The organism is Streptomyces sp. NPDC045470 (assembly GCF_040646595.1).
In the GTDB taxonomy this organism is placed as follows: Bacteria; Actinomycetota; Actinomycetes; order Streptomycetales; family Streptomycetaceae; genus Streptomyces.
Window position 1 is genome coordinate 809,139 of the sequence record NZ_JBEZAN010000001.1, and the last position, 230,686, is coordinate 1,039,824.

At 72.4% G+C, this 230,686-nt stretch carries 191 protein-coding genes, 7 tRNA genes and 5 pseudogenes (2 of these 203 only partly in view); 79 read left to right on the plus strand and 124 right to left on the minus strand.

Annotated elements, in window-relative coordinates:
* The 6 genes in view from AB0A97_RS03540 to AB0A97_RS03565 are tightly spaced (at most 38 nt apart) and all read left to right on the plus strand, a layout consistent with a single transcriptional unit that may run on beyond the window.
* Positions 1-2,163, plus strand: the 3' end of a protein-coding gene (locus AB0A97_RS03540) for an alpha-(1->3)-arabinofuranosyltransferase family protein (RefSeq protein ID WP_361143856.1). 2,331 nt of this gene lie to the left of the window's left edge; the window shows 2,163 of its 4,494 coding nt (coding positions 2,332-4,494); its start codon lies beyond the left edge, outside the window; it ends in the stop codon at positions 2,161-2,163.
* Positions 2,160-3,707, plus strand: coding sequence for a condensation protein (locus AB0A97_RS03545; RefSeq protein ID WP_361143859.1), 1,548 nt, complete (start codon positions 2,160-2,162; stop codon positions 3,705-3,707). Before AB0A97_RS03540 ends, AB0A97_RS03545 begins: the two co-directional genes overlap by 4 nt.
* Positions 3,704-4,489 carry a methyltransferase domain-containing protein gene (locus AB0A97_RS03550; RefSeq protein WP_361143861.1) on the plus strand — a complete coding sequence of 262 codons (786 nt, stop codon included), beginning with the start codon at positions 3,704-3,706 and terminating at the stop codon, positions 4,487-4,489. The genes AB0A97_RS03545 and AB0A97_RS03550 overlap by 4 nt, the downstream gene beginning before the upstream one ends.
* Before the next feature lie 7 nt (positions 4,490-4,496).
* Positions 4,497-5,459, plus strand: coding sequence for a hypothetical protein (locus tag AB0A97_RS03555; RefSeq protein ID WP_361145228.1), 963 nt, complete (start codon positions 4,497-4,499; stop codon positions 5,457-5,459).
* The gene (locus AB0A97_RS03560) at positions 5,456-5,692 is read left to right on the plus strand and encodes a Trm112 family protein (protein ID WP_361143864.1); all 237 of its coding nucleotides are present in this window, start codon (positions 5,456-5,458) and stop codon (positions 5,690-5,692) included. Before AB0A97_RS03555 ends, AB0A97_RS03560 begins: the two co-directional genes overlap by 4 nt.
* Positions 5,693-5,730: 38 nt before the next feature.
* A complete protein-coding gene (locus AB0A97_RS03565; protein WP_361143867.1) occupies positions 5,731-6,360 on the plus strand; it encodes a hypothetical protein in 630 nt (209 codons plus the stop codon).
* Here AB0A97_RS03565 and AB0A97_RS03570 read toward each other — a convergent pair.
* Positions 6,340-8,652 carry an excinuclease ABC subunit UvrA gene (locus AB0A97_RS03570; protein ID WP_361143870.1) on the minus strand — a complete coding sequence of 771 codons (2,313 nt, stop codon included), beginning with the start codon at positions 8,650-8,652 and terminating at the stop codon, positions 6,340-6,342. The two genes, AB0A97_RS03565 and AB0A97_RS03570, sit on opposite strands and share 21 nt — an antisense overlap.
* A gap of 61 nt (positions 8,653-8,713) precedes the next feature.
* On the opposite strand from AB0A97_RS03570, the gene AB0A97_RS03575 reads away from it, so the two are divergent.
* Together AB0A97_RS03575 and AB0A97_RS03580 are read left to right on the plus strand one after the other, a co-directional pair.
* Positions 8,714-9,769 (plus strand): YafY family protein, encoded by a 1,056-nt coding sequence (locus tag AB0A97_RS03575; RefSeq protein WP_361143873.1) that lies wholly within the window; start codon positions 8,714-8,716, stop codon positions 9,767-9,769.
* Between the two features lie 87 nt (positions 9,770-9,856).
* Positions 9,857-10,888, plus strand: coding sequence for a rod shape-determining protein (locus AB0A97_RS03580; protein ID WP_361143875.1), 1,032 nt, complete (start codon positions 9,857-9,859; stop codon positions 10,886-10,888).
* 202 nt (positions 10,889-11,090) lie between these two features.
* Here AB0A97_RS03580 and AB0A97_RS03585 read toward each other — a convergent pair whose 3' ends face one another.
* From AB0A97_RS03585 to AB0A97_RS03600, 4 genes and pseudogenes are all read right to left on the minus strand, one after another.
* Complete coding sequence (locus AB0A97_RS03585) at positions 11,091-11,687, minus strand: histidine phosphatase family protein (RefSeq protein WP_361143877.1); 597 nt, start codon at positions 11,685-11,687, stop codon at positions 11,091-11,093.
* Complete coding sequence (gene trxA, locus AB0A97_RS03590) at positions 11,680-12,081, minus strand: thioredoxin (RefSeq protein WP_361143880.1); 402 nt, start codon at positions 12,079-12,081, stop codon at positions 11,680-11,682. Before trxA ends, AB0A97_RS03585 begins: the two co-directional genes overlap by 8 nt.
* A gap of 164 nt (positions 12,082-12,245) precedes the next feature.
* Positions 12,246-15,089 (minus strand): annotated as a pseudogene (locus tag AB0A97_RS03595) (molybdopterin cofactor-binding domain-containing protein); the annotation flags it as partial.
* Between the two features lie 117 nt (positions 15,090-15,206).
* A pseudogene (locus tag AB0A97_RS03600) lies at positions 15,207-16,070 on the minus strand (FAD binding domain-containing protein); the annotation flags it as partial.
* Positions 16,071-16,388: 318 nt separating this feature from the next.
* Between AB0A97_RS03600 and AB0A97_RS03605 the strand changes: the two are divergent.
* Positions 16,389-16,685: pseudogene (locus AB0A97_RS03605) on the plus strand (helix-turn-helix domain-containing protein); the annotation flags it as partial.
* Between the two features lie 87 nt (positions 16,686-16,772).
* Here the strand turns inward: AB0A97_RS03605 and AB0A97_RS03610 are convergent.
* The 4 genes from AB0A97_RS03610 to AB0A97_RS03625 all read right to left on the minus strand — a co-directional run bounded on the left by AB0A97_RS03610 (position 16,773) and on the right by AB0A97_RS03625 (position 19,326).
* Positions 16,773-17,198 (minus strand): hypothetical protein, encoded by a 426-nt coding sequence (locus tag AB0A97_RS03610; RefSeq protein WP_030023067.1) that lies wholly within the window; start codon positions 17,196-17,198, stop codon positions 16,773-16,775.
* 719 nt (positions 17,199-17,917) lie between these two features.
* Entirely contained in the window at positions 17,918-18,076 is a 159-nt protein-coding gene (locus tag AB0A97_RS03615; RefSeq protein WP_361143883.1) for a hypothetical protein, read from the minus strand.
* Positions 18,076-18,357: a hypothetical protein gene (locus tag AB0A97_RS03620; protein ID WP_361143886.1), complete on the minus strand. Its 282-nt coding sequence runs from the start codon at positions 18,355-18,357 to the stop codon at positions 18,076-18,078. The genes AB0A97_RS03615 and AB0A97_RS03620 overlap by 1 nt, the downstream gene beginning before the upstream one ends.
* A gap of 147 nt (positions 18,358-18,504) precedes the next feature.
* On the minus strand, positions 18,505-19,326 hold the full coding sequence (locus tag AB0A97_RS03625) for a DUF1963 domain-containing protein (RefSeq protein ID WP_361143889.1): 822 nt from the start codon (positions 19,324-19,326) through the stop codon (positions 18,505-18,507).
* 267 nt (positions 19,327-19,593) lie between these two features.
* On the opposite strand from AB0A97_RS03625, the gene AB0A97_RS03630 reads away from it, so the two are divergent.
* Together AB0A97_RS03630 and AB0A97_RS03635 are read left to right on the plus strand one after the other, a co-directional pair.
* On the plus strand, positions 19,594-20,172 hold the full coding sequence (locus tag AB0A97_RS03630) for a helix-turn-helix domain-containing protein (protein WP_361143892.1): 579 nt from the start codon (positions 19,594-19,596) through the stop codon (positions 20,170-20,172).
* Between the two features lie 75 nt (positions 20,173-20,247).
* Positions 20,248-21,126 (plus strand): alpha/beta fold hydrolase, encoded by an 879-nt coding sequence (locus AB0A97_RS03635; protein ID WP_361143895.1) that lies wholly within the window; start codon positions 20,248-20,250, stop codon positions 21,124-21,126.
* A 749-nt stretch (positions 21,127-21,875) separates the two neighbouring features.
* Here the strand turns inward: AB0A97_RS03635 and AB0A97_RS03640 are convergent.
* The 3 genes from AB0A97_RS03640 to AB0A97_RS03650 form a co-directional block, all read right to left on the minus strand.
* Positions 21,876-21,952 (minus strand) — tRNA-Ile (locus AB0A97_RS03640).
* A 180-nt stretch (positions 21,953-22,132) separates the two neighbouring features.
* Positions 22,133-22,205, minus strand: a tRNA-Asn gene (locus AB0A97_RS03645).
* A 5-nt stretch (positions 22,206-22,210) separates the two neighbouring features.
* A tRNA-Asn gene (locus tag AB0A97_RS03650) sits at positions 22,211-22,283 on the minus strand.
* 280 nt (positions 22,284-22,563) lie between these two features.
* Here AB0A97_RS03650 and AB0A97_RS03655 point away from each other — a divergent pair.
* Together AB0A97_RS03655 and AB0A97_RS03660 are read left to right on the plus strand one after the other, a co-directional pair.
* Positions 22,564-22,863: a YtxH domain-containing protein gene (locus AB0A97_RS03655; RefSeq protein ID WP_125047183.1), complete on the plus strand. Its 300-nt coding sequence runs from the start codon at positions 22,564-22,566 to the stop codon at positions 22,861-22,863.
* Positions 22,864-22,987: 124 nt separating this feature from the next.
* A complete protein-coding gene (locus tag AB0A97_RS03660) occupies positions 22,988-24,427 on the plus strand; it encodes an FGGY family carbohydrate kinase (RefSeq protein WP_361143899.1) in 1,440 nt (479 codons plus the stop codon).
* Positions 24,428-24,461: 34 nt separating this feature from the next.
* On the opposite strand, the gene AB0A97_RS03665 is transcribed toward AB0A97_RS03660, so the two are convergent.
* The 6 genes from AB0A97_RS03665 to AB0A97_RS03690 all read right to left on the minus strand — a co-directional run bounded on the left by AB0A97_RS03665 (position 24,462) and on the right by AB0A97_RS03690 (position 32,946).
* The gene (locus AB0A97_RS03665; protein WP_361143902.1) at positions 24,462-25,658 is read right to left on the minus strand and encodes a sigma-70 family RNA polymerase sigma factor; all 1,197 of its coding nucleotides are present in this window, start codon (positions 25,656-25,658) and stop codon (positions 24,462-24,464) included.
* A 301-nt stretch (positions 25,659-25,959) separates the two neighbouring features.
* The gene (gene dnaG, locus AB0A97_RS03670) at positions 25,960-27,882 is read right to left on the minus strand and encodes a DNA primase (protein WP_361143904.1); all 1,923 of its coding nucleotides are present in this window, start codon (positions 27,880-27,882) and stop codon (positions 25,960-25,962) included.
* Positions 27,883-27,999: 117 nt separating this feature from the next.
* Positions 28,000-28,962 (minus strand): pyridoxal-phosphate dependent enzyme, encoded by a 963-nt coding sequence (locus AB0A97_RS03675; RefSeq protein ID WP_361143906.1) that lies wholly within the window; start codon positions 28,960-28,962, stop codon positions 28,000-28,002.
* A 79-nt stretch (positions 28,963-29,041) separates the two neighbouring features.
* The gene (locus AB0A97_RS03680; RefSeq protein WP_361143908.1) at positions 29,042-30,319 is read right to left on the minus strand and encodes an FAD-dependent oxidoreductase; all 1,278 of its coding nucleotides are present in this window, start codon (positions 30,317-30,319) and stop codon (positions 29,042-29,044) included.
* Between the two features lie 324 nt (positions 30,320-30,643).
* Positions 30,644-31,993 carry a deoxyguanosinetriphosphate triphosphohydrolase gene (locus tag AB0A97_RS03685; protein ID WP_361143911.1) on the minus strand — a complete coding sequence of 450 codons (1,350 nt, stop codon included), beginning with the start codon at positions 31,991-31,993 and terminating at the stop codon, positions 30,644-30,646.
* On the minus strand, positions 31,990-32,946 hold the full coding sequence (locus AB0A97_RS03690) for a sirohydrochlorin chelatase (RefSeq protein ID WP_361143914.1): 957 nt from the start codon (positions 32,944-32,946) through the stop codon (positions 31,990-31,992). The genes AB0A97_RS03685 and AB0A97_RS03690 overlap by 4 nt, the downstream gene beginning before the upstream one ends.
* Before the next feature lie 213 nt (positions 32,947-33,159).
* Here AB0A97_RS03690 and AB0A97_RS03695 point away from each other — a divergent pair, with 213 nt between their 5' ends.
* Entirely contained in the window at positions 33,160-35,385 is a 2,226-nt protein-coding gene (locus tag AB0A97_RS03695; protein WP_361143916.1) for a molybdopterin oxidoreductase family protein, read from the plus strand.
* Positions 35,386-35,403: 18 nt separating this feature from the next.
* Here the strand turns inward: AB0A97_RS03695 and AB0A97_RS03700 are convergent, their stop codons facing one another.
* The 4 genes from AB0A97_RS03700 to AB0A97_RS03715 all read right to left on the minus strand — a co-directional run bounded on the left by AB0A97_RS03700 (position 35,404) and on the right by AB0A97_RS03715 (position 38,180).
* Positions 35,404-35,862 (minus strand): nuclear transport factor 2 family protein, encoded by a 459-nt coding sequence (locus AB0A97_RS03700; RefSeq protein ID WP_361143919.1) that lies wholly within the window; start codon positions 35,860-35,862, stop codon positions 35,404-35,406.
* A gap of 117 nt (positions 35,863-35,979) precedes the next feature.
* The gene (locus tag AB0A97_RS03705; protein ID WP_361143921.1) at positions 35,980-36,435 is read right to left on the minus strand and encodes a MarR family winged helix-turn-helix transcriptional regulator; all 456 of its coding nucleotides are present in this window, start codon (positions 36,433-36,435) and stop codon (positions 35,980-35,982) included.
* A gap of 140 nt (positions 36,436-36,575) precedes the next feature.
* Positions 36,576-37,610: an adenosine deaminase gene (locus tag AB0A97_RS03710; protein WP_361143924.1), complete on the minus strand. Its 1,035-nt coding sequence runs from the start codon at positions 37,608-37,610 to the stop codon at positions 36,576-36,578.
* Between the two features lie 75 nt (positions 37,611-37,685).
* The gene (locus AB0A97_RS03715; protein WP_361143927.1) at positions 37,686-38,180 is read right to left on the minus strand and encodes a gamma-glutamylcyclotransferase family protein; all 495 of its coding nucleotides are present in this window, start codon (positions 38,178-38,180) and stop codon (positions 37,686-37,688) included.
* A gap of 172 nt (positions 38,181-38,352) precedes the next feature.
* Between AB0A97_RS03715 and AB0A97_RS03720 the strand changes: the two genes are divergently transcribed.
* A complete protein-coding gene (locus AB0A97_RS03720) occupies positions 38,353-39,039 on the plus strand; it encodes an ElyC/SanA/YdcF family protein (protein ID WP_361145230.1) in 687 nt (228 codons plus the stop codon).
* Positions 39,040-39,105: 66 nt separating this feature from the next.
* Here the strand turns inward: AB0A97_RS03720 and AB0A97_RS03725 are convergent, their stop codons facing one another.
* A complete protein-coding gene (locus AB0A97_RS03725) occupies positions 39,106-40,044 on the minus strand; it encodes a hypothetical protein (protein ID WP_361143929.1) in 939 nt (312 codons plus the stop codon).
* Positions 40,045-40,150: 106 nt separating this feature from the next.
* Positions 40,151-40,447: a divalent-cation tolerance protein CutA gene (cutA, locus tag AB0A97_RS03730; RefSeq protein WP_361145233.1), complete on the minus strand. Its 297-nt coding sequence runs from the start codon at positions 40,445-40,447 to the stop codon at positions 40,151-40,153.
* Between the two features lie 340 nt (positions 40,448-40,787).
* Here cutA and AB0A97_RS03735 point away from each other — a divergent pair, with 340 nt between their 5' ends.
* The gene (locus AB0A97_RS03735) at positions 40,788-41,120 is read left to right on the plus strand and encodes a cupin (RefSeq protein ID WP_031002012.1); all 333 of its coding nucleotides are present in this window, start codon (positions 40,788-40,790) and stop codon (positions 41,118-41,120) included.
* 26 nt (positions 41,121-41,146) lie between these two features.
* On the opposite strand, the gene AB0A97_RS03740 is transcribed toward AB0A97_RS03735, so the two are convergent.
* The 3 genes from AB0A97_RS03740 to fes all read right to left on the minus strand — a co-directional run bounded on the left by AB0A97_RS03740 (position 41,147) and on the right by fes (position 43,982).
* Positions 41,147-41,932: a TSUP family transporter gene (locus AB0A97_RS03740; RefSeq protein ID WP_361143932.1), complete on the minus strand. Its 786-nt coding sequence runs from the start codon at positions 41,930-41,932 to the stop codon at positions 41,147-41,149.
* 209 nt (positions 41,933-42,141) lie between these two features.
* Positions 42,142-42,435, minus strand: coding sequence for a hypothetical protein (locus AB0A97_RS03745; RefSeq protein ID WP_361143935.1), 294 nt, complete (start codon positions 42,433-42,435; stop codon positions 42,142-42,144).
* Positions 42,432-43,982, minus strand: a complete 1,551-nt coding sequence (gene fes, locus AB0A97_RS03750; protein ID WP_361143937.1) for an enterochelin esterase — start codon at positions 43,980-43,982, stop codon at positions 42,432-42,434. The genes AB0A97_RS03745 and fes overlap by 4 nt, the downstream gene beginning before the upstream one ends.
* 216 nt (positions 43,983-44,198) lie before the next feature.
* On the opposite strand from fes, the gene AB0A97_RS03755 reads away from it, so the two are divergent.
* Positions 44,199-46,223 (plus strand): glycoside hydrolase, encoded by a 2,025-nt coding sequence (locus tag AB0A97_RS03755; protein WP_361143940.1) that lies wholly within the window; start codon positions 44,199-44,201, stop codon positions 46,221-46,223.
* 162 nt (positions 46,224-46,385) lie between these two features.
* Here AB0A97_RS03755 and AB0A97_RS03760 read toward each other — a convergent pair whose 3' ends face one another.
* On the minus strand, positions 46,386-46,613 hold the full coding sequence (locus AB0A97_RS03760) for a general stress protein (protein ID WP_361143942.1): 228 nt from the start codon (positions 46,611-46,613) through the stop codon (positions 46,386-46,388).
* A gap of 329 nt (positions 46,614-46,942) precedes the next feature.
* Here AB0A97_RS03760 and AB0A97_RS03765 point away from each other — a divergent pair, with 329 nt between their 5' ends.
* The 5 genes from AB0A97_RS03765 (at position 46,943) to AB0A97_RS03785 (ending at position 52,564) form a co-directional block, all read left to right on the plus strand.
* Positions 46,943-48,244, plus strand: a complete 1,302-nt coding sequence (locus AB0A97_RS03765; RefSeq protein WP_361143945.1) for an FAD-dependent oxidoreductase — start codon at positions 46,943-46,945, stop codon at positions 48,242-48,244.
* Positions 48,245-48,246: 2 nt separating this feature from the next.
* Positions 48,247-50,871: a nitrite reductase large subunit NirB gene (gene nirB / locus AB0A97_RS03770; RefSeq protein ID WP_361143947.1), complete on the plus strand. Its 2,625-nt coding sequence runs from the start codon at positions 48,247-48,249 to the stop codon at positions 50,869-50,871.
* Entirely contained in the window at positions 50,868-51,227 is a 360-nt protein-coding gene (nirD, locus tag AB0A97_RS03775; protein ID WP_361143949.1) for a nitrite reductase small subunit NirD, read from the plus strand. The genes nirB and nirD overlap by 4 nt, the downstream gene beginning before the upstream one ends.
* A gap of 153 nt (positions 51,228-51,380) precedes the next feature.
* Positions 51,381-52,319, plus strand: a complete 939-nt coding sequence (locus AB0A97_RS03780) for an oxidoreductase (protein ID WP_361143952.1) — start codon at positions 51,381-51,383, stop codon at positions 52,317-52,319.
* A gap of 32 nt (positions 52,320-52,351) precedes the next feature.
* A complete protein-coding gene (locus tag AB0A97_RS03785) occupies positions 52,352-52,564 on the plus strand; it encodes a DUF1737 domain-containing protein (protein ID WP_361145236.1) in 213 nt (70 codons plus the stop codon).
* 27 nt (positions 52,565-52,591) lie between these two features.
* On the opposite strand, the gene AB0A97_RS03790 is transcribed toward AB0A97_RS03785, so the two are convergent.
* A complete protein-coding gene (locus tag AB0A97_RS03790) occupies positions 52,592-53,152 on the minus strand; it encodes a hypothetical protein (protein ID WP_361143954.1) in 561 nt (186 codons plus the stop codon).
* 336 nt (positions 53,153-53,488) lie between these two features.
* On the opposite strand from AB0A97_RS03790, the gene AB0A97_RS03795 reads away from it, so the two are divergent.
* The 3 genes from AB0A97_RS03795 (at position 53,489) to AB0A97_RS03805 (ending at position 57,255) form a co-directional block, all read left to right on the plus strand.
* Positions 53,489-55,462, plus strand: a complete 1,974-nt coding sequence (locus tag AB0A97_RS03795) for an APC family permease (protein ID WP_361143956.1) — start codon at positions 53,489-53,491, stop codon at positions 55,460-55,462.
* Positions 55,463-55,581: 119 nt separating this feature from the next.
* Entirely contained in the window at positions 55,582-55,746 is a 165-nt protein-coding gene (locus AB0A97_RS03800; RefSeq protein WP_361143958.1) for a hypothetical protein, read from the plus strand.
* A gap of 837 nt (positions 55,747-56,583) precedes the next feature.
* Positions 56,584-57,255, plus strand: a complete 672-nt coding sequence (locus AB0A97_RS03805; protein WP_361143961.1) for a protocatechuate 3,4-dioxygenase subunit beta — start codon at positions 56,584-56,586, stop codon at positions 57,253-57,255.
* Here the strand turns inward: AB0A97_RS03805 and AB0A97_RS03810 are convergent.
* On the minus strand, positions 57,197-57,664 hold the full coding sequence (locus tag AB0A97_RS03810; RefSeq protein ID WP_361143963.1) for an ATP-binding protein: 468 nt from the start codon (positions 57,662-57,664) through the stop codon (positions 57,197-57,199). The genes AB0A97_RS03805 and AB0A97_RS03810 overlap by 59 nt on opposite strands.
* Positions 57,665-57,858: 194 nt before the next feature.
* On the opposite strand from AB0A97_RS03810, the gene AB0A97_RS03815 reads away from it, so the two are divergent.
* The 4 genes from AB0A97_RS03815 (at position 57,859) to AB0A97_RS03830 (ending at position 61,496) form a co-directional block, all read left to right on the plus strand.
* Positions 57,859-58,713, plus strand: a complete 855-nt coding sequence (locus AB0A97_RS03815; RefSeq protein ID WP_361143966.1) for a helix-turn-helix transcriptional regulator — start codon at positions 57,859-57,861, stop codon at positions 58,711-58,713.
* Between the two features lie 3 nt (positions 58,714-58,716).
* Positions 58,717-58,902, plus strand: a complete 186-nt coding sequence (locus AB0A97_RS03820) for a DUF397 domain-containing protein (protein ID WP_361143969.1) — start codon at positions 58,717-58,719, stop codon at positions 58,900-58,902.
* Between the two features lie 5 nt (positions 58,903-58,907).
* Complete coding sequence (locus AB0A97_RS03825) at positions 58,908-59,102, plus strand: DUF397 domain-containing protein (RefSeq protein WP_361145239.1); 195 nt, start codon at positions 58,908-58,910, stop codon at positions 59,100-59,102.
* A 126-nt stretch (positions 59,103-59,228) separates the two neighbouring features.
* Positions 59,229-61,496 (plus strand): VCBS repeat-containing protein, encoded by a 2,268-nt coding sequence (locus AB0A97_RS03830; RefSeq protein ID WP_361143971.1) that lies wholly within the window; start codon positions 59,229-59,231, stop codon positions 61,494-61,496.
* Between the two features lie 89 nt (positions 61,497-61,585).
* Here AB0A97_RS03830 and AB0A97_RS03835 read toward each other — a convergent pair whose 3' ends face one another.
* Positions 61,586-62,236: a hypothetical protein gene (locus AB0A97_RS03835; RefSeq protein WP_361143974.1), complete on the minus strand. Its 651-nt coding sequence runs from the start codon at positions 62,234-62,236 to the stop codon at positions 61,586-61,588.
* A gap of 239 nt (positions 62,237-62,475) precedes the next feature.
* On the opposite strand from AB0A97_RS03835, the gene AB0A97_RS03840 reads away from it, so the two are divergent.
* Positions 62,476-64,725: a VCBS repeat-containing protein gene (locus tag AB0A97_RS03840; RefSeq protein ID WP_361143977.1), complete on the plus strand. Its 2,250-nt coding sequence runs from the start codon at positions 62,476-62,478 to the stop codon at positions 64,723-64,725.
* A 99-nt stretch (positions 64,726-64,824) separates the two neighbouring features.
* Here the strand turns inward: AB0A97_RS03840 and AB0A97_RS03845 are convergent, their stop codons facing one another.
* Positions 64,825-65,109, minus strand: a complete 285-nt coding sequence (locus AB0A97_RS03845) for an antibiotic biosynthesis monooxygenase family protein (protein ID WP_361143980.1) — start codon at positions 65,107-65,109, stop codon at positions 64,825-64,827.
* 323 nt (positions 65,110-65,432) lie between these two features.
* Here AB0A97_RS03845 and AB0A97_RS03850 point away from each other — a divergent pair, with 323 nt between their 5' ends.
* The 3 genes from AB0A97_RS03850 (at position 65,433) to AB0A97_RS03860 (ending at position 68,602) form a co-directional block, all read left to right on the plus strand.
* Positions 65,433-66,713, plus strand: coding sequence for a sugar ABC transporter substrate-binding protein (locus tag AB0A97_RS03850; RefSeq protein ID WP_361143983.1), 1,281 nt, complete (start codon positions 65,433-65,435; stop codon positions 66,711-66,713).
* Between the two features lie 101 nt (positions 66,714-66,814).
* A complete protein-coding gene (locus AB0A97_RS03855; RefSeq protein WP_361145241.1) occupies positions 66,815-67,693 on the plus strand; it encodes a sugar ABC transporter permease in 879 nt (292 codons plus the stop codon).
* An 87-nt stretch (positions 67,694-67,780) separates the two neighbouring features.
* Positions 67,781-68,602: a carbohydrate ABC transporter permease gene (locus AB0A97_RS03860; RefSeq protein WP_361143985.1), complete on the plus strand. Its 822-nt coding sequence runs from the start codon at positions 67,781-67,783 to the stop codon at positions 68,600-68,602.
* A 15-nt stretch (positions 68,603-68,617) separates the two neighbouring features.
* Here the strand turns inward: AB0A97_RS03860 and AB0A97_RS03865 are convergent, their stop codons facing one another.
* Positions 68,618-69,496, minus strand: coding sequence for an SGNH/GDSL hydrolase family protein (locus AB0A97_RS03865; RefSeq protein ID WP_361143988.1), 879 nt, complete (start codon positions 69,494-69,496; stop codon positions 68,618-68,620).
* 146 nt (positions 69,497-69,642) lie between these two features.
* Between AB0A97_RS03865 and AB0A97_RS03870 the strand changes: the two genes are divergently transcribed.
* The 3 genes from AB0A97_RS03870 to AB0A97_RS03880 all read left to right on the plus strand — a co-directional run bounded on the left by AB0A97_RS03870 (position 69,643) and on the right by AB0A97_RS03880 (position 71,405).
* On the plus strand, positions 69,643-70,089 hold the full coding sequence (locus tag AB0A97_RS03870; RefSeq protein ID WP_361143991.1) for a GNAT family N-acetyltransferase: 447 nt from the start codon (positions 69,643-69,645) through the stop codon (positions 70,087-70,089).
* A gap of 62 nt (positions 70,090-70,151) precedes the next feature.
* Complete coding sequence (locus tag AB0A97_RS03875) at positions 70,152-70,292, plus strand: hypothetical protein (RefSeq protein ID WP_361143994.1); 141 nt, start codon at positions 70,152-70,154, stop codon at positions 70,290-70,292.
* Between the two features lie 165 nt (positions 70,293-70,457).
* Positions 70,458-71,405, plus strand: a complete 948-nt coding sequence (locus AB0A97_RS03880) for a TauD/TfdA family dioxygenase (RefSeq protein ID WP_361143995.1) — start codon at positions 70,458-70,460, stop codon at positions 71,403-71,405.
* 103 nt (positions 71,406-71,508) lie between these two features.
* On the opposite strand, the gene AB0A97_RS03885 is transcribed toward AB0A97_RS03880, so the two are convergent.
* The 3 genes from AB0A97_RS03885 to dusB all read right to left on the minus strand — a co-directional run bounded on the left by AB0A97_RS03885 (position 71,509) and on the right by dusB (position 77,265).
* A complete protein-coding gene (locus tag AB0A97_RS03885) occupies positions 71,509-72,417 on the minus strand; it encodes a winged helix-turn-helix domain-containing protein (RefSeq protein WP_361143998.1) in 909 nt (302 codons plus the stop codon).
* 552 nt (positions 72,418-72,969) lie between these two features.
* Positions 72,970-75,708, minus strand: coding sequence for a pyruvate, phosphate dikinase (ppdK, locus tag AB0A97_RS03890; protein WP_361144001.1), 2,739 nt, complete (start codon positions 75,706-75,708; stop codon positions 72,970-72,972).
* A 429-nt stretch (positions 75,709-76,137) separates the two neighbouring features.
* Complete coding sequence (dusB, locus tag AB0A97_RS03895; protein WP_125056367.1) at positions 76,138-77,265, minus strand: tRNA dihydrouridine synthase DusB; 1,128 nt, start codon at positions 77,263-77,265, stop codon at positions 76,138-76,140.
* 276 nt (positions 77,266-77,541) lie between these two features.
* Here dusB and AB0A97_RS03900 point away from each other — a divergent pair, with 276 nt between their 5' ends.
* Positions 77,542-79,020, plus strand: coding sequence for an MFS transporter (locus AB0A97_RS03900; RefSeq protein WP_361144004.1), 1,479 nt, complete (start codon positions 77,542-77,544; stop codon positions 79,018-79,020).
* On the opposite strand, the gene AB0A97_RS03905 is transcribed toward AB0A97_RS03900, so the two are convergent.
* Positions 78,993-79,991 (minus strand): helix-turn-helix domain-containing protein, encoded by a 999-nt coding sequence (locus AB0A97_RS03905; protein WP_361144006.1) that lies wholly within the window; start codon positions 79,989-79,991, stop codon positions 78,993-78,995. The two genes, AB0A97_RS03900 and AB0A97_RS03905, sit on opposite strands and share 28 nt — an antisense overlap.
* Before the next feature lie 101 nt (positions 79,992-80,092).
* Between AB0A97_RS03905 and AB0A97_RS03910 the strand changes: the two genes are divergently transcribed.
* From AB0A97_RS03910 to AB0A97_RS03920, 3 genes are all read left to right on the plus strand, one after another.
* The gene (locus tag AB0A97_RS03910; RefSeq protein ID WP_361144009.1) at positions 80,093-81,568 is read left to right on the plus strand and encodes an MFS transporter; all 1,476 of its coding nucleotides are present in this window, start codon (positions 80,093-80,095) and stop codon (positions 81,566-81,568) included.
* Positions 81,569-81,736: 168 nt separating this feature from the next.
* Positions 81,737-82,744: an aldo/keto reductase gene (locus tag AB0A97_RS03915; RefSeq protein WP_361144012.1), complete on the plus strand. Its 1,008-nt coding sequence runs from the start codon at positions 81,737-81,739 to the stop codon at positions 82,742-82,744.
* A 115-nt stretch (positions 82,745-82,859) separates the two neighbouring features.
* Positions 82,860-83,444, plus strand: coding sequence for a TetR family transcriptional regulator (locus AB0A97_RS03920; protein WP_361145244.1), 585 nt, complete (start codon positions 82,860-82,862; stop codon positions 83,442-83,444).
* Positions 83,445-83,866: 422 nt separating this feature from the next.
* Here AB0A97_RS03920 and AB0A97_RS03925 read toward each other — a convergent pair whose 3' ends face one another.
* Together AB0A97_RS03925 and AB0A97_RS03930 are read right to left on the minus strand one after the other, a co-directional pair.
* A complete protein-coding gene (locus tag AB0A97_RS03925) occupies positions 83,867-84,499 on the minus strand; it encodes a response regulator transcription factor (RefSeq protein ID WP_361145247.1) in 633 nt (210 codons plus the stop codon).
* A 20-nt stretch (positions 84,500-84,519) separates the two neighbouring features.
* Positions 84,520-85,731 carry a sensor histidine kinase gene (locus tag AB0A97_RS03930; RefSeq protein ID WP_361144015.1) on the minus strand — a complete coding sequence of 404 codons (1,212 nt, stop codon included), beginning with the start codon at positions 85,729-85,731 and terminating at the stop codon, positions 84,520-84,522.
* Positions 85,732-85,907: 176 nt separating this feature from the next.
* On the opposite strand from AB0A97_RS03930, the gene AB0A97_RS03935 reads away from it, so the two are divergent.
* A complete protein-coding gene (locus AB0A97_RS03935; RefSeq protein WP_361144018.1) occupies positions 85,908-86,315 on the plus strand; it encodes a hypothetical protein in 408 nt (135 codons plus the stop codon).
* Between the two features lie 106 nt (positions 86,316-86,421).
* On the opposite strand, the gene AB0A97_RS03940 is transcribed toward AB0A97_RS03935, so the two are convergent.
* A complete protein-coding gene (locus AB0A97_RS03940; RefSeq protein WP_361144021.1) occupies positions 86,422-87,804 on the minus strand; it encodes a glycine--tRNA ligase in 1,383 nt (460 codons plus the stop codon).
* Positions 87,805-88,003: 199 nt separating this feature from the next.
* Here AB0A97_RS03940 and AB0A97_RS03945 point away from each other — a divergent pair, with 199 nt between their 5' ends.
* The 4 genes from AB0A97_RS03945 to AB0A97_RS03960 all read left to right on the plus strand — a co-directional run bounded on the left by AB0A97_RS03945 (position 88,004) and on the right by AB0A97_RS03960 (position 91,288).
* Positions 88,004-88,993: a metal ABC transporter substrate-binding protein gene (locus AB0A97_RS03945; protein ID WP_361144022.1), complete on the plus strand. Its 990-nt coding sequence runs from the start codon at positions 88,004-88,006 to the stop codon at positions 88,991-88,993.
* Positions 88,994-89,063: 70 nt separating this feature from the next.
* On the plus strand, positions 89,064-89,837 hold the full coding sequence (locus AB0A97_RS03950; protein WP_361144025.1) for a metal ABC transporter ATP-binding protein: 774 nt from the start codon (positions 89,064-89,066) through the stop codon (positions 89,835-89,837).
* Between the two features lie 16 nt (positions 89,838-89,853).
* Complete coding sequence (locus AB0A97_RS03955; RefSeq protein WP_361144028.1) at positions 89,854-90,774, plus strand: iron chelate uptake ABC transporter family permease subunit; 921 nt, start codon at positions 89,854-89,856, stop codon at positions 90,772-90,774.
* A gap of 85 nt (positions 90,775-90,859) precedes the next feature.
* On the plus strand, positions 90,860-91,288 hold the full coding sequence (locus AB0A97_RS03960) for a transcriptional repressor (protein ID WP_031001961.1): 429 nt from the start codon (positions 90,860-90,862) through the stop codon (positions 91,286-91,288).
* A gap of 77 nt (positions 91,289-91,365) precedes the next feature.
* On the opposite strand, the gene AB0A97_RS03965 is transcribed toward AB0A97_RS03960, so the two are convergent.
* From AB0A97_RS03965 to leuA, 4 genes are all read right to left on the minus strand, one after another.
* A complete protein-coding gene (locus tag AB0A97_RS03965; protein ID WP_361144031.1) occupies positions 91,366-92,184 on the minus strand; it encodes an isoprenyl transferase in 819 nt (272 codons plus the stop codon).
* A gap of 103 nt (positions 92,185-92,287) precedes the next feature.
* Positions 92,288-93,034 (minus strand): DNA repair protein RecO, encoded by a 747-nt coding sequence (gene recO, locus AB0A97_RS03970; protein WP_125047120.1) that lies wholly within the window; start codon positions 93,032-93,034, stop codon positions 92,288-92,290.
* A gap of 136 nt (positions 93,035-93,170) precedes the next feature.
* Positions 93,171-93,896: a TerB family tellurite resistance protein gene (locus AB0A97_RS03975; RefSeq protein WP_361144035.1), complete on the minus strand. Its 726-nt coding sequence runs from the start codon at positions 93,894-93,896 to the stop codon at positions 93,171-93,173.
* Positions 93,897-94,146: 250 nt separating this feature from the next.
* On the minus strand, positions 94,147-95,934 hold the full coding sequence (gene leuA, locus AB0A97_RS03980) for a 2-isopropylmalate synthase (protein ID WP_361144037.1): 1,788 nt from the start codon (positions 95,932-95,934) through the stop codon (positions 94,147-94,149).
* A gap of 302 nt (positions 95,935-96,236) precedes the next feature.
* Here leuA and AB0A97_RS03985 point away from each other — a divergent pair, with 302 nt between their 5' ends.
* The 4 genes from AB0A97_RS03985 (at position 96,237) to AB0A97_RS04000 (ending at position 100,376) form a co-directional block, all read left to right on the plus strand.
* Positions 96,237-97,301, plus strand: a complete 1,065-nt coding sequence (locus AB0A97_RS03985) for a M4 family metallopeptidase (RefSeq protein ID WP_361144040.1) — start codon at positions 96,237-96,239, stop codon at positions 97,299-97,301.
* 61 nt (positions 97,302-97,362) lie between these two features.
* Positions 97,363-97,629, plus strand: a complete 267-nt coding sequence (locus AB0A97_RS03990; protein ID WP_361144043.1) for a protealysin inhibitor emfourin — start codon at positions 97,363-97,365, stop codon at positions 97,627-97,629.
* 78 nt (positions 97,630-97,707) lie between these two features.
* Positions 97,708-99,099 carry a GH1 family beta-glucosidase gene (locus AB0A97_RS03995; protein WP_361144046.1) on the plus strand — a complete coding sequence of 464 codons (1,392 nt, stop codon included), beginning with the start codon at positions 97,708-97,710 and terminating at the stop codon, positions 99,097-99,099.
* Complete coding sequence (locus AB0A97_RS04000; protein WP_361144047.1) at positions 99,096-100,376, plus strand: MFS transporter; 1,281 nt, start codon at positions 99,096-99,098, stop codon at positions 100,374-100,376. Before AB0A97_RS03995 ends, AB0A97_RS04000 begins: the two co-directional genes overlap by 4 nt.
* Positions 100,377-100,417: 41 nt before the next feature.
* Here the strand turns inward: AB0A97_RS04000 and era are convergent, their stop codons facing one another.
* The 5 genes from era to AB0A97_RS04025 all read right to left on the minus strand — a co-directional run bounded on the left by era (position 100,418) and on the right by AB0A97_RS04025 (position 106,989).
* Entirely contained in the window at positions 100,418-101,356 is a 939-nt protein-coding gene (era, locus tag AB0A97_RS04005; RefSeq protein WP_361144050.1) for a GTPase Era, read from the minus strand.
* A gap of 79 nt (positions 101,357-101,435) precedes the next feature.
* Positions 101,436-102,704: a cation:proton antiporter gene (locus tag AB0A97_RS04010; RefSeq protein WP_361144053.1), complete on the minus strand. Its 1,269-nt coding sequence runs from the start codon at positions 102,702-102,704 to the stop codon at positions 101,436-101,438.
* A gap of 111 nt (positions 102,705-102,815) precedes the next feature.
* Positions 102,816-104,294 (minus strand): cytochrome P450, encoded by a 1,479-nt coding sequence (locus AB0A97_RS04015; protein ID WP_361144056.1) that lies wholly within the window; start codon positions 104,292-104,294, stop codon positions 102,816-102,818.
* Positions 104,291-105,391: an alpha-hydroxy acid oxidase gene (locus tag AB0A97_RS04020; protein ID WP_361144058.1), complete on the minus strand. Its 1,101-nt coding sequence runs from the start codon at positions 105,389-105,391 to the stop codon at positions 104,291-104,293. Before AB0A97_RS04020 ends, AB0A97_RS04015 begins: the two co-directional genes overlap by 4 nt.
* Positions 105,388-106,989: an NAD(P)-binding domain-containing protein gene (locus AB0A97_RS04025; protein WP_361145250.1), complete on the minus strand. Its 1,602-nt coding sequence runs from the start codon at positions 106,987-106,989 to the stop codon at positions 105,388-105,390. Before AB0A97_RS04025 ends, AB0A97_RS04020 begins: the two co-directional genes overlap by 4 nt.
* A 307-nt stretch (positions 106,990-107,296) precedes the next feature.
* Between AB0A97_RS04025 and AB0A97_RS04030 the strand changes: the two genes are divergently transcribed.
* On the plus strand, positions 107,297-108,844 hold the full coding sequence (locus tag AB0A97_RS04030; RefSeq protein ID WP_361144061.1) for an AMP-binding protein: 1,548 nt from the start codon (positions 107,297-107,299) through the stop codon (positions 108,842-108,844).
* A 120-nt stretch (positions 108,845-108,964) separates the two neighbouring features.
* Here AB0A97_RS04030 and AB0A97_RS04035 read toward each other — a convergent pair whose 3' ends face one another.
* Together AB0A97_RS04035 and AB0A97_RS04040 are read right to left on the minus strand one after the other, a co-directional pair.
* Complete coding sequence (locus tag AB0A97_RS04035; RefSeq protein WP_361144063.1) at positions 108,965-109,318, minus strand: cytidine deaminase; 354 nt, start codon at positions 109,316-109,318, stop codon at positions 108,965-108,967.
* A gap of 73 nt (positions 109,319-109,391) precedes the next feature.
* A complete protein-coding gene (locus tag AB0A97_RS04040; RefSeq protein ID WP_361145253.1) occupies positions 109,392-110,222 on the minus strand; it encodes a helix-turn-helix transcriptional regulator in 831 nt (276 codons plus the stop codon).
* Between the two features lie 326 nt (positions 110,223-110,548).
* Here AB0A97_RS04040 and AB0A97_RS04045 point away from each other — a divergent pair, with 326 nt between their 5' ends.
* A complete protein-coding gene (locus AB0A97_RS04045; RefSeq protein WP_361145255.1) occupies positions 110,549-111,967 on the plus strand; it encodes an MFS transporter in 1,419 nt (472 codons plus the stop codon).
* Here the strand turns inward: AB0A97_RS04045 and AB0A97_RS04050 are convergent.
* Positions 111,949-112,725: a helix-turn-helix transcriptional regulator gene (locus AB0A97_RS04050; RefSeq protein ID WP_361144066.1), complete on the minus strand. Its 777-nt coding sequence runs from the start codon at positions 112,723-112,725 to the stop codon at positions 111,949-111,951. The two genes, AB0A97_RS04045 and AB0A97_RS04050, sit on opposite strands and share 19 nt — an antisense overlap.
* Before the next feature lie 101 nt (positions 112,726-112,826).
* Between AB0A97_RS04050 and AB0A97_RS04055 the strand changes: the two genes are divergently transcribed.
* A complete protein-coding gene (locus tag AB0A97_RS04055) occupies positions 112,827-114,059 on the plus strand; it encodes an MFS transporter (RefSeq protein WP_361144069.1) in 1,233 nt (410 codons plus the stop codon).
* Here the strand turns inward: AB0A97_RS04055 and AB0A97_RS04060 are convergent.
* The 4 genes from AB0A97_RS04060 to AB0A97_RS04075 all read right to left on the minus strand — a co-directional run bounded on the left by AB0A97_RS04060 (position 114,050) and on the right by AB0A97_RS04075 (position 119,360).
* On the minus strand, positions 114,050-115,366 hold the full coding sequence (locus tag AB0A97_RS04060) for a hemolysin family protein (protein ID WP_361144072.1): 1,317 nt from the start codon (positions 115,364-115,366) through the stop codon (positions 114,050-114,052). The genes AB0A97_RS04055 and AB0A97_RS04060 overlap by 10 nt on opposite strands.
* 14 nt (positions 115,367-115,380) lie before the next feature.
* Positions 115,381-115,878 carry an rRNA maturation RNase YbeY gene (gene ybeY, locus AB0A97_RS04065; RefSeq protein WP_031001943.1) on the minus strand — a complete coding sequence of 166 codons (498 nt, stop codon included), beginning with the start codon at positions 115,876-115,878 and terminating at the stop codon, positions 115,381-115,383.
* A gap of 20 nt (positions 115,879-115,898) precedes the next feature.
* A complete protein-coding gene (locus AB0A97_RS04070) occupies positions 115,899-117,998 on the minus strand; it encodes a PhoH family protein (protein ID WP_361144075.1) in 2,100 nt (699 codons plus the stop codon).
* Between the two features lie 231 nt (positions 117,999-118,229).
* The gene (locus tag AB0A97_RS04075; protein WP_361145258.1) at positions 118,230-119,360 is read right to left on the minus strand and encodes a PfkB family carbohydrate kinase; all 1,131 of its coding nucleotides are present in this window, start codon (positions 119,358-119,360) and stop codon (positions 118,230-118,232) included.
* Between the two features lie 150 nt (positions 119,361-119,510).
* Here AB0A97_RS04075 and AB0A97_RS04080 point away from each other — a divergent pair, with 150 nt between their 5' ends.
* The gene (locus AB0A97_RS04080) at positions 119,511-120,848 is read left to right on the plus strand and encodes a 6-phospho-beta-glucosidase (protein WP_361144078.1); all 1,338 of its coding nucleotides are present in this window, start codon (positions 119,511-119,513) and stop codon (positions 120,846-120,848) included.
* A gap of 13 nt (positions 120,849-120,861) precedes the next feature.
* Here AB0A97_RS04080 and AB0A97_RS04085 read toward each other — a convergent pair whose 3' ends face one another.
* The 3 genes from AB0A97_RS04085 to AB0A97_RS04095 all read right to left on the minus strand — a co-directional run bounded on the left by AB0A97_RS04085 (position 120,862) and on the right by AB0A97_RS04095 (position 124,032).
* On the minus strand, positions 120,862-121,500 hold the full coding sequence (locus tag AB0A97_RS04085) for an MBL fold metallo-hydrolase (protein WP_361144081.1): 639 nt from the start codon (positions 121,498-121,500) through the stop codon (positions 120,862-120,864).
* Positions 121,500-122,585 carry an S-(hydroxymethyl)mycothiol dehydrogenase gene (locus tag AB0A97_RS04090; RefSeq protein ID WP_361144084.1) on the minus strand — a complete coding sequence of 362 codons (1,086 nt, stop codon included), beginning with the start codon at positions 122,583-122,585 and terminating at the stop codon, positions 121,500-121,502. The genes AB0A97_RS04085 and AB0A97_RS04090 overlap by 1 nt, the downstream gene beginning before the upstream one ends.
* A 103-nt stretch (positions 122,586-122,688) precedes the next feature.
* Positions 122,689-124,032, minus strand: a complete 1,344-nt coding sequence (locus AB0A97_RS04095; protein WP_361144087.1) for an enolase C-terminal domain-like protein — start codon at positions 124,030-124,032, stop codon at positions 122,689-122,691.
* 402 nt (positions 124,033-124,434) lie between these two features.
* On the opposite strand from AB0A97_RS04095, the gene AB0A97_RS04100 reads away from it, so the two are divergent.
* Positions 124,435-125,238 (plus strand): HAD family acid phosphatase, encoded by an 804-nt coding sequence (locus AB0A97_RS04100; protein WP_361144090.1) that lies wholly within the window; start codon positions 124,435-124,437, stop codon positions 125,236-125,238.
* 31 nt (positions 125,239-125,269) lie between these two features.
* Here the strand turns inward: AB0A97_RS04100 and AB0A97_RS04105 are convergent, their stop codons facing one another.
* From AB0A97_RS04105 to AB0A97_RS04115, 3 genes are all read right to left on the minus strand, one after another.
* Complete coding sequence (locus AB0A97_RS04105) at positions 125,270-126,175, minus strand: ribonuclease Z (protein WP_361144093.1); 906 nt, start codon at positions 126,173-126,175, stop codon at positions 125,270-125,272.
* A gap of 24 nt (positions 126,176-126,199) precedes the next feature.
* A complete protein-coding gene (locus AB0A97_RS04110) occupies positions 126,200-126,556 on the minus strand; it encodes a histidine triad nucleotide-binding protein (RefSeq protein WP_030021988.1) in 357 nt (118 codons plus the stop codon).
* A gap of 192 nt (positions 126,557-126,748) precedes the next feature.
* Positions 126,749-127,561, minus strand: a complete 813-nt coding sequence (locus tag AB0A97_RS04115) for a hypothetical protein (protein ID WP_361144095.1) — start codon at positions 127,559-127,561, stop codon at positions 126,749-126,751.
* A 161-nt stretch (positions 127,562-127,722) separates the two neighbouring features.
* Here AB0A97_RS04115 and AB0A97_RS04120 point away from each other — a divergent pair, with 161 nt between their 5' ends.
* Complete coding sequence (locus AB0A97_RS04120) at positions 127,723-128,151, plus strand: OsmC family protein (protein WP_361144098.1); 429 nt, start codon at positions 127,723-127,725, stop codon at positions 128,149-128,151.
* A gap of 138 nt (positions 128,152-128,289) precedes the next feature.
* Here the strand turns inward: AB0A97_RS04120 and AB0A97_RS04125 are convergent, their stop codons facing one another.
* From AB0A97_RS04125 to hrcA, 4 genes are all read right to left on the minus strand, one after another.
* Complete coding sequence (locus tag AB0A97_RS04125) at positions 128,290-129,033, minus strand: 16S rRNA (uracil(1498)-N(3))-methyltransferase (protein ID WP_361144100.1); 744 nt, start codon at positions 129,031-129,033, stop codon at positions 128,290-128,292.
* Complete coding sequence (locus AB0A97_RS04130; protein WP_361144102.1) at positions 129,030-130,181, minus strand: nitronate monooxygenase; 1,152 nt, start codon at positions 130,179-130,181, stop codon at positions 129,030-129,032. The genes AB0A97_RS04125 and AB0A97_RS04130 overlap by 4 nt, the downstream gene beginning before the upstream one ends.
* Before the next feature lie 234 nt (positions 130,182-130,415).
* Positions 130,416-131,552 carry a molecular chaperone DnaJ gene (dnaJ, locus tag AB0A97_RS04135; protein WP_361144105.1) on the minus strand — a complete coding sequence of 379 codons (1,137 nt, stop codon included), beginning with the start codon at positions 131,550-131,552 and terminating at the stop codon, positions 130,416-130,418.
* Positions 131,553-132,569: a heat-inducible transcriptional repressor HrcA gene (hrcA, locus tag AB0A97_RS04140; protein ID WP_030021995.1), complete on the minus strand. Its 1,017-nt coding sequence runs from the start codon at positions 132,567-132,569 to the stop codon at positions 131,553-131,555.
* 252 nt (positions 132,570-132,821) lie between these two features.
* Between hrcA and AB0A97_RS04145 the strand changes: the two genes are divergently transcribed.
* Together AB0A97_RS04145 and AB0A97_RS04150 are read left to right on the plus strand one after the other, a co-directional pair.
* Positions 132,822-133,556: an MBL fold metallo-hydrolase gene (locus tag AB0A97_RS04145; protein WP_361144108.1), complete on the plus strand. Its 735-nt coding sequence runs from the start codon at positions 132,822-132,824 to the stop codon at positions 133,554-133,556.
* Between the two features lie 28 nt (positions 133,557-133,584).
* On the plus strand, positions 133,585-134,412 hold the full coding sequence (locus AB0A97_RS04150) for a DUF3097 domain-containing protein (RefSeq protein WP_361144111.1): 828 nt from the start codon (positions 133,585-133,587) through the stop codon (positions 134,410-134,412).
* Positions 134,413-134,427: 15 nt separating this feature from the next.
* On the opposite strand, the pseudogene AB0A97_RS04155 reads toward AB0A97_RS04150, so the two are convergent.
* From AB0A97_RS04155 to AB0A97_RS04165, 3 genes and pseudogenes are all read right to left on the minus strand, one after another.
* Positions 134,428-134,845 (minus strand): annotated as a pseudogene (locus tag AB0A97_RS04155) (hypothetical protein).
* A gap of 73 nt (positions 134,846-134,918) precedes the next feature.
* Positions 134,919-136,151 (minus strand): radical SAM family heme chaperone HemW, encoded by a 1,233-nt coding sequence (gene hemW, locus AB0A97_RS04160; RefSeq protein WP_361144114.1) that lies wholly within the window; start codon positions 136,149-136,151, stop codon positions 134,919-134,921.
* A gap of 186 nt (positions 136,152-136,337) precedes the next feature.
* The gene (locus AB0A97_RS04165) at positions 136,338-138,353 is read right to left on the minus strand and encodes a SpoIIE family protein phosphatase (RefSeq protein WP_361145261.1); all 2,016 of its coding nucleotides are present in this window, start codon (positions 138,351-138,353) and stop codon (positions 136,338-136,340) included.
* A gap of 911 nt (positions 138,354-139,264) precedes the next feature.
* On the opposite strand from AB0A97_RS04165, the gene AB0A97_RS04170 reads away from it, so the two are divergent.
* Both AB0A97_RS04170 and AB0A97_RS04175 read left to right on the plus strand, forming a co-directional pair.
* The gene (locus AB0A97_RS04170) at positions 139,265-143,395 is read left to right on the plus strand and encodes a HAMP domain-containing protein (protein WP_361144117.1); all 4,131 of its coding nucleotides are present in this window, start codon (positions 139,265-139,267) and stop codon (positions 143,393-143,395) included.
* The gene (locus tag AB0A97_RS04175; protein WP_361144120.1) at positions 143,392-143,988 is read left to right on the plus strand and encodes a response regulator; all 597 of its coding nucleotides are present in this window, start codon (positions 143,392-143,394) and stop codon (positions 143,986-143,988) included. Before AB0A97_RS04170 ends, AB0A97_RS04175 begins: the two co-directional genes overlap by 4 nt.
* Before the next feature lie 161 nt (positions 143,989-144,149).
* Here the strand turns inward: AB0A97_RS04175 and AB0A97_RS04180 are convergent, their stop codons facing one another.
* From AB0A97_RS04180 to lepA, 3 genes are all read right to left on the minus strand, one after another.
* Positions 144,150-146,039 (minus strand): long-chain fatty acid--CoA ligase, encoded by a 1,890-nt coding sequence (locus AB0A97_RS04180; RefSeq protein ID WP_361144123.1) that lies wholly within the window; start codon positions 146,037-146,039, stop codon positions 144,150-144,152.
* Positions 146,040-146,547: 508 nt separating this feature from the next.
* Complete coding sequence (locus AB0A97_RS04185; protein ID WP_361144126.1) at positions 146,548-146,835, minus strand: hypothetical protein; 288 nt, start codon at positions 146,833-146,835, stop codon at positions 146,548-146,550.
* A 366-nt stretch (positions 146,836-147,201) separates the two neighbouring features.
* Positions 147,202-149,070: a translation elongation factor 4 gene (gene lepA / locus AB0A97_RS04190; RefSeq protein ID WP_361144128.1), complete on the minus strand. Its 1,869-nt coding sequence runs from the start codon at positions 149,068-149,070 to the stop codon at positions 147,202-147,204.
* 191 nt (positions 149,071-149,261) lie between these two features.
* Here lepA and rpsT point away from each other — a divergent pair, with 191 nt between their 5' ends.
* On the plus strand, positions 149,262-149,528 hold the full coding sequence (gene rpsT / locus AB0A97_RS04195) for a 30S ribosomal protein S20 (protein WP_030023016.1): 267 nt from the start codon (positions 149,262-149,264) through the stop codon (positions 149,526-149,528).
* Positions 149,529-150,199: 671 nt separating this feature from the next.
* The gene (locus tag AB0A97_RS04200; RefSeq protein ID WP_361144132.1) at positions 150,200-150,823 is read left to right on the plus strand and encodes a hypothetical protein; all 624 of its coding nucleotides are present in this window, start codon (positions 150,200-150,202) and stop codon (positions 150,821-150,823) included.
* Positions 150,824-150,857: 34 nt separating this feature from the next.
* Here AB0A97_RS04200 and holA read toward each other — a convergent pair whose 3' ends face one another.
* Positions 150,858-151,841 (minus strand): DNA polymerase III subunit delta, encoded by a 984-nt coding sequence (gene holA, locus AB0A97_RS04205; RefSeq protein WP_361144135.1) that lies wholly within the window; start codon positions 151,839-151,841, stop codon positions 150,858-150,860.
* 187 nt (positions 151,842-152,028) lie between these two features.
* Here holA and AB0A97_RS04210 point away from each other — a divergent pair, with 187 nt between their 5' ends.
* Entirely contained in the window at positions 152,029-152,274 is a 246-nt protein-coding gene (locus tag AB0A97_RS04210) for a hypothetical protein (RefSeq protein ID WP_030023012.1), read from the plus strand.
* A gap of 66 nt (positions 152,275-152,340) precedes the next feature.
* Here the strand turns inward: AB0A97_RS04210 and AB0A97_RS04215 are convergent, their stop codons facing one another.
* Positions 152,341-153,135, minus strand: coding sequence for an arylamine N-acetyltransferase (locus AB0A97_RS04215; RefSeq protein ID WP_361144138.1), 795 nt, complete (start codon positions 153,133-153,135; stop codon positions 152,341-152,343).
* A gap of 272 nt (positions 153,136-153,407) precedes the next feature.
* Positions 153,408-153,893, minus strand: a complete 486-nt coding sequence (locus AB0A97_RS04220) for an Rrf2 family transcriptional regulator (RefSeq protein ID WP_361144141.1) — start codon at positions 153,891-153,893, stop codon at positions 153,408-153,410.
* A gap of 181 nt (positions 153,894-154,074) precedes the next feature.
* Between AB0A97_RS04220 and AB0A97_RS04225 the strand changes: the two genes are divergently transcribed.
* Entirely contained in the window at positions 154,075-155,631 is a 1,557-nt protein-coding gene (locus AB0A97_RS04225; protein WP_361144144.1) for a substrate-binding domain-containing protein, read from the plus strand.
* On the opposite strand, the gene AB0A97_RS04230 is transcribed toward AB0A97_RS04225, so the two are convergent.
* The 5 genes from AB0A97_RS04230 to leuS form a co-directional block, all read right to left on the minus strand.
* Positions 155,534-158,203, minus strand: a complete 2,670-nt coding sequence (locus tag AB0A97_RS04230) for a ComEC/Rec2 family competence protein (protein WP_361144147.1) — start codon at positions 158,201-158,203, stop codon at positions 155,534-155,536. The genes AB0A97_RS04225 and AB0A97_RS04230 overlap by 98 nt on opposite strands.
* Positions 158,200-158,970: a ComEA family DNA-binding protein gene (locus AB0A97_RS04235; protein ID WP_361144149.1), complete on the minus strand. Its 771-nt coding sequence runs from the start codon at positions 158,968-158,970 to the stop codon at positions 158,200-158,202. The genes AB0A97_RS04230 and AB0A97_RS04235 overlap by 4 nt, the downstream gene beginning before the upstream one ends.
* 558 nt (positions 158,971-159,528) lie before the next feature.
* On the minus strand, positions 159,529-160,374 hold the full coding sequence (locus AB0A97_RS04240) for a DegV family protein (protein WP_361144151.1): 846 nt from the start codon (positions 160,372-160,374) through the stop codon (positions 159,529-159,531).
* A 153-nt stretch (positions 160,375-160,527) separates the two neighbouring features.
* Positions 160,528-161,292: a hypothetical protein gene (locus tag AB0A97_RS04245; protein ID WP_361144154.1), complete on the minus strand. Its 765-nt coding sequence runs from the start codon at positions 161,290-161,292 to the stop codon at positions 160,528-160,530.
* A gap of 167 nt (positions 161,293-161,459) precedes the next feature.
* Positions 161,460-164,333, minus strand: coding sequence for a leucine--tRNA ligase (gene leuS / locus AB0A97_RS04250; RefSeq protein ID WP_361144156.1), 2,874 nt, complete (start codon positions 164,331-164,333; stop codon positions 161,460-161,462).
* Positions 164,334-165,047: 714 nt separating this feature from the next.
* Here leuS and AB0A97_RS04255 point away from each other — a divergent pair.
* Positions 165,048-166,037 (plus strand): hypothetical protein, encoded by a 990-nt coding sequence (locus AB0A97_RS04255; RefSeq protein ID WP_361144159.1) that lies wholly within the window; start codon positions 165,048-165,050, stop codon positions 166,035-166,037.
* Positions 166,034-167,575, plus strand: a complete 1,542-nt coding sequence (locus AB0A97_RS04260) for an NADH-ubiquinone oxidoreductase-F iron-sulfur binding region domain-containing protein (RefSeq protein WP_361144162.1) — start codon at positions 166,034-166,036, stop codon at positions 167,573-167,575. Before AB0A97_RS04255 ends, AB0A97_RS04260 begins: the two co-directional genes overlap by 4 nt.
* Positions 167,576-167,609: 34 nt before the next feature.
* Here AB0A97_RS04260 and AB0A97_RS04265 read toward each other — a convergent pair whose 3' ends face one another.
* Positions 167,610-168,374 carry an SDR family NAD(P)-dependent oxidoreductase gene (locus AB0A97_RS04265; protein WP_361144165.1) on the minus strand — a complete coding sequence of 255 codons (765 nt, stop codon included), beginning with the start codon at positions 168,372-168,374 and terminating at the stop codon, positions 167,610-167,612.
* Between AB0A97_RS04265 and AB0A97_RS04270 the strand changes: the two are divergent.
* Positions 168,352-168,779 (plus strand): annotated as a pseudogene (locus tag AB0A97_RS04270) (helix-turn-helix domain-containing protein); the annotation flags it as partial. The gene AB0A97_RS04265 and the pseudogene AB0A97_RS04270 overlap by 23 nt on opposite strands.
* A gap of 24 nt (positions 168,780-168,803) precedes the next feature.
* Here AB0A97_RS04270 and AB0A97_RS04275 read toward each other — a convergent pair.
* Positions 168,804-168,876, minus strand: a tRNA-Ala gene (locus AB0A97_RS04275).
* A gap of 168 nt (positions 168,877-169,044) precedes the next feature.
* Between AB0A97_RS04275 and AB0A97_RS04280 the strand changes: the two genes are divergently transcribed.
* Positions 169,045-170,427, plus strand: coding sequence for a glycosyltransferase 87 family protein (locus AB0A97_RS04280; RefSeq protein ID WP_361144168.1), 1,383 nt, complete (start codon positions 169,045-169,047; stop codon positions 170,425-170,427).
* Between the two features lie 93 nt (positions 170,428-170,520).
* Here the strand turns inward: AB0A97_RS04280 and phsA are convergent, their stop codons facing one another.
* From phsA to AB0A97_RS04330, 10 genes are all read right to left on the minus strand, one after another.
* Complete coding sequence (gene phsA / locus AB0A97_RS04285; protein ID WP_361144171.1) at positions 170,521-172,356, minus strand: O-aminophenol oxidase PhsA; 1,836 nt, start codon at positions 172,354-172,356, stop codon at positions 170,521-170,523.
* 255 nt (positions 172,357-172,611) lie between these two features.
* Positions 172,612-172,845, minus strand: coding sequence for a hypothetical protein (locus AB0A97_RS04290; RefSeq protein ID WP_030020510.1), 234 nt, complete (start codon positions 172,843-172,845; stop codon positions 172,612-172,614).
* A 3-nt stretch (positions 172,846-172,848) separates the two neighbouring features.
* Positions 172,849-173,079: a hypothetical protein gene (locus AB0A97_RS04295; RefSeq protein ID WP_361144174.1), complete on the minus strand. Its 231-nt coding sequence runs from the start codon at positions 173,077-173,079 to the stop codon at positions 172,849-172,851.
* Positions 173,080-173,344: 265 nt separating this feature from the next.
* Positions 173,345-173,417, minus strand: a tRNA-Ala gene (locus AB0A97_RS04300).
* A gap of 149 nt (positions 173,418-173,566) precedes the next feature.
* On the minus strand, positions 173,567-174,220 hold the full coding sequence (locus AB0A97_RS04305; protein WP_361145264.1) for a histidine phosphatase family protein: 654 nt from the start codon (positions 174,218-174,220) through the stop codon (positions 173,567-173,569).
* Positions 174,217-174,651, minus strand: coding sequence for a ribosome silencing factor (gene rsfS / locus AB0A97_RS04310; RefSeq protein WP_361144177.1), 435 nt, complete (start codon positions 174,649-174,651; stop codon positions 174,217-174,219). The genes AB0A97_RS04305 and rsfS overlap by 4 nt, the downstream gene beginning before the upstream one ends.
* A gap of 179 nt (positions 174,652-174,830) precedes the next feature.
* On the minus strand, positions 174,831-176,717 hold the full coding sequence (locus AB0A97_RS04315) for an LCP family protein (RefSeq protein WP_361144180.1): 1,887 nt from the start codon (positions 176,715-176,717) through the stop codon (positions 174,831-174,833).
* 60 nt (positions 176,718-176,777) lie between these two features.
* Positions 176,778-177,407, minus strand: a complete 630-nt coding sequence (nadD, locus tag AB0A97_RS04320) for a nicotinate-nucleotide adenylyltransferase (RefSeq protein ID WP_050510248.1) — start codon at positions 177,405-177,407, stop codon at positions 176,778-176,780.
* Between the two features lie 52 nt (positions 177,408-177,459).
* Complete coding sequence (locus AB0A97_RS04325; RefSeq protein ID WP_031001894.1) at positions 177,460-177,621, minus strand: hypothetical protein; 162 nt, start codon at positions 177,619-177,621, stop codon at positions 177,460-177,462.
* A 164-nt stretch (positions 177,622-177,785) separates the two neighbouring features.
* The gene (locus AB0A97_RS04330; protein WP_361144183.1) at positions 177,786-177,962 is read right to left on the minus strand and encodes a hypothetical protein; all 177 of its coding nucleotides are present in this window, start codon (positions 177,960-177,962) and stop codon (positions 177,786-177,788) included.
* Positions 177,963-178,102: 140 nt separating this feature from the next.
* Between AB0A97_RS04330 and AB0A97_RS04335 the strand changes: the two genes are divergently transcribed.
* Positions 178,103-179,221: a M48 family metallopeptidase gene (locus AB0A97_RS04335; RefSeq protein WP_361144186.1), complete on the plus strand. Its 1,119-nt coding sequence runs from the start codon at positions 178,103-178,105 to the stop codon at positions 179,219-179,221.
* Here AB0A97_RS04335 and AB0A97_RS04340 read toward each other — a convergent pair.
* The 13 genes from AB0A97_RS04340 to AB0A97_RS04400 all read right to left on the minus strand — a co-directional run bounded on the left by AB0A97_RS04340 (position 179,184) and on the right by AB0A97_RS04400 (position 197,684).
* Positions 179,184-180,356 carry a hypothetical protein gene (locus AB0A97_RS04340; protein ID WP_361144189.1) on the minus strand — a complete coding sequence of 391 codons (1,173 nt, stop codon included), beginning with the start codon at positions 180,354-180,356 and terminating at the stop codon, positions 179,184-179,186. The genes AB0A97_RS04335 and AB0A97_RS04340 overlap by 38 nt on opposite strands.
* A 153-nt stretch (positions 180,357-180,509) precedes the next feature.
* Positions 180,510-181,145, minus strand: coding sequence for a hypothetical protein (locus tag AB0A97_RS04345; protein WP_361144191.1), 636 nt, complete (start codon positions 181,143-181,145; stop codon positions 180,510-180,512).
* 138 nt (positions 181,146-181,283) lie between these two features.
* Positions 181,284-182,552 carry a glutamate-5-semialdehyde dehydrogenase gene (locus AB0A97_RS04350; RefSeq protein ID WP_125056295.1) on the minus strand — a complete coding sequence of 423 codons (1,269 nt, stop codon included), beginning with the start codon at positions 182,550-182,552 and terminating at the stop codon, positions 181,284-181,286.
* Positions 182,553-182,705: 153 nt separating this feature from the next.
* Complete coding sequence (locus AB0A97_RS04355; protein WP_361144194.1) at positions 182,706-183,203, minus strand: hypothetical protein; 498 nt, start codon at positions 183,201-183,203, stop codon at positions 182,706-182,708.
* 357 nt (positions 183,204-183,560) lie between these two features.
* Complete coding sequence (gene proB, locus AB0A97_RS04360) at positions 183,561-184,679, minus strand: glutamate 5-kinase (RefSeq protein ID WP_361144197.1); 1,119 nt, start codon at positions 184,677-184,679, stop codon at positions 183,561-183,563.
* Positions 184,680-184,944: 265 nt separating this feature from the next.
* Positions 184,945-186,381 carry a GTPase ObgE gene (obgE, locus tag AB0A97_RS04365; RefSeq protein WP_361144200.1) on the minus strand — a complete coding sequence of 479 codons (1,437 nt, stop codon included), beginning with the start codon at positions 186,379-186,381 and terminating at the stop codon, positions 184,945-184,947.
* A 142-nt stretch (positions 186,382-186,523) separates the two neighbouring features.
* Positions 186,524-186,781: a 50S ribosomal protein L27 gene (gene rpmA, locus AB0A97_RS04370; RefSeq protein ID WP_030020524.1), complete on the minus strand. Its 258-nt coding sequence runs from the start codon at positions 186,779-186,781 to the stop codon at positions 186,524-186,526.
* Positions 186,782-186,795: 14 nt separating this feature from the next.
* Positions 186,796-187,116, minus strand: coding sequence for a 50S ribosomal protein L21 (gene rplU, locus AB0A97_RS04375; protein ID WP_031001886.1), 321 nt, complete (start codon positions 187,114-187,116; stop codon positions 186,796-186,798).
* A 227-nt stretch (positions 187,117-187,343) separates the two neighbouring features.
* Entirely contained in the window at positions 187,344-191,381 is a 4,038-nt protein-coding gene (locus tag AB0A97_RS04380) for an Rne/Rng family ribonuclease (protein ID WP_361144203.1), read from the minus strand.
* A gap of 250 nt (positions 191,382-191,631) precedes the next feature.
* A complete protein-coding gene (locus AB0A97_RS04385) occupies positions 191,632-192,375 on the minus strand; it encodes a TIGR03936 family radical SAM-associated protein (protein ID WP_361144206.1) in 744 nt (247 codons plus the stop codon).
* A 118-nt stretch (positions 192,376-192,493) separates the two neighbouring features.
* Complete coding sequence (locus AB0A97_RS04390) at positions 192,494-193,702, minus strand: hypothetical protein (protein ID WP_361144208.1); 1,209 nt, start codon at positions 193,700-193,702, stop codon at positions 192,494-192,496.
* Between the two features lie 123 nt (positions 193,703-193,825).
* Entirely contained in the window at positions 193,826-195,751 is a 1,926-nt protein-coding gene (locus tag AB0A97_RS04395) for a TIGR03960 family B12-binding radical SAM protein (protein WP_361144211.1), read from the minus strand.
* Positions 195,752-195,983: 232 nt separating this feature from the next.
* Positions 195,984-197,684, minus strand: a complete 1,701-nt coding sequence (locus tag AB0A97_RS04400; protein WP_361144214.1) for a CYTH and CHAD domain-containing protein — start codon at positions 197,682-197,684, stop codon at positions 195,984-195,986.
* Positions 197,685-197,980: 296 nt separating this feature from the next.
* Here AB0A97_RS04400 and AB0A97_RS04405 point away from each other — a divergent pair, with 296 nt between their 5' ends.
* The 3 genes from AB0A97_RS04405 to AB0A97_RS04415 all read left to right on the plus strand — a co-directional run bounded on the left by AB0A97_RS04405 (position 197,981) and on the right by AB0A97_RS04415 (position 201,797).
* A complete protein-coding gene (locus AB0A97_RS04405; protein WP_361144217.1) occupies positions 197,981-199,360 on the plus strand; it encodes a family 2B encapsulin nanocompartment shell protein in 1,380 nt (459 codons plus the stop codon).
* Between the two features lie 367 nt (positions 199,361-199,727).
* Positions 199,728-201,176, plus strand: coding sequence for a cysteine desulfurase (locus AB0A97_RS04410; protein ID WP_361145266.1), 1,449 nt, complete (start codon positions 199,728-199,730; stop codon positions 201,174-201,176).
* Positions 201,177-201,338: 162 nt separating this feature from the next.
* Entirely contained in the window at positions 201,339-201,797 is a 459-nt protein-coding gene (locus AB0A97_RS04415; RefSeq protein ID WP_361144220.1) for a hypothetical protein, read from the plus strand.
* Between the two features lie 43 nt (positions 201,798-201,840).
* Here AB0A97_RS04415 and rodA read toward each other — a convergent pair whose 3' ends face one another.
* The 9 genes from rodA to AB0A97_RS04460 all read right to left on the minus strand — a co-directional run bounded on the left by rodA (position 201,841) and on the right by AB0A97_RS04460 (position 212,447).
* Positions 201,841-203,049, minus strand: a complete 1,209-nt coding sequence (gene rodA / locus AB0A97_RS04420; protein WP_361144223.1) for a rod shape-determining protein RodA — start codon at positions 203,047-203,049, stop codon at positions 201,841-201,843.
* Complete coding sequence (mrdA, locus tag AB0A97_RS04425) at positions 203,046-205,187, minus strand: penicillin-binding protein 2 (protein WP_361144226.1); 2,142 nt, start codon at positions 205,185-205,187, stop codon at positions 203,046-203,048. The genes rodA and mrdA overlap by 4 nt, the downstream gene beginning before the upstream one ends.
* A complete protein-coding gene (mreD, locus tag AB0A97_RS04430) occupies positions 205,184-205,906 on the minus strand; it encodes a rod shape-determining protein MreD (RefSeq protein WP_361144229.1) in 723 nt (240 codons plus the stop codon). The genes mrdA and mreD overlap by 4 nt, the downstream gene beginning before the upstream one ends.
* A gap of 3 nt (positions 205,907-205,909) precedes the next feature.
* Positions 205,910-206,842 (minus strand): rod shape-determining protein MreC, encoded by a 933-nt coding sequence (mreC, locus tag AB0A97_RS04435; RefSeq protein WP_361144232.1) that lies wholly within the window; start codon positions 206,840-206,842, stop codon positions 205,910-205,912.
* Positions 206,843-207,018: 176 nt separating this feature from the next.
* The gene (locus AB0A97_RS04440; RefSeq protein WP_003985182.1) at positions 207,019-208,038 is read right to left on the minus strand and encodes a rod shape-determining protein; all 1,020 of its coding nucleotides are present in this window, start codon (positions 208,036-208,038) and stop codon (positions 207,019-207,021) included.
* 289 nt (positions 208,039-208,327) lie between these two features.
* Positions 208,328-208,741, minus strand: a complete 414-nt coding sequence (gene ndk, locus AB0A97_RS04445; RefSeq protein ID WP_031001873.1) for a nucleoside-diphosphate kinase — start codon at positions 208,739-208,741, stop codon at positions 208,328-208,330.
* Between the two features lie 244 nt (positions 208,742-208,985).
* On the minus strand, positions 208,986-209,345 hold the full coding sequence (locus AB0A97_RS04450) for a DUF4233 domain-containing protein (RefSeq protein WP_361144235.1): 360 nt from the start codon (positions 209,343-209,345) through the stop codon (positions 208,986-208,988).
* Positions 209,346-209,347: 2 nt separating this feature from the next.
* Entirely contained in the window at positions 209,348-210,886 is a 1,539-nt protein-coding gene (locus tag AB0A97_RS04455; protein ID WP_361144238.1) for a folylpolyglutamate synthase/dihydrofolate synthase family protein, read from the minus strand.
* Between the two features lie 112 nt (positions 210,887-210,998).
* Positions 210,999-212,447, minus strand: coding sequence for a penicillin-binding transpeptidase domain-containing protein (locus AB0A97_RS04460; protein ID WP_361144241.1), 1,449 nt, complete (start codon positions 212,445-212,447; stop codon positions 210,999-211,001).
* Positions 212,448-212,791: 344 nt separating this feature from the next.
* Between AB0A97_RS04460 and AB0A97_RS04465 the strand changes: the two genes are divergently transcribed.
* Entirely contained in the window at positions 212,792-213,994 is a 1,203-nt protein-coding gene (locus AB0A97_RS04465) for a hypothetical protein (RefSeq protein WP_361145269.1), read from the plus strand.
* On the opposite strand, the gene AB0A97_RS04470 is transcribed toward AB0A97_RS04465, so the two are convergent.
* A complete protein-coding gene (locus AB0A97_RS04470; protein ID WP_361144244.1) occupies positions 213,960-216,602 on the minus strand; it encodes a valine--tRNA ligase in 2,643 nt (880 codons plus the stop codon). The genes AB0A97_RS04465 and AB0A97_RS04470 overlap by 35 nt on opposite strands.
* A 159-nt stretch (positions 216,603-216,761) precedes the next feature.
* Here AB0A97_RS04470 and AB0A97_RS04475 point away from each other — a divergent pair, with 159 nt between their 5' ends.
* Positions 216,762-217,688 carry a hypothetical protein gene (locus tag AB0A97_RS04475; RefSeq protein ID WP_361144247.1) on the plus strand — a complete coding sequence of 309 codons (927 nt, stop codon included), beginning with the start codon at positions 216,762-216,764 and terminating at the stop codon, positions 217,686-217,688.
* A gap of 263 nt (positions 217,689-217,951) precedes the next feature.
* On the plus strand, positions 217,952-218,734 hold the full coding sequence (locus AB0A97_RS04480; RefSeq protein WP_361144250.1) for a hypothetical protein: 783 nt from the start codon (positions 217,952-217,954) through the stop codon (positions 218,732-218,734).
* A gap of 93 nt (positions 218,735-218,827) precedes the next feature.
* Here the strand turns inward: AB0A97_RS04480 and clpX are convergent, their stop codons facing one another.
* The 5 genes from clpX to AB0A97_RS04505 form a co-directional block, all read right to left on the minus strand.
* Positions 218,828-220,117, minus strand: coding sequence for an ATP-dependent Clp protease ATP-binding subunit ClpX (gene clpX / locus AB0A97_RS04485; protein WP_030020546.1), 1,290 nt, complete (start codon positions 220,115-220,117; stop codon positions 218,828-218,830).
* A gap of 163 nt (positions 220,118-220,280) precedes the next feature.
* Complete coding sequence (locus tag AB0A97_RS04490; RefSeq protein WP_361145272.1) at positions 220,281-220,964, minus strand: ATP-dependent Clp protease proteolytic subunit; 684 nt, start codon at positions 220,962-220,964, stop codon at positions 220,281-220,283.
* Positions 220,965-221,032: 68 nt separating this feature from the next.
* The gene (locus tag AB0A97_RS04495) at positions 221,033-221,635 is read right to left on the minus strand and encodes an ATP-dependent Clp protease proteolytic subunit (RefSeq protein ID WP_030020548.1); all 603 of its coding nucleotides are present in this window, start codon (positions 221,633-221,635) and stop codon (positions 221,033-221,035) included.
* A 324-nt stretch (positions 221,636-221,959) separates the two neighbouring features.
* Positions 221,960-223,339, minus strand: coding sequence for a trigger factor (gene tig / locus AB0A97_RS04500; protein ID WP_361144252.1), 1,380 nt, complete (start codon positions 223,337-223,339; stop codon positions 221,960-221,962).
* Positions 223,340-223,657: 318 nt separating this feature from the next.
* A tRNA-Pro gene (locus AB0A97_RS04505) sits at positions 223,658-223,734 on the minus strand.
* A gap of 215 nt (positions 223,735-223,949) precedes the next feature.
* Here AB0A97_RS04505 and AB0A97_RS04510 point away from each other — a divergent pair.
* From AB0A97_RS04510 to AB0A97_RS04520, 3 genes are all read left to right on the plus strand, one after another.
* Positions 223,950-224,020: transfer RNA gene (locus AB0A97_RS04510), tRNA-Gly, on the plus strand.
* A 69-nt stretch (positions 224,021-224,089) separates the two neighbouring features.
* Entirely contained in the window at positions 224,090-224,278 is a 189-nt protein-coding gene (locus AB0A97_RS04515; RefSeq protein WP_361144255.1) for a hypothetical protein, read from the plus strand.
* A gap of 108 nt (positions 224,279-224,386) precedes the next feature.
* The gene (locus tag AB0A97_RS04520) at positions 224,387-224,764 is read left to right on the plus strand and encodes an arsenate reductase family protein (RefSeq protein WP_361144258.1); all 378 of its coding nucleotides are present in this window, start codon (positions 224,387-224,389) and stop codon (positions 224,762-224,764) included.
* Positions 224,765-224,810: 46 nt separating this feature from the next.
* On the opposite strand, the gene AB0A97_RS04525 is transcribed toward AB0A97_RS04520, so the two are convergent.
* Positions 224,811-225,005: a hypothetical protein gene (locus AB0A97_RS04525; protein WP_030020551.1), complete on the minus strand. Its 195-nt coding sequence runs from the start codon at positions 225,003-225,005 to the stop codon at positions 224,811-224,813.
* A 575-nt stretch (positions 225,006-225,580) separates the two neighbouring features.
* Here AB0A97_RS04525 and AB0A97_RS04530 point away from each other — a divergent pair.
* Complete coding sequence (locus AB0A97_RS04530) at positions 225,581-226,780, plus strand: acyltransferase family protein (protein ID WP_361144260.1); 1,200 nt, start codon at positions 225,581-225,583, stop codon at positions 226,778-226,780.
* A gap of 28 nt (positions 226,781-226,808) precedes the next feature.
* Here AB0A97_RS04530 and AB0A97_RS04535 read toward each other — a convergent pair whose 3' ends face one another.
* A complete protein-coding gene (locus AB0A97_RS04535) occupies positions 226,809-227,603 on the minus strand; it encodes an ABC transporter ATP-binding protein (protein ID WP_361144263.1) in 795 nt (264 codons plus the stop codon).
* A gap of 322 nt (positions 227,604-227,925) precedes the next feature.
* Here AB0A97_RS04535 and AB0A97_RS04540 point away from each other — a divergent pair, with 322 nt between their 5' ends.
* A complete protein-coding gene (locus tag AB0A97_RS04540) occupies positions 227,926-229,125 on the plus strand; it encodes a cation:proton antiporter (protein WP_361144266.1) in 1,200 nt (399 codons plus the stop codon).
* Between the two features lie 275 nt (positions 229,126-229,400).
* Here the strand turns inward: AB0A97_RS04540 and AB0A97_RS04545 are convergent, their stop codons facing one another.
* Both AB0A97_RS04545 and AB0A97_RS04550 read right to left on the minus strand, forming a co-directional pair.
* Positions 229,401-229,625 (minus strand): hypothetical protein, encoded by a 225-nt coding sequence (locus tag AB0A97_RS04545; RefSeq protein ID WP_361144269.1) that lies wholly within the window; start codon positions 229,623-229,625, stop codon positions 229,401-229,403.
* A 48-nt stretch (positions 229,626-229,673) separates the two neighbouring features.
* On the minus strand, positions 229,674-230,686 hold the 3' portion of the coding sequence (locus tag AB0A97_RS04550) for a PP2C family protein-serine/threonine phosphatase (RefSeq protein ID WP_361144272.1). 130 nt of this gene lie beyond the right edge of the window; only the last 1,013 of its 1,143 coding nucleotides appear in the window; its start codon lies off the right edge, out of view; its stop codon occupies positions 229,674-229,676.

Sequence of the window (230,686 nt, forward strand, 5' to 3'; positions counted from 1 at the left end):
CCCACGTCCGTACCGTCCCGGATCGCGCTGACACCGCTGCCGGGCGACGGCATGCGGGCGGCGCCGACTTCCGTACGCGTGCAGACCGACCGGGGCAGCGTCGAGAGCCCGTTGCTCACCAACGGCGCGCGGCAGCAGGTCGGAGCACCGGCCGGGGTCGCGAAGTGGCTGAAGATCACCATCACCGGGTCGCAGACGCCGCGCGCCGGGCTGTCCGGCGCGGGCTTCTCCGAGGTGTCGATACCGGACGTGCAGGTCACCCGGCTGCTGCGGCTCCCCGCGGACGCCGAGAAGTCCACGGCGCCGTCCGCCACGTACTCCCTGCACCGCGGCAGCGATCCCGGCGGCCTCTCGCCGGTCTCCGCCGAGGTGGGGCTGCACCGCCAGTTCCGTACGGGCACGAGCGCGTCGTACGAGGTGTCGGCCAGGGCTCTGGCCGTACCGGGGCCGGAACTCGACCGGCTCCTGGACCGCGTGGCCCCCCGGCAGAAGGAACGCGTCACCGCCACCGCCGACTCCACCAGCTTCGGCTCCGGCCGCTCGCTCAGCCCCCGCAACCTCGTCGACGGCGACCTGACCACCGCCTGGATCGCGGGCGACAAGCCGACCCTGCACCTGCGCTGGCCCGGCAAACGGGCCGTCGACCAGATCGTGCTGGCCGCGGCGGGCGGCATCTCCACCCGCCCCGAACAGGTCCTGGTCAACTCCCCCGACGGGGCCGCGACCGCCGGTGTCGACGAGAACGGCCAGGCCCGCTTCGACCCCATCACCACCGACCGCCTCGACATCACCATCAGCAAGGTCAAGGAACTCACCGTCCACAACCCGGTCGCCGACCAGGCCCTTCAACTCCCCGTCGGCCTCAGCGAGGTCTACATCCCGGCCCTGGACGCGCTGCGCACCCCGCCCCCCTCGGCCACCGACCGGTTCTCACTGGCGTGCGGGCAAGGCCCGCCGCTGGCCGTGGACGGCACCCTGCATGCCACCAAGGCTTCCGGACGCGTCCGCGACCTGACCGAACGCCGCCCCGTCACGGTCGAACTGTGCGCGGGCGAAGCACGCGACGGCAGCCTCGAACTCCCCTCCGGACAGCACCGGGTGGAGGCCGGCGACCAGGGCCCGCTGGCGCTGACGGACGTCACCCTCAGCCGGGGCAGCGCCCCCGCGCCCGCGAGCGAGCGGCGGTCCGTGAGGGCGGAGGACTGGGCGGGCGACCAGCGGTCGGTACAGGTGGGGACCGGCGCCGCCGCGTACCTCCAGATGTACGAGAACGCCAACGACGGCTGGCACGCGACGCTCGACGGACGCGAACTGTCCCCCGTCCGGCTCGACGGCTGGCAGCAGGGGTTCCTGGTCCCGGCGGGCAGAGGGGGGCTCGTGAAACTGTCGTACGCGCCCGCCACGACGTACGATCTCGGGCTGCTCGGCGGTGCGCTGGGCATCGCCGTACTCATCGGCTCCGCCCTGGTACGGCGCACACAACGGACGGTGCCGGAACCGCAGGCGCCGCCCGCGCCTTCCTGGGTGCTGGGCGTCGTCGCTCTCACCGTGGTCGTGGCCCTCGCCTCCGGGCCGTACGCCGTGATCGTGCCCCTGCTGGCACTGGCGGCCCGGTTCCGGCCGGGGCTCCTGGTGCCGGTCGCGCTGCTGGCCATGGTGGGCGCCGGGATCACGGCGGCGCTCGGCGCGGGCGAACCGGCCGCCGCCGACGCCGGGGCCTTCAGCGCCACGGCACAGGCGCTGGCCCTGCTGGCACTGGCGGCCGCGATGGTGACGGTGCCCGGCTCGTGGGCGCGGCGCGGGGCGCGTGCGGCAGGTGGGGCGGGGCCTCGGGGGGAGGCGGAGGCGGCAGAGGCGGCGAAGGAACCGGGGACGGGGCCGGGAGCGGCCAAGGGAGCGGGAACGGTGGCCATGCCGCCGGTCTCCGGGCCGGTGGCGTCGCGGCCGCCGGCACCGCCGCTGCCCAGACGCCGACGACGACGCGGCGCGGCTCCGGGCCGCGCACCAGCTCCGGGCGACGCGCCACCTCCGGGCGACGCGCCCCCGAGCGGCACGCCTACGAAGGACGTACCACCGAACGACACTCCACCTCACGGAACCGCGAACGACGCACCACCTCGCGGCACTTCACCTAACCGGAGCGGGGAGGAACCCACTCGATGACCGCACTGCACCCGGCACGCCGGGAACCGGCCGGGGACGGGCCGCCCGGCGCGGCGGACCGGACCGTACGGCGCATCCCGTTCCCGGTGGTCGACGAGATCACCCGGCACTGCCTCACGGAGGACGAACCGGAAACCGTGCACATCGAGGTGCACCTGCCCGGACGGCCGGACCCCGACCGGCTGCGGGCGGCGTTCCGGGAGGCACTGTGCCGGCACCCCCGCATCCTGATGCGCCAGGCTCCGCACCGCTGGTGGCGGCGCCGGTACGAGTGGGAGCTGACGGGCGTGCCGGACGTGGACCCGGTCGTCTTCCCGCCACCGGGTCCGGACGCCCTCGTACGGGCCCGGGAGCGGGCCCTGGCCGACTGTCCGCCGCTGGACGCCTCGCCGCCGGTACGCCTGGAGGTCGTCGAGCGGGGGCCGGGCGAAGACGTGGGCGAGGGTGAGAAGGGGGAGGCGAACGGCGGCACGGTGCTGCTCGTCACCATCAACCACACCGCGCTGGACGGTCCGGCCTGCCTGCGGGTGCTGGCCACCGCCGCCCAGCTCTACGGGGGCGCCGAGAACTCCCCGGCGCCCCCGCCCGTCCGCGCGCCCGGGGCCGCCACGGGCGGCGCTGCCCAGGACACGCCGCCGCTCGGCGGGCATCGCCTGGCCCGGCCGGTACGGATCGCCGCCGAACGCGGGCCCCGGAAGGCAGCCGGCCGGGGTGGCCGGAACCGTCAGGGCGGCCCGGGCGGCCCGGCCGGCCCGGACGTCCAGGAACGCCGTGGCAACGGGATGCTCATCACCGAGCTGCCCGTGCCGGCCCGGCCGCCCCGTGTCGGCGGCGTCGCCGCCTTCACCGTCAACGACCAGCTCCTCGTGGCCACCTGCCTGATGGTGGCCCGCTGGAACCACGTCCACGGGCGCCCGAGCGCCCCCGTCGTCGTGACCATGCCGGTGGACGACCGCCCACGCGGTACGGACATGCCCATCGGCAACGGCACCCGGCTGGTCTCCGTCGGGTTCGGTCCGGAGGAGGAACGGGACGCGGCGCTGCTCACGGCCGACCCTCCCGATCCGGCCGCGGTCGCCCGGCTGCTGCGGCGCACCGCCGCCCGCACCCGCTCCCTGAAGTCCGCACCGGGCTCCCAACTCGGTCTCGGCGCGGCGCTGCTGACCGCGCCGGTGCTTCCCGTCGGCGCGCGCGGCGTCCTCACGCGGGCACTGCGCACCGCCGCCGCGCCCCTGGCGTCCACCACGCTGCTGTCCAACATCGGCCGCATCCCCTACCCGCTCGACTTCGGGGACGCGGGGCGCCCCACCGCCGTGTGGTTCTCGGCCCCGGCCCGTATGCCACGCGGCCTGACCGTCACCACCGTCTCCGTCGGCGGGCGCGTCCAGTTGGCGCTGCGCTGGTCGCACGCGCTCCTGGACGACGAGGCGGGCGCCCGCCTGGGCACCCTCTTCGCCCGGTCGCTCGCGGCCACGTCCTGGACCCCGGGGGCCGGAGAAGACGGCACGGACAGCACCGGCCGCGCCGAAGGGACCGCGCCGTGACCCGGCAGGCCGCCACCGCCCGGAACGCCCCCAGGGCTACGCCGGACCGCGAACCGCGCCGCCCGCTCCGGGAGTTCTACGAGAACCCCGCCGTACCCGTCGCCTCCGGTGACGCCCGGAGCCACCGCCAGGCGCTGATGCTGGCCCGGGCCCTGGGACCGGTCCGTCCCGGCGCGCCCCCGGCCACCGTCCTGGACGTCGGGTGCGGCGACGGGAGCGCGGCCGCCGTCGCGGCCCGGGTCCTGGCCGGCCACCGCATCGTCGGCGTCGACTGGTCGCAGGACGCGTTGCGCCGCGCCGCCACCCGGGTCCCGTACGCCGTACGGGGTGAACTGGGCGACAACGGGCTGCCGTTCGCGGACGGCGGCGCCGACGCCGTCCTCTTCAGCGAGGTCATCGAGCACCTCGTCGACCCCGACGCGGCCCTCGACGAACTGCGCCGGGTACTGCGTCCCGGCGGTCACCTGATGCTCTCCACCCCCAATCTCGCTGCCTGGTACAACCGCGGACTCCTCCTCGCGGGGGTCCAGCCCGTCTTCTCGGAGGTGAGCATGCGAGGCATCCACGGACGGCCCGGCACCCAGGTCGTCGGCCATCTGCGCCTCTACACCGCCCGCGCCCTGCGCGGCTTCCTGCCGGCCTGCGGCTTCGAGGTCGTACGGATCGCGGGCGCGCCGTACCACGACGTGCCGCGTCCGCTGCGGCCCCTGGACCGCGCCGCCTGCCGTCTGCCTTCGCTGGCCTCCGTCCTGCTCGTCCATGCCCGCCGGAGAAGGGAGTAGGGCAGTGCTGTGGTGGGGCGTGGCGGCCGCTCTGCTCGCCAACGTCCTGTACAGCACCGGGTTCGTGCTGGAGAAGCGCGCCCTGTCCGCGCTGCCCGCACTGGACACCCGCCGGCCCGCCCGACTCGTCCGCCACCTGCTCGGCAGCCCGCTGTGGCTCGGCGGCTCGCTCGCCCTCGCCGCCGGTTTCGCCGCCCAGCTCGCGGTCTACCGCACCCTTCCCATCGCCGCCGCCCAGGGCATCTTCGTCTCCGGCCTGGTCCTGTTGCTCCTCCTGTCATCGGTGTTCCTCGGCGAGCGCACCACCGGCCGCGAACGCCGGAGCATCCTGGCGATCCTGCTCGCGCTCGGCATGGTCGTCGGGTCGCTCCAGGGCAGCGGCGCCGGCACCGTCACCCGCACCGCGCCCACCGGCACCCTGCTCGCCATCGCCCTGCCCTCGCTGGCCGCGGGGCTGTGGCTGTACGGGTCCGCCGAGCGGCGCGCCAAGCGCCGCCACCGCCAGCCCACCTCGGGCGTCCCCTACGGTGTGGCCGTCGGCCTGCTCTACGGCGTCAGCTCGCTCGCCATCAAGGGCGTCTCCGGACTGCTGAGCGCCCACGACCCGGCGGGCGCCGTCCGTGACGTGTTCACCTCCCCGTATCCGTATCTGCTGCTCTTCACCGGCGCGGTGGGCCTGGTGCTGTCGCAGACCGCGCTCCAGCGCTGCCGTGCCTCCCTCATCGTCCCCGTCTGCACCACCGTGACCTGTGTCTTCACCGTCGCCTGCGGCACGGTCGCCTTCGGCGAGCCGCTGCCCTCCGATCCCCTGCGTCTGGGCCTGCGCCTGGGCGGCACGGCGGTCGCCGTACTCGTCCTGCTGGCCCTGCCCAGCCAGGACGCCCCGCCACCGGAACCGGAACCGGAGACGGACTGGGGCCTGGCACCCGCACCCGATACGCCCGCCCCTCCCCAAGGAGCTGAACCGTGACCCCCGACGACCCCCTGCTGAAGATCCTCGCCTGTCCGATCGACAAGGGCCCGCTGACCCTGCTCGTCCCGGACGACATCCTCTACAACCCGCGGCTGCGCCGCCGTTACCCGATTCTCGACAACATCCCCCAGCTCCTCCCCTCCTGCGGTGAACAGGTCACCGAGACCGAACACGAAGCCATCCTGCGCCGGCTGCCCCCGGACGAACGCCCGCCCGAGGAGCCCCGTTAGGGTGCTCGCCCGCCCTGTCGTCCGCGAACATGTCCATCATGAACCCCACCACTGACAACGGCCCGGGCGACGCATCCGGCAGCGGATCAGGCGGCGGCCCGGACAGGCCCGCCGACGGCCCCCGCGCCTTCCAGCTCGTCCTGCTGCGCCGTATGGCCGACCACCAGCCCGGCCTGGTCGAGGACGCGCTGCGCACCCTCGGCGCCTCCCGCGCCGAGCTGCGGGAGGCCAACCGCCGCTGGCAGGCGTGGACCCACTCGCCCCGGTCGCGCGGCGCGGTGCAGCGCTACCGCTCGCTGCTCGGCCGCCCCGAGTCCGTCACCGCCCGCCGCATCGGCGACCTGACCTGCGAGGCGCTGACCTGGCCCGTACCGCTCTGGCCCGATCTGCGGTTCGAGGTCCTGACCGGCCCGCAGGGCACCGCGTGGAACGCGTGGCTCGTCCGGGCGCCGGGCGCCGCCGCACCCGCCCTGCGGACGGCCGGCGACCTGGTCCCGTGGTCCTGCACGGTCGACGAGGTGGCCCGCGCGTTCGCACCGGCCCGCCCCATGGAGGGCACGGCCCCCACCCGCTGGCGGCTCGCGTTCACGGCGCCCGGCGCGGACGGTGAACCGCGGCCGACGGTCGCGGAGTTCACCTGGGGCCTGCTACAACGCACCGTCGAGTGAGGCCCGCAGGCAGTCGGCCGTGGCCGAGCCGCGCGCCGCCAGCAGGCCGCGTGGCGTCCCGGCGTACACGATCTCGCCGCCGTGCCGGCCCCCGCCGGGCCCGAGGTCGACCACCCAGTCCGCCCGCTTGACCACATCGAGGTCGTGCTCGATGACCAGGACGGTGTTGCCGCCGTCCACCAGCCGATCGAGCAGTTCCAGCAGGCCCGCCACGTCGGCCATGTGCAGCCCGGTGGTCGGCTCGTCGAGCACGTACACACTCCCCGTACGGTGCAGCCGGGTGGCCAGTTTGAGGCGTTGCCGTTCGCCGCCCGACAGGGAGGACACCGACTGTCCCAGCGTCAGGTAGCCGAGCCCGACCTCGACCAGGGCCGCCAGCTTCCGTACGGTCCCCGCCACCTCGTCGCCGCCGGCGAGGACGAGGTCGCCCGTCCTGAAGAACGCCACCGCCTCCTCCGCCGTCATCTCCAGCACGTCGGCGACCGACCTGCCGCTCAGGGTCAGGCCGAGCACCTCGTCCTTGTAGCGCCGCCCCCGGCACGCCTCGCAGGTCGAGGTCACCGGGTCCATGTACGCCAGGTCTACATGGATCACCCCGCGCCCCCGGCACTCCTCGCAGGCCCCGGCGGCGTTGAAGCTGAACAGCCCCGCCGGTACACCGTTCTCGCGCGCGAAGAGCGCCCGTACCGCGTCCATCGCCCCGAGGTACGTGGCCGGAGTGGACCGCGCGGACACCCCGATCGCCGACTGGTCGACCACCACGGCCTCCGGATGCGCCCCCACGAACGCCTCGGACACCAGCGTGCTCTTGCCGGAGCCCGCCACCCCGGTGACGACCGTGAGCGCCCCGGTGGGCACGCGGAAGTCCACGCCCTTGAGGTTGTGCAGCGTCACGTCCCGTACGGTCAGCCAGTCCGCCGGCGTACGGACGTCCGCCTTCACGCCCGTCACGCGCCGCAGCTCACGCCCCGTGGGCGTGTCGGCGGCCGCCAGCCCGCGCACCGACCCGGCGTAGACCACCTCGCCGCCGTGCGCTCCGGCACCGGGTCCCATGTCCACCACATGATCCGCGGCGGCGATGACGTCCCGGTCGTGTTCGACGACGAGAACGGTGTTGCCCTTGTCGCGCAAGCGCACCAGGAGGTCGTTGAGGCGGCGTACGTCGCTGGGGTGCAGCCCGGTGCTCGGCTCGTCGAAGACGTACGTCATGCCCGTCAGGCTGCTGCCCAGGTGGCGCACCATTTTCAGCCGCTGTCCCTCGCCGCCGGAAAGGGTGGCGGCCGGACGGTCGAGGCTGAGGTAGCCGAGGCCGATGCCGGTCAGCCGGTCCAGCGCGGTGACCGCCCGCGCCGCGACGGCCGCGCCCACCGGCTCCTCGGCCGGGTCGATGCCGCGCAGGACCTCGCTCAGTTCGGTGACCTCCAGCGCCGCCATCTCGGCGATGGACCGCCCCGCGACCTGGGACTTCAGGGCCGCCGCGGTCAGCCGCGCGCCCCGGCACCGCGGGCAGGTCCCTTCGCGTACGTAGCCGCGCACCGTGTCCCTGGTCTTCTCGGAGAGCGCCGAGAGGTCCCGCTTCACATAGCGCCGGTCGAAGTTCTCGACCAGTCCCTCGTACGTGTTGTTGTAGGCCCGCTCACCGCGCTTGACGGTGAACCCCTTGCCGTACAGGAGCAGGTCCCACTCCCGCGGGGTGTACCGGTCCAGGGGTTTGTCCGGGTCGAAGAGGCCGGACGTCGCGTAGATCTGCCAGCCCGCCGTGCCGACGGCGAGCGGCGGGAAGCGGATCGCGCCCTCGTTGAGGGAGCGGCCGGTGTCCAGGAAGCGGTCGAGGTCGATGCGGGCGGTGCGGCCCAGCCCGGCGCACTCGGGGCACATCCCGGCCGGATCGTTGAAGGAGTACGCGGTGGCCTCACCCGCGCTCGGTGTGCCGCAGCGGGAGTAGAGCACCCGCAGGATCGCGTAGATGTCGGTCAGCGTGCCGACGGTGGAGCGCGCGCCGCCGCCGAGGGGCCGCTGGTCCACGACGACCGCCGGGGAGAGTCGCTCGATGGTGTCGGCCTTGGGCCGTTCGTGTTTGGGCAACTGGTTGCGTACGTACCAGGTGAAGGTCTCGTTCAGTTGGCGCTGCGACTCCACCGCCACCGTGTCGAAGACCACCGAGGACTTGCCCGAGCCGGACACCCCGGTGAAGACGGTGATGCGCCCCTTGGGGATCTCCAGGTCCACGTCCTTGAGGTTGTGCTCCCGTGCGCCGGTGATCCTGATGCTGTCCTCGTGCGTTGCTCCCATACGGCCACGCTAGGAACGAAGTAGGTCAGAACATGGCCGCCTTCCGGGGCATCCTGAGACCATGAGCGACACCCCGGCACGTCTCCTGAAGCTGCTCACGCTCCTCCAGACCGGCCGCGAGCGGACCGGCACCGAACTGGCCGAGCGGCTGGGCGTCAGCCCGCGCACGGTCCGCCGCGACATCGACCGGCTGCGCGGCCTCGGCTACCCCGTGGACGCGGCCATCGGCGCCGTCGGCGGCTACCGCCTCGCCTCCGGCACCGCGATGCCGCCGCTCCTCCTGGACGACGAGGAGGCCGTCGCCATCGCCGTGGGCCTGCACGCCGCGGCGGGCGGCACGGTCGCCGACGTGGCGGAGACCTCCGTACGGGCGCTGGCCAAGCTGGAACAGGTGCTGCCCGCCCGGCTACGGGACCGGGTCACCGCCCTCCAGGAGGCCACCGTCCCGCTCTACGGCCTGCTCACCGGCGCTGGCGAGGCCCCGGTCACCGACCCGGCCGTACTGACCGCGCTCGCCACCGCGTGCCGCCGCAGCGAGCGGGTGCGCTTCGGGTACGCGGCGGCGGACGGCACCCCGAGCAGACGGCACGCCGAGCCGTACCGCCTGGTCAGCGCGGACCAGCGGTGGTATCTCGTCGCGTACGACCTGGACCGCGCCGACTGGCGTACGTTCCGGGCGGACCGGGTCGACGGCCCGCGGCTCACCGGAGCCCGCTGCGTACCGGACCGCCGGCCGCCCACTCCGGACGCCGCCGCGTTCGTCGCGGAATCCGTCACCAGCCATCGCGCGCGGCACCGGGCACTGGTCACGCTGCACACCACTCTGGAGGACGCGACCGCGCGGCTCCCCGCGGGCACCGGCCTCCTGGAGCCGCTCACCCCGGACTCCTGCCTGCTGCGTACGGGAGGGGACGCGCTGGACTGGCTCGCGTTCCGGCTCGGCCTGCTGGGCGTCCCCTTCGAGGTGCACGAACCGCCGGAACTGATCGCTTACTTGCACGACGTGGGCGGCCGGCTGCTCGCCGCCGCCCGGCGCTCCACGCCTCCACCGGACTCCGGCGCCCAGGCCCTGTCAGCCCCGGCGTCCCCCAACCGGACCTCCTCAACGCGCACCTGACGACCCGTTGGCACACGATGGATCACGAGTGGCCGCCGGCGGCCACTCGGCCCGTACTGCCGAACGCTCCCCGGGGAGGCACCATCCATGACCGCCAGCCTGGCACAGTTGCTCCGTTGCTCGGTCGCCGTCGACCTGGGCGAGGCCCGCACCCGGATGTACGTCAAGAACCAGGGCCTGGCGGTGGACCAGCCGACCGTCGCGGCCGTCAACATCCGCACCGGCGCGCTGATCGCCGTCGGGGACCGCGCGGAGGTGATGGACGGCCGGACGCCGGACCACATCCGCGTCGTGCGTCCGGTCTCCGGCGGCACCGTCGTGGACATCGACATGGCCCAGCGGCTGCTGCGCAACCTGGTCGACGACAAGCTGCGCAAGGCGTGGCGGCGCAGACCCACCATGCGGGCCGCGATCTGCCTGCCGTACGGCAGTGAGCCGCTGGCGCAGCGGGCCGCGGTGGAGACCCTGAACGGGGTCGGTGCCCGCCGGGTGGAGATGGTCGACACGCTGGTCGCCGCGGCGGTCGGCTGCGACCTGCCGGTGGAGCAGCCCGAGGCCACCATGATCGTGGTGTGCGGGGCGGGAACCACGCAGATCGCGGTGCTCTCGCTCGGCTCGATCGTGGCGGCGGAGACCGTCCCGGTGGGCGGCAACGCCATCGACCATGCCGTCGTGCAGCACCTGAGACTCCAGCACAAGCTGCTGCTGCCGGGTCAGTCCGTACGGCCGCTGCACCTGATGCTCTCCAGCAACGGCGACCTGGCGGCGGGCCCGACCGAGGTGCACGGCCGGGACGTGGTCAGCGGGCTGGCCCGTTCGGTCATGGTCGAGACCGAGCCGGTCCAGCGGGCCATCGCCTCACCGCTGACCACCATCCTGGACGGGATCGGATCGGTGCTGCGGCGCTGCCCGCCGGACCTGGTGGCGGACCTGGGCGAGCGCGGCATCATGCTGGCGGGCGGCAGCGCGCTGATCCCCGGCCTCCAGTCGATGATCCGGCAGGCCACGACCATGCCGGTGCACGTCGCGGACCGGCCGGACATCTGCGCGGTGCTGGGGCTGGGCGCCATGATCGAGGGCAAGGTGGAGCCGCTGCACCTCGATCCGATGGCTACCTGAGGGGCGGCCGGTACGTCTGGCCGGCCGAGGAGCCGGCCGGTACGTCTGGCCGGCCGAGGAGCCGGCCGGTACGCCTGACCCGGCCGAGGAGCCGGCCGGTACGGCTTGGCCGACCGGGACGCCTGCCCCACCGGGGAACCGGCCGGTCGGTTCCGCCGGACGGCCCGGCCCCGGCCCCGGCCCCGGCCCTCACAGCGTCCGGTCACAGCGTCCGGGTGTTCCACCCCATCACCGCGGGCCGCCCGTGCTCCTCGCCGAGGACGCCCACCGTGCCCGTCTCGAAGGTGAACAGCGCGCCCGCCGACGGCGGCAGGCCCAGCCGACGGGCCGTCAGCACCCGCTGGAAGTGCCCGTGGCCGACCAGCACCACATCGCCGTCCGCCGTGCGCAGCTTTCCCTCGATGCGGGCGAGCACCCGGTCGGCGCGCGCGCCGACCTGCTCGGGCGACTCGCCCGGGTGTTCCGGGGGCCCGGCCGTCACGCCGTCGGTGAACAGGAACCAGTCGGGGCGGGTCCGGTGGATCTCGTCGGTGGAGATGCCCTCGTACCCGCCGTAGTCCCATTCGCTCAGGTCGGCGTCGATCTCCGGGTCCGGCAGGCCGGCCAGCTCGGCGGTGCGCCGGGCCCGCTGCAGCGGGCTGGAGAGCACCGCGCCGATTTTCCGGTCCGCCAGGACCGGCCGCAGGGAGCGGGCCTGCTCCTCACCGCGGGCGGTGAGCGGCAGGTCGGTCCAGCTGGTGTGCTGGCCCGATCTGCTCCACTCCGTCTCGCCGTGGCGGATCAGGAGCAGTTCACTCACCGCTGTTCTGCCCCTCCGGCTGCTGGCCCTCCTGGTTCTGGGCCTCTGCGACGGAGGCGCGGACCTCGTCCATGTCCAGGTTGCGGGCCTGGCCGATGACGTCCTCCAGGGCCTCCTCCGGCAGCGCGCCGGGCTGCGAGAACACCGCGATGTTCTCGCGGACGATCATCACGGTCGGGATCGACTGGATCTGGAAGGCGGCCGCCAGCTCGGGCTGCGCCTCCGTGTCGACCTTCGCGTAGACGAGATCGGCGTGCTTCTCGGACGACCGTTCGAAAACCGGGCCGAACTGCTTGCACGGACCGCACCACTCGGCCCAGAAATCGATCAGGACGAAATCGTTGCCGGAGACGATCTCGTCGAAGTTGTCCTTGGTGAGCTCTACCGTGCTCATGCGTACTTCCCTGCTTCCGGTTCCGGTCTCTTTCGGTCCCGCCGCGACAACGGGTTCGTCGCCCGTCCTATTCCGCACGCCGGACCGTCCCGCACCCCTGCCCAGCAAACGCCGACCTATCCATACGAATTTCCACGCCCGTACGGCGGCGCCCCCGGCCCCCCTCACGACAGCTCCCGCCACACCCGGTCCCGGGCCAGCGGCAGCCGGGTGAAGCGCACCCCGGTGGCGGCGCGGAGCGCGTTGGCCAGGGCCGGCGCGACCGGATTGAAGGGGCTCTCGCTCATCGACTTCGCGCCCGCCGGGCCGATCGTGTCGGACGTCGATGTGAAATACACCTCGGTACGGGGCACGTCGGCGAAGGCCGGCAGCCGGTACTCGCGGAACGCCGCGGTGCACACCGCCCCGCGCCCGTCCAGCCGTACGTCCTCGAAGAGCGCCGCCCCCAGCGCCTGGGCCACCCCGCCCTCGACCTGTCCCCGGCACTGCATGGGATTGATCACGGTGCCCGCGTCCGCCACGTGCACGCTGCGCAGAATGCGGATCTCCCCGCTGTCCGGGTCGACCGCGACGCGGAACCAGTGCGCGTTGAAGGCGACCGTACGCGGCGTCCCGGCGCAGTGGCCGTACCCGGTCAGCGGCCCGTCGCCGCCCCCGCGCGCGGCCCGGTCCCGGATCAGCCCCGCCAAGGACCGCGCCGCGCGCAGCACCGCCTCTCCCCCGACCACGGTCCCGGCCGACCCGAAGGCGCCGGTGTCGTGCCCGACCGCGTCGGTGTCCGCCTGCCGTACGGTGATCCGCGCACTCGTGGTGCCGAGCTCGGCGGCGGCGATCTGGCGCAGTGCGGTGGTGGTCCCGCTGCCGGATTCGATCGATCCGACGGCCAGTTCGTACGCGCCGTCGGCGGTGAGCGTGATCCGGGCCTCGGCGAAGTGCCCGCCCGGCCCGGCCGCGGCGATCATCGACACGGCACTGCCGTGGCCCACCAGCCATCCGGGCGGTACGTCCGGCACGTTCGAGGCGGTCGGCGCGTCGGGCACGTCCAAGACGGCCGGTACGTCGGGCACGTTCGAGGCGGTCCGCGCGTTCAGCAGGTGAGAGGCATCCGGCACGCCCGGCAGGCCGCGCGCACCCGGCGCGTCCGGCTCCGCGGACGCGGAAGCCTCCCGCAACCTGCTCAGACACGCGTCCAGCCCGTAACTCCCGATGCGCAGATCGGTCACCCCGTCCATCCCGTCCACCACCGTCTCCAGCGCGTCACCGGGCCGCACCACGTTGCGCTCCCGCAGCAGCAGCGGGTCGACGCCCAGCCGACGCGCCAGTTCGTCGAGCGCGCTCTCCAGCGCGAAGACGACCTGCCCGAGCCCGTAGCCGCGGAAGGCACCGGCGGGGACGGTATGGGTATGGACGGCGAAACCGTCCGCCTTCTTGTTCGGGCAGCGGTAGAGGGCGAGGGCGTCACCGCACCCGTGCGCCAGGACGGTGCGGGCGTGGTTGCCGTACGCGCCGGTGTCGGACACCACGTGCAGTTGGAGCGCGGTCAGGGTCCCGTCCCGGCGCGCACCAACCTTGACCCGTACGGTGAACGGGTGCCGCGTCGTCGCGCCGTGGAACTGCTCGGCCCGGGTGAACTCCAGCTTGACCGGACGCCCGGTCCGCAACGCCGCCAGCGCCACGACGTCCTCGACGAGCATCTCCTGCTTCCCGCCGAAAGCACCGCCGACCCGCCCCGCGACGACCCGCACCGCCTCGGGCGGCAGGTCCAGCAGCGAGCAGAGGGAGCGGCGTACGAGGTACGGCACCTGCGTACTGGTACGGACGACCAGCCGCCGGCTGGCCTGGCCGTCACTGCCCTGCGCGCCCGGGGCCGAGGCCGGGGCGGCGGACTCGAAGTACGCGACGGCGCCATGCGTCTCCAGACTCGCGTGCTGCGCCCGCGGCGTGCGGAAGGTCTCCTCGTACACCGCGTCGGCCGCGGCGAACCCGCGCGCCACGTCGCCGGTCTCCCCGTGCACCTCACCCACCACATTGGCCACGTACGGCCCGGCCTCGGACCGCTCTCCCTCCCCTCCGGCGTGCACCACGGGGGCGCCGGGCAGCATCGCCTCCTCCGGGGTGAGGACCGCGGGCAGCACCTCGTACGTCACCTCGACCCGGCGGCAGCCCTCCTCCGCCGCCGCCTCGCTGTCCGCGACCACCGCGGCCACCCGCTGGCCCACATGGCGGACCGTGTCGTCCAGCAGCCGGGTGTCGTGCGGATCGTCCTCGGGGTGCTCGTGCTGAGCGGTGGAGAAGCGGCGGTCAGGAGCATCATGGTGAGTGAAAACCGCGTGCACGCCCGGCACCCGCAGCGCGGCCCGGGTGTCGACGGCGGTGATCCTGGCGTGGGCGTGCGGCGAACGCAGCAGTTTCATGTGCAGGAGGCCGGACAGGGCACCGGTGTCACGATCGAGGTCGAGGTCGAAGGTGTAGCGGGCCCTGCCGGTGACCACCTCCCGGCCGCCGGGCGCCGGCGCATTGCGGCCGATGGCATCGTCCACACCCGGTTCCTCGATGTGCCGAACGCCCCGTACGGCATCCTCGATGGCCCGATAACCGGTACAGCGGCACAGGTTTCCTTTGAAGGCGCGCGGCAGATCGGAGAGCAGCCCCTCATCGAGCGCGGCAGCCGTCATCACGAACCCCGCGGTGCAGAATCCGCACTGAAACCCCTGCGCCTCCAGAAACTGCCGCTGCACAGGATGCAGCCGCCCGCTCGCCTCACCGTCCGGCCCCACGTCGGCCAGACCTTCGATGGTGGTGACCGACCGCCCGTCGGCACGTACGGCCGGATACACGCAACTGTGCACGGGCTCGCCGTCCACGTGCACCGTGCATGATCCGCAATCCCCGGCGTCACAGCCCTTCTTGACGCCGAGGCAGCCACGCTCGCGCAGGTAGGTGCGCAGGCATTGGCCGGGGCGGGGCGCGGTGCGCGTGGGGGCGCCGTTGACCTCGGATCGGAAGGAAGCGCGGAGGCGCGGACGTACGGACGCGGACGGGAGCGGGAACGGGACAGCCGACCGGAACAGCGCCCGCGAAGGCGCCCCCCGCCCCGGCCGCCCCCTCCTCGGTTCCGCACCCGCCAACTCCTCCCGAATCTCCTCCCCCATCCGATACGTCATGTGCCGCCGCCACTCCGGCATCCCGTGAACGTCGTCGAACCACCCGTCGTCCGGTACGGCCCGCCCGATCGCCGCCCGCAGCTCGGAGACGGACGGCGGCTCCGGGAACCGCAGCCGCACCGGCCGTACGGTGGCGGCGGTGATCGTCAGGGTGAACGCCCCGTCCACCGGGTCCCGTGTCCCGATCAGCAGCGCGGCGGAGCGCCCGAGCCCGTACAGCGACGTCTGCCGGAACGCCGTACGACGCTCCAGCGCGCGGGCCGGCAACGTGACCGAGCGCAGCAACTCGCCCTCCGCCAGCGCGTTGCGCCCGGGGCCCGTGACGAGGTCCGCCACCGGCAGTCGCCGCGCCGTTCCGTCCACGGCCAGCAGCAGGCAGGTGCCGTCCAGCGCCGCCGTCAGGGAGACCATCGGCGCGGCGGGCAGCGCGAGGCACAGATTCCCGCCGACGGTGGCCGTGTTCCAGATTTTGAACGAGGCCAAAAAGGCACGGCAGCACTGCTCGAAGAGCACCCCCGCCGGCAACCAACCGCCACCGCCGCCACCACTGCCACCGAACCGGGACACCTCGGCAACAGTGCACGTCGCCGCGATCTCCAGCGCACCGTCCGGCAACCACCGGAACGGCTCCCAGCCCGTCCGGCTCAGATCCAGCAGCCGCCGCACCCCCGGCTGAGGCTCGGAGAAGAGGTACGTACCGCCACCGAGCCAGGCATCACCCGTCCGCCACCCCAAACGTCCCCTCGCGCCCCTGACCTCCCCGCGTTTCTCGACCTCCCCGAGTCCCCCGACCTCCAGAACCTCCCGCACCGTATGCAGATCCATGTCCCGAGTGAAACAAGCACACCCCTCCAGCAGCCGCAGCCACGCACACACCTCCCGCCCCCGCCACCCCACCCCAGTCCCCGCCACACCTCACGTTCCCGCACCTCCCCCCTTTCTCCCCCACCTCGCATCAGCGCAACTGCACACCCATCTCCCTAGCATTTACGATGCTTTTCCGCGCTCTCGCCTGGTGAGTGCGCACGGCAAGGTCAGGGCCCGAAGCCCGGCGCCCGGACGGTACGAGGAGCACACCCCATGCCGCACACCACCACCCCGCCCATCCCCGGGGGCAGCTCCGCCCCCGCCACCCTCGAACGGCTGCTGTCCGCCGTACCCGCCGACGTCCGCGCCGTCTTCAGCGCCCGCACCCTGCGCCCGCTCCTCCCCGAGCACGACAGGACCGGCACCCTGCTGCACACCCTGGAGGTCTTCCTCCGCCACGACGCCTCGTGGTCCCGTACCGCCGCCGCCCTTCACCTCCACGTCAACACCGTCCGCTACCGCGTCCAGCGCATAGAACACCTCACCGGCCGCGACCTCACCCGCCTCCCCCACCGCCTCGACCTGCACGCCGCCCTGCTGTGCCGCGCGGGGGCGACCGGTGGCGGAGCGTAGTCCGCGGCCCCTGACTCTCCACGCGAAAGGCGGGACGGCAACTGCCGCCCCGCCAGAACCGACCGGAATCGACCGGAATCGACCGGATCAGATGTGCAGCAGATACACGTACTTCCCGCCCGCGCCCGCGTTCAGATCCTTGTCATAACGCTCCCAGGGCTTCGGGGGCTGGTAGTCACGGTTGTCGGTGAGCGCGACGTCCAGCGAGTTGATCGGCGAGCCCTGCTCGGCGTTCCGCGTGTAGGCGGCGTAGATGTACTCGCCACCCGCGCCGGCGTTCAGGTCCTTGTTGAGCTTGCGGTAGCCGTGCGGGGGCTCGTCGCCCTTGGACAGGAAGACGATGTCGGTGATGGGGCCGAACGCGGCGTTGGGCGCGGAGAGCTTGCTGTCGGTCTCGAAGGCGAAGTACAGGTACTGGCCGCCGGAACCGGCGTTCAGATCCTTACTGATCTTCGTCCAGCCCTCGGGCTCCTGCTCGTCCCCTTCGAGGATCATGAGGTTGATGACAGCCATGGCGTCCGTTCCTTTCTCGTCGACGTACGGAGAAGAGGTGGGCTCACGCTATGGCCGCCACCCCTGAACCACATCGGGCGCAACCGGCCAGCGGGACGTTCGAATCAGCATCAGGTCACAGCACTGCTGAGCTGCTGACCATATGGTTCACCCCGCAAACACTCTCGAACACCGGCGCCGCGCAGCACGTGAACCACTGTCCGGTTCCGACGCCGCTCCCCTCTCGCAACACCCTGGCCCCTCTCAGACACACGGACGGCGCGAAAGCCCCGCCCCGATACGGCCGTGGGCCATGGCTCGCGGCAAATGTTCCGCCGGGGCTTCTCAACCCGCACAAGGCCGGGACGCTTCGCTTGGGCGGGGAGCGATTGTCGGCTAAAGGCTTCAACTGGCCCTGTTCTGTGACGACAGCATCGGCAATGCGTGTTCACTACTGCCTACGGGTAGTAGCGTGATCAGGTCACTTCAGGTCCACCTCGAATGCGCCTTTCAGGCGTAGACGCCGGAGTTTCCAGAAGTACATAAAAACCCGCGCTCCGCTAGGTAAAGCCACTGGTCGCGGCCTGTGGTCCCCGCGCACGCGGGGGTGGACCCGAAGTGTTGCGTGCCTTGCTGCCTGGCGGGTGGTGGTCCCAGTGGGCGGACTGACGTGGCCGCAGGGAGCAAGCTCCGGGCCACCGGTACCGCCTGCCGGGCCCGTCCCGGGCGCGGCCTCCGGCTCACTCGCTCCCCACCGCCTCAGCGGCGATGTAGCTCGCGCCATGGTGGGCTGCGGTGACGGCGGCCAACTCCGGCAACTGAGCGGCGATCTGCGCACGCAACCATGCGGTCTCCTGCGCTCCAGCCGCGTCCTGCGCCTGGGCGTGCTCACCACGCATCAGGGCCCTGCTCCGCCGCGGACTCCGTTCGGGCCGCTGTTGCGGACCGCGGACACCGGAAGGGCAAGGGCTGCGCGGACCCCGGCGACGTTCGCCGCCGCTTCCCGGTCCGGCTCCCCCGGCTCCCCGGCCGGCTGGGGAGCCTGCGCGGCGAGCCAGGCCCGGCTGCGGGCACCGAGCAGGTGCTCGGCGACACGCAGGCGTGCTTCCCGGGCGGCGGTGGCAGCGGCCTGCTCGGCCGCTTCGCTGCTGGGATGCAGGTGCCGACGGCGCAGTTGCACTGCCCAAGCCTGCTCGGTTTCCGCCTCCGCCTCGGGCCGGCGGACCCGCGTCCACAGGGCAGAGAGATCGCCATTTCGGCGGGGCGGCTCCATACCCGCGAGCTCCTGCGATGAGCGCCGGGGAGCGGGCCGCCCCGCCCCGCGGGGTCAGGCCATTTCGACGTAGCGGTGGGCCCGGTCGAAGCGCCGGGCCGCCAGGTCCCGGTGGCGGATCACCCAGTGGGCCACGCCGGAGTCCAGTTCCGTGACGTCGTCACCGCACCTCCAGGTGGCCAGGAGCGCCCAGTCGCCGGCGTCCTCTTCGGGGGCCGTACCGCCCTGCTCGCAGGGGCCGGTCTCCTCGGGCGTACGGGCGTAGTGGACGGGGTCGTTCTGGGGCGAGACGGGATGGCCGCCGATCTGCAGGACCCAGGAAGGGCGGTAGCCGCCCACGTGTGCCCAGGCGTCGCTGAGTTCGTCGGCGAGTTCGAACTGCTCGTCCTCGGGGACGTCGCCCCATCTGTCGAGGGCGAAGCTCTCCGGCATCTGCGCGCTCGGCTGGTGCCAGAGCGTGCGCAGTTCACGCGGCCGGTACGGCTCGCGCCGGCTGTGTTCGAGGAAGGTCGGGGTGGCAGGGGTCCCGGCGGGGACGTACAGCACCGCGTCGGGTACCTGTCCCTCGATGCCTTGCACATCGGTGCCGGAGAAGAAGAGCAGGTGGCCGTCGGCGGGCAGTGGAAGGCTGGTCGCACCCGGCGGGAGGGCCGCGAGGTCGACGGAGGCCACGAAGGGGTCGGACGGCTTGACCACGCCGTGCGGCAGCAGGGGGTTGCCGCCGACCCGGGCCACCAGGGGGCCGTCACCGCCCTCGGCCAGGTACACCGCCGGCAGGGTGCCACGTATCCACTCCTCCACCTCCTCCGACGCCAAACCTTGGGATATCGCCTCGGCCCGGAAGCGGTTCATTCTGTCCATGCTCGCATCGGTCACCGGGACACCCTAACGGGCCCATGAGCAGGCAGCGACAGGGCCCAACGCGCCTGCGGGAAAGGGGCTTTGCGCTCACGGCCGATGGCGACGGCCGCGCAGAGCATCGCATCGCGCACATGGCCTCGACGGCCTGCCCGCCTGCGCCCGCCGCGCGACCCGGACACCGCCGAGGATGCTGGCAGCCAGTAGCCGTGAGGCCGGCCTGCGAGTGGTCAGGCCGCAGCCTCTTTTCTTGAGCGATCGATCCAGAAAGGCTAGAGTGAGGTCATGGCAAGGACCCGGGAGTTCGACACCGAGGCAGCGGTGAGCCGCGCCATGGAGCTGTTCTGGGCGCGCGGCTACGAGGCGACCTCGGTGCGCGATCTGGCCCAGCATCTGGGCATCGGACAGGGATCCTTGTACGCCGCGTTCGGCGGCAAGGACGGCCTGTACCGGGCCGCGCTGGAGCACTACCGCACCACCCTCGCGGCGGCCGCCCTGCGTGATCTGAAGGAGGAGACGGACGCCCGCGCGGCGATCCGTACGCTGCTGACGGAGCGGATCCGCATCGCCGTCGGTGACGGCGGCCGGGGCTGCCTGGCCGTCAACGCCGTCTGCGAGCGGCTGCCGCCGGACGCGGCGACCCGGCGCACCGTGCGCGACATGCAGGAGGCGAGCCGGGAGGCGCTGGCCGAGGTGCTGCGGGCGGCGAGGGAACGGGGCGAGATCGCGCAGCGGCACGACCCGCACACGGTCGCCGCCTTCCTCGTCACCTTCCTCAACGGCCTGCTGGTCTCCTCGAAGATCACCCCGGACACGCGGGCCCTCGAACCCCTCATCGACGTCGCACTGAGCACTCTCGACTGACGGTCCTCGCGCCCCGTAGGACGTTCGGTTTCCCTGCCTTCATTCTGTAACGCACGCCCAAGAAAGTGGTGTCCCATGATGTACGACCATGACGGAGCGCCCCTGCGCACCGGCCGTGCCGCCGTCAACGGCACGAGCCTGCACTACCGGACCGCCGGGTCCGGCCCCGCGGTCGTGCTGCTGCACGGCGTGCCGAAGACCGGCTACCACTGGCGCCACCTGGTCCCGAAGCTGGCGCCCCACCACACCGTCGTCGTGCCCGACCTGCGCGGCCTCGGCGACTCCGCCCGTCCCGCGGACGGCTACGACTCCGCGACGATGAGCGACGACATCGCCGAGCTGATGGCCCGCCTCGGACACGAGACCTACGCCGTGGTCGGCGAGGACTGGGGCGCGGTGATCGGCTACCAGCTCGCCGCCCGCCACCGCGACCACGTCACCTCCCTCGTCTTCGCCGAAGCCCTCTTCCCCGGCTTCGGCTTCGAGGACCACACCGCCCTCACTCCCGAGAACGTCTCCGGCATGCACCTGTGGCACCTGGGCTTCTACTTCCAGCCCGACGTGCCCGAGATGCTGATCTCCGGGCACGAACGCGAACTGATCACCTACATGATCAAGAACGAGCGCAGCCACCCCGACACCGCCACCCCCGACGCCGTCGAGGAGTACGTACGCTGCTACTCCCTGCCCGGCGGCATCCGCGCCATGCTCGCCGTCTACCGGGCGATGCTCACCGACGCCGAGCAGAACCGCAAGGCCGCCCAGAAGAAGCTCGACATCCCCGTCCTGGCGCTCGGCGGCTCCGCCTTCATCGGCGAGCGCAACGCGGAGCAGGCACGGTTCGTGGCCCACGACGTCACCGGACACGTCTTCGACGCGGGCCACGACCTCGCGGAGGAAGTACCTGACGAGATGGCCGCCGTCGTCCTGCCGTTCCTCGCCGCACACCGGTAGCCGCCGCCCCTCCGCCCGCCAGGGCAAAACCCAGCCCCCCCCCCCGACCGCCCCCGCCACCGGACAGACCTCGGGGGACGGGAATCACCCACGCACGCCGGGACCGGCCCTCTTCGCGACCGGCCCCCGGGTGGTCCCCGCGCGTGCGGGGCCGTTTCCCATTCGTGCGCCAGTGAAGTCGGCCCCGGAGTGTGGTCCCCACCTGCACGGAGCTGATCCGAACGCCACGGAAGGCAGAACCTTCAGAGCACCCTCGCCATCGGCCAACCGGTCGTCGCCGACGCAATGGGAAGACCTGCCGCCACCTGACCGCCGGCCGCCCGGCCTCACCGGCGGCTGCCGGGGCCTCGTCGGCCGAAGCTTTCCTCCGGCGCTGTGCCGTCATCGCGGATGGTGGCCTCGCCGTCTTCCGACGCTTGCCGGGAAGGGCGCGGGCGGGGCACGCCGCATCGCCGCCCTCTGATCCGTGACGGTCACGACAGTGCTTCTGGATGCGAGACGGGCAGCACAGGCCCGGGCCGAGCGGCGATCACAACAAGTTCTTGTTCGTCCCGGGTCGGGGCCTTCCCCAACGGCCGTGGGAGCATCAACCACGACTTCCACCCCGATGCCACTCCAAAACCCCAGGTCACCAGGGGATCAGAGTCTCGACCGGGCCACACAGGCCCGCGTCTGCCTCACCACTCCGAGGCAAACGCCTCACCCAACCGACCGCTCCGACCACATTTGCGCAGGTCAGAACGATTCTTTGGTGGGGCGGGTGGGACTCGAACCCACGGCCGACGGATTATGAGTCCGCTGCTCTAACCGGCTGAGCTACCGCCCCGATACGGCGCGCCGCGCACATTTGTGCGCGCCGTCTGCCGCAGCATAGCCGCTCATACGATCTGTTGCGCGGGTGGGTCCTCGTTGGGCTGCCATGCCTGTCCAAGAGGACTTCGGACGCCGGGTGTTCGGTTCCCGCGCACAGGAAAGAGGACCCCCGCGGGGGTCCTCTTCCGTCCTGCTCCCCCGACTGGACTCGAACCAGTAACCCTCCGGTTAACAGCCGAATGCTCTGCCAATTGAGCTACAGGGGACCGAGCTCCCCCGACTGGACTCGAACCAGTAACCTGCCGGTTAACAGCCGGCTGCTCTGCCAATTGAGCTACAGGGGAATGCTCTGTGTGCCTCGAATGCACTCCGATCCGGGGCCTCCGGACGGCGCGCGCTCGCTGCTGCACATACATTAGCGCAAGCAGGGGGGTGCTCCGCCAATCGGTATGGCCGAGGGTGGTCCCGGATGATCTTCCGGTCCGCGGGTAGGCGGGCAGCACAGCCCCGCGAGCAGACGGGCAGCGCAGCCCGGCGGGCGCGCGGGTGGGCGGGCAGTACGGCCCGGTGGGCCCCTGCACAGTGCGCGCGAGCGAGACCGACGAGAGGGAAGGTGGAGCGACGATGCGCTACCGGCTGACGTTCATCACGGGACTGGCCATCGGATACGTGCTCGGCAGCAAGGCGGGCCGGGAGCGGTACGAGCAGCTTCGCAAGAGTGCCCGGCGGATCGCGCAGAACCCGGCCGTCCGGAACACCGCGGAGTCCGCCGCGCTCGGCGGCCGCGAGGTGGCCACCAAGGCGTTCGACAAGGTGTCCGCCAAGGTCGGGGACCGGATGCCGGGGCCTGTGGCGGAGCGCATCCGTGCGCTGCGCGAGCAGCGCGGCAGCGGTGAGGACGACTGGGGTACGAGCAACACCTGAGCAAAGGACCTGAGCAAGAGGGCGCGCGGGCGGCCGGGACCGGCCGTCCGCGTTCGCCGCCCCTGCCCCGGGGGTGTGAACCTGGCAGCCGCGCCGTCCCGTCCATGGGGCATCATCTGGGGGCATGGGGATAGTCGCCGGGCTGGACAGTTCGTCCGAGAGCACACGGATCGTCGTCTGCGACGCGGACACGGGTGCCGTCATCAGGCAGGGGTACGCGCCGCACCCCGCCGAAAAGGGACACGAGATCGACCCGCAGGCGTGGCTGATGTCACTCGGCGAGGCCGCGGGCAACGGGCTGCTGGAGGGCGTGCAGGCGATCGGGGTCTCCGCCCAGCAGCAGGGGATGCTGCCGCTGGACGCGGACGGCGCTCTCGTACGGGCGGCGCTGGTCGGGAACGACAAGCGGGCGCAGAGTGCCGCGGCCGACCTGATCGACGCGCTCGGCGGGCGGGCCGCCTGGACGCAGGCCGTCGGTGCCGTCCCGCACGCCGCGCAGCCGCTGACGAAGCTGCGCTGGCTGGCACGGAACGAACCGGCGAACGCGGCGCGCGTCGCCGAGGTCCTGCAGCCGCACGACTGGCTGGTGTGGCAGCTGCTGGGGCGCCCGGCGCGGCGTACGACGGACCGGGGCGGCGCGTCCGGCACCGGGTACTGGTCGGCGGCGGCCGGTGCGTACCGGCCGGATCTGGTGGAGCTGGCGCTCGGGCACCAGGTGCGGCTGCCGGAGGTGCTGGGGCCGTCCGGCACCGCCGGGTTCACGCCCGAGGGGCTGCTGATCTCCGCCGGGACGGGCGAGACGATGGCCGCGGCGTTCGGGCTGGGGGTCAGCGCGGGTGACGCGGTGGTGTCGCTGGGCGCCTCGGGCTCGGTCTTCGGCATCCATCACGAGGCGCTGGCGGACTCCAACGGCACGATCACCTCGTTCGCCGACGCGACGGGGATGCATCTGCCGGTGGTGCACACGAGCAACGCGGTACGGGTGCTGCGGGGCACGGCCGAGATGCTGGGCACCGACCTCCAGGGGCTGTCCGAGCTGGCGCTGAAGTCGACGCCCGGCTCGTACGGCATGGTGCTGCTGCCCTACCTGGAGGGCGAGCGGACGCCGCACCTGCCGCACACGGCGGGATCGCTGCACGGGCTGCGGCGCGAGAGCATGAAGCCGGAGCATCTGGCGCGGGCGGCCTTCGAGGGCATGCTGTGCGGGCTCGCGGACGCGCTGGACGTGCTGCGCGGGCGGGGCGTCGAGGTGCGCCGGGTGTTCCTGCTGGGCGCGGCGGCGGAGCTGGGCGCGGTGCAGGCGGCGGCGCCGGGGCTGTTCGGGGCGCAGGTCGTGGTGCCGCAGCCGGCGGACTACGCGGCGCTGGGCGCGGCACGGCAGGCGGCCTGGGCGCTGGGCGCGGCGCACGGCACGCTGGCTCCGCACGAGCCGCCGCGCTGGCCCGCGGCGGCCAGCCAGGTGTTCGAGCCGGGCGAGGATCTGCCGGTCGGGCAGGCGGTGCGCCAGCAGTACATCGCGGTGCGGGAGGAGAGCTACGCGGGGGCGTTTTTGTCCGCTCAGTAGGAGATGAGGGGCGTACGGGACAGGAGGCGCGTCCTCAGTCGAGGTAGCCCCGTAGCTGGTCCGCGAAGGCGTGGTCGCGGAGTTTGTTCAGGGTCTTGGACTCGATCTGGCGGATGCGTTCACGGGTGACGCCGAAGATCCGGCCGATCTCCTCCAGGGTGCGGGGGCGGCCGTCGACGAGGCCGTAACGCAGCTGGACGACCTTGCGTTCCCGTTCGCCGAGAGTGGACAGGACCGCTTCGAGGTGTTCGCGCAGGAGCAGGAAGGCGGCCGACTCCACGGGGGACGCGGCGTCGCCGTCCTCGATGAGGTCGCCGAGGGCCACGTCGTCCTCCTCGCCCACGGGGGCGTGCAGGGAGACCGGTTCCTGGGCGAGGCGCAGCACCTCGCTGACCCGTTCGGGGGGCAGGTCGAGCTGGGCGGCGACCTCCTCGGGGGTGGGCTCGTAGCCGCGTTCCTGGAGCATCCGGCGCTGGACCCGGACGACCCGGTTGATCAGCTCGACGACGTGCACCGGGACGCGGATCGTGCGGGCCTGGTCGGCCAGCGCGCGGGACATGGCCTGGCGGATCCACCACGTGGCGTAGGTGGAGAATTTGTAGCCGCGGGCGTAGTCGAACTTCTCCACGGCGCGGATCAGCCCGAGGTTGCCCTCCTGGACGAGGTCGAGCATGGTCAGGCCGCGGCCGACGTAGCGCTTGGCGACGGAGACGACCAGGCGCAGGTTGGCCTCGATGAGGCGGCGCTTGGCCATCCGGCCGAGGACGACCAGCTTGTCGAGGTCCAGGGCGAGTTGGGAGTCCAGGTCGGGGGCGAGCCGCAGGCGTTCCTCGGCGAACAGGCCGGCTTCCACGCGGCGGGCCAGTTCGACCTCCTCCACGGCGGTGAGCAGCGGTATCCGGCCGATCTCGCGCAGGTACTGGCGGAACAGGTCGGAGGACGGGCCGCCGGCCTCGGCGCGCGGCGGCGGCTCCGGGGCGATCTCCTCCACGAGAATTTCGGGCGCGGGCGGCTCGGCCTGCTGCGGCACGGTGGCCGAATCCGCAGCCGGCGCGTCGGCGAGGGTCCGGGTCTGCACGGGGGCGACCTCCAGTGTGATCGCTGCTGAGGCGGCGGATAGGCCGGGACCGTCTGCGGCCGAGCCGCTGTCCGTCCCGTACATCAAGAGCGGTTCCGCGGGGGTTTCCGGTTCCGTACGTCCGGACCCGCCGCGCTCCGAGGACTCAGGCACCGCTCCTCAGTGTGGAGTACGACACAGTCCCGCCACGAGGGGCGTGCGGGCACTTTTTGGGTCCGGACGGTGACCGGGCGGCTACGGCGGGGTGGGTACGGGGGTATGGGGGCGCGGAGGTGCGGGGCAGGAGACGCGGAGTACGGAGGCACGGCGTGCGAGGGCACGGAGTACGGGGGCACGGCATGCGGGGTACGGGATGTCCGCGGTCGAGTCCCGCGGGTACGGGGTCGCGTACCGCGCGTGCGGGGCCCTTCGCGCGGGCAGCGGCCTCCTGCGCCCGGCTGCCGGGCGCGGGCGGTTACAGCGCCGCGTAACCGCGTTCGCGGAGGGACTGGCCGTACTGCTGGAGGACCCAGAGTTCGTTCTGGACGGCGGTCAGGTGCTGGGGGTCGGCGTTCGGGCCGAGGCGCTGGAGGACGCCGCGGATCTCCGTGACGCGGCTGTTGACGGCGGCCAGCCGGACGGCGACCAACTGGACGCCCGCGTACGCCTCGTCGGGGTCACGGCGGGTGTGCAGGGGCTCCACGGCCAGCTCGGTGACCATGGCACGGACCGTGTCGTCGGGGGCGGCCTCGCGGACCCGGGCGAGGTAGGTGTTGTCGCCCGCGGCGGACAGGGTGCCGCCCGCGTCCTCGATGCAGCGGCGGACGGTGGCGTACGGGGGCGCGGTGAACTCGTCGGCGCCGTACGCGTCGAAGGCGGGCGAGACCAGGTCGGGGCGCTGGAGGGCCAGCTTGAGCAGTTCCCGTTCGACGCGGTGGGCGGGGCTGCGCAGGTTCAGGGCGGGGCCGCGCGGGCCGGCCGGGGCCTGGGCGGTCTCGGGGCCCTGCGGGCCGGCGCGGCGGCCCGTACGGGAGGAGTCCTGGCCGTTCTGGCCGTCCCGGCCGCGTTCGCGGGCCCAGCGGGCGAGCTGGCCGACCCGGCGGACGACGAACTGGGTGTCGAGGATGCCGAGCATCCCGGCCAGTTGCACGGCGGACTCGTGCTGGATGGAGCTGTTCTTGATGTTGGCGACGATGGGCGCCGCCTCGTCGAGGGCGGCGGCGCGGCCCACGGCCGTGTCGAGGTTGTGCCGGGCCACGACCTGGCGCAGCGCGAACTCGAACAGCGGCGTACGGGACTCCACCAGGCCGGCGACGGCGGCGTCGCCCTCGGCCAGGCGCAGGTCGCAGGGGTCCATGCCGCCGGGGGTGATGGCGATGGAGGTCTGGGCGGCGAACTTCTGGTCGTCCTCGAAGGCGCGCAGCGCGGCCTTCTGGCCGGCCGCGTCGCCGTCGAAGGTGAAGACGACCTCGGAGCCGGAGTTGTCCATCAGCAGCCGGCGGAGAATCTTGATGTGGCCCTCGCCGAAGCTGGTGCCGCAGGTGGCGATGGCGGTGCGGACGCCGGCCAGGTGGCAGGCCATGACGTCGGTGTACCCCTCGACGACGACCGCCCGGTTGGTCTTGGCGATCTCCTTCTTGGCGAGGTCGATGCCGTACAGGACGTGGGACTTGCGGTAAAGGGGGGTCTCCGGGGTGTTCAGGTACTTGGGGCCGTTGTCGTCGTCGCGGAGTTTGCGGGCGCCGAAGCCGACGACCTCGCCGGCGATGTCGCGGATCGGCCACATCAGGCGGCCGCGGAAGCGGTCGATGGGGCCGCGGCGGCCGTCCTGGGAGAGGCCGGAGAGGATCAGTTCCTTGTCGCTGAAGCCGCGGCCGCGCAGGAACCGGGTGAGGTGGTCCCAGCCGGCCGGGCTGTAGCCGACGCCGAAGTGCTGGGCGGCGGCCTGGTCGAAGCCGCGGTCGGCGAGGAACTTGCGGCCGATCTCGGCCTCGGGGCTGTCCAGCTGCTCGGTGTAGTACTGGGCCGCGATCTTGTGTGCTTCGACCAGGCGGGTGCGCTCGCCCTGCTGGCGGCCCGGGGTGTAGCCGCCTTCCTCGTAGCGCAGCGTGATGCCGGCCTGGGAGGCGAGGCGCTCGATGGTCTCGGCGAAGGAGAGGTGGTCGAGCTTCATGATGAAGTCGACGACGTCCCCGCCCTCTTGGCAGCCGAAGCAGTGGTAGAGGCCCTTGGCCGGGCTGACGTGGAACGACGGGGACTTCTCGTCGTGGAAGGGGCAGAGGCCCTTGAGGTTGCCGCCGCCCGCGTTCCGCAACTGGAGGTACTCGGACACGACGGCGTCGATCGGGACCGCGTCCCGCACCGCCTTCACGTCGTCATCGTTGATCCTGCCAGCCACCCCTGAATTCTACGGGTGGGGTACGACAGTCCCCGCCGGACCCGTCCGGCGGGGCTGCCGGGCCGGGTGGAAAACGGCCGGAACGCCCGGTACGGCCGTCCTCAGGCCCCCGGTTGCTCAGGCCATCAGCTCCAGGAACCGGTCCAGCCCGATGTTGCCGCCCGAGATCACCACCCCGACACGGCGCGGCAGCGGGTCGACGGCGCCGGCCAGCAGGGCGGCCAGCGCGGTCGCCCCGCTCGGCTCGGTGACGATCTTCAGCCGTTCGAAGGCGAGCCGCATCGCGGCCTTGATCTCGTCGTCGCCGACCAGCACCACCGAGTCCAGCAGCCGCTGGTTGATCGGGAACGTCAGTTCGCCGGGCTCCGGCAGCGCCTGCCCGTCGGCGATGGTGCGCGGTACGGGGATGCGGACCCGCTCGCCGGCCGCGAGCGAACGCCGGGTGTCGTCCCCGGTCTCCGGCTCGACGCCGATCATGCGGATGCCGGGGACCAGCGCGGTGGCGGCGACGGCCGAGCCCGCCGTCAGCCCGCCCCCGCCGACCGGTGTGAGCAGGGCGTCCAGCGGGCCGGCCGTCTCGATCAGCTCCAGGGCGGCGGTGCCCTGCCCGGCGATGACGTGCGGATGGTCGTACGGCGGGATCAGGGCCAGGCCGCGTTCGGCGGCGAGCCGCGCGCCGAGCGCGGCCCGGTCGCCGGTGTAGCGGTCGTACGTGACGATCTCGGCACCGTAGCCCTCGGTGGCGTCCCGTTTGGAGCGCGGCGCGTCCTCCGGCATGAGGATGACGGCGCTCGTGCCCAGCTCCCGGGCGGCCAGGGCGACCGCCTGGGCGTGGTTGCCGGAGGAGAACGCCGCGACGCCGCGGGCGAGCTGCTCCGGCGCCAGCCGCGAGACGGCGTGGTAGGCGCCGCGGAACTTGAAGGCGCCGGCCCGCTGGAAGTTCTCGCACTTGAGGTGCACCTCGGCGCCCACGAGGGTGTCGAGGGTGCGGGAACGGAGCACGGGGGTGCGGTGGACGACGCCCTTGAGGCGGGCGGCGGCGTCCCGGACGTCGTCGAGCGTGACGGTGACTCCGCTCACGGATCGGTGTCTCCCTGGGCGTCGAAGGGGGTACGGGTTCTCCCGCGCCGGGCGCGCGAACGCGCCCGGCGCCCCGGTTTCAGAGCAGCGAGTCCAGGGCCACCTGCGGATCGGCCAGCGCGTTCGGGTCGAGGACCCGGCCCGAGCGGATGAGCTGCTGGATCGGCCCGGTGACGTCCCACATGTTGACGTTCATGCCCGCCAGCAGCCGCCCCTCGCTCAGCCAGAAGGCGATGAACTCGCGCTTGCCGACGTCGCCGCGGCAGACCACCTGGTCGTACGAGCCCGGGGGCGCGTAGCCGGAGTACTCCAGTCCGATGTCGTACTGGTCGGAGAAGAAGTAGGGAATCCGGTCGTACGTGACGTCCTGGCCGAGCATGGCGCGGGCCGCGGCGGGGCCGCCGTTGAGGGCGTTGGCCCAGTGCTCGACGCGCAGCCCGGCCGGTTCGCCGTCCTCGGCGGCCAGCAGCGAGTACGGGAAGGCGGCGATGTCACCGGCCGCGAAAATGTGCGGGTCGGAGGTGCGCAGCGCGGCGTCCACGGCGACGCCGCCGCCGTGCGCCGGGTCCACCAGGGTGAGCCCGGCCTGTTCGGCCAGGGACGTGCGCGGGGCGGCGCCGATCGCGGCGAGCACGTCGTGGGCCGGGTGCTCCTCGCCGTCGTCGGTGCGCGCGGCCAGCACCACGCCGTCCTGCCCGGCGATCTCGGTCAGCCGGGCACCGAAGTGGAAGCGGACGCCGTGCTCGCGGTGCAGGTCGGTGAAGAGGCTGCCCAGTTCGGGCCCGACGACGCTGTGCAGCGGGGTCGGCTCGGGCTCCACGACGGTCACCTCGGCGCCGTACGAGCGGGCGGCGGCGGCGACTTCCAGGCCGATCCAGCCGGCCCCGGCGATGACGAGGTGGCCGTTGTCCCGGCCGAGGGACTGCAGGACGCCGCGCAGCCGCTCGGCGTGGGCGAGGCGGCGCAGGTGGTGGACGCCGACCAGGTCGGTGCCGGGGATCTCCAGGCGGCGCGGCTCGGCGCCGGTGGCCAGCAGGAGCTTGTCGTACGCGATCAGGGTGCCGTCGCCGAGCCGGACCGTGCGGGCCGCCGGGTCGAGGTGGACGGCGGGCTGGCCGAGGTGCAGTTCGATGTCCGCGCCGGCGTACCAGGCGGGTTCGTGGACGAAGACGCTGTCGCGCTCCTCCTTGCCGAGCAGGTACCCCTTGGAGAGCGGGGGGCGCTCGTACGGGTGGTCGCGCTCGTCGCAGATCAGTATGACCCGACCGGTGAAGCCTTCCGCACGAAGGGTCTCGGCGGCCTTTGCCCCGGCCAGGCCACCCCCGACGATGACGAACGTCTGGTGTGCGTCGACCACTTGCTTCCTCCTCGCTGCGGCGCGGTGCGTCCGCGTCCGTGAACGCCCCCGGTCGTGTCCCCCGTTCCCCGTTCTACCCCCCGCGGTGCTTGCGCCGCGCACTGCCCGGCGCGGGCGGTCGCGTGTCCCCGCCCGGTCGTGTGACGCGGATCTGTCATATCGCGTTCCGCGGCCGTCCACCCCGTCGTGCCCCTGTTTTGTTTCCCCGGCGCGCGGCACTCAAGCCCGAGCGTCCCGCAGCGGGCGTGCCGCGGGAAGAGGGCCCGTTCCCCGGGGAGCGCGCCGGCCCCGTCCATGGTGGCCCGGCGGCGCGGGCGCCGCTGGTCAGAGCGTGCCCCGCGGCCGGGTGAGCCGGGCGTGCAGGGAGCGTGCCGAAGCGTCGGTGAGGGCGGCGATCTGGTCGATCAGGGCGCGCATCCGGGCGGTGTCGTCGCCCGCCGCCTCGGCCCGGTCGTACAGGGCGCGGAACTGCGGGTCCAGGCCGTCGGGTGCGCGGGCGACCAGCGCCTCGGCCAGTTCGGCGATGACGACGCGCTGGTCGGCGCGGAGCGCCTCCTGGTCGGGGCGGCGCATGACGTAGCGTTCCGCGACCGCCTTCAACACGGCGCATTCCAGCCGCGTTCCGGGCGGTACGACGAGCCGGGCGCGGTGCCTGGTCAGCCTTCCGGTGCCCGGCCGGCCCGGGAGATGTCCCCACTCGGCGCGGGTGGCGGTCTCGGCGGCGAGGCAGAAGCGGCCGATGAGCTGGCTGGTGGCGTCCTTCAGCCGGGCCTGGGCGACGGCCGTGCCGTCGTAGCCGTGCGGCCACCACTCCTGGTCGAGCAGGCGGTCGAGGGCTGCGCCCAGTTCCGCCGGGTCGGCGCCGGGTGCGTAACGTTCGGCGGCGATCGCGAACACTTCGGCACGTTCGGGCTCGGCGAGCAGGCAGTTCGGGTCGACGTGGCCGGCGTGCAGTCCGTCCTCCACGTCGTGCACCGAGTACGCCACGTCGTCGGCCCAGTCCATGACCTGCGCCTCGAAGCTGCGGGACGCCTCGGGCGCGCCCTGCCGGAACCAGGTGAAGACGGGCAGGTCGTCCTCGTAGACGCCGAACTTGGGCGAACCGGGGTCGGTGGGGTGGCCGCCGCGCGGCCAGGGGTACTTGGTCGCGGCGTCCAGGGCGGCGCGGGTGAGGTTGAGGCCGACGCTGACGGCCGTGCCGTCCGTGTCGGGGACGAACCGTTTTGGTTCCAGGCGGGTGAGCAGCCGCAGCGACTGGGCGTTGCCCTCGAAGCCGCCGCAGGGCGCGGCGACCTCGTTGAGCGCCTGTTCGCCGTTGTGCCCGAACGGCGGGTGGCCCAGGTCGTGGGCGAGGCAGGCGGTCTCCACCAGGTCCGGGTCGCAGCCGAGCGCCGCGCCGAGTTCGCGGCCGACCTGGGCGCACTCCAGGGAGTGGGTGAGACGGGTGCGCGGACTGGCGTCCCACAGGTGTTCGGTGGTGCCCGGGGTGACGACCTGGGTCTTGCCCGCGAGGCGGCGCAGCGCGGCGGAGTGCAGCACCCGGGCCCGGTCCCGTTGGAAGGCGGTGCGGCCCGGGCGTTTGTCGGGCTCGGGGACCCAGCGTTCGGTGTCGGCCGCTCCGTACCCCGTACCGTCGTGGCCCGCTTCGCGGCCCGTCGTTCGTGTGCCCGTCATACGGTGACGGTAGCCGCCCCGAGGGTGTCCTGGACGCACCCGCCGCGTGCAGCGAGTGCCTGGTCGTAACGGTGCAGGACCAGCCGGGCCAGCGCGGGGTGGTCGCCGAGCGGTGCGGCGGCGGGCCCGGGGGCGGCCGCGGCGCACTGGGCGGCGAAGCGGCCGGGTGCGGTGAAGCAGGAGGCGAGGGCGGGCCGCGGGTGGCCGCGGGCGGCGAGGGCGCGCAGCGCGGCGGGGACGGAGAGCGGGGTGCCGCACGGGCCGCCTTCCGGGGGCGCCGAGGCGTAGGCGGGCAGGACGGGTACGCCGCCGAGGCGCTCGGACAGGAGCCGCGCCGTACGGGCCGTGTCGGCGGCCGATTCGGGGGCGCGCGACCCGGCGGCGGCCAGGACGACGGCGCTCGGACGCCGGGCGCCGGCCTCTTCGAGGCGGGCGTGCAGGGCTTCGGCGAGCAGGGGGTGGGGGCCGAGCGGGCGGGCGAGGTGCGTGGCGAGGTGCGGTGCGCCGGCCAGCGCGGCCGGGATGTCGTGGCCGACGTGGTGCCCGCGGGCGAGCAGCAGCGGTACGGCGACGGCCCGGCCGTCGAGCTCCGCCAGCGTGTCCGGGAGCAGGGGCGCGTTCAGCTCGATGTGGCCGAGGCGGACGACGAGCCCGGGGCGCAGCTCCCGTACCCGGTCCAGGAGGGCGGTGACGGTGCGCAGGGCGGCGGGGTCACGGCTGCCGTGCGCCACGGCTACCAGGGCGGGGCGGGAGTCGCCCGGTGGGCCGGCCGGGCGACGGGCGTCCGGTGGGCGGGCGGCCGGGGGCCGCGGGGGCAGGCCGCGCAGCCGGACCCGGCTGAGCCGGGCGCCGAGCTGGATGCTGATCTCCGTCATGAGCTGCGCCGTACTGTCGAAGGGGACCGCGGCGCACGGAAGGGCCGCGGGCGGCGGGGGCGGGGTCGACGCCTTCATGAGGGAAGCCTGGCACCGGGGCGTTGCCGGGCCGTTGCGCGGGTGTGACGGCTGGTTTCCGGTGGCTGACGGGCCGCCGGGGACGGGCGTGAGGGGTACGGGCCCGGTCCCCCGGCCTCCTCACCTCCCCCGTACGGGCACCGTGAGGCACGCTTCCCCGGCCCGTAACGCCGCCCCGGACCGGCGGAAACACGGGCGTCGCAGGCTGGCCGCATGAACGCCGCCACCCCCCGCACCCGTTCTGCCACCGCCACCCCGGCGGCCCCGCTCCCCGACTCGGCCACGGACCCGAACACGGCCCCGGCCACCCTCGCCGTCACTCTCCCGGGCCCGGACGCGCCCGTGGACACCCACTGCCCGTACTGCTCCCTCCAGTGCGGCATGGGCCTGCGCCGCCTTCCGGCGGGCGCCGCGGGCGCCCCCGCCGAGGTCGTGGAACGCCCCGCCTTCCCCGTCAACCGGGGCGCCCTGTGCGGCAAGGGCCGCACCGCCGCCCACCTGCTCGCGCCGGGTGCCCGGCTGACCGAGCCGCTGGTCCGCGACACGGCGACCGGCCGTCTCGTACCGGCGGACTGGGACACCGCCCTCGCCCGGGTCGCCGCGGGCCTGTCCCGTACCCGCGCCGCGCACGGCAAGGACGCGGTGGGCGTCTTCGGCGGGGGCGGGCTGACGAACGAGAAGGCGTACGCGCTGGGCAAGTTCGCGCGGGTGGTGCTCGGCACGTCGCAGATCGACTACAACGGCCGGTTCTGCATGTCCTCGGCCGCCGCCGCGCACCAGCGGGCCTTCGGTCTGGACCGCGGGCTGCCCTTCCCGCTGGCCGACGTCGCCCGCACCGGCTGCGTCATTCTGGTCGGCTCCAACCTGGCCGAAACCATGCCGCCCGCGCTGCACTACGTGACGGAGCTGAAGGAGAACGGCGGCCGGCTGATCGTCGTCGACCCGCGCCGCACCCGTACGGCCGACCAGGCCGACCTGCACCTGGCGCCGCGCCCCGGCACCGACCTGGCCCTCGCGCTCGGCCTGCTGCACCTGGTGGTGGCAGAGGGCCGTACGGACGAGGAGTTCATCGCGGCGCGCACCAGCGGCTGGCCGGCGGCCCGCGCCGCGGCGATGGCGCACTGGCCGGAACTGGTCGAGCGCATCACCGGCGTACCGGTCCCGCAACTCCGGTCGGCCGTGAGCCTGTTCTGCGCCGCGGACAGCGCCATGGTGCTCACGGCCCGCGGCCCCGAGCAGCAGTCCAAGGGCACGGACACGGTCGGCGCGTGGATCAACCTGTGCCTGGCGACCGGACGCGCCGGACGCGAGCACTCCGGCTACGGGTGCCTGACCGGCCAGGGCAACGGGCAGGGCGGCCGCGAACACGGCCAGAAGGCCGACCAGTTGCCGGGCTACCGCAAGCTGTCCGACCCGGCCGCGCGGGCGCACGTCGCAGGGGTGTGGGGCGTACCGCCCGAGTCCCTCCCGGGCCCCGGACGCAGCGCGTACGAGCTGCTGGACGCGCTGGGCCGGGACGTACGCGCCCTGCTCCTGATGGGCTCCAACCCCGTCGTCTCCGCACCCCGCGCCGCCCACGTCGAACAGCGCGTCAGGGCACTGGACTTCCTCGCGGTGGCCGACGTGGTGCTCTCGGAGACCGCGGCCCTCGCGGACGTGGTCCTCCCGGTGGCCCAGTGGGCCGAGGAGACCGGGACGACGACCAACCTGGAGGGCCGGGTCCTGCTGCGGCGCCGCGCCCTGCCCCCGCCGCCCGGCGTCCGTACGGACCTCCAGGTCCTCCATTCCCTCGCCGCCCTCCTCGGGTGGGAGAAGGGTTTCCCCGCCGACCCGGAGGAGACCTTCGACGAACTGCGCCGCGCCTCGGCCGGCGGCCCCGCCGACTACGCCGGCATCACCTACCGCCGGATCGCCGCCGAGGACGGCGTCTTCTGGCCCTGCTCCGGCGAGGACCACCCCGGCACCCCGCGCCTCTTCCTGGACCGCTTCGCGACCCCGGACGGCCGGGCCCGCTTCGCCCCGGTCACCCACCGCCCGGCGGCCGAGGAGCCCGACGACCGCTACCCGGTGGTGCTGACGACCGGCCGGGTGCTGGCCCAGTACCAGTCGGGCGCCCAGACCCGCCGCGTCCCGGAGCTGACCACCGCGGCGCCGGGACCGTACGTCGAGATCCACCCCCGGCTCGCCCGGCAGTACGGCATCGAGGACGGCCGGCCGGTCGCGGTGGTCTCCCGCCGCGGCCGCGCGGTGGCCCCCGCCCGCTACAGCGAAGCGATCCGCGCGGACACCGTCTTCATGCCCTTCCACTGGCCGGGGCCCGGCCGCGCCAACACCCTGACCAATCCGGCCCTGGACCCGGTGTCGGGGATGCCGGAGTTCAAGACGTGCGCGGTACGGCTGGAACGGGTGGAACAGGCGGCCCGGGCGGAGGAGGCGTAGGAGCGACGGCCGGTGCCTTCACGGCGTGCAGGCTTCGGCGACCGAGAGGCTGTTCTCGTAGAGGTGGTGGCGGGTGATGCGGCCGTTCTCGACGGTGAGGCGCAGGGCGAACGGCCCCTCGAAGGTCTTGCCCGTCGCCCGTACGGTCCCCGCCACGTGCCCCGTCAGCACGGCGTCGGTGCCGTCCACGAGGAAGGCGTCGACGGAGGCGCGCGACTCCTCGGGCACCGTGTGGGCCGCCAGTTCCTCGGCCTGGGCGGCGCATTCGGCACCCGTGGTACGGGGGCGGATCCACGGGACGACGGGGTTCTCGGCGAGCAGCCAGTCCACCTCGTCGGCGAAGAGCGCGGTGAGCCGAGCGGTGTCCCCGGCCATCCGGGCGGCGAGGAACTGTTCCACGACGGCCCGGGTGGCCTCGGCGACCGGTGTCTTGTCCGTGGCCGTACCGGGGGTGTCGGCGGTGGGGTCGGCGGTCATGGCGCTCTCCTCGCGGTGCGGCCGGGCCCGGCGGGGGACCCCGCCGGTGTGTCCGATGCTGCCGTGGGCGGGGAGGCCGGTCGATTACCCCGGAGGTAAGGGGACGGATCGGCGCCCTCAGTGGTGCCGCATCTTCCCGCCGACATTGTGGATCATCCGCTGGAGCACCTTCAGCGTGCGCACGTACTCCTCGTCACTGATGCCGTCGTGGATCCGGGCGCGCATCTCCACCTGGAGAGCGGCGCAGGTGGCGTGCAGGGCCGCACCGTCGGCGGTGATGTGCAGCCGGTCGCCGTCGGCGGTGGCGAGGCCGCGGTCGAGGAGGTCGTCGACGGCCGCGCCGATGCCGTCGGCGCCGGTGTCCAGGTAGCCCTTGAGCATGTCGGTCACCTCCGCCCGGTCGCGGCCGCCGGGGTGGTCCACGAGCTGGTTGAGCACCCACCACTGGGGCTGGTTCAGGCCGTGGCGGGCCAGGCCGGCGCGGATGTGGGTGACGGCCGCCGTGTGGGCGGCCCAGGCCCAGTAGCCGATGGGCTGACCGGCCAGTTCGGCGTCGCTGTGCGAGTACTCCATGGTGGTGCCTCCTCTGCCCGTTGCGGGCGTCGTGCCTGATGAGGAAGAACCTAGGAACTCAACCGGACTTGAGGTCAATGGTGGCGTCGGTCACGCGGCCGGCGGCCGGGGACCATCGGCGCCCCCGGCCCGGCGCACGGTCACGTACGGCCGTGCGCCTCGACCTCCTTGAGGTACGCCTCGCGGGTCGGCTCGTCCAGGAAGGACGCGCGGAAGGAGTTGCGGGCGAGGGTGCGCAGGGTCTCCTCGTCCAGGTTCAGGGCGTCGCGTACGGCGGTGAAGTTGTCGTCGGCATAGCCGCCGAAGTAGGCGGGGTCGTCGGAGTTGACGGTGACCAGCAGGCCCGCTTCCAGCATGGCGGGCAGCGGGTGGTCGGCCAGTTCGTCGATGACGCGCAGCCGGACGTTGGACAGCGGGCAGACGGTGAGCGGCACCTGGTCGGCGACCAGGCGGGCGACCAGCCGCTCGTCCTCCAGGCAGCGCACGCCGTGGTCGACGCGGTCCACGCCGAGGACGTCCAGCGCCTCCCAGACGTACGACGGCGGGCCTTCCTCGCCCGCGTGGGCCACGCACTTGAGCCCGGCCTCCCGCGCCAGCGCGTAGACCTCGCGGAACTTCGACGGCGGGTGCCCGACCTCCGCCGAGTCCAGGCCGACGGCGGTGATCCGGTCCAGGTAGGGGCGGGCCGCCTCGAAGGTGGCGAGGGCCGACTCGGCGCTCTCGTCGCGCAGGAAGCACATGATCAGGCGGGTGGTGATGCCGTACCGCTCCTCGGCGGTGTCCAGGGCCCGCGTCAGGCCCTCGATCACCGTGCCGACGGGGACGCCGCGCGCGGTGTGCGCCTGCGGGTCGAAGAAGATCTCCGCGTGCCGGACGCCCTGCGCCCGCGCGCGAGCCAGGTAGGCGTGGGTGAGGTCGGCGAAGTCGTCCTCGGTGCGCAGGACCGCCATCAGCGCGTAGTAGAGGTTCAGGAACGACTGGAGGTCGCTGAAGGAGTACGCGCGGCGCAGCTCGTCCTCGGTGGCGTACGGCAGGGTGACGCCGTTGCGCTCGGCGAGGGCGAAGGCCAGCTCGGGTTCCAGGGTGCCCTCGATGTGGAGGTGGAGTTCCGCCTTGGGGAACGGGCCGTCCGCCGCGTTCTGCGCCGGGGCCGGGGCCGGGGAGGTGGGGGGCACGCTGAATTCACACCTGTCTGCTGCTGGGACTGCCGGGGCTGCCGGGTCCTGTGTGGTTCGGGGAAGTCGTCCAGATTAACGGGGCGGCGGTGCCGGGCGGGTGGCCGGGGCGGCCGTACGGTGCGCCGTTCCCGCATCTCGGCCGCGCAGCCAGTCGCCGCCGGGTATCGGCGTGCCGGACGCGCGCAGGCGGCTCGCGAGCGGTTCGGCGGCCACGTACACCCAGGCCCGTACGGTCCGGCCGTCCGCGCACTCGGCCTCCCGCGCCACCCGCTCGTAGAGGTTGCCGGGCCCGCCCGGCACGTACCCCTCCAGCCGGTCCAGGGCGGCGCGCACCGCGTCGTGGACGTCTTCGCGCGGCGCTATGAGGTCACCGTGCACGACCGCTTCGGCGGGCCCCGGCACGGCGTACGGATACCCTGGCCCCTCGTACAGCGACACGCCTCTGACCAGCGCGGATTCCTCGGCCGCCGTACGCCCGCGCAGGCACCGGGCGTGGTTGGCCCGGCCGGGGCGCAGCGTTCCGTAGACGAAGAAGGGCAGGCGCTCGGGCTCGGGCTGGGTCGTCATCCGGCGGGCTCCTCCAGGGCGGGCGTACGGGTGGCCGGACGGACGGCCGGGGGCCTTCCTCCGTCTCCGCAACCATGCCAGGCCGTGGCGCGTCGCTGCTTACGGTGGCAACAAGAACAACGGGGGACATCCAGTGACACGTCAGACACAGAAGACGCGGCAGACCCGGTGGATACGTCGCGTGGCGGGCCGCCTGCGGTCGTGGCTGCGCCTGCCCCGGACGCGGCGCGGGCAGCGGCGGGCCTTCCAGGTCGCCGTGCTGGCGTGTGTCCTGGCGCTGCTGCCGGCGACGTGGATGAACGCCGCCGCGGCGTCCCGGGTCCGTACGGTCGAGGACGTGCCCGCCGCGCCGGTCGCCGTGGTCTTCGGCGCGGGCCTGTGGGACGGCGAGCCCTCCCCGTACCTCGCGCACCGGCTGGACGCCGCCGCCCGCCTGTACGAGCGGGGCACGGTCCGGGCGCTCCTCGTGACCGGCGACAACAGCCGCGAGGACTACGACGAGCCGGACGCCATGCGCCGGTACCTGGTCGCGCACGGCGTCCCGGCGGACCGGATCGTCAGCGACTACGCCGGCTTCGACACCTGGGACTCGTGCGCCCGCGCCCACCGGGTCTTCGGCGTGGACCGGGCCGTCCTGGTCAGCCAGGGCTTCCACATCCGGCGCGCGCTGGCGCTGTGCGGTGCGGCCGGTATCGACGCGTACGGGGTCGGCGTCGACGCCCGGCACGACGCGACCTGGTACTACGGCGGGACCCGCGAGGTGTTCGCGGCGGCGAAGGCGGCGGCCGAGGCCGCCGTACGGCCCGATCCGCGCTTCCTCGGACCGAAGGAGGACGGGGTGTCGGTGGCGCTGCGGTGACGGTGCGGCCCCGACGCACGGGGGGGCGACGCCGCCGCCGTGCAGGCCGCGTCCCCGCCGCCTCCCTCAGGCCGCGACGGCGCGGGCGTAGAGCCGGAAGACCTCCGAGCCGTAGTACGGGCTGTAGGACGTCCGGTGGCTGTCCGGGCCGGACGGGCCGCCGCCGTTCAGGCCGCCGATGTTGCCGACCAGGTACCCGGTCTTCGTCCGCTCGTCGAAGCGGCTCAGCCACGGGCCGCCCGACGTGCCGCCGTAGAACCCGCCGCACTCCATGCGCAACTGCCGCTGCCCGGTGAGCCGGCTGGTCCGTACTTCGCACCGGACGGCCTGGTCGGCGGGGTCGTTGCGGACGGTCGGATAGCCGATGACGGTGACGTCCGTGGCGTAACCGGGGGTGCGCAGCAGGATGTTGCCGCCGGTCACCGACTCCAGTGCGCGGCCTTCGCCGTCCGGTGCGACCGTCGCGAACGCGAAGTCCAGGTCCGAGCCGGGGCCGGTGGCGGTGCGTCGCGGATCGGTGAAGCCGCGTTCGACCGCCCAGACCCCGTACGGCTGGGTGGTGGCGCCGGAACGATACTGCGGGACGAAGGCCGCACGGGACCCCGGCTCGCAGTGGCCGGCCGTCAGGATGAGGTTGCGGTGCGGGCTGCGGACGACGCTCGCGGTGCAGTGGTGTGCCCGCGCGTCCTTGTCGACGGAGAACAGCACACCGACCGAGGGCACGCCGCCGAAGTGCCGGGCGGACCGGGCGGCGCCCGCCGTGGCCCGCGCGCCCGGCGCAGCGGCGCTCTTGCCGGCGCCCTCCCCCGGCGCAGCGGCGCTCTTGCCACCGCCCGCGCCTGCCGGGACGGCCGCCGCCATCCGCCCGGCCGTCCAGTACCGGGCCGCGGCCTCGCTCGTCCAGCCGCCCGCACCGCTGCCGCCGCCGTCATCGGCAACGGTGGTCGCGCCACTCGCGGGCGCCACGAGGAGGCACAGCGCGAGTCCGGCGCCGACGGTGCTCACCCGGCCGCGGACCGGCCGTCCGCCCCGGCGCCCGCGCCGCCCCGCTGATCCCCGTGCCCCGGATCCCCGCACCTCGGGTCCCCGCGCCCCGGATCGCCGTCCCACGTCAGCTCGTCTCCTCCGCGACCCACGCGAGATAGCCGGCCCCGCCCCGCGTGACGGGCGTGGCGATGATCTCCGGCGTGTCGTAGTCGTGCGCCGCGACGAGGTACGTCTCCAGTGCCTCGTACCGCACGGCCGCCGTCTTGAACAGGACCTGCCACTCCTGTGCCGTCTCGATCGCCTGCTCCCACCGGTACACGGACGTGACGGGCGCGCTGATCTGGGCGCACGCCGCCACCCGCGCCTCCACCGCGCCGCGCGCCAGCGCTTCCGCCTTCTCGGCGCTGTCGGTCGTCGTCATGACGGTCAGGAAGCCGGCCGGGCCGCCGTCCGCCGCCGCGGGCTCCCGCCGCCCGCCGTGTTCCGCCGGTTCGTCTCGCATCCGGACGCCTCCTTCGGGCACTGGGTCGCTGATCAGGTTCCTCGCATCGTACGGACCCCGGTGATCGCCCGGCCGCCGGCACCGGCCGCGTGGCGGCCACCGGCGATTCCGCAGCCGAGCGGCCATTCGGCAGCCGACCGGCCACCCGTCAGGATGGTCCGGGCCGCCCGGTGGTGCGGTGGGCGGAGGCGATACGGGTACCAGTACCGGCACCGGTGCCGGTCCCGGCACCGCGGACCCCCGATCGAAAGGCCGCGTCATGGACGACCTCAGCTCGCTCACCCGCCGCCAGCTCGACGACGCCAGGGCCTCCGCTCACGGGCGCAGCGCCCACCTCTTCCTCCAGGACGGCCCGCTCCGGCAGACCGTGATCGCGCTCATCGAGGGCGCCGCCCTGGACGAGCACGTCACGCCGCCGGCCGCCAGCCTCCAGGTGCTGCACGGCCGGGTGCGGCTGACCGGGACGAGCGACGACCGGGACCTGATCGCCGGGCAGGTCGTGCCGGTTCCGCACGAGCGGCACGGCCTGAAGGCGCTCCAGGACTCCGCCGTCCTGCTGACCGCCGTCACGGCGACGAAGTCCATGAACTGACGGCACCCGGCCGCCACCGGCGGCCCTCAGGCCAGCCACTGATCGAAACCCAGCTTGCACAGCAGCGACACGACGACCACGACCAGCACCCCGCGCACGAACCCGGCCCCCCGCTTGAGGGCCATGCGCGCGCCGACCGTACCGCCGACGAAGTTGAACACCGCGAGCAGTGCGCCCAGTTGCCACAGGACCGTGCCCTGGTAGGCGAACATGGCCAGGGCGCCGACGTTGGTGCACACGTTGACGACCTTGGCGGTCGCCGAGGACGTCACCAGGTCCATGTGCAGGATCGCGGCCAGCGCGACGACGAGGAAGGCGCCGGTGCCGGGGCCGATGAGGCCGTCGTAGAAGCCGATGCCCAGGCCCGCCACCAGGAACGCGAGCAGGAGGCGCCGCCGGGTCACGGGCCCCGAGGGCGGCGGGGCGGTGCCGAAGGCCGGGCGGAGGAGGACGAACGCCAGGACGCCCACCAGGACGGCCATGATGAGCGGGCGCAGCACTTCGCTGTCGATGCCCGCCGCGAAGAACGCGCCGCCCAGCGAGCCGCCGAGTGCGGCCAGGCCGATGCGCAGGGCGGTGCGCAGGTCGATCGGGGCCTTGCGTACGTAGGTCCAGGCCGCGGCGGCGGTGCCGACGACGGCCGTGGACTTGTTGGTCCCCAGGACGTATGCGGCGGGCGTGTGCGGGAGGCCGACGAGCAGGGCCGGCAGGAGCAGCAGACCGCCGCCGCCCACGACGGCGTCGATCCAGCCCGCCGCCAGGGCGGCCAGGCACAGCAGGAGAGTCGTCGTCAGAGATATGTCTGCGGGCACCGGGCGATCTTAAGGAGCCGGGCGGGGCGGGAGGGGGCTGCGTGGCGGGAGTCACAGGAGCGGCATGCGAGGGAGGCCCGGGGGCCGCGCAAGGGACGTGCGGTGCGCGGGTGATGGGCGGATGGCGGGCGACCCGTGACCGCCGCCCGCCATCCGTCCGTATCAGGGGCGCCCCGCCCCGGCACTGGTGGGGCGGGGCGCCGCGTCCGTCATCCGGCGAGGGCCTTGGTACGCCGGTGAGGACGGTCAGGGGCGGACCGCTGCGGGCGGTCCTTGGGGAACCGCTGCGGGCGGTCCTTGGCGGGCCGTTGCGGGCGGTCCTTGGCGGGCCGGTACGCACGGTCCGTCGTGACGCGTTGCGGGCGGTCCGGGTGGCGGTCCGTGGCCGACGGGGGCGCCGGGTCCGCCGACTTGGCCGTACGGAAGCGGGGCGTACGCAGGATCGTGTGGTAGGCGCGGGACTTGAGGACGTAGTACGCGAGGCGCGGCGTGAGGGGCTTCATACCGGCCCCGGTGTTCCGGCGTCGGCGTCCGGCCGGCCCAGCAGGTCCGCCAGTCCCTCCGCCAGGCCGCCCGCCCAGCAGGCGTGGTCATGACCGCCGTTGTACTCCCTGTACGTGACCGGATGGCCGAGGACACGCAGCGTGTCGCGCAGTTCCCGGGAGCGGGTGCGCGCGTCCCCCTCGTACCGGCCCGCCCGCAGGTGCGTCCGCAGCTCGCGGCGGCCTCCCCCGGCGAATCGTTCCGCCAGCCAGGACGGCCGTTTCGCGACGTCGGCCCCGTTCACGGGCCCCGCCCCCTCCGGCCGCCACCACAGCGCGGGCGACTGGGCCAGTACGTTGCCGAACCGGCGCGGCGCCGCGAATCCGGCGTACAGCGCGGTGAGTCCGCCCAGGCTCTCGCCCGCGACCACCGTGCGCGACGGATCGAACGTCACCGGCAGCCGACCGGACGCCCAGGGCAGCAGTTCGGCGGCGAGGAAGTTCGTGTACGCCTGCCGGCCGCCGAACTCGCGGGCGCGGGTGGCGTTGTCCACGGCGTCCGGCGCCAGCACGACCAGCGGCGGCAGCACACCGTCCGCGATCAGCCGGTCGAAGAGGCCCTGCACACCGAGCCGCCCGAACCACATGTCGCCGTCCAGGAGCACCAGCGTGTCGGCCCCGCCGTCCGGGAGCGGCCCCGGCGGTACGTACGTCCACACGTCGCGGCGGGCGGCGAGGGCGGCACTGGTCAGCCGGTGCCGTTCCACCGTGCCCCGGGCCACGCTCTCGTCCGGTCCGGCGGCCCACGGCCGCCACGGCTGCGGCGGGGCGTCGGGCAGCTCGAAGACCGAGCCGCCCTCGCCGCGCCAACGGGACGGCAGGACGTGCGGGTTGAGCGGGTCGGGCCGTGCGGCGGCGAGCAGCGGGAGCAGCCGGGCCTGGAAGTCGTCCGCGGGCTCGGAGCCCGGCGCCGACCACAGCGCCGGCGCCTCCGGCATCGCGACCGACACGTCCCCCGTATGGGCCCGTCCGCCCTCCGTCCCCGTGTCGGGCGCGATGACGTACGAGCCCCGGTAGTCGGAGGGCAGCCGGTAGGTGAGGTGCCAGACGTCGGTGCCGTGGATCCGGCGCATCAGGCTGCCCGCGAGGTGCGTGCGGTCCACCAGGCGGTTGACCAGCAGGAGGACCCGGCGGGTCCGGCCCGTGCCGCGCCACAGGAAGGTGACGGCCCGGTGCCCGGGGTCCCAGGGGAGCGGCTCGACGAGCGGGGTCCCCTGCGTGGCGGCCTCGGCCCAGAACTCGCGTACGGCGGCGTCGCGTCCGCCCGACACGGAGGCGGCCAGCGCGACGATCCGCGGGCTGTCCACGATGTCGGCGATCCCGGCCGGTGCCGGGCGCGACGTGTGCGGCGGGCCGGCGGGTACGGCTTCCCCCGCCCCCGCTCCCGCCGGTCCGCCGGAGGGTGCGCCCGGCACCGTCCCCCGTACCGCCCCCGTCGCCGTACCCGTCGCGGCGCCCGGCCGGGTTCCCCCGACCGCGCCCGTCGACGCGCCCACCGATGTCTTCATCGACGCTCCCATCGACAACCCGCTTCCCGCCCGGCGCTCCGGCGCGGGCACAGACGACTTCGGCCGGGGCCGTACGCACCGCGTGACGACCTCGACTTAGGTAAGGCTAACCTAATCGCACATCGGTCCCCGGGACAACATCCCCGGGGACGGCGGATCAGAGCCGTCGCCCGGACTCTTAGAGAGTTCTTAACCCCGCGCACTATTCACGTGTCCATGGATTCCAAGATCGCCCCAACCGGCGGCGGCCCCCGCCCCGGCACCCGTGCCCGCACCCGCACCGGTACGCGCGTGCTCGCCGTCTCCCTCGCGCTGACGGCCACGGCCTCCGTCGGCGCCTCCGGGTGCAGCAGCCAGGCCGTGGCCGGGACCGTCGGAGGACGGCACGTCGACATTCCCGTACGGGGCGGCACGGCCACCGTCGACACCGGCACCCTGGCCGTCAACGCCCGTACGGCGGACGGCAGGAGCCTGGCCCTGTCCGCCCCGTCCGGTACCGCCCTCGGCAAGCCCGGCCCGGTCGAGCGCACCGACGGCGGCGCCCGCTGGAGCTACCCGGACAAGGGCCTGACGGTGACCGCGCGCGCCGACCACGGGCGGCTGCGGGTCAGCATGAAGGCGGACCGCGACGGCTCCGTAAGCTGGCCGGTGACCGGCACCGACCGGGCCGCGTCGTCCGTCCAGTTGCCGCGCGGCGAGGGCCTGGACATCCCCGTACGCGACACGTTCTGGAACTCGGCGAAGGGCGGCCTCACAGGCGACGCGATCGACATGGGCGGCCAGCTCGAACTGCCGCTGTGGGGCTACTCCCTGGGCAAGGGGCGCGGCGTCAGCTACCTCACCCCCACCGATCTCGGCACCTCGCTGAAGTTCCGCTCCGACGGCGGGCGACTGACCACCTCCACCACCCACGACTTCAACGGTGGCGACGGCACCCGCGACTACACCGTCACCTTCGCCCTCACCGACGGAAACCCCGTCGCACCGGGCGCCGACTACCGCTCCTGGCTCTCCGAGCACGGACAGCTCGGCAGCCTGCGCGAGAAGATCAGGAAGAACCCGGCGAACGGCCGGCTGCTCGGCGCCTTCCACGCCTACGTGTGGGGCGACGCGCGCAAGGCCGGCGGCGTCGAAGAGCTGCGGAAGCTGGGCGTGGACCGGATGTGGCTCGGTTACGACGCCGGGGCCGACCCGATGGACGCCGCGGCCGTCAAGGCGGCGAAGAAGGCGGGCTACCTCGTCGGCCCGTACGACACGTTCGCCAACGGCCAGGACCCGAAGACCGCCGACTCCCCCACCTCCGTGTGGCCCGGCACGGTCTACCCCGACTTCTGCGTACGGGACGCCCGGGGCAAGCCGGAGACCGGGTTCGGCAACCGCGGCTGCTACCTCAGCTCACGCGCCTTCGAACAGGCCGAGCCCAACCACCACTACCTCGCCGACCGCACCCGCGCCATGACGGCCAACGGCGCCGACAGCTACTTCCTCGACGTCGACGCGACCGGCGAGGAGTTCCGCGACCACAGCGCCGACCACCCGATGACCAAGGCGGACGACCGCGCGAACCGGCTGGCCCGGATGCGGCGCCTGGCCCAGGACAAGAAGCTCGTCCTGGGTTCGGAGAGCGCCCAGTCCTGGGCCAACAAGGTGCTGGCCTTCAACCACGGGGCGGCCACCCCGGTCGCCGACGGCCTGTGGAAGCTCCAGCGCGACAAGGAGACCTGGGGCGCCTGGTACCCGCAGAACGCCCCCAAGGCGTTCTTCAAACCCGTGGAGCTGCCGGCCGACCTGGCGAAGGCGATGTACGACCCGGCCTACCGGGTGCCGCTGTACGAGACCGCGCTGCACAGCTCGCTCGTCAACGCCGAGCGCTGGGAGCTGTCGTACAACAAGCTGCCCGAGCAGAAGACCGACCGCGCGCTGCTGGCGATGCTCTACAACATCCCGCTGAACTACGTGCTCGACGGCCCGTCCATCAAGAAGTCCGGGCCGGAACTGGCAGCGCTCCAGAAGTACTTCGCGCCGCTGCACGAGGCGGCGGGGACCGAGAAGCTGACCTCGTTCCGCCGCCTGACCGACGACAACCTCGTGCAGCGTACGGAGTTCGGCGACGGCAAGCTCACCGTCACCGCCAACTTCGGCACCACGGCGCACGCCGGCCTCCCCGGCGGCTGCGTGGACGCCGAGCTGCGCGGCGACAAGCAGCCGCGGCGCCTGTGCCCGGCGAAGGTCACGGGCTGAGTCGGCGGGCTCCGGTCATGCGACAGGCCGACGCGGCAGCGCGAAGCGCTCCGAAGCAGTAGGCGGCAGGCCGTCCCAGGCCCTCGCGGCAGCGGGGCGGGCGTCCGGTGGACGCCCGCCCCTACGCCTCGCGCTCCCGCTCTCCGCGGGCGCCCGGCCGCGCTACTCGCCGTGGCGGGCGCGCCCGCCCTTCTGCCCGGCTTCGGCGGCCCGCTCACGGTCGTTGGCGAAGTTGCCGCCGCTCTCGTGGCCGCCCTTCTGCCCGGCGTCCGCCGCGCGCTGCGGGTCGTTGGCGAAGTTGCCGCCGCTCTCGTGGCCGCCCTTCTGCCCGGCGCGGGCGGCCTTCTCGCGGTCGTTGGCGAAGTTGCCGTTGTTGGTGGACTCAGCCATCACTACTCACCCTTACTTCGTTGTGGGCTGTTTCCTTCCAGTCAGGCGGGTTGCCTTGCGCCCCAGGACCAAACACCCGCACCAGGAAGAAAATCGGCGAAGCCGACCAACCCTCCCGAAGAGCCCACGCGCACCGCGCCACGAGCCTCCACCGTCCGCCCTACGGGCAGTCCACCACCCGTCCTATGGCCCCTGCCCCTTCTCCTGTCCCTGGGGGGGGCACACGGCGCTCTCCTCACACCCCGCCCTCCCCCGTGCTGAGGGCAGCGTTCCCCGCGGGTAACAACGCGGATGCGGACGGGTAACAGCCGGACCGCACGCTGGCGGACATGACCTCGCAACAGCGTGTGGTGGTGATCGGCGGCGGAATGGCGGCCGCCCGGCTCGCGCAGCGCCTCCGCCCGGCCGGCGCCCCCGGCACCGGCGGCCCGGCGCTCACCGTCCTCGGCGAGGAGCCGCACGCGCCGTACAACCGTGTCCTGCTCGCCGAGGTGCTGGCCGGCCGGTACGCGCCCGAGGTCATCGCGCTGCCCGCCCCGCACGACGGCGTGCGGTGGCTGGGCGGGGTGCGGGCGGTACAGATCGACCGGGCGGCCCGTACGGTGCTGTGCGACGACGGGCAGGCCGTACCGTACGACCGGCTCGTCCTCGCGACCGGCTCCAACCCGGTGCTGCCGCCGCTGCGCGGCCTCTTCCCGCCCGGCCACGACGACCTTCCCGCCGGCGTGCACCCCTTCCGCGCCCTGGACGACTGCACGGCGCTCGCCGCGGCCGCCGCCCGGCCGGGGGTGCGCGCGGTGGTGATCGGCGGCGGGCTGCTCGGTGTCTCCGCGGCCCGTGCGCTGGCCGAACGCGGTGTGTCGGTGCTGCTCGCGCAGCAGGGCGAGCACCTGATGGAACGGCAACTGGACGCCGGCGCCGCGGCCCTGCTGCGCGCGCACGTCGAGGCGTTGGGCGTGGAGGTCCACACGGAGTGCCGGGTGCGCGGGCTGCGCGTCGAGGACGGCTCCGTACGCGGCGTGGAACTCGCGGACGGTTACGTGCCCGACGCCGACCTGGTCGTCCTCGCCTGCGGGGTACGGCCGCGCGTCGGGCTCGCGCGGGCCGCCGGGCTGCCGGTGGACCGCGGCATCGTCGTGGACGACGAGCTGCGGACGGCCGATCCCCATGTCCACGCGATCGGCGACTGCGCGCAGCACGACGGCGTGGTGTACGGCCTGGCGGGCGCCGCGCTCGAACAGGCGGACCTGCTGGCGCGGCTCCTCTCGGAGGAGGCAGCCCGTTACCACGGGACCCGTGCCCTCACCCGCCTCACCCTCACCGGCCCCGGTCCCGACCCCGGCTCGCCCTCCGCCCCCCTCGACCTCGCCGCCTTCGGCACCCCCTCCCCCGCTCCCGGCGACGACGTGATCCGCCTGTCCGACGCCACCCGCAGCGCCTACCGCCAGGTCATCGTCCGCGGTGACCGCCTCGTGGGCGGCATCCTCCTCGGCGACCTGGGCGCCGTCGGCACCCTCGCCCGTACCTGGGAGGCCGACGACCCGCTGCCCGCGGCGCCCCTCCTGCACCTGCTCACCCCCGAACCCAGCGGCGGTCCCCGCACCGCCCCCACCCCCGACGGAGGCTCCTGACCATGGCCGAAACCGCCGTTCCCACCCTCGTGCTCATCGGCCACGGCATGGTCGGCCAGCGGTTCCTCGAAGCCCTCGCCGACCGCGGGGTGACCCGCCGGTCCCGGGTCGTCGTGCTGTGCGAGGAGCCCCGCCCCGCCTACGACCGGGTCCAGCTCACCTCGTACTTCTCCGGCCGCACGCCGGACGACCTGTCCCTCACCGACCCCGGCTTCATGGCCCGGCACGGCATCGAACTGCACCTCGGCGACCCGGCCACCGCCGTCGACCGCGCGGCGCGCACCGTCACCGCCCGTTCCGGCCTGACGGTCCGGTACGACACACTCGTCCTGGCCACCGGCTCGTACCCCTTCGTGCCGCCGGTGCCCGGCGCGGACAGCACCGGCTGCTTCGTCTACCGGACCGTCGAGGACCTGCTCGCCATCGAGGAGTACGCCAGGAACTCCCGCACCGGCACGGTCGTCGGCGGCGGCCTGCTCGGCCTGGAGGCGGCCGGTGCCCTCAAGGGCCTCGGACTGCGCACCCACATCGTGGAGTTCCAGCCCCGGCTGATGGCGGTCCAGGTGGACGAGGGCGGCGGCAGCGCGCTGCGCCGGACCGTGGAGGAGATGGGCCTGAGCGTGCACACGGGCGTCGGCGGCAAGGAGGTCGTCGCGGACGCGGACGGTGCCGTACGGGCCATGGAGCTGTCCGACGGCTCGCGCGTCGAGACCGACCTGGTGGTCTTCTCGGCCGGGGTGCGCCCGCGCGACCAGCTCGCCCGCGACTGCGGGCTGACGGTGGGCGAGCGCGGCGGTATCCGCGTCGACGAGCGGTGCCGTACCGACGACCCGGCCGTGTACGCCATCGGCGAGTGCGCGCTGGCGGCCGACGGCAGGGTGTACGGCCTGGTGGCGCCCGGTTACGAGATGGCGGAGACGGCGGCGGCCGCGATCGCCGGCGACCGGGACGCGCCCGCCTTCACCGGCGCCGACACCTCCACCAAGCTCAAGCTCCTCGGCGTGGACGTGGCCTCCTTCGGGGACGCGCACGGCACCGCGCCGGGCTGTCTCGACGTCGTGTACGCCGACTCCCGTTCCGGCGTCTACAAGAAGCTGGTCGTCGGCGCGGACGGCGAACTCCTCGGCGGTGTGCTGGTCGGCGACGCCGAGTCGTACGGGCTGCTGCGCCCGCTCACCGGCACCGTGCCGCCGGTCGCCCCGGAGCAGCTCGTCGTGCCCGCGGGCACCGGCGCACCGGCCGCGCTCGGACCCGCCGCCCTCCCCGACGAGGCGGTGATCTGCAACTGCCACAACGTCACCAAGGGCACCATCCGCACCGCCGTCTCCGAGCACTCCTGCACCACCGTGCCCGAGGTGAAGAAGTGCACCAAGGCGGGCACCGGCTGCGGCAGTTGCGTCAAGGCGCTGACCACCCTGGTCAACGACGAGCTGACGGCCGGCGGCGCGACCGTCGACCAGGGCCTGTGCGACTGCTTCCCGCACACCCGCGCCGAGCTGTACGAGATCGTCCGCACCCGCCGCCTCACCTCGTACGCCGCACTGCTGGACGGCCACGGGCGCGCGGCGGCGCGCGGCGGCGACGGCTGCGAGGTCTGCAAGCCGACGGTGGGGTCGATCATCGCGAGCCTGGCCCCCACCGTCGGCGCCGACGGGTACGTCCTGGACGGCGAGCAGTCCGCCCTCCAGGACACCAACGACCACTTCCTCGCCAACCTCCAGCGCAACGGCTCCTACTCGGTCGTCCCGCGCATCCCCGGCGGCGAGATCACCCCGGAGAAACTGATCGCCATCGGCGAGGTGGCCCGCGACTTCGGCCTGTACACGAAGATCACCGGCGGCCAGCGCATCGACCTGTTCGGCGCCCGCGTCGACCAGCTCCCGCGCATCTGGGCCCGCCTGGTCGACGCCGGGTTCGAGTCCGGACACGCGTACGGGAAGGCGCTGCGCACCGTGAAGTCGTGCGTCGGACAGACCTGGTGCCGCTACGGCGTCCAGGACTCCGTCCGGATGGCCATCGACCTGGAGCTGCGCTACCGGGGCCTGCGCTCACCGCACAAACTCAAGTCGGCCGTCTCCGGCTGCGCGCGCGAGTGCGCCGAGGCGCGCGGCAAGGACTTCGGCGTCATCGCCACCTCCAACGGCTGGAACCTCTACGTCGGCGGCAACGGCGGCGCCGACCCGCGCCACGCCGACCTGCTCGCCCAGGACCTGTCCGACGCCGAACTGGTCCGGCTCATCGACCGCTTCCTGATGTTCTACATCCGCACCGCCGACCGCCTGGAGCGCACCTCCACCTGGCTGGAGCGCATCGAGGGCGGCCTCGACCACGTACGCGACGTGGTCGTGCACGACTCGCTCGGCCTGTGCGACGAGCTGGAGGCGCTGATGGCCGCACATGTGACGGCCTACCGCGACGAGTGGGCCGACACCCTCGCCGACCCGGAGCGCCTCGCCCGGTTCGTCTCCTTCGTCAACGCGCCGGACGCCCCCGACCCGGCCGTCCGCTTCGTCCCGGAGCGCGACCAGATCAAGCCGGATCTGCCCCTGCTGGCCGGGGCGACGCTGCCCGTCCGCACTGCTTCCGACAGCCGCACCCGCACCCTGGAAGGGACCGCCGCCCGATGACTCTCGCCGTCGAACTCCCCTCGGAGCCGCACTCGGGACAGCGATCGGACCCCACCTGGTTCCCGGTCTGCGACCCCTCCGCCCTCGTCCCCGGCCGGGGCGTCGCCGCCCTGCTCCCCGACGGCGGGCAGGTGGCGCTGTTCATGGACCGCGCGGGACGCCCGTACGCCATCGGCAACCGTGACCCGTTCACGGGCGCGTACGTGCTGTCCCGCGGCCTGACCGGCTCCGTGGGCGGCCGCCCGTTCGTCGCCTCGCCCCTCCTCAAGCAGCGCTTCGACCTGGAGACGGGCGCCTGCCTGGACGATCCGGCGGTGTCGGTGCCCGTCTACCGGGTGCGGGAGGTCGGGAGCTAGCTTCCCTCTGCACGCGTCCCGGCTCCGGTACCGCCGGGGCGAGGTCGCGGCCCGCCCGAGGCCGGGGTCGCGGCCCGCCCGGCCTGGCAGTATCCCCACCGGACCGGGCGTACGCTGGTGCCCCCGACGCCCCGACGAAGGAGCGCAGCAAGCGTGACCCGTTGGACCACGAGCCACATCCCCGACCAGACGGGCCGCTCGGCCGTCGTCACCGGCGCCAACAGCGGCATCGGCTACATCACCGCGCGCGAGCTGGCCCGCCGCGGCGCCCGTACCGTACTGGCCTGCCGCAACGAGGCACGCGGGCACGCCGCGCTCGCCCGGCTGCGCTCCGAAGTACCGGAAGCGGAGGCCGAGTTCCGACAACTGGACCTGGCCGACCTGGCGTCCGTACGCGCCTTCGCGGCGGGCCTGGACACCTTCGACGGCGACCGTCTGGACCTCCTCATCAACAACGCCGGTGTGATGGCGCTCCCGCACCGCCGTACCGCCGACGGCTTCGAGATGCAGTTCGGGACCAACCACCTCGGTCACTTCGCGCTCACCGGCCTCCTCCTGCCCAAGCTGCTGGCCACGCCCGGCGCTCGCGTCGTCACCGTCTCCAGCGGCTTCCACGTGCTGGGCAACGTCGACCTGGACGACCTCAACAGCGAGCGCGGCTACCGCCGCTGGATCGCCTACGGCCGTTCCAAGAGCGCCAACCTGCTCTTCGTCCACGAGCTGTCGCGCCGCCTGGCGCGCGCCGGTTCGCAGGTGGTGGCCGTCGCGGCGCACCCCGGGTACGCCGACACCAACCTGCAGACCGCCGGCGTACGGATGGAGGGCCGTACGGGCGCCGAGCGCGTCGTGGCGCTGGCCAATCGCGTCGTCGGCCAGTCCGCCGAGTCCGGCGCCCTGCCGACCCTGTGCGCCGCCACCGCCCCGCACATGAAGCCGGACGCCTTCCTCGGCCCCCGCACCGGCCTGCGCGGCGCGACCGCGCCGTCCCCCCGCGCCCCGTGGACGCGCAACGACGAGACGTCGGCGCGGCTGTGGGACGCGTCGGAGGAACTGACGGGCGTACGGTACGACTTCGGCGGTGCCGCCTCGTGAACGCCTCTTCCCCCGGCACGCCGCCGGACGGCATGCCCGTCTACCGTGTCCTGACCGGCCCGGACGACGCCACGTTCTGCCACCGGGTGAGCGAGATGCTCACCCTGGGCTACACCCTGCACGGCGGGCCCGCCGTGACCTTCAACGGCGAACGCGTCATCGTCGCCCAGGCGCTGCTCTGGCCGGCCGGGGCACAGGAGCCCCGGGCAGCCGGCTCGCAGGAGCCCCCGGCGGCGCAGGCGTAGCGGCCTCGGCGGCCTGTAGGCGGCCGGTCACTCCAGCCCCGAAGCCTCGAAGATCTTCCGGGCGCCGTCCCGGTCGACGCGCTCCCCCAGCACCCGCAGCACCTCGCTCCCCGACCGCAGCAGCCCGCGTTCCCGGGACAGCCGGGCGCCGGTGTCGAGGAGGTGCCACAGAGCCGGGTCGGCGGTGAGGACCTTGGGGTCCAGTTCGACGCGGTCGCCCACCGCGTCGCGCAGCACCAGCCGGGGCGCCATCCCGTCACTGCGGTGGACGAGGACCAGCAGGTCGGTACGGACCCGGCGCTCGCACAGCAGCCCGCGCACGGCGAGCCACCCCGCGCCGGCCGTCACCCGTGCCGGGAAGAGCGCCGCGAAGAGCACCACCGCGAGGGCCGTCCAGCAGGCGGCGCGCAGCGGGTCGAGGGTGCGGCAGGCGAGGTCGACGCCGAGCATGAGGCACAGGACGCCGGCCGTGCAGCAGGCCGTCGTGCGCAGTTCGGCCGTCCACCGGCGGTCGCGGTACGCCGCCGGGCCGTGCACCGGGGGTGGAAGGGCGTACCTCCTTCGCGTATGCCGTCCATCGCGCGTCACACCGCCTCTCCGTTCCATGACCGTGACGGTAGGACCGTGGCGCGCACGTCGCCGGGACCTTGACGCGACACTGACGGCGCGTCGCGGCCGCTTGACGCACCGCTGACAACGCGGCCCCGCCGTACACCGCCGCGTACCGGTGCCCGTACCACCCGGTGCCCCGGCCACCCGTCCGCATCGGTACGTCCCCGCCGGGCATCAAGAAGGCGTGAAGAAGGCCGGATCACCCGCCAAAGCCACGCCAAGAACCGGCGCGCCCGTACGAACCGGCACTCACGCTGGGCTGGCCCCGTCACCGGGGTTCTCTTCCCGCAGCGCACGGAGGTACGGCGAACGATGTCGATGGTGTGGAAACCCACGGGTGGGACCGCGAGCCGGACCACGGACCGGACCGCGAGCCCGACCGCCAGCCGGGCAACCGGCCCGGCCGCATCCCCTCCCACCCATTCCTCCTCCGGCCCGTCCCCCGCCGGTCCCGCTCCCGGCTCCGGCTCCGCTGCCGCCCCTGCCGCCGCCCCCGACCCGGACGCCCGCCATCGTCTGACCTCCGTCCAGGGCCTCGCCGCCCTCTCCCTCGACGCGATGGCCTCCGTCGCGTACGGGCCCGAGTCCATCGTCCTGATCCTGGCCGCCGCCGGTGCGTACGGCCTCGGCTTCACCCTCCCGGTGACCCTCTGCATCGCCGCCCTGCTCGCCGTCCTGGTCGCCTCGTACCGGCAGGTGATCGCGGCCTTCCCGAACGGCGGCGGTTCGTACGCCGTCGCCAGGGCACACCTCGGGCGCCGTACGGCCCTGGCCGCCGCGGCCTCCCTCCTCCTCGACTACGTGCTGAACGTCGCCGTGTCGGTGACGGCCGGCGTCGCCGCGCTCACCTCCGCGTTCCCCGCCCTCTACGGTGAACGGCTGTGGCTGTGCCTCGGTGTGCTCGTCCTGGTGACCGGAGTGAACCTGCGCGGCATCGCCGACTCGGCGAAAGCCTTCCTCCTTCCCACCGCCGTCTTCGTGGGGTCGATCCTCACCGTCGTCACGGTCGGCCTGTTCCGGGACGCGCCCGTCTCCACCGCGTCGGCCGACGGCCACGCCTCGGTCCTGGCGGACAACGCGACCTCGGTCGGCGCGCTGCTCCTCCTGAAGGCGTTCGCCGCCGGCTGTTCGGCCCTGACCGGCGTCGAGGCCGTCGCCAACGCCGTACCGTCCTTCCGCGCGCCCGCCGCCAAGCGCGCGCAGCGCACCGAGGTCGCCCTGGGCGCCCTGCTCGGCGTGATGCTGATCGGCCTGTCGGTGCTCATCGGGCGCTTCCACCTCCAGCCGGTCGAAGGCGTCACCGTCCTCGCGCAGCTCGCGGACGCGTCGCTCGGCCACAACTGGGCTTTCTACGTCGTGCAGTTCGCCACGATGGTGCTGCTCGCCCTCGCCGCCAACACCAGTTTCGGCGGACTGCCGGTGCTGATGGGCCTGCTGGCCCGCGACAACTACCTGCCGCACGTCTTCGGCCTCAAGGCCGACCGGCAGGTGCACCGGCACGGTGTCCTCGCGCTGGCCGCCGTCGCCGCCCTGCTCCTCGGCTTCTCCGGCGGCGACGTGAACACCCTCGTGCCGCTCTTCGCCATCGGTGTCTTCGCCGGTTTCACCATCTGCCAGGTCGGCATGGTCCGCCACTGGCGGCAGGAACGTTCCCCCGGCTGGCGCGGCAAGGCCGCGCTCAACGGCTTCGGCGCGCTGCTGACCGGCGTCTCGGCCGTCGTCGTCACCGCGACGAAGTTCACCGAGGGCGCCTGGCTCATCGTCGTCGCGCTGCCGCTGCTCGTCCTCGCCTTCGAGGCCGTGCACCGGGCGTACGGCAGGATCGCGGACCGCCTGCACCTGGGCCGCATCCCCGAACCGCCGCACCGCGACCGCTCCCTCGTCGTCGTCCCCGTCTCCCACCTCTCCAAGCTCACCTGCGAGGCATTGAACGCCGCCGTCTCGCTCGGTGACGAGGTGGTGGCCGTCACCGTCACGTACGCCGCTCCCGAGGACCGCCGCGCGGCGGAGTCCCTGCGCCGCGACTGGGAACTGTGGAGCCCCGGCGTCGACCTCCTCGAACTGCCCTCCGCCACCCGCACGGTCGGCCGCCCGATCGCCGCGTACGTACGCGAACTCGCCGACCGGCACCCCCGTACCCGGGTCACCGTCCTGATCCCCGAGGTCGAACCGGCCCACCTGTGGCAACGCCTCCTCCAGAACCAGCGCGGCGCGGTCGTCGCCCACGCGGTGCGCCGCACGACGGACGCGACGATCTGCCGACTGCGGTTCCGGTTGTCGGCATAGCCGAGCGGGGGTGGGGCAGGCAGGGTGGGGCACAGGTGGCGGGCTGGTATCGCTGTCAGGGTCGCGGGGCCGGAAACCGGTGGGGCACCACCGAGCCCTGCTGTCAGGATCCGTTGTTCATGCTTCTCGGACGCGTACTCGCCATCCTCTCGCTGCTCTGCGCGCTCGCCGTGACGGCCATCGGTCTCTGGCGCGGCGACGGGTGGGGCATCGGCCTCGGCGCCTTCTCGACATGCAGCGCGATCCTCACCGTGACCGTGGTGTGGCGGTCCCGGCGCCCGTAGCGATCCGCCCTCACGGCCCGACGCCGCGCCCCGCTTCCCGGAACCGGGCGGCTGGAGGTCCTGCTCCGTCGGGTCCTCCCGCTCGGGCTGGTCCGGCGCCCGGACGAAGTCGTGCGCGCCGTTGTCCGAGGACTGTCCGCCCCAGTGGGGCAGCGGCCGGTCGCAGCCGGGGCCGGGCGGGTTCCCCGTCGGCATCAGCGCCAGGTCGGAGCCGAGGAACGGCACGATGGAGTAGCCGCCGTCGCACATCGGCAGCACGTAGAACCGCTGCGCCTCCGTCTCCTTGTTGTTCGGGGCCTTGGGGGTCCCGGGGGTCCGCGAAGCGCATGCCGTCCCGGAGGTTGCCCGGGTTGACCGCCGGCCGCTTGCCCTCCCGCCCGTTCTCGAAGCTGTGGGCCGTGTTGTTCTTGTAGTAGCCCACCGGGTGGACCACCCACAGGTGCCGCTTGTTGTCGATGTTCTCCACGGGGTCGGTCTCGATCTGGAGGTCACCGTTGTAGGTGGTATCCGCCGGTGACCCGGTGGATGACCATCAGCTCGCGCCGGTGCTTCACGGAGGCGACGAAGGTGTCCAGGGTGTTGGGGTGCAAGGCTGCGCCTTTCTCCTGGTGGGACGGCTTCTCTGGGCATGCCCGTACCCGAGGCATCGGACGCCCGCACATGCCACCGGCCGGAAGCGTTCAGCGGGCACCCGCGTGGACACAGTCGATCTGGACAACGCCCACCGCACGCCGCATTGACGCGGGCGCACACGTCGCCCCGGACCGCGCGCCCGTCTGTCGCCCCGGGCCGGTTCCCGACCTTGCCCACCCCGCCGCCACGTGCGACAACGACCCTATGCCGACCTCACCGCCCCTGTACCGAGGCTTACCCCTACGCCAGCCCACCCGGCCGCCGTTCCTTCTCCCCGCCGGCCCGGAAAGCGCCGAGCTGTACGGGCCGGTCTTCGGCCACACCGATGTGACGCCTCTCGACAGCGACCTCACCCGCCACCACCCGGGCACCCCCATCGGTGAACGCATCACCGTCACCGGCCGCCTCCTGGACCACCGGGGCCACCCGGTCCCCCACCAGCTCCTCGAACTCTGGCAGGCCAACGCCGCCGGCCGCTACGCGCACCAGGGCGACCGGCACGACGCCCCGCTGGACCCCCACTTCACCGGCGCGGGCCGCGCCCTGACCGACGCCGAGGGCCGCTACGCCTTCACCACGATCAAGCCGGGCCCGTACCCGCTCGGCACCCCCGACCACGCCTGGCGCGCCGCCCACCTGCACTTCTCCGTCTTTGGCCGCGCGTTCACCCAACGCCTGGTCACCCAGATGTACTTCGAGGGCGACCCGCTCCTGGCCCACGACTCAGTACTCCACGCGGCCCCGAGCGCCGCAGCCCGCCGAAGCCTGGTCGCCACCTGCACCCCCGCTCCCCTGCTCCCGGGCCGCCCGCCGTCCCTCACCTACCACTGGAACATCGTTCTCGGCGGCCCCTCACCGACGGTCGCTCCCGCCTGACGTCCAGCTCGCACCACACCGTCTTGCCGTCCTGCCGCTCCCGCACACCCCACCGCACGGCCACCTCCTGCTCGAGCACCAGCCCGAGCCCGCCGGGACTGTCGTCCCCCGGTCCCCGTACGTGCGGCCACGCTTCCCCGCGCGCATCACTGACCGCCAGCCGTAGCACCTCCTTGCCCACCGTCAGGTGCACGCGCACGAGCCGCCCGGGCACCCGGCCGTGCGTGATCGCGTTCGTCAGCAGCTCGGACACCAGCAACTCGGCGTCGTCCACGAGGTGCCCGTACCCCCACTCCCACAGCAGCCGGGCCATCCGGTACCGCGCGAGCCGCACACTCTTGGGGAACGGCGAGTAGTCGAGCAGGTCCTCGTGGAGGACGACTTCTGTGGGGTCATGCGGAGAGATCATCGACGGCCACCTCCGGGTTACGAGCAGCGCGCACCCTTGCGCCAACTGATGCGGCCGCGCGAGCAGTTCGTTCGTTACGGAAGGTAGGGGCGCGACGGCGTCACCCACAATCGAGCGGTGCAAATTTCACCCGTGAGGGTTGCGAGCCGCCATCTCGCACCCAGACCGCTCCCCCACGAGCGAAGGTGAGCGACATGGAACGTACAGGCCAGACGCCACAGGGCAATCGCATGTCGACCGTGCTGGGCCGCCGCCTCGGCGGCGAACTCACCAAGCACCGTCTCGCCGCCGGCCTCACACAAGGCCAAGCAGCCGAGGTCATCAGCGCGTCAACCGGCAAGGTCGCCAGGATGGAGAGCGGCTGGGTCCCGATGCGCGACCCGGACATCCGCATCCTGTGCGAGCTGTACGAGGTGAGCGACCCGGCAACGGTGGGCGGGCTGCTGGAACTGGCCCGCGTGGACCGGGAACGGCGGAAGGCGAAGGGGTGGTGGAGCGAGTTTCCGGGGCTCGGCGCGATGAAGGAGTACGTGACCTTGGAGAGTGTCGCGACCGCCATCAAGACCTGGCAGGTGGCCTACGTACCCGGCCTGCTGCAATGTGAGGCGTACATCCGCGCACTGAAGCCCGACCACGACTTCGTAGGTGCACGTCTGGCCCGCCAGCGGCGCCTCGACGGCGAATCCCCTCTACGTCTTCACGCGGTGGTCTACGAGGCGGCCCTCCGCAACCTGATCGGCGGCGCAGCCGTGATGCGCCAGCAGCTCGCGCATCTGGCACTGGCCTCCGAGAGGACGAACGTATCGGTCCGCATCCTGCCCTTCAGCGCGGGGGCGCAGGTGGGCATCGGGTGCGCATACAACGTCCTCTCCTTCACCGACCCCGGCGCCATGGACGTCGTGTACATCGAGATCCCCCGCACGCAGGTCTGGATCGAAGGAGGGGACGAGGCTACGGAACATGACGAAATGTTCGAGAGAATCGCAGGGGAAGCCCTGGACGAGCCCGCATCTCGGACGTTCATCCGCAGCCTCAGCAAGGAACTGTGATTCATGCCGGAGTTCAACTACCGCAAGTCCACCCACAGCGACCCCGACCACGAGTGCGTGGAGGTGGCCTGCAACCTCTTGCACACCATCGCCATACGCGACTCCAAGCGCACCGACGGCCCCACCCTCCACGTCAGCCCCACCGCGTGGACGGCCTTCCTCGCCGCACTTCAGAGCAGCCACCCGTGAGCCCCATGTCGTACCACAAGTCCAGCTACAGCAATCCCGAGCACGAGTGCGTCGAAGTAGCCACCAACCGCCCCCACCTAGTCGCCATACGCGACTCCAAGCGCCCCACCGGCCCCACACTCCACGTCCCCCCCACCGCCTGGACGGCGTTCCTCACCACGCTCCACACCCCCACCGGGCAAAATCCCGTAACCGCCTGACCTCACCATTGTTAGGATTTGCCGGACCTTGGGGGGCTCGTACATTTCGTCGGTCGGGAGGCGTGTGACCTCTCCCTGCCCTCCGCCGCACGCGGCGCTCCGTGCCGCACATCGCCAGGAGGGCACTTGAAACGTTCCACCGCGCCGGCGCCGAGACGGTCCCGGCGGATACTGGGCGGAGCCGTCGCGCTCGGCCTCGCGGTGACCGGCGGGACGCTCGCGTCTCCCGCTGTGGCCGCGCCCGTGGAGCCGGAGGCTCCCACCTGGGACTACGTGCAGGACGTGGCGCTGAAGATCGCGCCGGGGTCCGAGATCGTCAGTGCGGGCCGTACCGGGTTCCTGTCCGTGGACCCGCAGAACAACGTGGTGTGGACGGACCATCTGGGCCGTACGACCACACTGGCCCGGGATTACGGCCAGTTCACGCACACGACGGCGCACGGCTCCGTGTCCGACGTCGTGGCGCTCGGCAACAACACCTTCGTCGGCGCCTCGACCAAGATCACGCTGCGGAACATGGTCACCGGGGCCACCACCCTCGTCGACCTGAAGAAGTACGGGTACCGCTACCTCGGCACCGTCGAGGGCCGGGTGCTCGCCGCCGAGAAGACAGCCGACGGCGGCGAAGCGGTCCACATCCTGGAGTTCCAGGGCGAGGAGCTGACCGACCGGGCCGTCACCGAACTGAGCCCCAGGTTCGGTAGGTTCCGGCTGGCGGCGGGGGCTCCCGGAAAGGCACTGCTGCGGTACGACGTGGGTGTCCCCGACACGACGGCCCTCGCCTACTCGACCGTCGACCTGGCCACCGCCCACATCGTCTCGGGCCGCAACATGCTGGGCCCCAGCACCGAGGCCGCGGCCTTGTCGAGCACCCACATGGCCTCCATCGGGACGGAGATCCGCGGCGGCGAGGAAAACTATCTGAAGACCGTCGAGCTGGGCGGCGCCTCCACGCCGAAGACGACGTCCACGCGCCTGGACGGCGTCCGCCGCCCGACCCTGGGCCTGACCGGCGACTGGGTGCTGTACGGGAACCGGCAGAAGCTCACGGAGGGGTCCGCGCCGGATGAAGCGGCCCTCAAGGCGGTCCCGGTCGGCGGTGGCACCGCCCGCAAGGTGATGGACCACGTCACGTCCACCACGCCCGCCCCGGACGGCACCCTGCTGGCGATGGGCGGCACCGTGGCCCAGGGCGAGGGGCTCTACCGGATCTCCGCGAAGGCCGGTGGCGAGGCGCCGACCGCGGAACTGGTCGCGGGCACCGGGCAGCCCACCAAGGTCACCCTGCTGGGCGCCGACGCACCGGGCACGGCCCAGCTCGACCAGCGGCCCTGGCACCCGCGCTGGCACCTGTCCCGGCGCAACGTCAGCATGACCGTCACCCTGCGCCACGTCGCCTCCGGCAAGCAGAGCGTGTCCCACCTGAACCCGGACCTGCCGGACAACAACGGTGACGGCTGGGTGGATCTGGACTGGAACGGCCTGGTCACCGTGGGCGTCCGGGACGAGGCAGCGCCCAACGGCGGCTACACCTGGGAACTGACCGCCCAACCCCGTAACGGCATCGGCCCCGCCCTCCACCAGAAGGGCTCCTTCACGGTCGAGCGCAAGCCCGCCCCGCACGACTACACCGACAACGGTTCGCCGGACGTGCTCGTGCGTGACCGGGCGGGCAACCTGTCGCTCGAAGACACCGCCCACGATCCGCTGAACCCGCAGTTCCACAGCGCCCGCCGCATGGTGGTCGGCGGGGGCTGGAACATCTACGACCAGGTCGTCGCCGTCGGCGACGTGGCCGGCGCCTCCGCCGGTGACGTGGTGGCCCGCGACCGCTCCGGCGTCCTGTGGCTCTACCTCGGCAAGGGCGACGGCACCTTCGACAAACCGCTGAAGATCGGCGCCGGCTGGAACGCGTACGACGCGTTCACCGGCGGCAGCGACCTGAACGGTGACGGCCGCGGCGACCTGCTGGCCCGGGACCGCTCCGGCGTGCTCTGGCTCTACGAGGGCACCGGCAACTGGCGGGCACCCTTCGCCCCGCGCAAGAAGATCGGCGCCGGCTGGGGCAGTTACGACAGCATCACCGCCGTCGGCGACGTGGCCGGGGCCTCCGCCGGCGACCTGGTCGCCCGCGACCGTTCCGGTGTCCTGTGGCTGTTCCTGGGCAAGGGGGACGGCACCCTCGACGGACGCGTGAAGATCGGCGCCGGCTGGGGCGGCTACCGCCAACTCGTCGGCATCGGCGACTCCGACGCCGACGGCCGCGCCGACCTGCTCGTCTCCACGCCGGACGGCAGCTCGTACGTCTACCACGGCACGGGCAACTGGCGGGCACCGTTCGCCCCACGCGAGCTGACCGGCATCAACGCACCCGCGCACGAGACCATCGCCTGACGGCAGGACGGCGACGGGCGCCCACGTGCCCATCGGGGCCGGGATCGGGTCGCTCACCTCATGACAACCCGCTCCCGGCCCCGTCGCGTTCACGTGGTCCGAGCTCCACCGCACAAGTCCTCGTGAAGCTTGGCGACGACGGCGGGGGCCAGCGCGGGCGCGTGACCCTGGACCCACTGATCGGCGAGGGTGAGGAAGCCCCTGAGGTCGTCGTGCACGGTTCGGAGAAGGGTCGGCAATGCGTCCAGGGGAAGCTCGACGGGGCCGCTCGCCGAAGCCTCCGTATCGGGCCAGACCTTTACGAGCGCCCCCTCGTGCTCGACGTGCGCGGTGGGATCGTGGCCGAGCCAGAGGTCGTCGCCGTTCAGGAGGCCGTACCAATCGCGCCAGTCCTCCAGACCGCAGCAGCAGCCCGGGGCGATCACGGTGCCGGTTGCGGTGTCCTTCAGGCGGATGCCGCCCGGCGCTGTCGCGAGGTCGAGGCTCAGCAGGTGCTCCAAGCGCCGGGTCACGGCCTCGGCCCCAGCGGCCGGCGCCGGTGCCGCTGCGCCTGCGGCCGAAGCCGGGGCCTCGTGGCCGTCGTCGTGGCCGCTGGTCAGGACGGCCATCGCCGTACCGACTTGCCGAAGTGACATCTCACCGGACAGCACCAGAAGTCGGTCCTCGCTCGGCGCGGCGGCAGGCCACCGGGCGAAGTCCACGGCGTCGTAGGTTTCCATGACGGCATCAATGATCAGCACCCATTCATTCTCGGCGGCCCGTCGGCCGGGGCGCCCCCTTTTTTGCTGGTGCCCGGCGGCCCCATGCCCTTGCCAGCCCTCCGCTCCCCACGCCCCGTAAGTCTCTGACCTCCCGGTTGTTAGGATTTGCCGGAACTTGGGGGGCTCGTACATTCAGTCGGTCGGGAGAGGAATGGCCTCTTCCTGCCCTCCGTCGCACATGCGTGGCGCACCGCGCCACGCCTTGCCTGGAGGGCACATTGAAACGTTCATTCGCGCCGGGGCCGAGACGGGCCCGGCCGTTCCGGCGGGTTCTGGGCGGAGCCGTCGCGCTCGGGCTCGCGGTGAGCGGCGGGTCGCTCGCGTCCCCCGCTGCCGCCGCCCCCGCGAAGCCCGTTCTGAAGATCACGCCGGGGTCGGAGATCGTGAGTGCCGGCACCACCGGATTCCTCTCCGTCGACCCGAAGAACACTCTCCGCTGGACGCGTTACGCGGACGGGACGACGACCGAGGTGGGCCAGGACAGCGGCCAGTACACGCAGGGCATCGCGCACGGTTCCGCGTCCGACGTGGTGGCGGTCGGCGACGACACCACCATCTCCGCGTCCCGCAAGATCACCCTGCGGGACATGGGCTCGGGTTCGTCCACCCTCGTGGACCTCGGCACGTACGGCTACACGTACGAAGGCACGGTCGGGCCCTGGGTGATCGCGGTCAAGAACCTGGAGGGCCGCCAGGAAGCCCACGTCCTCGGGCTCGTGGACGACAAGCTCACCGACCGGAAGATCGCCGGGCTGCCGGAGAAGACACGGAAGTTCACCGCGGTCGCCGGGACGCCGGGCTCGGCCCTGGTGCGGTTCACGTCCGGGATGTCGGACCACTCCCCTTTCAAGACCAACGACTACGCGGTGATCGACCTGGCCGCTGCGATGGTCAGCGACCACGGCGGGCTGATGACCGACGACTGGGCCGGTGCCGCCCTGTCCCCGACACACATGGCATCGCTCGGCTCTCTCTACCAGGGTGCCCGGCGTGTGACCCTCGCCGTCTCGAAGCGCGGGCCGGAACGGCAGCCGTGGAGCGCGGAACAGTCCGGCGTCTACAGCACCATGGTCGGCCTGGTCGGCAACTGGGTGCTGCACGGGAACACGGACAAGGTGTCGGAAGGGCACTCCGCGTGGTCCTCGGCCTTCCGCGCCAACTTCGTCGGCGGCTCCTTCGCCATGGAACGCAAGGTGCTGGACCACGCCACCTCCTCGACACCCACGCCCGAGGGCGACCTGCTGGTGATGGGCGGCTCCGTCGACCAGGGCGAGGGCCTCTACCGGGTCTCCCCCGGGGCAGACGGCGCGCCCGTCACCCGGCTCGTCGCCGGCACCGGCGAACCGACCAAGATCACCCTCCTCGCGGCTGCCGTACCCGCCGTCGCCGAACTGGGCCGTGGCCGCTGGGAGCCGCGCTGGCAGCTTTCGCGGCTCAACGCCCATGTGACCCTCACGCTGCGCCACACCGCCTCGGGCAAGGAAGGCACCATCGATTGGTTCCGGGACGAGCGGAAGCCGGGGCCGCAGTGGCTGAACATGCAGTGGGACGGTCTGCTCGACTCCGGCGGTGAGGCCATGGCCGCTCCCAACGGTGACTACACCTGGAAGCTCACCGCCGAACCCAACAACGAAATCGGCCCCGACCTGAACGTGGAAGGCAAGTTCACCGTCCGCCGCCAGTCCGCCCCGCACGACTACACCGACAATGGTTCGCCGGACGTGCTGTTCCGTGACTCGGCGGGCAACCTGTCGCTCCAGGACACGTACCACGACGCGCGGAACACGCCGCATCTTGAGGGCACGTGGTCGAAGTCGGCCGGCTGGGGCTGGAACATCTACGACCAGGTCGTCGCAGTCGGTAACGTGGCCGGCGCCTCCGCCGGTGACGTGGTGGCGCGGGACTCCGCAGGTGTGCTGTGGCTGTATCTCGGCAAGGGCGACGGAACGTTCGACAGGCGGCTGAAGATCGGCGCCGGCTGGAACGCGTACGACGCGTTCACCGGCGGCAGCGACCTGAACGGCGACGGCCGCGGCGACCTGCTGGCCCGGGACCGCTCCGGCGTGCTCTGGCTCTACGAGGGCACCGGCAACTGGCGGGCACCCTTCGCCCCGCGCAAGAAGATCGGCGCCGGCTGGGGCAGTTACGACAGCATCACCGCCGTCGGCGACGTGGCCGGGGCCTCCGCCGGCGACCTGGTCGCCCGCGACCGTTCCGGTGTCCTGTGGCTGTTCCTGGGCAAGGGGGACGGCACCCTCGACGGACGCGTGAAGATCGGCGCCGGCTGGGGCGGCTACCGCCAACTCGTCGGCATCGGCGACTCCGACGCCGACGGCCGCGCCGACCTGCTCGTCTCCACGCCGGACGGCAGCTCGTACGTCTACCACGGCACGGGCAACTGGCGGGCACCGTTCGCCCCACGCGAGGTGACCGGCATCAGGACTCCGTCGTACGAGACCATCGTCTGACGGGCCACACCGACGGCGACGACGCCGGGCGCACCCGCCCACCGGGGCCGGGGCCAGGAGCACTCAGATCATGGGTGACTGGTCCCGGCCCTGTTCCGTTCAGGCCGCCTCGACGCCGGATATCCGGTACTTCCGTATCTCCGCGTCCAGGACGGCCGTCGTCCGCCCGGCCTCCGGTCCGCTGCCGCGGAACGCGGCCAGCTCGGCGTCGGACCCCCAGCGTTCGTAGACGTTGACGCGGCCGGGGTCCAGGCGGTCGGCCGTGAGGGTGAAGTCCAGGCAGCCGGGGGCCTTTCTGGCCTGTTCGGTCACCGCGTCGCAGTCGGCCAGGTACGCCTCACGGGCGTCAGGGGCGACGTGGAGCGTGCCGGACACGATGATCATGGGCGTCTCCTTCGGACGAGCGGACGGACGAGCGACGAGCGGGCGAGCAGAAGGGCAGTCGGACAGTCGGACAGTGAATGCCTTGTAGCGAATCATGCACGAGGGGTCTGACAATCGGCCCGGGGTCGGTCTGAGCTGCGCGGACACGCGCGACGACACCGACACCCCCCGGCCGTTTTCGCGCAGGTGCCATGCGTTCTTCACGGTGGTACGGCAAAGTAGGCGCTCGCGGCGGACGGTGATCGACGATCACCGAAGCGGCACGACAGCCGGACGACGACCGACGCGCGAGGCGCGGCGGGCTACGTAGGGGGCGATCGGGCATGACTCGCGACATCGGCAGACGGCGGCTGCTCGGGGCGGCCGGAGGAGTGGCCGGAGGGGCGGCCCTCACGGCGGTCCTGGCGGCCTGTGGTTCCAACACCGGCCGCAATGGCAAGGGTTCGGGGCCGGCGCTGAGCCAGTGGTACCACCAGTACGGGGAGCCGGGCACCGAGCAGGCCGTCAAGCGGTACGCGGCCGCGTACGACAAGGCGCGGGTCAGCGTGCAGTGGCGGCCCGGGGACTACGACCGGCAGACCGCCGCCGCGCTGCTGACGGACTCCGGTCCGGACGTCTTCGAGGTCAACGGGCCGAAGCTGGACCAGATCAAGGGCGGGCAGGTCGTGGACCTGACGGCGGAGATCGAGTCCGCCAAGGGCGACTTCAACCAGTCGGTGCTCGCGCCGAAGATCTGGCAGGACAAGGTCTGGGCGATTCCGCAGACCATGGACACCCAACTGCTGTTCTACCGCAAGAGCATGCTCAAGGCGGCGGGCGTCGAGCCGCCGCGCAGCGTCGACGAGCTGGTGGAGGCCGCGCGGACACTGACCGCGCGGCACCGGAAGGACAAGGTCAAGGGACTGTTCCTGGGGAACGACGGCGGGGCCGCGGTGCTGGGCGGTACGCCGCTGTTCGCCGCGGGACTGAGCCTGATCACGGAGGACGGAAAGGTCGGCTTCGACGATCCGGCCGCCGCCCGGGTGCTCGGCAAGGTCCGGCAGTTGTACGCCGACGAATCGTTGCTGCTCGGGGCGCCGACGGACTGGTCCGACCCGGCGGCGTTCGTCCAGGGACTGACCGCCATGCAGTGGTCGGGCCTGTGGGCGCTGCCGCAGGTCAAGAAGGCGCTGGGGGACGACTTCGGGGTGCTGCCGTTCCCGAAGGACGGCGCCGGGCAGCCGGCCGTGCCCGTGGGCGCGTACGGGTCGGCGGTCAGTGCGCGCAGCAAGCACCGCGAGGAGGCCCGGGCGTACGTGAAGTGGCTGTGGGTGGACGGGACCGACAAGCAGGAGGACTTCGCCCTCTCGTACGGCTTCCACATCCCCGCCCGCACCTCGCTCGCCAAGAAGGCGAAGCAGCTCCGGGAGGACGCGGCGGCCGACGCGGTCTCGTACGCCACCGAGTACGGCCACGCCGAGCCGCTGCTCTGGACGACGCCGAGCAGCACCGCCTACCAGGACGCGCTCAACCGCGTCATCAAGGGCGGCGCGAATCCGGAGAGCGAGCTGAAGGGCGTGGTGCGCAAGGTGGAGGCCGAGTTGCAGCGGGCGAAGACGAAGTGAGGGGGACGGACTCCCGGCCCGCGACCACCGGTACGGGTACGGGCAAGGGCACGCGTACCGGCGGGCTCCTCGCGCGCCTCCAGGGGCAGCAGAACCGGAACCTGTGGTTCTGGGCGTTCGTCGGCCCGTTCGCGATCGGCCTGGCGCTGTTCACGTACGTACCGCTGGCCTGGAGCGTCTACCTCAGCTTCTTCGACGCCCACAACACGGTCGCCCCGACGGACTTCGTCGGACTGGACAACTACACGGCGATGCTCGGCGACGACGCCTTCGTCAGCAGCCTGGGCACGTTCCTGCTGTTCACCGCGTTCATCGTGCCGGCGACGTTCGTGCTCTCGCTCGGCCTCGCGCTCATGGTCAACCGGCTGCGCTTCGCCCAGGCGTTCTTCCGCTCGGTCTTCTTCCTGCCGACCGCGTGCTCGTACGTGGTCGCGGCGCTGATCTGGAAGCTGTCGATCTTCAACGGGGTGCGGTTCGGGCTGGCCAACACCGTGCTCGGGTGGTTCGGCGCGGACCAGACCGCGTGGCTGTCCACGACCGACCCGCCCTGGTACTGGCTGGTGATCGTGACCGTACGGCTGTGGTTGCAGGCAGGTTTCTTCATGATCCTGTTCCTGGCGGGGCTGCAACGGATCCCGCCCCGCCTGTACGAGGCCGCCGCGGTGGACGGCGCGCGGCCCGGCTGGCAGACGCTGCGGTACATCACCCTGCCGCAACTGCGCGCCACCTCGGTCGCCGTCGTCCTGCTGCTGGTGATCAACGCGTTCCAGGCGTTCGACGAGTTCTACAACCTGATGTCCGACGCCCGCGGCTACCCGCCGTACGCCCGCCCGCCGCTGGTCTACCTCTACTACACCGCCCTCGGGCAGGAGCAGAACCTCGGCCTGGGCAGCGCGGGCGCGGTGATCCTGGCGCTGATCATCGCCGTGGCGACCGTCGTCCAGGCCCGCTGGTTCGGCCTCGGACGGAAGGAGGACTGAGCGATGGCGACCAGGCGCACGGGGATTACGGCCAGGCCCGTGGAAACGGGACGGACGCGGCGGGCGCGCGCGCCGCGGGACCCCCGCGTGCGGGCCGGGCGCGCGCTGCGCGCGGTGACCGTCACCGTCCTCGCCGTCCTCTTCCTCCTCCCGTTCTACCTGCTCGTACGCAACGGCCTGGCCACCGAGCAGGACATCACCGCCCCCGACTGGACGTTCTTCCCGCGCGACATCCAGTGGTCCAACCTGACCGAGGTCTTCGCCGACCCGAACCTGCCGATGGCCCGCGCGCTGCTCAACTCCACCCTGATCGCGGTCTCCACGACGGTGGGCACGGTGCTGCTGGCGTCCCTGGCCGGATACGGACTGGCCCGCATCCCGTACCGGCACGCGAACCTCGTCTTCTACGCGATCCTCGGCACCCTGATGGTCCCGGCGGCCGTCACGTTCGTCCCCAGCTTCGTCCTCGTCTCGTCGCTCGGCTGGATCTCGACCCTGCGCGGGCTGATCATCCCGACCCTGTTCAGCGCCTTCGCCTGCTTCATGTTCCGCCAGTACTTCCTCGGCTTCCCCCGGGAGCTGGAGGACGCGGCCCGGGTGGACGGGCTCGGGTACTGGCGTACGTACTGGCGGATCGTGGTGCCCAACGCGCGGCCCGTCTTCGCGGCCGTCGGCACGATCGTCTTCATCGGCGCCTGGAACGCGTTCCTGTGGCCGCTGGTCATCGGACAGGACCGGGAAGCGTGGACGGTGCAGGTCGCGCTGTCCACGTTCACCACGGCGCAGAACCTCAACCTGCACGAACTGTTCATCGCCGCGGCGATCTCGATCGCGCCGCTGGTGGTCGTGTTCGTACTGTTGCAGCGGTACATCGTGGCGGGGGTGGAGCGGTCGGGGATCGACGACTGAGCGGGAGCGGGGAGTTCACGGCGAGTCGATGACGTCGGCCACCGTCGCGCCCGCGCGCGCCATGCCGGTGGCGTTCGGGTGGTACGGGGCCGCCGCCGAGCCCGGCAGCAGCCCTTCCATCCACTTCTCGCCCGGCGCGGCGCAGACACCGTGCCCGGCACTGGGCGTCCGGAGGTCGACGAAGCCCGCGCCGTTCGCGGCGGCCCGCTCGGCGAGCATCGTGTGCAGCCGGTCGAAGGTGTTCTGGAGGTAGTCGGCGTCGCCTGGCCAGACGGGTTCTCCGGGCCAGCAGCCGCCCGGCCGGAAGTACGTGCCGTACGAGACGACGTAGACCTTCGCGTGAGGGGAACGCCGGTGGATCTGTCCGAGGGCAGAGGTGATCCTGGGCGCCGTACGGGTGATCCGTTCGGCGAGCCGGTCCCGGCCGCCTGCCGTGTAGACCGACTCGCACGTCCGGCCCAGGCCCGCCGACCGCGGGTGCAGCCGGACGCAGGACGGCAGGGCGGTGCCCAGGCTGATGTCGTTGGCGCCGACGGCCAGGGTGACCAGGTCGGTGTCCGGCCGCAGCGCGTCCAACTGGGGCGGTACGAGGACGAGCTGCCGTCCGGCCAAGTCCTTGGTGGAGGCGCCGCTGCACGTCACGTCGGTGAGGCGGGCGCCGAGCCGCGCGGCGGCGATGGTCGGCCAGTTCCGGTTCGAGCGCAGGCAGGGAAGGCTCGTCTGGACCGGAATCAGCGGACCGGCGGCCGAGGAGTCGCCGAGCGCGACGTAGTGGGGTTTTCGTACGGGGAAGGCATCGGCGGCGGCCACCGGCGCGCCGGGCGCGGCCAGTACAGCGGCCAGCGCGGCAGCCGCCGCGACAACGCATCCGGCACGGCGCGGGTTTCGGGCCATCGCACTCTCCTGCTGTTCGTGAGGGGACGACCGTGACAACCACGACGATCACGGACAAGGAAGACTCCCCGCAAGACCCGGCCGCCAAAAGCGCCGGCGCGGAAACTCGGTGGCGGTGCACGGGGCTCGTGTGGGAGAACTCAGCCATGAGCGATGCCACCACTTCGGCCCGGGAGACGGCACTCACGGTCGGCGCCCACGACGCCGCCCTGGACAAGCGCCTGGAGGACGAGCTCGACGCCTTCAACGCCGCTGCCACGGACGGCGCCGAACAGGCCGAATTCTCGGTGCGGGTGACGGACACGGAGGGCGAGTTGATCGGCGGACTGAGCGCCTGGGTGTGGGGCGGGCTGTGCGGTATCCACCTCCTGTGGGTACGGGAGGACAGCCGGGCGGCCGGCTGGGGCGCGAAGCTGCTGCACGCCGCGGAGCAGGAGGCGGTACGGCGCGGCTGCGGCCGCGCGACGGTGTCCTCGTACACGTTCCAGGCGCCGGGCTTCTACGAGCGGCAGGGATATACCGAGGTCGGGCGCGTGCCGGGGATGCCGGGCGGGCACGCGGACGTGTATCTGTACAAGGAGCTGAAGGGCTGAGGCGGGCGGGGGCGGGCGGCGCCCCGTTTCCCGGACCTCCCGCATGAGGTACGGTGCGTGCCATGACCACGTACTCGACCTTCCGTGAGGCGGAGCCGCTGCGCCGCGGCCCCCACGGCGAGTGCGCGCCCCGCGGCATGACGTTTCTGCGCCGCCGCGGCCGGGTGGGTTCACCCCCGGCCGCCGCTTTCCGCTGTCGGTGACCTCCCGGGCGTGACGGCCCTCCCGACGGCAGCGTCCGCGCACCGCGGCAGCTCCGCACCCGTACGGCAGCGGCGCCTGTTCCCGTGATCCCGGTTCCTTCGGGGCCGGTACGAGCGCCGTGCCTCGCTCCGCATCTTCCGCTCCTCTCCCTCCAGGAGGACCCCTTGACGGCTACCGCCGACCACGCCGCCCCCGCCCGGCTCTCCCCCGCTCTCCGCGACCACCGCATCCCCGCCGACGGCCTCTACGAGGGCACCCGCGTCCTGCGCCGGACGCCCGAGGGCTGGGAGGACCGGCCCTACGAGCGGTTCGAGATCGTTCCGCAGGCCGCGACCATCGGCGCGGAGATCCGCGGCCTCGACCTGTCCCAGCCCCTGGCACCCGCGCTGCGCGAGGAGTTGAACCGTGCGCTGCTGGAGTGGAAGGTGCTGTTCTTCCGGGGGCAGCACCTCACCTCGGCCGCGCAGCGCGCGTTCGCCCGCCACTGGGGCGAGCTGGAGACCAATCCGCTGCTGGCCACGGGGGACGCCGAGGACGTCGTACGGTTCGACCGCAGCGCGGTGTCCACCTTCGAGAACGTCTGGCACACGGATGTGACGTTCCGCGAACGTCCGGCGCTGGGCGCCGTGTTGCAACTGCGCGAGGTCCCGCCGTCCGGCGGCGACACCCTGTGGGCGGACATGGCGGCCGCGTACGACAATCTGCCGCAGGACGTACGGGACCGTATCGACGGCGCGACCGCCGTGCACGACTTCCTGCCGGGCTTCGCGCGCTTCTACTCCGCCGAGCGGCTGGCCCCGTTCCAGGAGCAGTTCCCGCCGGTCGAGCACCCGGTCGTACGGCGGCACCCGGAGACCGGCCGCCGGATGCTGTTCGTCAACACCTCCTTCACCACCCGCATCGTGGGGTGGGAGCGGGCGGAGAGCGACCGGATGCTGCGGCTGCTGTTCCAGCAGGCGCACGTGCCGGAGTTCCAGGTGCGGTTCCGCTGGCAGGCGGGGGACATCGCCTTCTGGGACAACCGGGCCACGCAGCACTACGCGGTCAACGACTACGGGGCGGGGCGCCGGATCGCCGAGCGGGTGGCGATCACGGGGGATCGTCCGTACTGACGTGGGGCGTCCGAGCTCCCCGGGCGTGGGGCGCGGGCCGCCTCCCCCGGGCGCCGGGCCCCTCCCTCGGGTGCCGGACCGCTTCCCCCCGGCCGCCGGAACGTTACTGCACAGCCCCGGCCCCCGGCACCCGCACGTCCGCCTCCCGCGCCTCCAGCGCCGATATCTCCAGCCCCCGGGTGTCCACCCCCCGGACGTCCACCTCCGGGCCGCCCCGCAGCAGCGCCGCCCCCAGCGGCGTCAGCGTGTGCAGTACGGCGTTGCCGTGGCGCAGCGTCAGCAGCAGGCCCGCGTCGCGCAGCACCGTCGCGTGCTGGCTGGCCGAGGCCAGTGAGACGTCGACGCGCCGGGCCAGTTCGCTCGTCGTGCAGCCGCCGCCCACGCCGTGCAGGATCGCCGAGCGGGTCCGCCCGACGAGCTTGCCCAGCGAGTGGCCGGGCGAGACGGTCGGCATGACGCGGGGCGCGGGGTGTTCCAAGGGGTAGACGAGGACGGGGGTCAGGTCGGGGTCGGCGAAGGTGACGGGCGTGTGGCGGCAGAAGAACGACGGGAGCAGGAGCAGCCCCCGGCCGTTCAGGAACAGGTCGCGGTCCACCGGGTAGTCCACTTCCAGGACGGGCGGCCGCCAGCGCATCGTCGGCGGGAGCGAGGCGAGCAGGTGGTCCGCGCCGCCGTCCAGCAGCGCCCGGCCGCGGGCGGCCCGGTCCGCCTCGATACGGGCCTGGAGCAGCGGCCAGTAGGGCGCGACGGCGTTCTCGTAATAGCTCCGCAGCGCGCCGGCGAGCCGTCCGAGCGCCGCGGAATCGCCTTCGCTCAGCTCCCGCAGCCATGACGGCAGCGGCCGGGTCGCGGGCAGCCGCGAAAGTTCGGCGTGCAGTCGGGCGGGCGGGGTTGCGCGAAGTGCCGCCAGCCCTTCGTCGAGACCGAGCAGCCCCTCCGGCGGCGTCAGGAAATCCGGAAAATAGCCGCGCGTGGGAACGAGCGGCGCCAGCAGTCGTGTTTCACCATTCAACCTGCACCGTGCTTCGGAACGCCATTTGCCGAAGGCCGCGCCGGGCCGCCGGTCGCGCAGTCGGTGAAAACTTAAAACGGTCTCCCACAGCACGTCAGGGCGCGCGGCAATGCGCACCCGGGCCAGATCCGGTCCACTGAAATGGACGCGTAGCACCGAACCCCCACCAATGCTCCCTAGTCGACCCCCGGCCATCTGAGTATGCACGCAGACACAGCCTGTCACCACGCCCTTTTGGCCAGAGTTGAAAGGGGTCGCGCCAACACGGCGCGCAGGGAAAGCTGTAACTCAATTCGACGGCAGTGCGAATGGAACGGATTGCTCGATCCCGTGGGGGGTGACGAGGCAATGACCGACCGCTCAGCATTTGCCGTGGAAGGCCGTCAACCAGGCCGACATGGCTGACGGCAGCTCCCGAGGGGGGAGTCCGGAGAAAAGCGAGGGCGGCACCTCCGCACAGGTGCCGCCCTCGTCGGGTTCCGGAGCCGGTGTCAGGGTGAGGGTCGGTACGGTCTGACACCAACTCCGGTTGGCCTACCGGGTGTTACGGGTTCACCGGCTGTCGCTGCCCAGGGACTCCGCCGCCGCACGGCCCGCTTCGAGGCGGGCGACCGGGATGCGGAACGGGGAGCAGGAGACGTAGTCCAGGCCCACCTCGTGGAAGAAGTGCACCGACTCCGGGTCGCCGCCGTGCTCGCCGCAGACGCCGAGCTTGAGGTCGGGGCGGGTGGCGCGGCCGGCCTCGGCGGCGCTGCGGACCAAGGAGCCGACGCCGTCCTTGTCGATGGTCTCGAACGGGCTGACGCCGAAGATGCCCTTCTCCAGGTAGGCGGTGAAGAAGCTGGCCTCGACGTCGTCGCGGCTGAAGCCCCAGACCGTCTGGGTCAGGTCGTTGGTGCCGAAGGAGAAGAAGTCGGCCGACTCGGCGATCTGGCCGGCGGTCAGCGCCGCGCGGGGCAGTTCGATCATCGTGCCGAGGGTGAGCTTGAGGTCCACGCCGCGGGCCTGCTCGACCTCGGCGATGACCTGCTCGGCCTCCTCGCGGACGATCTCCAGCTCCTGGACGGTGCCGACCAGCGGGATCATGATTTCGGCGCGCGGATCGCCCTTGGCGGCGTTCTTGCGCTCGGCCGCCGCCTCGGCGATGGCCCGCACCTGCATGGCGAACAGGCCGGGGATGACCAGACCGAGGCGGACGCCGCGCAGGCCCAGCATCGGGTTCTGCTCGTGCAGCTTGTGCACGGCCTGGAGGAGGCGCAGGTCGTTCTCGTTGGCGTCCTTGCGGGACTCGGCGAGGGCGACACGTACGGAGAGTTCGGTGATGTCGGGCAGGAACTCGTGCAGCGGCGGGTCCAGGAGGCGGACCGTCACCGGCAGGCCGTCCATCGCCTCGAACAGCTCCACGAAGTCGGCCTTCTGGAGGGGCAGCAGACCGCCGAGGGCCGCCTCCCGGTCGGCGTCGGTGTCGGCGAGGATCAGGCGCTCGACCATCTCGCGGCGCTCACCGAGGAACATGTGCTCGGTGCGGCACAGGCCGATGCCCTGGGCGCCGAAGCGGCGGGCGCGGGCCGCGTCCTCGGCGTTGTCGGCGTTGGCCCGTACCCGCAGCCGGCGTACCCGGTCCGCGTACGCCATGATCCGGTGTACGGCCTTGACCAGCTCGTCGGCGTCGTCGGCGCCCGCGTGCATCCGGCCCTCGAAGTACTCGACGACCGGGGACGGGACGACCGGCACCTCGCCGAGGTAGACCTTGCCGGAGGAGCCGTCGATGGAGACGACGTCACCCTCCTCGACCACGATGCCGCCGGGCGCGGTCATGCACCGGCGCTTGGTGTCGACCTCCAGCTCCTCGGCGCCGCAGACACAGGTCTTGCCCATGCCGCGGGCGACGACGGCGGCGTGCGAGGTCTTGCCGCCGCGGGAGGTGAGGATGCCCTCGGCGGCGATCATGCCGTTGAGGTCGTCGGGGTTGGTCTCGCGGCGGATCAGGATGACCTTCTCGCCGGAGCGGGACCACTTGACCGCGGTGTAGGAGTCGAAGACGGCCTTGCCGACGGCGGCGCCGGGCGAGGCGGCGATGGCCCGGCCGATCATCTGCGTCTTCGCGTTCTCGTCGAAGCGCGGGAACATCAACTGGGCGAGCTGCGCGCCGTTGACCCGCTGGAGCGCCTCGGCCTCGTCGATCAGCCCCTGGTCGACGAGCTGGGTGGCGATACGGAACGCGGCGCCCGCGGTGCGCTTGCCGACGCGGGTCTGGAGCATCCACAGCTTGCCGCGCTCGATGGTGAACTCGATGTCGCACAGGTCCTTGTAGTGCGTTTCGAGCGTTTCCATGATCTGCATCAGCTCGTCGTAGGACGGCTTGTCGATGCCTTCGAGGTCGGCGAGCGGCACGGTGTTGCGGATGCCCGCGACGACGTCCTCGCCCTGCGCGTTCTGCAGGTAGTCGCCGTAGACGCCCTGCTGGCCGCTGGCCGGGTCGCGGGTGAAGGCGACGCCGGTGCCGGAGTCCGGGCCGAGGTTGCCGAAGACCATGGAGCAGACGTTGACGGCGGTGCCGAGGTCGCCGGGGATGCGCTCCTGGCGGCGGTAGAGCTTGGCACGGTCGGTGTTCCACGAGTCGAAGACCGCGCGGACGGCGAGGTCCATCTGCTCGCGGGGCTCCTGCGGGAAGTCCCGGCCGGTCTCCTTGGAGACGATGTCCTTGAACTGCCCGACGAGGTTCTTCAGGTCGGCCGCGTCCAGGTCGACGTCGACGCGGACGCCCTTGGCCTGCTTGGCCTCCTCCAGCGCCTCCTCGAAGAGGTCGCCGTCCACGCCGAGCACGGTCTTGCCGAACATCTGGATGAGGCGGCGGTAGGAGTCCCACGCGAAGCGCTCGTCGCCGGCCTGGGCGGCGAGGCCGGAAACCGACGCGTCGGACAGGCCGATGTTCAGCACGGTGTCCATCATGCCGGGCATCGAGAACTTCGCCCCGGAACGCACCGATACGAGAAGGGGGTTGTCGGCCTGGCCGAGCTTCTTGCCCATGGTCGCTTCGAGCGCTTCCAGGTGCTCACTGACCTCGGCACGCAGTGCCGCGGGCTCCTGGCCGCTGTCGAGGTAGACCTTGCACGCCTCGGTGGTGATCGTGAACCCCGGCGGAACGGGAAGCCCCAGGTTGGTCATCTCGGCGAGGTTGGCGCCCTTGCCGCCGAGAAGGTCCTTGAGGTCCTTGTTGCCCTCGGTGAAGTCGTAGACGAACTTCGAAGGCTCGGACGGGGTTACGTGGGGATCTTGTGTTTCCGGCACGGGAATCTCTCCTCGCCGCGGGCTGCCCTGACGGCGAGGAACATACCCAGATCGAAGGCGTCTGGGTACGTCCACTCGGTCGACATACGCCCGTAACCCGTCGTCCGCCAGCAGATCGAAAGTCGCGGCGGGCGGAGGTCCGGCTTCATGTCCTGAAGACATGATGGCGTGGAGCGACCAATGGATCGCTGGACGACTACGGAGTGCATTTTTCCGTCGAACAGCCGAACGCGTGATGAGTGGCACCCAGTGCCAGCATTGGAGAGGTGCACTCCTGCGCGAAACGCTCATCTGAGCGCACCCCCTATCAGGGGTGGCGAGAATCACGCCGTTGCACCGCCCCCGGTCCCGCGATGCGGACCCGGAATCGGACCGGTCGAAAGCCGAGAGGCCGGGCTTCCGCCCGGCCTCTCGCGTCGCGTTTGCTCCTCAGCCGCCCGAAGTGTCCAGTTCCGCGTCGGCCGTGACGCCCGTGCGGTCGTACGGGTCGTCCAGCCAGCCGTCCGGCAGGACCACCCGGTTCCGGCCAGATGTGCGGCCACGGGGTCCGTCCGCGCCCACGGGCCAGGGCTGGTCGAGGTCCAGCTCGCTCATCAGAGCGTCCAGTTCGTCCAGTGACGAGGCGATTGCCAGCTTCTTGCGGGACTCCGAGCCGATCGAGAAGCCCTTGGTGTACCAGGCGACGTGCTTGCGGAAGTCGATGACACCGCGCGCCTCGTCCCCGATCCACTCCCCCAGCAACGTGGCGTGCCGCAGCATCACGGCCGCGACCTCCTTGAGCGTCGGCTTCGCGTACGTCCCCGTCCCCTCGAAAGCCGCCACCAGGTCGCCGAACAGCCACGGCCGCCCCAGGCAGCCGCGCCCCACGACCACGCCGTCACAGCCGGTCTCACGCACCATCCGCAGCGCGTCGTCCGCCGACCAGATGTCCCCGTTGCCCAGCACCGGGATCTCCGGCACGGCTTCCTTCAGGCGCGCGATGGCGTCCCAGTCGGCCGTGCCGCCGTAGTGCTGGGCCGCGGTCCGGCCGTGCAGCGCGATGGCCGTGACACCCTCCTGGACCGCGATCCGGCCCGCGTCGAGGAAGGTGATGTGGTCGTCGTCGATGCCCTTGCGCATCTTCATGGTGACCGGCAGATCGCCCGCGTTGGTCACCGCCTCGCGCAGGATGGAGCGCAGCAGGTGCCGCTTGTACGGGAGGGCCGAGCCACCGCCCTTGCGGGTCACCTTCGGCACCGGGCAGCCGAAGTTCAGGTCGATGTGGTCGGCCAGGTCCTCTTCGGCGATCATGCGGACGGCCTTGCCGACGGTGTCCGGGTCGACGCCGTAGAGCTGGATGGAGCGCGGCTTCTCCGTCTCGTCGAAGTGGATCAGCTGCATGGTCTTCTCGTTGCGCTCGACCAGCGCCCGCGTCGTGATCATTTCGCTGACGAACAGGCCCTTGCCGCCCGAGAACTCCCGGCACAGCGTCCGGAAGGGGGCGTTGGTGATCCCGGCCATCGGCGCGAGGACCACGGGCGGCTGCACCGCGTGCGGGCCGATCTGCAGCTGAGTCATGAGGAGCGGGTTTCCTTCGGCGGTCGACGGGCGGACTGAGCGACCTCCCATTGTCGCGCACTCCGGCGACTGCCTCGCCAGAGCCGTGGGTCCCCCGGTCGCGGGCTCCCGCGGCGGGCTCGCCAGAGCCGTACGCCGCCCGGTCGCGGGCCCCCGCGGCAGCTTGTCGCGCACCGGCCCGCCCCGGCTCGTCGCGGGCTCCCGCGGCGGCCTGTCACGTCCACCACCGGCGGGCTCTCCAGAGCCGCCGGCCCACGTTCGTTGTACCGTTCACCTATGCCCGAGCCGAGTCACCGGCGGCGCCTGCTCGTCCTGGCGATCTGCTGCATGAGCCTGCTGATCGTCAGCCTCGACAACACCGTCCTGAACGTCGCCCTGCCGTCCATGCAGAAGGATCTGGACACCTCGGTCTCCGGGATGCAGTGGACGATCGACGCCTACACCCTGGTCCTCGCCTCGCTGCTGATGCTGGCTGGCTCCACCGCCGACCGGCTCGGCCGCCGCCGGGTCTTCCAGGCGGGCCTGGTGGTCTTCTCGCTCGGCTCGCTGCTGTGCAGCCTGGCGCCGAACCTGGAGTGCCTGGTCGCCTTCCGCATGGTGCAGGCCGTCGGCGGCTCGATGCTCAACCCCGTGGCCATGTCGATCATCACCAACACCTTCACCGAGCCGAAGGAGCGGGCCCGCGCGATCGGTGTGTGGGGCGGCGTGGTCGGCATCAGCATGGCGGCCGGGCCGATCGTCGGCGGGCTGCTGGTGCAGACCGTCGACTGGCGCGCGATCTTCTGGATCAACGTTCCCATCGGGGCGCTCGCCCTGTTCCTGACCATGCGCTACGTGCCGGAGTCGCGCGCGCCCAGGCCGCGCCGCGTCGACCCCGTCGGCCAGCTGCTGGTGATCGTGCTGCTCGGCGCGCTCACGTACGCGATCATCGAGGCACCGGCCGCCGGCTGGATCTCGCCGCTGATCCTCGGCTTCGCCGCGGCGGCCGTCGCCGCACTCGCCGGACTGCTGCTGTACGAGCGGCGCCGCACCGAACCGCTGATCGACCTGCGGTTCTTCCGCAGCGCGCCGTTCAGCGGCGCCACGGTCGTGGCGGTCTGCGCGTTCGCCGCGCTCAGCGGCTTCCTCTTCGTCAACACGCTCTACCTCCAGGACGTGCGGGGCCTGTCCGCCCTGGACGCCGGGCTCTACATGCTGCCGATGGCGGGCATGACGCTGGTCTTCGCGCCGCTGTCCGGACGGCTGGTCGGCTCGGTGGGCCCGCGGCTGCCGCTGCTGCTGGCCGGGCTGGCGACGGCGGCCAGCGGGGTGCTGTTCGCGGGCTTCGAGGCGGAGGCGGACACACCGCTGCTCTTCACCGGGTACGTGCTCTTCGGCGTCGGCTTCGGGCTGGTCAACGCGCCCATCACCAACACCGCGGTGTCCGGGATGCCCCGTACGCAGGCAGGCGTGGCCGCGGCCATCGCCTCCACCAGCCGGCAGGTGGGCGGATCGCTGGGGGTCGCGGTGATCGGCGCCGTACTGGCCAGCGGCACCCGCGTCGCCGCCACCGGCAGCCGGTTCGTCGAGGCGAGCCGCCCCGCCTGGTGGATCATCGCCGGATGCGGCGCGGCCGTGCTGCTGCTGGGCGCGCTGACCACCGGCCGCTGGGCCCAGGGCACCGCGCGCCGCGCCGCGGAACGTCTGGAGTCCTCGGGGGACCAGGCCCCGCCGCAGGGGCCCGGCGGTCAGCCCTCGGCCCGGATCAATGCCTGAAGCTGCTCCAGCCGCTCGTGCGACACCTCGTCGTCGGGCGTGTAGGTGAGCATCTTCGGGCCGTGGCTGGGGCCGGTCCACAACCCGGTGGAGGACAGCCGCAGCACACCGACGTCCCGCTGGCGGAAGAGCTTGGACTGGCTCACCGGCCGTACGACCTCCTGCCGCGCCCAGATCTCCCGGAACTCCGGCGAGGCCGCCTCCAGCCGCGCCACCAGCGCCTTCCAGGCGGGCTCGGCGACATGGCCCGCCATCGAGGCACGGAACTTGGCGGCCATCACGCGCAGCGTCCCGTGCAGATCGACCAGGCTCTCCCGCCACTCCGTGTGGGTGAACGCCAGCCACAGGCAGTTGCGGTCCTCCTCCGGGAGCGCGTCCAGGTCGCACAGCAGCCGCCCGTAGGTGCGGTTGTACGCGAGGATGTCGAACCGGCTGTTCTGCACGACGGCGGGGAACGGCGACAACTGGTCGAGCATCTGCCGCATCGGCACCGGTACGCCCGTGCACTCCTTGCCGCGCACCGGATCGGTCGCACCGGCCAGCGCGAAGAGGTGGCCGCGCTCGGCCCGGTCCATCAGCAGCGCGCGGGCCACGGCGTCCAGCACCTGCGGCGAGACCCTGATGTCCCTCGCCTGCTCAAGCCATGTGTACCAGGTGACGCCGACGGCGGAGAGGTGGGCGACCTCCTCGCGGCGCAGGCCCGGCGTTCGGCGGCGGGCGCCGCGCGGCAGGCCGACCTGCTCCGGGGTGATCCGCTCGCGGCGGCTGCGCAGGAAGGCGGCCAGCTCACCGCGCCGGACGGCGCCGTCCGTGGGCGGCGGCTGCTGCGCTGTCCCCGGGTTCCCGGTCTCCGGATTCGAGGGCCCCGGCTGCCCCGTACCCGGGTTCACCGTCCCCGGCGTCGCCGTGATCGGCTCCGTCCCCGGGATCGCTGTCCCCGGCTGCACCGTCTCCGGCATCGTGGCGGTCATGATCCCAGGATGCCGGAGCGGTCAGCCGGTTGCCAGGTAGATCCGGTACCAGGACAAGGAGACTCTGGTACCCCTCTGGGCGGCGGACGATCGTCTTCCTTGTGAGCGATACCGACGTACGCGACGTACGAACCGTCCCGACACGGGCCCCCGGGTCCGCCCCCACCCGCCCTACCGGCGCCACTCGTCCCACCCACCCCGCGCTGACCACGCTCGGCCTGGTCACCGTGCTCCTCGGCGCCGCCCTGCCGATGATCGACTTCTTCATCGTCAACGTCGCGCTGCCGACCATCGACCGCGACCTGCGCGCGGGCCCGGCCCTGCTGGAGATGGTCGTCGCGGGCTACGGCGTCGCGTACGCGGTCCTGCTCGTCGTCGGCGGACGGCTCGGTGACATGGTCGGCCGGCGCCGGCTCTACCTGTGGGGACTGGCGGCCTTCGGCCTCACCTCGCTCGCCTGCGGCCTGGCGCCGGACGCCTGGACACTGGTGGTGGCGCGCGTCGCCCAGGGTGCGGCGGCGGCGCTGCTGCTGCCGCAGGTGCTGGCCACCATTCAGGCCACGACGAGCGGAGCGCGCCGGGCCAAGGCGGTCAGCCTGTACGGCGGTACGGCCGGCGTGGCCAGCGCCGTCGGGCAGGTGCTCGGCGGGCTGCTGGTCGCCGCCGACCTGGCCGGGACCGGCTGGCGTGCGGTCTTCCTGGTCAACGTGCCGATCGCCGCGGTGGCGCTGCTGCTCGCGCTGCGCACCGTGCCCGAGACCCGCTCGCCGCATCCCAGCCGGGTCGATGTGCCCGGCACCGTGCTGCTGGCCGTCGCGCTGGTCAGCCTCCTGCTGCCGCTGACCGAGGGCCGCGCGGCAGGCTGGCCGGTGTGGTCCTGGCTGCTGCCGGCCGTCTTCCCGTTCGCCGCCGCGGCGTTCGTCGTCGTCGAGCGGCGCGCCGAACGGGCCGGACGTACGCCGCTCGTCCCGCCGTCCCTGCTGCGCCTGCGCTCCGTACGCAGCGGCCTGGCCGTGATCCTGCCGTTCTCGCTGGGTTTCGGCGGCTTCATGTTCGTGCTGGCCGTCGCCCTCCAGGACGGTCTGCGGTACGGGCCGCTGGCCGCCGGGCTCGCCCTCGCGCCGCTGTGCGTGACGTTCTTCTTCGCGTCGCTGGCCGGGCCGCGACTGGTGGCCCGCTTCGGGCGGCGGGTGGTGCTGGCCGGGTCGCTGATCCAAGGCGCCGGGCTGTTCGCGCTGGCGCTCGTCTTCCGTACGCAGTGGCCCGGAGTGTCCGCGCCCGCCCTGGCGGCGGCCATGGCGGTCCTCGGCGTGGGCCAGGGTCTCGTCCTGCCGATCCTGCTGCGCATCGTCCTCAGCGAGCTGCCGGCGGCGCAGGCCGGAGTGGGCAGCGGCGCGATGGTCACCACCCAGCAGGCCGGTCTGGCACTGGGCGTCGCGACGCTCGGCACGCTCTTCCTCACGTTGCTGCCGTCACTGGGCGTGCGGAACGCCCTCATCGTCGCGCTCCTCGCGCAGTTGGCGACGGTCGGGCTCAATGCGGTGCTCACGTTCCGGTTGCCGCGGGTGGTGCGGTAGCGCGCGGCCGGGCGGGGCAGGCCACAGCCGGGGCATTCGAATAACAGATATTGAAATCTGTCATCACACATGCCATGGTTGCGGAGAGCCGCCGCCACGCGCCGTGTTCCCCCGCGACGCGTGGCGGCCCCTCATCCACCTCCCTCCCCCGTTCCTGAGGAGCGCCCCGTGCAGACCCGCACCCTCGGCACCACAGGCCCGCAGTCCTCGGCCCTCGGCCTCGGCTGCATGGGCATGTCCGCCCTGTACGGCGACCCGGGCGACCGCGGCGAGTCCGTCGCCACCATCCACGCGGCCCTCGAAGCCGGCGTCACCCTGCTGGACACCGGCGACTTCTACGGCATGGGCCACAACGAGCTGCTGATCAACGAGGCGCTGCGCACCGCCCCCGCGGCCCGCCGCGAACAGGCGCTGACCAGCGTCAAGTTCGGCGCCCAGCGCACTGTCGAGGGCGACTTCATCGGCTTCGACGGCCGGCCCGCCGCGGTGCAGAGCTTCGCCGCGTACTCGCTCCAGCGGCTGGGCACCGACCACATCGACATCTACCGGGTCGCCCGCGTCGACCCCGACGTGCCGATCGAGGAGACGGTCGGCGCCATCGCCGAACTGGTCGAGGCCGGCCACGTACGGCACATCGGGCTGTCCGAAGCCGGCGCGGACACCCTGCGCCGGGCCGCCGCCGTCGCCCCGATCTCCGACCTCCAGATCGAGTACGCGATCATCTCCCGCGGCATCGAGGAGACGGTCCTGCCCACCGCGCGCGAGCTGGGCATCGGCGTCACCGCGTACGGTGTGCTCTCCCGCGGCCTGCTCAGCGGCCATTTCGCGCGCGACCGCGAGCTGTCCGCGGACGACTTCCGTGCGGCGAGCCCGCGCTTCCAGGGCGAGAACCTGCACCGCAACCTCGACCTGACCGACGCGCTGCGTGTGATCGCCGAACAGAAGGGCGTCACGGTCGCGCAGATCGCCATCGCCTGGGTCCTCGCCCAGGGCGAGGACATCGTGCCGCTGGTCGGCGCCCGCCGCCGGGACCGGCTGGCGGAGGCCCTGGGCGCGCTGGACGTCACGCTGGACGCCGACGACCTCGCGGCCATCGAGCGCGCCGTCCCGGCGGACGCCGCGGCCGGCGACCGCTACCCGGCACAGCAGATGGCCCTTCTGGACAGCGAACGCTGACCTTAGGGGCACGGTCGGGGAGCGTACGGGTACGGTCCGTGGAAGGACGTCTCCGCGTCCGCACCAGGACGCACCGCCCGGCGTGTCCTCGACCCGAAAGGCCCGTACGCCCGCCATGCCACCAGCCGAGACCCTGACCCCCGAACGCATCCTCGAAGTGACCGAGGACGTACTGCGCCGCTACGGCCCGGCCAAGGCCACCGTCGTCGACGTGGCGCGCGCGCTGGGCGTCAGCCACGGCAGCGTGTACCGGCACTTCCGCACGAAGACGGCGCTGCGCGAGGCGGTCACGCAGCGCTGGCTGGACCATGCGAGCTCGCGGCTGCGGGCCGTCGTCACCGAGGACGGCCCGGCGCCGGAGCGGCTGCGCCGCTGGGTGCACACGCTGTTCACCGCGAAGCGGCACAAGGCGGGCGACGACCCCGAACTGTTCGCGACCTACATGACGCTGGTCGGCGAGAGCGGCGGTGTCGTGGAGCAGCACCTCGCCGACCTGACCGGCCAACTGGCGGCGATCATCCTCGACGGCATCGAACAGGGCGCTTTCGCGCCGGGCGACTCGGCGACCCTGGCCCGCGCGGTCTTCGACGCGACCGGCCGCTTCCACGATCCGCACTACGCGGCGGAGTGGGCGCAGCCCGGCATCGAGGAGGCGCTGGGGGCGGTGGTGGAGTTGGTGTTGCGGGGGTTGCGGGCTTGACGTGACGGCGGCGATTGTCAGCGACGCCCACTACGCTGAGTGTTGACTGGATCACTTCGCGGGAAGGGCGCATCATGACAGTGATGCTCGAACGAGCGAAGATCATAGACGTCTCCCACGGCTCGACAGCCTTCCAGGAGCTGTGCCGCACCGTCCTGAGCATGGACGTGCCCGATGGCTACCGGGCGGGAATCATCGGGGGAAAGACCGTCATGTCGCCGTGTCGCTTTTCCCGAGCAGGAGCGATGTTACGGGCCCGATCCCTACGGCCTCCCCAGGAAGGACCGGGAGAGAACGGGTACGCCAAGGGCGACACCGTCGAGTTCGGCGATCCGCTGCACATCCCCGTGCCAGCTCGACACGACCGACTTCGTCGTTGCCCTCCTGGACGACGAGGAAGAGTAGGGGACGCACGGCGCCCCTCACACCCCCAGGAACCGCAACACCGCCAGCACCCGCCGATGATCCGCGTCCGCCCTCGGCAGGTCCAGCTTGGCCAGGATGTTGTTGATGTGTTTCGCCACCGCCGACTCGCTCACCACGAGCGCTCCCGCGATGCCCGCGTTCGACCGGCCCTCCGCCATCAGCGCCAGCACCTCCCGTTCGCGTTCGGTCAGCCGCTCCAGCGGGTCGCTGCGGCGGCGTACCAGCAACTGCGCCACCACCTGCGGGTCCAGCGCGGTCCCGCCGTCGGCGACCCGGCGCAGCGCCTCGATGAACTCCTCGACGTCCGCGACCCGTTGCTTGAGCAGATAGCCGATGCCGCTGGTGTTCGAGGCGAGGAGGTTGGCGGCGTACCGCTCCTCCACGTACTGCGACAGCATCAGCACCGCCGTACCGGGCCACCGCTCCCGGATCTCCAGCGCCGCGCGCACCCCTTCGTCCGTGAAGCCGGGTGGCATCCGTACGTCCACCACCGCGAGCTCCGGACGGTGCCCGTCCACCGCCGCCACCAGCGCCTCGGCGTCGCCGACCTCGGCGGCCACTTCGAAGCCGGCCGTCTCCAGCACCTTCACCAGCCCGATCCGCAGCAGGACGGAGTCCTCGGCGATCACGGCGCGGCGTACGGCGGGCGTCAGGTCGTGCACGGCAACTCCACGGTCATGGTGGTCGGGCCCCCGACGGGGCTGCTCATCCGGAACGCCCCGTCCACGGAGCGCACGCGCTGGGCGAGCCCCTTCAGACCGCTCCCCCGGGCCGGATCGGCACCGCCCACCCCGTCGTCCGTGACGACCACCCGCAGTATCTCCCCGAGGCGGGTCACGTTCACCTCGGCCCGGGTCGCCTCGGCGTGCTTGGCCACATTGTTGAGGGCCTCGGAGACGACGAAGTAGGCGACCGCCTCGACGGCGGGCGCTGCCCGGTCGGGCAGTTCCGTCCACAGCCGCACCGGCAGCGGCGCCCGCGCCGCCAGGCCGGACAGGGCCGCGTCCAGACCGAGTTCGTCCAGGACGGCCGGGTGCAGGCCGCGCACCAGACTGTTCAGTTCCTCGATGGCTTCCTTGGCGTCCCGGTGCGCCTCGTCGATGACCTGCCGCGCCTCGGGCGGCAGGTCCTTGAGCGTGGCCTTCGCCAGCCCCAGGTTGAGCGCGAGCGCGACCAGCCGCTGCTGCGCGCCGTCGTGCAGGTCCCGTTCGATGCGGCGCCGTTCGGCGTCGGCGGCGTCGACCGCTCCGGCCCGGCTCTCGGTCAGGTCCTCCACGCGGCGTTCCAGTTCCTCGGAGCGGCTGACGTAGAGGACGGCGCGGCCGACGATGTTCTCCAGCCGTACGAGGCCGCCGGCCAGGGCGGGTACGGCGGCCAAGGCCGCCAGGCCGACGGCCGTGGCGTATCCGGCCCAGGTCCAGACCCCGGCGTGATGGACCCGCCATTCCCACCCGATCGCCCCGACCCACACCAGGCTGGTCGCCGCCGCCAGTGCCGCCACGAACGTCGCCAGCACGGCGAGTTCGAGGAGTCCGAAGAGCGGGCCGATCAGGCAGTTGTAGGCCCACTGCCGCTTCCCCTCACGCCGGCGCAACCTTGGCAGGTCCGCGCCGCACAGTGTCCGGAACCGCCACCGCTGGGCCGCGGTCAGGCCGTAGGCGGCGATCAGGAGCAGCGTCACCGGGACCGGCAGCAGCAGGGTTCCGAGGTCGGACGCCGGCCCCAGGATGTCCATGAGCTGGAGCAGCACCCAGAAGATCAGCAGGGGCGGTACGGCATGCAGCGGCACTCCGGCGCCGATGAAGAGAAGATCGCGGCGCAGCCGTACGAGAGCACGGCGCAGCCGCGGTGGGGTGGTCATGGACAAACGGTATGCGGCGGCCTGACAGGCGGGCCATGAAGCCACTTTCCGCTCCGGAGGTGCAACTGGTGCCACCCCAGGTCGGACACCGGCGTTACTGACCACGGCCGCTCCCGCCGGGAGAGTGGATCACGAGCCCGAAAGCCGGGCCGGCCCGACCCGGAAAAGGCGCACCCATGGCACTCATCGCCTTCAACTCCCCCTGCACGGAACGCGCCTTCACCCTGGCGGCGCCCCGCCGTACCTGGGCGGGCCGCATCCTGACCGGCGCCGGACTCGCCCTGCTGCCGTGGATGGGCTACCTGGCGGGAACCCTGCCGCCCCCGGAGGCGGCGGCCTGGGTGGCGCTGGACGCGGTGGAAGCGGCGTGCCTGCTGGTCGCCGGCACCCGGCTGGTGAACGGGCGGCCCGGCCACCGGGCCGCCGCGGCGACGGCCGCGGTCCTGCTCCTCGCCGACGCGTGCGCCGACGTGGCGACGGCCGGGCCGGGCAGCGAGCTGGTGGGCGCCCTGGCCATGGCGGTCGGCGCGGAGCTGCCGCTGGCGATCACCTGCGCGGCGCTCGCCGTGCGACCGGCCCGGTGACGCCAGGCGGCGATCACGCGGAGCACGAACGCCGACCGGGCTGGGAAATTCCAGTCCGGCCGGCGTTCGAGGCCGTCTCTTCCGCGCGGCGGCGCCCCGCGAAGGGTCAGCAGCCGAGCAGTCGCGCGCCCAGGTACGCCTGGATCTGGTCCAGCGACACCCGCTCCTGCTTCATCGTGTCGCGCTCGCGCACGGTGACCGCGTTGTCGTCCAGGGTGTCGAAGTCGACGGTGACGCAGAACGGCGTGCCGATCTCGTCCTGGCGGCGGTAGCGGCGGCCGATGGCACCCGCGTCGTCGAAGTCGATGTTCCAGTTCTTGCGCAGGTCGGTGGCGAGGCCCTTGGCCTTCGGCGAGAGCTGCGGGTTGCGGGACAGCGGCAGCACGGCGACCTTGACCGGCGACAGGCGCGGGTCGAGGCGCAGCACCGTGCGCTTCTCCATCTTGCCCTTGGCGTTCGGCGCCTCGTCCTCGGTGTACGCGTCGAGCATGAAGGCGAGCATCGCGCGGCCGACACCGGCCGCGGGCTCGATGACGAACGGGGTGTAGCGCTCGCCGGCCTCCTGGTCGAAGTACGACAGGTCCTGGCCGGACGCCTTGGCGTGCGAGGACAGGTCGTAGTCGGTGCGGTTGGCGACGCCCTCCAGCTCGCCCCACTCCGAGCCGCCGAACTGGAAGCGGTACTCGATGTCGGCGGTGCGCTTGGAGTAGTGCGAGAGCTTCTCGGCGGGGTGCTCGTACCAGCGGATGTTCTCCTCGCGCAGGCCGAGGTCGCGGTACCAGTTGTACCGCTGCTCCATCCAGTACTCCTGCCACTGCTCGTCCTCGCCCGGCTTGACGAAGAACTCCATCTCCATCTGTTCGAACTCGCGGGTCCGGAAGATGAAGTTGCCGGGCGTGATCTCGTTGCGGAAGGACTTGCCCATCTGCGCGATGCCGAACGGCGGCTTCTTGCGGGAGGTCTGCTGGACCTGGGCGAAGTTGGTGAAGATGCCCTGCGCGGTCTCGGGACGCAGGTAGGCGACGGAGCCGCTGTCCTGGGTCGGGCCGAGGTGGGTGGAGAGCAGGCCGGAGAACTGCTTGGGCTCGGTGAACTGGCCCTTGTTGCCGCAGTTCGGGCAGTTGACCTCGGTCAGGCCGTTCTCGGGGAGGCGGCCGTGCTTGGCCTCGTACGCCTCTTCGAGGTGGTCGGCACGGAACCGCTTGTGGCAGGCGGTGCACTCGGTCAGCGGGTCGGTGAAGGTCGCGACGTGGCCGGAGGCCACCCAGACCTCGGGGGCCAGGATCACCGACGAGTCGATACCGACCACGTCGTCGCGCGAGGTGACCATGGAACGCCACCACTGGCGCTTGATGTTCTCCTTGAGCTCGACGCCGAGCGGACCGTAGTCCCAGGCGGCGCGCTGGCCGCCGTAGATCTCACTGCACGGGTATACGAAGCCACGGCGCTTGCTCAGGCTGACGATTGTGTCGATCTTGTCGGCGGCCACGGTGCTCTCTTCATTGCGACGACGAACGGGTGGACAAGGCGGCGCCCTGCACCTCATTGAGGGGCGGCGGTCGGGATGCGCGCGGGCGAATAACTCAGGTTACCGGCGGCCCTGCCCCCCGGATCAAATCGGTTCCCCGGCAGCCCGCCCCGGGGCCCGTTGTTGACAATCGTTTCCACTTTTGTTGAAAATGAGTGTCATGAACGTACGACGTCACATACCCACCGCCGTCCTGGCCGGAGCCTCCGTACTCGGCGTGCTCACCCTCTCCGCCTGCTCCGACTCGGGCGGGGGCAAGGCCGACGGCAAGCTGAACGTGACGGCGTCGTTCTACCCGATGGAGTTCCTCGCCAAGGAGATCGGCAAGGACCACGTCCAGGTCACCGACCTGACCAAGCCCGGCACCGAGCCGCACGACCTGGAGCTCAGCCCCCGCCAGATCGCCGACCTCGGCGAATCCGACGCGATCGTCTACCTCAAGGGCGTGCAGCCCGCCGTCGACAAGGCCGTCCAGCAGTCCGGTGTGCAGCACACCGTCGACGCGGCGTCCCTGACCCAGCTCAAGAAGCACGGCTCGGAGGTCGACGGCCACGCCCACACCACCGGTGACAACGGCACCGGCCACGACGAGCACGGCCACGAAGGCCACGATCACGAGGGCGACGGCAACGACCCGCACCTCTGGCTCGACCCGGTGAAGCTCGCCGAGGTCGCCAAGGGCGTGGGCAAGACCCTCGCGGACGCCGACCCCGCACACAAGGCGGACTACGCCCGTAACACCGACGACCTGGTCAAGAAGCTGACCGACCTGGACAAGAAGTTCCAGGACGGCCTGAAGAACAAGAAGTCGGACACCTTCATCACCACCCACGCCGCCTTCGGCTACCTCGCCGAGCGCTACGGCCTGACCGAGGAAGCCATCAACGGCATCGACCCCGAGTCGGGCGACGTCAGCGGCAGCCGGATGAAGGAGTTGCAGAAGCTGGCGAAGGACCACCACGTCAACACGGTCTTCTTCGAGACGCTGACCAGCCCCGCGATGGCCCGGACCCTGGCCAAGGATCTCGGCGTGAAGACCGATGTGCTCGACCCCATCGAGGGGATCACCGAGAAGTCCCGGGGCAAGGACTACGTCCAGGTCATGGAGGCCAACCTCGCGGCGCTCCAGAAGGCGCTCGGCGCCAAGTGACCGGGCGGACGGCACGGCGGCCGATGACGGGGCGGGACCAGCACGTACGGCACGACGGGAGGATGCGGCCATGAAGGACCAGGACACGGTCATATCGCTGCGCGGGGCGGGTGCGGCGCTCGGCGCGCGCCCCGTCCTGCGCGGCGTCGACCTGACCGTACGGCGCGGCGAGGTGGTGGCCCTGCTCGGCGCCAACGGCTCCGGGAAGTCCACCGCCGTCCGCGCGGTGGTCGGCCAGGTGCCGCTGACCAGCGGCGAGCTGGAGCTGTTCGGCACCCCGCAGCGCCGGTTCCGGGACTGGGCGCGCATCGGGTACGTCCCGCAGCGCACCACCGCGGCGGGCGGCGTGCCCGCCACCGTCCGCGAGATCGTCGCCTCCGGCCGGCTCTCCCGTACGAAGCTGAAGTGGCCCGGCCGGGCCGACCGGGACGCCGTCCACCGGGCACTGGACCTGGTGGGCATGGCGGACCGCGCCAAGGACTGCGTCGAAGCGCTCTCCGGCGGCCAGCACCAGCGGGTGCTGATCGCCCGCGCGCTGGTCGGCGCACCCGAGCTGCTGATCATGGACGAGCCGATGGCCGGGGTCGACCTGGCCAGCCAGGAGGTGCTGGCCGAGACGCTGCGGGGGCAGGTCGCGGCGGGCGCCACCGTGCTCCTCGTCCTGCACGAGCTGGGCCCGCTGGAGCCGCTGATCGACCGCGCGGTGGTGCTGCGCGACGGCTGTGTGGTGCACGACGGGCCTCCCCCGGAGGCCGTGGGCCAGCACGCCCTGCCCGGCCACGACCACGTCCACCCGCACGCGGACCCGGCCGCCGAGCCGGTCCGGACCGGGCTGCTGACCTGAGACGGACTGACCTGACATGGACCTCCTGAACTACGCCTTCATGCAGCGCGCGCTGCTCGCCGCCCTCCTGGTCGGCGTCACCGCGCCGGCCGTCGGCATCTACCTCGTACAGCGCCGCCAGGCGATCATGGGCGACGGCATCGGCCATGTCGCGCTGACCGGCGTCGCGCTGGGCTTCCTGCTGCGCACCTCGCCCGTGTGGATGGCCGTGCTGGTCGCCGCGCTCGGCGCGATCGCCATGGAGCTGGTGCGCTCCAAGGGCCGTACCCGCGGGGACATCGCGCTGGCGATGCTCTTCTACGGCGGTATGGCCGGCGGTGTGCTGATCGTCAACCTGGCGCCCGGCGGCTCCACCGCCAACCTCACCAGTTACCTCTTCGGCTCGATCACCAGCGTCTCCGCCGAGGACGTCACGGTCACCTGCCTGCTGGCCGCCTTCGTGATGGCCGTCACCCTCGGGCTGCGCCGGCAGTTGTTCGCCGTCTGCCAGGACGAGGAGTTCGCCCGGGTCATGGGCCTGCCCGTGCGGTGGCTGAACCTGCTGCTCGCGGTGACCGCCGCGCTCACCGTCACGGTCGCGATGCGCGCCGTCGGCCTGCTGCTGGTCAGCGCGCTGCTGGTGGTGCCGGTGGCCGCCGCGCAACAGGCCACCCGGGGCTTCGCGATGACCCTCGCGCTGGCCGTCGCCATCGGCGTCGTCGTCACCCTCTCCGGTACGGTCTTCTCCTTCTACGTGGACGTGCCGCCCGGCGCGAGCATCGTGCTGCTGGCCATCGCGGTCTTCGCGCTGATGGCGGCGCTGGCCGCCCCGCTGGCCAGAAAGCGCGCGCGGGCCGCCGCCAGAGCCGCCGAACAGTGCACTCTGGATCTGCCCGGCAGCCGCTCCCCCGGCGACGATGTCAGCGTGCCGGGGGCCAAGGGACAGGCATCTGCGTAAGCGTTGCACCCGGGCTCCGGTCATCACCTGGCACAATGGCCGGACTGATGTGCAGGGGGACGTCCCGAGACCTAGGGAGGCAACGGTGGCGAGCGCTGGATCTCCGGTGCGCGGCCGGTCGACGCGGCAGCGGGCCGCCGTGGCAGCGGCACTGGACGAGGTGGACGAGTTCCGCAGCGCGCAGGAACTGCACGACATGCTCAAGCACCGGGGGGACTCGGTCGGGCTGACCACGGTCTACCGGACGTTGCAGTCCCTCGCCGACGCGGGCGAGGTCGACGTGCTGCGGACCAACGACGGCGAGGCCGTCTACCGGCGGTGCAGCACCGACGACCACCACCATCACCTGGTGTGCCGCAACTGCGGCAAGGCCGTCGAGGTGGAGGGTCCGGCCGTGGAGAAGTGGGCGGACCAGATCGCCGCCGAGCACGGCTTCCAGGACGTCGGGCACACCATCGAGATCTTCGGTACGTGCGGTGAGTGCGCCGCCAAGGCGGCCGCCGGCTCCGCCTGACGCGGAGCGCACCGGCAGCGGCACACGGAAGCGGCCGGCCCCCTGGCTCAGGGGACCGGCCGCTTTCGCGTACGGGCTCACTGCTGCGGCGCGGGCTCCGCCTCCGGGGCGGCGCCGAAACGGCGGTCCCGCTTGGCGTATTCGAGGCAGGCGTCCCACAGGTTCCGCCGGTCGAAATCCGGCCAGAGAATGTCCTGGAACACCATCTCGGCGTAGGCGCTCTGCCAGATCAGGTAGTTGGACGTGCGCTGTTCGCCCGACGGCCGGACGAACAGGTCCACGTCCGGCATGTCCGGGTAGTACATGTACTTGGCGACGGTCTTCTCGGTGACCTTCGCCGGGTCCAGCTTCCCGGCCCGCACATCGGCCGCGATGGCCGCCGCGGCGTCCGCGATCTCCGCCCGGCCGCCGTAGTTGACGCAGAAGTACAGCGTCATGACGTCGTTGTCCTTGGTCTGCTCCTGGGCGACCTGGAGCTCCTGCACCACGGACTTCCACAGCTTCGGCATCCGGCCGACCCAGCGGATCCGGATGCCCAGCGCGTCCATCTCGTCCCGGCGGCGGCGGATGACGTCGCGGTTGAAGTTCATCAGGAAGCGGACCTCGTCGGGCGAGCGCTTCCAGTTCTCGGTGGAGAAGGCGTACAGCGACAGGTTCTTGACGCCCATCTCGATGCAGCCCTTGAGCACGTCGAGGACGACGCCCTCGCCGACCTTGTGGCCCTCGGTGCGGGGCAGACCGCGCTCCTTGGCCCAGCGGCCGTTGCCGTCCATGACGACCGCCACGTGGTTCGGGACGAGCTCGCCGGGGATCTTCGGCGGACGCGCACCGGACGGGTGCGGCTCGGGCGTCTCGTACGTGCGTCGGCCGCGCCCCAGGAATCCGCGTCGTGCCATCCGGTCCACATCTCCTATGCCGTAGTGCGTGGTGCGTGCTGCCGTCGTGTCCGGACCGCCGTTCGTCTCCGGCCGGCGGTCGCCCCCGAGCTGCTGAGCCTATCTATTTCTCTACGTACCGCAGCGAGCGCAGGCCGCGCTCCAGGTGCCAGTGCAGGTAGGCTGCGACGAGCCCGCTGCCCTCGCGGACGTGCCGGGGTTCGCACGCGTCCGCCGTCGCCCAGTCGCCGGACAGCAGCGCCGCCAGCAGCCCGATGGCCTCGGAGGAGGGTACGACGCTGCCGGGCACCCGGCAGTCGCCGCACACCACACCGCCCGACCCCACGGAGAAGAACCGGTTCGGGCCGGGCAGGCCGCACTTGGCGCAGCCGTCGAAGCTGGGGGCGTAGCCGTTGACCGCGAGCGAGCGCAGCAGGAAGGCGTCCAGCACCAGGTGCGGTTCGTGCTCGCCGCGCGCGAGTGTGCGCAGTCCGCCGACCAGCAGCAGGTATTGCTGCACGGCCGGTTCGCCCTCGTGGTCGGTGAACCGCTCGGCGGTCTCCAGCATGGCCGTACCGGCGGTGTAACGGGCGTAGTCCGTGACGATGCCGCCCCCGTAGGCGGCGATGGTCTCGCTCTGGGTGCACATCGGCAGGCCGCGCCCGACCAGCTCGCTGCCACGGGCGTAGAACTGCACGTCGACGTGGGAGAACGGCTCCAGGCGGGCGCCGAACTTGGACTTCGTACGGCGTACACCCCGGGCCACGGCGCGTACCCGGCCGTGACCGCGCGTGAGGAACGTGATGATCCGGTCCGCCTCGCCCAGCTTCTGGGTGCGCAGCACAATGCCGTCATCGCGGAACAGACTCATGCGCTCCATTCTCGCGCACCCGGCGGGGGCGGCGGCACACGGGCGGGCCCGGCCGGGCGGCCCCGTACGGGTCTCCCAGGGCACTCGGAGCACTCAGCGCCCCCCGGGGGGGGCCGCCCGGGGCGCCCGGAACCGCTCAGGACGGCGTACGGGCCGCCGCCAGCAGCCGGGCGGTGTCGTCCGGGCACAGCAGCAGGGCGGCGCCCACGGTGGTCAGGACCTCGCGCTCGGACGGCAGGTACGGGCCGTCGGCCAGGGCGATCCTGGCACCCTGGAGGAGCAGCGACTCCCGGCCCGCCGGGGCCAGGTGCGGCGCCAGCGGCTCCAGCGCCTCGTGCAGCTCTATGGCCAGCGCCGTGCCGCACGGGTCGAGGCCGCCGCCGGGGCGGCCGAGGCTTCCGGAGGCGGCGCGCGACAGGGCGTTGTCGTGCGCGCCGGGCAGCCGTCCGGTGTCCGCCGCGAGCGCGGCGAGCAGGGTCAGCAGCTGGTCCTCCGTGCAGTCCGCGAAGCCGGCGGCGCGCACCGTGCCCACCGCGGTGCCGCGCACCCCGGGCGAGGCCGTGCCGCCGGCGGCCAGCACGGCCAGCGTGACGGTGTGCACGGCGTCCCTGAGCATCGCCGAGAAGCGCGTGGTGGTGGGGTGGTCCAGCGCGTCCAGCCCGAAGTGGCCGCGGCAGGCGGAGCACTCGACGACCGGGCCCGCGGTGCCGCGCGGCAGCAGCGGCACACCGAGGACGGTGAGACGCCGGCGGCCGGTCCGCCGGAGGTAGTTGCGGTCCCCGCCGCACTCGGGGCAGAAGAACTCGCCGTCGGCGACGGTGCGCCAGGACGTCCGCACACCCATCACAGCCAGCTTGTGCATCACGTCGACCCTCCGTAACGCTCCGGCATCTTTGCCGCGTTGACGTGATGTTAGCCACATCCGTGATGCGACGTCAGTAGTGCGGACCGGACCAGACGGCCGTTTAAACCGGTTGAACGCCCGAGCGCCCCCCGGCGCTCGCGGAGAGAGCCGGGGGACGCTCGGTACATCGCAGGTCACAGCCGGTGGGCGGCCCGGGTTCCGGTCAGGACCGGAAGCCGGGGGCACCGGCCGCACAACGGCCCGGTGATCAGCGGCTCGCGCGGTTGACCGCGGAGACGGCCGCCTTGATGGAGGCGCGCACGATGTTCGCGTCGATGCCGACGCCCCACAGCACCTTGTCGCCGATCGCGCACTCGATGTACGCGGCGGCCTGGGCGCCGACGCCCTCGCTCATCGTGTGCTCGACGTAGTCCAGCAGCCGTACGTCCACGTCGATCGCGTGCAGCGCGTCGAAGAACGCCGCCAGCGGACCGTTGCCGGTACCGGTCAGGACCGTGTCGGCGCCGTCCACGACCGCCTCGACGGTCAGCGCGTCGGTGCCCTCGGTCGTCGTGGAGGTCTGCGCGCTGCGCAGCGCGATCCGGCCCCAGGCGTTCTCCGGGGTCGGCAGGTACTCGTCCTGGAAGACCGACCAGATCGCGTCCGGCGTGACCTCGCCGCCCTCGGCGTCGGTCTTCTCCTGGATCGTCTTCGAGAACTCGATCTGCATCCGGCGCGGCAGGTCCAGCTTGTGGTCGTTCTTCAGGACGTACGCGATGCCGCCCTTGCCGGACTGCGAGTTGACGCGGATCACGGCCTCGTAGGAGCGGCCCACGTCCTTGGGGTCGATGGGCAGGTACGGGACCGCCCACTCCAGGTCGTCCACGCTCCTGCCCTGCTCGGCGGCCTGGACCTCCATGGCCTCGAAGCCCTTCTTGATGGCGTCCTGGTGGGAGCCGGAGAAGGCGGTGTAGACCAGGTCGCCCGCGTACGGGTGGCGCGGGTGGATCTCCATCTGGTTGCAGTACTCGGCAGTACGGCGGATCTCGTCGATCTGCGAGAAGTCGATCTGCGGGTCCACGCCCTGGCTGAACAGGTTCATGCCCAGGGTGACCAGGTCCACGTTGCCGGTGCGCTCGCCCTGCCCGAACAGGCAGCCCTCGATCCGGTCCGCACCGGCCATGATCGCCAGTTCGGCGGCGGCCACCGCGGTACCGCGGTCGTTGTGCGGGTGCACGGACAGGCAGATGTGCTCGCGCCGGGACAGGTTGCGCGACATCCACTCGAAGCGGTCGGCGTGCGTGGAGGGGGTGGAGCGCTCGACGGTGGCCGGCAGGTTCAGGATGATCTCGCGGCCCTCCTCGGGCTGCCAGACGTCCATCACGCCCTCGCAGACCTCCAGCGCGAAGTCCAGCTCGGTGTCGGTGAAGATCTCCGGGCTGTACTGGTAGCCGAACGCCGTCTCCGGGCCCAGGATCTTCTCCGCGTACTCCACGACCAGCCGCGTGCCGTCCACCGCGATCTGCTTGACCTGCTCGCGCGAGCCGCGGAAGACCACCCGGCGGAAGACCGGCGCGGTGGCGTTGTACAGGTGGACGGTGGCCTTGTGGGCGCCGCGCAGCGACTCCACGGTCCGCTCGATCAGCTCCTCGCGGGCCTGCGTCAGGACGGAGATCGTGACGTCCTCGGGGATCGCGCCCTCTTCGATGATCGACCGTACGAAGTCGAAGTCGGTGGCGCCGGACGAGGGGAAGCCGACCTCGATCTCCTTGTAGCCCATCTTCACCAGCAGGTCGAACATCTCGCGCTTGCGGGCCGGCGACATGGGGTCGATCAGCGCCTGGTTGCCGTCACGCAGGTCCGTGGACAGCCAGCGGGGGGCCTGGGTGATGCGGTTGTCCGGCCAGGTGCGGTCGGCGATGTCGACGGCCTCGTAGCCGCGGTAGCGGTGCACCGGCAGGCCGGAGGGCTTCTGGGTGTGCGTCGCGTTCGTGACGGGGGTGGGGCGGCCGACGGCGTTCTCAGCGTTCTGGGCGGGGATCGACGGATTCGTCATGGTGGCGCGGGGCTCCTCGTGTGTCCGCGGGGGAAGAGGCCGACGGGGCGAAAATCGCAGCACCGAATCCCGCGGGGAGGGGGTCGGCCTACGACAACAGACCCTCGCCGCGGCAGCTAAGGAGAAGCAGCCCGTAACGCATGATGCACCGCACCCTAGCCGAGGTGACGCGGAACCCGCGGCCCCGTATCAGTATGCGGGACCGGGCCCACGTAACCCCCGAACCACGATCTACCACACGTTTTCAGGAATCATGGCGCCAGGGAGTGACACGCTGATGACCCAGTGCCACATTGCCGTGCATGAACCCTGAAGCCACTGAGAGCCACCCCGTCTTCTGCACGATCGTGCCGCCCCACGTCCTCGACACGCTGTCCCGGCTGGAGGACACCGACCGCTCCCAGCGCGCCCTGCGCACCCTGGAGCACGACGCCCTGCAGCGCACCCGCCGCCGCATCACCACCGTCCGCGGCCTCGGCGCGCCCACCGGCACCGCGTCGGACAAGCCGAACCGCACCATCTACGACGCCAAGCGCCAAGAGGTGCTGCCCGGCAAGAAGGTGCACTCCGAGGACGACAAGCCGTCCAAGGACGCCTCCGTCAACCGCGCGCACGCGGGCCTCGGCGCCACCTTCGAGCTGTACCTGAAGGTCTACGGCCGGCATTCCATCGACGACTCCGGGCTGCCGCTGAACGCCACCGTCCACTACGGCGAGAACTACGACAACGCCTTCTGGGACGGCCAGCGCATGGTCTTCGGCGACGGCGACAACGACCTGTTCCTCGACTTCACCATCCCCGTCGACGTCATCGGCCACGAGCTGACCCACGGCGTCACCCAGCACACCGCCAACCTGGACTACTTCGGCCAGTCCGGCGCGCTCAACGAGTCCATGTCGGACGTCTTCGGCGCCCTGATCAAGCAGTACGCGCTCGGCCAGAACGCCTCCCAGGCCGACTGGCTGATCGGCGCCGGACTGCTCGGTCCGAACGTCACCGGCGAGGCGCTGCGCTCGATGAAGGCCCCGGGCACCGCGTACGACGACGACGTCCTGGGCAAGGACCCGCAGCCCGCGACGATGGACGACTACGTCAAGACCTCCCGCGACAACGGCGGCGTGCACATCAACTCCGGCATCCCCAACCACGCCTTCTACCTGCTCGCCACGGCTCTCGGCGGCAACGCGTGGGAGCGGGCGGGCCAGATCTGGTACAAGACGCTGACCGGCGGCCAACTCGACAAGGACGCCCAGTTCGACGACTTCGCCCGCCTCACGGTGGCCACCGCGCGCACCGAGTACGGTGAGGGCGACGTCCTCCAGGCCCTCCAGAAGGCTTGGTCCCAGGTGGGCGTACCCGCCACCTGATCCGCCACCATCTGGCCCGATCTGTCCGTTTCCCCGAGCCCCACTGGGTAGGAAGCCCGTCATGCGGATTCAAGTACGACGCACCGGCGGCTTCGCCGGTATCGAGCGCCACGCCGAGGTCGACACCTCCGGCCGCCCCGATGCCGCGGAATGGCACGCCCTGGCCGAGCAGGCAGCCGCCGCCGGCCGGGGTACGCCCCCGGTAGGCGTCCCCGACGGTTTCAGCTACCAGATCACCATCGACGGCCGTACGGTCTATGCCTCCGACCCCCGTCTCACCGCGGAACAGCGCAAGCTGATCAGCAGAGTGCTGAAGGAGGGCTGCTGACCGGCCACCGGGTGGCCGACTCCCGCCGCCCGCACGCCTCTTGACACCCGTTCCCGACGGTAACCAGTATCCCGGGCCATGGACGGTTCTCGTGCGCCGGGTGGGTCCTCGTCGGGTGCGCTGCCCCGCTTTCCCGCGGGGTTCGTGTGGGGGGTGTCGACGTCCGCCTACCAGATCGAGGGGGCGGTGGACGAGGACGGGCGCGGGCGGTCGGTGTGGGACGCCTTCGTGGAGCGGGCCGGGCGGGTCAAGGACGGCTCGGACGGCCGGGTCGCCACCGGGCACTACCACCGGTACCGCGAGGACGTCGCGCTGATCAAGGAGCTGGGGGCCGACGCGTACCGGTTCTCGGTCGCCTGGCCGCGGGTGATGCCGGACGGCGGCCCGCGGGTCAACGCAGCGGGGCTGGACTTCTACGACCGGCTGGTCGACGAGGTGTGCGCGGCGGGCGTCCGGCCGGTGCCGACGCTCTTCCACTGGGACACGCCGGAGGCCGTCGAGGCGGCGGGCGGGTGGCTGGAACGGGACACGGCGCGGCGGTTCGCGGCGTACGCGGACGCCGTGGCGGCGCGGCTCGGTGACCGGGTGGACCGGTGGATCACGCTCAACGAGCCCGCCGAGCTGACGCTGCTGGGATACGGGCTGGGGCAGCACGCGCCGGGCCGGGAGCTGGGGTTCGGGGCGCTGCCCGTGGCACACCACCTGCTGCTGGGCCACGGGCTGGCCGCGCAGGCGCTGCGGGCGAGGGGTGCGGGCGGCATCGGGATCGCCAATTCGCACGGGCCGACGTGGGCCGCGTCGGAGTCGGCCGCCGATCAGGAGGCGGCCGGGCTGTACGACCTGCTGCTGAACCGCCTGTTCGCGGAGCCGGTGCTGCTGGGGCGTTATCCGGAGGAGGAGCTGACGGGGCCGCTGCTGTCCGGGGCCGGTCCGGTGGACGAGGACCTGCGGATCATCGGTGAACCGCTGGACTGGTACGGGGTGAACTACTACCAGCCGACGAAGGTGGGCGCGCCTGCGGCGGAGGGCGCCGGACCGGTCGACTTCGCGGGGATCGAGCTGCCGCCGGGGCTGCCGTTCGCGCCACGGGAGATCAAGGGGTACCCGCTGACGGACTTCGGGTGGCCGGTCGTGCCCGCGGCGCTGACCGAGCTGCTGACCGGATTCCGCGACCAGTACGGCGACCGCCTGCCGCCCGTCGTCATCACCGAGAACGGCTGCTCGTACGAGGGCGTCGAGGACCGGGAGCGGATCGCCTTCCTGGACGGGCACCTGCGGGCCCTGCACGACGCGATCACCGCCGGGGTCGACGTCCGCGGCTACTTCGTCTGGTCGCTGCTGGACAACTTCGAGTGGGCGGAGGGCTACGCCCGCAGGTTCGGACTGGTGCACGTCGACCGCGACACGTTGACCCGGACCCCGAAGGCTTCGTACCACTGGCTGCGGGACGCGCTACGGGCCCAGCGGTGACCGACGCGGGGGCCGCGGGCACGCCCGGGGACTCCGCGGGCACGTCCGGGGACCTCGCCGAGCCGGCCGAGCGGGTGGGCGGCGGCTGGACCGCGGCGCTGGCGCTGGCCAACGGGGCGATCTGGGTCGGCTGGTACGGACCGATCCAGGTCCTGCTGGCCCTCCAGGCGGCCGGGCTGGCGCCGCCCGGCTCGTCGAAGGAGTCGGTGCTGGCGTGGGTGACGGGCCTGGGCGCCGCGGTGTCGCTCGTCGCCAACCCGCTCTTCGGCGCGCTGTCGGACCGTACGGTGTCGCGGTTCGGGCGCCGTACGCCGTGGATCGCGGCCGGAGTCCTCGGCGGCGCGGCGGCACTGTGCCTGCTGGCGACCGCCCGGAACGTCGCCGTGATGGCGGCCGGGTGGTGCCTGGTGCAGCTCACGCTGAACGCCGCCTTCGCGGCGGTCACCGCAGCCGTACCGGACCGCGTCCCGCACCTCCGGCGCGGTGCGGTGGGCGGCTGGCTGGGCGCGGCGCAGATCCTGGGCGTGGTGACCGGTACGGGCCTGGCCACCGTCGCGGGCGGCGTCACGGCGGGGTACCTGGCCTGCGCCGGCTTCACGGTGCTGGCCACGCTGCCGTTCGTACTGCGGCACCGGGACCGGCGGATCGGGCCCGGCGACCGGCCGCCGTTCGCGTGGCGGCCGTTCCTCGCCGGGTTCTGGATCAGCCCGCGCCGCCATCCCGACCTGGCGTGGGCGTGGCTGACCCGCTTCCTGGTCAACCTCGGCAACGCGATCGCGCTGCTGTACCTGCTCTACTACCTGCGCGACGCGCTGCACCGGCCCCGCCCGGGGGACGGCGTGCTGATCCTGACCGCCGTCAACGGGGTGATGCTGCTCGCCACCGTCGTCGTCGGCGGGGTGTGGTCGGACCGTTCGGGCCGCCGCAAGCCGTTCGTGCTCTGGTCCGGCGTGATCATGGCGGCGGCCACCGCGCTGCTCGCCGGGTGGCAGACCTGGACCGGCGCGCTGGTCGCCGCCGCGCTGCTGGGCATCGGCTTCGGCGTCTTCACGTCGGTGGACTTCGCCCTGATGACGGACGTGCTGCCGGCCGCCGCCCACCGGGGCCGGGACCTCGGCGTCATCAACGTCGCCAACTCGCTGCCGCAGGTGGCCGCCCCCGCGCTGGCCGCGCCGGTCGTGACCTACCTCGGCGGCTACCGGGTGCTGTACCTGGTCGCGGCGGGCATCGGGCTGGCCGGGGCGCTGCTGGTGCGGCGGATCCGCGGGGTGGAGTGAGGAACGGCCGGTCTCAGCGGTCCGGTCTCAGCGGTCCGGCCTCAGAAGCCGAGCTTGCGGAGCTGCTTCGGGTCGCGCTGCCAGTCCTTGGCGACCTTCACGTGCAGGTCGAGGAAGACCGGCGTGCCGAGCAGCGCCTCGATGTGCTTGCGGGACTTCACCCCGACGTCCTTGAGCCGCTTGCCCTTGGGGCCGATGATGATGCCCTTCTGGCTGGGCCGCTCGATGTAGACGTTGGCGTGGATGTCCAGCAGCGGCTTGTCCGCCGGGCGGTCCTCGCGCGGCAGCATCTCCTCGACGACGACCGCGATGGAGTGCGGCAGCTCGTCCCGTACGCCTTCGAGCGCCGCCTCCCGGATCAGCTCGGCGACCATGACCTGCTCGGGCTCGTCGGTGAGGTCGCCCTCGGGGTAGAGCGGGGGGCTCTCCGGGAGCATCGGGACGAGCAGGTCGGCGACGAGCTGCACCTGCTGGTCGCCCACCGCCGACACCGGAATGATCTCCGCCCACTCGATGCCCAGCTCCCGGCCGAGCTGGTCGACCGCGAGCAGTTGCTCGGCGAGCTGCTTGGAGTCCACCAGGTCGGTCTTGGTGACGATGGCGATCTTCGGGGTCTTCTTGATCCCGGCCAGCTCGGCCGCGATGTAGCGGTCGCCGGGGCCCAGCTTCTGGTCGGCGGGCAGGCAGAAGCCGATCACGTCGACCTCGGCCCAGGTGGTCCGTACGACGTCGTTGAGCCGCTCGCCGAGCAGGGTGCGCGGCTTGTGCAGGCCCGGGGTGTCGACCAGGACGAGCTGGGCGTCCGGGCGGTGCACGATGCCGCGCACGGTGTGCCGGGTGGTCTGCGGGCGGTTGGAGGTGATCGCCACCTTCGTGCCGACCAGAGCGTTCGTGAGGGTCGACTTGCCCGCGTTCGGGCGGCCGACGAAGCACGCGAAGCCGGCGCGGTGCTGGGCGGAGGACTCTGTACGAACGCTCATGGCGCCCATTGTCCCCGATCGGCGGGGCCGTGCCGACCACCAGGGCCGGGCTCCGGCCGTACGGGACGGGCGGCCGGGCTCAGGGCGCGGCGCCGACCCGCTCGGCCGGCGGCCGGTCCGGCGCCCGGCGCGCGTCGATCCGTTCCCACAGGGTCAGCATCGGCGACGCCATCACCGTCGTCACCAGCGCGACCACGACCAGCACCGCGAACATCGACGGGGTGACGATGCCGGCCGCCAGGCCGATGTTGATCGCGATGAGCTGCATCAGGCCCCGCGCGTTCATCAGCGTGCCGATGCGCAGCGCCACCCCGCCCTCCTCGCCGGCCAGCCGCGCGGCCAGCCAGCAGGCGCCCAGCTTGCCGAGGACGGCCACGGCGACACAGCCCGCGGTGAACAGCAGCAGGCCGGGCGAGGCCAGCAGCGCGAAGTCGGTGTTCAGGCCGGAGTAGGTGAAGAACAGGGGCAGGAAGACGATCCGGCTGATGGGCGCGATCGTCTCGACGGCCCGGTCCACCGCCGCGGCGCGCGGGAAGACCACGCCCAGGCTGAACGCGCCGAAGACGGCGTACAGGCCGATGCGGTCGGTGTACCAGGCGGCGATGAACAGCACGACGACGGTGATCAGCAGCAGCTCGTCGGGGCTGCGGCGGTTCACCAGGCCCGTGAGCCGGGTCCCGGAGCGGGCGAGCAGGACCAGGGCGACCACCAGGCCGGCGCTCCCGGCGAGGGCGACGACCAGCGGCCCGCTGCCGGTGCCGGTCAGGCTCAGCACGCCGGCGAGCAGGACCCACGCCAGCGCGTCGTCCACCGCTCCGGACGCCAGGGACAGCGAGCCGAAGCGGGTGCCGGTCAGGCCCCGCTCGGTGATGATCCGGGCCAGCATGGGGAACGCGGTGATGGCCAGGGTCACGCCGACGAAGAGGGCGGAGACGGCGACGGACACGTCCGCCGGGAAGACGTCGACCCGGCCGTGCACGGCGTAGGTCAGCCCCACGCCCAGCGCGAGCGGTACGAAGATCCCGGCCCCCGAGATCATCGCGGCCGGCCTCGCCACCGCCCGGATGCCGGCCGAGCGGAACTCGTACCCGGTCTGGAACATGAAGACGACCAGGCCGATCTGCCCGGCGACGTACAGCGCGGGCCGCAGCTCCGGCGGGAAGAGGGCCGTCTCCAGGCCGGGCGCCAGCAGACCCAGCACGGACGGCCCGAGCACCACCCCGGCGACCATCTCCCCCACCACGGGCGGCTGGCCCAGCGCGCGCAGGGCGCGTCCCACGAGCCGGCAGACGAGCAGGATGACGACGACGGCCAGGAAGAAGACCGGCCCTAACTCCGTGACGGTCATGGCGGAGGGTCCTTCGGCTCGCGGGGAGGGTGTGCGGATCAGGCGTACGGGCCGGGCGGGCGGACGTACGGACCGGGGGTGCGGGTCAGGTTCGCGGATCAGGGAGGCGGATCAGGCGTGCGGATAAGGGCAGCGCGCCGGTCCGTCGGTGCCGGTCGGCAGCGGGGCCCCCTGGGTGTCGTGGGCGGCGAAGTACCGCTCGGCCGGACGCAGGCGGCGGGCGTCCAGCACCATCCACGTACCGAGGACGAGCTGGACGCAGCTGCGCCACACGTCCTCCCACCGGTCGCGCACCCGCAGGAAGGCGCGGGCGGCGAACAGCCGGTGGGGCGGCAGCGGGCGGTCGCGCCGGACCAGCAGGCAGGGGGCACGGTGCGGGATGGAGCGGGTGTGCGCGACGTCGGAGTGGAGGGTGAAGCGGCTCAGTACCTCGCGGGTCGCGGCGCGCATGACCAGCGGGGCGAGCCGCCAGGCCGGGCAGGGCCGGTTGGCGGCGACGCCGAACGGGATGTGGTGCTGGTTCTTGGCGACGAGGTGTTCCCAGCGGGCGGGGTCGAAGACGTCCGGGTCGGCGTAGCCGGTGGCGTGGTAGTCGGGGTAGTTGAAGCACAGGACGGAGCCGGCGGGGATGACGGCGTCCGGGCCGAGCGGGATGTCGTCCGTGCTGATGCGGTGGGCGACGCCGAAGAGCGGGTAGAGGCGCAGCGTCTCGTCGAGGACGTTGGCGAAGTACCGGTCGTCGTCCGGCGCGGCGGCCAGCTTCCGCTGTACGTCCGGGTGTTGCGCCAGGACGAGCAGCAGGTGGGCCATGGCTTCGGAAAGCTGGACGACGGCCGTGTTGAAGAAGGTGCCCTGGAGGTAGTACGCCTGCTCCTCGGGGGTGAGGGAGCCCGGCAGGTGGCGCGGCGGCACGTGTCCGGCGGCGATGCGCTGCCGCAGGTGGCGGGTGAGCCGGGCCCGGCGGGCCAGGTGGCGTGGCCGGGTGCACTTCAGGGCGTCGACCACGTCCTCGGCGTTGTCGACGATCAGGCGCCGGACGTCGGCCGGGCACGGTTCGCGGAAGACGAGGCCGTAGAAGAATTCCGCCCAGACCGGCATCATCAGGTCGCGCAGCCGTACGAACGTGGCGCGGCCGACGCCCCGTCCGTCGAGCACGGCGGCGGTGCGGCGGGCCGCCGCCGCGGACAGGTCCTGGCTGGGCCCGGCGAGCACGGTGAGGGTGGTGCGGGCGACGTCGTCGTAGCGCGGGCCGTCCTCCAGGTGTTCCTGGTGCACTTCGGGGCCGGGCGCGAGCCAGTACCAGAAAAGGTCCGAGAGGGCGGCGCCGCGGCTGCGGCCGTTGGCGGCCGGGTGGGAGTAGACCTCCTGGAAGCGCTCGGCGGGGACGGCGGCGTTCGGGAAGGCGATGCCCTCGTCGCCGTTGATCCGGGCGAAGAGCGCGACGCGGGCGGCGACGACGGAGCGCGGCAGCCAGTACGGGACGGAGAGGGCGGCGGCCGTGGCGGCGAGCAGCCGGACGGTGCGGGGGCGGACGGAGAGCCGGGGGCGGCCGGGTACGGGGAGGCGGCCGGTGGCCCGGGCGCGGCTCATCCGTCCGCCCCCTTCCGTACGCCCCGGACGCTCCCCCGCGCGACGACGAGGTCCGGCCCGAGGTCGGCCGGGCCGGCGCCGCCGCACAGTGCCAGCACGTGGTCGAACTCCGCGCGCAGCAGCTCCAGTACGTGCCGGACGCCCTTCTCGCCGTCCGCGGCCAGTCCCCACAGCACCGGACGGCCGACACCGACGGCCGACGCGCCCAGCGCGAGGGCCACGGCGGCGTCGGAGCCCCGGCGGACGCCGCCGTCCAGGAGGACCGGCACCCGGCCCGCGACCGCCTCGGCCACGGCGGGCAGCGCCTCGACGCTCGCCGGTGCGGCGTCGAGCTGCCGGCCGCCGTGGTTGGAGACCAGCAGTCCGTCCACGCCCTCGGCGACGGCGATCCGCGCGTCCCCGGGGTGCAGGACGCCCTTGAGCAGCACCGGCAGCCGGGTCCGCGCCCGCAGTCTGCGCAGGTCGTCCCAGGACAGCCCCGGGGACATGGCGATGTCGCGGGGGCGGTCGTCGGGGGCGCCGGGCAGGCCGCGCATGTTCTCGGCGGCCAGGCCGGCGGGCAGGTCGTCGAAGCCGTGCCGGGCGTCCCGCTCGCGGCGGCCGAAGACGGGTGAGTCGACCGTGACGACCAGCGCCGAGCAGCCGGCCCGCTCCGCCCTGCGGACGAGCGCGAGGGTGACGTCCGGTTCGGGCTGGAGGTAGAGCTGGAACCAGACGGCCGCGTCGGCCTGCACGGCGCGGGCGGCGGCGGTGACCTCGGCCACCGGCACGGTCGCCGCCATGCCGGTGACCAGGACCGTGCCGGCGGCCGCCGTCGCGCGGGCGGTGGCCAGCTCGCCCTCGGGGTGCGCGAGGCGGTGGAAGGCGGTGGGCGAGACCAGGACGGGCAGCGCGAGGCGGTCGCCGCACAGCGTCACGGACAGGTCGCGGTCGGCCGCCCCGCGCAGGACGCGCGGCAGCAGGGCGAGCCTGCGGAACGCCGCCTCGTTCTCGTGGAGCGCCGTCTCGCCTCCGGCGCCCCCTGCGAAGAAGTCGTACACCCGGGGGTCCAGCCGCTCCCGGGCCCGCTCGCGCAGGTCGGCGAGGGTGGGGATCACGGCCGGGCCGCCGGGGCCGGGCCGGTGAGCCGGGGGCGCAGGAAGGTCCGCAGGGGTACGCGGTGGACCTCCTCGCTGTCCCACTCGTTCTCCAGGTTCTCGGTGAGGTGGTGTTCGGCGGTCGCCTTGCCGGGGGCGGCGCCGTCGAAGGCGCGCACGACCGGGTGCAGATAGCGGCCGTCCAGGCCGGTGGTGTCCTGCTGGGAGACGCGGCCGGCGGTGATGTCGAAGGGGTTGACCTTGTCGTGGTCCTCGCCGTATTCGAGGGTGACGGTGAAGTAGGAGCCGACCTCGCCGAAGCCGCCGTCGGCGACGGCGGTGTGCAGGTGGTCGACGGGGACTTCCTCGCAGTAGCGGACCGCGCCGTCCCGGTCGACGAGCACCGCGTCGCCGAGGAAGCCGAAGACCTGGAAGAGCGCCGAACTGCGGTTGACGCGGGCGATCACGGCGTCGGTGACCGCCTCGGTGGTGGCGGGCAGGGCGCGGGCGGGCCAGGGACGGTCGTGGTGGCGGGCTTCCAGGATGCGGTGCAGGGCCCGTACGCCGTACCGGAAGCCGTGGATGAAACCACTGGTCGATTTCTTGAAATCGCGCACCTGGGTGATGGTGCCGGCGAAGTACAGACCGGGGATGTTCGGGGATTCCCAGGCGTCGGTCTGGGCCGGGAAACGGTCGTTGACGGCGAGTTCGGGCCGGCAGTCCGGGGCGAATATCGACGGATCGAAGCGGAACCCGGTGGCGAGGATAACCCGGTCGTAAGCGATGTCCTTGACGACCTCGTTGACCCGGGAAAAGGACACGGACACCACGTAGGAGCCGTCCGGCTGCTGCCGGATACGCTCGATGTTTCCGTCCAGCACCGCGTTCTGCAATTTGAGCTGATAGGTGTCGAGGAAGTTGTTGTTGACGGCCCGCAGGTGTCCCACGAAATGGGTCTGCCAGGCGAGCTTCAGCGAGCCGGGCCCGGCGACGTGGATGACGGCGGCGGTCTCGATGAGGTTGTCGGCGGTCTCGAACGCGGAGTTGGCACGGCCGATGATCAGCACCCGCTGCCCGGTGAAACCGGCCGGGTCGACGGAGACCTCGTCGTAGCGCTCGACCGTCTCGACGCCCTCGATGGCGGGGATGTACGGGCGGGTGACGCCGGTCGCCACGATGATCCGCCGCGCGCGGTAGGCGGTGCCGTCGGCGGCGCGGGCGAGGAAGTCGCCGGGTCCGTCCGGACCCCCGTACGGCCGGGATATCTCGGTGATACGCGTGTGGTGACGGACGCGGATGCGGTGGGTGGCGGCGAAGTCGGCGAGGTAGCCGACCATCTCGTCGGCGTCCGGGAAATAGCGCGGGGTGCGGGCCGTGAACAGCGGGGTGCGCTCGTCGGAGAGCAGCGAGTTCCAGTCGGTGCGCATGTTCAGCTCGGGGTCGTCCCACCCGGTGTGCACCTTGTTGATCGAGATGAGGGTGCGGTGCCGGGGAAAGCGGGTGAAGAATTCACCGGGAGCCGCGCCCGACTCCACGATGAGATGGCTGCGCCCGGCCTGTTGCAGGAAATATCCGGCTTGCAATCCCGCGGGGCCGGCACCGACCACCAGATAGTCCATCGTTTCGTCGTGGCTCACGCAATTCTCCTGTCACCTGCGGGGGTATGGAGATGGAGCGGAAGCCGACAGTACTTGAGTATTAAAGAACGGCACCAGAGTGCATATAAGTGATCTGCGTCACACTCAATCCAAGGTTTGCGAGTACGCTGCACAAGCCAGTGTCACAAGGTCCGGGACTTTTACCCGGAACGCCCTTCTGTCGCGCACCGGCGGGTCGCCGCATTACTCTCCCGCACTCCCGGCCCCGCTTGCCCCGCCGGTCCCGTGACACATTTCAGCCGTTCACACCCACCGGAGCGGACACGAAATGAGCCAGCCGACCGCAAGTCCTTTCCCACAAGCCCTCGTCGACGCCTTCCACCGGCAGCCGGACGTACCGGCGTTCGAACACCGGGGGCGCGCCGTTCCGCGCCGTGCGGTCCTGGACCTGACCGGCCGCTGTGTGCGCGGACTGCGCGCGGCGGGCGTCGGCCCGGGGTCGTCCGTCGCGGTGGCCGCCGGCGTCACCCCCGAGGCGTTCGCCCTGCACCTCGCGGTGCGTCTGCTGGGCGCCCGGCTGACCGGCCTGCGCCCCGGCCTGCCACCGGGCCATCTCGCCCGCGTCCTGGCCGACGGCGTCGACGTCCTCGTGCACGACGAGCCGTCGGCCGCCACCGAACTCCTCGCAGCGGTCGGCCCCGGCACCCGGCTCGGCCTGGAAAAGGACCTGCTGACCACCCGGGAACCTGCCTCCCCCGACGACCTCGTGGCACACGGCCGCCCGGACGACATCGCCCTGATCACCCTGACCAGCGGCAGCACCGGACAGCCCAAGGAGTGCGCGCACACCTACCGCAGCCTGACCGCGAGCTGGTCGTGGCAGCCCGCCCGCCGGTCCGCGCGGACCGGCGCCCTCGCGGCGGCTTACGCGCGCTTCCTGCTCTTCGGCACCCTCACCAGCGCGGTGATCTTCGAGCACCTGGGACTGTGCCTGCTGGGCGGCGGCACCGCCGTCATCCCGGAGCCGCCCCTGTCCTTCCCGGAGGTCTTCGCACGGCACCGCATCACCGCCTGCCTGCTGACCGTCCCCCGGCTGCACCACATCCTCAACTTCCTGCGCACCGCCCCCGACGACACCATGGACCTCACGAGCCTGCGGGCTCTCCTCGTGGCCGGATCTCCCCTGGCGCCCCACCGGCTCGCCGAGGCGGCCGAACGGCTCGGCCCCGTCGTGCACCAGGGCTACGGACAGACCGAGACCGGCATGCTCACCCTGCTCACCCCCGACGACCTGGCCCGCCACCCGGACACGGCGTACGGCTCGGTGGGGCGGCCCCTGGACGGGGTGGACATCGACGTACGGGACCCGGCCGACGGGCGGCCCCTCCCCGACGGCGCCACCGGTGAGATCTGGGTCCGTACGGCCGGAGCGCTGGCCGGTTACCGGCAGGACGAGGAGGAGACCCGCGCCGTCCTGCGGGACGGCTGGGTGCGCACCCGCGACCTCGGCCGCCTCGACGAGCACGGCTTCCTGCGGCTCACCGGGCGCACCCGGGACGTCGTCATCGTCAACGCCGTCCTGCACTACGCGGGGGCGATCGAACAGGCCCTGGCCGGGCACCCGGACGTCGACCAGGCGTACGTCGTGGGCGCGCCGGACGAACGGACCGGCGAGGCCGCCCACGCGTTCGTCGTACCGGCGGCGGACCGGCGCCCCGGCCTCGCGGCACTGCGTGCCCACGTCGCCGCCGCGCTGGGCCCGGCGAGCGTGCCCGCCACGATCACCGTCATACCGGAGGTGCCGGTGGCGGCGAGCGGCAAACCGGACAAGAAGGCGCTGCTGGAGCGGGTACGGGCGGACCGGGCGGCGGAGTGAGGACCGCCGCCCTCAGGCCCGGCCCGTCAGCCCGTCGATCGGCTCACACGCCGGCCCCTCAGCCCGTCGATCAGCCCTTACGCCGGCCCGTCAGCCCGCGGGCCGTCACCCACCCCTACGTCAGCCCGCCTGGACCGTGGCCCGCAGCGTGCCGTCCGGACCGGCGACCAGCACCGGCGTACCGGCGCCGCCGAGGTCCCGCACGGCCGCGCGGTCCTCGTCCGAGGCCGCCTCCGCCTCGGTCACCACGGCCGCCGCCTCCAGCGACCGCGCGCCGCTCGCGACGGCCATGGCGACCGCCGTACGCAACGCGCTGAGCCGCAACGACTCCAGGGCGACGGTCCCCGCGACATAGGTGCGCCCGGTCTCGTCACGGACGGCGGCGCCCTCCGGCACCCCGTTGCGGGCGCGCGCGGAACGGGCCAGCGTGATGATCTTGCGGTCTTCCGGGTCCAGCGGTGCGGCTTCGCTCATACGGGCGAGCATATGCGTCCGGCGGCCCGGCGGGCACGAGGGGGCGCGTACGGCGGTGGCCGGTGCCGCCGCGTCACCCCGCCACCGAGAACATGCCGCCCCGGCGGCCCTCCGGCGAGGTCAGCCACTCCAGTTTCGCTCCCGTGTCCGCCTCCGCCGTACGGCGCGGATTGTGCAGCACGATGGTCAGATCCGGACGGGCCGGGACCCGCAGTTGGGTGGACTCGAAGAGCAGCGTGCCGACGAGCGGATGCTCCAGTTCCTTGTGGACCTGCCCGCCGTCCAGCACGTCCCCGCGCGCCCACAGACGCGCGAACTCCTCGCTGGCCCCGGACACGTGCCGGACGACCGCCTCGTACCCCTCGTCACCGGGCCGCTCCGACCACGCCGCCCGGTACTGCGCCACGACCGTCGGCGCGTTCCGGGCCCAACTGGCGGCGCGGGCCCGGTAGACCGGATCGGTGAAGTACGCGATCAGGCAGTTGGAACTGGAGCCCTCCTGGCCGTGGTTGAGGACGATCCGCGACGCCTCGTTGAAGGCGATGTTGTTCCAGTACGGATCCATGATGTGCGCCGGGAACGGCATCCACGCGTCGATCAGCCGTTGCAGCCCCTCGCACATGTCGAGCGCCGCGGGATCCGGGTCCGGCCGCAGCGGCGGGTTGAGCCCGGCCAGCACGTACAGGTGCCGTCGCTCCACGCCGCTCAGCCGCAGCACCCGCGCCACGGAGTCCAGCACCTGCGGCGAGACGGTGATGTCACGCCCCTGCTCCAGCCACTGGTACCACGAAGCGCCGACCCCGGCGAGCACCGCGACCTCCTCACGGCGCAGCCCCGGCGTCCGGCGGCGCCCGCCGTCGGGCAGGCCCGCGTCGGCCGGGCTGACCCGGGCCCGGCGGCTCATCAGGAAGTCCCGCAGCTCCTGCCGGCGGCGCGGCTCGGCGCCGTCCGGGCCGCCGGACTCCCCTGTCGTCGGTACGGATTCCGCCCGTGCGGACTCGCTCACGCCGTTCCCCCTGTCGGCCACGACTTTCCGGCCGCCACCACGGCCGCCGCGTCCGGGCCGTGCCTGGTGGTCCGGACACCACGATAAGTTCCCGCTCCCCATGCCGTATTCCTGGGCCGCAGGCTCCTCGTATGCCGACCGACACTCTTCCGCCCGCCCCCGCCGGCCTCACCGACACCCCCGCGCCCTCCCCTGCTCCCGCATCCGCGACCGCACCCGCCCGTATGACCGCCCGCGCCAAACTGACCCTTCTCCTGCTCTGCGCCGCGCAGTTCATCGTCGCGCTGGACTTCTCGATCCTGAACGTGGCGCTCCCGGTCCTCGGCCGGGATCTCGGGATGGGACAGGCCGACCTCCAGTGGGCGGTCACCGCGTTCGCGCTGCCGTCCGGCGGATTCCTGCTGCTGTTCGGGCGGATCGCCGACCTGTACGGGCGGCGACGGCTCTTCCTCACCGGGCTCGCCCTCTTCACGGCGGCCTCCCTGCTCGCCGCGCTCGCCTGGAGCCCGGCCGTCTTCCTGGCCGGGCGCGCACTGCAAGGGCTGGGCGCCGCGGTCATCGTGCCCACCGGCATGTCCCTGCTGACCACCACCTTCACCGAGGGCCCGCAGCGCGAACGCGCCCTCGGGATCAGCGGCACCCTGCTCTCGACGGGCTTCACCATCGGCATGGTGCTCGGCGGCACGCTGACCGACTCACTCGGCTGGCGGTCGACGATGGGCGTCCTGGCGGTGGCCGGGATCGCCGTACTGGCGGTGGCGCCCGCGCTGCTCGCCGAATCCCGGCACCCCGAGCGTCCCCGGATCGACATACCCGGCGCGGTGACCGTCACCGGCGGCCTGCTCGCCCTGATCTACGCCCTGTCCACCGCCGCCGAGACCGGCTTCGGCCGCCCGGACGTCCTGGTCGCGCTGGCCCTCGGCGCCGTCCTGCTCGTCGTGTTCGTCGTCGTGGAGTCCCGGGCCGCCCAGCCGCTGGTCTCGCTGCCGATGCTGCGCCGCCCCACGGTGGCGTGGGGCAGTCTGGCGGGCCTGGTCACCTTCTCGATGATGAGCGCGGTGGTCTTCCTGCTGACGCTCTACCTCCAGGAAGTGCTGCGCCTCTCCGCCTTCCTCACCGGCCTCGTCTTCGGCGTGCAGGGACTCTTCGCGGTGGTCTCCGGTATGGTCGCGCCGAAGGTGATCGGACGGATCGGCGCCCGCCGCACGCTGGTCACCGGACTGGCCGTCCAGGCCGTCTGCACCGCCGCGCTGCTGGCCGTGGGCACGGCCGCGTCCGGCGTCTGGTGCGCGACGGCCGCCGTGACGGTCGCCTGCTTCGGGCATCTGTGGGCGATCGTCTCGTACGGAGTGATCGTCACCTCCGGTGTGCCGGACACCGAACAGGGCCTGGCCACCGGCCTGGTCACCAGCTCCCAGCAACTGGGCCTCACGGTCGGCATCCCGCTGCTGAGCGCTCTGGCGTCGGCCCGCGTCACGGCCCTGCGGGCGGACGGCGCGAGCTTCGCGGACGCCACGCTCGGCGGCGTCCGGCTGGGGCTCGGCGCGGACGCGCTGCTCGTCGCGGTGGTCGCCACGCTGGCCGCCGTCGGCCTCTCCCGGGCGGCCCGCCGGTCCCGTACGCCCTACACGCCTGCGAAGTAGGCCGACGGAGTGGTGCCCAGCGCCCGCCGGAACATGGCCGTGAAGGCGCTGGGCGTGGCATAGCCGAGGCCGGTGGCGACGGAGGTGACCGGAGTTCCCCTGGCCAGCAGGGTGACCGCGTGGACGAGCCTGGCCTGCTGCACCCAGCGGGCCGGGCTCATCCCCGTGGCGGCGGCGAACCTGCGGTGCAGACTGCGCGGGCTCAGATGGGCGCGGGCCGCGGCGCACGGGGTCGTCCAGTCCTCACCGGGGCTGCGCCGGATCGCCGCGCACAGGTCGCGCAGCCGGGGGTCGTCCGGGGCGGGCAGGTGCAGGGCCGGTACGGGGCGCGGCGCGAGTTCGTGCAGGAGCAGGTCCATCACCGTGCCGTCGCGGCCCCGTACGTCGTACTCCACCGGAAGCCGGGTGGCCTCGTCGATCAGCTCCCGCAGCAGCGGGGAGACCGAGACGACGGTGGGCGCGTCGGGCAGCCGCCAGGCGGACTGCGGCTCGATGTAGAGGGTGCGCATGGCGACCGCGCCCGCGCAGGTCATCGCGTGGGTCAGCCCGGCGGGCACCCACACGCCACGGGTGGCGGGCGCCACCCACACGCCGTGCCCGGTGGCCACCGAGATCGCGCCGGTGGTGCCGTAGATCAACTGGGCCCGGGGGTGCCGGTGATCGGGGATGTGGTGGCCGTCGGGCAGGTCACGGGCCATCGCGGCGACCGGCCGGGGCACCCGCTGGTAGTCCTCCCGGTCCTCGCTCTTGCCGTACACGCCGCCTCACTTTCCGCCTTCCCCCACCTGGCACGTTCTCGACAGAACTTGGCACTCCCGCACAAGCCTGCCACGCCCGCCCCGGCCTAGCGTCGGCTCATGTGATCGAACCAGCTTCCGCGCCCCCGCGCACCGACCGCCCGCCCCGCTCCGGCCTGACCCGTCCGACGGCCCTGCTGCTCGCCGCCACCAGCGCCGTCACCGCCGCCAACGTCTACCTGAACCAGCCGCTGCTGGGCGCCGCCGCCCACTCCCTCGGAGTGGCCCCGGACGTGCTCGGCGCGGTGCCCACCGCCACCCAGCTCGGCTACGCGGCAGGCATCCTGCTGCTCGTCCCGGCGGGCGACAGCCACGACCGCAGGCGGCTCATCCTCGGCCTCGGTACGGCGTCCGCGCTCGCCCTCGCCGCCTGTGCCCTCGCGCCCGGCGTGACCTGGCTGGTGGTGGCCGGCTTCGCGGTCGGCCTGCTCTCGCCCGTACCGCAGCTCGTCACACCGCTCGCGGTGGCCCTGGCGGCGGGCGGCGGCAACGCCGGCCGGGGCCGGGTCGTCGGCACCGTGCAGGCCGGTCTGCTGGTCGGGGTGCTCGCGTCCCGCGCGTACTCGGGGGCGCTGGCGGAGCAGGTGGGCTGGCGGGCGGTGTTCGGCTGCTCGTGCGTCCTGACGCTGCTGACCATGCTGGTCCTGAGCCGGGCCCTGCCCCGCGTCCCGGCGGCCGCGACCGTTTCGTACCGGTCCACGCTCGCCTCACTGCCGCGGCTGTTCGCCGCCCACCCGCCGGTCCGGCGGATCACCGTGTCCGGCGCGCTGGTGGGCATCGCGTTCGGCGCGTTCTGGACCACGCTGACGTTCCTGCTGGAAGGCGAGTACGGGTACGGGTCGACCGAGATCGGCCTGTTCGGGCTGGTGGCCGCGGCGAGCGCGCTGGCCTCCCCGTACGCCGGACGGCTGGCCGACCGGCTCGGGCGGCGCGGCGCGCTCGCGGCACTGATCGGGCTGGTGATCGCGGGGTGGCTGCTCCTGCTGCCGGGCGGCGGCTCGCTGTGGTGGCTGCTGGCGGGTGTGGTCGTGCTGGACGTCGGGGTCTGGGGCAGCCAGGCAGCCTCGCAGACCTCACTGTTCAGCCTTGATCCCGCCGTCCACAGCCGCCTCAACACCCTCTACTTCACCCTGCGCTTCTCCGGCATCGCCGTCGGCTCGCTGGCCGGCACGGTGGCCTGGTCGGGCGGCGGCTGGCCCGCCGTGGTGATCACCGGGACCACCACGGCGCTCGCCGGGCTGTGCGTCGCGGTCAGCCCCGACCGCTTCGCACTCCGTCGCCGCGGTCAGTCCTGACCGGCCGCGCCGCCGTCGCCCCTGACCGGCTCGCACAGCACCGTGACGATCTTGTTGCGGCGGCCGGCCGGGGCCTCCGCGGTCAGCCGCAGCGCCTTCGGCGAGAGTGTGGACGCGTTCTCGCCGAGGTCGATCTCGGCCGTCGCGCCCGCGATCGGCACCCGGCCCAGGTGCTTGGCGAGCAGCCCGCCGACCGTCTCCACGTCCTCGTCGTCCAGCTCCGCGAAGCCGTACAGCTCACCGAGGTCGCCGATGTCCAGCCGCGCGGTCACCCGGTACCGCCCGTCACCCAGGTCCTCCACGGGCGGCAGCTCCCGGTCGTACTCGTCGGTGATCTCGCCGACGATCTCCTCCAGGATGTCCTCGATCGTCACGATGCCGGCCGTACCGCCGTACTCGTCGATGACCACCGCGACGTGGTTGCGGTCCTGCTGCATCTCGCGCAGCAGGTCGCCGGCGTTCTTCGTGTCGGGCACGAAGACGGCGGGCCGCATCGCCGTGGAGACCAGCTCGGTCTCCGCGTCCCGGCTGATGTGCACCTTGCGGGCCAGGTCCTTCACGTACACGACGCCGACCACGTCGTCCTCGTTCTCGCCGGTCACCGGGATACGGGAGAACCCGGAGCGCAGCGCGAGGGTCAACGCCTGGCGGATGGTCTTGAACCGCTCGACCGAGATCAGGTCCGTCCGCGGCACCATCACCTCCCGCACCAGCGTGTCGCCGAGCTGGAAGACGGAGTGCACCATACGGCGCTCCTCGTCCTCGATCAGCGACTCCTTCTCCGCGAGGTCCACCAGCGAACGCAGCTCCGCCTCGGAGGCGAAGGGGCCCTGGCGGAAGCCCTTGCCCGGCGTCAGCGCGTTGCCCAGCAGGATCAGCAGCCGCGGGATCGGCCCCATGATCCGGGCCAGCGGCAGCAGCACGTACGCCGCGGCGGTGGCGGTGTTCAGCGGGTGCTGGCGGCCGATCGTACGGGGCGAGACGCCGACGGCGACGTACGAGACCAGCACCATCACCGCGATGGCCACGGTCAGCGCCTGCCACGTCTGCTCGAAGGAGCGCAGACAGGCGTACGTCACCAGCACCCCGGCCGCCATCTCGCAGCCGACGCGCACCAGCAGCGCGACATTCAGATAACGGACGGGGTCGGCGGCGACGGCGGCCAGCTTCGCGCTGCCCCGCCGCCCGGACCGCACGGCTTCCTCGGCACGGAAGCTGGTCGTACGGGCGAGCCCCGCCTCGGCACACGCCGCGAGCCACGCGACGACGACGAGCAGGACCGCGACCGCGATCAGCTGGGTGGTCACCGGAACTCCCGCCGTCAGGTGACGGTCGGGGCCGGCGACGGACCCGTCAGCCCGCGCTCGGCACGCCAGCCGTCGATGATCGCCGCCTGGAGGCCGAACATCTCGGCCTTCTCCGAGGGCTCCTCGTGGTCGTACCCGAGCAGGTGCAGGACGCCGTGCACGGTCAGCAACTGGAGCTCCTCGTCCATGCTGTGCCCGGTCGGCGCCTCCGCACCCTGCTTCTTGGCGACCTCCGGGCAGAGCACGATGTCACCGAGGAGCCCCTGCGGGGGCTCCTCGTCGTCCTTGGCCGGCGGACGCAGCTCGTCCATCGGGAAGGACATGACATCGGTCGGACCCGGCAGGTCCATCCACTGGAGGTGGAGCTGTTCCATGGCGTCGGCGTCGACGACGATGACCGACAGCTCGGAAAGCGGGTGGATACGCATCCGGGCCACGGCGTAGCGGGCGACATCCAGGATCGCCTGCTCGTCGATGTCCGTTCCGGACTCGTTGTTGACGTCGATCGACATGTGGTGCTGCTTCTCGTTTCTCAGGTGCGCCGGCCGTTGTGGCTGTTCTGGCCGTTCTGGCTGTCGTACTTCTCGTACGCATCGACAATACGGCCGACGAGCTTGTGCCGGACGACGTCCTGGCTGCTGAGCCGCGAGAAGTGCACGTCGTCCAGCCCCTCCAGGATCTCCTGGACCTGCCGCAGACCGCTCTTCGTACCGCCCGGGAGGTCGATCTGCGTGACGTCACCGGTGATGACGATCTTCGAGTCGAACCCGAGGCGGGTGAGGAACATCTTCATCTGCTCGGGGCTGGTGTTCTGCGCCTCGTCCAGGATGATGAAGGCGTCGTTGAGGGTGTTGTGCGTCAGCAGGTAGTCCTGTGTGACGTACAACGAGTCCTCGGCCGCCACCTGGATGCACACCGCTTCCTCGCGCCCCGCAGGTTCGATGGAGTCGATGAACCGCATCGGCCGTCCGCCGCCCCCGGCCGCGTGGTACTTCTCGGCCTTGCGGGTGAGGCGGAAGGGCTCGATGCCTTCGGGGAGACGGATGTCGACGATGTGCGCGTCCCGGCGATAGCCGCCACGAGCCGTCCCTTGCTTCCGGCCCTCGGCCGCCCGGCGGCGGCTGTACGCGACGCCGCCCAGCGACTGGACCAGCGCGATGACGTCGTCCCGGAGCAGGATCGAGGTCGTCGTGTACTGGATGCGGCAGGTCCGGTCGGCCTGGGTCACCGGGTCGCCGTCGGAGTCGAGCAGTCCCTGAAGGACGGCGAGCCGGACCTCCGTGGAGTTCTGGAGGTAATCGTCCGGCACGAACTTCGAGTACGACCCGGTGCCGAGCAGATCCAGGGCCCGCAGGGCGCCCGTGACCGGGTTCTCCAGCGTGACGACGTCGCCCGGCGCCTTGACGCGGTTGAGCACGTGGTCGACGTCGTTCTTCCGCCGGACGGACACACCGGGCAGCACCGTGCCGAGTGCGGTCGCCAGCTCCGGGTCGGCGGTGGAGTACGAAGGCGTCGTGCTGCCTGTGAGGCAGCCGTCACCGAGCAGCAGCCCCAGCGCGTACGGGTCCATGGGAACGGCGCGCTCGGGGAAGCAGACCGGAGCGGTGAGCAGCGGCAGCTCGTAGCGGCGAGCGTGTGCCGCGCGGAGGTTGCCGATCATCTCCTGGGTCTCCAGGACCCGCCACGGCTTGTCCCGGCGCTTGTCCGACGCGGTGCGGACCGTCCACAGGTGCTCGCCGCAGCACAGGGTCCAGGAACCGTCCTGTGCGGTGACGCGGTAGATGTCCCTCTCACCCTGCGGGTAGACACCGATGACCGGGGTGGGTTCACCATTGGAACCGATGACCAGGTCACCGACATGGAGGTCACCGATGGGACGCCAACCATCCGGTGTCAGCACATTGGTGAACGTGGGCTGGCTGCGACCACGCATATAAGCCAGCGGCGCCACCTCGATCGTCCCCGCCGCCATCAGCCGCGGGATCGAGTCCGGGTCGAGCATGTCGTGCAGGGCGTCGTACAGCGGGCGCAGGTACGGGTCGATCTTTTCGTAGAGGGTGCCGGGGAGGAAGCCCAGGCGTTCGCCGGCCTCGACGGCGGGGCGGGTCAGGATGATGCGGTTGACCTGCTTGGACTGGAGGGCCTGGACCGCCTTGGCCATGGCCAGGTAGGTCTTGCCGGTGCCGGCGGGGCCGATGCCGAAGACGACCGTGTGCTGGTCGATGGCGTCGACGTAGCGCTTCTGGTTCAGGGTCTTGGGGCGGATGGTGCGGCCGCGGTTGGAGAGGATGTTCTGGGTGAGCACCTCGGCGGGGGTCTCGCTCGTCGCGCCCTCGCCGTCCGCCGCCGAGCGCAGCATGGCGATGGAGCGTTCCACCGCGTCCTCGGTCATCGGCTGGCCGGTGCGCAGCACCAGCATCATCTCGTCGAAGAGGCGCTGGATGAGAGCGACTTCCGCGGGGTCGCCGGTCGCCCGGATCTCGTTGCCCCGTACGTGGATGTCGGTGGCCGGGAAGGCGTTCTCGATGACCCGCAGCAGGGCGTCTCCGGACCCCAGGACCGTCACCATCGGGTGCTTGGCGGGGACGGTGAACTGGGCGTGCGCCTGCGGTCGTGTAGGTGTCTGAGTCATGGGCCGGCTCTCTGGCCTGCTCATCCCCCATTCGTTGCGCTGCAAAGACGGTGCCCGGCAGCTCGGCTCCTTGGGATACCCAGGGTACGACGGTGCACTGACAGGCCCGAAGCCTTTTCCGGCGTTCTCCTGTTCTCGTGTTCCTCCGGTGACGGAGAGCGTACGGCCGGGTGTCCCGCGGTCGGCCGGGCGTTCACCTGGGGGCGTGCGCGCGGCGCCCCGCGCGCAACCTCACGCGGGGCGGCGGAATCCGAGGGTCGGCAGGGCGCGGGCCAGCGGCCAGGCGCGGTCCGCGGTGGGCAGCAGGGCGTCCAGGAAGGCGTAGCGGCGGCGCAGCTCGGCTGCGTCCTGGGTACGGGCCGACGGAGCGGCGGCGCCGTCCGGAGTCCGCCCGTACGCTTCCGCCCGTACGATGCGCTGCCACCAGGCGGCGATCTCGACCCAGCCCGGCGCGGACAGCGAGCCGCCGAATTCCTGTACGGAGAGCGCGGCGGTCAGTCCGGCGAAGGCGAGCCGGTCGGCCAGTGGCCAGCCGGCCAGCGAGCCGGTGACGAAGCCCGCGACGAAGACGTCGCCGGCGCCGGTGGGGTCCATGGCCTCCACCGCGACCGCGGGCACCTCGGCGGTCTCGCCGGTGCGTCCGTCGACCGCGTACGCGCCCTCGGCGCCCAGGGTGACCACGGCGATCGGCACCCGGTCGGCCAGCTTGCGTGCGGCGGCGCGCGGGCAGTCCAGGCGGGTGTAGCGCATCGCCTCCTCCGCGTTGGGCAGGAAGGCTTCGCAGTGCTCCAGCTCGGCGAGGTCGGCCGGGTCCCAGCGGCCGGTGTCGTCCCAGCCCACGTCGGCGAAGATGCGGCTGCCGCGGTGGGCGGCGCAGCCGAGCCAGCCCTCGGGGCGGCCCGGCTCCAGCGAGGCGACGCAGGCCCGGGACGGCGGCGGGCAGCCCGGTGCGTGCTTGCCGTCGAAGGCGGTGCGGGCGGGGCCGCTGGGCGCTTCGTGGCCGTGCGAGACCATGGTGCGCTCGCCTTCGTACGCCATGGAGACGGTGACGGGAGAGTGCCAGCCCGCGACGGTGCGGGACAGCGACAGGTCGACGTGTTCGCCGCGCTCCAGCGCCTCCCAGCAGTACTCGCCGTACATGTCGTCGCCGAAGGCCGCGGCGAGCGAGGTGCGCAGGCCCAGGCGGGCGAGTGCGGTGGCCATGTTGGCGACGCCGCCGGGGCTGGAGCCCATGCCGCGGGCCCAGGACTCCGTGCCGCGTACCGGGGCGGAGTCCAGGCCGGTGAAGATGATGTCCAGGAAGACCGTGCCGGTGAGATAGACGTCGGTGGCCGGATCGCCTCCGGTCCGTACGGCGGCCAGGGGGTCGAGCGCGGGCGCGGGGCCCGGCGGGACGTGGCCGGCCGGGCCGTTGCCCGGGGTCCGCTGGACATCGTGTGCGCTCACCGTGCCTGCCCCTCTCATCCGTGCGCGTGACGCCAGTCTGCCCGATGCTGCGGTACGTTCCGGCTCATGAGGCTCACGATTTTGGGCGGCGGGGGTTTCCGGGTACCGCTCGTGCACCGCGCGCTCCTGGACGATCCCGCGCAGGCCGTCACCGAAGTGACCCTGTACGACACCGATCCGCGGCGGGTGGCCGTCATCGCCTCCGTGCTGGCCCGGCAGGCGGAGCGGCGGACCGGGCCCGGCCGGCCGTCCCCCGTTCGCGTACGGGTCGCCGAGTCGCTCGACGACGCGCTGCGCGGCACCGACTTCGTCTTCTCGGCGATCCGGGTCGGCGGCACGGCGGGCCGGATCACGGACGAGCGGATTCCGCTGGACGCGGGGGTGCTGGGGCAGGAGACGGTGGGTGCGGGCGGGGTGCTGTACGGGCTGCGCACGGTGCCCGTGGCGCTGCACATCGCCGAGCGGGTGGCGGCGCTCGCGCCGGACGCCTGGGTCGTCAACTTCACCAATCCCGCCGGGATCGTCACCGAGGCGATGGCGCAGGTGCTGGGCGAGCGGGTGATCGGCATCTGTGACTCGCCGGTCGGGCTGGTGCGGCGCGCCGCGCGCGCCGCGGGCGCCGATCCGGACCGGGTGACGTACGGCTACGTGGGGCTCAACCACCTGGGCTGGCTGCGCTCGTTGACGGCCGAGGACGGCACGGACCTGCTGAAGGGACTGCTGTCGGATTCCCGTGCGCTCACCTCTTTCGAGGAGGGCAAGCTGTTCGGGGCGGACTGGCTGCGGGCGCTGGGCTCCCTTCCCAACGAGTACCTGCACTACTACTACTTCCGCCGCGAGACGCTGGCCTCGGTGCGGGACGCGTCCGAAACCCGCGGGGAGTTCCTGGACCAGCAGCAGAGCGGCTTCTTCGAGGCGGCGTCCGGCGGCTCGCCCGAGGAGGCGTACACACTCTGGGAGCGCACCCGGCAGGAGCGCGAGGAGACGTACATGGCCGACAGCCGGGAGGCGTCCGGCGGCTGGCAGCGGGACACCTGCGACATGGAGGAGGGCGGCGGTTACGACCAGGTGGCGCTGGCCGTGATGCGGGCCGTCTCGGGTGACCGGCCCGCGCGTCTCATCCTGAACGTACGCAACGGCACGACCGTGCCGCAGCTCGCGCCCGAGGCGATCATCGAGACGGTGTGCGAGGTGGACGCGGACGGCGCGCGGCCGTTGCCGTGTGCGCCCCTGCGGGAGGACCAACTGGGGCTGATGCTCCAGGTCAAGGCCGTCGAGCTGGCGACGGTCGAGGCGGCGGAGTTCAAGGACCGGGACGCGGCGCTGCGCGCGATGGCGCTGCACCCGCTGGTGGATTCACCGGCGGTGGCCGCCCGCATCCTGGAGCGGGCGGCCACGGACTGACCCGGGCCGGGGCTCAGTGCCCCCGCTTCACCCACGCGTCCAGGTGCGGCGCCTCGGCACCGATCGTGGTGCCGTCGCCGTGCCCGGTACGGACCTCGGTGCGCGGGGGCAGCGTCAGCAGCCGGTCGCGGATCGAGGCGACGATGGTCGGGAAGTCGGAGAACGACCGGCCGGTGGCGCCGGGGCCGCCCTGGAAGAGGGTGTCGCCGGTGAAGACCGTGCCGTGTTCCCCCAGGTCCGGTGCGTACAGGCAGACCGCGCCCGGCGCGTGGCCGGGAGTGTGCAGCACGGTCAGGTCGACGCCGGCGACGGTGAGCACCTGGCCGTCCGCCAGCTCCTGCTCCGGTGCCCGGTCCGGGTGGGTCTGCTGCCACAGCGGCAGGTCCGCCGGGTGCAGGTGGACGGGCGCGCCGGTGCGGGCGGCGAGGGCGGGGGCCGCGTCGATGTGGTCGTTGTGCGCGTGCGTGCAGATGATGGCGCGCAGCGTACGGCCGTCGAGCGCCGCGAGGATCGCGTCGGCGTCGTGGGCGGCGTCGATGACGACGGCCTCGGTGTCGTCGCCGACGATCCACACGTTGTTGTCGACGTCCCACGTACCGCCGTCGAGCGCGAAGGTGCCGGACGTGACCAGGTGGTCGATGCGGGCCGTCATCAGAGCGTCACCACCGAACGCAGCACGTCGCCCTGGTGCATCCGCTCGAACGCCTGCTCGATACCGTCGATGCCGATGGTCTCCGTGACGAAGCCCGCCAGGTCGATCCGGCCCTGCTGGTGCAGGTCGACCAGCATCGGGAAGTCGCGGGACGGCAGGCAGTCGCCGTACCAGGACGACTTCAGCGCGCCGCCCCGGCCGAACACGTCCAGCAGCGGCAGCTCCAGCTTCATCTCCGGCGTCGGCACGCCGACCAGGACCACCGTGCCGGCCAGGTCGCGGGCGTAGAACGCCTGCCGGTAGGTCTCCGGGCGCCCCACCGCGTCGATCACCACGTCGGCGCCGAAGCCGCCGGTCAGCTCGCGGATCGCCTCGACGGGGTCGGCGGCGCGCGAGTTCACGGTGTGGGTGGCGCCCATCGTCTTGGCCATGGAGAGCTTGCGGTCCTCCACGTCCACGGCGATGATCCGCGCCGCGCCGGCCAGCCGGGCGCCGACGATCGCCGCGTCGCCCACGCCGCCGCAGCCGATCACCGCGACGGTGTCGCCGCGGCCCACCGCGCCCGTGTTGATGGCCGCGCCGATGCCGGCCATCACGCCGCAGCCCAGCAGCCCGGCCACGGCCGGCGACACCTCGGGGTCGACCTTGGTGCACTGCCCGGCCGCGACCAGCGTCTTGTCCGCGAACGCGCCGATGCCGAGGGCGGGGGTCAGCTCCGTCCCGTCCTTCAGCGTCATCTTCTGCCGCGCGTTGTGGGTGTCGAAGCAGTACTGCGGCCGGCCGCGCTTGCAGGCCCGGCACTTGCCGCACACCGCACGCCAGTTGAGGACGACGAAGTCCCCGGGCGCGACGTCGGTCACACCGTCCCCGACGGACTCCACGACGCCCGCCGCCTCGTGCCCGAGCAGGAACGGGAACTCGTCGTTGATTCCGCCCTGCTTGTAGTGCAGGTCCGTGTGGCACACCCCGCACGCCTGCACCTTCACCACGGCCTCGCCCGGTCCGGGATCCGGCACCAGGACGGTCTCCAGCCGCACCGGCTCGTTCTTCCCCGGCGCGATGACGCCGCGCACTTCCTGTGCCATCGGGACAGCTCCCTCCAAAGATCACGTACGGGATGAATACGGTACGCGTCCCCGGCGCCGGAAGCGCCGGTGCGTGGGTGGGCCGGCGACCGCGGGGCGCCGCTCACCACCGCGGCACCCGGGGCGTCACCCACCCCGGGTCGGCGGCCCGCATCGCCGCCGCGTCGTCGCGGTCGCGGAACGTGCCGTCGTCGGCCAGCCAGCGCGCGTGCAGGGCCGCCAGCCGGTCGCGGTCGAGCGTGACGCCGAGGCCCGGCGCGTCGGACACCGGCAGTGCGCCGTCGGTGAAGGCGAGGCGCTCGGTGAGGACGTCCTCCGTCTGCCAGGGGTAGTGGGTGTCGCAGGCGTGGCGCAGGTCGGGGACGGTCGCGGCGACGTGGTTCATGGCGGCGAGGCTGATGCCGAGGTGGGTGTTGGAGTGCATGGACAGACCGACGCCGAAGGCGCGGCAGATCGCGGCGAGTTCGCGGGTGTTGCGCAGGCCGCCCCAGTAGTGGTGGTCGGAGAGGACGATCTGGACGGCGTCCCGGGTGAACGCCTCCCGGATCTCGGCGAAGGTGGTCACGCACATGTTCGTGGCGAGCGGGAGGTCCGTACGGGAGGCGACCTCGGCCATGTGGGCGGTGGTGGCGGCGGGGTCCTCCAGGTATTCGAGGACGTCCTGGAGCTCGTGGGCGGCCTTCAGGGAGGTCGGGACGCTCCATGCGCCGTTCGGGTCCAGGCGCAGCGGGCGGCCGGGGAAGGCGGCGGCCAGCGCCCGGATGGCGGCGATCTCCTGCGCGGGCTCGAAGACGCCGCCCTTGAGCTTGAAGGAGCGGAAGCCGTACGTGTCATGGAGGCGGCGGGCCTGGGTGACGATGCCGGGCGGGTCGAGGGCCGCGCCCCAGTCGTCGGGTTCGCCACGGCCGCCGGGATGCGCGGCCCAGCGGTGGAAGAGGTAGGCGCTGTAGTCGACACGGTCGCGGACCTTGCCGCCGAGCAGGGCGTGGACGGGCAGGCCGGTGAGCCGCCCCCAGGCGTCCAGACAGGCGACCTCGAAGCCGGAGAGGACGGAGAGCCGCAGCTTGTCGGCGGTCTGCACACCGCGCAGGCCGCCCGCGGTGACCTCACCGTCCCCGGTGGCCGCCGGGGAGTCGCCGCACACCTCGGCGGCCAGAAGCGGCAGTACGTTCAGGTCCGTGACCGGGCGGCCGATCAGCGCTTCGGCCAGCGGGCCCGCCAGGTCGAGGTACTTCGTGTCGCCGTAGGTCTCGCCGAGACCGGTCGCCCCGCCCGCCGTGGTCACCTCGACGATCAGGCGGGGTGTGTAGGGCTGGTGGACGCCCTGGGTGTTCAGCAGGGGCGGGTCGGCCACGAGGACCGGGGTGAGGCGGATGGCGGTGACGGTGGTGGGAGCGGTCGGCGCCCGGGGCGCCTCTGTCTGCGTATGTAGACATGATCCGTCCATGGGGACGGAGAGTAGGGAGGCGGGCCTGGGGCGTCAATGGGGGCCCGGGCAAGTCGGGCGGGGTACGGACGAGTTGGGCCGCGGGAGAGTCGGGCGCGACTCCGGTGGGCGCGGCGATGCGCCACGGGGCGTCTGCGTACGGTATGAGTGCCCCAGCTCGAAGCAGTGGCGGAAGTTGTGGACGAGCGGGGTGAGCGGCGCCAGCCACTGCACCACGGGCAACAGACCGGGGCCCGGCAGGCTGAGCACCAGTCCGGGCAGAGATGGGGCGAGGCTGAACGTCCCGTCGCACCGACCCTTCCCGGCCAGCCTTTGCCAATCGTTGAATCTTCGCGCGTAGATGTCCGTGTAAACGCTCTGTTAAACCTAGGTGGCCCCCACCGGTTCACCTAGGAGCAGCACATGCGCCACCCTCTCCTCTCCCGCCGTCGGGTCCGTCTCGGCGCCGCGGCCGCCACGGCGGTCGTCGCCGGTACCGCGGCGTTCGGCGTCGGCCAGGCCACCGCCGAGCACTCCGTACCGCGTACGGACAAGGAGATCCCCAACCTCACCCAGGTGCAGGACAAGATCAAGGCGTACTACGGCGACACGGTGACCGCGGACGGGCAGCACCACGCCTCGCCGCACAGCAACTACGCCAAGCAGGTGCGCGGCATCACGGACTCGGCCCGGCGTTACCTCGACAAGGTCGCCAAGGACGCCGGCAAGCACCACCACGGCAAGAAGCCCGCCATCGTCCTGGACATGGACGACACCACCCTGCTGACGTACAACTACGAGCTGCAGGTCGGCTTCCACCACACCGAGGCGGCCCAGGACAAGTACCTGGCGAGCACCGACATGGAAGCGGTCTACGGCATGGACCGCCTCGTCAACCGGGCACACCGCCAGGGGATCGAGGTCTTCTTCGTCACCGGCCGCAAGGAGGCGCAGCGCGAGTGGAGCGTGCGCAACCTCAAGAACGTCGGCTACGGCGTCCCGCTCGACCGCGCGCACGTCTACCTCAAGGACAAGAAGAACCCGCCGGCCTACCTGCCGTGCGGCGCCACGTGCACGACGGTCCAGTTCAAGTCCGGCACCCGCAAGCACATCGAGTCGCGGGGCTACGACATCGTCGCCAACTTCGGCGATCAGTACAGCGACCTGAACGGCGGCTACGGCGACAAGACGTTCAAGCTGCCGAACCCGATGTACTTCCTGCCCTGACCCGGCACGGACTCCGGAGGCGGCAGGCTCCTCAGGCGCGCTTCGGCACCGGTACGCGCATCAGGTCGCGGGCGACGGTCAGTTCGCCCGCGAACCCGGCCGCCCGCGCCTGACGCTCGAACTCCGAAGGGTCCGCGTAGCGCTGGGAGAAGTGGGTGAGGACCAGGTGGCGCACGCCCGCGTCGGCGGCGACGCGCGCCGCCTGGCCCGCCGTCAGGTGCCCGTGGTCGGCGGCCAGCCGCTCGTCCTCGTCGAGGAACGTCGACTCGATGACGAGCAGGTCGCAGCCCTCGGCGAGGGCGTGCACCCCGTCGCACAGCCGGGTGTCCATGACGAAGGCGAAGCGCTGGCCCCGCCGTACCTCGCTCACCTCGTCGAGGGTGACGCCGTTCAGCTCCCCCTCGCGCTGGAGCCGGCCGACGTCGGGCCCGGTGATGCCGCGCGCGGCGAGCCGCTCCGGCAGCATCCGGCGCCCGTCCGGCTCCACGAGGCGGTAACCGAACGACTCGACCGGGTGGGAGACCTTGCGCGCCTCCAGGACGTACGACGGGGTACGGGCCAGCACCCCGTCGGCGGCCACCGGCTCCTCGCCCAGCCGTACCGTCTCGCGGTAGGCGGTGGCGTACCGCAGCCGGTCGAAGAACCGCTGCCCGCTCGCCGGGTAGTGCGCGGTGACCGGATGCGGCACCCGGTCGAGATTGATGCGCTGGATGACGCCGGCGAGCCCCAGCGAGTGGTCACCGTGGAAGTGGGTGACGCAGAGCCGGTGCAGGTCGTGCGCGGCGACCCCGGCCCGCAGCATCTGCCGCTGGGTGCCCTCACCGGGGTCGAACATGATGCCTTCGCCGTCCCAGCGCAGCACGTAACCGTTGTGGTTACGGTGCCGGGTGGGCACCTGGCTGGCGGTGCCGAGGACGACGAACTCGCGTACGGACACGGTGCTGCGGCTCCTTCGCCCCGGTCAGACCAGGTGCTGGAGGTCGCGGCCGCCCAGTACGTGCGCGTGGGCGTGGAAGACGGTCTGGCCGGCGCCCGGACCGGTGTTGAAGATGATCCGGTAGCCGGTCGCGTCGACCTTCTCGTCGGCGGCCACCGCGGCGGCCTCGCTCAGCACCTCACCGGCGATCCGCGGCTCGGCGGCGGCCAGCTCCCCGGCGTTCGCGTAGTGCACCTTGGGGATCACCAGGACGTGGGTCGGCGCCTGCGGGCTGATGTCCCGGAAAGCGACGGTCGTCTCGGTCTCCCGCACGATCGTCGCGGGCACCTCGCCTGCCACGATCTTGCAGAACAGGCAGTCGGCCTGCGGTTCTCCCGCCACCGGTGGGCTCCTCCCGGGTCGCCGGCCGGTACGCGGCGGCCCCGTCCGTCCGGAGCCGGGCCGCCCGTACCGTGCCGTGTCGCATCACCATCACGTCTACGGACCGGATGGTACCGGGCCGCCTGCGCGGGGTGGTGCGGCGGCCGGGGTGCGGGGCACGTGCGGCGGCCGGGAGAGGTGGGGCGAGCGGGGTCAGCGTTGCGCTGCCCAGGTGTGCTGCTGGTCGGGGTTCTGCTGGTCCTGGTGGTCGTCGTTCTGGCCGTCGTGGTCGTTGTGGCCGTCGTGCCCGTTCTGACCGTCATGGTCGTTCCGGCCGTCGTGACCGCCCTGGCCGTCGTGGTCGTGGGAGCCGTCCGTGCAGGTGTCGCTGGGGGACGGGTCCGGGTCGGGATCGGGGTCCGGGTCGGGGGCGGGCGCCGTGACGGTGACCGTCACCGGCGGGGTGTCCGGCGGGTCGTCGGTCGGGTCGTCGGACGACTGGCCGCTGCTGGGCGGCTGGACGGTGCGGGTCACGGTCGGCCGCTGACTGCCGGTCGGCTCGTCGGCGTCGCAACTGCCGAGCACGCTCACCCGGAAGACGACCTGCCCGGCGACGCGCGCGGTCAGGTTTCCCCGTACGCAGCGCCCGTCGACCGCGGAGGTGACCCGCCCGGTGAGGGTGATGTCGCTCCCCCGGGCGGTCTGCCCCTGGCAGTCGACGGTGGCGACCGACTTCCGCTGCGCCGTGGCCGTCGGGTTCACGGTGGCCCGCTGGTCGCCCTGGAGCGTCGCCGTACAGCTCAGCCAGCTCACGTTCACGCCGATGCGCTCCAGCGCGCGCGTCCCCGCCTGGTCGGTGGTGACGGCGACCGACGAGGTGTTCAGCCCGCCGGCCGGCTCGCAGGCGGACACTCCGGCGATCGCCGCGCCCACGGTGCCCGCCACCGCGAGCAGTCTGCCGCGCCGGGTCCGGCCGGACCGTGCGTACCACTCCCGCCCGTGCCGTACGTCTCGTAAGCGCCCCATGGCCCTCATGTCCGGCAGCTTCCCACCGCCGCAGGCGGACCGACAGCCCCGGCTCGGCCAGTGTGGGTCCGCCCCCTCATGGGCTCGCGGCGCACCGCGCCGACTTCACTAAGCTGATCGGGCACGGCCCGCCATCACCCCACGACCAGGAGTCATCCACCATGGCAACGACCCGCACCGCGCAGACCCACTGGGAAGGCAACCTGATGGAGGGCAAGGGCAGCGTCGCCCTCGCCTCCTCCAACGTCGGCACGTTCGACGTGAACTGGCCGGCCCGCGCCGAGCAGCCGAACGGCGTCACCAGCCCCGAGGAGCTGATCGCGGCGGCCCACTCGTCCTGCTACTCGATGGCCTTCTCGCACGGCCTCGCGGGCAAGGGCTACACCGTCGCGGCGCTGGACACCAAGGCCGACGTGACCTTCCAGCCTGGTGAGGGCATCACCGGCATCGTGCTGACCCTCAAGGCCAGCGTGCCCGGCCTGTCCGAGGAGGACTTCCAGGCCGCGGCCGAGGACGCGAAGAAGAACTGCCCGGTGAGCCAGGCGCTGGCCGGCGTCAAGAACATCACCCTCCACGCCGAGCTGGTCTGATCCGGCCGACGCCGAAGCGGCGGGGCCGCGGCGTGCGTGACGCCGCGGCCCCGCCGCGCTTCAGGCTGTGTCGCGCCGTCCCCGTCGTGCGTCCCAGCCGTGTGTCCCGGCCGTGCGCCCCGGTCGTCTGTCGCGCCGTCAGCTCCAGCGGCCGGTACGGCCCAGCAGCAGCGCGGTGGCCGCCGTACCCGCCGTCGACGTCCGCAGTACGCTCCACCCGAGCCGGTACGCCTTGGCGCCCGCCTCCTCGAAGGCCGCCAACTCCTCCGGCGACACGCCCCCTTCGGGGCCGACCACGAGCACGATCCGCCCGCTCGACGGGAGTTCGGCGGCGGCCAGCGGCGCACTGCCCGCGTCGCGGTCCTCGTGCAGTACGGCGGCGAAGTCCGCCTCCGCGAGGAGCGCCGCGACCTGCTTCGTCGACATCAGGTCGGCGACCTCGGGAAAGCGCAGCCGGCGCGCCTGCTTGCCCGCCTCGCGGGCGGTGTTGCGCCACTTGGCGAGGGACTTCGCGGCCCGCTCGCCCTTCCACTGCGTGATGCACCGGGACGCGGCCCACGGGACGACGGCGTCCACGCCGGTCTCCGTCATGGTCTCCACGGCCAGTTCACCGCGGTCGCCCTTGGGGAGGGCCTGGACGACGGTGATGCGCGGCGTCGGCTCCGGCTCGGTCTGCGTACCGGTCACATCGACGACGAGCCGGTCCTTGCCCTCGGCGGCCCGCACCACGCCCACCGCGCCGCTGCCGTGGCCGTCCGTCAGCACCACGGGTTCGCCCGCGCGAAGCCGCCGTACGGAGACCGCGTGCCGCCCCTCCGGCCCGTCCAGCACGGTCTCCCCCACGCCCGGGACACTCCCGACGAGAAACACCGGCGCCGTCACAGCGCACCCCCCAGCTCGCCCGGGAGCCCCGGACCGGCCTGGTAGCTCTCCGGCGCACCGGAGCCCCGCGCGTCTTCCCGGACCGATCCGGCGCGCGCCGCCTCCAGTTCGGCCACCAGCACCTCGACCAGTTGCCCGGCCGGCAGCTCCCGCGCCAACCGGTGCCCCTGGCCCGCCCACAGCGCCATGCCCTGCGCGTCGCCGGTCTTGGCGGCGGCCTTGCGCAGGCCCGAGGTGAGGTGGTGCACGGCCGGATAGGCGGCCGGGGCGTACGGGCCGTGCTCGCGCAGGAACCGGTTCACCAGGCTGCGGGCCGGGCGCCCGGAGAAGGCCCGGGTCAGCTCGGTCCGCGTGAACAGGGGGTTGGTCATCGCCTGCTTGTGCAGCGGATTCGCGCCGGACTCCGGGGTGACCAGGAACGCCGTACCGAGCTGCGCCATCGACGCGCCCGCCGCCAGCACCGCGGCGATCTGCGAGCCGCGCATCAGACCGCCGGCCGCGACGATCGGTATCTGCACGGCCTCCCGCACCTGCGCGATCAGCGACAGCAGCCCGACCCCGGCACCCGTGCCGTCGGCCTGCGGGTCGTCGCGGTGGGTGCCCTGGTGGCCGCCGGCCTCGATGCCCTGGACGCAGACCGCGTCGGCGCCGGACCACTGCGCGGCCTGCGCCTCGGCCGCCGTGGTGGCGGTGACGATCGTGTACGTACCGACCTTGGCGAACCCGTCGAGGACGGCGCGGGTCGGACACCCGAAGTGGAAGGAGACGACCGGAACCGGGTCCTCGCGCAGGATGGCGAGCTTCGCCTCGTACCCGTCGTCGACACCTTCGTACGGATCGATGTCGTCCAGCGGCGTCTCGTACCAGGCCGACTCGCCCGCGAGCTGCTCACGGTAGACCTCGACGGCCGCGTTGTCGGCCAGCGAGGGCTGCGGCATGAAGAGGTTCACACCGAAGGGGCGGTCGGTGAGCCCACGTAGCTGTTTGATCTCCTGATACATGCCGTCCGCGGTCTTGTACCCGGCGGCCAGGAAGCCGAGTCCGCCGGCGCCGCTGACGGCGGCGGCCAGCTCCGGGCGGGCGACGCCGCCTGCCATGGGGGCCTGCGCGATCGGATGACGGCAGAGATCGGTCAGCGCTGTGGGCATGCCCACATCGTGTCACGCCGCACGCGGGTGCCCGAACCGGGCCCGGACCCACCAAGATCAAACACGTCCGGCGATCAGGGCAGTTCGGGCAGGCGCCGAGGGCTCCGGGGACACCGGACGACGAACGGCGGCCGGACTCAAGCCCGACCGCCGCCGTGTGCCGGACGTGGGGTCACCGCCCGCTGCCGTGCCTGTCCGGGGGACGACCCCCGGACCCCCGGCACGACAACCCGCCTACCGCCCGTTGAACGCATCCTTGAGGCGCGAGAACAGCCCTTGCTGGCCCGGCTGGAACTGCCCCGTCGGGCGTTCCTCGCCGCGGAGCTTGGCGAGCCGCCGCAGCAGCTCCTCCTGCTCCGCGTCCAGCTTGGACGGCGTGATGACCTCGACGTGCACGATGAGGTCGCCGCGCCCGTTGCCGCGCAGGTGGGTGACGCCGCGGCCGTGCAGCGGGATCGACTGGCCGGACTGGGTGCCGGGCCGGATGTCGATCTCCTCCACGCCGTCCAGCGTCTCCAGCGGGCACTTGGTGCCCAGCGCCGCCGCCGTCATCGGGATGGTGACCGTGCAGTGCAGGTCGTCGCCGCGCCGCTGGAACGTCGGGTGCGACAGTTCGTGGATCTCCACGTACAGGTCGCCGGCCGGGCCGCCGCCGGGACCGACCTCGCCCTCGCCCGCGAGCTGGATGCGGGTGCCGTTGTCCACACCGGCCGGGATCTTGACCGTGAGCGTACGGCGGGAGCGGATCCGGCCGTCGCCGGCGCATTCCGGGCACGGGGTCGGCACGACCGTACCGAAGCCCTGGCACTGCGGGCACGGCCGCGACGTCATGACCTGGCCCAGGAAGGACCGGGTGACCTGCGAGACCTCACCGCGGCCGCGGCACATGTCACAGGTCTGCGCCGAGGTGCCCGGCGCCGCGCCCTCTCCCGAACAGGTCGTACAGACGACGGCGGTGTCCACCTGGATGTCCTTGGTGGTCCCGAAGGCCGCCTCGTCCAGTTCGACGTCCAGCCGGATCATGGCGTCCTGGCCGCGCCGCGTGCGGGACCGGGGTCCGCGCTGCGAGGCCGTGCCGAAGAACGCGTCCATGATGTCGGAGAAGTTGCCGAAGCCCGCGCCGAAGCCGCCGGCCCCGCCGCCGCCACCCGCCTGCGAGAGGGGGTCGCCGCCCAGGTCGTAGACCTGCTTCTTCTGCGGGTCCGACAGCACCTCGTAAGCGGCGTTGATCTCCTTGAACCGCTCCTGGGTCTTCGGATCCGGGTTCACATCCGGGTGCAGCTCGCGGGCCAGCCGCCGGAAAGCCTTCTTGATCTCGTCCTGCGAGGCATCGCGTCGTACGCCCAGGACCGCGTAATAGTCCGTGGCCACTTACGACTCCGCGAGGATCTGTCCGACGTAACGTGCCACTGCGCGTACCGCTCCCATCGTTCCGGGGTAGTCCATGCGGGTCGGTCCGACCACGCCGAGTTTGGCGACTGCCTCGTCGCCCGAACCGTAACCGACCGCGACGACCGATGTGGACGTCAGGCCCTCATGGGCATTCTCATGCCCGATGCGTACGGTCATGCCGGAGTCCTTGGCCTCCCCCAGCAGTTTGAGGAGCACCACCTGCTCCTCCAGTGCCTCCAGCACCGGCCGGATGGTCAGTGGGAAATCGTGCCCGAAGCGCGTGAGATTGGCGGTGCCGCCGATCATCAGCCGCTCTTCGGTCTCCTCCACCAGAGTCTCCAGCAACACGGACAGCACTGTCGAGACCGTGCCCCGGTCCTCCTGCTCGAAGGACTCCGGGAGATCCTGCACGAGCTGCGGCACGTCCGTGAACCGCCGCCCCACCACGCGGCTGTTCAGCCGCGCCCGCAGGTCCGCCAAGGAGGTCTCGCCGAACGGCGCCGGGCAGTCCACCATGCGCTGCTCTACCCGGCCGGTGTCCGTGATCAGCACCAGCATCAGCCGGGCCGGCGCCAGCGACAGCAGTTCCACGTGCCGCACCGTGGACCGGGTCAGCGACGGGTACTGCACGACGGCGACCTGCCGCGTCAGTTGCGCCAGCAGCCGTACCGTACGGCCCACGACGTCGTCCAGGTCGACGGCGCCGTCCAGGAAGTTCTGGATGGCGCGCCGCTCGGGGCTGGACAGCGGCTTGACGCCGGCCAGCTTGTCGACGAAGAGGCGGTAGCCCTTGTCCGTCGGGATGCGCCCGGCGCTCGTGTGCGGCTGGGCGATGAAGCCCTCGTCCTCCAGCGCGGCCATGTCGTTGCGGACCGTGGCGGGTGAGACACCGAGCTGGTGCCGCTGGGTCAGCGCCTTGGAGCCGACCGGCTCCTCGGTCCCGACATAGTCCTGGACGATGGCGCGCAGCACTTCGAGTCTGCGTTCACTGAGCATCGCGCACACCTCCAGTCCGGCCGTGTCACCGGCGCGCGGCCGGGTTCTTCCGGGTCGTCTTCCCTGGCACTCATCAGGGCCGAGTGCCAGACCCTGACCAAGTGTACGGCCGGGTCGCACGGGCAGGGCAAGGGCGGCGGTACCGGAGTCGTGCTCCGGGCTCCCGCGAAATGCGTACCCCGTATGCCGCCGGGCATCCGGAACCTCCCGGTCCGGCGGGCAACGCTATCGCGATACGGCTAGCGTCTCGGTATGCGTACGACTTGGGAAGAGGCCGGGTGGGAACGGCTCGGCGCGGGCGTCGGCCGGCGCCGGATGCCCGGCTGGGACGAGACGGCCGGCGCCGTCGTCGGCTCGTCCGGCGTGCTGATCGTCGACACCGGCGCGACGCTCCGGGACGGCGCCGAGCTGCGCCGGCAGCTACGCGGCATCACGGGGCGGAACGTGACACATGTCGCGCTGACCCATCCCCATTTCGATCATGTGCTGGGCACCGCGGCCTTCGCGGGCGTCCAGGTCTTCGGCGCGGCCGGGCTCGACGAGTTCCTGCCGCGGGCCCAGGACGACCTGCGGCGCGACGCGGTGTCGCACGGCGTGGACCCGGACGCCGCCGCGGAGGCCGCCGACCTGCTCGTGCCCCCGCACCACCTCGTCTCCGGCGAACGCACCGTCGACCTCGGCGACCGGCAGGTCCTGCTCGCCAACGTCGGCCCCGGCCACACCGCGCACGACCTGGTCGTCCTGGTCCCCGGCACGCACGGCTCGCCCGAGGTCGTCTTCTGCGGCGACCTGGTCGAGGAGTCCGGCGAACCCCAGGCCGGACCGGACGCGATCCCCGGCCGGTGGCCCGCCGCCCTGGACCGGCTGCTGGCTCTCGGCGGCGAGGACGCGGTGTACGTACCGGGGCACGGAGCTGTCGTGGATGCCCGATTCGTCCGTGAGCAACGCGACGCGCTGAGCCGCCGCTTCGGCGTGTCGCGGTACTGACCGGCCATCCCTTCTTATCGTCTGTCCAATGCGCAGCAGAGAGTACGGCCCGGACCTCACCCCGCCGTGGAAGAAGCAGCAGCCGGCCCCCGAGGTCGAGGCCGAACCGGACCTGGTCGTCGAAGAAGCCGTCACCGGATTCTGCGGCGCGGTCGTCCGCTGCGAGAAGACCGCCGAAGGCCCGACCGTCACCCTGGAGGACCGCTTCGGCAAGCACCGGGTCTTCCCGATGACCGCGCGCGGCTTCCTCCTGGACGGCAAGGCCGTCACCCTCGTACGGCCCTCGTCGCGCACCGCCGCACGCGGACCGGCCCGTACGGCGTCCGGCTCGCTGGCCGTCCCCGGCGCCCGCGCACGGGTCGCCCGCGCCGGGCGCATCTACGTGGAAGGGCGCCACGACGCCGAGCTGGTGGAACGCGTCTGGGGCGACGACCTGCGCATCGAGGGCGTCGTCGTCGAATACCTCGAAGGCGTCGACGACCTCCCGGCCATCGTCCGCTCCTTCTCCCCCGGCCCGGACGCCCGCCTCGGCGTCCTGGTGGACCACCTGGTCCCCGGCTCGAAGGAGTCCCGGATCGCGGCCTCGGTCACGGACGAGAACGTCCTGGTCGTCGGCCACCCGTACATCGACATCTGGGAAGCGGTGAAACCGTCCTCGGCCGGCATCCGCGCCTGGCCGTCCGTCCCCCGAGGCCAGGACTGGAAGACCGGCGTGTGCCGGGCCTTGGGCTGGCCGGAGAACACGGGCGCGGCGTGGCAGCGGATCCTCGGCTCGGTCCACTCGTACAGGGATCTGGAGCCGGCGCTGCTGGGGCGGGTGGAGGAACTGATCGACTTCGTTACAGCGCCGGACTGAGCGACTTCGGACCCGTTACGGGCGGGAGTGGGGTTTGGCGTCGGGAAGGGTTTGGAACTCACTGGTGTCCAGCTCGACGCCGAGGAGGTCGAGCGGTACGGGGTCGCCGAACTTTGCGATGCGCTGCACGGCGTAATCGGCGTACTCACCGGTGCCGGCGGGCTCGGTGAGCAGGACACAGTGGGCCATGATCGGGTCGATGATCAGGTAGGCGGGGATCTTGCCGGCGGCGTAGATGCTGCGCTTGGTCCTGGACGATCCGGTTGTGGACCATGTCAGGCCCGGCCGTCATCACAATTTCCCCCCGCAGGAGTTCCGTCTTATATCCCTCGGGAACCTCAAATTCCTCGAAGAACGCGACAAGGGGGTGAGTGGTCGGTCGGTCATCCACAGCCGTCGTCTCCGTGGTCCTCCGCTTCACGCCGTCGCCCATGAGTACGACAGCAGGCTAGGGACCAGCGTAGGGCGATCCGCACGGGAAGCACATGATTCACCCAGCCGGGTGATCAGTCCACCAGATCCCGCACCACCGCGTCCGCCAGCAGGCGTCCGCGCAGGGTCAGGACGGCGCGGCCCTGTTCGTACGGGGCGGGTTGCAGGAGGCCGTCGGACAGGGCTCGGGCGGCGGCCTTGGCGCCGGCCGGGGCGAGGAGGTCCAGGGGGCAGCCGGCCGCGAGGCGGAGTTCGAGGAGGATGCGTTCGACGCGGCGGTCCTCGTCGGTCAGGAGTTCGCGGCCCGCGCCCGGGGACCGGCCCTCGCCGAGGGCCTGCGCGTACGCGCCGGGGTGCTTCACGTTCCACCACCGGACGCCGCCCACGTGGCTGTGCGCGCCGGGGCCCGCGCCCCACCAGTCCGCGCCCGTCCAGTACAACTCGTTGTGGCGGCAGCGGCCCGCCTCCGTCGTGGCCCAGTTGGAGACCTCGTACCACTGGAAGCCGGCCGCGGACATCGCCTCCTCGGTGATCAGATAGCGGTCCGCGTGCACGTCGTCGTCGGTCATCGGCACCTCGCCGCGCCGGATCCGGCGGGCCAGCTGGGTGCCCTCCTCGACGATCAGCGCGTACGCGGAGACGTGGTCGGGCGCCGCGCCGAGCGCCGCGTCCAGCGTGGCCCGCCAGTCGTCGTCGGACTCGCCGGGCGTCCCGTAGATCAGGTCCAGGTTGACGTGTTCGAAGCCCGCCGCGCGCGCCTCGGCGACGCAGGCTTCCGGGCGGCCCGGGGTGTGCGTACGGTCCAGGATCTTCAGGACGTGCTGCCGGGCGCTCTGCATGCCGAAGGAGATCCGGTTGAAGCCGGCCTCCCGCAGTTCGGCGAGGTAGCGCGGGTCGACGGACTCCGGGTTGGCCTCGGTGGTGACCTCGGCGCCGTCCGCCAGCCCGAACTCGTCACGGATCGCGGCGAGCATCCGCCCGAGGTCGGCGGCCGGGAGCAGGGTCGGTGTGCCGCCGCCGACGAAGACCGTCTCGACCGGCCGGGGGTCGTCGCCGAGCACCTTGCGGGCGAGCCGGATCTCCTCGGCGACGGTTTCCGCGTAGTTCTCCCGCGAGGCGAGCGCGCCGCCGGAACCGCGCAGCTCGGTGGCCGTGTACGTGTTGAAGTCGCAGTAGCCGCAGCGCGTCGCGCAGTACGGCACGTGCAGGTAGAACCCGAGCGGCCGGGCGGCCGCCCCCGTCAGGGCGTGACCGGGCAGCGACCCGTCTTCGGGCATGGGCTCACCGTCGGGGAGTGCGGAAGGCATGTGGTCCATTGTCCGGCATCGGACGGGGAGCGAGGGGAGCGCCTGCGGGCGGCCGGTACGGAGCAGTACGGGGGGGCACAGTACGGGACAGGGCGCGGGGCGGTGCGAGGCCGTGGCGGGCGACCGGTGCAGGGGGCCGCCCGGCCGCCTCCGTCCGTCCCGTCCCGCCGCGTCCCGCCCTGCCCGCTACCGCTGCCCGGTCGCCTGGAGCACCAGCAGCGCCAGGTCGTCGTCCGGCGGCGTGTCCGCGAACGCGTGCACCGCCCGCCGGATGTGTTCGGCGACCGCGGTGGCCCCCAGGCCGGCGCAGGCGGCGAAGTGGTGGGCCAGGCCGTCATCGTCGTCGAACTGGCGGTGGCCCGAGCGCCGCTCCGTCACCCCGTCCGTGACGCACAGCAGCGTCTCGCCGGGGGCCAGCTCGAAGGACTCGGACTCGTACGACGTGTCCTCCACCACTCCGACCAGCATCTGCGGCGCGGCGGCGATCCGTACCGCGCCGTCCGTGCCGAGGACCAGCGGCAACGGGTGCCCGGCGCTGGCCAGGGTGCACCGGGCGCCCGGCGTGCCGTCGGCGTGCGGCTCGATCTCGCCGTACAGGAGGGAGAGGAAGCGGGTCTGCTCGCCCTCGGCGCGCAGTTCGACGGAGGGGTCCAGCCCGCTGCCCGCGGCGGCGACCGCCGCCGTGACGGCCGCCACCGAGTCCGCGGCCTCGCGCGCCATGGTCTTGTTGAGCCGGTCCAGCACCTCCCCGACGCCGAACCCGTCGCGGGCCAGCAGCCGCAGGACGGGGCGGGCGAGACCGGTGACCGCCGCGGCTTCCGGGCCGTTGCCGCACACGTCGCCGAGGGCGAAGCACCAGCGTCCGTTCCCGGCGTGGAACAGGTCCCAGAAGTCGCCGCCGGCCCAGGCGCCCTCCCGCGGCTCGTACACCACGGAGGACTCCAGACCGGGGACGGCGGGCCGGCCCCTGGGGAGCAGACGGCGCTGGAGCACCTGGCTGATCCGTTCCTGGTTCCGGTACGCGCGGGCCGTGGCCAGGGCCCGCGCGACCCGGCGGGTCAGGTCCTCTATGAGGCCCACGACCTCGTCGGGGAAGCGCATCAGCCCGGCCCGCCCGATCAGCAGCGTGCCGTGGTCGCGGCCGCCGGCCACCAGGCGGCAGGCCAGTGCGGCGCCACCGGGCCCGTACCCGCTCGGCTCCTGCGGCCAGGGCCACGGCACGGCGGCCCCGGCGCCGTCCCGCTGCGGGCCGGGGACCGGCATCACCGGCGGGTCCTTCTCCAGAGCCATGCGCAGGGCGTCGATGCGGCTCTCGCTGGAATGCCAGACGCGGGCGAGCCGCGGGGCCTCGCCCGTGCCCTCCCGTCCGCCGCCGTGCAGCCAGACCGCGCACCAGTCGGCGAGGCGCGGTACGACCAACTGGGCGGCGAGGAGCGCCACCTGTTCCTCGTCGAGCTGCCCGGACAGCAGGTCGGACGCCTCCGCGAGGAAGGACAGGGCGCCGTGGTTGATCCAGTCCGCGTCGGTCCGCCGCGCCGGGGAGCGGCGGGCGGGCGTGGGGGCGAGCAGTTCGGCGGCGCGCAGGCCGCGCTGCAGTTCCAGGTCGTGGTGGGAGAACCGGGCCGGCGACCCGTAAGCGCGGTGCCGCGGGCCGGCCGGGAGCCGGAACCACACGGTCTTCAGGTCGCGCCGGTACGTGATGCCCCAGGACTCGGCGACGGCGCCGACCAGTTGCAGGCCGTGGCCCCGGCTCTCGTTCTCGGAGGCCGACTGGCGCGCCCGTACGGCGCGGGCGGGGTGGTGGTCGGAGACCTCGATGACGACCACGGTGCGGGGGTTGTCCGGGTTCGGGGCCGGGTTGGGTTTCGAGTTCGGGGCCGGGTTCGGGGCCGGGTTCGGGGCCGGGGCTGCGTCCGTGGCCGCGCCGGCGCCCGCGCCCGTGCCCGTGCCCGCGATCGCGCCTGCCTCCGTATCCGCTGCCGTGCCCGTGTCCAGGTCCGTTTCCAGGCGGCACAGCAGTTCCACGGTGGTGCCCGCGTGCACCACGACGTTCGTGACCAGCTCGCTGACCAGCAGGACCGCCTCGTCGGCGAGGCGGTCACCGATGGCGTCCGCGCCGGGCAGCGACCGGGTCACCCAGTCGGCCAGGACGGCCCGCACGAACTGGCGCGCCGCCGCGGCCGCACGCGGATTGCCGGGCAGACTCGACCGGCGGACACTGTCCCGCCCGTCGGTGGCGGGCCCGGCGCCGCAACCGGAAGCCGGTCTGGAGGGCGGGGCGGCGGGGGCCTCCATGCGGGCGACTTCGGCAGGGGTGCCTTCGGCAGGGGCGACCTCGGCAGATACGGCTTCCGCAGGATCGGTTTCGACGGATACGGCTGCGGCGGGAGCGGCAGGTGTCTCCGTCATCTCCGGAGTCCCTGGCGTTCCCGTCATGTCCGGCGTCTCCGGAGCCCCCAGCATCTCCGGCGCCCCACACGACTCGCCGGCCCCCTCCCGCGCACCGGCCCCCTCGCCCGCACCCGGCCCCATGGCCGAATCCGTCACCTCGGCCTCCCTCGCCCCGGTGGCCGGATCCGTCGCCTCCGTCGCCCCCTCCCCCACGACCGCCGCACCCGTCGCGCCGACCGTCTCCATGGCTGGGTCCGTGTCCGCCTCCGTGCGGGAATCCACCGGCCTGCCTCCTTCGGAACGTGCGTCGGTGAACTCCCCGTGCGGCCCGCCGAAAACCGCCCCGCCCTCACCCGACGGCCCCGCGCCCTGCGCGGACGGCCCCGAGTCTTGCGCCGACGGCCCCGCGCCCTCCGCCGCCGGGCCCGTGTCCACGGCCTGCGGGCCCCAGGCCCCGGCCTGCGGGCCCGTACGGGACGCCTCCTCCGGGGGAGCCCCGGCAGGGGTGCTTCCGGGAGCCGCCGCCCCGCCGGGACCGCCGCGGCCGGGGCGGAACGCCGCCCGGACCACCGCGGCGCCCCGGTCCGGGGCGTCCCTGTCTGACGAAGTTGTCGTCCTCATTGAGCAACTCCCGAGCAGTTCCGCAATAGCGCCGAATACGCCACTCCCAGAGTGACAGACTGAGCGCACCCATAAGCACCGAGTTACTGAAGTGGGGAGACATGGCGGTCGATTCGGCAGTGCCCCGAGTGTCCCTCGATACGGGCGGTGACGTCGTGCGCGCCGCCGATCTCAGACCGCTGCTGACCGCTCTGACGTCGATGGCGGCCGGAGATTTCCGTACGCGACTGCCGGTGGCCCAGGAGGGGCTGCTGGCCGAACTGTCCGCGGTCTTCAACCAGATAGCTTCCCGCAACCAGCACCTGTCCGACGAGTTGTTACGCCTGCGGTCGGAGGTCGTGCGCCAGGGCCGGCTGGACGAACGGATGTCCGCCAGCCCGGGTCCCGGCACCTGGGCCACCTCCGTACAGGCCGCCAACGCCATCATCGACGCCCTGGTCATCCCGACCACCCAGGCCACCCAGGTGCTGGACGCGGTGGCGGGCGGCGACCTGACCCTGCGGGTGGACCTGCACGACGGCAACCGCCCGCTGCGCGGCGACCGCCGGCGGCTGGGCCGGGCGGTGAACCGCATGGTCGACCAGTTGTCGCTGTTCACCGGCGAGGTGACCCGGGTGGCCCGCGAGTCCGGTACGGAGGGCCGGCTCGGCGGGCGCGCCAAGGTGGCCGGGCTGTCCGGGAGCTGGCGGGACGTGACCGAGGCGGTCAACACGATGGCGGCCAGGCTGACCGCCCAGGTGCGGGACATCGCGCTGGTGACGACGGCGGTGGCCCGCGGCGACCTGACCCGGCAGGTGACGGTCGAGGCGGCGGGCGAGCTGCTGGAGCTGAAACTGACCGTCAACACGATGGTCGACCAGCTCTCCGCCTTCGCCGACGAGGTCACCCGCGTCGCCCGCGAAGTCGGCACCGAGGGACAGCTCGGCGGCCGGGCCCAGGTGCGGGGCGTGTCGGGCGTCTGGAAGGACCTCACCGACAACGTCAACTTCATGGCGTCCAACCTGACCAGCCAGGTGCGCAACATCGCCCAGGTGACCACGGCGGTGGCCAACGGTGACCTCAGTCAGAAGATCACCGTGGACGCGCGCGGCGAGATCCTCCAGCTCAAGTTGACCGTCAACACGATGGTCGACCAGCTCTCCGCCTTCGCCGACGAGGTCACCCGCGTCGCCCGCGAAGTCGGCACCGAAGGGCGGCTCGGCGGCCGGGCGCACGTACGCGGCGTGTCGGGCGTCTGGAAGGACCTCACCGACAACGTCAACTTCATGGCCGACAATCTCACCTCCCAGGTGCGCAACATCGCCCTGGTGGCGACGGCGGTCGCGGAGGGCGACCTGGGCCGCAAGATCACGGTCGAGGCGAAGGGCGAGATCCTGGAGGTGAAGTCGACGATCAACACGATGGTCGACCAGCTCTCCGCCTTCGCCGACGAGGTCACCCGCGTCGCCCGCGAAGTCGGCACGGAAGGCAACCTCGGCGGCCAGGCGCAGGTGCGCGGCGCCTCGGGTGTCTGGAAGGATTTGACGGACAACGTCAACTTCATGGCGTCCAACCTGACCTCCCAGGTGCGCAACATCGCGCAGGTGACCACGGCGGTGGCCGACGGCGACCTGTCGAAGAAGATCACGGTCGACGCGCGCGGCGAGATCCTGGAGCTGAAGGACACCGTCAACTCGATGGTGGAGCAGTTGCGGGCGTTCGCCGACGAGGTCACGCGGGTGGCGCGCGAGGTCGGCACGGAAGGCAATCTGGGCGGCCGGGCGCAGGTCCGGGGCGCGTCCGGGGTCTGGAAGGACCTGACGGACAACGTCAACTTCATGGCGTCCAACCTGACCACGCAGGTGCGCAACATCGCGCTGGTGGCCACCGCGGTCGCCCAGGGCGACCTGTCGAAGAAGATCGACGTGGACGCGCGCGGCGAGATCCTGGAGCTGAAGACCACGCTCAACACGATGGTCGACACCCTGTCGTCGTTCGCGTCCGAAGTCACCCGGGTCGCCCGCGAGGTGGGCAGCGAAGGGCAGCTGGGCGGGCAGGCCCGGGTCGAAGGGGTGTACGGCACCTGGAAACGGCTGACGACGAACGTCAACGAGCTGGCGTCGAACCTCACCACCCAGGTCCGGGCCATCGCCGAGGTGGCCTCGGCGGTGGCGGCCGGCGACATGACCCGTAACGTGACCGTGGAGACCCAGGGCGAGGTCGCGGAGCTGCGCGACAACATCAACCTGATGGTCTCCAACCTCCGGGAGACCACCCGCGCCAAGGACTGGCTGGAGTCGAACCTCGCGCGGCTGGCGGGGCTGATGCAGGGCCACCGGGACCTGATGGAGGTAGCCGACCTGATCCTGCGGGAGCTGACGCCGCTGGTGAACGCCCAGTACGGAGCCTTCTTCCTGGCCGACACCGACCGCGACGACCTCCAGATGGCCTTCATCGCCGGGTACGGCTCGTCCCTGGACACCACGATCGACACGCCGGGCTCCATGGACCACGGCCTGGTGCGCCAGGCGGCCCTGGAGAAGAAGCGCATCCTGGTGGAGGACGCCCCGCCGGACTACATCAAGATCAATTCAGGGCTGGGCGAGGCCAACCCGGCGACCGTCGTCATCATCCCGGTGCTGTTCGAGGACCAGACGCTGGGCGTCATCGAGCTGGCGTCCTTCTCCCGCTTCTCCGACGTGCACCTGGCCTTCTTCGACCAGTTCGTGAACACCATCGGCGTCGCCATCAACACCATCGTCGCCAACTCCCGGACGGAATCCCTGCTCGGCGAGTCGCAGCGGCTGGCCCGCCAGCTCCAGGAACGCACCGACGAGCTCCAGCGACGGCAGGCGGAACTCCAGCGGTCGAACGAGGAGCTGGAGGAGAAGGCGGCGCTGCTGGCCAGCTCGTCCCAGTACAAGTCCGAGTTCCTGGCGAACATGTCGCACGAGCTGCGCAACCCGCTGAACTCGCTGCTCATCCTCGCCCGGCTGCTCGCCGACAATCCGGACGGGCACCTGAACGAGCAGGAGGTGCAGTTCGCGATCACGATCCACCGGTCCGGGTCCGACCTGCTCCAGCTCATCAACGACATCCTCGATCTGTCGAAGATCGAGGCGGGCCGGATGGACGTACGGCCCAAGCGGCTGCCGCTGATCAAACTGCTCAACTACGTCCACGACACGTTCCGGCCGATGACCCTCGACCGGGGGCTGGCCTTCGAGGTGTCGGTGAGCGAGAACGTGCCCAAGGAGCTGTTCTCCGACGAACAGCGCCTCCAGCAGGTGCTGCGCAACCTGCTCTCCAACGCGGTGAAGTTCACCGCCGCCGGCAAGATCGACCTGCGGGTGAACCGCTCCGGGGACGGCACGATCGCCTTCACCGTCACGGACACCGGCATCGGTATCGCGCCGGAGAAGCTGCCGGTCATCTTCGAGGCGTTCCAGCAGGCGGACGGCACCACCAACCGCAAGTACGGCGGTACGGGCCTGGGACTGTCGATCAGCCGCGAGATCGCGGGGCTGCTCGGCGGCCGGATCACCGCGAGCAGCCGCCCCGGCGTCGGCAGCGTCTTCACCCTGCACGTGCCCATCGACTGCCCCGGCTACGCCGAGCCGCTGGACAGTCTGGACGGCGGTGAACAGCGCGCGGACGGGGCGCTGCAACTGGGGAAGACGCCGCGGCACCACCCGCGCTCGGGGCCGCCCGCCCCGCGCGACGAGGCGCCGTGGCCGACCACCACGCGGCTGGAGGACTGGGTGAGCGGGCCCTCGGGCACGTTGCTGTCCGGCTGCCAGGTCCTGGTCGTCGACGACGACATCCGCAATGTCTTCGCCCTCACCAATGTGCTGAGCCGGGTCGGCATGCGGGTCCTCTATGCCGAACACGGCCGGGAGGGCATCGAGATGCTGGAGAAGAATCCCGGTGTCAACCTGGTCCTGATGGACATCATGATGCCGGAGATGGACGGTTACGAAACCATTCGCGCGATCCGGCGTACGCCACGCTTCGCGGATCTGCCCGTCATCGTGCTCACCGCGAAAGCGATGCCCGGCGACCGCGAGAAATCCCTGGAGAGCGGAGCCAACGAATACGTCCCCAAACCCGTCGACGTGGACCGCCTGCTGGCAGTGACCGTCGATCTCCTGTCCCGGCACGCCTCCGGCACCCCGGCCCCGGGCGGTGAATCAGGCAAGCACGACCCCGACGCGACCTTTCCGAGGTCCCAAGGCACCGAAGGCCCATCATGACCCATGCACCCGACACCGGCGCCGGCGCCGGAACCGACGACCGGGCGGGCATCCTTCTCGTCGACGACATGGAGGACAACCTCGCCGCGCTCGAAGCGGTCCTGGGCTCGCTCGGCGAGCCGCTGGTCCGGGCCCGGTCCGGCGAGGAAGCCATGAAGGCACTGCTCCGGCAGGAATTCGCGGTCGTCCTGCTGGACATTCTCATGCCCGGCATGGACGGATTCGAGACCGCCTCCAACATCAAGCGTCTCGACCAGACGAAGGACATTCCGATCATCTTCCTGACCGGGACGGACAGCGACTCCGGATTCGCCTTCCGCGGGTATTCGACGGGCGCCGCCGACTACCTCACCAAGCCCTTCGATCCATGGGTGCTCCGCGCCAAGGTGAACGTCTTTCTCGACCTGCACCGCAAGAACCGGCAGTTGCGACGACTCATAAAGCAGGACCACGCCCGGATGGGCGAGTTGGCGGACCGAATCTCCGAGATCGAGCGACGCCTTTCCGGCAGTTCCGACCCCGGTGTACGCGATCTGACCGAGAGCGTGGCCCGCATGGGCGAATCGGTACGGGCGCTGCGGCGGGGGCGGTAGCGGCCCGGGGGGGGCGGGGTTCGGGACCCGTACGGGCTCCGGGCGGTACGGGCATCGGCGGGCACCGGTGCCCGTACCGCCCGGAGTCGGCGCGGCCGCCGCCGTCGGGGGCACAAGCCGCTACACCCCACGAGGCACAGCAGCCCCTTCTGGCGCAGCCGTCACGCCTCGCGGGCGCCCTCGTACATCTCTTCCAGCAGGTCCTTGAAGGCCCGTTCCACCACCGGCCGCTTGATCTTGAGGCTGGGGGTCACCTCGCCGTGCTCGATGTCCAGGTCCCGCGGCAGCAGCCGGAACTTGCGGATCTGCTGCCAACGCTGGAGCCCCTCGTTGACCCGCTCCACGTACCCCTCGATCAGTTCGCGGGTCCGCGCCGCGCCCACGACCTCGGCGTACGACTTCCCCTTGAGGCCGTGCTCGGCGGCCCAGCCCATGATCGTCGGCTCGTCGAGGGCGATCAGCGCGGTGCAGAAGTTCCGGTTGGCGCCGTGCACCAGCACATTGGAGACGAACGGGCAGACCGCCTTGAACTGCCCCTCGACCTCGGCCGGCGCGATGTACTTGCCGCCGGAGGTCTTGATCAGGTCCTTCTTGCGGTCGGTGATCCGCAGATAGCCGTCCGGGGACAGCTCGCCGATGTCGCCGGTGTGGAACCAGCCGTCCGACTCCAGCACCTCGGCCGTCTTCTCCGGCAGTCCGTGGTAGCCCGCCATGATGCCGGGCCCGCGCAGCAGCACCTCGCCGTCCTCGGCGATCCGCACCTCCGTGCCGGGCAGCGGCTTGCCGACCGTGCCGGTGCGGTACGCCTCGCCGGGGTTCACGAAGCTGGCCGCGCTGGTCTCGGTGAGTCCGTACCCCTCCAGGATGTGGATACCGGCGCCGGCGAAGAAGTAGCCGATCTCGGGGGCGAGGGCCGCGGAACCGGAAATCGCGGCGCGCAGCCGGCCGCCGAAGGCATCACGCAGCTTGGCGTAGACGAGCGCGTCGGCGATCTTGTGCTTGGCGCCGAGGGCGAAGGGGACGGAGGCGTTGCCGGTGCGGCGGAAGTTCTCCTGGGAGGCCTTGGCGTACTCCCGTGCCACGCCCGCCGCCCACTGGAAGATCTTGTACTTGGCGGCGCCGCCCTCCCGGGCCTTGGTCACCACGCCGTTGTAGACCTTCTCGAAGATCCGCGGTACGGCCGCCATGTAGGTGGGCTGCACCACCGGCAGATTTTCGATGATCTTGTCGACCCGGCCGTCCACCGCGATCACATGCCCGACGGAGATCTGCCCCGCGGTCAGCACCTTCCCGAAGACGTGCGCCAGCGGCAGCCAGAGGTACTGCACGTCGTCCTCGGTGACCAGGCCCGTGGCCTGGATCGCCCGCGCCATGTACGACCAGCAGTCGTGCGGCAGCCGTACGCCCTTGGGCCGGCCGGTGGTGCCCGAGGTGTAGATCAGGGTCGCGAGCTGGTCGGCGCGCAACGCCGCGATCTGCTCCCGTACGCAGTCCGGGTTCTTCTCCAGGTGGGCGGTGCCGCGCCGCTCCAGTTCGGCGAGGGAGAGCACCCAGTCCTCCGGGTCGCCCTCGGCGGGCTGCGCGTCGGCTTCCTCGATCACCACGACATGGGCCAGTTCCGGCAGGTCGGCGCGCTTCTCGCGGGCCTTGGCGAGCTGCCCCGCGTCCTCGGCGATCAGTACGCGGCTGCCGGAGTCGGCGAGGATGTACGCCGTCTCGTCCGCGTTGGTGCTGGGGTAGACGGTGGTGGTGGCCGCGCCGGAACACAGCACGCCGAGGTCGGTGAGGATCCACTCGACGCGGGTACTGGCGGCGAGCGCCACCCGCTCCTCGGCCCTGACGCCCAGCGAGATCAGGCCCGCGGCCACCGCGTACACCCGCCGGGCGGCCTCGGCCCAGCTCAGCACCTTCCAGTCGTCGGGCCCCCGGCCCGCGGCGGACGGCACCGGATAGCGGTACGCCTCGTGGTCGGGGGTTGCCGCGACACGCTCCAGGAAGAGGGTCGCCACGGAAGGTGGCCGGTTCTCGATCAGCGTCTGGGTGTCCGTCACGGCATCCTCCGGGGCCCGCTACGTTGCTGGTGACTCGCGAGTAACCTTCGAGCAGTGATCAGACTAGAGTGCGTCGCGCCATGGCGTAAGGGGCTGCGGCGGACTGGTTCAGGAGGGGACCAGCACGGTGGATGCCCCGTACACGTTTCGCCCTGACCGGGTGCGGGGTGGGACTCCGGTGGGCTGCCGGAGCGGATGCACGCTGCCCTGACCAGCGCCGATGCCCGCCATCCCAGGCACGGACGGTGGGGCCGACCGGTACGGGCGGGGGTGCCCACCGGTACGGGCGGGAGGCGGGCTGCCGTGTGAGCGAGGTCATCGGGTTCATCCCGCACACCGGTTACGGACCTGGCGTACGCCGTTCGTGGGGTACGGCTTCAGCCGATCGTGTGATCTGGAGGTGCGCCGCCGCCCGCGCGCCGGGCGGGCCGGCCCCGAGGTGCGGAGTCCGGAGGTACGAACTCCGGAAGCGCGGACGCGGGCGCACGGGCAGGCGGCGGACGGCCGGTCAGCGGCCGAGCGAAGCGGCCTGGAGGCCGATGCCGTCGGCGCTGGGCGCGTTCGAGGCGGCCGAGTCGCCGACCATGTGGCCGACCTTCTCGTCGCCCCGCAGCGTGCCGTTGACCTTCTTCAGCCCGTCGCCGAGGGAGGTGACGGCCTTCTGCGCACCGCCGACCGTCCCGCTGACGCCGCTCTTGAACTTGTCCGCCCCCGTCTGGTCGGCGAAGGCGGGCGCGGCGACGCCCACGGACAGCGCGGCCCCGGCCAGCAGCACGGCGGCCTTGGTGTACTTCATACCCATCCCTTTCCGGCGCGGCCTCCTCTCGGCGGCACGGCACTCATGCCGCCCGGACGCCCCTGGGCCGCCCGGAACTCCGCTGCCACCCACGACAACGGTGTCCGGCGCGTCCCGGAAACCGCCTGGCCGCCGATTTCCCCGCCGACCGCCCGGATGCCGTACGGACCGGACGCCCGTTCCGTGACAGCACTCAGCCCCCGGCCGGGATCGGCCGGGGGCTGGACGCGCGGGCGGCGGAGGCTGGACGCGCGGGCGGCGGAGGCTGGACGCGCGGGCGGCGGAGGCTGGACGCGCGGGCGGCGGAGGCTGGACGCGCGGGCGGCGGGCGGCCGGCCCACAGGCCCGGACCGCCCGCCTACGCGGCTACTTCTTGCCCTTGGAGTCGCCGTCGGAGTCGGAGGACAGCACGGCGATGAAGGCCTCCTGCGGGACCTCCACGCTGCCGACCATCTTCATCCGCTTCTTGCCTTCCTTCTGCTTCTCCAGCAGCTTCCGCTTACGGGAGATGTCACCGCCGTAGCACTTGGCGAGCACGTCCTTGCGGATGGCGCGGACCGTCTCACGGGCGATGACCCGGCTGCCGATGGCGGCCTGGATCGGCACCTCGAAGCTCTGCCGCGGGATCAGCTCGCGCAGCTTGGCGACCAGCCGCACGCCGTACGCGTACGCCTTGTCCTTGTGGCAGATCGCGGAGAACGCGTCGACCTTGTCGCCGTGCAGCAGGATGTCGACCTTGACCAGGTCGGCGGCCTGCTCGCCGGTGGGCTCGTAGTCCAGCGAGGCGTAACCGCGGGTCTTGGACTTGAGCTGGTCGAAGAAGTCGAAGACGACCTCGGCGAGCGGGAGGGTGTAGCGGATCTCGACCCGGTCCTCGGAGAGGTAGTCCATGCCGAGCAGGTTGCCGCGCCGGGTCTGGCACAGCTCCATGATCGCGCCGATGAACTCGCTGGGCGCCAGGATCGTGGCCCGTACGACCGGCTCGTGGACCTTGTCGATCTTGCCGGTCGGGAACTCGCTGGGGTTGGTGACCTCGTGCTCGGCGCCGTCCTCCATGTCCACGCGGTAGACCACGTTGGGGGCGGTGGCGATCAGGTCGAGGCCGAACTCGCGCTCCAGGCGCTCGCGGATGACCTCCAGGTGCAGCAGGCCCAGGAAGCCGACGCGGAAGCCGAAGCCGAGGGCCGCGGAGGTCTCCGGCTCGTAGACCAGCGCGGCGTCGTTGAGCTGGAGCTTGTCCAGGGCGTCGCGCAGCTCCGGGTAGTCGGAGCCGTCGAGCGGGTACAGGCCGGAGAAGACCATCGGCTTCGGGTCCTTGTAGCCGCCCAGCGGCTGGTCGGCTCCCTTGCTGAGCTGGGTGATGGTGTCGCCGACCTTGGACTGGCGGACGTCCTTCACGCCGGTGATCAGGTAGCCGACCTCGCCCACGGACAGGCCGTCGGCGGCCTTCATCTCGGGCGAGTTCGTGCCGATCTCCAGCAGCTCGTGGGCTGCGCCGGTGGACATCATCCGGATCCGCTCGCGCTTGCCGAGCGTGCCGTCGACGACCTTCACGTACGTCACGACGCCGCGGTACGCGTCGTAGACCGAGTCGAAGATCATCGCGCGGGCGGGCGCGTCCTTGACGCCGACCGGGGCCGGCACGTCGCGGACGACCTTGTCGAGCAGCTCGGCGACGCCCTCACCGGTCTTCGCGGAGACCTTCAGCACGTCCTCGGGCTCGCAGCCGACGAGGTTGGCCAGCTCCTTGGCGAACTTCTCGGGCTGCGCGGCCGGCAGGTCGATCTTGTTCAGCACCGGAATGATCTGGAGGTCGTGCTCCATCGCCAGGTACAGGTTGGCGAGGGTCTGCGCCTCGATGCCCTGGGCGGCGTCCACGAGGAGGATGCAGCCCTCGCACGCGGCGAGGGAGCGCGAGACCTCGTACGTGAAGTCCACGTGGCCCGGGGTGTCGATCATGTTGAGGATGTGGGTCGCGCCACTGTCCTCGTCGCTGCGGGCCCAGGGCAGCCGGACCGCCTGGGACTTGATCGTGATGCCGCGCTCGCGCTCGATGTCCATGCGGTCGAGGTACTGCGCGCGCATCTGCCGCTGCTCGACGACGCCGGTCAGCTGGAGCATCCGGTCGGCAAGCGTGGACTTGCCGTGGTCGATGTGCGCGATGATGCAAAAGTTACGGATGAGAGCCGGGGCGGTACGGCTCGGCTCCGGCACGTTCGTAGGGGTCGCGGGCACGCAGGGTCCATTCAGAGAACGCGGGTAGGCGGGACTCGGTTGTTTTTCGTCCCCCCATGGTCCCATGCGCGGCGGTCCTGGTCCGGTTTGGGAGGCCGAGGAGGCTGCTGGTAGCCTGGTCCACTGCGCTTTGTGCCCTCTCTCGTACGAGGCGCAACTCGAAATTCCAACGAACCTGAAAAGGCTCTTTCGTGGCGAACATCAAGTCCCAGATGAAGCGGATCAAGACCAACGAGAAGGCTCGTCAGCGCAACAAGGCTGTCAAGTCCTCGCTGCGTACCGCGATCCGTCGCACCCGTGAGGCCGTGGAGGCCGGTGACCTGCAGAAGGCCGCCACCGCCCAGGCCGAGGCCGCCAAGAAGCTGGACAAGGCCGTCAGCAAGGGTGTCATCCACAAGAACGCCGCCGCCAACAAGAAGTCGGCGCTGGCCAAGAAGGTCGCGGCCCTCAAGGCCTGACCTGTTCTGACGCTTCACCACTGCCGGTAAGGGCCCAGCGGCCCCTCTCTCCGCTCCTTCCGGTGCACCACCGCGCCGCACACGGCCTGCGTTCGCCACGCGGGTGCGGCGCACACACAGCTTGAGACGAAGGACCTCGCGGTCGCCCTTTCCCAGGGTGGCGCGGGGTCTTTTGTCGTTGTCGTGGGGGGGGCGGGGGTGGGGGCGCTTGGGCATGGGGGCGGGCGCGAGGTGGCTGTGGGACGGGGGCGGGGCGGGTGCGGGGCCGGTGTGGCGCGGGTGCGGGCTGGTGTGGGGCGGGGGCGGGGGCGGTATGGCTCAGGTCACGCTTACGGCCATGTGGCCGGTTCGGGTCCGCTACGCTGCCGCGCATGTCGATTCCGGGGGACCAGCACCATCCCTACGCGCAGCCACAGCCGTCCGCTCCCTCCCAGCCACCGCCCCTGCCGCACCAGCCGGGGGCAGGGCCGGGGCCGGGGGCAGGAGCGGGACCGGCGCCAGGAGTAGGACCGGGGCCGTACGCGCCCGGGGTGCCGCAGCACAATCCTTACGCTCAGGGGCCTGGGCCTGGGCCTGGGGCTGGACCCGGGTCCGGCGCGGGCGGTACCGGTGGCGGAGGTACGGCGCAGCACTGGCTGTGGGCGCTCGGCGGGGCGGTCGCCGCTTCGGCGATGGGCGGGGCGATCCTCTTCGCCGTCGGTGCCTTCGGGGACGCGCGGCCCGATCCCGACCTGGCGGGCTACTCGTACACGTCCGACCTGTGCGACCGGACCGCGTTCACGCCGTTCGAGAGCGCGAACTTCAAGATCAAACCGGCCGGGGGCTCCTCGTCGTCGGGGTCCTCCGGCAGCAGCGCGCAGAATCCGCAGTACAGCGGTGTCCAGCAGGGCGCGCTGGACTCGATGTGGTGCAACGCCGAGCTGAAGCCGTCCGGTGCGGACGGCAACGACTACTCCTCGACCTGGGTCTACAGCAGCGCCACCCTGCACAAGAAGACCGACCCGGCGGCCGAGTTCGCGGACAGCTACCGCGCGTACGGGAGCCAGCGCAGCTCGATCTCGTACCAGGTCACCCCGGTGCCGGGCATCGGTGACGAGGCGTACCTCGTCCGCCGGTCCGACGACAGCAGCGGCTCGTACGTGATCCTCGGGGTCCGCGACGGCTGGGCGACCTACCAGCTCACCTGGTCGAGCTACACCTCCCGCAGCAGCTCGGCGAAGCCACCGACGACCGAGCAGGTCACCGGGATGCTCAAGGCGAGCGCGACGGAGACGCTCCGCAAACTGCGGAGCTGAGGCCGGGCCCCGGCCCTTTCCGCTCCCCCGGCGGTCAGCGGGAGCGGGCGGCGCGGGCGATGGTGACGACGGCCTTCTCCAGTGCGTACTCGGGGTCGTCACCGCCGCCCTTGACGCCGGCGTCGGCGTCGGCCACCGCACGCAGCGCCGTCGCCACGCCGTCCGCCGACCAGCCGCGCATCTGCTGCCGCACCCGGTCGATCTTCCAGGGAGGCATGCCCAGCTCGCGGGCGAGGTCGCCTGGGCGGGCGCCACGCGGGGCGGAGGCCAGCTTGCCGATGGCGCGGACGCCCTGGGCGAGCGCGCTGGTGATCATGACGGGGGCGACGCCCGTCGACATGGCCCAGCGCAGCGCCTCCAGCGCCTCGGCGGCCCGGCCCTCCACGGCACGGTCCGCGACGGTGAAGCTGGACGCCTCGGCGCGGCCGCGGTAGTAGCGGGCCACGATGGCGTCGTCGATGGTGCCCTCGATGTCGGCGACCAGCTGCGAACAGGCCGAGGCCAGTTCGCGCAGGTCACTGCCGAGCGCGTCCACCAGCGCCTGGCACGCCTCCGGGGTGGCGGACCGTCCCGCCGTACGGAACTCACCGCGCACGAAGGCGAGGCGGTCGGCGGGCTTGGTCATCTTGGCGCAGGCGACCTCCCGCGCACCGGCCTTGCGGGCGGCGTCCAGCAGGCCCTTGCCCTTGGCGCCGCCGGCGTGCAGCAGCACGAGGGTGATCTCCTCGACCGGGGAGCCGAGGTACTTCTTGACGTCCTTGACCGAGTCGGCGGACAGGTCCTGGGAATTGCGGACCACCACGACCTTGCGCTCGGCGAACAGCGACGGGCTGGTCAGCTCGGCCAGCGTGCCCGGCTGGAGCTGGTCGGGGGTGAGGTCGCGCACATCGGTGTCCGCGTCGGCGGCGCGGGCCGCCGCCACCACCTGCTGCACGGCGCGGTCCAGGAGCAGGTCCTCCTGGCCCACGGCGAGCGTGAGCGGGGCGAGCGGGTCGTCGTTTGCTGCTTTCCTGGCCATCGCGCACCAGCATCCCACGCCCCACTGACAGCGACGCCACCGACAGCGATGCCACTGACGGCGGCGCCACTGGCAGCCGCGTCACTGGCAGCCGCGTCACTGGCGGTGGCATCACTGGCGGTGGCATCACTGGCGGCGGCGTGGTGCCCGGCCCGCGCCGCCGGACGACGACCGGGACAATGACCGGGTGAGCGATGTACGACATGTTCTGGTGCTGCCCGACCGCGACTCCGCCGAGGAGGTCGCCGAGGCGCTGGCCGAGCGCTTCGGCGTCACGGAGGAACCCCAGCTCGTCCGGGACGCCCTGGCGGGCGAGGACGACGCCGAGGACGCCCAGTGGCTGGTGGTCGTCGAAGATCCCACCGGGGTCCACGACCCGGCGAAGCTGGACGCCCTGGCCGATGAGTACGAGGGCTGGCTGGAGGCCGAGTGACGCGTCGGCCGTCTGCCGGGCGCGCAGCGCCCGCCCGTAAGGTGCCGCAGCCGGGGCAGGCGCACGTCAGCCGCGCAGCTCCGGTATCCGGTCCAGCGTGATGCCGAAGTGGGTGCGGTAGGCGGGGAGCACCTCGGCCTCGGACAGTTCGCGCTCGTCCCGGCCGCCGTCGGCGTCGGTGATCACGAGCGTACGGCCGGAGAGGGTGACGCGGCCGGTCTCCGTCAGCCGGGAGCAGACCAGTGACCGGGTGAAGGGCGAGTCCGGCGAGGTGCGGTGGTACCAGCAGCCCGCCGCGAAGTCGGCCAGGGCACGCGGCCGCTGTTCCAGCCGGTACTGGGGCACACCGTCCCGCAGGACGTCGAGGTCGCCGTCGGCGGTCTCCTCGATGCGGAACAGTCCGGCGGGGTCGGGCTGTTGGTCGCGGCTGTCCAGACGGAGCGGGTACTGGCTGTTCCTGCCGAAGCCGATGTCGGCGAGCCACGGTCCGCCCTGTCCGTCGGCGGTGTGGACGCGCAGCGCGAGGTGGTCGTACGGGATGCCGGGGCCTTCCGGGCCGAAGACCCGGGCGGCGAGCAGTTCGACGCGGTAGCCGAGGGCGCGGAGCAGGGCGGCGAAGGCGCCGTTGAGTTCGTAGCAGAAGCCGCCGCGTGAGGCACCGACGACCTTGTCCACCAGCGGCCTGTACTCCAGAGCCACGTCCTCGGCGAGGTGGACGGAAAGGTTCTCGAAGGGGACGGTCCGCAGGTGCCGCAGATGCAGGTCGTGCAGCGCCTCGGTGTCGGGCACCGCCGGACGGTCGGCACCGATTCGCCGCAGGTAGGCATCGGTACGCGCCTGGTCGAGCGGCTCGGCCCGCATCCGCTCGGCATCCGAGGGCCGACCGGCCGCCTTCCCGCCGTCCGCAGGGGGCGGGGATTGCGCAGGGGTCGGGGGCTCCGCAGGGACCGGAGATGACGCCGATGCTGGGGAATCCTCCTGAGCCTGGGACGGCGCCGACGCCGCGGGGGCCGCCGAGGTCGGGGACGCCGGCGGTCCCGGAGATGTCGGCGCTTCCTGAGGTGTCGGCTGCTGGGAGGTCGGCGGTCTCGGCGGGACGGGCTGGGACGCGGACCGGGTCTGCGGGGAGTCCATCAGGTGCTCGTCCTCTCGGTCGCGAACCAGCGGCGGGTGCGCTCCGCGGCGGGTCCAGGGACGCCGGCCAGGAGGTCGGCAACGGTCTGCTTGGCCAGTTCGCGGCGCCAGGCCAGCTCGGCCCTGCGCATCGCGGTGGAGATGCCGCAGGGGCGGCGGAAGTCCCGGTCGGGCGCTCCGGAACCGGGGCCCTGGCGGCGGATCTCGGTGCACCGGAAGACGTCGTCGGTGCCCTCGATGGCGGCGACGACGTCCATCAGGGAGATCTGCTCGGGCGGCCTGGCCAGCCGGAAGCCGCCGCGGGCGCCCGGGGTCGAAGTCAGGACACCGGCCCGGACCAGGGCCTGGAGCCGCTTGTTCAGATACGCCTGGGGCAGATCGAAGGAGGCGGCGAGCCGGGCTGTCGACACGGGACGCGCGTCGCCGAGCGAGGCCAGGGTCACACAACAGTGCAGGGCCCATTCGACGCCCTCGCTCATCCTCATATTTCTGGAGTTTACAGGTCCTGATTAACGGGGTGGCCGGATGCGACAGGTCCCCTGCCGTCACCGGCCGCGCTAACAGCGGACGAACCTCTGATGACGGGATGCCGAAGGCGTACCGGGCCGCCTCCCCTGTCCCTGCATTGCAGGCATTCCGCCATCCGATCGGCTGTGCGAGGTAGTCGTGCCCCTGCCGGACACCGAGACGCTCCTCGCCGCTGCGGGTCTCGTCGCGACGGCCGTGCTCTGGGCCGTTCAGCGGTTCCTGCCGGGCCGCAAGAGCGTCGGTTACCGCGTCCGGATGGACACCGCGATCGGCATGAACCCGCGGGACGCCCACAGCCTGGTGCAACCGCGGCTGCTCAGGCAGGGCCAGGAGATCACCGACGCCACTCTGGCGCTGCTGCGGTTCGAGAACGACGGCGGCGAGGACATCGTGCGGCAGGACTACCAGGAGCCGCTGACGGCCGAGTTCACCGGGCGCACGGTGATCGGGGTGGAGGTGCCGGACGCCAACCCGCCTGACCTGGTCGGGATGCTCACCCGCAACGGCGGCGGTCTGCGGCACGACGGTGGCCGGCTCGTCATCCCCAGGGTGCCGTTGAACGAGCGTGACCACTTCAAGCTGCTGGTCCTGTTGTCGGCGGAGGACGGGAACGGGGACCGGAACGGAGGCGGGGCGCACCGCAGCCGTGGCGGGGGCGCGGGCGGCGGCCGGCCGGGCGAACTCGTCGTCGGCGGGTTCCTCAGCGGCGGGCGGATCCGGCGCAACGCGCAGCGCTGGGGACCGCGCGAACTGGGCCTCGGGCTGGGCGGCGTCTGCATCATCCTGGTCGGCCTGCTGGGCGGGCTGTTGCTCAACGGGCCCACCGGGGCGGCAAGTGCGGAGAGCGCGACCGGGCGGCTGACCGTCGACGGCTCCAGCGCCTTCGCACCGCCGATGCAGGACATCGCCCGGCAGTACACGGCCCGCTGCCGGGGAGCCGAGATCGAGGTGGCGGAGAGCGGCAGCCTGTCCGGGCTGGGGCGGCTGAACCGGGCCAGGAGATCCGCGCCGGCCGTCGGTCCGACGTTCCTGGCTGTGTCGGACGTCGCCGCGCCGGCCATCTACCGGGAGCCGGCGGGGCGGCGGGCCGGCGTCATCCTGCTCGGCATGGTCGTCAACGGCCGGACCGGCGTCGGCAACCTCACCTCCGAGCAGGTGCGCGGCATCTACGACGGCCGGTGCACCCACTGGAAGCAGCTCGGCGGCAGCGACCTGCCGGTCCGCATCGTCGGCCGGGACGCGGCGTCCGGCACCCGGCGAGCGTTCGAGACGGCCGTGCTGCGCGGCTCGGAGCCGGACACGGTGTCATCGTACGAATGCAACGGCAAGGACCGGGACGCGGCGGCCCGCGTCACGCGCTGCGAGGTGCACAGCACCGGCAGCCTGCCGGACACGGTCGGCCGCGTGCCGGGCGCGATCGGGTACGCGGAGGAGTACGCGGCGGCCAAGAATCCGCGGGTGACCCGCGTCCGGCCGAACGGGCGGGAGCCCGACATCGAGTGGGCCGGTCAACATGGCTATCCCTTCTGGACGGTGGAGTACCTCTACACGTACGGGCAGCCCGAGGCGGGCTCGCTCGCCGCGAAGTTCCGGGCGTTCATGGACTCCGGCACGGCGAAGAACATCCTGCGCAAGTACCGGCACGTGCCGTGCGCCGACCTGGCGAGCGCGCCGGGCTCCGCCTGCGGCCCCTGACGGTGGTGGTCAGCCGGTCCGCGCCGCCCAGTACCGCGACGGCGCCGTCGGTGTCCGTACGCAGCACCCGTGCTCCTTGAAAGCGCAGCGACTGGACGGTGCGCGGCGCCGGATGACCGTACGGGTTGCCGGCGCCGCAACTGATCAGGGCGACGCGCGGCGCCAGGCGGCGTATCAGTTGCGGGTCCTGGTACGCGGACCCGTGGTGTGCGACCTTGAGGACGTCCACGGCGCTCAGGTCGGGGTACGCGGTCGACAACGCTTGCTGCGCGACCGGTTCGAGGTCGCCGAGGAGAAGGAAGCTCAGCCCGGCGGTGCGCAGCAGCAGCGTCACGCTGGCGTCGTTGGGACCCTCGACAGCACGTGAGGCGGGCGCGGAAAAGGGGTGGCCCGGTCCGGTGCCGGGCGGCCACAGGACCTCCCAGCTGAGCGGGCCGACGCTGCGCCGCTCCCCCGGCGTGGAACCGACCACCGGCACGCCCGCGGCCGCCGCGGTGCGGTGCACGAAGGCGGCCTGCCCGGGCGGCTCGGGCAGGGTCGTGGTCTCGATGGCACCGACCGAACGCCCGCGCAAGGCGCCGGGCAGTCCGCTGACGTGGTCGGCGTGAAAGTGGGTGAGGACGAGCAGCGCGATACGGCGTACGCCCAAGTCGGTCAGGCAACGGTCGATGGCGTCCGGCTCCGGGCCGGTGTCCACGACCAGGGCGGTGCCCTCCCCCGCCGCGAACACCAGACCGTCGCCCTGCCCCACGTCACAGGCCACCGCTCGCCAGTCAGGAGGCGGCCAGCCGGTGACGACACGGGTGACCGGGGCCGGCCGCAGCACCGCGACGAGCAGTGCCAGGACGCCGAGGACGCACAGCCAGGGCCGACGTGACATCCGCCGTCCCACCGGGACGAACGCCACCGTCACGACGGCCAGCAGCAGCGCTCCGGCCCATCCGCCCGGCCAATCCGCCTCCGCCCCGGGCAGGCCCGCCCCCGTACGGGCCACACCGGCGATCCACTCGGTCGGCCAGCTCGCGCACCAGGCCAGGGCGTGGGCCAGGGGCGGCGCGAACGGTGCGGTGGCGAGTGCCGCGAACCCCAGGACGGTGGCCGGGGCGACGGCGATTTCGGCCAGCAGGTTGCAGGGGACGGCGACGAGACCGACGCGTGCGGCGAGCACCACGACGACGGGCGCGCAGACCGCCTGCGCCGCGGCCGCCGCGGCTAGCACCTCGGCGAGGCGGGGCGGCACGCGGCGGCGTTGCAGGGCCGCGCTCCAGCGAGGGGCGAGGGTGAGCAGGGCGCCGGTGGCCAGTACGGACAGCAGGAAACCGTAACTGCGGGCGAGCCAGGGGTCGTAGAGCACGAGTACCAGGACGGCGGCGGCGAGCGCGGGGACGAGCGAACGACGGCGTCCCGTCCCGATCGCCAGCAGGGTGACCAGTCCGCAGGCGGCGGCGCGCAGCACGCTGGGGTCGGGGCGGCAGACGATCACGAAGGCGAGGGCGATCGATCCGCCGATGAGGGCGGTGGTGCGCAGCGAGAGGCCCAGGAGCGGTGCCAGACCACGGCGTTCGGCCCGTACGGCGAGGTGGGGCGGGCCGATGAGCAGCACGAGCAGGATGGTCAGGTTGCTGCCGGAGACGGCGAGCAGGTGGGTCAGGTCGGTGGTGCGGAAGGCGTCGTCGAGGTCGGGCGGTACCCGCGCGGTGTCACCGACCACCAGGCCCGGCAGGAGGGCACGGGCATCGGGGCTCAGGTCGTCACTGGCCTCCCGGAGTCCGGCCCGCAGGTCACCGGCGAGTCGCTGCAACGCGTCGGGGGCGGCCAGCACGTGCGGTTCTGATCCCGTGGTGACCCGTAGGGCGGCCGCGGCCCGGTCGGACGGCCGGAGGGGTGGTGCCGCGCGGGCCGCGACCCGGACGCGGGTCGAGGGCAGGAGGCGCTGCCAGTCGGCGAGGCGCTTCGTGCGGTGCACGACGACCAGTACGGGGGTACGGGTGGCGGTCACCGAGCCGTCCGGTGCGGTGACGCGGAGGACGTCCGCGGTGAACACGACGGCGGGCGGCGCTTGCCGGGCGCCGCTCACCCGTGGGCGGGTCAGCCGCGGATCGCCGGTCAGCTCCACCTCGGCCGTGACCGGGGCGTGCCGGCGCGCCAGTTCCGGCAGCGGGCCGCGCCGTACGTCCGCCGCGTGCAGAGCGGCGGACGCGGCTCCGGCGACCGCGCCGAGCAGCACTGCGGCGAGGGCGACCGAGGCCCCGGCGGCCCGCCGTCGCGGCCGGCGGACCGCGGCGACGACCACGACCGCCGCCAGCACCACGGCCGCGGCACACACCACCGCCACCGAGCCGCCGGACCACCCCAGGGCCAGTGCCGCCGCACCCCACGCGGCCGCCGCGGGCCCGGCCAGTCGAAGATCGACGGCTTCATCCGGCCGGCGGGGATCGGCGGCGCCGTAGGGGGAGGATGCCGCCGCGTGGACGGCGGTTCGGTCGGCCGTTCGGCCGGGGGTGGCGCCGGGTGCGGTGCGGGGGCCGGAGGGCTGGGGCGGTGGGGGCGGCGTGGTGGGGTACGGGGTCATGGCTGGACCAGAGGCCGCAGGTCGGCGAAGCGGCGGTCGCCGATGCCGTTCACTTCACGGAGCTGTTCCACGGAGGTGAAGCCGCCGTGTGCGGTGCGGTACTCGATGATGTGCCGGGCGAGGACGGGGCCGACTCCGGGCAGGCTGTCGAGCTGTTCCGCGGTCGCGGTGTTCAGACTGACGGGGGCGGCTCCGGCGCCCGTACCACCGGACGCGCCGGCGCTCCCGGAAGCCGTGCCGCCGCCGGTGCCCGCCCCGGCAACCGCTCCGGCCCCGGCTCCCGTGGCCGCTCCGGGGCCCGTGCCCGCCCCCTGACCTGCCGCGCCCGGCGCCGCCCCTGCGACATCCACGGCGATCTGCTCCCCGTCGACCAGCAGCCGCGCCCGGTTCAGCCCTCGGGTGTCCGCACCGTCCAGCACTCCGCCCGCCGCTCTCAGCGCGTCGGCGACCCGGGCTCCCTGCGGCAGGCGATGGATGCCGGGACGGTGCACCTTCCCGACCACGTCGACCACGAGGAGCCGTCCCGCGGCGGTCGGCGGCGCGCCTCCCGGCGTCGGCGCAGCCACCTGCGGCTGCGGCACCGGGGCGGGAGTCGGCAGCGCCGGGGCCCGGGCGGCGGGCGGTACACGGACGGGCTCGGGCCGGGCCACCCAGAAGTGGTGGACCGCGAAGGCCACCGCCACCGCGAACACCACGACCAGGGCAGCCAGCGTCTTGGGGGCGATCGCGCATCTCGACTGCACCCACAGCGGCAGCCGCTCCCGCACGGCGAGCGCCAGCCGGGCGGCACGGTCGGGAGGTGCGCCTTCGCGGGCGGCCTGGGCCCGGTCAGCGGTCAGGTCGTCATCGGCTGACGCGGCTGGGGTGTCGGGAGTGCCTGGAGTACCGGGAACGCTCGGAGCACCGGAAACGCCTGAAGCCGACAGGTCGCCCGGAGACGGTGGACTGCCCGACGTCGGTGGACTGCCGTCCGCTTCCGCAGGGCTCGCACTCCGGTCCGGGCCAGGTGGGCCCCGGAACAGGCCCGCGGCCCGCGTACGTACCGCCGCGGCGGTCTCCGCACGCCGGGCGGCCCGCCCGCGTGGTCCGGAGCTGGAGCCAGGGTCGGAGCCCCAGCCAGGGCCGGTGGCCGACCCATCGAAGGGATTGGTTACGGAGAGTGATTGTGGCGTCATGCCCGCGAACGTTAGACACTTCGCGCCGATCCCGCTGCGAGCCGTCAAATCCCGGGGATAACCGGCCCGTTGTGGATAACCACGTCACCCGAAGGAGGCCTTCCGCGCCGGCCAAGGAGCATCTCCGCGCTATCCGAGGAGGATTCCGCGCTAACGCGGCGAGACCACAGCCCCCAGCAGCCCCGGCCCCGTGTGCGCCCCGATCACCGCTCCCACCTCGCTCACATGCAGCTCGGCCAGCCCCGGCACCCGCTCGCGCAGCCGTGCCGCGAGCGCGTCCGCCCGTTCGGCCGACGCGAGATGGTGCACGGCGACATCCACCTGCGCCTCCCCGGCCCGCTCCACGGCGATCTCCTCCAGCCTGGCGATCGCCTTCGACGCCGTACGGACCTTCTCCAAGAGGTCGATCCGCCCCTCGGCGAGCTGGAGCAGGGGCTTGACCGCGAGGGCCGAGCCGAGGAGCGCCTGCGCCGCCCCGATCCGGCCGCCCCGTCGCAGGTAGTCGAGGGTGTCGACGTAGAAGTAGGCGGACGTCTGCTCGGCACGCTTCTCGGCCGCGGCCACCGCCTCGTCCAGGCTGCCGCCGGACTCCGCGGCCTCGGCCGCCGCCAGGGCGCAGAAGCCGAGCGCCATGGCGACCATGCCGGTGTCCACGACCCGCACCGGTACGGGGGCCGCGGCGGCCGCCAGCACCGCCGCGTCGTACGTGCCGGAGAACTCCGAGGACAGGTGGAGCGAGACGATGCTTCCGGCCCCCGCCTCGGCGATGGCCCGGTAGGTGGACGCGAAAGCCTCGGGGCTCGGCCGCGATGTCGTCACGTACTTGCGCTTCTGCAGGGCCTGGGCGACCGATCTCGCCGAGATCTCGGTGCCCTCCTCCAGGGCCTGGTCACCGAGGACGACGGTGAGCGGTACCGCCGTGATCCGGTGGCGCTGCAGTGCCGCCCGCGGCAGGTAGGCCGTTGAATCGGTGACGATCGCGACATGGCGGGACATGACTGGGAGGTTATCCGGGGATCCCGGAGGCCGACAGTGCGGGCCCCTACCAAGATCCGCCGACGTCGGACGGTACCGGGAGGAAGACGCCCGGCAGCGACTGCCGGTTGCTCGCCCCGGCCGATGTGCTCCCTGCCGCCCGCCCCTCCGCGCTCAGGTCGTCCGCTCCGTGCGCGGTGCCTTCTGCCATGCGTACGTGGGCTGCGTACGCGGGTCCCGGGCCGTGATGGCGGGCGTCTCGTCCTCGGCGGACCCCCACGGCTTCCGCCCCGCGGCCCCTTCCGAAGAAGCCCCGGACGCACCCCCGGGCGCCGCGGCCCCGTCGGCAGCCGCCGGGCCGCTCCCGGACGCCTCGATGCGGTCCTCCAGCGGCTCCTTCGACCAGTGCCGCAGCGCTCCGGCCTCCATGTCGATCTGCTCGCCGAGCGCGGCGAGGTCGTCGTCGGCGAACTGCCGTGCGCGGTCCCGGGCGGCCCAGCGCAGCGACTCCGCGGAGTGTGTGATGCGCTCCAGCCGCTCGCGCAGCTCGGGCAGCCGGGCCGTGACGCTGGCCTTGTCGGGCTCCCGCTCCAGCCGCTTGAGTTCGTCGTCCAACTCGTGACCGTGGGCGCTGAGCCGCTCGAAGAGGCCCAGCGCCTCGGTCAGCGAGGTGTCCTGCTCGGCGCCGGTGTGCAGCACGTCCTGGGTGGCCCGCATGGACGTACGCAGCGACAGCCGTAGCTGGGCCAGCTCACCGGCCACACCGGGCTGGGTGAACTGCCGGGCCCTGAGCGTGGTGTCCTCGACGGTCCGGCGCGCCTGTGCCACCCCGCGGTCCACCCCGCGCTTGGCCGCCTTGACGGCCTTGACCGTGACGAAGACGCCGGCCGCGACGAGCAGCAGAAAGAGGAGCCCGAAGATCGCGGCGACGGCTTCCATGGTTTCTCCTCGATGGCAACGGCGCGGTGGGCGGAGGCGCCGGGGTTCCGGCTCTTCCACCGTAAACGCCAAGGGCAGGTCGGGGGTTCCCTTCGAACCCCCAACCTGCCCTTAGTGGTCATCCCTCAGCCATGCCCCCGAAGGGCCACGGCACCGGGATCAGCGCGTCACGCAGGGACGATGTTCACCAGCTTCGGCGCCCGCACGATCACCTTGCGGATGCCCGCGCCGTCCAGCGCCGCCACGACCGCCGGGTCCGCCAGCGCCGCCGCCTCCAGGTCCGCGTCCGATACGGACGGCGAGACCTCCAGGCGCGCCTTGACCTTGCCCTTGATCTGCACGACGCAGGTCACGGTCTCGTCGACCACGTAGGCCGGGTCGGCGACGGGGAAGTCCTGGTGGACGACCGAGTCGGTGTGGCCCAGCTTGCGCCACAGTTCCTCGGCGATGTGCGGGGCCAGCGGGGCGATCAGCAGCACCAGGCGCTCGGCCACCGAGCGCGCGACCGGGCCGCCCGCCTTGGTCAGGTGGTTGTTCAGCTCCGTCACCTTGGCGATGGCGGTGTTGAAGCGCAGGTTGGCCAGGTCCTGGCCGACGCCGTCGATCGCCTTGTGCAGCGCGCGCAGCGTGTCCTCGTCCGGCTCGGCGTCGACGACGGTGGCCTCGCCGGTCGCCTCGTCCACGACGTTGCGCCACAGCCGCTGCAGCAGACGGTACTGGCCGACCACGGCGCGGGTGTCCCACGGCCGGGAGACGTCCAGCGGGCCCATCGCCATCTCGTACAGGCGCAGGGTGTCCGCGCCGTACTCCCCGCAGATCTCGTCGGGCGTGACGGCGTTCTTCAGGGACTTGCCCATCTTGCCCAGGACGCGGCTGACCTTCTCGCCCTGGTAGTAGTAGGCGCCGTCGCGCTCCTCCACCTCGGCGGCGGGTACGGCGATGCCGCGGCTGTCGCGGTAGACGAACGCCTGGATCATGCCCTGGTTGTACAGCTTGTGGAACGGCTCGGAGGACGCGATGTGCCCCAGATCGTGCAGCACCTTGGACCAGAACCGCGCGTACAGCAGGTGCAGTACGGCGTGCTCCTGGCCGCCCACGTACAGGTCGACACCGCCGTGCGGCTGCCCCTCGCGCGGGCCCATCCAGTACTGCTCGACCTCCGGGTCGACCAGCGCAGAGCCGTTGCGCGGGTCGGTGTAGCGCAGCTCGTACCAGCAGGAACCGGCCCAGTTGGGCATGGTGTTGGTCTCGCGGCGGTACTTCTTCGGGCCGTCGCCCAGGTCCAGCTCGACGTTGACCCAGTCCTCGTTACGGGACAGCGGGGTCTCGGGCTGGGTGTCGGCGTCGTCCGGGTCGAAGGTGCGCGGCGAGTAGTCGTCGACCTCGGGCAGCTGCAGCGGCAGCATCGACTCGGGCAGCGCGTGCGCGACGCCGTCCTCGTCGTAGACGATCGGGAAGGGCTCGCCCCAGTAACGCTGGCGGCTGAACAGCCAGTCGCGCAGGCGGAAGTTGACGGTGCCCTCGCCGATACCGGCGGCGGCCAGCCACTCGGTGATCTTGATCTTGGCGTCCGGGACGGTCAGGCCGTCCAGCGTGATGTCGGCGCCCGCCGAGTTGACGATCTTCGCCTCGTACGAGTCGAAGGCGTCCTCCCAGGTGGCGGGGTCCTGGTCACGGCCGTCCGACGGCTCCACGACGCAGCGCATGGGCAGCTCGAAGGCGCGCGCGAAGGCGAAGTCACGGCTGTCGTGCGCCGGGACGGCCATGATCGCGCCGGTGCCGTAGCCCATCAGCACGTAGTCGGCGATGAAGACCGGGACGCGCTCGCCGCTGACCGGGTTGGTCGCGTACGCGCCGGTGAAGACGCCGGTCTTGTCCTTGGCCTCGGCCTGCCGCTCGACGTCCGACTTGGCCGCGGCCTGCTTGCGGTACGCGGCGACGGCCTCGGCCGGGGTGCCGTACCCGCCGGTCCAGACCTCGTGGGTGCCCTCGGGCCAGGCGTCCGGGACGATCGAACGCTCGCCGGAGACCAGCTCGTGCTCGGGCGCCAGCACCATGTAGGTGGCACCGAACAGGGTGTCCTGGCGGGTGGTGAAGACGGTGATCTTCCCGTCCCCTACGGGGAAGTCCACCCGCGCGCCCTCGGACCGGCCGATCCAGTTGCGCTGCTGCAGCTTGATGGCGTCCGGCCAGTCCAGCCCGTCCAGGTCCTCCAGCAGACGGTCCGCGTAGGCGGTGATGCGCATGTTCCACTGGCGCAGCTTGGCCTTGAAGACCGGGTAGTTGCCGCGCTCGGACCGGCCCTCGGCGGTGACCTCCTCGTTGGCCAGCACGGTACCCAGACCGGGGCACCAGTTGACCGGCGCGTCCGAGGCGTACGCCAGGCGGTACTCGCCCAGGACCTCGGCGCGCTCGGCGGCGCTCAGCGCGCTCCAGGGGCGCCCGTCCGGCGTCGTACGCTCACCGGCCTCGAACTGCGCCACCAGCTCGGCGATGGGGCGCGCCTTCTTCGCGTCGGCGTCGTACCAGGAGTTGAAGATCTGGACGAAGATCCACTGGGTCCACTTGTAGTAGTCCGGGTCGATCGTCTCGACGGAGCGGCGCGGGTCGTGGCCCAGGCCCAGCCGGCGCAGCTGGCGCCGCATGTTGACGATGTTGGCCTCGGTGGAGACCCGCGGGTGCGTGCCGGTCTGCACGGCGTACTGCTCGGCGGGCAGGCCGAAGGCGTCGAAGCCCAGGGTGTGCAGCACGTTGTGGCCGGTCATGCGCAGGTGGCGGCCGTACACGTCGGTCGCGATGAAGCCGAGCGGGTGGCCCACGTGCAGGCCCGCACCCGAGGGGTACGGGAACATGTCCATGATGAACTTCTTGGGCTTGGCCACCAGCTCCGGGTCGCCCGCCAGGTCGCCCTTCGGGTTCGGGGCCTCGTACGTGCCCTCCGCCTCCCAGAAGTCCTGCCAGCGCGCCTCGATGTCGGCGGCCAGCGCTGCCGTGTAGCGGTGCGGCGCTGCCACCTCGGCAGCCGAAGTCGTCTCGGTCATCGTCCTCAAAGCTCCATCGGTCGTCTCTGCCTGCGGCTACTGCGAAAAAGTGCGACTTTTGCGGAAACAAAAAGACCCCTCGCACAGGAGGGGACGCCGCGCCGATGCCGACCGGAAGCTCACCGGTCGGTACTGATCAGCGCGGCCCGCTAAGCAGAAGGCGTACGGCACGCATGGCGTCAGGGTACCGCAGGGGCCGCCGGGCCCGCTGGGAGCCGTCCCGCCGCGGAACGGACGGCGGCCCGGCGGGCGGGGGCTCCAGGGCGGGGCGGAGGCGCGTGGCGGGCGTCCGCGACCGCCCTTCAGGGTCCGCGGGGCGGCTTCCTCTGGACCCGCGCCACGGTTCCGTCGGACCGGCACCACGGCTCGGTCGGACCCGCGCCACGGCTGGCCCGGACCCACGTCACAGCTCGGTCGAACCCGGTCATGGCTCGGCCGGATCCGGTCACGACACGGTCGACCGGGCCTGACAGGCGTGCTCGGCCGATTCCGACCAGCTTCCTCGAACGAGCCTCACGGACTCCCCCTCGGCCAGGACCGAGGAGCCTCTTCGGTACCGACGCCGCTCCTCGGTCCGGACGAACCTCCTCGGGCAAGCCCGGTACCGACTCCCTCGAACAAGCCCGACAGCCGACGGTAGCAGCGCGCCACCCCGCAGCACTCCGCTTACGGAAAGCCCGCCGCCCCGATCCCGCACCGCCCTACTTTTCCCGCATGCGTCCCCACCGCAAGAGCCGTGCCGCCTCCGGCCCGCGGCCCCCCGGCTTACCCCGCCTCCCTGTCCGTCTCCCGTTCCGCCTTCCGGGCCGCCACCCGGGCCTGTCCCGCCCCTCCCCCGGCCCGCGCCGTCATGGCCTCCGGGTCAGCCCGCGCCGCACCACCCCTCCAGGACCGGCGACGGCCCCGGTCCCGGTCCCGCGCCGCCCGCGCCTGCGCCGCCGCCCCGCAGTCGCCGCCGGGGCCGTCGCCGCCCTCGCCCTCCTCCTGCTCTCCGGGACCGACCCGCTGCGCGGCTTCCTCGACTTCACGGGCGGTGTGCTGACGCTCGTCTCCCTCACGGCCGCCGTCGTCTGGGGGCTGGTCGCCGCAGGCCGTACGCTCCTGCTGCCCCGCAGCCGGCTGCTCGCCCAGGGCGTCCACCGGGCCCTGGGCACCGCCTCGCTCGGCTTCCTGGCCCTGCACATCGCGGTCAAGGTCGCCGAGGGGCACGCGCACGTACTCAACGCACTGCTGCCGTTCACCAGGACACCCGCCGGCGCTTCCGCACTGATCGGCTTCGGCGCCGTGGCCGGCTACCTGATGGTGCTGGCCGCCGCGACCGGCGCGCTCCGCAGCGCCTTCGCCGGCCGCGGCCGGGCCTCGGAGCGCTGGCGCGCCCTGCACGCCTGCGCGTACCCGGCGTGGTGTCTGGCGCTCGTCCACGGCCTGAAGGCCGGGCGCGCCCCCTCCGGGTGGGTCACCACCGGGTACGCGCTGTGCCTGGCGGCCGTCGCCGCCGCCCTCCTGGCGCGCGCTTTCCTCCCGCACGTCCTACGGGCCCGCCTGCGCGCCCGTACTGCCGGCCCCCCGCCACCTCCACCGCCCCAGCCCCCCGCATCCCCGTACTCGGACTCCTCACCGTCCGACTCCGCGCCGCCGTACGGACGGCACGCGCTCCACCCCGTCCCGGCCCCTCCCGCCTCGCACGGCAGGAGCCGACCGTGACCGGACCGCTGCCCGACGTCCCGCCCGTCCACGCCATCGGCCCGCCCCGGCTGACCGCGGGCTTCGACGAGGCCGAGCGCCTCGGCCGCCGGGCCCACCTGCTCACCCACGGCTCACCGCCGTCCCTGTCCATCGACCGGCTGACCGAGCTGGCCGGCGCCATCGCCCTGCGCGGGCGTGGCGGCGCGGGCTTCCCCCTCGTACGGAAGCTGGAGGCGGTGGCCCACCACGCGCGGCACTCCGGCGTCCGGCCAGCGGTCGTGGTCAACGGCTGCGAGGGCGAGCCCGCCTGCCGCAAGGACACCGTCCTGCTGTGCCGCGCGCCGCACCTCGTCCTGGACGGCGCGCTGCTCGCCGCCGAAGCCCTCGGCGCCCGCACGCTGGTGGTCGGCGTGACCAAGGACACGGCCGAGCGGTCGGTGCGGGACGCGCTGGCCGAGCGCGGGCTGAGCGACCGGCGGCGCGGGCGGTCGTTGCGTGCCCGGCTCGTCCGCGTACCGGAACGACTCGTCTCCGGTGAAGCGTCCGCGCTGATCCGGGCCGCTGAGGGCGGTCCGGCGCTGCCCCCGGGGCGGCGGGTGCGGGCCGCGGAGTCCGGACTCGGCGGCGCGCCCACGCTCTTCTCCAACGCCGAGACGTTCGCGCAACTCGCTGTCGCGGCCCGGACGGGCGCCCACCGGTACGCCGCGACCGGCGCGCCCCACGAACCCGGCACCCTGCTCCTGACCGTGTCCGGCGCGGTGCCCTCCCCCACCGTCGTCGAGGCACCGAGCGGGGTGCCGCTCCCGTACGTCCTCCAGATGTGTGCCGCCGACCCGGTCCCCGGCGGCGTCCTGGTGGGCGGCTACCACGGCGCCTGGCTGGACGCCCCGACCGCGTACGGGACGGTCGTCACCCGCGAGGCGCTCGCAGCCGGCGGCGGGGCACTTGGCGCGGGCGCGGTGCTGCCGGTACCCGCAGGCACCTGCCCGCTCGGCGAGACCCTGCTCGTAGCGCGCTGGCTCGCCGCTGAGTCATCGGGCCAGTGCGGGCCCTGCCGCCTGGGCCTGCCCTCCGTGGCAAGCGCGCTGGCGGACGCCTTGGCGGGCGGCGGACAGGCAGCACTGGAAGGCGTACGGCGTGCCACGCAGACCGCGAACGGGCGCGGTGCCTGCAAACACCCCGACGGCGCCGTGCGGTTCGTGCTCTCCGCACTGGGCGCCTTCCCGGACGATCTCGCCGCGCACACCCTGGGCGGGGGCTGCGGTCGGGAGACCGCCGGCGTTCTTCCCCTCCCCGCACCGGAAGCAGCGGAGGCGGCCGACGGTACGGGCACGGGTACTGCGGGCTCGACGGCTGCCGCGAGCCGGTTGGCGGTGGACTGGACCCTGTGCGAAGGGCACGGCCTGTGCGCCAGGCTGCTCCCCGAAGCCGTACGCCTCGACCCGGACGGATACCCGCTCCTCCCCGACACCGCCCTCCCGCCCCGGCTCCACCACCGCGCCCAGCGCGCGGTCAGCCGCTGCCCCGCCCTCGCCCTGCGCCTGGAGAAGCCCTGACGGCTACCGCTCACACGGTCGCGGAGTCCGCCCGTCACCGGCCGGCCGCGGACGGCACCTGAGCGCGGCCGGCCGGAGCCCGGAAAGCCTCGGCGTCCCCGATCACCTCTTCGGCGCGGTTCCGCCGCTCGTACATGCGGCGGTACCGGTCTCCGACGAGGTCAGGGTCGGCCTCACCGCCCGGGATGACGCCGGAGGCGACGGTCACCGTGCCGACGTGAAGCCCTGCCGGTGCGCGTTCGGTGTGCAGGGTGAGCGCCCAGTTCCGCAGGCCGGACATGGCCACCCCGACATTGGCCGGAAAAGGTGCCGGGATCGTGGAGGAGATACCGGTGGTCAGCAGAAGCGCACCGTCGCCTCGCTGACGCAAGTCCGGCAGTACGTGCTGCACCGCGATCACGGCGCCGAGCACGTGCAGCTCGAACTGAGCCATCACGTCCGCAACCGAGGTCTGCGCGGCGTGCGTGATCGGCCCGGTCGGACTCGGACTGAATTCCAGGACGTCTATCGGCCCCAGCGCGCTTTGCACCGCGGAGAGGGCCGCCGTGCGGCTCTCGCGATCGCGGATGTCGGCGGGGGTGCGGCGGCGGCGATGCCGGACCCGGCCCGTTCGCCAACCAGGGCGTCCAGCTTCTCCTTGGTCCGCGCGATCAGCCCGCCCCGGAACCCACGGCGCCCGATCGCGCGGGTCACCCCCATCTCCACTCCCGGCCCCGCACCGACCACCACGCGCGTATTCGCCATAGCCGTACCCCTCCGGTCGCAGTGTCCGGCGGGACAAATGGAGCATCCTGGTCATCGGGCAACTCCGCGACGCACACTGCGCTTCGGCGAACCGCACCGCGCCGTCACCGGCATCTCCCAGCGGATGCTCACGCCGACGCTGCGACAGTTGGAACGCGACGGCCTGTTGCCCCGTACCGTCCACGCCTGCGTACCGCCACGCGTCGATCACGCGCTGACCGAGCTCGGCACGACGCCGCTGGACTCCGTCGTCGCGTTCGGGGAGTGGGCCACCGCCCACCGGAAGGAGATCGGCGCCAACCGGCGCCGCTACGACGCGGCCCATCCGCCACGGAAACGCCCCCGACCCCGGCAGTCCGCACCGGCTCGCCACACCACGCCGTCACGCCGCCGCGTCTTCGGGAAACGAAAAATCCCGTCCGATCTGTCAGATCGGACGGGATCTCATGAACCTCCGTGAGTCACCTCACGAGCGGCCCTTCTGTGGAGCTAAGGAGAATTGAACTCCTGACCTCCTGCATGCCATGCAGGCGCTCTACCAACTGAGCTATAGCCCCTTGCTGTGGTCCGCCGCGGTTCTTTTCCTTGCGGCTCCCCGCTGCGGCATCGCCTACATTACACGGCCCTCCCCGCCTTCTGCCAAATCGGTTGTCCTGGGGCCCCGGGGGAGGGCTCGATGTACTGTCGGCGGGCCGTGCCCGATTCGTCCTGGGGAGCTGTACGCCGTGTCCGCGCTGGAGCTGGAACAGTCCGCTGCACCCGGCGGTCCCTCCCCGCTGAGGGGCTTCGTCCGCCGCCGTCCGCTGCTGGTGGCGGCCGTCGGCTGTGTGCTGTCCTTCGCCGCCTTCTGGGTCGCCCAGCGGCTGGCGCACGTGACGATGGTCGACCTGATGGTCTACCGCGCCGAGGGCTGGACGGCCCGCAACGGCGAGGACCTCTACGACATGGTCGCGACCTCGGCGCACCTGCCCAACACCTATCCGCCCTTCGCGGCGCTGCTGTTCACGCCGCTCACGCTGGTCGGTGTGCCGGAGATGCGTACGCTCGCCACCCTCGGCAACCTCCTGCTGCTCGTCGCCGTCACCCACCTCGGCCTGCGGCTCGCGGGGCGGCCGAAGCGGGTGCCGCCGCTCGCCGCGGCGCTGGGGGTGGCCGCGCTGCTGGTCTGGTGCGAGCCGGTGTGGACGACGCTGCGCTACGGACAGATCAATCTGCTGCTCGCCGTCCTGGTCCTGTGGGACCTGACCCGTAAGGACACCAACCGGTGGGCCGGTGTCGGCATCGGTCTGGCGGCCGGCATCAAGCTCACTCCGGCCCTCTTCGCCGTCTTCCTCGCGCTGGCCGGGCTCGTACGGGCGTGGCAGCGCCTGCGTGCGGGCGCGGGGCCGCGGGACGCGTGGAACCCCTGGCTGCGACAGGCCGCCGTCGCCTGTCTCACCTTCCTGGGCACCGCGCTGCTGTCCGCGCTCGTCCTGCCGCACGACTCCCGCCGCTTCTGGACGGAGATCATCTTCGCCGCCGACCGGGTCGGCGAGGTGGAGATCACCGCCAACCAGTCGCTGCGCGGCGCACTGGCCCGGCTGCTGCACACCCACGACCCCGGCCTGTGGTGGCTGGCGGCCGCAGCCGTCGTGGCCGTCCTCGGGCTGGCCGTGGCGGTCGGCGCGTTGCTGCGCGGCCGCCGGGCCTGGGCGGCCGTCGCCTGTGCCGTGACCGCGCTGCTGGTCAGTCCGATCTCCTGGTCGCACCACTGGGTGTGGGGCGTACCGATGCTGATCCTGCTCGGCTCGGAGGCGATCGGCCGCGGCGGCTTCGGCAGCCGGGCGGGCCGGCGCTGGTGGGCGGGAACGCTGGCGATGGGCCTGCTCTTCTGCTCGTTCGCGCTGTGGTTCGTGCCGCACCGCTACCACCACCACGAGGAACTGCACCAGAACGGCGGCCAGATGCTGCTGTCCGGGATCTATCCGATCGCCGGGCTGGTCTTTCTGGCCCTGACCGCCGTGCTGGTGCGGAGGGACGGTGCGGGTGGCGGCGGTCCGCTGCCGAGCACAGGGCAGAGTGCGGCCACGCCGGACGCCGGCCCGGCGGCGGCCACACCGGGGCGCTGAGCAAGGACGCCGGGCCGGGGTGCCGGGCCGCGCGGCTGAGCCGCCGCCCGGCCGCGCACCAGCTCCGTCTCAGCGCCTACACCCTCCCCCCTCTCAGCCGTGGCCGTGCCCGCCCGGCGGGTGGTGGTGGAACTTCAGCACCTCGCGCGGCATGACGACGAACGGCCGCATCATCCCCATGTCCTCGTGCTCCAGCAGATGGCAGTGGTACATGAAGCGGCCCGTCGCCCCCTGGAAGCGGGCGAGCACATTGACCATCTGGCCCGGCGGAACCTGTATGACGTCCTTCCAGCCCTGGTCGCCCGGGGATATCGGGGCCGTACCGCCGTAGGCGAGCGGGACGCGGGTGCCGCCGACCTTGTTGTCGTACGGGCTGCCCGGGTCGCCGTCCGCCGGATAGCGGTCGCGGCTCAGGACCTGGAAGTCCACGAGGTGGATGTGCATCGGGTGGACGCCGGCGCCGCCCAGGTTCAGGAAGCTCCACTGCTCCCAGTCGCCGAGCCGGACCGTGTGGCCCAGCGTGTCGTCGAACATCCGGGCCTTACGACGGTACGTGCGGGTCTTCCCGTCCGCGCCGTGGATCTGGACGACTCCTTCGACGGGGAACTCCAGGCCCGTGTCGGGGATCTCCTCCATCTCCCACATCTCCGGGTGGAAGTTGCCGACCGGGCCGGGCGGGGTGAGGACGACGAGCCGGTGCTCGTGGTGGGGCGCCGAGCCGTGGGTGAGCCGCTCGAAGGACGGGGAGATCACCTGCGGGAGCACGAACGGGTCACGCACCTGCGTGGTACCGACCCGGAACTGCAGTACGTCCGGATACGCCACCCCGGGTGCGGCGTTGACGAGCCGGAGCGTACGGCCGCGCAGCCGGCCGAAGTCGATGAGCAGGTCCATCCGCTCGGCGGACGCGACCGGCAGCGGGCCGTCCACCGGGACCGGCCGCGGCAGCAGGCCGCCGTCCGAGCCGATCTGCCACACCGCGCCCGTCACGGGCGCGCCCGTCGCGTCGTCCACCAGGCGGAGCTGGAAGGTGCGGGCGTTCGCCGCGTTCAGCACGCGGAAGCGGTACCAGCACGCCGCGACGTCGGCATGGGGCCAGATGACCCCGTTGACGAGGGTGTACGGGCCGGTGAAGGGCAGGGAGACGTTCTTGCCGTCCTTGTCCTGGGTCACGACCTGCGTCTTGTGCAGCAGACGGCCCGTCAGGCGGCCGTCCTCGTCCGTGTCGAGATTGCGGTCCTGGATGACCAGCGGTATCTCCCGCCTGCCGGAGGGCAGTTGCAGCATGTCCTCCTCGTCGTCGCGGACCAGGTACATCCCGGCCAGGCCCGCGAAGACGTTCCACCGCGTGATGTCCATGGCGTGGTCGTGGTACCACCAGCACGTCGCACGGTGGTCGTTGGGATACTCCGAGAGCTGGGAGTCACCGGGCGAGACGGCGTTCTCCGACCAGCCGTCGTTGCCGCCGCCGGTCACCGCGCCGTGCAGGTGGGTGACCGTCCAGGGCGGCAGGTCGGCGACGCCTTCCACGAGTGTGCTGTTCGCGCGGCCCGGCTCGTCGGTGGGCAGGGGCGCGCCCGGTAAGGGCTTGGCCTCGGCGGCGGTGACCGGATAGCCGCCGGTGAGACGGTTGTGCCAGTTGACGCGGAGCCGCCGGCCGCGGCGCACCTCGATCGTCGGGCCCGGGTAGTGCCCCTCGTACGCCCATACCTTCGTGGGCGGGAGTTCGGAGTGCAGCCGGACCCAGGTGGTGGTCTGGTCGATGTCGACGCCGCGCAGCGCCTCCTTGCGGCCGGGCCGCAGGACGGGCGGGATACGCAGCTCGTCGACGAAGGGTGTCAGTCCGGCCGCGGCTTCCCGCTTGGACGGCGCGTCGGACGGCCGTTCCGGCGCCGCTTCCCGGACAGGATGAATCGTCAGATCACTCACGATGCGACCCCCGTGTCGCTTCCCCCGTGCCGCCGGCCGTCTCCGGCGGCAGCTTCACCCGTTCAACGCCGCGCCATTCGCACGGAGTTCCGCCTTCCACCAGAAATTTCGTACTGTGCTCGCAACCGCAGCTCATCCAGCTCACGCGGTACCTGACGGCCCATCCGTGGCCGAAGCCGGGTGGCCGTCACGAACCGTCACAGGGGCAAGGGACCAGAGGTCAGTGCCGGCCGCCGCCGGGCGCCCGCACCGCGCTCAGGCGGTCGCGAAGGAATAGAAACGCTTCAGCGTGCAGTGTTCGTCGAGCAGGCGCCCGTAGATCGGCTCCCCGTCGAGTTCGCGGTACGTCTCGATCGGGTCGCCTTTTATGACCAGGGCCCGCGCGCACTCCTCGCACCAGTACTGGTACTCGGGGTTGACCGGCTCCATGTCCCGGACGATCGGCGTCCCGCTGCCGCACCAGTCGCATTTCCTGCTGTGAGCGCCCATCAGTCAGCTCCAGCTGTGGCCGCAGGCCGTACAGACGAACGAGATGCCGCCGTTGTCGCCCAGCACCTGCGCCACGTGGGCCGAGCCGCAGGACGGGCACTGGAGCACGGCGCCGTGTGCGCCACCGGCGGGGCGGGCCGGACGGGGAGCGTTCTCGGGCAGCGGGCCGGCGCTCTGCGCGGGAGCGGTCGCATCGAGCAGGTCGTCGACCTCCTCCATGATGCTCGTGGGCATCGCGTTCTCTCCTCCCCTGCCGGCGCCGTCCGAATTCTGCCACGGACCGCCGACCGGGTCAGTCCCGCCGCCGTACCCGTTGTACCAGCACACCGCCGTACGACGGCCGGAGCGCCGGAGGGACCGGCGTCGAACGCGGGCGGGCCGCGCGGCCCCGTATCGCGGGCTTCCGACAAGGTCTGCCCCGTTAAGCACCGGTTCGTGCGCCCGTCCGTGCACGAAATGATCCCGCCTCCCAGAGTGGGAGACGGGATCATCCGAGGTGTGGAGCTAAGGAGAATTGAACTCCTGACCTCCTGCATGCCATGCAGGCGCTCTACCAACTGAGCTATAGCCCCGGGTCTTGTTCCGCTCCTCCGGGGTTTTCCCCGGCGGCGCCGCGAACAAGAAGAACTCTAGCCTGCGACCAGCCCAAATGTGAAATCCGGTCGCTCCGGGCCCCCGGAGAGGCGGCCCGCCGGGCCGCAGGGGCCGGTCACGGGACCGCTCAGTCGTCGTCGCCGAGCACCGGCTCCGGCAGTGTGCCGGCGTTGTGCTCCATCAGCCGCCAGCCGCGGGCGCCCTCGCCCAGGACGGACCAGCAGCAGTTCGACAGCCCGCCCAGCCCCTCCCAGTGGTGGGACTCCAGGCCCAGCAGCCGACCGATGGTCGTACGGATCGTGCCGCCGTGGCTGACGACGACCAGGGTGCCGCCGTCCGGCAGCTTGTCGGCGCTGCGCTCCACGACGGGGGCCGCGCGGTCGGCGACCTCGGTCTCCAGTTCGCCGCCGCCGCGCCGTACGGGCTCGCCGCGCTTCCACGCCGTGTACTGCTCCCCGTACCGCGCCACGATCTCCTCGTGGGTCAGGCCCTGCCAGGCGCCCGCGTACGTCTCGCGCAGCCCTGGGTCGTGCGTGACCTCCAGACCGGTGACGGCCGCCAGCTCACGGGCCGTGGCGGCGGCCCGGCGCAGGTCGGAGGCGATGATCGCGTCCGGATCGAGGGCCGCGAGCAGCCGGGCGGCGCGCCGCGCCTGCGCCACGCCCTCCCCGGTCAGCTCGATGTCCGTGGAGCCCTGGAAACGGCGCTCCAGGTTCCACGCCGTCTGGCCGTGGCGCCACAGGACTATCCGGCGGCCACGGCCGCTGCTGGTGCCGTTCAGCTCAGGTCTCCGTCCTGCTCGGCCGCCGTGGCCTCGGCGTGCGCGGCGGCCTTGCCGCGGGTGGCCTTGGCCTCCTCGGGGAGGTCCAGCTCGGGGCAGTCCTTCCACAGGCGTTCGAGGGCGTAGAAGACGCGCTCTTCGCTGTGCTGGACGTGGACGACGATGTCCACGTAGTCGAGCAGCACCCAGCGGGCCTCGCGGTCGCCTTCGCGGCGCACCGGCTTGGCGCCCAGGTCCTTGTTCAGCCGCTCCTCGATCTCGTCGACGATCGACTTGACCTGGCGGTCGTTGGGGGCCGAGGCCAGCAGGAACGCGTCGGTGATCGAGAGCACGTCGCTGACGTCGTACGCGATGATGTCGTGCGCGAGCTTGTCGGCGGCCGCCAGCGAGGCGGCCTTGATCAGCTCGATGGAGCGGTCGGTGGCGGTCACAGTCCAGCTTTCGGGATGAGTGGTCAGGTACCCACCAAGGGTCTCACGGACCGCCGACACTCCCACCTGGCTTTACGGGCGGGGCCCGGCGCCCCCAGGGGAAGCCGGGCGGCCGGGCCCGTCGGCCCGTACCGCCCCCGGACTACCGGGCCGCCCGGCCCGTACCCGCCCGGCTTCCCTCAGCCCTTGTAGTCCTGCCCCAGCACCACTGTCACGTCGGCGTTCGAGGCGGCCTTGCCCTGCTTGACCGCGCCGGCCGGCAGGCCCAGCGTCTTGGCGGCCTCCTCGGCCTTCGCCTTCTGGGCGGCGTCCGCGTACGTCACCTCGGAGGCCGGCCTGGCCGCCGCGGTGCCGCCGTCGACGAACGAGTAACCGCCGTTGACCAGGGCGATCCGCACCTTGTCGGTCGCTTCCTTCTTGCCGGTGGCGTTCTGGACAGCGACCCTGGGGGTCGAGCTGGGGTCGGCCTTCTTGACCGTGCCGCCGAGCACCTCCTTGACCACACCGTCCGCCGCCTGCCGGCTGAGCGTGCCGTCCTGCTGCACCGGCAGCAGGGTGGTCCCGTAGGCGCCGGCCTTCGCCAGCTCGGCGCGCTGCGCGAGCGAGCTGCCCAGCTCCGCCTCGGTGAGCGGCGGGTCCAGCACCTGGAGCAGCGACTTCACGGTGGCCGTGGCGCCGTCCGCGTCGCTGGAGACCTTCTTCAAGGTGGCCTGCATCACCTGGCCGAAGCGCTCCAACTGCTTGGTCTGCGGCTCGCCGGGCGCCTGGAAAGTGGCGTACGCCACGGCCGCCTGGCCGTTCAGCTCCTGGCTCTTGCCCTGTTTGACGAGCGGGCCGTCGCCCTTCTTGGCGGCGGGGACGGTGACGTCGGTGTCCAGCGTGATGCCGCCGGTCGTCTCGACCAGGTTCTCCAGGTACGGGGTGTCCAGCCGCCAGCTGGCCTTGATGTCGGCGCCGAAGAGGGTGTTCAGGGCCTCCCTGGTGGGGTCGATGCCCTGGTCCTTGACCGACTTGGCCAGCGTCGTGGACCCGCCGTCCTCGGTGGAGACCGCCAGGCTGTTCGGGAGCAGGACGGTGGTGCCCTTGTGGGTGCTCTCGTTGTCCACGAGGAGCGCGGTGGAGCTGTTGCCCTTGGGGTCCTTCAGGTGCACGACGAGCACATCGCGCTTCTCCCCGGCGCCCCCGGCCTCCTTGCCCGCCTCGGCGCCCGAGAGGCCGGGCAGTTTGCCCGCCCACCAGAGATAGCCGACGCCGCCGAGGAGCAGCAGGACCAGCAGCACGATCAGCATGACCTTGCGGCTGCGGCCGCGCCGTTTGGCCTCCTCACGCCGCTCGGTACGGCTCTCGGTGAACTTGAGCCAGTCGATGACGTCCTCGGAGTCCTCGGTCGGCTCCTCGATGAACGAGAACTGCTCGGTGCGGTAGTCCGTGTCCGGAGCGCTGCCGGGGCCCGGTGCGGCACCCTGGCCCGGCGCACGGCCCGCGGCCCCCGTGTCGCCCGGGGCCCCGTCACGCGGGCCCTGCGCGGCGGCCTCCCGGGCGGGCTGCCCGTACGGCTGGTGCTCCGGCTCCTGGTAGGCGACCTGCTCGTACGAGGGCTGCGCCGACTGCTGCGGGATCCAGCCCTGCTGCTGTTGTTGCTGCTGGGTCTGCTGCGGCAGACCGTGCTGCTGGGGCTGGTGGAACTGCTGGGGCTGCCCGTACGGGTCGTACTGCTGGGGGTACTGCGCCTGCTGGGGCGTCTGCTGCGGCACCTGCTGATGGCCGTACGGGTCGTAGCCGTATCCCTGGTGCCCCGCGTCGGCCTGGCCCGCTCCCTGCTGCCCCGGAATCTGCTGCCCGGCGCCCGGCTGCCCGCCCTGCTGCTGGTGGCCGTACGGGTCGTACGGACCCGGCGCGCCGTACGGGTCGTAGCCCACCGGCTGCCCGTACTGGTCGTACGCGGGCTGCTGCGGTGCTTCCGGGTACACCGGCTGCCCGTAGGCGTCGTAGGTGTACCCCGGCTGCCCCTGCTGGTCCTGGGCATACGGGTCCCGCGGCACGTACGGGTCGTGTCGGTCGTTCACCGGTGCCCCTTTCCGTGAGCCCCGTCGGCGGCCGTCGTCGGCGGCCGTCGGCAACAGATGTCAACGGCCGTCGTGGCCGGTCAGGTCCTCGCGGTACAGGTCGCGCTTGTCGATGTAGCGCACGACACCGTCCGGCACCAGGTACCAGACCGGGTCCCCCTGGGCGACGCGCGCCCGGCAGTCGGTCGAGGAGATGGCCAGCGCCGGCACCTCGACCAGGGACACCGCCCCTTCGGGAAGCCCGGGATCGGCGAGTATGTGCCCGGGCCTGGTCACCCCGATGAAGTGGGCGAGTGAGAACAGCTCCGGCGCGTCGTGCCAGGTGAGGATCTGGCCGAGCGCGTCGGCGCCGGTGATGAAGAAGAGATCCGCGTCACGGTGCTGCTCGTGCAGCTCCCGCAGCGTGTCGATGGTGTACGTCTTGCCGCCGCGGTCGATGTCGATCCGGCTCACGGAGAACTGCGGGTTGGACGCGGTCGCGATGACCGTCATCAGATAGCGGTCCTCGGCCGGCGACACCGTCTTGTGGCTCTTCTGCCACGGCTGCCCGGTCGGGACGAATATGACCTCGTCGAGGTGGAACTGGCTGGCCACCTCGCTGGCGGCGACCAGGTGTCCGTGATGGATCGGGTCGAATGTCCCGCCCATCACTCCGAGCCGCCGCTTCACGGGCCCTGTCTGCTCTCCCATGCGTGCAGACCCTACTGGGCGCTGCGCGGTGCCGGGGTCCCGGTGCCCGCCCTCAGCGGTCCCGGTTGAAGCGGGTGGTGATCCAGAGCAGCAGGAGCAGGGCGATCAGTGCGCCGCCACCCGTGACGAACGGGTTGAGGCTCTCGTGCGCGCCGCCCTCCTGACCGCCTTCGGCGAGGGTGACCAGGTGCTGTGCGGTGGTGTGCAGGCTCATCGTCGGCAGAACCAATCCGGGATGGGGTCGGACAGAGACTTCCGCCACATCGTATGCGCGAGCTCACGCGTGTCTCACGCCGACTCCGCCGGGAGGGCGTTCGCACGCCCGTCCGCGGGGCCGCTCCGGGTCCGCGAGGGGTGGGCCGTCCGGGAAGGGGCGGGTCAGTCCCGGTCGTCGTGGCCGTCCTGGCCGTCCTTCCCGTAATTGCGCAGCAGGACCCATGCGAGGAACACGGCCCCGAGGATGCCGACGATCAGGACGGTGCGCAGGATCCATCCCGGGCCGTCGTTCTTCGAGGTCTCCGCCGCGGCGGCGAGCAGCACGCTCGTGTTCGGCATGACTGAAGCGCTCCCTTTGTACGGGCATGTGGGCATCTGCGGGCCCCGGTGCGCTCGCCAGCGTACGCCTGGGCATCCAAATGGCTGTCAGTGGCGTCCTCTAGTCTGAATCACACGCAGTCGAACAGGGGGAGGCCCCAATGACGGAGAGCCCAGGCGGCAGCGAGCGCGTACCGAGCCGGGACCGCAGGCGGTTCCCCGGGATCTCGTCCCGCGCCTACGAGCACCCGGCAGACCGTTCCGCGCTCGTGGCCCTGCGCAAGCTGAGCGGGTTCGACACCGTCTTCAAGACGCTCAGCGGCCTGTTGCCGGAGCGCAGCCTGCGGCTGCTGTTCCTGTCGGACTCGGTGCGCGTCAGCGACCAGCAGTTCGCGCACCTCAACGACATGCTGCGGGACGCCTGTTACATCCTGGACCTGGAGAAGGTCCCGCCGATGTACGTGAACCAGGACCCCCAGCCGAACGCCATGTGCATCGGTCTGGACGAGCCCGTCATCGTGCTGACCACGGGCCTGGTCGAGCTGCTCGACGAGGAGGAGATGCGCGCGGTCATCGGCCACGAGGTCGGCCACGCGCTGTCCGGTCACGCGGTGTACCGCACGATCCTGCTGTTCCTGACGAACCTGGCGCTGAAGGTCGCCTGGATCCCGCTGGGCAACGTCGCGATCATGGCGATAGTGACGGCGCTGCGCGAGTGGTTCCGCAAGTCGGAGCTGTCGGCGGACCGGGCCGGGCTGCTGGTCGGACAGGACCTGCAGGCGTCCATGCGCGGACTGATGAAGCTGGCCGGCGGCAACCACCTGCACGAGATGAACGTGGACGCGTTCCTGAAGCAGGCCGAGGAGTACGAGGCGGGCGGTGACCTGCGCGACTCCGTGCTGAAGGTGATGAACATGCTGCCGCGCAGCCACCCGTTCACCACCGTGCGGGCGGCCGAGCTGAAGAAGTGGGCGGCCAGCCGCGACCACCAGCGCATCATGGACGGCCACTATCCGCGCAGGGACGAGGACAAGGACACCTCGGTGTCCGAATCCTTCCGTGAGTCCGCCGCGCACTACGCCGAGTCGGTGCGCACCAGCAAGGACCCGCTGATGGGTCTGGTGCGCGACATCGCCGGCGGCGCCGGTGACCTCGGCGGCAAGCTGCGGGACACGGTCTTCCGCGGCGGCTCCCGACCCGGCGGTACGGGCGGCTCGGGCGGTGCGAACGGGTCGGACGGCGCTAACGGTCCGGACGAGCCGGGCCCGGCTGGGAAGTAACCGCCAGTTTCCCGCACAGCCCCGTGTTCGAACGGCCGCGGGCGTACGGGTCGGTGGCCGCCGGCCCGGCGTCCCCGGCCCGTTGCCCCGCGAGCAGCGGCCGCAAGGCGCTCGACGCGTCGGCGGAGCAGGACATCGGCCCCGCCTGGAGGTTGCTCTCCAGCACCTCCAGGCGGTGGTCGTCCAGGTCGTCGCGGCTGATCCGGAAGCGCAGTTCGCGGCGGACGGTGAACAGCGAGGCGGCCGGGGCCTGTTGCCCCGCCGTGGCCTCGGCACCGGCCCCCGCGCCCCCGGCCGCACGGGCACCGGCCCCAGCACCCGCACCCGCACCCGCACCCGCACCCGCACCCGCCGGGCGTACCGCGTAGGCGAAGGTGAAGTCGGCGCTCACCTCCAGCGCGTCCGCGCCGACCTCGGTGGCCGACAGGGTGCCGGTCACCCGCACATCGGTGTCGGCCAGTTCCACCTCGTCCGGGTCGAAGCGGGTCAGCCAGCCGGTGGCCGCGTGCCGCCCGTCGTCGGCCGGGTGCGCCAGACTCCGGTCGAACTGGTCGAGTTGGCCGGGGTCGAGCAGCAGCCCCACCGGCCGTACGGAACCTCCCGTCAGGGTGGCCGGGTCGATCGAGGAACGCACGATGTAGTCCTTGGCGAGAGTCAGGGCGGAGACGACCTGACCGTCCGAGAAGTGCTCGGTCCGCGAGACCGCGGGCAGGTTCACGCCCGCCGCGCCGATGCGGTACTGCGCCGCGGGGCTGCGCGCGAAGAGGTCGGCCGGTTTGCCGCCCGGCACGGCGCCGTCCGGCGCCAGCGGCACGACCGTGGACCGCAGCGGCTCCGCCGCCATCGGCTCGGGTGGCCGGTAGGGGTGGCGGACCCCCATGTAGATCGCGGTGCCGAAGGCGATGACGATCAGCAGGGCGAGGAGCACGGCCTGCCGGGCGCCGCCGAGCCGGGCCCAGGCGTGCCGGGTGCGCACGGCCCGTGCGTGGTCCTCCATGCGCTCCCTCGCCGAGTACTCCTGAAGGCGTGCAGCTCGTACGAACGATTCGTCGAAGACGACGGATCGGTATTCGTCCTCTCCGCCTCCCGCGGCGCCCCCGGGGGTCCCTTCGGGAGGGTCACCAGCACCGGCCATACCACAAGGGTAGGTCTGTGGAGGCGCCGATAAACGCCCTGGTACGGGACAAGTTCGGCGGGTTCTGCCGGAGCTGTGTCCCCCGCTTGCGGTGGCCGGACCCGTTCGCGGGAGCCGCCCGGCGCGCCCGGGGAGGCGTGCGGGCCCCGGCTCTCAGCCGGTGCGCGGAGCGGCGGAAGCCGGGGGCGGCGTCGACTCGGCCGAGGCGGACGCCGACGGCACCAGGCTGGAGCGGACGGGCGGTACGCCGTCCACGCCGCTGGTCGCGGGCGGGGGCGCCGGAGTCTGCGTGCGCCCGCCGGACGCGCCGCGGTAGACCGCGGAGAAGGCGAGCGCGACGAGGCCGATGCCCATGAGAACGGCGAGCACCCAGGCCACCGGGCGGTGCCAGCGGACACTGCCGCGGTACGGGCGCAGGGCGCCGCCGTACGGGCCGTACGGTCCGTGGGGTCCGTACGCGTCCGGATCCGCACCCCGCTCGCGGGCGGCGCCGGTGCCGCGGCCGTAGCGGCGGCCCGGGGTGCGGGGCCGGCCGTCCTGGGCGTCGTCGGCGTCCGGGTCGGTGCCGTACCCCGGGCGGGCGCGGGCGGCGTCGGCCTCGGCGCGTGCCTGGGCGGCGGCCAGCATCCGTTCCACCGCGGTGGGTTCGTGGAAGCGCGCGGACCGCACGAAGTCCTCGTCGAGGACCACGGAGGCGAAGTCCTCGTCCGCTTCCCCGTGGCTCGGCTGCCTGTGCTCGTCGGGCTCCTCGCCGTCCGGGAACGGCTTGCCCCCCACGTCGTCCGGCACCCGTCCAGACTAGCCCGGGGCGGTCGGTCGTGGGCGGGTAGCACGGGAATTCGGCCGCGGACCGGAGGACGGCACCTGGCACCGGTCCCGCCCCGGCCCACCCGAGTCCCCCGCCCGCACCATCAGCGCATGCGGCCGTCAGCGCGTGTGGCCGTCCCCGGTGACGACGTACTTCGTCGAGGTCAGCTCCGGAAGCCCCATCGGGCCGCGGGCGTGCAGCTTCTGCGTCGAGATGCCGATCTCGGCGCCGAACCCGAACTGGCTGCCGTCGGTGAAGCGGGTGGAGGCGTTGACCGCGACCGTCGTGGAGTCCACGAGCTGGGTGAACCGGCGGGCCGCCGCCTGCGAGGTGGTGACGATCGCCTCGGTGTGCCCGGAGGACCAGCGGCGGATGTGCGCCACCGCGGCGTCCAGGTCCTGCACGACGGCCGCGGCGATGTCGTACGAGAGGTACTCGGCCGCCCAGTCCTCGTCCGTGGCCGGCGCGACCAGGCCGGGGCCGGCCTGCTGCCACGCGGTGTCACCGTGCACGATCACCCCGGCCTGGGTCAGCGCCTCCAGCGCCCGCGGCAGGAACGTCTCCGCGATGCCCGCGTGCACCAGGACCGTCTCGGCGGCGTTGCAGACGCTGGGCCGCTGCGCCTTGGAGTTGATCAGGATGTCCAGCGCCATGTCGATGTCGGCGTGCTCGTCCACGTACACATGGCAGTTGCCGGTGCCGGTCTCGATCACCGGGACCGTGGACTCCTCGACGACCGTACGGATCAGCGAGGCGCCGCCGCGCGGGATCAGCACGTCGACCAGGCCGCGCGCCCGCATCAGCTCGCGCACCGAGTCGCGGCTCTCCCCCGGCACCAGCTGGACGACGTCGGCCGGCAGCCCGACGCTCGCCACCGCGTCCCGCAGCACCTCGACCAGCGCCGTGTTCGAGGCGTAGGCGGAGGACGAGCCGCGCAGCAGCACCGCGTTGCCGGCCTTCAGGCACAGCGCGGCGGCGTCCACGGTCACGTTCGGCCGGGCCTCGTAGATGATCCCGACGACACCCAGCGGGACGCGGACCTGCCGCAGGTCGAGGCCGTTGGGCAGGGTGGAGCCGCGCAGCACCTCGCCCACCGGGTCGGGCAGCGCCACCACGTCGCGGACGTCGGCGGCCATCGCGGTGACCCGCTCGGGGGTCAGGGTGAGCCGGTCCACCAGGGACTCGCCGGTGCCCGCGGCCCGTGCCTTGGCGACGTCCCCGGCGTTGGCGGCGACGATCTCTTCGGTACGGGCCACCAGGGCGTCGGCGATGGCGAGCAGCGCGCCGTCGCGCGCGGTGCGCGGCTGCGGCGCCAGGACGGCCGCCGCCTCCTTGGCGCGCCGGGCGGTCTCGATGACGGGTGAGGAGTGCGCTGATTCGCTGGTCATGGCGGAAAGCGTAACCGGGCGGCGGAGTGCGGTCCGGCCGCCTTCCATCTGGCAAGACGTCGTGGCCCGCGCCCACCGGTACGGGCGCCGCGGGCCACGGTCCGCCGCCCGCCGGTACCGGTGCCCCTGCGGGTGCCCGCAGGGGCACGGGTGTCAGTACGGATGCACGCCCACCCGGGACGCGGGCGGCGGCCCGTACCCCTCGGCGACGCGCTGGTGGTACGTCTCCCGGTCGATGACCTCCAGGCCGACGATCTCCCACGGCGGCAGCCCGGCCGAGGAGCGGTGCTCGCCCCACAGCCGCAGGGCGACCGCCGCGGCGTCGTGCAGGTCGCGGGCCTCTTCCCAGTAGCGGATCTCGGCGTGGTCGTTGGCGTAGCGGCTGGTCAGCAGGAAGGGGTGGTCGTGGGCGAGCTGCTCCAGTGCCCGCCGGACCTCCTGGACGGGGGCCTCGGCCCCCGAGACGCTGAGGGTGACGTGCCACAGCCGGGACGCCTCGCGGCGCCCGGGCGACGGCCGCTCGGACGTCGCCCCGCCCGGCCCGGCACGGTCCCCGGACGCGGACCCGCCGGCCGGTCCGGCGGGTCCCACGCTGGTCAGTGTGCGCTCCGCCGTCCCTCGGGGCAGCGCCCCTGAGCGCCCTCGTCTCACCGGCGGCCTCCTGTTATGCGTATCGCTCCGCTCGTACCCACGGGGGCGGAGCCGATCGGTGCTGTCTTCCGTCACCGGCACCGGCCCGCCGCCGGCTGCGCCGCCGCGTACGGACCGCTCGGGTCAGCGCGGATCGCGCTGCTCCGGGGCCCGGTCGCGGGCGGTTCCTCGGCAGTGGTCCGGCACTGCTGTCCCTCGGCGCGCACTCGCGCGCGGCGGACGGCGCTCCCCGGACGCCGTCCCCGCAACAAAGTTGACCAGCCCGCGGGCCGTCGCGGGGGCATTTTCGAGAAGGTCTCCGTGGAAAGGCTGGTCTTTGGACCTTTCCTGCCACTTGTTTCCCTGTTGTGACGGCCGTCAGTGGTGCAGTACGACCAGATCGTCCCGGTGCACGACCTCGCGTTCGTACGCGGGCCCCAGCTCGCGGGCGAGGTCACGGGTGGAACGGCCGATCAGCCGCGGGATCTCCCGCGCGTCGAAGTTGACCAGGCCACGGGCGACGGCGCGGCCCGCGGTGTCCCGGAGCTCGACCGGGTCGCCGGCGCTGAACTCCCCGTCGACCGAGGCGATGCCGGCGGGCAGCAGCGAGGAGTGCCGTTCGACGACGGCCTCGACGGCGCCGTCGTCCAGCACCAGCGCGCCGCGCGGGGTGGAGGCGTGCGCCAGCCACAGCAGCCGGTCGGCGGAGCGGCGGCCGGTGCGCAGGAAGTGGGTGCCGGTGGGGCCGCCGGCCAGGGCGTCGGCGGCGTGCACCGCGGAGGTCAGGACGACCGGGACACCGGCCGCGGCGGCGATCCGGGCCGCCTCGACCTTGGTGACCATGCCGCCGGTGCCGACGCCGGCCCGGCCGGCGCTGCCGATCGAGATGCCTTCCAGGTCGGCCGGGCCGCTCACCTGCGCTATCCGGGAGGTGCCGGGCAGGCTCGGGTCGCCGTCGTAGAGCCCGTCCACGTCCGAGAGCAGCACGAGCAGGTCGGCCCGTACGAGGTGGGCGACCAGGGCCGCCAGCCGGTCGTTGTCGCCGAAGCGGATCTCGTCGGTGGCGACGGTGTCGTTCTCGTTGACGATCGGTACGGCACCCATGGCCAGAAGCTGGTCCAGGGTCCGGAAGGCGTTGCGGTAGTGGGCGCGGCGGCTGGTGTCGTCCGAGGTGAGCAGGACCTGGCCGACGCGGCGGCCGTAGCGCGCGAAGGAGGCGGTGTAGCGGGCGACCAGCAGGCCCTGGCCGACGCTGGCGGCGGCCTGCTGCCGGGCCAGGTCGCGCGGGCGCCGGTCCAGGCCCAGCGGCGCCAGGCCGGCCGCGATGGCGCCGGAGGAGACCAGCACGATCTCCTTGTCCTGGTGCTTGGCCAGCACGTCCACCAGCGCGTCCACCCGGTCCGCGTCCAGACCGCCGCTCGCCGTGGTCAGCGAGGACGAACCGACCTTGACCACGATCCTGCGGGCGTCCGTCACGTCCTGCCTTGCGCCTGCCACTGCCTACCCCTGTGCTCGCCTGTGCGCCGCCGCGTACGGACGGTCCCGTGTCCGGGAGGTTCCGTACGGGTGTTTCCGTACCACCGCAATCTACGGCAGGGGGACCGGCGGGCGCCCGTCGGATTCCCACGGCCCACCCCGCCGGCCGTTGTGGGGCTCACCCTTGAGGCGGCGCGGAACGGCGTACGGCACGGGAAAGGCCCCCGGGAGCACCGGGGGCCTTCCGCACGTACGTACGGCCGCGGGAACGGACGACGGCACGGACTCAGAACGGACGGAAGTCCTGGTACTCGTCCTCCGCCTCGTCCCGCGCCGCCTCGCGGTCGCGGCGGCGCTGCGCGGCCGGGCGCGGCGCCTCCATGCGGTGGTCCTCACCGCGGCGGCCGAGCATCTCGGCGCCCGCCGCCATCATCGGCTCCCAGTCGAAGACGACCGCGTTGTCCTCGGGGCCGATCGCGATGCCGTCGCCGGCCTGCGCGCCGACCTTGCGGAGCTGGTCCTCGACGCCGAGGCGGTTGAGGCGGTCGGCGAGGTAACCGACGGCCTCGTCGTTGTTGAAGTCGGTCTGGCGCACCCAGCGCTCCGGCTTCTCGCCGCGGACGCGGAAGAAGCCCTCGCCCTCCGGGGTGACCGTGAAGCCCGCGTCGTCCACGGCCTTCGGGCGGATGACGATACGGGTGGCTTCCTGTACGGGCTTGGCGGCACGGGCTTCGGCGACGATGCCGGCCAGCGCGTACGACAGCTCCTTGAGGCCGGTGCGCGCGACGGCCGAGACCTCGAAGACGCGGTAGCCGCGCTCCTCCAGGTCGGGGCGGATCATGTCGGCGAGGTCCTGCCCGTCCGGGATGTCGATCTTGTTGAGGACGACCACCCGCGGCCGGTCGTCCAGGCCGCCGTACTGGGCCAGCTCCGCCTCGATGATGTCGAGGTCGGAGACCGGGTCGCGGTCCGACTCCAGGGTCGCGGTGTCCAGGACGTGCACCAGCACCTCGCAGCGTTCGACGTGCCGCAGGAACTCCAGGCCCAGGCCCTTGCCCTGGCTGGCGCCGGGGATCAGACCGGGGACGTCCGCGATGGTGTAGACGGTCGAACCGGCCGTGACCACGCCGAGGTTGGGGACCAGGGTGGTGAACGGGTAGTCGGCGATCTTCGGCTTGGCGGCCGAGAGCACCGAGATCAGCGAGGACTTGCCGGCGCTCGGGTAGCCGACCAGCGCGACGTCCGCGACGGTCTTGAGCTCCAGCACGATGTCGCGGGCCTCGCCGGGCTCGCCGAGCAGCGCGAAGCCGGGGGCCTTGCGGCGGGCGGAGGCCAGCGCGGCGTTGCCGAGGCCGCCGCGGCCGCCCTGCCCCGCCACGAAGGTGGTGCCCTGGCCGACCATGTCGGCGAGCACGTTGCCCGCGCGGTCCAGGACGACGGTGCCGTCCGGGACGGGCAGGACCAGGTCCTGGCCGTTCTTGCCGGCGCGGTGGTCACCGGCGCCGGGCTGGCCGTTGGTGGCCTTGCGGTGCGGGTGGTGGTGGTACTCCAGCAGCGTGGTGACGTCCTGGTCGACGACCAGGATCACGTCGCCGCCACGGCCGCCGTTGCCGCCGTCCGGGCCGCCGAGCGGCTTGAACTTCTCGCGCATCACGGAGGCCACGCCGTGGCCTCCGTTACCCGCGGCGACATGCAGCTCGACGCGGTCCACGAAGGTGGTCATGGTGGGAATGCCTCCAGATACGACGGAATTGTCTCTGTACTAACACGCCAAGGGCGGACCGGCCTTCCCGCGTACTGCGGGGAGAGGCGGTCCGCCCTCGGAGTGGTGCTGCTGAGCTATCGCTCGATGCCGGAGTGGTGGGTCACTCGGCGATCGGAACGATGTTCACGACCTTGCGGCCACGGTGGGTGCCGAACTGCACCGCACCCTCGGCCAGGGCGAACAGGGTGTCGTCGCCGCCACGGCCGACGCCCGTGCCCGGGTGGAAGTGGGTGCCGCGCTGGCGGACCAGGATCTCACCGGCGAGGACGGCCTGACCGCCGAAGCGCTTCACGCCGAGCCGCTGAGCATTGGAATCGCGACCGTTCCGAGTGGACGATGCGCCCTTCTTGTGTGCCATGTCTCCTCAGTCCCTTACTTCGCCGGCGAGTCGATGCCGGTGATCTTGATCGCCGTGTACTGCTGGCGGTGACCGATCCGCTTGCGGTAGCCGGTCTTGTTCTTGTACTTCAGGATGTCGATCTTGGCGCCCTTGTGGTGGTCCACAATCTCCGCCTGGACCTTCACCCCGGCCAGCACCCACGGGTCGCTGGTAACCGACTCGCCGTCGACGACGAGCAGCGTCGAGAGCTCGACCGCGTCGCCAACCTTGCCGGCAGAAATCTTGTCAACCTCGACGATGTCGCCGACAGCAACCTTGTGCTGACGACCACCGCTACGCACGATTGCGTACACGCGGATCTCACTCTCTCGCTAGATACGGGACCACTGATGCCAGCCGCTCACACGGGTTCGTGAGATCCCGTGGAATCCGAGTGGACGAGCGGCCTCCCCCGGCGGACCGGGAGGTGTTTGCTCAGGGGTTTGGCGTACTACAGACGCCGACGGTCAAGGTTACGGGGCCTTGACCGGGGGGTCAAACCGGCCCCGGGCACGTGGGCCCGGGGCACGGTCCGTCCGGTTCAGTCCTCCGTCGAAGCCGACACCGACGCGGCCGGGGCCTGCTCGGCGGCGGCGGTCTTCTTGGCCGCCGCCTTCTTCGTCGTGGTCTTCTTCGCGGTGGTCTTCTTGGTGGCGGCCTTCTTGGTGGCGGCCTTCTTGGCCGGGGCCTTCTCCGCCGCCGCCTTCTTGGCGGTGGTGGTCTTCTTCGCCGCCGCCTTCTTCGTCGTGGCCGTCTTCTTGGCCGCCGCCTTCTTCGCGGGCGCCTTCTTGGCCGCCTTCTTCGCCGCGGTCTTCTTGGCGGGCGCCTCCTCGGCGGCCTCCTCGACGGCGTCCGTGCTCACGGTGGCGTCCGTGCCCGCAGCGGCGTCCACGGGAGCCTCCACGGCCGGTTCGGCGGCTTCGGCGACCGCTTCGGCAGCCGGCTCGGGCGCGGGCTCGGCGACCGGCTCCGGTGCGGCCTCCGCCGCCGGGGCCTCCTCGGCGGCCTTGGGCGAACCCGCGGGAGCGGTCGCCTTACGGGTCGCACGACGGCGCGGACGGGCCGGTGCGGGCTCCGCGGCCGGTTCCGGCTCCACGGCGGGCTCCGGCTCGGCGGCCGGCGCCGGCTCGGCGGCCTCCACCACGATCGCGGCGGCCTCGGACGCCTTGGGCGCGCCCGCCGGTGCGGACACCTTGCGGCTGGCGCGACGGCGGCCACGGCCGCGTGCGCCGCCGGCTGCCGCCTCGGCCTCCGCCGGGCTGCCGAACCACTCGTCGGTGTCGGCCACCGCGGGCTGCAGCTCCGCCTCGGTCACCGCGACGGGCTCCAGCTCGGGGTGCTCGTCGGCGCGCGCGGTCTCCGCGTCCTGGTGCTCGTCGTGGTGCTGGTGGTCGTGCTGCTGGTGGTCCTGGCCGGACCCGCCGCCCTTGCCCTTCTTCTTGCGCTTGCCGCCACCGCCGCCGGCCGAGGCCGGCTGGTCCATGTGGACGATGACGCCGCGGCCGTTGCAGTGCACGCACGACTCGGAGAAGGACTCCAGCAGGCCCTGGCCGACCCGCTTACGGGTCATCTGGACCAGGCCCAGCGAGGTGACCTCGGCGACCTGGTGCTTCGTACGGTCGCGGCCCAGGCACTCCAGCATCCGCCGCAGCACCAGGTCCCGGTTGGACTCCAGCACCATGTCGATGAAGTCGATGACGACGATGCCGCCCAGGTCGCGCAGCCGAAGCTGGCGCACGATCTCCTCGGCCGCCTCCAGGTTGTTCCTGGTCACGGTCTCTTCGAGGTTGCCGCCCTGACCGGTGAACTTCCCGGTGTTGACGTCGATGACGACCATGGCCTCGGTCTTGTCGATCACCAGCGAACCGCCGGAGGGCAGCCAGACCTTGCGGTCCAGCGCCTTCATCAGCTGCTCGTCGATGCGGTACGTCGCGAAGACGTCCACGTCCGAGGTCCACTTCTGGAGGCGGTCGGCCAGGTCCGGCGCCACGTGCGAGACGTAGCCGTGGATGGTCTGCCACGCCTCGTCACCGCTGACGATGACCTTGGAGAAGTCCTCGTTGAAGATGTCGCGGACGACCCGGACGGTCATGTCGGGCTCGCCGTACAGCAGGCTCGGCGAGCTGGTGGAGCCCGCCTTGGCCTTCTTCTGGATGTCCTCCCACTGCGCCTGCAGGCGCTCCACGTCGCGGCGCAGCTCGTCCTCGCTGGCGCCCTCGGCGGCGGTACGGACGATGACGCCCGCGTCCTCGGGGACGATCTTCTTCAGGATCTGCTTCAGCCGCGCCCGCTCGGTGTCCGGCAGCTTGCGGCTGATGCCGGTCATCGAGCCCTCGGGCACGTAGACCAGGTAGCGACCGGGCAGCGAGACCTGGCTGGTCAGGCGGGCGCCCTTGTGGCCGATCGGGTCCTTGGTGACCTGCACCAGCACGGACTGGCCGGACTTCAGCGCGGTCTCGATGCGGCGCGGCCCGTTGGCCATGCCGAGCGCCTCGAAGTTGACCTCGCCCGCGTACAGCACGGCGTTGCGGCCCTTGCCGATGTCGACGAAGGCGGCCTCCATCGACGGCAGGACGTTCTGCACCTTGCCGAGGTAGACGTTGCCGACGTACGAGGTCGACTGCTCCTTGTTGACGAAGTGCTCGACGAGCACGTCGTCCTCCAGGACGCCGATCTGGGTGCGCTCGCCGCTCTGGCGGACGACCATCACCCGCTCGACGGCCTCGCGGCGCGCCAGGAACTCCGCCTCGGTGATGATCGGCACCCGGCGGCGGCCCTGCTCGCGGCCCTCGCGGCGGCGCTGCTTCTTGGCCTCCAGACGCGTCGAGCCCTTGATGGACTGGACCTCGTCGGACGGCTCGTCCTTCTTGCGGGGCTCGCGGACCTTGACGACCGTGCGCTCCGGGTCGTCGCCGCCCTGCTGGCCGGCGTCCCCGTCACCGAGGTCACCGCTGCGCCGGCGCCGGCGACGGCGCCGACGGCTGCTGCTGGAGCCGCCGCCCTGCTGGTCGTCGTCGTCCTCCGCGGCGGACGCGGCCTGCTCGGCCTGCTCCTCCTCGGCGGCCGGCTGCCCGGCGTCGGACGGCCCGTCCTCACCGGACTGCTCGTCGCTGCCGTCGGCGGCCTCGCCGCGACGGCGGCGGCGGCCACCGCGACGGCGGCGGCGGGAGGGGCGGTCGCCCGACTCGTCGTCGCCCTGCGCGGCGTCGCCGCGCTCGTCGTCGGTGTCGTCGTCGGAGTCGTCGGTGTCGTCCTGGATGGCCTGCGTGTCCTGGACGGGCTCGGCCTTCTCCGCCTTCGGGGCGGGCGCCTGCTCGGCCGCGGGCTGCTGCTCGGGCTCGGCGGCGGCTCCCCGGCGGCGACGGCGGCGGCCGCCGGACGCGGGCTGCTCGTCCTGCTCGGCGGCGGGCTCCTCGGCGGCCTGCTCGGCCGCGGCAGCGGCAGCCGCGGCGGCGGTCTCCGGGGTCTGGAACATCGGCTCGGTGAAGACCGGCGCCTGGAACACGGCCGTCGGCGGACGGCGGTCACGGCGGCGGGAGCCACGGGCGGCGGGCTCCTCCGGCGCGGCCTCGGCCTCGGCGCGCGGCTGCTCGGCGGTGGCCTGCTCCTGCTGTGCGGTCTCGGCCGCACGGTCGGTACGGCGGCGCGAGCGACGGCGCGGCGTGTCACCGGAGCCGGACGCCGGCTCGGCGGCCTCGGCGCCGGAAGCGGCGGGCTGAGCGCTCTCCGCGGCCTCGGCCGCCTGCGGGGAGCCCGCGGGGGCGGTGGCCTTACGGGTCGCACGGCGGCGCGAACGGGCGGGCTTGGTGTCCTCGGCGGGCGCGGCCGGAGCCTCTTCCTGGGCCTGGGCCGCGGCGGTCTCCTCGGCCTCGTCCTCGTCCTCGGCGTCCGCCTGCGCCGGGGCGGCCGCCTGCGGCTGCTCGGCGGCGGGCTGCGGCGAGCCGGTGGGCGCGGTGGCCTTACGGGTCGCACGGCGGCGCGAACGGGCGGGCTTGGCGTCGTCGGACGCGGCGGGCTGCTCAGGGGCGGCGGGCGCGGCGGCCTGGTCGCCGGACGCGGCCTGCGCCTCGGGGGCCTGCGTCTCGGCGGGCGCCTCGGCGTTCGGCGAGCCGGCGGGCGCGGAGGCACGGCGGGTGGCGCGACGGCGGGGGCGGGCGCTCGGCGCCTCGTCCTCGGCGGCCGGCTGTGCCTCCCGCGGGGCCGGCGCCGCGGCGGCCGGAGCCTCGGCGGAAGTCTGTGCGGTCTCGGCCGCCTGCGGGGAGCCCGCGGGGGCGGTGGCCTTACGGGTGGCGCGGCGGCGGGTGCGCGCCGGCTTGGCGTCGTCGCCGGAGACGACCGTCGAGGCGGCGCCCTGGTCGTCCTGCGCGGCGCTCACGGCCGCGCTGCCGGTCGCCTCGGTACCGCTGTCCGCGGTCACCGGGCTCCCGGCGGTGGCGCTCGCCGCCCCCGAGGGCGGGCCGGCCGGCCGGGAGGCGGCGCGGCGCCGACGGCGCGGCGGCAGCGTGTCGCTGGGGGTGCCGCCCTCGGAGGACTGCTCCGAAGGGCCGCTGGGTTCGTTGGGCTCAATGGGTTCGAGCATGCGGGCGGTTCTCCCGTCACGCTCCCGGGCGCCGCGCCTGGATCCGGACGCGGCCCGCCGGTGTGGCACGGTGCCGCCCTCCGGGGCGCGGGCGCCGCACGGGAGCTGTCGTCTCGCTCGCCGGGCCCGTAGGTCGGGGACCGGCGAAAGTCTGCTGGTCAGTGCGTCTGCCGGACCGGGGTGGCTCCCTGGCTGATCGGCGACGCGACGACGGCGGTCCTGTGCAGAACCGTCCGGCGCCTCGCGGCGCTCAGCCGGCGGCCGTTGTTGTGCCGGCCTCGGCAGCGTCGCGGTCGGGCGCGAGCGGGTCGGTCACCGCGCCGGTCTCCTCATCGAGCAGCCCCTGCGCCAGCCTGGTCACCGCTGCGGGGACCGGCGGCGCCAGGTCGGCCGTAGCTCGGAGGCCGGACAGGACGTCGTCGGGTCGTACGGCAGGTGTCAAATGCCGAACAACCAGCCGCAGTATCGCACAGGCTTTGCCGTCCGGCCTATCGCCCTCGGGGGCGACGGCTTCCAGGCGGGTGACCGCGCCGCGCGCGTCGAAGGTCCGCATGCCGTTCTTCGTACGGCGTTCGACCTGCACTTCTTCGGCGGCGAGGAACGTCTCGGCGGCCCGTGCCGCCTCGGCCGGCTCGACGCCGTCGAGCCGCAGCTCCCACACCGACGCCTGCAACCGGTCGGCGAGGCCGGAGGTACGGGCCTCCACCGCGTCGGTGATGTCCAGACCGGCCGGCAGCGACTCGTCGAGCAGCTCCCGGAGCATGGCCGGATCGCGGCGCTCGGCGAGCTGGATCTCCAGGTACTCGGCCTCGCTGCCCGTACCGGTCGGCGCGGCGTTGGCGTACGACACCTTGGGGTGCGGGGTGAAGCCCGCCGAATAGGCCATGGGGACCTCGGCGCGGCGCAGCGCCCGCTCGAAAGCGCGCTGGAAGTCGCGGTGGCTGGTGAACCGGAGGCGGCCGCGCTTGGTGTAGCGCAGTCGGATGCGCTGCACCGCCGGTGCGGGCGGCGGGCCTTCGGGCTGTCGCTTGCCCAGTGTTACTTCTCCTTGGTGTGAGGGCGCTGCCGGACGTCACCCCGCGCGGGGCGGGGACGGTCCGTCCGGATGACGCCTACCCGGCGTCGCCCGGCCCGGGCCCCCGCCCAGGCGAGGACACGTCGCGCCCGGACGTCTTACCTAGAGTACGTGCCCGCGGTACCCCGGGTTCCCGCCGGGGCCGCGGCATCGCGGCGCGCTCCTGCTGCCCGGGTGCTCCGAACAGGGCCCGCCGGAGGTCGGCGCGGGTCTGCCGGACGGACTGCCGGGCGGCGGCCAGCCCCTGCCGTACGGACCGGCCGGCCGCGCCCGCCGCGCGCCGCACCGGGCGCCACAGGCCGTCCCGTACGGCATGGCCCACCGGGGTGAGAACGGTGCGGTACGCCCAGCGGAACGGCTCGACGAAGATCCACCGCAGGAGTGTGCCGAGGGCCCGGCCGACGGCCCGGGACACGTACCCGGCCACCCGCCAGCAGTGACCGAACGCGGCACCGGTCTCGCGCACGACGACGGTCACGGCGCCGACGACGGCCCGGCCCACCGGGGCGAGGACGTACCGCCACACCGCGACGGCCGGTACGACGACCGTCCACCGTACGAGGGCGGTGACGGCGGCCGCGATGCCGCGGGCCAGCCAGGCGACGCCGTGCCCGACGGGCGTCAGTACGTGCCGGTGGCACCACTGGGCGGGGAGCACGACCAGATGACGGCCGAGCCAGGCCAGCCCCGCCCCCAGCCCACGGACCAGCCGGCCGAAGCCGCCCGCGAGCCGCCTGAAGGCATGACCCACCGGAGTGAGGACCCAGCGGTACCCCCAGAGCGCCGGCGCCACGACCAGGTGACGGACCAGCCAGGCCACGGCCACCCCGACGGCCACCCCGGCCGGCACCAGCACATACCGCCACAGAGCGGCCCACGGCCAGTAGAACAGCGCCTTGGCCAGCCAGAGCAACGCCGTACCGAAAGCCCGCGCGGTCCAGGCGATACCGTGTCCGATCGGCGTGAGGACCCGGCGGTACACCCAGGTCAGCGGCGCGACGACGAGGACGTGCCCCAGCCAGGACAGCCCGCGCCCCACAGGGCGCAGCACCCCGCGGTGCACGGCACGGCCGCAGGCCGCGAGCGCGTCCCACACCATGCGCACCGGCACCACGAGCACCAGGACGGCAATCCGCACCGGCAGCCGGACCACCCGCGTCAGGCAGCCCTCTCCCGGCGCGTACGGCTCCGGCACCCGGTCCCGTTCGTGCTCCTTGACCAGCGACGGCCCACCCGTGGACTCCATCCGGTTTTCTCCCCCTCGCACCCGTTATGGGCACCGACGCACACATGCCGCGGCCCGGCCGCCGCATCGCTGCGGGGGCCGGGCCGGGGCACGGGCCGTGGCGCGCTCGCGCGCCTGGATCGCTTACTTGACGACGGTCAGCGGCAGCAGCTTCTTGCCCGTCGGGCCGATCTGGATGTCGAGATCGAGCTGCGGGCACACGCCGCAGTCGAAGCACGGGGTCCAGCGGCAGTCCTCGACCTCGGTCTCGTCGAGGGCGTCCTGCCAGTCCTCCCAGAGCCAGTCCTTGTCCAGACCGGAGTCCAGATGGTCCCAGGGCAGGACCTCCTCGTACGTCCGCTCACGGGTGGTGTACCAGGCGACGTCCACGCCGTACTCGGGCAGCGTCTCCTCGGCGGCCTTCATCCAGCGGTCGTACGAGAAGTGCTCGCGCCAGCCGTCGAAGCGGCCGCCGCCCTCGTAGACGGCGCGGATGACCGAGCCGACGCGGCGGTCACCGCGCGAGAGCAGGCCCTCGACGATGCCGGGCTTGCCGTCGTGGTAGCGGAAGCCGATGGAGCGGCCGTACTTCTTGTCGCCGCGGATCTTGTCGCGCAGCTTCTCCAGGCGCGCGTCGGTCTCCTCGGCGGAGAGCTGCGGCGCCCACTGGAACGGCGTGTGCGGCTTGGGCACGAAGCCGCCGATGGAGACCGTGCAGCGGATGTCGTTGGAGTTGGCCACCTGGCGGCCCTTGGCGATCACGTTGACCGCCATGTCGCCGATCTGGAGGACGTCCTCGTCGGTCTCGGTGGGCAGGCCGCACATGAAGTACAGCTTCACCTGCCGCCAGCCGTTGCCGTAGGCCGTGGCGACCGTACGGATCAGGTCCTCTTCCGAGACCATCTTGTTGATGACCTTGCGCATCCGCTCGCTGCCGCCCTCGGGCGCGAAGGTCAGTCCCGAGCGTCGGCCGTTGCGCGTCAGCTCGTTGGCAAGATCGACGTTGAAGGCGTCGACGCGGGTCGACGGCAGCGACAGGCCGATCTTGTCTTCCTCGTACCGGTCGGCGAGGCCCTTGGCGATGTCGCCGATCTCGGTGTGGTCCGCGGAGGACAGCGACAGCAGGCCGACCTCCTCGAATCCCGTGGCCTTCAGACCCTTGTCCACCATCTCGCCGATGCCGGTGATGCTTCGCTCCCGCACGGGGCGCGTGATCATGCCTGCCTGGCAGAAACGGCAGCCGCGGGTGCAGCCACGGAAGATCTCGACCGACATCCGTTCGTGGACGGTCTCGGCCAGCGGGACGAGCGGCTGCTTGGGGTAGGGCCACTCGTCCAGGTCCATGACGGTGTGCTTGGACACCCGCCACGGGACGCCGGAGCGGTTCGGCACGACGCGCGAGATGCGCCCGTCGGCCAGGTACTCCACGTCGTAGAACTTGGGGACGTACACGCTGCCGGTCCTCGCGAGGCGGAACAGCAGCTCGTCGCGCCCGCCGGGACGGCCCTCGGCCTTCCAGGCGCGGATGATGTCGGTGATCTCCAGCACGGCCTGCTCGCCGTCGCCGACCACCGCGCAGTCCAGGAAGTCGGCGATCGGCTCCGGATTGAACGCCGCGTGACCGCCCGCGAGGATCAGCGGGTGGTCCTCCGTACGGTCCTTGGCCTCGATCGGGATGCCCGACAGGTCCAGGGCGGTGAGCAGGTTGGTGTAGCCCAGCTCGGTGGAGAAGGAGACGCCGAGCACGTCGAAGGCGCTGACCGGGCGGTGCGCGTCGACCGTGAACTGCGGCACCTTGTGCTCGCGCATCAGCGCTTCGAGGTCCGGCCACACGCTGTACGTGCGCTCGGCGAGCACGCCCTCGCGCTCGTTGAGGACCTCGTAAAGGATCATGACGCCCTGGTTGGGCAGCCCGACCTCGTAGGCGTCCGGGTACATGAGCGACCAGCGCACATCGCAGGAATCCCAGTCTTTGACGGTGGAGTTGAGCTCTCCACCGACGTACTGGATGGGCTTCTGGACATGCGGGAGAAGCGCTTCCAGGCGCGGGAAGACCGTCTCGACAGGCATCGCGGCGTCTTTCATGAGCTGGCAGGGGTGACCATCCAGCGTACCTCGGGAACGCGGCCCTGTTGACGAGACCGCCCTGGTGGGCAAGGGGTGACGGCGCGCGGACGGTGGGTCACCGGGCGGGCGGCGGCCCGCCGGGCGTGGCGCGGACCCGTGCTGCCCGCCACGCCACGGTCACCGCCACGGTCGTCGCCGCCGTCCCGCCCCCGCCCACCGGCTCACCCGCGGCGCGTCACCCGCGCAGTTTCCTGCGGTGTGCCGGCTTCGACGCCTTCCGCCACACCCCGGGCAACTCCCGCTCCCCGGCCGCCGCGACCGCCTCCTCCCGCCCGTACAGCAGTCCGAAACTGAAGCCGCCCTCTCCCGCACCGTGCGCCTGTACGGCGAGGTCCCGCAGCGCCGCTCGGGCCAGCACGCTGTCCTGGTGTTCGCCGAGCAGTTGCTGCACCCGCTTCATGCGGGTGGCGAACTTCTTCGCCGGACGGCCCAGCACCGGCGTCGCCGCCTCCGCCGCGTACCGCACCCGCTTGGCCGCCTTGCGGGCGGCGTGCAGCGCCTCGTCGCGTTCCGGCCCGGGCGGCGCCGCCAGCGCGGCCGCCATCCGCCCGTCCAGCCGCCGGTAGTCCTTGAGCACGGCCTTCGCCATCGTGCGCCCCGGCGGGCGGGCCGCGGCCGGACGCAGCGGCGGGTCCGCCAGGAGCGTGTGCAGGCTCTCCAGCAGCGCCAGGTGCCGCGCCCCGTCCAGGACCGCGAGCAGCGACTGCCGGGAGCCGAGACGGCGGCGCTGCGACCACAGGCGCAGGCGCGCGGCCACCGGGCCCAGCCGCAGCTCACGCGGCAGCTCCCGCAGCCCCTCCCGCAGCCGCTCCGCCAGCACCTCACGGTCCCGGTCGACACCCAACTCACCGGCCAGCCACTTCAGTTCGTCGCTGATCGGATCGGTCACCGACCGGTCCAGCACCGCACCGTACGAGCGGAAGGCGCTGCGCAGCCGGCGGGTGGCGACCCGCATCTGGTGCACCGAGTCGGGTACGTCCCGGCGGACGGCCGGGTCCAGCTCGACGAGGGTGCGGATCTGCTCACGGACGTAGGCGAGGACGGCGTCACCGGCGGTACGGAGGCCGGCGGACCGGGGGGACACGCCGGCTTTTCCGGCCTTGCCGACCTTGCCGGGCTTGCCGGGCTTGGTCACCTTGCCGGGTTTCCCGGCCGGGTCGGGCTTCCCCCGCTTCACCCGCTCCTGCGGCTGCTGGTCCGCCGTCTCCGCCAGCGCGCGGGCCAGCTTGGACGCCGAACTCGCGGGCCGTACCCCCGCGGCCGCGAAAACCTCCTCCACGGCGTCCAGGAGAGCGGGAGTCGCGTCCCCCACCAACTCCACCTCGATCTCGCGCCAGCGGACACCGACCGTCACCCGGCTTCCCGCAGACTCCTGGCCGTGGTCCTGATCGTGGTCGTGGTCGTGGTCGTGACCCTGACCCTGGTCCGGCCCCGCACCGTCCACCCGGTGCGCCACCACCTCGTCGACCGCCACCTCGGCGAGCGGCTCTCCCCGCTCGCTCTCCAGCACCCGCAGCGTGCGCCGGGTCCGCAACTGCGCCACCGGCGCCAGGCGTGCGCCGCGCACCCGCGAGCGCACCAGCGCCGCGAGCTCCGGCGGTACCCGGTCGGCGAGCGGCATCCGCACCTCGTCCCGTACGCCGGGGGCGACCGGCAGCTTCAGGTGCCAGCCCGCGTCGCCGCCCCCGGTGCGCCGCCGCAGCGTGACGCCGTCGGCGGCGAGCCGTTGGTCCGGGGTGTCGTAGTAGGTGGCGAGCAGGACTACGGTGCCCTGGTCCGCGACGGCCGCGACCCCGGCGACGCCGGTCAGGTCGGGCAGTTCGGTGCTGTCATCGGCCTCGTACTTTCGCTCGATTTCCCGCACGGTGTCCGCCATGGATCGAATCTAGCCGCGTGTGCGGCGCCGAGGCAGTCCCCGACCGGACGTTCCGACGGTGGCGCGCCACCCGCCGGAGGAGTTCCGGGCTGGCCACGCGGCGTCCGCACCGCAATCAGTTCATCTCCGCACGAACACCTGCGAATGCCGGACAGCTCCTTTCCGGCCGGTTGCGGAAATACGCCGTCTTGCCGTCGGCAGTTGCCGCTCGGACGATCGGTCCCCTCATCCCGCGTGCGGACCGCGGCGGCCACGAGGGCCGCGGTGCGTCCGCGCGCCCTTTCGCGAGGAGAGCGATGACCACCAACGGCCGCCAGAGCCTCAGTCCCGATGCGGCACGGCAACTCGCCACCGCCACCAAGACCACGCCGCAGATGCGCGGCATCACCCCGCGCTACCTGCTGCGCGCCCTGCCGTGGGTGGACGTCGAGGCCGGTGTCTACCGCGTCAACCGCCGCCGTACCTTCATCCTCGGCGACGACCGGATCAGCACCTTCTCCGAGGGCGACAGCCACCGCATCGTGCCCGAGGACCTGCGGGAACTGCCGTTCCTGCGGCAGGCCGACGAGGGGCAACTGCGCGAACTGGCCGAGACGTGCGACGAGGTGACCTTCGAGGCCGGGCAGTTACTGTGCTCGGAGAGCGACAGCGCGGACCGGCTCTGGGTGCTCGTACGGGGCCGCGCGGAGAAGCGGGTGACCGGCCGCTACGGCGAGGACGCGCTGCTGGAGATCGTCGGCGACGGCCAGTTCTTCGACCTGGAGGCCTGGGCCAAGGGCGAGACGCTGCCGTACCGGGTCCGCGCCCTCACCCCCGGTGTCGCGCTGTGCGTCCACCGCTCCAAGCTGGCCGAACTGGCCGACCGCGACGAGTCGTTGCGCACCTCGATGGAGTCCTACTGCTCCGGCGAAGGGCCCACGCCGGGCGCCGAGGCGCCGGTCGACCTGGCCTCCGGGCACGTCGGCGAACCGGTGCTGCCGGGCACGTACGTGGAGTACGAGGACGCACCGCGCGAGTACCACATGAGCCTCGCCCAGACCGTGCTGCGCGTGCACACCCGGGTCGCCGACCTGTACAACCAGCCCATCGACCAGACCCGGGCGCAGAGCAACCTGACCGTGCACGCCCTGCGTGAGCGGCAGGAGTCGATGATGCTCAACCACCCGGAGTTCGGCCTGTTCAACCAGGTCGCGCCGGGGATGCGGGTGCAGCCGCGCACCGGCGCGCCGACGCCGGACGACCTGGACGAGCTGCTGGCCAAGGTGTGGAAGCAGCCCGCGTACTTCGTGGCGCACCCGCGGGCGATCGCCGCGTTCGGGCGCGAATGTACCCGCCGGGGTGTGCCCCCGGTGACCGACACCCGGTTCGGCAGTCCGCTGCTGACCTGGCGCGGCGTGCCGCTGCTGCCGTCCGACAAGGTGGGCATCAACGGCGCGGGCACGACGGAGATCCTGCTGATGCGGGTGGGCGAGGCCGAGCAGGGCGTGGTGGGTCTGCGCCCCAGCTCGGTGCCCGACGAGGCGGAACCCGGCCTGTCCGTCCGCAACATGGGCGTGGACCAGAAGGCCATCACCTCGTACCTGGTCACGGCCTACTTCAACACCGCCGTCCTGGTCGAGGACGCCCTGGCCGTCCTCCAGAACGTCGAGGTGTCCAAGTACCATGACTACTCCTGAGGTCACGGGGCTCACGGCACCGCTGAGCGCGCTCCTGGGCAAGGGGACGAAGGCCGGCACCGCGACCCCGGCGGCGTCGCCTGCCGCCGGCACGGCCCCGGCCGGGCCGGCGAACACGGCACCGGAGACGTCAGCGGCCGCCTCACCGGCCACGGCACCGAGCATGGGAGCGGCTCCGGGCGCGGGGGCGACCGTCGTACCGGCCGCGGCCATGGCGGGCCTGCCGGGCATGCCGCCGGTTCCGAGCGCGGGCTCCGGCAGGGGCGGCGCGTCGTCAAGTGCCGCACCCGGTACGGCGTCCACGGCCCCCGGAGCGGAGCACTACCTCGGCTTCGACACCGTCCCGGGCATGAGCGCGATACCCGGAATGAGCGCGGCCCCGGCTACGCACGCGGTCCCGGACACGAACTCCGTCCCGGCCACGGGCGCCGTCCCCGGCGTGGGCGCGATCCCGGCCACGGGCGCGGCCCCTGCCGCGAGTGCCGCCCCGGCCCCCGACACGGCCACCACCGTCCCCACCGCTCCCACCGCTCCCGCCGTTCCCGCAACCGACCCCACCGCCGGTTCCGTCCCCCAGCAGTTCCCCGGTGCCCAACGCGGCGCCTTCTCCCCGGAGATGGCGCGCCGCGACGTCCCGATCCTGCACCGGCTGGTCAACGGCCGGCCGCTCGTGTGGCTCGACAACGGCGCCACCACGCAGAAACCGCGCCAGGTGATCGAGGCCGTGTCCGCGTTCTACGGCTCGGCCAACTCCAACATCCACCGCGGCGCCCACACCATGGCCCGCGACGCCACCGCCCTGTACGAAGCGGGCCGGGCCGCCGTCGCGGACTTCCTGGGCGCCCCGTCCCCCGAGGAGATCGTCTTCGTCCGGGGCACCACCGAGGCGATCAACCTGGTCGCCCAGACGTGGGGGCGGGCCAACGTCGGTCCGGGTGACGACATCCTCGTCCCCGTACTGGAGCACCACTCCGACATCGTGCCCTGGCAGCAGCTCGCCGCCGAGACGCACGCCCGGGTGGTGCCGGTCCCGCTGCTGCCGGACGGGCAGATCGACCAGTTCGCCTATGCCGACCTGCTGTCCTCCCGTACCCGCCTGGTGGCCGTCAGCCATGCCTCCAACGTGCTGGGCACCGTCCCGCCGGTGGCGGAGATGACGGCGCTGGCCCACCGCTACGGCGCCAAGGTGCTGGTGGACGGCGCGCAGGCGGTGGCTCACTTCCCGGTCGACGTGCAGGCTCTGGACGCCGACTTCTACGCCTTCTCCGGTCACAAGCTGTTCGCGCCCACAGGGATCGGCGCGCTGTACGCCAAGCCCGAACTGCTGGCGTCGATGGCGCCGTGGCAGGGCGGCGGGAACATGATCGAGTCCGTTTCCTTCGACCGCACGACGTTCGCGCCCGCACCGCACCTCTTCGAGGCCGGTACCGGGCACATCTCCGGCGTGGTGGGGCTGCTCGCGGCCCTCGACTGGCTGTCCTCCTTCGACCACGAGGCCATCGCCGCGTACGAGGCCCAGTTGCTGGCCTACGCGCAGCAGGTGCTGGCGGCCGTACCCGGCCTGCGGGTGCTGGGCGAGGCCCCCGACCGCATCGGGGTGCTGGCCTTCACGCTCGCCGGGCACGACTCGACGGCGGTGGCGCAGGCCCTCGACCTGGAGGGCATCGCCGTCCGCTCAGGGCATCACTGCGCGCAGCCGGCCCTGGCCCACTACGGCCTGGACAGCGCCGTACGCGCCTCCCTGGCCCTCTACAACACTCCCGAGGAGGTGGACCAACTGGCGGCCTCCTTGCTGCGGCTCCAGCAGGGAGCGTGATCTGAACGGGAGTGCCCGCCCCGCCTCCGGGACGGGCACCCCCCGTTCCCGCCCCCCGTGCGGGAGCGGAGCGCCGTGCTCGGCAACCCTCCTCCGGGCCTGCCCGTCACCTGCCGGTACAGTGCGTTCCTTGACCGGCGCACATCAGAGCAGGGGGGAACGATGCTCGCGCATCTGACGGACACCGCACGCCAGTTGGCCGCTGTCCTCTGGCAGCAGCACACGGTCTACCGGGACCGGACGGGCGGGGTGGTCATACGGGGCGAGCACGTCCAGCGGTGGATCAGCCTGTCCGTCACCGGGACGCGGGGCGAGGTGCTCTTACGGGCGGGCCGCATCCTGGACGGCGGTACGAGCGCGCCCGCGCGGGCCGAGACGGTGATGCGGCTGGACAGCGGTACGGACGAACTGGCCGCCGCCTGCCGTCGGCTGCTGGCCGACACGGCCCTCAGCGGCGTCTCGGAGGCTCCCCGGGAGCCCCGGGCCGGCCGGTCCCGGCCGCAGGCCCGGCAGCGGGCGGGCGGGGCGCGGATCGCCCTGTGGGTGCTCCTCGCCACCGTGACGAGCGCCGCGGTGCTCGCCGCGCTCGTCGCCTACAGCTCCTACCGCGCCGCCCGCTGACGTACGGACGTGCCGTACGGATGTGACGTACGGCCGGCGCGGGTCAGGCCGACACCGGCCGCTGCACGTGGATGGACTGGAGCAGCCCTATGGCGATCCAGACCGCGAACATGGACGTGCCGCCGTACGAGACGAACGGCAGCGGGAGCCCGGTGACCGGCATGATGCCGAGCGTCATGCCGATGTTCTCGAACGCCTGGAAGGAGAACCAGGAGACGCAGCCCGCCGCGACGATGGTGCTGTAGAGCTCGCTGGCCTCGCGGGCGATGCGGCAGGCACGCCAGAGGACGACGCCCAGCAGGACGATGATCAGGCCCGCGCCGAGGAAGCCCAGCTCCTCACCGGCGACGGTGAAGATGAAGTCGGTCTGCTGCTCCGGGACGAACTGGCCGGTGGTCTGGCTGCCCTGGAAGAGACCGGAGCCGGTCAGCCCGCCGCCGCCGATCGCGATGCGTGCCTGGTTGGTGTTGTAGCCGACGCCCGCCGGGTCCAGGCTCGGGTTGGCGAAGGCGGCGAAGCGGGCGATCTGGTAGTCGTCCAGCAGGCCGAGCTGCCAGATGGCGACGCAGCCGACGACGCCTGCGCCCACCAGCCCGAGGATCCATCGGTTGGAGGCGCCGGAGGCGAGCAGGACGCCGAGGATGATCGCGCCGAGGACCATGACGGAGCCGAGGTCCGGCATCAGCATGATGATGACGACGGGGATCGCGGCCAGGCCGAGGGCCTGCACGACGGTGCGGTGATCGGGGTGCGGGCGGTCGCCCGCGTCGACCCGGCCCGCGAGGATCACCGCCATCCCCAGTGTGATCGTGATCTTGGCGAATTCGGCGGGCTGCAGGGAGAGCCCGCCGGGGATGGCCAGCCACGAGCGGGAGCCGTTGATCGTGGCGCCCACCGGCGTCAGGACGAGCAGCGACAGCAGCAGCGAGAGGACGTACAGGATCGGTACCGCCCCGCGCAGCGTGCGGTGGCCGAGCCAGATCGCGCCGGCCGCCAGGGCCAGGCCGATGCCGGTGTTCAGCAGATGGCGCAGGAGGAAGCCGAACTCGTCGCCGTGGTTGAGTTCGGTGCGGTTGCGGGTCGCGGAGAAGACCAGCACCGCGCCGATCAGGGACAGGGCCAGGCAGCACAGCAGCATGACCCAGTCGAGCCGGCGGACGACCGAGTCGCGCGCCGTCAGCCTGCCCCAGGCACCGCGGTCCGGGGAGTAGCGGCGGACGGTGAAGCCGTTCGCCGTGTGCGAGCTGGTCACGGTTCCCGCCTTCCGGGCGCGGCGGACGGCGGGGTGACGGCGACGGGCTTGATGGGCTGCGCCTGGATCGTGCCGTCGCCCAGGATCTTGGGCAGGCCGGTCTGCGGCCTGGGCAGCAGCGCGGCCTTCTCGTCGATCTTGCCCTTGTCGTCCACCCCGTACAGCGCGTTGTAGATCTTGCGCACGGCCGGGCCGGCGGAGCCCGACCCCGTACCGCCCTGGGAGATGGTCATGACGATCGTGTAGTCCTTGGTGTACGTGGCGAACCAGCCCGTCGTCTGCTTGCCGTAGACCTCGGCGGTACCCGTCTTGGCGTGCATCGGGATCTTGTCCTGCGGCCAGCCCTGGAAGCGCCAGGCGGCGGTGCCGCGGGTGGCGACACCGGCCAGCGCGCCGTCGATCTGGGACAGCGTCTTGGCCGTCACCGGCAGCTTCCCGTGCGCCTTGGGCTCGATGTTCTCGATGTGCTTGCCGTCCGGGCTGACGATGGCCTTGCCCACGGTCGGGTTGTACAGGGTGCCGCCGTTGGCGATGGCCGCGTAGATCGTCGCCATCTGTATCGGGGTGACCTGGGTGTCGCCCTGGCCGATGGAGTAGTTGACGGAGTCACCGGCGCGCATCTTCATGCCGGACTCGCAGTTCTCCCTGGCGATCTTCGAGACGTAGTCGTCGCCGGTCCGGCCCTGCTTGCACCAGCCGTCCTTGTTGGCCTCCCAGTACCGCTTCTTCCACTGGCGGTCCGGAACCCGGCCGGTGACCTCGTTGGGCAGGTCGATGCCGGTCTCCTTGCCGAGGCCGAACTGGTGTGCCGTCTTGTAGAACCAGTCGGCCGGGTTCTTCGGCTTGTTGCCGCCGTCCTTCTGCCACTGCTGGTAGGCGAGGCTGTAGAAAACGGTGTCGCAGGAGACCTCCAGCGCCCGGCCGAGGTTGATCGGGCCGTAGCCCTTGGACTCGAAGTTCTTGAAGACCTGGCCGCCGATGTTGAAGGAGGCGGTGCAGGGGTAGGTGCCGTTGAAGTCGTATCCGGCGTTGACCGCGGCCGAGGTCGAGATGACCTTGAAGATCGAGCCGGGCGCGGCCTGCCCCTGGATCGCCCGGTTGAGCAGCGGGTAGTTGGACTCCTTTCCGGTCAGCTTCGCGTAGTCCTTGCCGCTGATGCCGCCGACCCAGGCGTTGGGATCGTAGGACGGGTTGGAGGCCATGGAGACGACCCGGCCGGTCTTGTTCTCCATGACGACCACGGCGCCCGCGTCGGCCTTGTAGTTGGTGCCGGTGTTCTTGTCGTGGGTGCCGCGGGCGTCCTTCATCGCCTGCGCCAGTTCCTTCTCCGCTATGGCCTGGACACGGGCGTCTATGCTCGTGACGACGTTGGAGCCGGGAACCGCCTTGTCGCTCTTGGCCTTGCCGATGACCCGGCCGAGGTTGTCGACCTCGTAGCGGGTCACGCCGGCCTTGCCGCGCAGCGCGCTGTCGTAGGTGCGCTCCAGCCCGGACCGGCCGATCTGGTCGGAGCGCAGCAGCGGCGAGCGGGTGTTCTTGGCCTTCTGGATCTCGTCGTCGGTGACCGGCGAGAGATAGCCGAGGACCTGCGCGGTCTCGGCCTTGCCGGGCGCGGCGTAGCGGCGTACGGCGGTGGGCTCGGCGGAGATGCCGGGGAAGTCCTCGGAGCGTTCGCGGATCTGGAGGGCCTGCTGGGTGGTGGCCTCGTCCGTGATCGGGATGGGCTGGAAGGGCGAGCCGTTCCAGCAGGGCTGCGGGGTCTTGGCGTCGCACAGCCGGACCTTGTTGCGGATCTCCGTCTCCGACATGCCCAGGACCTTGGCGAGCCGGCCGAGCACGGCCTTGCCGTCGTCCTTCATCTTCAGCAGGTCGGTACGGCTGGCGGAGACGACCAGGCGGGTCTGGTTGTCGGCGAGCGGGATGCCGCGGGCGTCGAGGATGGAGCCGCGGGTGGCCGGTTCGACGACCTGCTGGACGTGGTTGTTGCGGGCCTCGTCGGCGTACTCCCGGCCGTTGCGGATCTGGAGGTACCAGAGCCGGCCGCCGAGGGTCAGCAGCAGGGAGAAGACGAGGATCTGGATGGCGATCAGCCGGATCGTGACGCGCGAGGTACGGCCGGTCTCCGGAATGTTGGTCACAGTCGCTTGACCCCCTTGATGCGTCCTGCCCTGTTACGGGCCGATCTGCCGAGCAGTCCGCCGCGCTGGCCGCCGATCCGGGCCGGCTTGGCCGGGAGGTTGGTGCGCATCGAGCGGCTCGCCTTCAGGCCGGTACCGGAGCCGATCCAGCCGTGCACGCTCTTGCGGCCCTTGGCGGAGCCGCCTTGCCCGCCGGCGGCGTCCGCAGCCAGCGGGTCGTGGTCCGTCCTGCGGGCCAGCGCCATCACCAGGGGTACGGCGAACGGGGCCAGCAGCAGGTCGTAGAGCGTGGCGGTGAACAGCAGCCAGCCCAGGCCGACGTGCCGGGCGGCGGAGTCGCCGACGAGCGAGCCGACGCCCGCGTACAGCAGCGTCGAGCCGAGGGCGGCGGCGACCACGACGACCAGCGGCATGGTCGCCGAGCGGTGCTGCCCGGTGTCCGGCTTGGTCAGCCCGGCCACGTACCCGATGACGCACAGCACCAGCGCGTACCGGCCGATGGCGTGGTCGGAGGGCGGCGCGAGGTCGGCGAGCAGCCCGGCGCCGAAGCCGACCAGGGCGCCGCTGACGTGCCCGTACACCAGGGCGAGACCGAGGACGACCAGGAGCAGCAGGTCCGGTGTGGCGCCCGGGAGCTGGAGCCGCGCCAGCACACCGACCTGGACCAGCAGGGCCACGACCACCAGCGCGGCGGAGAGCAGGATCCTCTTGATGCGCATCGGTCAGCTCCTGGGGGAGGCGCTCGCGGTGGGGGTGGCCGTGACGGTGACCGTCGGCGTCGGCTTGGGTTTGGCGGGTTTCTGCGGCAGCACCGTGTCGCGCGGGTCCTCGCGGGGCGGCTGGACGACCACGCCGACGATGTCCAGCCGGGAGAAGCCGACGAACGGGCGGACCTGGAGGGAGCGGGTCAGGTCGCCGTTGGACGGGTCGACCTTGACGACCCGTCCGACCGGGACGCCGGGCACGAACGGCTTGTCGGCGCTGGAGCCGAAGGTGACCAGCCGGTCGCCCTTCTTCACCTCGGCCTTGCCGTTGAGGAGCTGTACGCGCAGCGAGTCGCCGCCCTGGCCGGTGGCGAAGCCGATCTCGTTGGTCTTCTCCATCCGGGTGCCGACGGTGAAGTCCGGGTCGTTGGCGAGCAGGACGGTGGCGGTACTGCGGCCGACGGTGGTGACCCGGCCGACCAGGCCGTCGCCGTTGAGGACGGTCATGTCGCGGGCGATGCCGTCCTGGGAGCCGGCGTCGATGGTGACGGTCCAGGAGAAGCCCTGCGCCGCGCCGATGGCGATGACCTGGGCGCCCTTGATGCCGTACTGGCCGGTGCCGGCGGTCTTGAGCATCTTGTCCAGCTCGGCGGCCCGGTTGCGGTTGCGGTCGGCGGAGCCGAGCTTCGCCTTGAGGGCGGCGTTCTCGCGTTCCAGGACGCTGATCCGGGTGTGCCGCTCGCCGGAGTCGCGTACCGCGCCGACCGCGTTGCCCACCGGGTCGACGACCGTGGCGATGCCGCTCTCGACCGGGCCGAAGGCCGCGGCGGCGGCCTGCCGGGCGGGGGCGAGCGGGGACCGTTCGCCGCCGCGGATGTCCACCGTGATCAGCGCGAACGCGATCGCGACCAGCAGCACCAGTAGCAGCCGGCTCTCTCGTGTGTCCCTCACGTGCGGCGGCCGTGTCCTTCCTCGTAGGACCGGCCGGCTGCGGGCCCGCGCCGGTCGCGCTGGGGAGTGCGGTTGTGCCTTTGTGCGCAGTGCGCGCCCGTCGGGGCGTGGTGCTTGTATATCAACGATCCGCCGTACGGACGATCAGCCGCCCGTACGGCGGAATGTCGGATTCCTCAGCGGCGCGGCTGGGAGTCCAGTACCTGCTGGAGGGCCTCGAACTCCTCGACGCACTTGCCGCTGCCGAGCGCGACGGAGTCGAGCGGGTCCTCGGCGATGTGGATCGGCATGCCGGTCTCGCGGCGCAGGCGCTCGTCGAGGCCGCGGAGCAGGGCGCCGCCGCCGGTGAGCACGATGCCGCGGTCCATCACGTCGCCGGACAGCTCCGGCGGGCACTTGTCGAGCGTGGTCTTGACCGCGTCGACGATGGAGTTGACCGGCTCCTCGATCGCCTTGCGGACCTCGGCCGCCGAGATGACGACGGTCTTGGGCAGGCCGGAGACCAGGTCGCGGCCGCGGATCTCGGTGTGCTCGTCCTGTTCCAGGTCGTACGCCGAACCGATGGTGATCTTGATGCTCTCGGCGGTGCGCTCGCCCAGCAGGAGGCTGTACTCCTTCTTGATGTGCTGGATGATCGCGTTGTCCAGCTCGTCGCCGGCCACCCGGATCGACTGGGCGGTGACGATGCCGCCGAGCGAGATCACCGCGACCTCGGTCGTACCGCCGCCGATGTCCACCACCATGTTGCCGGTGGCCTCGTGGACCGGCAGGCCGGAGCCGATCGCGGCGGCCATCGGTTCCTCGATGATGTGCACCTGACGCGCACCGGCCTGGGTGGACGCCTCGATGACCGCGCGGCGCTCGACTCCGGTGATGCCGGAGGGGACACAGACGACGACGCGCGGGCGGGCCAGGTAACGGCGCTTGTGGATCTTGAGGATGAAGTAGCGGAGCATCCGCTCGGTGATCTCGAAGTCGGCGATCACGCCGTCCTTCAGAGGACGCACCGCGACGATGTTGCCGGGGGTGCGGCCGATCATCTTCTTCGCCTCGGCCCCGACGGCCAGGATGCCGCCGGTGTTGGTGTTGATGGCCACGACCGACGGCTCGTTGAGGACGATCCCGCGACCCCTGACGTACACCAGCGTGTTGGCGGTCCCGAGGTCGACAGCCATGTCACGGCCGATGAACGACATGTTGTTCCCCATGAGGATACGTCTGGCCTTCCCAACTGGAGCGAATGCTTACTTGAGGTCGGCAGGTGTGGTGCGCCGGGGCGCGGAAGCTCCATCGTAGTCACGAAGTCCCCACCGCTCGAACGCGGTGCGGGGTTCCTTCGCCATTGTCGGCGGAACACGGACCCGCCCCCTTCAATGGGGACGTCGTGTCGCGCCGAAGCGTTCCCCCGTTCGGAGCGCGGATACCGCGGGGTGACCGACGGACCGCCGGTCACCCCAGGTCACCGGGGGTCGGGGTGACCTGATGTCAGGAACGGCCCGGGAAGAAAATCTTGATTTCACGCTCCGCCGACTCCGGCGAGTCCGAGGCGTGGACGAGGTTCTCCCGGGTGATGGTCCCGAAGTCGCCGCGGATCGAGCCGCCGGGCGCCTTGATCGGGTCGGTCGGCCCGGCCAGCGCCCGTACGCCCTCGATGACCCGCTCGCCCTCGACGACCAGGCTGACCACCGGGCCCGACGACATGAACTGCACCAACGGCTCGTAGAAATCCCGGCCGACGTGCTCGGCGTAGTGCTGTTCCAGGATCTCGCGGTCCAGGGTGCGCAGCTCCAGCGCGCTGATCGTCCAGCCCGCCTTGCGCTCGATACGGCCGAGAATCTCACCGACCAGGCCGCGGCGGACCGCGTCGGGCTTGAGGAGGACGAGCGTGCGCTGGCTCACGGGAGGGGCTCCTTGGGTGACGTGCGACAGACGGCAGGTGCCCTGAGGCTACATGGGTGACGGCGTTGGGCTGTACGCGGTACCGGGGCCGGGCGGAGGGCCGAACGGGTGATGCGGGCACGGTTTTCGCACGTGTGAGCGATGGGGTCCGGGTGGCGGCCCGGCGGGCCCGGGACCGGTCCGGACCGAATCGGGTCGGGTCGGACCGGGTCGGGTCGCACAGGACCGGACCCGGAAGCCGTGGCTACGCCGTACCCGGCTGCGGCCCCTCCTCCGCCTGGGCCGCCCACCGGGCCTTCGCCTCGTCGATCTTGCGGCCGAAGTGCACCGACGCCCACCACAGCGCGGCGAAGACCGCGCCGAGGAAGAACATCGTGCCCACCACGAAGCCGCTGGCGATCAGGGCCACCTGGAGGGCCCAGCCGAGCTGCACGCCGCCGGGGCGGGTGAGCACGCCGCACAGCAGGACGCACAGCACCATCGCGACGCCGCTGACCGTCCAGACCGTGGCCGTGGAGTGGCCCGAGGTCTGCATCGCGACCAGACCGGCGAACCCGATCACGAAGAACTCGCCGATCAGCGTGCTCGCACACAGCGTGCGCATGGTCAGTTCCTTCCCAGGAGCAGCCGGGCCTCGCCGACCGTGATCACGGAGCCGGTGACCAGCACGCCGGCCCCGGAGTACTCGCCCTCCTCCTCGGCGAGGGTGATCGCCGCCTCCAGCGCGTCGTCGAGCCGCGGCTCGACCTGCACCCGCTCGGAGCCGAAGATCTCCACCGCGACGCCCGCCAGCTCGTCCGCGTCCATGGCGCGGTGGCTGGAGTTACGGGTCACCACGATCTCCGCGAAGATCGGCTCGAAGGCTTCCAGGACGCCGCGTACGTCCTTGCCCTCGCTGGCGCCGAGCACCCCGACGAGTCGGCTGAAACCGAACGCCTCGCTGACCGCCTCGGCCGCGGCCCGCGCGCCCGCCGGGTTGTGCGCCGCGTCCAGGATGACGGTCGGACTCTTGCGCACGACCTCCAGGCGGCCCGGCGAGGCCACCGCGGCGAACGCGGAGCGGATGGTGTCGATGTCCAGGGTGCGGGCGTGCTCGGAGCCGATGCCGAAGAACGCCTCCACGGCGGCGAGCGCCACCGCGGCGTTGTGCGCCTGGTGGGCGCCGTACAGCGGCAGGAAGATGCCCTCGTACTCGCCGCCCAGGCCGCGCAGCGTCAGCAACTGGCCGCCGACCGCCACCTCGCGGCTGAGCACGCCGAACTCCATGCCCTCACGGGCGACGGTGGCGTCCACCTCGACGGCGTGCTTGAGCATCACGGCCGCCGCGTCCACCGGCTGCTGCGCCAGGACGACGGTGGCGTCCTTCTTGATGATCCCGGACTTCTCGCCGGCGATCAGCTCGGGTGTGTCGCCGAGGCGGTCGGTGTGGTCCAGCGAGATGGGCGTGACGACGGCGACGTCACCGTCGATCACATTGGTCGCGTCCCAGGTGCCGCCCATGCCGACCTCGACGACCGCGACGTCCACCGGGGCGTCCGCGAAGGCCGCGTACGCCATGGCGGTGAGCACCTCGAAGAAGGAGAGGCGGTACTCCTGCTGGCCGTCGACCATCTCGACGTACGGCGCGATGTCGCGGTACGTCTCGATGAAGCGTTCGGCCGGGATCGGGGCGCCGTCCAGGCTGATCCGCTCGGTCACGGACTGCACGTGCGGGCTGGTGTACCGGCCGGTGCGCAGCTCGAAGGCGGACAGCAGGGCCTCGATCATGCGGGCGGTGCTGGTCTTACCGTTGGTGCCGGTGATGTGGATGGACGGGTAGGCGCGCTGGGGCGAGCCCAGGACGTCCATCAGCGCCTCGATGCGCCGCACCGACGGGTCCAGCTTGGTCTCGCCCCAGCGGCCGGCCAGCTCGGCCTCCACCTCGCGCAGCGCGCGGTCCACCTCGGGGTCCTCGGGACGGGCGGGGACCCCGTCCCCCTGGGGCGGGCCGGCCTGTGCGCGCAGGGTACGGCTGCCGGCCTCGATCACCGCGAGGTCGGGGTCCCTGGTGGTCTCGGCCTCCACCATCTCCTCGAAGGGGTCGGCCTGGCCGTCCGGGCCGGGGATCGGGTCGGGGTCGTCGTTTCGGGGGCGCTCGTCGCTCACGGCTCCAGTCTACGAGCCACCACCGACACCGGTGGGTGGCGGCCTGCGGCCGGGGCGGGACGGCCCGCGACTCCGGCCGCGACGGGACGCCCGCCCCCGGCAGGTCCCGGCACTACGACAGCGCCGCCTTCATCATCGCCTTGGCCACCGGGCCCGCCAGGCCGCCGCCCGAGATCTCGCTGCGGGCCGCGTCGCTGTCCTCGACCATGACGGCGACGGCCACCTGGTGGCCCTTGCCGTCCTTGGCGTAGGAGACGAACCAGGCGTACGGGGTGCCCTCGTTGTCCACGCCGTGCTGGGCGGTGCCGGTCTTGCCGCCGACCGTCAGGCCGTCGATCTTGGCCTTGGAGCCGGTGCCCTCGTTCACGACGGTCTCCATGGACGACTGGAGTTGCTCGGCGGTGCGCTGCGAGATCGCCTTGCCGCACTTCTCCGGCTCGTACTGCTGGAGCGTGTTGCCGCCGCTGTCGGTGAGCTTGTCGACCATCTGCGGTGTCTGGAGGTCGCCGCCGTTGGCGATGGCCGCGGAGACCATGGCCATCTGGAGCGGCGTCGCGGTGTCGTCGAACTGGCCGATGCCGGACAGCGCGGTCTGCGCCTTGTCCATGCCCTGCGGGTACAGGCTCTTGCCGGCCCGTACCGGGGTGTCCAGCTTGCCGTTGTTGAAGCCGAACTTCTCGGCCTGCGCGCGGACCTTGTCCTGGCCCAGGTCGGCGGCCATCTTCGCGAAGACGGTGTTGCAGGAGTACTGGAGCGCGGTGCGGATGGTCGCGTTCTTGCAGGGCGCCGACGCGCTCTCGTTCTTCAGCGTGGTGCGGGTGCCGGGGAGGACGTACGGGTCGGGGCTGTCGGTGGCCTCGTCCACGGAGGAGTACAGGCCGTTCTCCAGCGCGGCCGCCGCGACGACGAGCTTGAAGGTGGAGCCGGGCGGCAGCGGCTGCCGCAGCGCACGGTTGATCTCGGGGTGCTTCTTGTCCGCCGACAGGTCCTTCCACGCCTGCTGGTCGCCGCTGCCGGAGCCGGCGAACTTGCCGGGGTCGTACGAGGGCGTGCTGACCATCCCGAGGACCTTGCCGGTGGCCGGGTCCAGGGCGACCGCGGCCCCGGTCTTGTTCCCGAGCGCCTCGTAACCGGCCTTCTGCACCTTGGAGTCGATGGTGGTGGCGACATCCCCGCCCTTGGGCCGCTGGCGGGTCAGCGCGTCGCCCGGGTTCTGCAGGCGGCTGTCGGAGCCGTCGAGGAGGTCGCCGTACAGGCTCTCCAGTTGGTTGCTGCCGAAGATCTGCGAGGTGAAGCCGGTGACGGGGGCGTAGAGCGGGCCGTTCTTGTACGTCCGCTTGTTCCTGAGGGTGCCGTCGGTGGCGGTGGAGCCGGTCACCGGCTGCCCGTCCACGAGGATGTTGCCCAGCGGATTCGCGTACTTGGCTATGGAAACGCGTGGATTGTGCGGATCGTCCGTGAACGTGGACGCCTTGGCCCCCTGCAGCCAGGTGACCCACGCCAGGAGCGCGAGGATCAGCAGGACGCAGAAGACCGAGACGCGGCGCAGGGGTTTGTTCATGGGTGGCGCGGCTCCTCGTCGCTGGACGGTGGTGCGGCCGACTACGTACGCCGTACGTTTCGCCGGAAAGTCCCGTTTGCGGGCCCCATGGTCCCCCGTCTCGATGAGAGGCCGATGAGAACGCGGCGGCCGGTGCCCCGCCGTGACGCACGCCTCCGATCCCCGCCCCCGGGCAACGCACCACCCCCTGCCCGCATCTTCCCCGGCGGGCTCTGTGAGCCTTGACCGACACGGAGATCCGGCGAAGACCGGAAGAGAACGGGCCCCGAGGGGCGGCGGACGTACGGCCGCCGGGAGAAAACAGGAGCTGAAAAAGCGTGCGCGTGCCGGCAATCAGTCAGCGGATGCACTTGGTGCTGCTCACCGCGTGGACCGTGCTGTGGTTCGTCGTGGTCGAGCCGAACGGGGGGTTCTCCTGGCACTACCTGCGCACCGGCGGCGAGCTGATCTACCAGGGCTCGTCCGGCGACGGCACCGGCGGCCTCAACCTCTACGCCCACCACCCCGAACTCCAGATGGGCCCGGTCAGCTTCCTGATCGCCGGTCTGTTCAACCCGTTCCCCGAGCACACCGGACAGTTCCTGGCCGCGGCCCTGATGTCGCTGCTCGGCCTGGTGATCGTGGTGCTGGCCGGCCGCAGCGCCGCCTGGCACTTCCTGGGCACCGGCACCAACCACCAGCGGCTGCGGCAGCGCGTCCTGATAGCCGGCCTGGCGTTCATCCCCATGTGGATCGAGGTCTCGGTCCGCTTCGGGCACCTGGACGACGTGCTCGCGCTGTTCTTCACCGCGCTGGCCGTACGGTCGGTGACCCGCGGCAACGCCGCGCTGACCGGCGTCTTCCTGGCCCTCGCGATGGACTCCAAACCGACGGCGCTGGCCTTCGTCCCGCTGCTGCTCGCGCTCCCGAAGGAGAAGTGGCTGCGCGCGGGGCTGTGGATGGCGGGCCTGGTCGCGGTGGCCTGGCTGCCGTTCTTCATCGGTGACATGAACTCGTTCTCGGCGGCCGAGTTCGCCATCCCCAACCACCCGGCGTCCGCACTGCGCTGGCTGGGCGTGGCCGACCCGGAGACGCCCGGCTGGGACCGGCCCGCGCAGTTCGCGCTGGGCCTGCTGCTGGGCTGTCTGGCGGTGTGGCGGGGGCGCTGGGCCGCCGTCGTCCTGCTGGGCGCCAATGCCCGTATCGTCCTGGACCCCAGCGTCTACACGTACTACACCGCGTCCGTACTGCTCGGCACGCTGCTGTGGGACGTCATCGGGCAGCGCCGGCTGGTGCCCTGGTGGAGCTGGCTGGCCCTGCTGATCCTGTACGGCAGCGTCTTCGTGGTGCCCGACGACTCGGCGCGCGGCCTGATCCGCCTGGCGTTCGTGGCCGTGTCGACGGCGTACGTCCTGCTGTGGCCGGTACGGGAACGCGGCGACCGGCGCGGCTCGGGACGGCGCAGGCCCCCCGCCCGTACGGACGAGGGGCCTGCGGAGCCGTACGCGCCGGGAGTCGTCCCGGCGCCGGGCGCTACGCCTTGGGCAGGGCCGCCAGCTGCGCGCTGATGCGCACGATGTCGGCCTCGGCCGTCTCCAGCCGCGTACGGATCTTGGCGACGACGTGTTCCGGGGCCTTGCCCAGGAACGCCTCGTTGCCCAGCTTCCCGTTGGCCTGGGCCTTCTCCTTCTCGGCCGCGGCGAGGTCCTTCGACAGCCGCTTGCGCTCGGCCTCCACGTCGATGGCGCCCGACAGGTCCAGCGCGACGGTGGCGCCCGCGACCGGCAGGGACGCGGTGGCGGTGAAGTCCTCGCCCGCGGGCTGGAGGCGCAGCAGCGAGCGCATCGCGGCCTCGTGCGCGGCGAGCTGCGTACCGGCCAGGTCCAGCCGGGCCGGCACCTTCTGGCCGGGCTGGAGCCCCTGGTCGGACCGGAAGCGGCGGACCTCGGTGACGACCTGCTGGACGGTCTCGATCTCCCGCTCGGCGGCCGCGTCACGGAAGCCGCTGTCGGCCGGCCACTCGGCGATCACCAGGGACTCACGGCCGGTCAGCGTCGTCCAGAGGCTCTCCGTGACGAACGGCACGATCGGGTGCAGCAGCCGCAGCGTGACGTCCAGGACCTCGCCGAGGACGCGGCGCGAGGCGTCGGCGGCCGGGCCGCCCGCCATGAACGTGGTCTTGGACAGCTCGACGTACCAGTCGAAGACCTCGTCCCACGCGAAGTGGAAGAGGGTGTCCGACAGCTTGGCGAACTGGTAGTCGTCGTAGTACGCGTCCACCTCGGCGACGACCGTGTTGAGCCGGGAGAGGATCCACCGGTCGGTCGCCGAAAGCTGCTCGGCCGGGGGCAGCTCGCCCTCGACCGTCGCGCCGTTCATCAGCGCGAAGCGGGTGGCGTTCCAGATCTTGTTGGCGAAGTTGCGGGAGCCCTGCACCCAGTCCTCGCCGATCGGCACGTCCGTGCCGGGGTTGGCGCCACGGGCCAGGGTGAAGCGGACGGCGTCCGAGCCGTACTTGTCCATCCAGTCCAGCGGGTTGACCGCGTTGCCGAAGGACTTCGACATCTTCTTGCCGCGCTCGTCACGGACCATGCCGTGCAGGGCGATGGTCTTGAACGGCGGGGTGCCGTCCATCGCGTACAGGCCGAACATCATCATCCGGGCGACCCAGAAGAAGAGGATGTCGTAGCCGGTGACCAGGACCGAGTTCGGGTAGAACTTCTCGACGCTCGGGGTCTTCTCCGGCCAGCCGAGCGTGGAGAACGGCCACAGACCGGACGAGAACCAGGTGTCCAGGACGTCCGTGTCCTGCGTCCAGCCCTCGCCCGTCGGCGCCTCGTCGTCCGGTCCGACGCAGACGACCTCGCCGTTCGGGCCGTACCAGACCGGGATGCGGTGGCCCCACCACAGCTGACGCGAGATGCACCAGTCGTGGAGGTTGTCGACCCAGCCGAAGTAGCGGGACTCCATCTCCTTGGGGTGGATGTCCACCTTGCCGTCGCGGACCGCGTCACCGGCGGCCTGCGCCAGCGGGCCGACCTTGACCCACCACTGCATGGACAGCCGCGGCTCGATGGTCGTCTTGCAGCGCGAGCAGTGGCCGACCGAGTGGGTGTACGGGCGCTTCTCGGCCACGATGCGGCCCTCGGCGCGCAGCGCGGCGACGATCGCGGAGCGGGCCTCGAAGCGGTCCAGGCCCTCGAAGGGGCCGTGCGCGGTGATCACACCGCGCTCGTCCAGCACCGCGAGGTTGGGCAGGTCGTGCCGGCGGCCGATCTCGAAGTCGTTCGGGTCGTGGGCCGGGGTGACCTTGACCGCGCCGGTGCCGAACTCCGGGTCGACGTGCTCGTCGGCGACGACCGGGATACGGCGGCCGGTCAGCGGCAGTTCGATCTCCGTGCCGACCAGGTGACGGTAGCGCTCGTCGTCGGGGTGGACCGCGACGGCGGTGTCGCCGAGCATCGTCTCGGCGCGGGTGGTGGCGACGACGATGGAGGCGTCGCCCTCCCCGTAGCGGATCGAGACGAGTTCGCCCTCGTCGTCCTGGTACTCCACCTCGATGTCCGAGATGGCCGTCAGACAGCGCGGGCACCAGTTGATGATGCGCTCGGCGCGGTAGATCAGCTCGTCGTCGTAGAGCCGCTTGAAGATCGTCTGGACGGCCTTGGACAGGCCCTCGTCCATCGTGAAGCGCTCACGCGACCACGCGACGCCGTCACCCAGGCGCTTCATCTGCCCGGAGATCTGCCCGCCGGACTCGCCCTTCCAGCGCCACACCCGCTCGACGAACGCCTCCCGGCCCAGGTCGTGACGGGAAACGCCCTCCTTGGCCAGCTCGCGCTCGACGACGTTCTGGGTGGCGATGCCGGCGTGGTCCATGCCGGGCTGCCACAGCGTCTCGTAACCCTGCATCCGCTTGCGGCGGGTGAGGGCGTCGATCAGGGTGTGCTCGAAGGCGTGCCCGAGGTGCAGGCTGCCCGTGACGTTCGGCGGGGGGATGACGATCGTGTACGGCGGCTTCTCGCTCTTCTCGTCCGCCTCGAAGTACCCCCGCTCCACCCAGCGCTCGTACAGCGGCCCCTCTACCTCGGCCGGCGCGTACTGGGTCGGCAGTTCAGTGGGGCTGCTGTTCGTCGGCCCGCCGTCTCGGGGGCTCTGCTGAGTGTTCTCGGTCACGACGCTCAGTGTACGGGCGCGGATGTCGCAGTCTCGAATCGGTTTGGCCCCTGGCGCACCGGCTGACAGTGGCGTCGTACAGGATGTTGGCGACGCACAGACATCAACTGTGACGGGCGTCATCGGACGCCGTCAGTCGCCACGAGGGGAACCCGCTCCATGAGCTTCAACCAGCCGCCTCCCGGCCCGTACGGCCAGCCGCCGCAGCAGCCGGGACCGTACGGTCAGCCCGCGCCGCAGCCGGTCGGGCAGCCTCAGTACGGCTACCCCCAGCAGGGCGGCCAGGTCCCCCCGCAGCAGCCCTACGGCTACCCGCAGCAGGCTCCCCAGCCCGGCTACCCGCAGCAGCCCCAGGCGCCCTACGGCCAGCCGCCGCAGCCCGTCCCGTACGGCCGGCAGCCCGGGGGCTACGGCCAGCAGCCGCAGAACGGCGGCAAGGGCAAGGGGATGAAGATCACCCTCGGCATCGTCGCGGCGGCGGCCGTGGCGGGCATCGGCGTGGGCGCCTACTACGCGTTCGGTCCCGGCGGGGACGTGAAGCCCTACACGATCTCCATGCCGGACAACCTGCTCGGTACGTACAAGAAGGCGGCGGGCAAGGCCGGGACGAAGGACGAGTCCAACGACGCGGAGACCAAGGCCCTCGGCATCACCGCGGGCACCAGCGTCCAGGGCAGCTACGCGAACGACAAGGGGCAGCCGCTGCTCGTCACCGGTGTCTACGGCAAGGTCGCCGACCCCAAGAGCACGGTGAACAAGATGGTCGCCCAGATCGAGAAGAAGTCGGAGCGGACGGACACCCAGGGCGCGAAGCTGGAGACCGTCACGCCGGTGACGGAGTTCTCGCCCGACGGCTTCGACGGCTCGGTCATGAAGTGCAAGGCCGTCAAGGGCACCGCGTCGAGGGCCGGCCTCACCGCCACGTCCACGGTGACGTGGTGCATCTGGGGCGACTCCAGCGCGGTGGGCATCGTCATGAACAACGGGGTGGAGACGCCCACCAAGTCCACCGGCGCCGCCTTCTCGGCCGAGCGGTTCTCCGAGAAGACCCGCGAGATCCGCGACGCGGTGCGCCACGAGAAGTGACGGCCGCGGCCGTACCGTCAGGGGGAGGACACGTCATGAGCTTCGACCAGCCGCCGCCAGGGCCTTACGGGAGCAGCGGGCAGCCGCCCCAGGGGCCGTATGGCGACAGCGGGCAGCAGCAGCCGCAGGGCGGGGGCTTCGGGGCGCCTCAGGGGCCGCCGCAAGGATCACCTCAGGGGCCGCCTCAGGGGCCGCCTCAGGGGCCGCCGCCCGGTCCGTACGGGTACGGTGCGCCCCAGCAGCCGCAGGCCCCGCAGCAACCGATGCAGCAGCCGGTGCAGCCGCCCCCGCAGTTCCCGCAGTACCCGCCGCCGGGCCCGCCCGGTCCGCCCGGCCCGTCCGGTGGCGGGAGCACCGGCAAGATCATCGCGGGGGTGGCCGCCGGTGTCGTGCTCGTCGGCGCCATCATCAGCGGGGCCGTGATGCTCGTCTCGGGTGACGGTGGCGACGGCCCCCCGCGGGCCCGTGGCGGCGCGTCCGCCCCTCCGGAGGCCGGTTCCGACGCCTCCGGCTCGTCCGAGGAGAAGCCGTCCGCCGAGGACGACGGGCGGCGGATGCGGCTGACGACTCCCAGGACGGTCGACGAAGGCGCGTACACGCTGGAGAAGGACAAGGCGGCGCTGGAGCGCGACGGCCACAAGCTGGGTTCGCCGCCGCCGGGCATCACGCAGGAGATCGCCCGCTACCGGGGCACCCGCGGCAGCCGGCCGACCGGCCTGATGATCTCCGGCGGCTACGGCACCATCGACGACCCGGAGAGCGTGGTGGACAACATGTTCCGCGGCGTGGCCACCGGGGGCACCACGGTCGTGCGGCAGCGCGAGACGTTCCGGCCCGGCGGGGCGGACGGCACCGTCAAGATCGACTGCGAGGTCGTACGGAACCCGGCGTTCGGTTACGCGCCGGTCTGCGGCTGGGCCGACGGCTCGACCGCCGCCGTGCTGCTCTACCTGAACGGCGAGCTGCGCTCCTCCTCGGACGTCGACCTGTCGCAGTACGCGGACACCACCGCCGTGGTGCGTGGCGAGACCCGTACCCCGCAGTAGCCAGGACGCCGGGCCGCCGCCACGCGAAAGGGCCGCCCGGCGACCGGTGTCGCGGGGCGGCCCTCGCCGTCCGTGCGGGGGGAACGGACGGCGCTACGCGCTCTTCTCGTGGTGCTCGCCCGACTCGCCGCCGCGGTTGCGCGGTACCAGGGTCGGGTTCACGTTGGAGTGCACGACCTCTTCGGTGATCACGACGCGGGCCACGTCCTTGCGGGACGGGACCTCGTACATCACCGACTGGAGGACCTCTTCCATGATGGCGCGCAGGCCGCGCGCGCCGGTGCCGCGCAGGATCGCCTGGTCGGCGATGGCCTCCAGTGCCGGGCGGTCGAAGTCCAGCTCCACGCCGTCCAGTTCGAACAGGCGCTGGTACTGCTTGACGAGCGCGTTGCGCGGCTCCAGGAGGATCTGGAGGAGCGCCTCGCGGTCCAGGTTGTGCACCGAGGTCAGCACGGGCAGCCGGCCGATGAACTCCGGGATCATCCCGAACTTCACCAGGTCCTCCGGCATGACGTCCTGGAGCTGGTCCTTGGACTCGATCTCGCGCTTGGAGCGGATGTTGGCGCCGAAGCCGATGCCCTTGGCACCGGACCGGGCCTCGATGATCTTCTCCAGGCCCGCGAACGCGCCACCCACGATGAACAGCACGTTCGTCGTGTCGATCTGGATGAACTCCTGGTGCGGGTGCTTGCGCCCGCCCTGCGGCGGCACCGAGGCGGTGGTGCCCTCCAGGATCTTCAGCAGGGCCTGCTGGACGCCCTCGCCGGAGACGTCACGGGTGATCGACGGGTTTTCGCTCTTGCGGGCGACCTTGTCGATCTCGTCGATGTAGATGATCCCGGTCTCGGCCTTCTTGATGTCGAAGTCCGCGGCCTGGATCAGCTTGAGGAGGATGTTCTCCACGTCCTCGCCGACATAGCCGGCCTCCGTCAGCGCCGTCGCGTCGGCGAAGGCGAACGGGACGTTGAGCATCCGGGCGAGCGTCTGCGCGAGCAGCGTCTTGCCGGAGCCGGTGGGGCCGAGCAGCAGGATGTTGGACTTGCCGAGTTCGATGCCGTCGTCGCCGCCGCGCGCGCCACCGTTCTCACCCGCCTGGACCCGCTTGTAGTGGTTGTAGACGGCGACCGAGAGCGCCTTCTTGGCGGGCTCCTGGCCTACGACGTAGCTCTCCAGGAACTCGTAGATCTCCCGGGGCTTGGGCAGTTCCTCCCAGCGGACCTCGGAGGTCTCGGCGAGCTCCTCCTCGATGATCTCGTTGCAGAGGTCGATGCACTCGTCGCAGATGTACACACCAGGCCCCGCGATGAGCTTCTTCACCTGCTTCTGACTCTTCCCGCAGAACGAGCACTTGAGCAGGTCGCCGCCGTCACCGATGCGTGCCACGAGGTGCTTCCCCTTCGCCTGGGATCCGCATTGCTCCGCGGACCCGGGTGCTTGCCTATCGACGGTACCTTGCCGGGCCCCCCGTACGGGCCCCCCTTGGACCGACTCGGTCAACCCGGTCCAAGGGGGCGTAGTGTCCGGCTCACTTCTGGACGGTACGCGATCAGACCGAGGCGGCCGTCTTGCGGGTCGAGACGATCTGGTCGACCAGACCGTACGCCAGGGACTCCTCGGCGGTCAGGATCTTGTCGCGCTCGATGTCGTCGCGGATCTTCTCGATCGGCGTGGTGGAGTGCTTGGCCAGCATGTCCTCCAACTGCGTACGCATCCGGAGGATCTCGTTGGCGGCGATCTCCAGGTCGGACACCTGGCCGCGGCCGGTCTCGCTGTACGGCTGGTGGATCAGCACACGGGCGTTGGGCAGCGCCATCCGCTTGCCGGGGGTGCCGGCGGCGAGCAGCACGGCCGCGGCGGAGGCCGCCTGGCCCATGCAGACCGTCTGCACGTCGGGCTTGACGAACTGCATCGTGTCGTAGATCGCGGTCAGCGCCGTGAAGGAACCGCCGGGCGAGTTGATGTAGATCGAGATGTCCCGGTCCGGGTCCATCGACTCCAGGCACAGCAGCTGCGCCATGACGTCGTTGGCCGACGCGTCGTCGATCTGCACGCCGAGGAAGATCACGCGCTCCTCGAAGAGCTTCGCGTACGGGTCGTACTCGCGCACGCCCTGCGAGGTGCGCTCGACGAAGCGCGGGACGATGTAGCGGGACTCGGCGGGCAGACCCTGGAACTCTGCCTGCGGGGCGTCGTGGCGCTCGTAGAGGCTACGGCCGGAGAAGTTGTTCATCTGGAGGTTCACCGTCCTGGTGGCGGTCAAAAGGGCTGGAGTCGGCTGCGTGGCGAGTCGTCCGGGGCTCAGGCCCCGGTGCCGCCCCCGCCCGGAACGCCCGCCGCGGTGGTCATGACGTCGTCGATGAGGCCGTACTCCTTGGCCTCCTGCGGGTCGAACCAGCGGTCGCGGTCGGAGTCGCGGGTGATCTGCTCGACGGTCTGGCCCGTGTGCTGGGCGGTGAGCTCCGCCATGCGCTTCTTGGTGTGCAGCAGCCGCTCGGCGTGGATCTTGATGTCCGACGCGGAGCCCGCCAGGCCCGCGGAGGGCTGGTGGATGAGGATCTCGGCGTTGGGCAGCGCGAAGCGCTTGCCCGGGGTGCCGGCGCTCAGCAGGAACTGGCCCATCGAGGCGGCGAGGCCCATGGCGATGGTGACCACGTCGTTCTTGATGTACTGCATGGTGTCGTAGATCGCCATGCCGGCCGAGATCGAGCCGCCCGGGCTGTTGATGTAAAGGAAGATGTCCTTGTCCGGGTCAGCGGCGAGGAGCAGCAGCTGCGCGGTGATCTTGTTGGCGATGTCGTCGTCGACCGGCTGGCCGAGGAAGATGATCCGCTCGCCGAGCAGCCGGTTGTAGACCTGGTCGCCGAGGCCACCGAAGGTCGGCTCAGCGGCGGCGGAAGGCATCGGGATCGTCACGTGTCCACCTGCTCGTTGTCGGACGGCCCAGGGCCGTCTCAGCGTCGTCTTCTGGGGCGCGGGGAGGGCGCGGCGTGCTCCGCCGGCGCCGGTTCGGCTGGTCCCCTGCCCTCGTATCTACGGACCCTAACGCGCTGGTCGGCGGGCGCCATCCCGCATTGTCAACTGTTCGCTGTGAGCGCAGGCTCACCGGCGTGCACGGACCCCGACGACGTACGGGCCCGAACACGCGGGCGTGGCGTGTTCGGGCCCGTACGTCTACTGGCGCTGCGGGGCGGCCGGGGCCGCCCCTGCCACCGGGGTGGCCGGGGCTCAGCCCTCGGTCTTCTCGGCGTCGGTGCCCTCGGCCTCGGAGGCCTCGACGGTCTCGGCCGTCTCGTCCTCGTCGTCCAGGTCCACGACCTCACCGTTGGTGTCCTTGACCGTGGCGGCCTCGACGACGACCGCGAGGGCCTTGCCGCGGGCGACCTCACCGACGAGCATCGGCACCTGGCCGCCCTCGACGACGGCCTGGGCGAACTGGTCGGGGGACATGCCGGAGGACTGCGCGCGGCGCATGAGGTGCTCGGTGAGCTCCTCCTGGCTGACGTTCAGCTTCTCCTTGTTGACCAGCTCGTCCAGGATGAACTGGGTCTTGATGCCCTTCTCGGCCTGCTCCTTGGTCTCGGCGTCGAACTCTTCCTCGGTCTTGCCCTGGATCTCCAGGTACTTCGCGAGGTCGAGACCCATCTGGCCGAGCTGGTGGTTGACCAGGTTGTGCTTGCGGGTCTCGATCTCGTCCGCGAGCAGCTTCTCCGGCATCGGGACCTCGACCAGCTTCAGCAGCTCGTCGAGGACCTTCTCCTGGGCCTGGGTGGCCTGGTCGTACTTCTTCATCTGGGCGAGGCGCTTGGCGCTGTCGGCGCGCAGCTCCTCCAGCGTGTCGAACTCGCTCGCGAGCTGCGCGAAGTCGTCGTCCAGCGCGGGCAGCTCACGGGCGGCCACGGCGGTGACGTCGACCTTGACCTCGGCCTCCTTGCCGGCGGCGGAGCCGCCCTTCAGCTCGGAGGTGAAGGTGCCGGACTCGCCGGCCTTCAGGCCCTTGACGGCGTCGTCGATGCCGTCCAGCAGCTCGCCGGAGCCGATGGTGTAGCTGACGCCCTGGGCGACGCCGTCCTCCAGCACCTCGCCGTCGACCTTGGCCTCCAGGTCGACGGTGAGCACGTCGCCGTCCTCGGCGGCGCGCTCGACCGGGGTGGTCGAGGCGAAGCGGTCGCGGAGCTGCTCGACCGACTTGTCGATGTCCTCGTCCGACACCTCGACGGCGTCGACCTCGACCTCGATGCCGGAGTAGTCCGGGATCTCCAGGGCCGGGCGGATGTCGACCTCGGCGGTGAAGGTCAGCAGCTCGCCGTCCTTCAGCTCGGTGATGTCGACCTCGGGCTGCCCGAGGACGTTGAGCTCACCCTCGTTGACCGCCTCGGTGTAGAACTTCGGGAGCGCGTCGTTGACGGCTTCCTCAAGCACGGCGCCGCGACCGAACCGCTGGTCGATGACTCGGGCCGGGATCTTGCCCTGGCGGAAGCCCTTCACCGTGACCTGCTGGTTGATCTTCTTGTACGCCGCGTCGAGGCTGGGCTTGAGCTCCTCGAAGGGCACCTCGACAGTGAGCCGAACCCGAGTCGGGTTCAGGGTCTCCACGGCGCTCTTCACGGTTCGGTCTCCTTGGGGCTGACTTCTGGGGTTCTGCTTGAGATCTGCCGGCGCCTGGAGCCCAGGCGCCCTGCGGACCGCGCCCGGGAGAAAGACACACGGGCACGCAGCTTGCATAGTAACCGCAAGCGGGTTGGCACCCGCAATGTGATCTTGACGGGCGCCTTACGGGCCCGTCCGGACGGACCGGCCCGGGCCGCGGAGCCGGGGCCCTGCCGACGGCGGGCGCGCCGCGCCCGGAGCGCCGGACGCCGGGCCGGAGACCGGGCCGGGACGTCGTACGGCCGAACGCCGGACGGCTGAACATGAAGAACCTGCTGGTCGGGGTGGCCGGATTCGAACCGACGACCTTCCGCTCCCAAAGCGGACGCGCTACCAAGCTGCGCCACACCCCGTCGGTGCGACACGTAGGGTACATGGCTGTGGACGGCACGGCTGCCGGATATCCACGGGCACGGGCCGCGAACCAGGGGGCGCACGGTGCACCGGCGGGGGCGCACGGGGCCGCGGACGGCCGCCGCCACCGGCGGGAACGGGGCGGAGTGTGCGGTGGGCCCGGGTGACCCGCTACGATGCACTGCGTGCCGCGGTCACCCGACCGGCGGCGCATGCGGGCGTAGCTCAATGGTAGAGCCCCAGTCTTCCAAACTGGCTACGCGGGTTCGATTCCCGTCGCCCGCTCGGTGTGGTTCAGGGCCAGGTCCGAGGTCTTCCCGGGCTTGGCCCTGAGTGTTTTCCGGGACGGGGGCCATGGCCAGGAGGCGGTACGTCGCCCGAGGCGTGCCCGGCGGCTACCGGATCCGGGACAATCGGGGACGGCGCTGGTGGGGCGACCTCTACGAGCTGTGCCCCGACGAGCTGGTCGAAGAGCTGAACGGCGGAGCCGACCCCGCGAAGCTCACGGCGCTGATGAAGCGGTACCGGGCTCTGAAGCGGTAGCCCCGGCCGCCGCGGAAGTCCGGCCGTCATCGCCGCCCGGCTGTCGTTTCTTGTCGCCTCCCGACCAGGTCCGGCCCGCGTCCCCAGGGCGCTCACTAAGGTGTCGACATGGAGATCTGGCTCAATCCCGCGTGTTCCAAGTGCCGTTCCGCCGTCCAACTGCTGGACGAGGAGGGGGCGGACTACACCGTACGCAGGTATCTCGAACAGCCCCCGACCGCCGTGGAGTTGCGGGAGGTGCTGGACCGGCTGGGGCTGGAGCCGTGGGACATCACCCGCACGCAGGAGGCCGAGGCGGCGGAACTGGGCATCGGCGGCTGGGAGCGTACGGACGCCACGCGGGAACGGTGGATCGCGGCGCTGGCCGAGCGGCCACGGCTGATCCAGCGGCCGATCATCACGGCGGACGACGGCACGGCGCTGGTCGGGCGCAGCGAGGAGGCCGTGCGGGAGGCGGTCGCGCGGAGCGGACGCGACGACCGCTGATCGTCCCGGCCGGGCCCGTGCACGGCGGGTGCGGGCCCGTGGCGCGCTAGAAGCTGATGTTGTTGATCGTCTCGGCCACCGAGTTCAGGAACCGGTTGATGGACGGCGCGATGCCGGTGGAGGCGAGGAAGAAGCCGAAGAGGATGGCCACCAGCGCCGGTCCCGCCTTGAGCGACTTGCCGCGTATCAACACGATCATGATGATGCCCAACAACAGCACGACGGACAGCGAAAGAGCCACAACTGATCACACCCTCGGTCGGAACGCCTGGCCGGCCCCGGAAGCATGCAGCCGCGCACACCCCCGCTCGGCACCATCGTGCCACCAAGTCACTGCCCAGTGGAGGCGGGTGGCGAATCATCGGCCAAGGCTTTGCCCGCGAACCGGACGGCCGCCCCGCCGGGCACGGGCGGACACCGGTCCGGGGCCCGGGAATTGACGCCCCGGCACCCTTTCGGCCGGGCGGCCGGAACCGTGCGCAGCGCCTGGCCGGATGACGCCGCACGGACCGGACCCTTTTTGTGCACACGTGAATTCCTGAGGCGGGTGCGCGGCCGGCGGACGGCTGCCGCACCGACATACCGGCAGCGAAGCGGACATCGCCCCCGGGTCCACGTCGGGGCATATGCCCTCGGATAAGCGGATGACGCACCCCCGGACCGGATATTCACCGGCCCACCGGAAAATGCACGAAAGGGCGCCTGCAATACCCGGAGTCCGCCACCCGAAAGGGAATTCCCGCCGCGCCGCGCCAGTATTGCACATTCGGCGGAGAAGGTTTTACGCATTTCCCGGCCGCCACTAGGGTGCGTCAGATGTCTCCCGCTGCGCCGACCCCACGACGTGTGCTGCCCCCGGCCGCCGGGCCCCCTGGCCGGGACGCGGCGGCCCCCGCCCCGGACGCCCCGGGCGGAGGGCCACGGGCCGCCGGGCAGGCGGTGACGGAGACCGCGCGGCCCGCCGCCGGGGCGGCTCGGGACGCCGCCGGGAGCGGCCGGAGAGCCTTCTTCGACAATGCGAAATATCTGGCGATCGTGCTGGTCGCGATGGGGCATTCCTGGGAGCCGCTGACCGGCGGGAGCCGCACGGCCGGGGCGCTCTACATGACGGTGTACGCCTTCCACATGCCGGCGTTCATCATCATCTCCGGCTATTTCTCCCGCGGTTTCGATCTGCGCCCGGACCGGTTGCGACGCCTGATCACCGGTGTCGTGGTGCCGTATGTCGTCTTCGAGACCGCCTACACGCTCTTCGCGCGCTGGGTGAACGACGACCCGGACCTGCCGGTCAGCCTCCTGGACCCCTGGTATCTGACCTGGTTCCTGGCCGCGCTGTTCGTGTGGCGGCTCACCACTCCCCTGTGGCGGATCGTCCGTCGGCCGGTCCCCCTGGCCCTGACCGTGGCGGTACTGGCGTCCGTGTCCCCGGAGGTCGGTGACGACCTCGACATGCAACGGCTGCTCCAGTTCCTGCCGTTCTTCGTCCTGGGGCTGAACCTGCGGCCCGAGCACTTCGCGCTGGTACGGCGGCGGGCGGCGCGGATCGTGGCGGTGCCGGTCTTCGCGGCCGCCCTGGCGCTGGCCTACTGGGCGGTTCCGCGGATGACCTCGGCGTGGTTCTACCACCGGGAGAGCGCGCAGGAGTTGGGGGCGCCCTGGTGGGCGGGGGCGGTGATGACGCTCGCGATGTTCGGCTGCTCGCTGGTCCTGACCGGCTGCTTCCTCGCGTGGGTGCCGGCCCGCCGTACGTGGTTCACGGTGCTGGGCGCCGGAACCCTGTACGGCTACCTGCTGCACGGCTTCCTGACCAAGGGTGCCCGCTCCCGCGGCTGGTTCGACGATGCCGCGTGGCTGCACTCGCCGCTCGGTGAGGTCGCGGTGAGCCTGACGGCGGCAGCCGCGGTGACGGCGCTGTGCACGCCACCGGTCCGCAGGGCCCTGCGCTGCGTGGTGGAGCCCAGAATGGCGTGGGCGTTCCGGAAGGAACCGGTCCCCGGGACTGGAGGAGCGGGCTGACGGACACCGGCACGCCCGCCCGGCCCGCTCAGGCCGCGGCCGTCCGGCGCGGGTGGCCGGCCAGGGCCGCCGTCCGGGCGGCGACCCGCTCGGGCGTGGGGCGCTCCAGGCTGTCGGCGAGCGTGCCGTCGGCGAGGAAGAGGACCCGGTCGGCCCAGGAGGCCGCCACCGGATCGCGGGTGACCATGACGACCGTGGTGCCGAGCCCGTCGGCCGCGTGCCGCAGCAGGCCGAGGACCCCGGCGGCGGTTCCGGTGTCGAGCGCGCCCGTCGGCTCGTCGGCGAAGACCACGTCCGGCCCGGTGACCAGGGCGCGGGCGACGGCGACGCGCTGCTGCTGGCCGCCGGAGAGCCGGCCGGGGCGCCGTCCCGCGTGCGCGCCGAGGCCGGCACGGGCGAGCGCCTCGGCGGTGCGCCGCCGGTCGGCGCACCGGCCGGCGAGCCGCATCGGCAGGGCGACGTTCTGCTCGACGGTCAGCGACGGCAGCAGGTTGAACGCCTGGAAGACGAAGCCGAGGCGCTCGCGGCGCAGTGCGGTGAGCCGGTCCGCCCGCAGCCGGGTGAGGTCCGTACCGCCGACGCGGACCGTGCCGCCGGTCGGCCGGTCCAGGCCCGCCGCGCACCGGAGGAAGGTGGACTTCCCGGAGCCGGAGGGTCCCGTCACGGCGGTGAAGCTGCCGTGCGGCAGGACGAGGTCGATGCCGCGCAGGGCGTGTACGGCGCCGGCTCCGCCTCCGTACTGCCGCCGGACGCCGCGCAGCTCCACGGCACAGGCGCCGCGCTCCTGCCGCCGCCCGCCCCGGCCTTCGTCACGCTGATCCATCACGCCACCCCTCGTCTCGTACGTCCGGTCGCTCTGTGACCGTACGGAGCGGGGGTGAACCTGGACCATGGCGGCTGCCGGTGGCTTCCGGGTGGGGAAAACCCCAGGCAGGGCTCTCGTCGGGAGGCCCGGGAAGGTCCCGGAGGCGGGTCGGTGAAGGAGCGGGCAGGAGCGGGTGAGGCATGTGGTGCGCACAGGGGTGCCGGACCCGAAAAGTCGTTTGGTAAACTAACCATTGACGCCTTCTTGACTCCCCCTTGACCGAACATCGTCCGGCCGAACCTCTGGAGGAGCCATCGGACACGCAGAAACCCTCCTCGCGATGGGCGGGGCCTTCCTGGCCGCAGCCGTCCTCGCCCGCCTGGGCAGCCGCATCGGGCTCCCCACGATCCCCCTGTTCATCCTGGCCGGGATACTGCTCGGCCCGCACACCCCCGGTATCGCCCTGGTCGACGACCCGCACGAGCTGGAGATGCTCTCCCTGCTGGGTCTGGTGCTGCTGCTCTTCTACCTCGGCCTCGAATTCCACCTGGACGACCTCAAGGAGGGCGGCCGGAAGATGGCCGTCGCCGGAGCCGCCTATCTGGCGCTGAACGTCGGCGCCGGCCTGGTCTTCGGCTTCCTGGTCGGCTGGGGCACCTCCGAGGCACTGGTCCTGGCCGGGGTGCTCGGCATCTCCTCGTCGGCGATCGTCACCAAGGTCCTCATGGACACCGGCCGGCTCGGCAATCCCGAGACCAAGCCGATCCTCGGCATCATCGTGGTCGAGGACGTCTTCCTCGCGCTCTACCTGGCCGCGCTCCAGCCGGTGATCTCCGGCGCCGACTCGATGACCGCGGCGGCCCTCGACGCGGGCAAGGCGTTCGGCTTCCTGCTGCTGCTCGCGGTGGTCGCCCGCTGGGGCACGTCGGTGATCGGCAAACTGATCGCCACCAAGGACAACGAGCTGCTGGTCATCTCCTTCCTGGGCGCCGCCGTCTTCGTGGCGGGCGTCTCGGAGTGGTTCGGCGTCGCGGACGCGATCGGCGCGTTCATGGTCGGTCTGATGCTCGGCAGCACCGGTTCCGGCAAAAAGATCATGGAGCTGGTGCACCCGCTGCGGGACGCCTTCGGCGCGATCTTCTTCTTCGCGTTCGGGCTCTCCATCGACCCCGGCGACCTGCCGTCGGTCGTGTGGCCGGTACTGATCGCGGTGGCGCTGACCCTGCTGATGAACGTGCTCGCGGGGCTGGTCGCCGCCCGGATCTACGGCTTCGGGCCGCGCCCGGCCGCCAACATCGCCACCGCGCTGCTCGCCCGCGGCGAGTTCGCGCTGATCCTGGCGACGATGGCGGCGGGCGCCGGGCTGGACGAGCGGCTGGCGCCGTTCATCGCCGGGTACGTACTGATCCTGGCCGTCCTGGGACCGCTGGCGGCCGGCCGGTCGGCCTGGCTGGCGCGGGTCCTGCCGGGCGGCGGCAACCCTGACCCGGACGCGCCGGCGGGCGGCGGGCGGCCCGAGCCCGCGGCCGCCGGCAGGTAGCACGGCCGTACGGCTCACCGCCGCCGGGCGGGTCCGGCGGGCACGGCATCGCCCGGGGCTCGCGCGGCAGCGGGCGCCCGGCCTCCGAGAGCGTCTTGGGGTTGGCCGGCACCGCGTACCGGCCCTGGGCCGCCGCGTCCCGCTCGGCCTCGCCGGCCAGTCCCCCGTGCGTCAGGGTCAGCCGGACGACCTCCCCGTACGGCTCGATGCCGAACGTCACCGTGGAGACGCCGGGGCCGGTCCGGGCCGCCCCGCCCCGGGCTCCGCCCACGTGGTCACCGGCCGCGTGGGCGGACTGCTCTCCACCACCGCCCCTCGACGTCGGCGATGCGCGAACCGTCGGTGCGCCGGTGCTCCCGGCGCGAACCCGGCTGCCGGTCGAAGACATGGCGGTGCCCCCAGTGGGCGGCGGTCAGCCCGGGATCGGTGAGGGCGTGCCGGACCTTCTCCGGCACGCCCTCGACGTACGTGACATAACCGAAGGGGAAGGTGCCTGCCATGCGTCCTCCGCGGGTGGTCCGGGCCGGTCGGGCCGCCCACCGTACGGTTCAGTCGCGGCAGATCAGCAGCAGCGCGCGGTCGTCGTTGACATCCTTGGCCACGGCTTCGATCAGATGCCAGGCGGCACCGACGAAGCCGCCGGCCACATAGCGGTCGGCCTCGCCGGTCAGCCGGTCGATGCCCTCCGCGATGTCCCGGTCGGCGGCCTCCACCAGGCCGTCCGTGAAGAGCATCAGCACGTCGCCGGGGCGCAGCGTCCCTTTGACCGGGTCGAACTGCGCCCCGTCGTACACCCCGAGCAGCGGCCCCTCCGCCGCTTTCTCCTCCCAGCGTCCGGTGCCCGCGCTGAGCTGGAGGGCGGGCAGGTGCCCGGCGGACAGCAACTCGTAGTCGCCGGACTCCAGGTCCAGCACGAGGTGGATGGAGGTGGCGAAGCCCTCGTCCCAGTCCTGGCGCAGCAGGTAGCCGTTGGCGGCGGGCAGGAAGCCGTGCGGCGGCAGCGAGCCGAGCAGGCCGCCGAAGGCGCCGGACAGCAGCAGCGCGCGGGAGGCCGCGTCCATGCCCTTGCCGGACACGTCGGTCAGCACGACTTCGAGGATGTTGCCCCCGTGCGTACGGGAGGCCACCACGAAGTCGCCGGAGAAGGACTGCCCGCCGGCCGGGCGCAGCGCCATCTCGCGGTGCCAGCCGGCCGGCAGTTTCGGCAGCTTGCTCTGGACGCGGATACGTTCACGCAGGTCGAAGAGCATGGTGCCGCCGCGCCGCCACGGCACGCCGACCCGGCTGCGGAACTGCGCGACCATCAGTCCGGACAGGCCGACCGCCGCGACCACCAGGACCGTGCCCGGGGTGATCCGGTCGCGGCCCTGGTCGTACGGGCCGAGCAGCGACGCCTCGACGATCAGGGCGGCGGCGGAGGTGCCGTACAGGGCGAGCAGGTTGGCCGGGCGGAGCAGCAGCCCGCCGGCGAGCACCGGCAGTACCAGCGCGGTGGGCGCGATCCAGTCGGGGCGCCAGATGGTGCCGCAGGCGATGGCGGGAATGGCGATCAGGAGGGCGA

Bases quoted from the DNA above. Each gene is read 5' to 3' on its own strand.
- AB0A97_RS04545 (WP_361144269.1), bottom strand. From the start codon at position 229,625: ATGGCAGGCACCTTCCCCTTCGGTTATGTCACGTACGTCGAGGGCGTG.
- AB0A97_RS04115 (WP_361144095.1), bottom strand. From the start codon at position 127,561: ATGGGGCGCTTACGAGACGTACGGCACGGGCGGGAGTGGTACGCACGG.
- AB0A97_RS03545 (WP_361143859.1), top strand. From the start codon at position 2,160: ATGACCGCACTGCACCCGGCACGCCGGGAACCGGCCGGGGACGGGCCG.
- AB0A97_RS04200 (WP_361144132.1), top strand. From the start codon at position 150,200: ATGGGCGGGGCGATCCTCTTCGCCGTCGGTGCCTTCGGGGACGCGCGG.
- AB0A97_RS03800 (WP_361143958.1), top strand. From the start codon at position 55,582: ATGCTTCTCGGACGCGTACTCGCCATCCTCTCGCTGCTCTGCGCGCTC.
- AB0A97_RS03580 (WP_361143875.1), top strand. From the start codon at position 9,857: ATGACCGCCAGCCTGGCACAGTTGCTCCGTTGCTCGGTCGCCGTCGAC.
- fes (WP_361143937.1), bottom strand. From the start codon at position 43,982: ATGAAGACATCGGTGGGCGCGTCGACGGGCGCGGTCGGGGGAACCCGG.
- AB0A97_RS04330 (WP_361144183.1), bottom strand. From the start codon at position 177,962: ATGCCGAACACGAGCGTGCTGCTCGCCGCCGCGGCGGAGACCTCGAAG.
- AB0A97_RS04085 (WP_361144081.1), bottom strand. From the start codon at position 121,500: ATGACGGCCCGCATCGACCACCTGGTCACGTCCGGCACCTTCGCGCTC.
- AB0A97_RS03850 (WP_361143983.1), top strand. From the start codon at position 65,433: ATGACTCGCGACATCGGCAGACGGCGGCTGCTCGGGGCGGCCGGAGGA.
- leuS (WP_361144156.1), bottom strand. From the start codon at position 164,333: ATGACCGAGACGACTTCGGCTGCCGAGGTGGCAGCGCCGCACCGCTAC.
- AB0A97_RS03965 (WP_361144031.1), bottom strand. From the start codon at position 92,184: ATGGCACGACGCGGATTCCTGGGGCGCGGCCGACGCACGTACGAGACG.
- AB0A97_RS03575 (WP_361143873.1), top strand. From the start codon at position 8,714: ATGAGCGACACCCCGGCACGTCTCCTGAAGCTGCTCACGCTCCTCCAG.
- AB0A97_RS04340 (WP_361144189.1), bottom strand. From the start codon at position 180,356: ATGGCCGGTGCTGGTGACCCTCCCGAAGGGACCCCCGGGGGCGCCGCG.
- AB0A97_RS04440 (WP_003985182.1), bottom strand. From the start codon at position 208,038: ATGTCGTTCATCGGCCGTGACATGGCTGTCGACCTCGGGACCGCCAAC.
- AB0A97_RS03765 (WP_361143945.1), top strand. From the start codon at position 46,943: ATGACCTCGCAACAGCGTGTGGTGGTGATCGGCGGCGGAATGGCGGCC.
- AB0A97_RS04030 (WP_361144061.1), top strand. From the start codon at position 107,297: ATGAGCCAGCCGACCGCAAGTCCTTTCCCACAAGCCCTCGTCGACGCC.
- AB0A97_RS03845 (WP_361143980.1), bottom strand. From the start codon at position 65,109: ATGATCATCGTGTCCGGCACGCTCCACGTCGCCCCTGACGCCCGTGAG.
- AB0A97_RS04335 (WP_361144186.1), top strand. From the start codon at position 178,103: ATGACGGAGAGCCCAGGCGGCAGCGAGCGCGTACCGAGCCGGGACCGC.
- AB0A97_RS03815 (WP_361143966.1), top strand. From the start codon at position 57,859: ATGGAACGTACAGGCCAGACGCCACAGGGCAATCGCATGTCGACCGTG.
- AB0A97_RS04290 (WP_030020510.1), bottom strand. From the start codon at position 172,845: ATGGGCGCTCACAGCAGGAAATGCGACTGGTGCGGCAGCGGGACGCCG.
- AB0A97_RS04080 (WP_361144078.1), top strand. From the start codon at position 119,511: ATGAGGCTCACGATTTTGGGCGGCGGGGGTTTCCGGGTACCGCTCGTG.
- AB0A97_RS04025 (WP_361145250.1), bottom strand. From the start codon at position 106,989: ATGGACTATCTGGTGGTCGGTGCCGGCCCCGCGGGATTGCAAGCCGGA.
- AB0A97_RS03930 (WP_361144015.1), bottom strand. From the start codon at position 85,731: ATGACCACCCCACCGCGGCTGCGCCGTGCTCTCGTACGGCTGCGCCGC.
- AB0A97_RS03810 (WP_361143963.1), bottom strand. From the start codon at position 57,664: ATGATCTCTCCGCATGACCCCACAGAAGTCGTCCTCCACGAGGACCTG.
- AB0A97_RS04150 (WP_361144111.1), top strand. From the start codon at position 133,585: ATGCGCAGCAGAGAGTACGGCCCGGACCTCACCCCGCCGTGGAAGAAG.
- AB0A97_RS04175 (WP_361144120.1), top strand. From the start codon at position 143,392: ATGACCCATGCACCCGACACCGGCGCCGGCGCCGGAACCGACGACCGG.
- AB0A97_RS03865 (WP_361143988.1), bottom strand. From the start codon at position 69,496: ATGGCCCGAAACCCGCGCCGTGCCGGATGCGTTGTCGCGGCGGCTGCC.
- AB0A97_RS04170 (WP_361144117.1), top strand. From the start codon at position 139,265: ATGGCGGTCGATTCGGCAGTGCCCCGAGTGTCCCTCGATACGGGCGGT.
- AB0A97_RS04480 (WP_361144250.1), top strand. From the start codon at position 217,952: ATGCAGCAGCCGGTGCAGCCGCCCCCGCAGTTCCCGCAGTACCCGCCG.
- era (WP_361144050.1), bottom strand. From the start codon at position 101,356: ATGAGCGTTCGTACAGAGTCCTCCGCCCAGCACCGCGCCGGCTTCGCG.
- AB0A97_RS03700 (WP_361143919.1), bottom strand. From the start codon at position 35,862: ATGACCGCCGACCCCACCGCCGACACCCCCGGTACGGCCACGGACAAG.
- AB0A97_RS04395 (WP_361144211.1), bottom strand. From the start codon at position 195,751: ATGCCTGTCGAGACGGTCTTCCCGCGCCTGGAAGCGCTTCTCCCGCAT.
- AB0A97_RS04145 (WP_361144108.1), top strand. From the start codon at position 132,822: ATGCGTACGACTTGGGAAGAGGCCGGGTGGGAACGGCTCGGCGCGGGC.
- AB0A97_RS04240 (WP_361144151.1), bottom strand. From the start codon at position 160,374: ATGTCCCGCCATGTCGCGATCGTCACCGATTCAACGGCCTACCTGCCG.
- AB0A97_RS03565 (WP_361143867.1), top strand. From the start codon at position 5,731: ATGAACCCCACCACTGACAACGGCCCGGGCGACGCATCCGGCAGCGGA.
- leuA (WP_361144037.1), bottom strand. From the start codon at position 95,934: ATGACGAATCCGTCGATCCCCGCCCAGAACGCTGAGAACGCCGTCGGC.
- AB0A97_RS03690 (WP_361143914.1), bottom strand. From the start codon at position 32,946: ATGAAGGCGTCGACCCCGCCCCCGCCGCCCGCGGCCCTTCCGTGCGCC.
- AB0A97_RS03715 (WP_361143927.1), bottom strand. From the start codon at position 38,180: ATGACGACCCAGCCCGAGCCCGAGCGCCTGCCCTTCTTCGTCTACGGA.
- AB0A97_RS04095 (WP_361144087.1), bottom strand. From the start codon at position 124,032: ATGGACGGATCATGTCTACATACGCAGACAGAGGCGCCCCGGGCGCCG.
- cutA (WP_361145233.1), bottom strand. From the start codon at position 40,447: ATGACGACGACCGACAGCGCCGAGAAGGCGGAAGCGCTGGCGCGCGGC.
- AB0A97_RS04045 (WP_361145255.1), top strand. From the start codon at position 110,549: ATGACCGCCCGCGCCAAACTGACCCTTCTCCTGCTCTGCGCCGCGCAG.
- AB0A97_RS04100 (WP_361144090.1), top strand. From the start codon at position 124,435: ATGCGCCACCCTCTCCTCTCCCGCCGTCGGGTCCGTCTCGGCGCCGCG.
- AB0A97_RS04520 (WP_361144258.1), top strand. From the start codon at position 224,387: ATGGAGATCTGGCTCAATCCCGCGTGTTCCAAGTGCCGTTCCGCCGTC.
- AB0A97_RS04230 (WP_361144147.1), bottom strand. From the start codon at position 158,203: ATGACCCCGTACCCCACCACGCCGCCCCCACCGCCCCAGCCCTCCGGC.
- AB0A97_RS03610 (WP_030023067.1), bottom strand. From the start codon at position 17,198: ATGGCTGTCATCAACCTCATGATCCTCGAAGGGGACGAGCAGGAGCCC.
- AB0A97_RS03820 (WP_361143969.1), top strand. From the start codon at position 58,717: ATGCCGGAGTTCAACTACCGCAAGTCCACCCACAGCGACCCCGACCAC.
- AB0A97_RS03570 (WP_361143870.1), bottom strand. From the start codon at position 8,652: ATGGGAGCAACGCACGAGGACAGCATCAGGATCACCGGCGCACGGGAG.
- hrcA (WP_030021995.1), bottom strand. From the start codon at position 132,569: ATGCTCAGTGAACGCAGACTCGAAGTGCTGCGCGCCATCGTCCAGGAC.
- obgE (WP_361144200.1), bottom strand. From the start codon at position 186,381: ATGACCACCTTCGTGGACCGCGTCGAGCTGCATGTCGCCGCGGGTAAC.
- AB0A97_RS04070 (WP_361144075.1), bottom strand. From the start codon at position 117,998: ATGACTCAGACACCTACACGACCGCAGGCGCACGCCCAGTTCACCGTC.
- AB0A97_RS04460 (WP_361144241.1), bottom strand. From the start codon at position 212,447: ATGAACAAACCCCTGCGCCGCGTCTCGGTCTTCTGCGTCCTGCTGATC.
- AB0A97_RS03785 (WP_361145236.1), top strand. From the start codon at position 52,352: ATGCCCGTCTACCGTGTCCTGACCGGCCCGGACGACGCCACGTTCTGC.
- AB0A97_RS03875 (WP_361143994.1), top strand. From the start codon at position 70,152: ATGACCACGTACTCGACCTTCCGTGAGGCGGAGCCGCTGCGCCGCGGC.
- AB0A97_RS03695 (WP_361143916.1), top strand. From the start codon at position 33,160: ATGAACGCCGCCACCCCCCGCACCCGTTCTGCCACCGCCACCCCGGCG.
- AB0A97_RS03950 (WP_361144025.1), top strand. From the start codon at position 89,064: ATGAAGGACCAGGACACGGTCATATCGCTGCGCGGGGCGGGTGCGGCG.
- AB0A97_RS04465 (WP_361145269.1), top strand. From the start codon at position 212,792: ATGCACTTGGTGCTGCTCACCGCGTGGACCGTGCTGTGGTTCGTCGTG.
- AB0A97_RS03795 (WP_361143956.1), top strand. From the start codon at position 53,489: ATGTCGATGGTGTGGAAACCCACGGGTGGGACCGCGAGCCGGACCACG.
- AB0A97_RS04530 (WP_361144260.1), top strand. From the start codon at position 225,581: ATGTCTCCCGCTGCGCCGACCCCACGACGTGTGCTGCCCCCGGCCGCC.
- AB0A97_RS04325 (WP_031001894.1), bottom strand. From the start codon at position 177,621: ATGAGCCTGCACACCACCGCACAGCACCTGGTCACCCTCGCCGAAGGC.
- AB0A97_RS04350 (WP_125056295.1), bottom strand. From the start codon at position 182,552: ATGACCAGCGAATCAGCGCACTCCTCACCCGTCATCGAGACCGCCCGG.
- AB0A97_RS03755 (WP_361143940.1), top strand. From the start codon at position 44,199: ATGGATTCCAAGATCGCCCCAACCGGCGGCGGCCCCCGCCCCGGCACC.
- AB0A97_RS04185 (WP_361144126.1), bottom strand. From the start codon at position 146,835: ATGAAGTACACCAAGGCCGCCGTGCTGCTGGCCGGGGCCGCGCTGTCC.
- AB0A97_RS03955 (WP_361144028.1), top strand. From the start codon at position 89,854: ATGGACCTCCTGAACTACGCCTTCATGCAGCGCGCGCTGCTCGCCGCC.
- AB0A97_RS03635 (WP_361143895.1), top strand. From the start codon at position 20,248: ATGATGTACGACCATGACGGAGCGCCCCTGCGCACCGGCCGTGCCGCC.
- AB0A97_RS04535 (WP_361144263.1), bottom strand. From the start codon at position 227,603: ATGGATCAGCGTGACGAAGGCCGGGGCGGGCGGCGGCAGGAGCGCGGC.
- ybeY (WP_031001943.1), bottom strand. From the start codon at position 115,878: ATGTCGATCGACGTCAACAACGAGTCCGGAACGGACATCGACGAGCAG.
- AB0A97_RS03735 (WP_031002012.1), top strand. From the start codon at position 40,788: ATGGACGACCTCAGCTCGCTCACCCGCCGCCAGCTCGACGACGCCAGG.
- AB0A97_RS03975 (WP_361144035.1), bottom strand. From the start codon at position 93,896: ATGCACAAGCTGGCTGTGATGGGTGTGCGGACGTCCTGGCGCACCGTC.
- AB0A97_RS03990 (WP_361144043.1), top strand. From the start codon at position 97,363: ATGCGGATTCAAGTACGACGCACCGGCGGCTTCGCCGGTATCGAGCGC.
- AB0A97_RS04390 (WP_361144208.1), bottom strand. From the start codon at position 193,702: ATGGAGTCCACGGGTGGGCCGTCGCTGGTCAAGGAGCACGAACGGGAC.
- AB0A97_RS04010 (WP_361144053.1), bottom strand. From the start codon at position 102,704: ATGACCGTCACGGAGTTAGGGCCGGTCTTCTTCCTGGCCGTCGTCGTC.
- AB0A97_RS03900 (WP_361144004.1), top strand. From the start codon at position 77,542: ATGCCCGAGCCGAGTCACCGGCGGCGCCTGCTCGTCCTGGCGATCTGC.
- AB0A97_RS04265 (WP_361144165.1), bottom strand. From the start codon at position 168,374: ATGACCAGGATGCTCCATTTGTCCCGCCGGACACTGCGACCGGAGGGG.
- rpmA (WP_030020524.1), bottom strand. From the start codon at position 186,781: ATGGCACACAAGAAGGGCGCATCGTCCACTCGGAACGGTCGCGATTCC.
- AB0A97_RS03905 (WP_361144006.1), bottom strand. From the start codon at position 79,991: ATGACCGCCACGATGCCGGAGACGGTGCAGCCGGGGACAGCGATCCCG.
- dusB (WP_125056367.1), bottom strand. From the start codon at position 77,265: ATGACTCAGCTGCAGATCGGCCCGCACGCGGTGCAGCCGCCCGTGGTC.
- AB0A97_RS03805 (WP_361143961.1), top strand. From the start codon at position 56,584: ATGCCGACCTCACCGCCCCTGTACCGAGGCTTACCCCTACGCCAGCCC.
- AB0A97_RS04295 (WP_361144174.1), bottom strand. From the start codon at position 173,079: ATGCCCACGAGCATCATGGAGGAGGTCGACGACCTGCTCGATGCGACC.
- AB0A97_RS03995 (WP_361144046.1), top strand. From the start codon at position 97,708: ATGGACGGTTCTCGTGCGCCGGGTGGGTCCTCGTCGGGTGCGCTGCCC.
- AB0A97_RS04415 (WP_361144220.1), top strand. From the start codon at position 201,339: ATGCTCGCGCATCTGACGGACACCGCACGCCAGTTGGCCGCTGTCCTC.
- AB0A97_RS03945 (WP_361144022.1), top strand. From the start codon at position 88,004: ATGAACGTACGACGTCACATACCCACCGCCGTCCTGGCCGGAGCCTCC.
- AB0A97_RS03935 (WP_361144018.1), top strand. From the start codon at position 85,908: ATGGCACTCATCGCCTTCAACTCCCCCTGCACGGAACGCGCCTTCACC.
- AB0A97_RS04380 (WP_361144203.1), bottom strand. From the start codon at position 191,381: ATGCTCGAACCCATTGAGCCCAACGAACCCAGCGGCCCTTCGGAGCAG.
- AB0A97_RS04215 (WP_361144138.1), bottom strand. From the start codon at position 153,135: ATGCGGGCCGAGCCGCTCGACCAGGCGCGTACCGATGCCTACCTGCGG.
- AB0A97_RS04090 (WP_361144084.1), bottom strand. From the start codon at position 122,585: ATGGCACAGGAAGTGCGCGGCGTCATCGCGCCGGGGAAGAACGAGCCG.
- AB0A97_RS04540 (WP_361144266.1), top strand. From the start codon at position 227,926: ATGGGCGGGGCCTTCCTGGCCGCAGCCGTCCTCGCCCGCCTGGGCAGC.
- AB0A97_RS03760 (WP_361143942.1), bottom strand. From the start codon at position 46,613: ATGGCTGAGTCCACCAACAACGGCAACTTCGCCAACGACCGCGAGAAG.
- holA (WP_361144135.1), bottom strand. From the start codon at position 151,841: ATGGCCAGGAAAGCAGCAAACGACGACCCGCTCGCCCCGCTCACGCTC.
- recO (WP_125047120.1), bottom strand. From the start codon at position 93,034: ATGAGTCTGTTCCGCGATGACGGCATTGTGCTGCGCACCCAGAAGCTG.
- AB0A97_RS04410 (WP_361145266.1), top strand. From the start codon at position 199,728: ATGAGCGCGGCCCCGGCTACGCACGCGGTCCCGGACACGAACTCCGTC.
- AB0A97_RS04515 (WP_361144255.1), top strand. From the start codon at position 224,090: ATGGCCAGGAGGCGGTACGTCGCCCGAGGCGTGCCCGGCGGCTACCGG.
- AB0A97_RS03825 (WP_361145239.1), top strand. From the start codon at position 58,908: ATGTCGTACCACAAGTCCAGCTACAGCAATCCCGAGCACGAGTGCGTC.
- AB0A97_RS03685 (WP_361143911.1), bottom strand. From the start codon at position 31,993: ATGACGGGCACACGAACGACGGGCCGCGAAGCGGGCCACGACGGTACG.
- AB0A97_RS03615 (WP_361143883.1), bottom strand. From the start codon at position 18,076: ATGCGTGGTGAGCACGCCCAGGCGCAGGACGCGGCTGGAGCGCAGGAG.
- AB0A97_RS04130 (WP_361144102.1), bottom strand. From the start codon at position 130,181: ATGCCCACAGCGCTGACCGATCTCTGCCGTCATCCGATCGCGCAGGCC.
- nirB (WP_361143947.1), top strand. From the start codon at position 48,247: ATGGCCGAAACCGCCGTTCCCACCCTCGTGCTCATCGGCCACGGCATG.
- AB0A97_RS04255 (WP_361144159.1), top strand. From the start codon at position 165,048: ATGCGTCCCCACCGCAAGAGCCGTGCCGCCTCCGGCCCGCGGCCCCCC.
- AB0A97_RS04035 (WP_361144063.1), bottom strand. From the start codon at position 109,318: ATGAGCGAAGCCGCACCGCTGGACCCGGAAGACCGCAAGATCATCACG.
- AB0A97_RS04400 (WP_361144214.1), bottom strand. From the start codon at position 197,684: ATGGCGGACACCGTGCGGGAAATCGAGCGAAAGTACGAGGCCGATGAC.
- trxA (WP_361143880.1), bottom strand. From the start codon at position 12,081: ATGAGCACGGTAGAGCTCACCAAGGACAACTTCGACGAGATCGTCTCC.
- AB0A97_RS03870 (WP_361143991.1), top strand. From the start codon at position 69,643: ATGAGCGATGCCACCACTTCGGCCCGGGAGACGGCACTCACGGTCGGC.
- AB0A97_RS03655 (WP_125047183.1), top strand. From the start codon at position 22,564: ATGCGCTACCGGCTGACGTTCATCACGGGACTGGCCATCGGATACGTG.
- AB0A97_RS03920 (WP_361145244.1), top strand. From the start codon at position 82,860: ATGCCACCAGCCGAGACCCTGACCCCCGAACGCATCCTCGAAGTGACC.
- nadD (WP_050510248.1), bottom strand. From the start codon at position 177,407: ATGGGAGAGCAGACAGGGCCCGTGAAGCGGCGGCTCGGAGTGATGGGC.
- AB0A97_RS04405 (WP_361144217.1), top strand. From the start codon at position 197,981: ATGACCACCAACGGCCGCCAGAGCCTCAGTCCCGATGCGGCACGGCAA.
- AB0A97_RS03660 (WP_361143899.1), top strand. From the start codon at position 22,988: ATGGGGATAGTCGCCGGGCTGGACAGTTCGTCCGAGAGCACACGGATC.
- AB0A97_RS04495 (WP_030020548.1), bottom strand. From the start codon at position 221,635: ATGCCTTCCGCCGCCGCTGAGCCGACCTTCGGTGGCCTCGGCGACCAG.
- AB0A97_RS04490 (WP_361145272.1), bottom strand. From the start codon at position 220,964: ATGAACAACTTCTCCGGCCGTAGCCTCTACGAGCGCCACGACGCCCCG.
- nirD (WP_361143949.1), top strand. From the start codon at position 50,868: ATGACTCTCGCCGTCGAACTCCCCTCGGAGCCGCACTCGGGACAGCGA.
- mreD (WP_361144229.1), bottom strand. From the start codon at position 205,906: ATGCGCATCAAGAGGATCCTGCTCTCCGCCGCGCTGGTGGTCGTGGCC.
- AB0A97_RS04450 (WP_361144235.1), bottom strand. From the start codon at position 209,345: ATGCGCACGCTGTGTGCGAGCACGCTGATCGGCGAGTTCTTCGTGATC.
- AB0A97_RS04015 (WP_361144056.1), bottom strand. From the start codon at position 104,294: ATGAGCCGCGCCCGGGCCACCGGCCGCCTCCCCGTACCCGGCCGCCCC.
- AB0A97_RS03745 (WP_361143935.1), bottom strand. From the start codon at position 42,435: ATGAAGCCCCTCACGCCGCGCCTCGCGTACTACGTCCTCAAGTCCCGC.
- AB0A97_RS03705 (WP_361143921.1), bottom strand. From the start codon at position 36,435: ATGGAGTACTCGCACAGCGACGCCGAACTGGCCGGTCAGCCCATCGGC.
- AB0A97_RS03985 (WP_361144040.1), top strand. From the start codon at position 96,237: ATGAACCCTGAAGCCACTGAGAGCCACCCCGTCTTCTGCACGATCGTG.
- AB0A97_RS04245 (WP_361144154.1), bottom strand. From the start codon at position 161,292: ATGGAAGCCGTCGCCGCGATCTTCGGGCTCCTCTTTCTGCTGCTCGTC.
- AB0A97_RS04120 (WP_361144098.1), top strand. From the start codon at position 127,723: ATGGCAACGACCCGCACCGCGCAGACCCACTGGGAAGGCAACCTGATG.
- AB0A97_RS04475 (WP_361144247.1), top strand. From the start codon at position 216,762: ATGAGCTTCAACCAGCCGCCTCCCGGCCCGTACGGCCAGCCGCCGCAG.
- AB0A97_RS04040 (WP_361145253.1), bottom strand. From the start codon at position 110,222: ATGAGCCGCCGGGCCCGGGTCAGCCCGGCCGACGCGGGCCTGCCCGAC.
- AB0A97_RS04220 (WP_361144141.1), bottom strand. From the start codon at position 153,893: ATGAGGATGAGCGAGGGCGTCGAATGGGCCCTGCACTGTTGTGTGACC.
- hemW (WP_361144114.1), bottom strand. From the start codon at position 136,151: ATGCCTTCCGCACTCCCCGACGGTGAGCCCATGCCCGAAGACGGGTCG.
- AB0A97_RS03630 (WP_361143892.1), top strand. From the start codon at position 19,594: ATGGCAAGGACCCGGGAGTTCGACACCGAGGCAGCGGTGAGCCGCGCC.